Genomic DNA, 227,370 nt, shown 5'->3' on the forward strand with positions numbered 1-227,370 from the left:
AACGCGGGGAGGTCTTCGGGGGTCTTCAGGGCCAGTGTTGGCGTGCCTTTCAACTCCCGTTTTGCAATGCCGACGAGCGTGCCCGCCGGCGGCAGCTCCGCCACTGCCGAGACCGCCGCTTGCCGGACGGTCTCGGTGCACAGGTCCCACCGGACGGGCCGGGTGACCTGCGCCGCGAGCTTAGCGACAGCATCGGCCCCGGAGGTAACCGGCTTGCCGTCGAAGTTCGAAAGCAGGGTCCTGGTCGGCTCGTTCGGCGTGATCTTGGATATGGCGTCTGTCACAGCGTCCTGGGCCGGGGCCATGAACGCGGTGTGGAATGCGCCCGCCACGGGCAGCGCACGCACCCGCGCCTTCTCGGGCGCATCGGCGGCGAGTTCCGCGAGGGCGGTCAAACGTCCGGCGGCCACGATCTGACCCGCGGCATTGCGGTTGGCCGGGACGAGTTCGAGCTCTTCGAGCCGGGCGAGCACGGCGGCCTCATCGCCACCGAGCACCGCGGACATACCGGTCGGCTCGAGAGCACACGCTTTGGCCATCTCCGCACCGCGGATGGCGGCCAGCCGCACCGCATCGTCGGCGGAGATGACTCCGGCGACCGCGGCGGCGGCGAGTTCACCGACCGAATGTCCGGCAACGATAGTATCGGCCGGAAGGGCATCCGGCTCGATTTCCGCGAAGGCCAGCAGTGCGGCGGCGACGACAAGCGGCTGGGTAACGGCAGTATCGGTGATCTCCTCCGCCGTTGCGGTGGTGCCGAGTCGAACCAGATCCAGGCCGGAGGCCTTGGACCAGATGGCGAGGCGATCAGTCGCGCCGGGAAGGTCGAGCCAAGGCGCGAGCATGCCGGGTGTCTGGGACCCCTGTCCAGGGGCGAACAACGCGATCACACCTCTAAGAAAACACTGTGAGGTAGGCCGCAGGAGATGTCGACGCGAATGAACCTTGCGGAGCGCTTTTGTGGGGGTCCCACAAAAGCGCATGTGGGTTGTCTCGATCGACCTATTCGCTGGATCCGTTACATGCCCTCGTGACTCACCGGGAATTGAGTGACTTCCGGGGTAGGAGTTGACGATTCGTTACGGGTTCGTGTCAAACGACCTACTGTCGCGGCGATCCGGAGCACGTACGCATCCCGCGGATTCATCGGATCGCGGCCCGTTATCTCGGCTATCCGCTTAAGGCGATAACGAACGGTATTTGGATGAACGTACAGCTGACGCGCGCACGTCTCGACCGCGCCACCGCAATCCAGATAGGCCTCGAGAGTGTCGGCCAACGCCGATCCGGCGGCGGCCAACGGTAGGACAAGATACTCGTTCAACGCGTCGATTGCAGCTCGGTCACCCAAAAGAGCTCGCTCGGGTAACAATTCCGCAGCGTGCACCGGTCGCGGGGCCCCGCGCCAGCCGACAACGGCCTCCATTCCGGCCAGCGCCTCCACCGCGCTGGCATGCGCCGCGCCGAGCGTGCGCATGGTCGGGCCGATCACCACCGGACCGTCGGAGAACACCTCGGCCAGCAGATCCGCGAGAAAAGGGGAGGCATAAGAGGTATCGCCCAGATTCCCGCTGACCACCATCACCAGCCGTGAACCTTGGACCACCGCCAACGCCGCGCGACCGTGCCGCGCGGCGATCGTGTGCACCGAGCCGACCATCGAGACGCCCTGATCCCCCGGTGGCGTGCCGACCAGCACCGTCGCCGGTGCGGTGGCGTCCCAGTTCAGGGTCGCGGCCCGCGACAGCATGTCCGGACCGGTATCGCCGCGGACGACGGCGTCCACGACCAGCGCCTCGAGGCGGGTGTCCCATGCGCCGCGGGATTCCGCGGCGCTCGCGTACACCGAGGCGGCGGCGAATCCCAGCTCACGCCCGTAGCGCAATACCGCCTCGGTGAGTGCGACCAGCTGCCGATCATTGCGCGCGAGCGCGGGCAGCCACTGTTCGAAGAACTCCATGGCCACACGGACCATGTCCACGGTCTGGCGCAGCGTCAACCGCCGAGCCAGATCCTGCGGGATCACTTGGAAGGCGTCCAGGCTGAACCGGATATCGCTATCGGGATCCTGTAGCCATTCCAGGAAGTTCACCACCGCGGTCTGCACCAGCATCTGGACGCCTGCGCGTTGCGCGGCGTCCAGATCGGCGAAGAACGGCAACCGATCCTGCATCGACCCGACTGCCTCGGTGGAGAGGCGTCCGGAGAACTGCTTCACGCGTTTGAGCAGCGTGTCCGGCAGTGGGTCGCGGGTTTGCCGGTTCGGGGAGAGCGCGCCCGTCGGCAGATACACCTCGTGCTCGGAGGAGCCTTCGGAGATCCGACGCGGCCGCGGCGGTTTACGTTCCACCATCCAATCGTCCGCTATGCGAGTTCATCTTCGGTGCCGGGAGCCGACTTCGGCGCGGCGGCGACATCATCGATGCGGTATTTGGCCGCAGCCTCGACAGCCTTGGCCGGATCGAGCTTGCCGGTACGGCCGAGTGCGGCCAGGGCGGCGACCACGATCGACTGCGCGTCGACGTTGTAGACGCGGCGCGCGGCGGGGCGGGTATCGGAGAATCCGAATCCGTCCGTACCGAGCGTGGTGAAGTCGCCGGGCACCCACTTGCGCACCTGATCCGGCACCGCGCGCATCCAGTCCGTCGCGGCCACATACGGACCCTCGACCTGGGCCAGCGCCTGGGTGACGTACGGGACGCCCGCATCGGTGCCCGGATTGCGCAACTGGGCGACCTCCTTGTCGAGTGCCTCCTTGCGGAGCTCACCCCACGACGTCACCGACCAGACATCGGCCTGCACACCCCACTCCTCGGCGAGCAGCGCCTGGGCCCGCACGCCATCGGGCACCGTGACGCCCGAGACCAGGATCTGGGCGCGCACATTGCCCTCGCCGCCGCGCTTGTACAGATAGAGGCCCTTGAGCAGTCCGGCGATATCGAGATCGTCGGGCTCGGCGGGCTGTACATACGGCTCGTTGTAGAGGGTGATGTAGTAGAAGATGTCCTCGCCGCCGAAGCCGCCCGCGGATCCGTGCGGATGCGTGCCGGGCAGTGCGCCGGGACCGGGCTGCGGTGTGCCGCCGCCGTACATGCGACGCAGACCGTCCCGCACGATGTGCGCGATCTCGAAGGAGAACGCCGGATCGTAGGTGACCACGGCCGGGTTGGTGGAGGCCAGCAGCAGCGAGTGGCCGTCGTTGTGCTGCAGCCCCTCACCGGTCAGCGTGGTTCGCCCGGCGGTTGCCCCGAGCACGAAGCCGCGCGCCAATTGGTCCGCCGCCGCCCATAATCCGTCGCCGGTGCGCTGGAAACCGAACATCGAGTAGAAGATGTACAGCGGGATCATCGGCTCGCCGTGCGTGGCGTACGAGGTGCCCGCCGCGGTGAACGAGGCGGTCGATCCGGCCTCGTTGATGCCCTCGTGCAGAATCTGCCCGACGGCACTCTCTTTGTAGGCAAGCATCAATTCCGCGTCGACGGAGGTGTACAACTGCCCGAGGCGGTTGTAGATCTTCAACGAAGGGAACCACGAGTCCATACCGAAGGTACGGGCCTCGTCCGGAATGATCGGCACGATCCGCTTGCCGATCTCCTTGTCTCGCAGCAGCTCCTTCATGAGCCGAACCAGGGCCATGGTGGTGGCCACGTTCTGCTTGCCGGAACCCTTGCGCACCGACTTGTACGCCTCGTCCCCGGGCAGTTGCAGCGGCTTTGCTGCGGCGCGCCGTTCGGGCAGGAAACCGCCGAGCGCCTTGCGGCGATCGAGCATGTACTGGATTTCGCGCGCCTGCATGCCCGGGTGGTAGTACGGGGGCAGGTAGGGATCCTTCTCCAGTTCGGCATCGGAGATCGGAATCCGCTGCAGGTCACGGAAGTCCTTGAGGTCCTGCAGGGTCAGCTTCTTCATCTGGTGCGTGGCATTCCGGCCCTCGAAGTGCTTGCCGAGGGTGTAGCCCTTGATGGTCTTGGCCAGGATCACTGTCGGCTGACCCTTGTGCGCCATCGCGGCCGCGTAGGCGGCATAGACCTTGCGGTAGTCGTGACCGCCGCGCTTGAGGTTCCAGATCTCCTGATCCGAAAGATCCTGAACCAGGGCCTTGGTGCGCGGGTCGCGGCCGAAGAAGTGGTCGCGCACGTAGGCGCCGTCATTGGCCTTGTAGGTCTGGTAGTCGCCGTCAGCGGTGGTGTTCATCAGGTTCACCAGTGCGCCGTCGCGATCGGCGCCGAGCAGCGCGTCCCACTCCCGGCCCCAGATGACCTTGATGACGTTCCAGCCCGCGCCACGGAAGAACGACTCCAGTTCCTGGATGATCTTGCCGTTACCGCGCACCGGGCCGTCGAGACGCTGCAGGTTGCAGTTGATCACGAAGGTCAGGTTGTCCAGCCCCTCGTTGGCGGCAACCTGGATCAAGCCCCGCGATTCCGGCTCGTCCATCTCGCCGTCGCCCAGGAACGCCCAGACGTGCTGATCGGAGGTGTCCTTGATGCCGCGGTCGTGCAGGTAGTGGTTGAACCGCGCCTGGTAGATGGCGTTCATCGGGCCCAGGCCCATGGACACCGTCGGGAACTCCCAGAAGTCGTTCATCAACCGCGGATGCGGATACGAGGGCAGGCCGTGGCCCGGGCCACCATGGCTGTACTCCTGCCGGAAACCGTCCATCCGGTCGGTGCTCAACCGGCCCTCGAGGAATGCGCGGGCGTAGATGCCGGGCGAGGCGTGACCCTGGATGAAGATCGAATCGCCGCCGCCGGAATGGTCCTTGCCGCGGAAGAAGTGGTTGAAGCCGACCTCGTAGAGCGCCGCCGAGGACGCGTAGGTCGAGATATGGCCGCCGACACCGATACCGGGACGCTGCGCCCGGTGCACCATGATCGCCGCGTTCCAGCGGATCCAGGCACGGAAGCGCCGCTCCACCTCTTCGTCGCCGGGGAACCACGGCTCGTTCTCGGTGGGGATGGTATTGACGTAGTCGGTGGAGGTCAGGGATGGAATGGCGACCCTACGCTCACCGGCGCGTTCCAACAGCCGGAGCATGAGGTAACGCGCGCGGCCCGGACCTTCCCGGTCGAGCATGTCATCGAACGATTCGAGCCATTCGGAGGTTTCCTCCGGGTCGATGTCCGGTAGATAGGACGCCACCCCTTCGCGGATAACCCGCACCCGCCCGCCCGTAGGCGGCACTTGCGATCCGTTCGGATCACGCGGCGCGGAGTCGGTGCCGGCGGATTTCGCTGGCGCGGAAGAGTGGATCAGGTCGGTCAAATCTGCTCCTCGTACAGGGGTGGACAAGCTGATAGGCGTCTGTTTCCCCGGGCGGCACACTTGGTTGGCGGACCACCCGTTTTACGAAAGGTTCGGGCGCACCTCCATCCTTGCGGAAGTTGTGGCCCAGGTCATCATGTCAGGGGCATCTGCAGTACGGTTCCGCAGGGAACGTGAGTCGAGGACCGCCGGTGACACAGAGAGGCACGGAGGACGATGAAGGTGCTGGACCCACGCGGGTTCGGAGCGGTGTGCGCGGCAGCGGCGGTCGTGGTCGGGCTGACCATCGCGGGATGCGCGAAACACGTTGACGGCGTTGCCAATCCGAATGCCTCGGAGCTGGCCGCCTACAAGACCGAGGCGGCCGCTTCCTCCGCCGCGGCGACCTCCTCGCGCAAGGCCGCGGCCCAGGCGCAGGCGATCAGCGACAACTGCGGTCAATTCCCCACTACTACGGGCGTCGGCGTTTCGAAGTACAACGAATTCGTAGATGCGCACGACGCGAACGCCGCGGACTACAACGCCAAGCGCGATACCGCCGCCAAGACGCTCGAGGACGCCGCGACCAAAGTCGAGACCGGAGTGAACAACGCCAACGGCGCGCTGCCCGCCGATCTGCAGGCCAAGTTCGCCGAATACGTCGCCGCCGCACGCCAGCTCGCCGCGGAGACCCGCAAGATGACCTACACCGCCCCGGTCGGAGCGCTCAACGAGGCGAGCAAGCGGGTCAACGACGCGCGCAACGCGGTCAAGGACGCCTGCCCGAAACGCTGAATTCGTCCCACGAACCGGGTGCGGGTGGCGAAAATCGGCCAATGACACGAGGTTGCAACGCGACATTCCATGGGTATTTCGTCCGATCAGCTTGCGCTCGAGGCGATAACCATGTTCGCTTGCAACTACCTATTGTCTGGAGTTGAGGAGGACACCACCGTGGTCGCCGCGGCGGACGCGCAGAACTACGCTCAGAAGCTTGGCATTACACACGGCATGGTTGTCCAGGAGCTGGGCTGGGACGAGGACACCGACGACGACCTGCGGGCCGATGTCGAAGAGGCCAGCGGTGGGGAGATGGTCGACGAAGACTCCGACGAGGTTGTCGACGCTGTCCTGCTGTGGTGGCGAGAAGGCGACGGCGATCTGGCGGATGAGCTGATGGAAGTCATCAGTCCGCTGGCCGACGAAGGCTTCATATGGGTGCTCACTCCCAAGACCGGGCAACCTGGTCATGTCGATCCGAGCGATATCGCCGAAGCGGCGCCCACCGCGGGTTTGACGCAAACCTCGGCGATCAGCCTAGGTGCCTGGTCCGGCAGCCGCCTCGTGCAGCCCAAGGCACCCTCGAAACAGCGCTGACCGCTTTCGCTATGGTTTCGCCGGGCGGTGTTTCACCGCCCGGTGTAGCCCGACACGATGGAGGATCAGTGATGCCAGTCGAGGTTGGCCCGCTGGAAGTCGGCACGCTCGCGCCGGATTTCACACTCAAGGATCAGAACAACCAGGACGTCACGCTCTCGGATTACCGCGGCAAGAAGAACGTGCTGATCGTGTTCTATCCGCTTGCCTTCACCGGCATCTGCCAGGGCGAGCTGTGCAAGGTCCGCGACGAGTTGCCCAAATTCCAGAACGACGCCGCGGAAATCCTCGCCATCTCGGTAGGCCCACCGCCCACCCACAAGATCTGGGCCGCCGAACAGGGCTACGTCTTCCCGCTGCTGTCCGACTTCTGGCCACACGGCGCCGTCGCCCAGTCCTTCGGCGTCTTCAACCAGAAATCCGGCTACCCCAACCGCGGAACCTTCGTCGTGGACCGCGACGGCGTCATCCGCTTCGCCGAAATGAACGGCCCCGGCGAGGCCCGTGACCAGGCGGCTTGGGAGAAAGCGCTCGCCGCGCTAGAGTCCTAGACCGGCCCGTCGGTCACCCACCGACGGATCCCGGGCGTATAGCTCAGTGGTAGAGCTCTGGTTTTACACACCAGCGGTCGGGGGTTCGAACCCCTCTGCGCCCACCGAACGAAGAACATCCGCGTCGAGATCTATTTCTATGGGACGCCTTCGCCCCGCAACTCCGAATTGTCGAGCAAGCGTGGGGCCATGATTGCGATGAAATAGCTGCAAAGCGGTATGTGGGCCGACGATTTGCCCTGAAATGCGATATTGTCCGAAGGCGCGAAGATAGCCGGGAGCGATCCCATTCAGTGCCGTTCGTCTGTGAAGGTCGAAAAATCGGAACGGATGGAAGTGTGGTGAAGATCAAGAAGCTCCTGGCGACTGCGATCTTGGCCATCGCGGCCACCGGCACAACCACCGTCATGGCCAACGGTCAGGCCACGGTGGCCTCGGACGTCACCGTCGGCGCGAACGCCGGTCCGGTCGCCTACACCACCGCCCTCGCCGCCGATCACACCAGCGCGCTGGTACGGCTTGCCTCCGGCAGATTCACGCTCGGCCCCGACGCGGTCACCGTGACCGCGGACGACGGCACCGTCGTCGGCACCATTCCGAGGACGTTGCAGGCCCAGACCGGGCAGACATTCAATCTCACGCCGGCGCTGGACAACACCGGCACGGAATTGACGCTGACCCCCGCGTCGGCCCCCGTGCCCGGGCTGCACCAGGCACTGGGAAACTTCGCCGTCGTCGAGGTCGGCGAGATGATCGGTTGTGTCATCGGCATTCTCATCGGGATTTGGTTCTTCCTGGTGGGCGCCATCATCGGCTGTGCGGTCGGTGCGATCCTCGGCCAGCTCATCGCCTAGGGCTTCCCCTCCGCCAACTCCGGAGCCTCATCGCGGGAGCACGCGATCGCACCACGCGCAGAACTCGAGGCGCGTAGTCGAGGCGCGTGTCCCTCGGAACTCAGCGCTCGTTTCTTGCGGCGATGACGCAAGAAACGACTGGGTCACGCGATCGCACAGTTGCTAGTTTTCGTCGGGCGTGTGCTCAGAACCGGTGTCGAGGGGGTTCGCGGCCATCCTGGTGGCGAGGCCGGACTGTATTGCGCGTGCGGCGGAGCTGCTGGTCTTCCGGTCGGCCTGAGCCCGGAAGCAGGCAAGAAACTCGTCGGCGAGCCCCAGCCGGGGGTACTGGTGGAGTACTGCGGCACGGAAGGCTGGGCTGAAGTCGTCGATGTTCTTCCCCGCGATGTCCAACGCCGTCGCCCGCCAGAGCAAGTGACCTTCAGGATCATCGGCTACGTCCACGTGAGGCCACATATGCCTGACGATGACTTCGCCGAGGCGTTCGCGGCGCTCGCTCGACCAACCGGCGCCGGCGGCGAACACCCGCGCGACATGGCCGCCGGCCTCCTCGAAGGAGACGGTGTGGCTGTCGAACTCCGGCACCAGGCAGATGTCGTGGAACATCGCAGCCGCGAACAGAAGCTCAGCGTCGTACCGGATGCCCTGCTGCCTGCCGTAGACAGCCGCCCAGAAGTAGACGCGGCGCGAATGGTTCAGCAAGGCGGCGGAATGATAAGTGGAGGCCACCTCGAGGGCAGCCGATGAGGCGGCCGTGTCAGGAATCACGAGTTCGTCCGGAACGACCATACTTCGACAGTACGGCGTGGAAGGTCCGTGCAGGTGGTCCATTCCGACGCCACGATCACTACCGGAAGGACCTCATGCGAGCCATCACAGTCCGGGATCGCGAAGCTGGCATCGGCGGATTGGCCCTGACCGATCTGCCCCACCCCCATGCCGCCGAGAACGACGTCATCGTGCAAGTCCGCGCCGCCGGCTTCACCCGAGGCGAGCTGGACTGGCCGGGGACGTGGACCGACCGCGCCGGCCGCGACCGCACCCCGAGCGTCCCCGGCCACGAGCTATCGGGTGTAGTCGTCGAACTCGGCTACGGCACGACTGGTCTCACGGTGGGGCAGCACGTCTTCGGACTGACCGACTGGGCCCGCAATGGTTCGCTCGCGGAGTACACCGCCGTGGAAGCCCGCAACCTGGCTCCGCTCCCCGCCGACGTCGACCACGTCGCCGCAGCCGCGCTACCGATCTCCGGTCTGACGGCTTGGCAGGCCCTGTTCGACCACGCTCACCTGAAAACTGGCCAAACCGTCCTCATCCACGGCGTCGGTGGTGCCGTCGGCTCCGTCGCCGCACAACTTGCCCACGAAGCAGGAGCCCACATCATCGGCACCGGCCGAGCCTCGGACAACGTCGCGGCCCGCGATCTCGGCGTCCACGAGTTCGTCGACCTGGACGGCGAACTCCTGGAGGATGTCGGCGAGGTCGACGTAGTGCTCGACGTGATCGGCGGCGACATCCGCGACCGTTCCACCGCGCTACTACGCCCCGGCGGCACCCTCGTCACCATCGCCGATCCACCCACCATCCACCCTCACGATGGGCGAGCCATCTTCTTCATCGTCGAACCCAACCGTGAGCAACTGGCCCAACTGGCCACCCGCCTGCACGACGGCCGACTCATCCCCCTCGTCAGCGCCGTCCGCCCCCTGGCCGACGCCCCCGCGGCCTTCAGCCCCGGGGGACGCACCCGCGGCAGAACGATCATCAAGGTGACCACGGACTGACGCTCGCCGGTCCCGGTCGAGGCGGGCGTGGTACCGGCGAAGCTCGCTGGCATTCCGCTGTGCACCCACCGGCTCATCGGCACCCGAATCGCCGGCCCGTCGCCTGGACCGAACAACCCGCCCACAACCGATTGCGGCACTGCTGGAATCGTGTCGGCCGGTCTGGGCGGTTCAGCCGACCGGGAGTTTCACCACCGGATTGGGGCCCAAGTCGGTGACGTACACGTTGTTGGCCGTGTCGACCGCTACATCCTGGGGATTCTTCAGGCCGGAGAACGGCAGCATGGTCGGCGTCGACGCGCCGGCCGCCAACCTCACCACCCATTTGTTATCCCAGTCGACGACGTACACGTCTCCCGACGCGTCGACCGCCACACCTTGGGGATCTTTGAGCCCGCTGAACGGCAGCGTGGTCGGTGCCGACGCGCCCGCCGCCAACCTCACCACCCGCTCGGTACCCAATTCGGTGACGTACACGTTGCGCGCCGTGTCGACCGCCACACCGTGGGGACCTCGAAGCTCCGTGAACGGCAGCGTGGTCGGTGCCGACGCGCCCGCCGCCAATGTCACCACCCGATCATTACCCTGGTCGGCGATATATACGTCCCCTGCGCTGTCGACCGCCACCCCCTGGGGACTCTTCAGGCCGGTGAACGGCAGCGGTGTCGCCGTCGACGCGCCCGCCGCCAATTTCACCACCCGATCGTTACCCATGTCGGTGACGTATACGTTGCCCGCGGCGTCGGCCGCCACACCGGTGGGCAGGCTGACGCCGGTGAAGGGCAGCGAAATCTGCGACGAGTAGGCCGGGGCGATAGGGGTGGGCGAGTTGCCACCGCCGCCTGATTCCCGCTGCACGCCGATGATCACCGCTACCGCGGCCAGCACCGCGACCACGGCCGCGACGGCGAGCAGTCCGGCGGCCTTGGGCGACAATCTGATTCGCCGCCCGAGGCGCGCAACTACGCCCCCGCTGGTGCCGACCGCGGAATCGCCCACCGCGGCGCGTGCCGCCGCGGCCAGCTCACGCACGGTCTGGTAGCGATGGTCGGGGTTTTTGGCCATTCCCTTGGCGATGACCGCATCGAAAGCAGTCGGTACATCGGCTGTAGTGGTGCTGGGCCGCGGCGGCGGGGTACGCAGGTGATGGGCGATCACACCCTCTATGCCCGATGTGCTCGCAAACGGGGGCCGGCCGGTCAGGCACTCGTCCAGCACGCACGCCAACGCATACACATCCACTCGGGAATCGGTCTTGACCTCCCCGCTTATCGCCTCCGGCGCCATGTAGGCGAAGGTGCCGAGGGTCTCGCCGGTCTTGGTCAGCGTGCGCTCGTCGGCGGCGTGGGCGATCCCGAAGTCGATCAGGTAGGCGAAATCATCGGCGCACAGCAGAATGTTGGAGGGTTTGACATCGCGGTGCGCCAGCCCGGCGTCGTGGGCCGCCTGCAGCGCGCCGGCCACCTGGGCGATGATCGCCACTGCCCGCTGCGGCGGCATCGCCCCTTCTCGCGTGATCACCGTGCGCAGGTCGGTGCCCTCGATCAGGCGCATATTCAGATACAGCCGACCGTCGATGTCGCCGAAGTCGTGGATGGGGATCACATGCGGTTCGGTCAACTGTGCGACCGTCCGGCACTCGCGGCGGAACCGCTCGCGCAGCTCTTCGTCATCGGCGAAGCGCTCAGGCAACACTTTCAGCGCCACCACCCGGTCGGTGAGCGAATCATGCGCCCGCCATACCTGGCCCATGCCGCCCTGACCCAGCAGTGACAACAGCCGATAGCGCCCGAATGCCTCCGCTGGTCCCGACCCCCGGACGGTGTTCCCGCCGCCCACTGGTGTGTCGTTCATTGTGCCGTCCCGTGACTACCTGTCTGGCTAACGGCCGTACTCGCTTGCATTGGACCCTCGCCCGCGAGCAGGTAGGTCCACACTAGTTGATTCAGGCAGCCCAGATGCTCAATAGTCGCGCGCTATCGTCGGTGATCATCGCATGTACGGCCAGAGCCGGTTCCACACGATCAGCGGTGATGCTCGCCGAGTACGCCACCGTCATCGACAGTGCCCGCCCCAGGGGCGTACCGCACCGGCAAACGCAAGCCGGAGGAGGGATCCACCTCGACCAGCCTCACGAAATGATTCCATGTGCGGGCGGGAACCGGTCAGGAGATGCAGAAGTCGTATGGGCTGTAGAGCGCAGACTGCGGGTCGAGCAGGTCGAATAGCACACTCGACGAGGCCCACAGCGAATGAGTAGCTACCTGAATGTTCGGGCGGCGGCGGATGCGATTCACATGCGCGCAGCAGGGCGATGCCGCGCTGTCCCAGTTCAGGAGGGCGACAGCCAACGGCTTGCGCGCCCGCGACCCGACCTCACAAGGGGGGAGTCGAGCCTTGTGATAGCCAGGCCCTGGATAGCATCGATCTTCGTACAGATCGAGGAACGCCGAGGGGCTTGTGTTGACTACCGACCATCTTGACCGCTGGAACGCTCACGAAGCTTCGGCGGAGGCGATGATTCCGATCATTGGCAGGCTGTATCGCGAGAAGGGGGTGACCATCCTCCTGCACAGCCGGTCGCTGGTGAACAAATCGGTGATCAGCATTCTGCGGACGCACCGGTTCGCGAGGCAGATCGAGGGTGAGGAACTGTCGATCGAGGAGACGCTGCCGTTCCTCGAAGTGCTCAGCGCGTTGGATCTGGGGCCGTGCAAGATCGACCTCGGCCGATTGGTGATGGCCTATCGCACCGACGATCGCGGGCTATCGATTCCGGAGTTCACCGCCGCAGTGTTGGCCGATGTCACCGACGGCAACAAGGCCGAGCCGCAGGGTCCGCGGGACGTGGTGCTGTACGGCTTCGGGCGGATCGGTCGTCTGGTCGCTCGGCTGCTCATCGAGAAGGTCGGGTCCGGCAATGGGCTGAACCTGCGGGCCGTGGTGGTACGCAAGGGCGGCGAGGGTGATCTGGCCAAGCGCGCGTCGCTGCTGCGGCGGGATTCGGTGCACGGCCAGTTCAATGGAACGATCAAGGTCGATGCCGAGAACGACACGATCATCGCCAACGGCAACGTCATCAAGTTCATCTACAGCGATGATCCGACGACGATCGACTACACCGAGTTCGGGATCAACGAGGCGATCCTGATCGACAACACCGGCAAGTGGCGTGACCGTCAGGGCCTGTCGCAGCACCTGCAGAACGGCATCGCGAAGGTCGTGCTCACCGCACCAGGAAAGGGCGACGTCCCGAATATCGTGCACGGCGTCAACCACCGCGACCTCGATCTGTCCGAGCAGATCTACTCGTGCGCTTCCTGCACGACCAACGCGATCGTGCCACCGCTCAAGGCGATGGATGACGAGTACGGCATTGTCCGCGGTCACGTGGAGACGGTGCATTCGTTCACCAACGATCAGAACCTGCTGGACAACTTCCACAGGGCCGACCGTCGGGGTCGCTCCGCGCCGTTCAACCTCGTGCTCACCGAAACCGGCGCCGCATCCGCGGTCGCGAAGGCGATGCCGGACTTCAAGGCCAAAATCACCGGCAACTCGATTCGCGTTCCCACGCCGGACGTTTCGGTCGCGATTCTGAACCTGCAGCTCGAGCGGGAGGTCACGAAGAGCGAGGTGCTCGCGTACCTGCGCCAGGTATCGCTGTCCGGACCGCTGAGCCGCAACCTCGACTACACCGCGGCCACCGATGTGGTCTCCAGCGATTTCATCGGATCCCGCGCGGCATCCATCGTCGACGCCAATGCCACCATCATCGACGGCGACACCGCGATCCTGTACCTCTGGTACGACAACGAATTCGGCTATTCGTGCCAGGTGGTCCGGACGGTGCAGTTCATCTCGGGCATCGAGTACCCGACCTACCCGCAGTTGGGCGCGCCGGATCGCGCCGCCGTTCCGGCGACTGCCGCGCGGTAGTCCGCACCACGATTCGGCCGAAACCTATTCGGCCATAGCGGTTTTCCGCCGGTAGCGGCGTGGCTCACGCCGTCGCCCACGCCTCGACCGGCGACCGTAGTGCGGCCCCAACCCGTCGACGGTCCACCGGTACTCACCCGGCTTGGTCAGCCCGCCGGAGGTGTCGCCGTGGCCGTACCCCTGAATTCGACGACACGATCCGCCCGCCAGCCAGGGCTGTGATCGCTTGCCACGCTTGGCAAATAACGCAGACTCGATGGTTGAGACGTGAGTTCGGCGGGTCAGTTCCAGGCGGTCAGGTAGCGCCGCACGCAGTGTCGAGGAGGGTGGCCGCGGCAACGCGGGCGTGTGCGGCGGCATCAGGCTGCCCTGCGATAGCGGCGGTGGTCTGGGCTCCTTCGATGAGGATCGCGATCTGCGCAGCGACGGCTTCGGGGGCGCCCGCGTCGTGGACCAGTTGAGCGAGGTATCGCTGGAAGCCGTCTTTGTGTTCGTGTACGACGCGAGTGACGTTCGGCGAGCCGGCGCTCAGTTCACCGAAGATATTGATGAAGGCGCAGCCGTGAAAGTCCGGCTGGCGGAACCACATGTCGAGGAAGTCGAAGACGGATAGCACCTTCTCACGTGCGGTGACCGCGTCCTCGGCACTGGCGGAGATGCCGGCATTCCATTGGGCCCTGCGGCGGTGCAGGACACCGACGATCAGGTCGTCCTTGGAGGGGAACAGGGCGTAGATCCGTTTCAGGGATATCCCCGCGTCGCTTCGGACCGCGTCCATGCCCACGGACTGAACTCCGCGCGCGTAGAAGAGTCGGTCGGCTGCTTCCAGCACCCGCTCTCGAGCTTCTGTGTCGTCGATCATGGTCTTATCCCTTGCGCTGAGAACGTTCGTTCTCTAGCGTAGTGCACAGTCCGGAGAACGACCGTTCTCCAGCTGATTTCAGGAGTATGGCAATGACTACCATCACGGTCGGAACCGAGAACAGCACACCGATCGAGCTCTACTACGAAGACCACGGAACCGGCCAGCCGATCGTGCTCATCCACGGCTACCCACTCGACGGCCACAGCTGGGAGCGGCAGTCCCGTGAGTTGATCGCCGCTGGTTACCGGGTCATCACCTACGACCGGCGCGGCTTCGGACAGTCGAGCAAGGTCGGCACCGGATACGACTACGACACCTTCGCCGCCGACCTCAACACACTGCTCGAGACGCTCGACCTGCGGGAGGTGATCCTCGTCGGCTTCTCCATGGGCACCGGCGAACTCGCCCGCTACGTCAACAGGTACGGCCATGAGCGTGTCGCCAAGCTCGCCTTCCTCGCCTCACTGGAACCATTCCTGGTGCGTCGCGACGACAACCCGACCGGTGTACCGCAGGAGGTCTTCGACGGCATCGCCGAGGCCGCCCGCGCCGACCGGTACTCCTGGTTCACCAAGTTCTACGAGGATTTCTACAACCTCGGCGAGACGCTCGGCAGCAGGATCAGCCAGCAGGCCGTCACCGCCAGCTGGAACACCGCGACCGTCTCGGCACCGGTGGCCGCCTACGCGGTCGTCTCCTCCTGGATCGAGGACTTCCGCGACGACGTCGCCGCGGTCCGCGCCTCGGGCAAGCCCGCACTGATCCTGCACGGCACCAAGGACAACATCCTGCCGATCGACGCGACCGGGCGCCCGTTCCACGAAGCCTTCCCGGAGGCCGATTACGTCGAGGTCGACGGAGCCCCCCACGGACTCCTGTGGACCCACGCCACAGAGGTCAACGAAGCACTGCTGCGCTTCGTCCGCTCCTGAACACCACCTCCGGCGGGTCGCGGTGGACCGCGCCGTGTCCCGCCGGAGGGCTCATGGCAGAACGTAGGAAAAACGGCGGATTCGCGGCAACCAAGTATGCAGGTCGGTTAAGTCGGCCAGGTCGGCAACGGTGGATACCCGCACAAGACCGCGGTGCAGACGGGTCCACTCCGCGAGTCGTCATAGCGCTGGCTTCACATGCCGAGCGTGCGCAGTGGTATGGATCGATGGGTGAAGCCTGATCCAGCATTCACCATCCCCACCCCCGAGCTCGCTTCCCCTTGATACCGGATCTCGCTTGGACACGCGAATCTTAGTCCAGAGCGATCGAGCCCTTACGTGCCCCGCCCACATGCGCACGGGCCGCCACCGTTGCCGCGCAGTACCCGGTCGCCGCCGAGTCGCCCGGTCGCGAGCCGCTGTCCGGGTGGCACCGACCGCAACATGAGCGATCACAACGTACTAAACAGCTGAGTCCTTGACACGGGCCAAATGTTCGCGCTAACAATGTTTGCGTTAACATTGTTAGGAGCGTCACAGTGGCGGACGAGTATGTGGTCGGTGTCGACTTCGGGACGTTGTCCGGGCGGGCACTTGTTGTCAGGGTGCGGGATGGGGTCGAGTTCGGTAGTGCGGTAAGCGAATACCGGCATGGGGTCATCAATCGCACCCTGCCTGTCACGGGCGTTGACCTTCCGCCGGATTGGGCATTACAGGATCCTGAGGATTACCTCGACGTTTTGCGGACGGTGGTGCCGGCGGCGCTGGCCGACGCGGGGGTCGACCCGGCCGATGTCATCGGGATCGCTACGGATTTCACGGCGTGCACGGTGCTGCCCACGCTTACCGACGGGACGCCGTTGTGTCGGCTGCCGCAGTTTGCGGGCCGTCCGCACGCTTACCCGAAGTTGTGGAAACACCATGCGGCACAAGCGCAGGCGGATCGGATCAACACCCTCGCCACCGAACGGGCTGAGCCGTGGATCAATCGGTATGGCGGCAAGATTTCGGCGGAATGGGAGTTCGCCAAGGCGCTGCAGATGTTGGAAGAGGATCCGGAGATCTATGCCCGCGCCGAGCGCTTCATCGAAGCGGCGGACTGGATCGTCTGGCAGCTGTGCGGCACGGAGACACGCAACGTCTGCACGGCTGGTTACAAAGGAATTCACCAGGACGGGAATTGGCCCAGCCGCGACTACCTCGCTGCGCTGAATCCGGACTTCGCCGACTTCGCCGTCGGCAAGCTGGTCCACCCGCTGTCCCCGCTCGGCGGCCGTGCCGGTGGCCTGACCGAGCGGGCAGCGGGATGGACGGGGCTGCGGCCCGGGATCGCGGTCGCGGTCGGCAACGTCGACGCGCATGTCACCGCGCCCGCCGCACAGGCTGTCGAGAATGGGCAGCTGCTCGCGGTGATGGGCACCTCCACCTGTCATGTCATGAACAGTGATCACCTCGCGGAGGCGCCCGGGATGTGCGGGGTGGTGGATGGCGGAATCATCAGTGGTAGTTGGGGATACGAGGCGGGGCAGAGTGGGGTCGGCGATATCTTCGCGTGGTTCGTCGACTCGTCGCTGCCGGGGCGCTATCACGCCGAGGCCGCCGCGCGTGGCATGGACGCGCACGCCTATCTGAGTGAGTTGGCGCAGCGGCAGCGGGTCGGTGAGCACGGCCTGGTCGCGCTGGACTGGCACAGCGGAAACCGCTCGGTGCTCGTCGACCACGACCTGTCCGGGATCCTGGTCGGCCTCACCCTTGCGACGAAACCCGAGGACATCTATCGCGCATTGCTGGAGGCCACCGCCTTCGGCACCCGCACCATCATCGAAACCTTCAATGCCGCAGGCGTTCCCGTTCGCGAACTCGTGGTCGCCGGCGGCCTGCTGAAGAACTCGTTGCTGATGCAGATCTATGCCGATGTGACGCGGTTACCGCTGTCGATCATCGGTTCGGATCAGGGCCCGGCGCTCGGCTCGGCCATCCATGCCGCTGTCGCCGCCGGGGCCTACCCGGATGTCCGTGCCGCCGCCGAGGCGATGGGCCGGGTGCACCGCAATGCCTACCTCCCCGATCCCGACCGCGCCGCCGCCTACGACGCCATCTACGCCGAATACCAAGCCCTACACGACCATTTCGGACGCGGCGGCACCGAGGTGTTGCACCGGCTGCGGCGCATCCGTAACGACGCACGAAGGGAAGTCGCCACCGCATGAACGAGCGCAGCGAGCGAACAGTAGGCACAGCTGAGCGAACCGCCATTACCGGCCTGCGTGAGCAACTGGTCGATCTGCATCGAGAACTACTGCGCTGGGGGCTGGTGGTGTGGACCGCGGGCAATGTCTCCGCCCGGGTACCCGGGGAGGAATTGCTGGTCATCAAGCCGAGTGGGGTGTCCTACGACGAACTCACCCCGAATTCGATGGTGGTCTGCGATTTCGACGGCAAGCTGATCGAGGGCGATCTGTCGCCGTCCAGCGATACCGCCGCGCACGCCTATATCTACCGGACGATGCCCGAGGTGGGCGGGGTGGTGCATACCCATTCGACCTACGCGAGCGCGTGGGCCGCACGCGCAGAACCGATTCCGTGTGCGCTGACCGCGATGGCCGATGAGTTCGGCGGCGAAATTCCGGTCGGCCCCTTCGCGCTCATCGGCAACGACGATATCGGCCGGGGTGTGGTCGCGACGCTGTCGGGCCACCGCTCCCCCGCCGTCCTGATGCGCAATCACGGTGTCTTCGCGGTCGGGCGCGACGCCCGCGCCGCGGTCAAGGCGGCCGTCATGTGCGAGGACGTAGCTCGAACCGTGCATATCGCGCGCCAGCTCGGTGAACCGGTCCCCCTCGCGCAGGCCGATGTGGACAGCCTGCACGACCGCTACCAGAACGTATACGGCCAGCACTGAATTCCGGCCGCCGACAAAGGAGTACGTCCTCGATGAACCCGAAACCGCGCATCGGCCTACTCGGCATCATGCAGGCCCTCTATGACGACATGATCCCGGGCATCGCCGAGCGCCAGGACCGCTACGCCCACGATATCGCCGAACAACTCGCCGATCTCGCCGACTGGACCGTCGGACGCCCGGTCAAGGACCGGCGTGACGCCGAGGCGGTCATGCGCGAATTCGTCAATGCCGATCTCGACGGCGTCATGGTGGTGATGCTCACCTACGGCCCGGCGATGCGGGTGGCGCGATTGTTCAACGAGAACCGACTTCCGGTGCTACTGGCCAATATTCAACCCGAACCCGCCGTCACCCCCGCCTGGGATATGGCGGACATGACCTATAACCAGGGCATCCACGGCGCCCAGGACACCGCGAATGCAATGGTCCGCGCCGACCGTCCGTTCACCGTCGTGACCGACGACTGGCGCACACCGGAATTCGCAGTGCGCGTTGATCGTTGGGCACGCGCCGCACGCGCGGTCACCGCATGGCGATCGCTGAAGGTCGGTGTATTCGGCTACGCCATGAACGATATGGGCGATATCCGCGTCGACGAGAACGCGCTGTTGCGGGCGCTCGGCCCGGAGATCAGCTTCGTCGCACCCGGCGACCTCTACCGCGGCAGCCAGGCGGTGGCCGACGACGATGTGGCGGCGCTGATGGCTTGGGAGGACCGGGAATTCGCGATCGATCCGGCACTGACCGGTGCCGAACGCGAAGACCACGCCCGGATGCAGATCGCCATCGAACGCATTCTCACCGACCGCGGCTACGGTGCGTACTCGACGCATTTCGACGCGATCGGCGAGGACGGCCGGTTCCAGCGGCTGCCACTGGCCGCGGCATCGAGTCTGATGGCCAAGGGGTACGGCTATGGCGCCGAAGGCGATGCGATGGCCGCCGCCATGGTCTACGCGGGACATCAGCTGATCGGCGACGGCCATTTCACCGAGATGTACGCGATGGACTTCCCTTCCGACTCGATCCTGATGAGCCATATGGGCGAAGGGAATTGGCGCATCGCGCGCACCGATGAGCCGGTCCGGCTGATCCGGCGCGAGCTCGGCATCGGCAAGCTCGACGAGCCGCCGACCTTCCTGTTCCGCTACCGGCCGGGGCCCGCGACGCTGGCCTGTCTGGTTTCGCTCGGCGGCGAAAAGTTCCGGCTGGTGGTGGCCGAGGGCACCGTGCTCGACAGCCAGGAACTGCCCGCGCTGGAGATGCCCTACGGCCAGTTTCGCCCCGCGAGCGGCGTTCGGGCCTGCATGGACGGCTGGCTCACCGCCGGCGGGCCGCATCACCAGGTCATGAATATCGGCCACCACGCCGCCGACTGGCAGGTCTTCTGTCAGCTCGCCGGCATCGAGTTCGTCCAGGTCTAGTCAAGGAGTTGTGCCCATGCCCACTATCAACCGACGCGGACTCTTCGCCGGCGCCGCCGGTGTCGCCGCGCTGTTGGCCGCCGCCGCGTGTTCCGTTGAGGACAGCGGTAATTCGTCCGCGGCCGGCGGCATGATCGGCATCGCCATGCCGACGAAATCCTCCGAACGCTGGGTCGCCGACGGCAACAATATCGTCAAGCAGTTCAAGGACCTCGGCTACGACACCGATCTGCAGTACGCCGAGGACGTCATCGAAACGCAGGTTTCGCAGATCGAGAACATGATCACCCGGGGCGTCAAGGCACTGGTGATCGCGGCGATCGACAACAAATCGCTCACCGGCGTATTGCAGCAGGCCAAGACGAACAAGATCGCGGTGATCGCCTACGACCGGCTCATCCGCGACACCGCGAATGTCGACTATTACGCCACCTTCGACAACTTCAAAGTCGGTGTGCTGGAAGCGAATTACATCGTGGACCGGCTCGGCCTGCGGGATGGCAAGGGCCCGTTCTCGATCGAACTGTTCGCCGGTTCCCCCGACGACAACAACACCTACTACTTCTTCAACGGCGCCATGTCGGTGATCCGGCCCTATCTCGACTCCGGCAAGCTGGTGGTCCGCTCCGGTCAGACCGCCATCGATCAGGTGACCACGCTGCGCTGGGACGGCGCCACCGCCCAGTCTCGGATGGAGAACCTGCTCAGCGCCAACTACTCCACCACGAATATCGATGCCGTGCTGTCGCCCTACGACGGCCTCAGCATCGGCATCGTCTCGGCCCTCAAGGCGGTCGGTTACGGCCGGGGCGATAAGAAGATGCCGGTGGTCACCGGCCAGGATGCCGAGAAGGCGTCGGTGAAGTCGATCATCGCGGGCGAGCAGACCATGACCGTCTTCAAGGACACCCGCGACCTCGCCAAACGCGCCGTGCAGATGGTCAATGCGATCTTGACCAGCGGCACCCCGGAAACCAACGACACCACCTCCTATGACAACGGCGCCAAGAAGGTGCCGTCGTATCTGCTGCAGCCGGTCTCGGTCGACAAGGACAACTACCGCAAGGTGCTGATCGACTCCGGCTACTACTCCGAGCGCGACTTCGCCTGACGACCAGGAAATGCCCGCATGGCCGAGTCAGGGCCCGGAGGAGGCAGCCTGCGTAACCACGGAGGGCCCCTCGGGCATGCAGAAAAGGACACAGCCCATGACCAAGCACATTCTCGAAATGCGCGGAATCACCATGGAATTCCCGGGTGTCAAAGCGCTCGACGCGGTGGATTTCGCGGTGGCCGACGGCGAAATCCACGCGCTGGTCGGTGAGAACGGCGCGGGCAAATCGACGCTCATGAAGGTGGTCAGCGGCGTCTACCCGCACGGCTCCTACAGCGGACAGATCCGCATGGACGGTACCGATGTGGCGTTCAAGGATATTCGCGGTAGCGAGGCGGCGGGGATCGCGATCATCCACCAGGAATTGGCGCTGGTGCCGCAGCTTTCCATCGCGGAGAATATCTTCCTCGGCAATGAGCGGCTGCGCAGCTGGACCGTCGACTGGCACGAGACCAATCGGCAGGCGATGCTGCTGATGCGGCAGGTCGGTCTCGTCGAGGATCCCGAAACCCTGGTCGCCGCTTTGGGGGTCGGCAAACAGCAGCTCGTGGAGATCGCCAAGGCGCTGTCCAAACAGGTGCGATTGCTCATCCTCGACGAACCGACCGCGGCACTCAACGAGACCGACAGCGCGAGCCTGCTCGCGCTATTGCGGCAACTGCGCGAACAGGGGATCACCTCGATCCTTATCTCGCACAAGCTCAATGAGGTGCTCGCGGTCGCCGATTCGATAACCGTGCTGCGCGACGGCCGCACCATCGAGACCCTCGATGCGGCGGCCGAAGAGGTCACCGAGGATCGCATTATCAAGGGAATGGTCGGGCGCGATCTCGACCACCGGTTCCCGCCGCGGGCTGATCCGCAGATCGGCGAGGTGTTCTTCGAGATCGCCGATTGGAATGTCGATCACCCGACCATCGCCGATCGCCGGATCGTCCGGGACGCCGAACTGAACGTACGGCGCGGTGAAATCGTCGGTATCGCCGGATTGATGGGTGCCGGGCGCACGGAATTGGCGATGAGTGTTTTCGGCCGGTCCTACGGCCGGAATATTCGCGGCACGATCCGCAAAGATGGTGCGGTACTGCGAGTTTCGTCGGTGCGCGATGCGATAGGCGCGGGTATCGCCTATGTCTCGGAGGACCGTAAGCAATACGGACTGATCCTCGATGAAGACATCCGGCGCAATATGACCCTGGCCAATCTTCCCGCGGTCTCCCGGCACACCGTCATCGACACCCACCGCGAGATCGTCGAAGCCGAGCGCCTGCGCACCCGGCTGACAGTGAAGACGCCGACGGTATTTCAGAAGGTCGGCAACCTTTCCGGCGGAAATCAGCAGAAGGTCGTGCTCGGCAAATGGATCTTCACCGAACCCGATCTGCTGATCCTCGACGAGCCGACCCGCGGTATCGACGTCGGCGCCAAATACGAGATCTACCTGATCGTCCACCAGCTCGCCGCCGCCGGGAAGGGCGTGCTGATCATCTCCTCGGAGCTGCCGGAATTACTCGGCCTGTGTGATCGCGTCTACGCGATGAGCCAGGGCCGTATTACCGGTGAACTCCCGAAACACGAAGCCACACAGGAGGCTGTCATGAAACTGATGACACGCGGCACCGCCACAGCCGAGGCGGTACTCGAATGACGTTGCTGGACAAGCTCGAAGACGACGGCTCCGCGGAGGTTATCGCGAAGGCCGTCGAGCAGAAACAGGTCGGCGCGCTCGCAGCGCTACGCCGCACCCTGCGCGGAAACGTGCGTCAATACGGCATGATCGTTGCGCTCGTGGTGATCACGCTGCTGTTCCAAATCCTCACCACGGCAAAGCTTTCCGACGGTGTCAGCCTATTGACGCCGCTCAATGTCACGAATGTCATCCTGCAGAACGGGTACATCCTGGTGCTGGCCATCGGGATGATGCTGGTGATCATCAACGGGCACATCGACCTGTCGGTCGGATCACTGTGCGCGCTGGTCGGTGCGGTGACCGGTATCGCCATCGTGCAGTGGCACTGGCCGTGGCCGCTGGTCGTGCTTGCGGCCGTCGCGATGGGGGCGGCCATCGGTGCATGGCAAGGATATTGGATCGCCTACGTCAAGATTCCGGCATTCATCGTCACCCTCGGCGGCATGCTGCTGTTTCGTGGTCTGGCGCAGTTGGTGCTCAAAGGGCAGTCGATCGGGCCGTTCCCGCAGGGCTTCGTGAATATCGCGGCCGGGTATCTTCCGAATTGGTTGCCGCTGCATGCCGTTCAGTTCGCCGGGTTCAACGGAATCGCGATACGGCTGCGTGTCGGCGAGCTGAACGGTTTGACCTTGCTTATCGGTGTGCTCGCGGTGGCGGCCCTGATGTGGTCGCAAATGCGGGTGCGGCAGCGCCGCCACTCCTACGGTCTGCCTGCCGGACCACGCTCGCTGTTCATCGCGAAGTTGGCGGCGCTCGGCGCGGTCATCCTGGCATTCAGCTTCGTATTGGCCTCCTACAACGGGATTCCGATTATCGGCGTCATCCTGATCGTGTTGATCGTGCTGTATTCGTTCGTCATGAACCGGTCGGTGATCGGGCGACGGATCTACGCCGTCGGCGGCAACGAGAAGGCCGCACAACTGTCCGGGGTGAATACCAAGGCCAATACGTTCTGGGTTTTCGTGAATATGGGCGTGCTCGCGGCGCTGGCGGGTGTCATCTTCGCGGCCCGGCTCGGTGCGGCAACTCCGAAGGCTGGACAGAACTTCGAGCTCGACGCCATTGCCGCGGCATTCGTCGGTGGCGCGTCGGCCAGCGGCGGCATCGGCACGGTCGTGGGTGCGATCGTCGGAGCGCTGGTGATGGGCGTGATGAACAACGGCATGTCGATGCTCGGCGTCGGCAGCGACTGGCAGCTGGTCATCAAGGGCCTGGTGCTGCTGGCCGCGGTGGCTTTCGACGTCTACAACAAGAAGCGCGCGGCGGCCTGACCCGTCACCGCTGGGCCGGTGCCGCCGTGCTGTCGCGCGTGACCAGCGTCGGCACCACCGACGGCGATGCCGGCTCGGCGGTGGTGCCGTCGAATTCCAAGAGCCGCAACAACATCTGCATACTGCGACGGCCTACTTCATCGAAGTCCTGCCGGACGGTCGTGAGCGGTGGCGAAAGGTAAGCGGCCTCCGGAATGTCGTCGAAACCGACCACCGAGATATCCGCGGGCACCCGGATACCGCGTTCGGTGAAGGCGCGCAGCATGCCGAGCGCCATCTGGTCATTGGCCGCGAATACCGCGGTCACGTCGGGCTGTGCGGCGAGCAGCAGGCCCGCTTCGTAGCCGGAGCGGGCACTCCAATCCCCGCCGATCACCGGGGGGATCGGCGCGCCCGCGGCCTCCAGCGTGCGTCGCCAGCCCTCGATGCGGTCGCGTGCCTCCAGCCAGTCACTGGGTCCGGCGACCTGCCATACCGTGCGATGCCCCAGATCGAGCAGGTGTTGCACCGCCAGCCGGGCGCCCTCGACTTGATCCACCGAAACCGACGGCAAGCCACTGTCCTGACCGGCTTCGACCGCGACGGCCAGCAGGCGTTCGGGCAGATTGTGCAGTGCCGCGGCGGCGGCCATCTGCGGCGCGATGACGATGATTCCATCCACACCCTGATCGGCCAGACTGTTCGCGGCCGCCAGCACGCTGGAACGGTCCACCGTCTCCAGCGCGAAGATGTTGACACCGTAACCCGCTGTGCGAGCGGCACGTTCGATGCCGAGCAGGGTGCATGCCGGGCCGTACAGGATGGTGTCGAAACTGACCACGCCGAGCATATTCGAGCGCCTGCTGACCAGCCCCCTGGCCATGGCGTTGGGGCGGTAGCCGAGCTGTTCGACGGCGCGCAATACCCGCTCGCGGGTCTCCGGGCGCACGTTCGCACTGCCGTTGAGCACCCGCGACACGGTCTGATGGGAGACTCCGGCGAGTTTGGCGACATCGGTCATGACCGCCGGGCGCGCGCCCGTCGGTCGAACCGCCGTTGAGGTGTCCCCGGCGGCAAATCCGTCCCTGTCCGTCACATCCCACCTTCCAAAGCGTCGTCCCGGTTCCCCCAGGTTAACGCTCACACGGCCGGTGGCCACACCGCGACCCGGAACCACCGCGCTGACCTCGGCAACCGATATTCAGTCGTCGCCACCAGATTACGGCCGCGCGAGCTCTTGACTAGAAGAATGTGAGCGCTAACACTAACAGGACTACCGCACCTCGGTGCAACACGTTTCACAATTCAAGGGAGAGCCTGATCGTGTTGAAGAGGCTTCTGATCACCGCCAGCGCACTTGTCCTCACCGCAGCAACGGCCGTCGGCTGCGGCAGCTCGGGAAGCGACCAGACCGTACTCGGGTTCTCCCAGGTAGGTGCCGAAAGCGGTTGGCGCACCGCGAATACGAAATCCATCCAGGACGCCGCGGCCGCCGCCGGAATACAGCTGAAATTCGCTGACGCCCAACAGAAACAGGAAAACCAGATCAAGGCGATCCGCACCTTCATCCAGCAGCGCGTGGACGTCATCGCCTTCTCCCCCGTCGTCGCATCCGGATGGGACACCGTCCTGAAGGAGGCCAAGGACGCCAAGATTCCGGTGATCCTCACCGATCGCGCGGTCGACTCGGCCGACACCTCGCTCTATGTGACCTTTCTCGGCTCGGATTTCGTCGAAGAGGGACGCAGGGCGGCGAATTGGCTCGTCGACGCGACCAAGAACTCGAACGACACCGTGAATATCGCTGAGTTGCAGGGCACCACCGGATCCGCGCCCGCGACGGATCGGAAGAAGGGCTTCCAGGAGGTCATCGGCGCCGACCCGAAGTTCAAGATCATCGCATCGCAGACCGCTGAGTTCACCCGCGCCAAGGGCAAAGAGGTGATGCAGGCATTCCTGGCCGCGCACCGGGATATCAACGTGCTGTACGCGCACAACGACGATATGGCGCTCGGTGCGATCCAGGCGATCGAGGAGGCCGGGCTGAAGCCGGGTAAGGACATCAAGATCATCTCGATCGACGGGACCCGAGATGCCTTCCAGGCCATGGCAGACGGCAAGATCAATGTGGTCGTCGAATGCAATCCGCTGCTCGGCCCGAAGCTGATGGAGATCACCAAGGAGGTCGTGGCGGGCCACCCGACGCCCAAGCGGATCGTCACCGACGAAGGCGTCTACACCCAGGACCAGGCCGCCGCCGCGCTGCCCACCCGAACGTACTGAGCCGGAGCAGTACATGCCGGAACCGACTGTCACACCCGCACTTCGGATGTCGGGCATCGTCAAGCGTTTCGCCGGGGTCACCGCACTGTCCGAGGTGGACCTGCGGCTGTTCCCCGGTGAGATACACGCACTGGTCGGTGAGAACGGTGCGGGCAAATCCACCCTCATCAAGGTGCTCACCGGAATCCACGACGCCGATGCCGGAACCATCGAACTCGACGGTCGCCCGGTGCGCTTCACCGGCCCGCAGCAGGCGCTGCGGGCCGGGGTGAGCACCGTCTATCAGGAGGTGAATCTGTGCCCGAATCTGTCGGTCGCGGAGAACATCTACATCGGACGGGAACCGCGGCGGGCCGGTCTGATCCGCTTCGCCGCGATGCGTCGCGATGCCGCCCGGCTGCTGGCCAGACTGCATCTGAACATCGATGTGGCGGCCCCACTCGGCTCGTATTCGCTTGCGGTGCAACAGCTCGTCGCCATCGCCCGAGCCGTCGACCTGGATGCGAAGGTCCTCATCCTGGACGAGCCGACCTCATCGCTGGACACCGGTGAGGTCGAGCAACTGTTCGCGGTGATGCGCAGGCTCGCCGCCGAGGGCGTGGCGATCGGATTCGTCACCCACTTCCTCGATCAGATCTTCGAGATCTGCGACCGGGCAACCGTACTGCGCAACGGAACTCTCGTCGGCGAATATCCGGTCGCACAGCTGGACCAGAAGGATCTCATCGCGCACATGCTCGGCACAGCGCTGCGCACGCTCGATGAGATCGAGCACGAAAAGCCGGATCCGGCGGTGGTGGCGCGCCACGATCCGCTCTTGCAGGCCACCGGGATCGGCGGGCGCCGCAATTCTGTCGCGCCATTCGATCTCACCGTCCGGGACGGCGAAGTCGTCGGGTTGGCCGGGCTGCTCGGCTCCGGCCGCACCGAGGTGGCGCGACTGCTCTTCGGCGCCGACCGCGCATCCACCGGGAATCTCCGCGTGGCCGGCGCACCGACGGCACTGCGCTCGCCGCGCGCCGCGATCGACCACCGGATCGCCTTCTGCCCCGAAGATCGCAAATCCCAGGGCCTGATCCTCGACCTGTCGGTGCGCGACAATATCGTGCTCGCGGTCCAGGCCGCGCGCGGCTGGGCCCGGCCGCTGTCGGCGCGCAAGCGTGACGAACTCGTCGCCGGGTACATCACCTCGCTGCGGATCGTCCCGGCCGATCCGGACACGCCGGTGAAATTCCTCAGCGGCGGCAACCAGCAGAAGGTGCTGCTGGCCCGCTGGCTGGCCACCCGGCCGAAACTGCTGATCCTCGACGAACCGACCCGCGGCATCGATATCGGGGCCAAGGCGGAAATTCAGCGGCTGGTCATCTCGCTGTCCGAGGAGGGCATGTCGGTGCTGTTCATCTCCGCCGAACTCGAGGAGGTGCTGCGGCTCAGTCACAAGGTGGCGATCCTGCGCGATCGGCGGCTGGTCGCCGAACTCGTCAACGATGCCACCCTGACCATGGACCGCCTCACCGAAACCATTGCGAGCGGGGCGATTTCATGACGATCATCCGAAACCAGCTGTTCTGGCCCGCGGTCGCGCTCATCGCATTGCTGATCGTCAACGTCGCGTTCACGCCCGGGTTCCTCTCGATCCGCATCCAGGACGGACACCTCTACGGCAGCCTGATCGATATCCTGCGCTACGGCGCACCACTGGTGCTGATCTCGCTCGGCATGACGCTGGTCATCGCGACGCGCGGCATCGACCTGTCGGTCGGCACGGTCGTGGCGATCGCGGGCGCGCTGGCGTGCCTGCACATCAGCAATATGCCGGATCAGACCGATGCCGGTGGCGTCGCCGTCGCGGTGCTGATCGCGCTGGGCGTGGCGGTTGCGCTCGGACTGTGGAACGGCGTGTTGGTGGCGCGCTTCGGGATTCAGCCGATCGTGGCGACATTGATTCTGATGGTTGCCGGACGCGGTGTCGCACAGCTGATCACGTCCGGCCAGATCATCACGATCAACAGTCCGCCGTACAAGGTCATCGGTGGTGGTTATCTGCTCGGGTTGCCGGTGCCCGTCTTGGTCGCCGCCGCAGTGTTCGCTGGGCTCGCGTTGTTGCTGCGGCGCAGTGCGCTCGGACTGCTGCTGGAATCGGTGGGCGGTAATGCCGAGGCGGCGCGGCTGGTCGGCATCCGGGCCGGTGGTCTGATCGTCGCCGTGTACGCGGTCTGCGCGTGCTGCGCCGCGATCGCGGGACTGATGATCAGCTCGAATGTCTCTGCGGCGGATGGCAATAACGCCGGTCTGTGGATCGAACTCGATGCGATTCTCGCCGTCGTCATCGGCGGTACCGCGTTGACCGGCGGGCGATTTCAGCTCGGCGGCACCGTCCTCGGGGCGCTGGTTATCCAGACGCTCACCACCACGATCTACACCGTCGGGGTGCCACCGGAGACGACGCTGGTCTCCAAGGCGGTCGTGGTGATCGCGGTATGCCTGATCCAGTCACCGGCGTTCCGTGCCAAGGTATTTCGCCGCCGAACCCGACCGAGTATTCCATCGACAGCGACGGAGGCGACGACATGAACGTGCTGACTCAGGCCCGCGCCGCCCGACCTGTTCTGCGCCGCCCCACGATGCGCGGGCACCGCAGCCGCTATATCCCGGTGCTGGCGACCGCGGCACTGTTCGCGATCATCTATGGCGTCGGAGTGATGCGCTATCCGGCGTTCGGCTATCCGCAGGTTTTCGTGAACCTGTTCATAGACAACGCCTTTCTGCTCGTCCTCGCCGTCGGGACGACCTTCGTGATCCTCACCGGCGGCATCGACCTGTCCGTCGGCGCGGTGCTGGCCCTGTGCACGGTGGTCTCGGCGTGGCTGGTGACCGTGCACGGGTGGCCGCCGCTGCTGGTCATGCCGCTCATGCTGGTCGGCGGCACGCTCTTCGGCGCCGCGATGGGTGCGGTCATCCACTACTTCGAGATCCAGCCGTTCATCGTGACGTTGGCCGGTATGTTCCTCGCGCGCGGGCTGGCGTATGTGATCAGCACGGATTCGATCACGATCACCGACCCCGTGTACACGGATCTGGCGCAGCGTCGCTTCCGGCTCGGCGGGGACGTATTCCTGACGGTGGGCATGATCGTCGCGCTGGTAGTTGTCGCCGTGGCCTTCGTCGTTCTGCACTACACCCGATTGGGTCGCACCGCGTACGCGATCGGCGGCAACGAACAGTCTGCGCTCATGATGGGGCTACCGGTGGCCAGGACCAAGGTCGCCGTGTACGCGATCAGCGGTTTCTGTTCGGCACTCGCGGGCATCCTGTTCACGCTCTACACCCTGTCCGGCTGGAGCCTGCACGCCGTCGGCATGGAACTCGACGCCATCGCCGCGGTCGTCATCGGCGGCACCCTGCTCACCGGCGGCTCCGGATTCGTCCTCGGCTCGGTACTCGGCGTACTGACCCTCGGCGTAATCCAGACCATCATCAGCTTCGAAGGCACCCTGAGTTCCTGGTGGACCAAGATCTTCATCGGCGTCCTGCTACTCGCCTTCATCCTGCTGCAACGGACCATCGGAACCCGCGACGGATAGGTACTCGCGGCATGACATCACAGCGGTGCCGACGTTTCGTGCACGTCGTGTCGAACCACCGCTCACTGCAGGCCCCCGTCGACGTCGATCACCTGTCCAGTGATCCATCCGGCATCGTCGGAGGCGAGGAAGGCGATTACCTCGGCGATGTCACGGGTCCGGCCGATGCGGCCGAGGGCTGTCGCCGCGATCAGCGCCGCACGTTCCGGCGTAGTAAGGATGTCGCCCAACATCGCGGTGTCGACGATGCCCGGGGCGCGGCGTTCACGGTACAAGCCGGGAGAATTCGGGGACGAATTTCCGCAGTGCGGGATTCCGATGGAAATCCTCTAGCAGGCCTACGTTATGGACCGTGCCGTAGACGACCACGGATGTGATTTCAGGTATCGCCTCACGCGCGACAACTTCCATGTAATTCCTATTCCACACTGCGCGGCAGTCCCGGCAGAAACCTGCCGCGGGCGGATGTGCCCGAGTCCGCGACGCCGACTTCCCTCATACTGTGTCGTTGTCGGTGGCGCCGGACCGTACCGATTCCGGCTGACGGTGAATTCAGGACAGCTGCTCGCAGGGAACATCCGCCAATCGGTACGGGAATATCCACAGGTGCGGGTGCACCACCGCGCCGGTTGATGTGCGTGCTGGTGATCGTTTCTCTGCGAGGAACATTTCGTTACAGGGACATTGCAGAGCTACGGCTTTCCGTATCTGCCGCAGAGCCGCTGACCCGATGTTTCGGAGCGACTCCCACCAAATCTCGTCTCGAACGGGGTTTGATTCTCCAATTCTGTACCGAGATTGCGGTCCGCAGCCGAAGGTGCGGATGTTTCTGCTCGATCTGGCGGATGTTCTGCGGGCGCATCCGCCATAACGTGCCAAGTGTCGAGCGGTGGGCGATACACACTCCAGTACTGCGTGCATCGAAGGTTTCGAACAGATGCCATCGCCCCCGGGCCGAGTAACAACACATTAAACTGGAGGATCTTCCGGCATAAAGATAATACACACAGCTTCTCCGGCGGGTCGTTACGGCATCAACTCCGGAGTTGATCTACCGCGCATACGACAGTCTTTGAACAGGTGCTGGAGAAGAAGATGGATGTCGAGAAACGTCAGCGCAAGGGACTCTCGGAAAAGGTTGTCGCAGTCGGTGTCGAGCGAATTCGCATTTCGGGGACCATCCGGGTCGGTGGGGTGAGTTCCCAGCACCTCGGCGTGCTGGCGCGGCTGCCCGGTCCATTGCCGCCGATCGTGGTGCACCGCGCGACGATGGAGGTGATCGACGGCGTCCACCGTCTGGTGGTCGCCCGCCGACGGCAGGCGGTGTCGATCGATGTCGTGTTCTTCGATGGTGCGCCGCAGGAAGCGTTCGTGCTCGCGATCGAACTCAACAGCGCTCGTGGACTCCCGTTGTCGCTTGCGGACCGCAAAGCCGCAGCCGGACGGATGCTCGCGGATTTTCCCGAATGGTCGAACCGGCGGCTGGCTGAACTGACCGGATTGTCCGACAAGACCATCGCCGCGCTGCGACGTGGGTCGGGTGCGGAATATCCGCACCCGACCCGGCGGATCGGGCGTGACGGCACGGCATACCCGATGGATGCGAGCGCGCGCCGGCGACGGGCCCGAGAATTCTTGGAAGCCGATCCGGCGGCGTCGACTCGAGAGATCGCTTCGGCGGCAGGTATCTCGCCAACTACCGCGAAGGATGTCCGGCGGCGGCTGCGGGTGCAGCTCGGTGCCGCATCGCAGTATCGGCGCCATGGTGAGGTGGCACCGGAAGCGTCGCCCACCGGCCTCGTCAGCGGGTCAGCGAGACCCCCTCATTCGCCCGATCGCACACTGATGGTGCGCCGTCTGCGCGCCGATCCGTCCTTGCGTTTCACCGAGGTCGGCCGAAAGTTGTTGCGGTTGTTGACAATTGCCGATCCCGCGCCGGAGGAATGGCAATCGATGGCCGACAGTGTGCCGTCACACTGTGCGTCCGCGGTTGCCGAACTCGCGAGGTGCTACGCGGAAAGCTGGCTGTCGCTGGCGGACTCGGTAAGTCGTCACCTCGGCACCGACACCTGACCCACTACAAGCGCAACCGCCGGGCCCGCGCCATCGAGATACTCGACACCTGGATGTGAAACATGAACACGAGCACCGGCGCTTCGTCCGAACGGGTGGACCTACGCATCTTCACCGAGCCCCAACAGGGGGCCGACTACAGTCGGCTGCTCCGCGCTGCGACAGCGGCCGAGGACGCCGGTTTCGACGCATTCTTCCGGTCCGACCACTACCTGAGGATGGGAATGGCGTCCGGGCTCCCCGGAGCTACCGATGCTTGGATCACGCTCGCCGGCTTGGCACGGGAAACGACCCGGATCCGGCTCGGCACCCTGGTCACCTCCGCCACCTTTCGGCATCCATCCGTGCTGGCCATCTCGGTGGCGCAAGTGGATCAAATGTCCGGCGGCCGTATCGAAGTCGGCCTCGGCTCGGGCTGGTACGACGCCGAGCACATCGCTTACGGCATCGAACTGCCCGATTTCGGTACGCGCTTCGACCGCTACGCCGAGCAATTGGAGATCGTGACCGGCCTGTGGGAGACCCCACCGGGTGCGACGTTCAGCTTTCACGGCAAGCACTATCGACTCGAAGACGCTCCAGCCCTGCCCAAGCCGACGCAGCGTCCGCGCCCGCCGGTCATCATCGGCGGCGTCGGCAAGAGACGCACCCCGGCGCTGGCGGCCCGCTTCGCCGACGAATTCAACCTACCCTTCGTCGACTCCGCGACGGCCGCGGCGCAATTCGAGCGAGTGGACGCGGCGGCCAGGAAGTTGGGGCGCGACCCGAAGGAGATCATCCGCTCGGTCGCCCTCACAATGTGTGTGGGCCGTGACGACGCCGAGGTCGCCCGCCGTGCCGATACGATCGGCCGCGAGCTCACCGATCTGAAGCGGCGCACCGAGCTGGTCGGCACCCCCGCCGAGGTCGTCGACAAGATCGGCCGATATCGCGAGGCGACCGGTATCACCCGTCTGTACCTGCAGTACTTGGATCTCTCGGACCTGGACCACCTGGAGCTGGTCGCCGCAGAGATCGCACCGCAGCTGGACTGATCCCGGCGACACGCGGCGGCGATCAAACCTGGCGGCGACCCCGCCGCCGCACTGGCCAAACCAATCTGTGGCCCTTTTCACATAATCACGCTGGTATCGTGCATTATCGAGATGTCGCACCCGAATTCGCCATTCCTGACCCTGGGAATATCTAGCCCAGCGGCGGCGGCTCTTATACCATCGCGCTGATCCGAAATCACAGGAATTTCCCGGCGCGGCTTTCGGTCGACGAGATCGAGCCGATTTGCGCGCGAAATTCACGGACTATGGACCGGCCATCGCTCGCTTATCGTGCCGCCGTCCGTCCTAGAGTTGGCAGGAGTAGAACCGATGGTCTCGATCGCACAAGAACTCGTATCGCATCCGCGCATGCAACAGCGCCACATATGGATCGGCGAGTCCTCGTTTCCATATCTGTTCGGCAGCAATTGTCTCGACGCCATCGGCGAGACCCTGGATAAGCTCGACGCGGACAGATTCTTAGTCGTTACCGACAACCATGTCTTCGGGCTGCACGGGCAAGCATTGCTGCGCGCCCTCGGAACCGAAACACCCGTGACGGTTCTCGGCCATGAGCCAGGTGAATCCATGAAGACCCTTTCCTGCCTGGGTGAGCACATCGAGCAAGCCTTGCGAGATGGCGCTACGCGGAGATCGGTTGTCGTCTCCTTCGGTGGTGGAGTACCGGGAAATCTGGCCGGGCTCATGGCCAGTCTGTTGTTCCGTGGGGTTCGTCTCGTTCATATACCGACCACGACTGTCAGCGCGATGGATTCGGTGCTGTCACTCAAGCAGGCCATAAATAGTCAGGTCGGCAAGAATCATGTGGGAAGTTACTACACGCCGACCGCAGTCCTGACCGACGTCGAACTTTTCACCACGCTATCTGCCCGGGAACTCCGCTCCGGACTCTGCGAGATGACCAAGAATTGTCTGGCCATCGAACCCGCAATCATTCCCGAACTGCAGGAAATCTTGGCCACAGCGAATCTCGCCGCACCGGAGTCGCTCCTTTGGCTGTTGGATGCCAGCATCAGCGCGAAGGGGCAGGTAACAAAGAACGACACATACGAACGGAAGGACGGCCTCGTTCTCGAGTACGGCCATACGGTCGGGCATGCCATCGAATTGCTGGACCATCGACAACGCGATGCCGATGGGCTCTCACACGGGGAGTCCATCGCACTCGGTATGTTGATTGCCGCGCGAATATCGTTCGCGCGCGGGTGGCTGACGGACACCGACGTCAGCATCCACGACGAACTCGTAACAAGCCTCGGCGTGCGGACGACGATCCCGGACGGCGTCACGCCGGATGGCATCATCGACACGACTCGTGACGACAACAAACGGGGATACCTGCCACTGGCGGACGACGCCGCGGCTTTCGTGCTCCTCGAACAGCTCGGCCGCCCCGCACGATCGGGTGGCCTGCCGCTGGTTCCTGTTACCTTCGACGAGGTATATGCCGCATTGGAAGCGTTCGAAGCAGCGGGAACCGAGATGGCACCCCTCGGGGTTACCAGCCGATAGGCTGCCGTCGTGGCCGTCGCCTCAGCCCGGAACTCGCGGCGGGCGGCGGCCAGAAGCAGGCTCTTCCCCGACTAGGTATCAGCGACCCAATATTGAATCCGACGTCAACTTCAACTAACCTCTGAGCCATCCGGCAACCGGCGCTCGAACACGGACGCCCCGGTCAGCGCGCATGGACATGGAGGTTTCTTGTCGTGAAGAGCCGAGAGGTGCATCTGGTGGCCCGGCCCACCGGCGAACCCGCACCATCCGATTTCCGGATGGTGACCACGGATGTCCCTGAGCCGGGCAGCGGACAGCTGCTGGTCCGCAACGACTGGATGTCCGTCGACCCCTACATGCGCAACCGCATGAACGACGTGAAGTCCTACATCCCCCCGTTCCGGCTCGACAAGCCCATGGACGGTGCAGCGGTAGGTACCGTCGTCGCCTCCGGCGTGCCGGGAATCGCAGTCGGTGCGACCGTGCTGCACGATTTCGGCTGGCGGGAGTACGCGCTGTTGGAGGCGCGGCAGGTACGCGTGGTCGATGCGGCGCTGGCCCCGGCCGAGGCCTACCTCGGCCCGCTCGGCATCCCCGGCCTGACCGCGTATGTGGGTCTGAAGGAAATCGCGCCGGTCCGTCCGGGCGATGTCGTATTCATCTCAGGCGCGGCAGGTGCCGTCGGACTTGCCGCCTGCCGGGTGGCCAGGCACTTCGGCGCGGCCAAGATCATCGGATCGGCGGGCGGTCCGGAGAAGGCACGGCGGCTGGTCGAGGAGTTCGGCTACGACGCCGGGATCGACTACCGGGCGGGCAGTCTGGGCAAACGGTTGCACGAGGCCGCCCCGGACGGCATCGACGTCTACTTCGACAATGTCGGCGGCGACCATTTGCAGGCGGCGATCGGCTCGATGCGCGACTTCGGCCGAATCGCCCTGTGCGGAGCCGTCGCCGGGTACAACGCCGAAACCCCTCCGCCCGGCCCGAGGAATCTGGCGCTGGCGGTGGTTCGCCGACTGTCGTTGCGCGGCTTCATCGTCACCGACCATCCGGAGCTGGCACCCGAATACGCGACGCTCGCGGCGGACTGGGTGCGTGATGGCAGCCTCCGCGTCCCCACCACGGTGCTGACCGGGATCGACACCGCTGTCGACGCCTTCCTCGGCCTGCTGCGCGGTGCCAATACCGGCAAGATGCTGGTCCGGCTGAATGGCGAGGCGAACTGATGCGCGTGCAGAACGCGGTCGCGATCGTCACCGGCGCCGCGGGCGGCATCGGCGCGGCGATCGCGCAACGCCTGCTCGAGCACGGAGCTCGCGTCCTGATCACCGACCGTGACGCGGACCGGCTCGCGGCGACGGCACGTCAACTCGCCGAGGCATTTCCCGGCGCGGTATCCGGCCATGCCGGTGACGCCGCATCCGAATCCGATCTCCGCGAACTCATCGATACGGCCACAACCGAATTCGGCCCCGTCGACATGTTCTTCGCGAACGCCGGTGTCGGCGGCGGCCCGGGACTGGACGCCACCGAGGCGCAGTGGGAGCAAGCACTCGAGGTCAATACCTTGGCCCACGTGCGGGCGGCGCGGTTGCTCGTCCCGGGCTGGCTCGAGCGCGGCAGCGGCTACTTCGTGAGCACCGCCTCGGCGGCGGGACTGCTCACCCAGATCGGTTCGGCCACCTACGCGGTCTCCAAGCACGCGGCCGTCGGATTCGCCGAATGGCTGGCGGTGACCTACGGGGATCTCGGTGTGCGGGTCAGCTGCCTGTGCCCGATGGGCGTCGATACCGCCCTGCTCACCGGACTCGGCACGGACGGCGGATCCGCAGGCGACCTGGCCACCCGCGCCGTCACCGGAGCCGGCGCGGTGCTGGCTCCGCTCGACGTGGCCGATCGCGTGCTCGAGGCGATCGAGGCCGAACGCTTCCTCGTGCTGCCGCACGAGGAGGTCCGAGAATTCCTGCAGCGCAAGGCTGCCGATCATGATCGGTGGATCGCGGGCATGCAGCGCTATCAGAGGTCACTGTCATGAGCGGGCGCAGCGCCGTGCTGTTCGATTTCGGCGGTGTGCTCACCACCGCCGTCCTCGCCGCCTTCACCGAATTCGGCGCGGAGCTGGGCGACCCGCGGCTGCCGCTGCGACTGCTGACCCGCGATCCGGAAAGCAGTGCGCTGCTGGTGGATCACGAGGAGGGGCGCATCGGCGAGCGTGAGTTCGAGGTCGGGTTCGCGCGGCGACTGCGCGCGCACGGCGTCGAAATCGACGATGCGGGCCTTGTCGATCGCATCCAGTCCCGGCTGCATCCCGACCCGGAAATGATCGAGCTGGTCGCGGGTGTCCGCGCGGCGGGCTATCGCGTCGGTCTGCTGTCGAATTCGCTCGGCGACAACTGCTACGCGGGCTTCGACCTGCCCGCCATGTTCGACGCGGTGACCATCTCCGCGGAGATCGGCACCCGCAAACCGTCGCGCCGGGCCTATCTCGTCGGCTGCGAACGGCTCGGTGTCGCGCCTGAGCAGACCATCATGGTCGACGACCTCGAACAGAACATCACCGCGGCCGAACTGCTCGGACTCGGCGGCATCGTGCACCGCGACGCCGCATCGACGGCGGCCCTGCTGTGGCCCGCGCTACGCACCCCCAGCTGATCCACCCACCTTGCGGCGCAGTCTCTTTCGACCACCCGCACCAACGATCGGAGCCTCGATGGACCTGTTCAGCACGTCCGAGCGCACCCAGCGGTATCAACGCGATCTGCGCGCCTTCATGGACGAATGCGTGTACCCGGCCGAGTCGGAATACGAAAAGCAGATGGCCGCAGCCGGCGATCCGCACCACCATCCGCAGATCGTCGAGGACCTCAAGACCGAGGCCCGCGCCCGCGGCCTGTGGAATCTGTTCCATCCGCATCCCGAATGGGGTCCGGGGCTGACCAATCTGGAGTACGCTCCGCTGGCCGAGATCATGGGCCGCAGCCCGCATCTCGCGCCGGAGGCGTGCAACTGTTCGGCGCCCGACACCGGCAATATGGAGGTGTTCACCCTCTTCGGCACCCAGGAGCACAAGGAGCGGTGGCTGGAACCGCTGCTGAACGGCACCATCCGCTCCGCCTTCGCCATGACCGAGCCCGCCGTCGCCAGCTCCGACGCCACCAATATCCAGCTGAGCATGGCGCGCGACGGCGACCACTACGTGCTCAACGGCCGGAAGTGGTTCGCCTCCAACGCATTGCACAAGAACTGCAAGGTGCTCATCGTCATGGGCAAGACCGATCCGGACGCGCCCAAGCACCGTCAGCAGTCGATGATGGTCGTGCCGATCGACGCACCCGGTGTCACCGTCATGCGCAATCTGCCGGTCTTCGGCTACGCCGACCGCGAGGGCCACGCCGAGATCGATTTCTCCGATGTGCGGGTCCCCGTCACGGATGTATTGAAGGGCGAGGGCGAGGGTTTCGCCATCAGCCAGGCCCGGCTCGGTCCGGGTCGCATCCACCACTGCATGCGCGCCATCGGTATGGCCGAACGCGCGCTGGAACTGATGTGCGCTCGCGCCGAATCGCGAATCACATTCGGGCAGAAGCTGAGTGCGCGCGCCAACATCCAGGACTGGATCGCCGAGGCCCGCATCGATATCGAACAGGCCCGGCTGCTGACCCTCAAGGCCGCCTGGATGATGGACACCGTCGGCAATAAGGCGGCCCAGGTCGAGATCGCGGCGATCAAGATCGCCGCACCGGAGATGGCGCTGCGGATCGTGGACCGGGCCATCCAGGTGCACGGCGGGGCCGGTGTCACCGACGATTTCCCGCTCGCCAGCATGTACGCGCACCTGCGCACACTGCGTCTGGCCGATGGACCCGACGAAGTGCACAAACGCGCCATCGCGCGCGCCGAACTCGGTAAGTTCAGGACCGGGGCGTAGGACGGACAGGAACGTATGCAGACAAGTAGCGGGCTGATTCAGCCCACCGCGGACGCGACCGGCTTCGATATCGATGCGGCCGCGTTCGCGGACTGGGTGTCCTCGCTCGGTTCGGCGTGCACCGCGCCGGTGCGGGCCGAACGGGTGGGGATCGGCCAGTCCAATCTGACCTTCCTGATCACCGACGCGGCGGGGCGGCGTTGGGTGCTGCGGCGTCCGCCGCTCGGCCACCTGCTGGCGTCCGCGCACGATGTGGCGCGGGAGGCCCGAGTCATGTCGGCCCTTGCGCCCACCGATGTCCCGGTGCCGCGCGTCCACGATATCCGGCACGAGGGCGAGATCGCGCTCGTACTCATGGAATTCGTCGACGGACTGGTCATCGACGGGGTCGAGACCGCCGAGCGGATCACCCCCGAGCTGCGCCGCAGCGCCGGGCTGTCACTGGTGCGGACGCTGGCCCGCATCCACGCCGTCGATCTGGAAGCCACCGCACTGATCGACCTGGCCAGTCACAAACCGTATGCCGAGCGACAGCTCAAGCGGTGGTCGGCACAGTGGGAGAAGTCGAAAACACGGGACCTGCCGCTGGTGGACCGTCTCACCGAACGGCTCCGGGCCGCCGTTCCCGAACAGCGCGAACTCGCGCTCGTGCACGGCGATTACAACCTCCGCAATGTGATCACCACACCGGCGACCGGTGCGATCGCCGCCGTACTCGACTGGGAGCTGTGCACCCTCGGTGATCCGCTGGCCGATGTCGGCAGTCTGCTGGCCTACTGGCCGATGCCGGGCGAAGCGGCCATTCCGGGCACGGAAATGGTCATGCTCCCGGGCTTCCCGTCCCGTGCCGAACTGGTCGAGGAGTACCTCGCGATCACCGGACGCGACCGGCGCGCACTCGGGTTCTGGCATGCGCTCGGTCTGTGGAAGCTCGCGGTCATTGCCGAGGGTGTGTACCGGCGAACCCTGGACGACCCCCGCAACCGTGCGGCCGCGGGCATTCCGACTACCGACCTGGTCGACGGACTCGCCGAAACCGCCGACCGGATCGCCACCGAAGCCGGTTTCTGAGACGAAAACGGCCTGTCTCCCGATATGCCAGGGAGACAGGTCGTTTCGCGTATTCACTCGAACGAAGTAACCGCCGGGCACAGGATGTCCGGCGGTACTCCTATCAGGGCACGAGTACCGACAGCGCTTCGGCAATGCAGGCGGGCTTGTCGCTGCCCTCGCGCTCAATGGTCACCAGAGCCGTCACCTGAACCCCCGCTTTGGTCGGCTCGAGCTTCACCAGTTCCACGCCCGCCCGCAGGCGACTACCCGATGGCACCGGTGACGGGAAGCGAACCTTGTTGCTGCCGTAATTGATTCCCATCTGCACCCCCTCGACGCGATACACCTGCCAGACCAACTGCGGCAATAGAGACAGGGTCAGATAGCCGTGGGCGATCGTCGTGCCGAACGGTCCCTGCGCGGCCCGCTCCGGATCGACGTGAATCCACTGACGGTCACCGGTCGCCTCGGCGAACAGATCGATCTGCTCCTGGGTGACGGTGTGCCATTCGCTGTAGCCGAGATGGGTGCCGACGGCCTGCTCGAGTTCGCCGATTCCATTGAATACCTTCATTATTCGCGCCTCAGACCGTCGGCGCGCCAGCGACGTAGAGCACCTGGCCGGTGACATACGACGCGCCCTCGCTGACGAAGAACGACACCGTGTGCGCGATATCCTCGGGCTTGCCGACGCGTCCCACCGGAATCCGCGCCACCAGGGTCTTGCTGAACTCCTCGAACGAAACACCCATGCGCTCGGCGGTGGCGGCGGTCATCTCGGTCTCGATGAAGCCCGGCGCGACGGAGTTCACGGTCACGCCGAATTTGCCGAGTTCGATCGCGAGGGTCTTGGTGAATCCCTGTAATCCGGCCTTGGCCGCGGCGTAGTTGGCCTGACCGCGATTGCCGAGCGCCGACGTGCTGGACAGATTGACGATGCGGCCCCAGCCCGCGTCGGTCATGTACTTCTGCGTCGCGCGGCTCATCAGGAAGGATCCGCGCAGGTGCACGCCCATGACCGCGTCCCAGTCGTCGACAGTCATCTTGTACAGCATGTTGTCGCGGATGATGCCCGCATTGTTCACCAGGACGGTCGGCGCGCCCAGTTCGGCGGCGACCCGCTCGACCGCCGCGGCGACAGCCTGTTCATCGGCGACGTTCGCGCCCACCGCGAGCGCCCGGCCGCCGGCCGATTCGATCTCGGCGACAACGGTTTTGCAAGACGCCTCATCGAGATCCAGGACGGCGACCGCGAATCCATCCGCCGCCAGCCGCTTGGCGACAGCCGCGCCGATGCCGCGTGCCGCTCCGGTCACGATGGCGGTACCGGTTGTCTCACTGCTCATTACGGTTCTCCTTGTCGAATTCGGTTGGCACCGTTCACGGTTCGAACACCACACGGCCGACGGTCTTGCCGTCGGCGAGGCGCTGCAGTCCGGCAGCCACGCTGTCCAGTGGCAGCCGCTCGCCGATCAAGGGTTTCACCACACCCCGCTCGGCCAGCCCGGTCAGTTCCAGATGGCAGTCGCGCACCGCTTGCGGATCCTTGTCGCGATACAGGCCCCAGTGCAGACCTAGGATCGAATAGTTCTTCACCAGTGCGTGATTCAGCGCGGTGGACTGGATCTGCCCGCCCGCGAAACCGACGACCAGGATGCGTCCCTCGAAAGCGATGCACTTGGTGGACCGCTGATATACCTCGCCGCCGACCGGGTCGTACACCACATCCGCTCCGCGACCGTCGGTCGCTTCCCGCACAACCGAGACGAAATCCTGTGCGCTGCGATCCACCACGATGTCCGCGCCGAGCGCCCGCGCGACCTCGGCCTTGGCCGCGCTGCCGACCACCCCGATCACCGTGGCCCCGGCGGCCTTACCCAATTGCACGGCCGCACTGCCGACGCCACCTGCCGCCGCATGCACCAGCAGCGTCTCCCCCGCCCGCAGGCCGGCGCGCCGATGCAGTCCGAACCAGCCCGTCTGATAGCCGATGAAGAGCGCGGCGGCCTCGGCATCGTCGAGCGCCGCCGGGGCGGGAAAGACATCCGCGGCGCGCATGACCGCCAGTTCCGCGAAGCCTCCCCACGGCAGCGCCGGACTGCCGAGCACTCGGTCACCGATCGCGATGCCGTCGACGTCGGCACCGACCGCGACCACCTCACCACACAGTTCCACCCCGGGGGTGAACGGGAGTTCGGGCTTGATCTGATACTCGCCCCGGCACATCAGTACGTCCGGGAAGTTCGCGGCCGCGGCGCGGGTCCGCACCACCACCTGGCCTGGACCGGGCTCGGGCTCCGCCAGTTCGACCAGCCGCAGTACCTGCGCCGGTTCGCCCAATTCCGTTACCCGCCAAGCCTTCACGCAACGCCTCCGGTGAGGGTGACCCCGCCGTCGACGACGATCAGCTGGCCGGTCAACCAGGCCGCGTCATCGGAGAGCAGGAAGGCGGCGACACTGCCGATGTCCTCGGGTACGCCGAGACGCTTGAGCGGATAGGCCGAGGCCACCTGCTCCTCGCGGCCGTCGTAGAGCGCGGTGGCGAATTGGGTCTTGACCACGGCGGGCGCGATCGCGTTCACCCGGATCGACGGGCCGAGTTCGACCGCCAACTCCTGGGTGATGTGCACCAGCATCGCCTTGGTTGCCCCGTAGAACCCGATGCCGGGCGCAGGCTTGATCCCGGCAACCGACGCCACATTGACCACCGAGCCACCGTGCTCGCCCAGCCATGCCTTGTGCGCCTGCTGCACCCAGGAGATCGCCGCCAGGCAGTTCACCTCGAAGACTTTACGGGCCGCGGCCAGGTCGAGTTCGACCATCGGACCGTACACCGGGTTGATGCCGGCATTGTTGACCAGGAAGTCGACCGAACCGAAGGTCTCCAGCGTGCGCTCGATGGCCTCGGTCTGATGTTCGACGTCGTCGGCTCGTCCCGCGACGGCGATGGCGTGCTCGGGTCCGCCGAGTTCGGCGATCACCGCGTCCAGCGCGTCTTTTTTGCGGGCGGTCACGCAGACCCGCGCTCCGTCGGCCACCAGCCGCTGCGCGATGGCCAGCCCGATACCGCGGCTGGCTCCGGTGACAATCGCCGTCTTTCCGTCGAAACGACCCATTACGTAAGCCTCTCCTGATGCTCGAACTGCGTGACCCAGACTCACCGAACTTGATTCCGACGTCAAGTTCAAGTGAGGCCGCGCGTCACGTGATACGGGTCACATGAATGATCGGTGCACATCGGCCGACCGTGTGGCCGACGCTCGGTCAGTCAGCTTCTTTCAGCTGGAGAGCGTTGAACCACAACTGATTCAGCGTTTTCACCAACTTCTCGAAGGACACCTTCCGCCCCTCGACGAATACGAAGTACGCCATGCGGCTCACCATGCTCGACAGCGCGAGCGAGGTGACCTCGGCATCCAACTCGGCGTCCACCAGGCCACGATCCTGCAGATTCCGGATCATCTCGGCATTGCGCTCGACGAAGGCCAGGGCGCGCTCGAAGCGCAGCACCCGGAACTTCTCATCGATCTTCGAGACCTGTTCGAGCACGGCCATCAGCCGCGCATTGCGCCGATACGACAGCAGGTACTCACGATTGGCGGCGGCGATCAACTCACGCGGGTCGTCGATGCCGACCCGCTCTCGGATGTGCGGGTGCAGCATTTCCTCGCGCACCTGCTCGACGACCGCGGCGAAGATCTCTTCCTTGCTGTCGAAGTAGGTGTAGAACGAACCGGAGGCGACCCCGGCGGCCTTGGAGATATCACTGATCCTGGCGTCGAGGAAACCGTCGCGTTCGAACACCTCGCGCGCCGCGGCCACCAGGGCGGATCTAGTGCGCATGCCACGCTTACTCCGCGGGGGCACCCGACCGGGCTGGTCCTCGGTGGCTTCCTGGGCGTTCACTGCCTCACTCGCTGTCGTCCGGCTCGCTGACGTGGTGGATCGTAACAGCGCCCGCCGCACCCGCGACCCCACGACGCCGCTGGGCAACCTGTATCGGCACAACCTCTATTGAACATGACGCCAAATTCAAGTAGCGTCCGACCCACTGACGTGGCCTGGGTCACATCAGTTCTCGCCCACTCATGAAACTGGAGCAAGCCATGCCTGCGAATCCGGCTTCCCCGACCGCATCGGATCAGCCGACCAATGTCGCCGACCGGTGCTGGCAGCACGCCGCCGAACGCCCCGAAGCCATCGCGCTACTGGCCACGGACACACAGCTCACCTACGGCGAATTGGCCAGGCGCAGTGCGGCTTACGGCGGCCTGCTGCGCGAATCCGGTATCGCCACGGGCGACCGGGTGCTGCTGGTGGCGCCCACCGTCGCCGAATTCGTCGTCGCATATCTGGGCGCGCAGCTCATCGGCGCCATCGCCATCACCATGAACACCATGGCCACCGCGCCCGAAATCGGGTACGTGCTGGACGACTCCGGCGCGCGGATCGTCATCGCATGGCACAGCGCGCAGGAGGCCGCACAGGAGGCGGCCACCGACCGAAATCTGCCATTGCTCGCGCTCGCGCCGGGTGCGCATGCCGAACCGGCCGAGCCCGTGGCCGAACCGGTGCGCCGCCGCGCCGACGACACCGCCGTGCTGCTCTACACCTCCGGAACCACCGGCAAACCGAAGGGCGTCGAACTCACCGTCGCCAACCTGACCGAGACCGCTCGAATCTTCACCGATCAGCTGCAGCTCGGCCCGGACGACCGCTTCGGCACCGGACTGCCGCTGTTCCATGTCTACGGGCAGGCGGTATGCCTGCTCACCGCGCTGCACGCGGGCGCGTCCTTCGCCATGGTGACACCCTTCGAACCGCGGGCCATGATCGCGATGATCCGCGATCAGCAGCTCACCCACGTCGCCGGTGTGCCGACCATGTGGAATGCCATGCTGCACGCGGCCGGTGACTACGGTGCGGCAGATTTCGCGAGCTTGCGGCTGGCGGCATCCGGCGGGGCGTCACTGCCCGGCGAGGTGATCCGCGCCTTCTCGGATCGCTTCGGCTGCACCATTCTCGAGGGCTACGGACTCACCGAATCCACCGGTGCGGCGACCTACAACCCGCTGAATCGCGAACAGCGGGTGGGTTCGGTCGGCGCTGCGCTGCCCGGGACGTCGATCGAGGTTCGCGATCCCGACGGCAAGATACTGCCGGCAGACACCGTCGGCGAGATCTTCCTGCGCGGCCCCAGCATCATGAAGGGGTACTGGAACCGGCCCGACGCCACCGCCGCCGATTTGTCCGACGGCTGGTTGAAGAGCGGCGACCTGGGCCGCGTCGACACCGACGGCTACGTCTATATCGTCGACCGCGCAAAGGATCTCATCATTCGCGGCGGATACAACGTCTATCCGCGCGAGGTCGAGGAAGTGCTGTACGAGCATCCCGACATCGTCGAAGTCGCGGTGATCGGCATTCCGGACGACCACTACGGCGAGGAGGTCGGCGCGGTCGTCGCCGCCACACCCGGGGTCGAACTCGATCCGGCGGATCTGCGGTCCTGGGCGAAGGAGCGGCTGTCCGCGTACAAGGTGCCGCATCGCTTCGCCTTCACCGACCAGCTACCGAAGGGCGCCACCGGCAAGATCCTCAAACGCGCTCTCGACCCGAATCTGTTCACAGACAAGGCATCCCGATGACGGAAATCCCCACCGCAGCCGGAACCGTGGACTCTGCCGAACTCGGCCGCGTCCTGGTGCACGAGCACGTTTTCGTACTCGGCGAGGAATTCCGGCAGAACTACGCCGACTGGGACGAGGACGCCCGCGTCGACGATGCCGTGAGTCAACTCGACGAGTTGAAATCCCTCGGCATCGACACCATCCTCGATCCGACCGTGCTCGGGCTCGGCCGCTATCTGCCACGTATCCAGAAGATCGCGGCCAGAACGGATTTGCGGATCATCGTCGCCACCGGCATCTACACCTACAACGATGTGCCCTTCCAATTCCATTACACCGGTCCGGGTTTGCTGTTCGACCGGCCGGAGCCGATGGTGGAAATGTTCGTCAAGGACCTCACCGAGGGCATCGCCGATACCGGTGTGCGCGCCGGATTCCTCAAGTGCGCCATCGAGGAACCCGGACTGACGCCCGGCGTCGAACGCGTCATGCGCGCGGTCGGGCAGGCGTCGGCGCAAACGGGTGCGCCGATCACCGTGCACACCAACCCGCACACCCGATCCGGGCTGGTGGCGCAGCGGGTGCTGGCCGAGGAAGGCGCGGATCTGAGTCGCGTGGTGATCGGCCACTCCGGCGACACCACCGATATCGATTACCTCACCGAACTCGCCGACGCGGGATCGCTGCTCGGCATGGATCGATTCGGGCTCGACGTCCTGCTGCCGTTCGAGGATCGGATCGACACCATCGTCGAACTGGTGCGACGCGGCTACCTGGACAAGGTCGTTATCGCGCATGACGCGGCATGCCACATCGACTGGTTCGATCCGGAGGCCAAAGCGCAGGTGGCGCCGCGGTGGAACTACCGGCACATCAGTGAAGATGTGATTCCGGCGCTGACCGCGCGGGGACTCACCGACGACGATATCGACGCGATTCTGGTGCGCAATCCGCGCCGGTACTTCGAGAAGTGATCCGAATAGACACCGGAGCAACGCCATTGACTACCGTCTCCTCGCGTAGTGCCCGTCTGACGTTCCGCGCACTCGAGCCGATACACGGGGTGATCTACTTCACCCCGCACGGCCCGGATGCTTACCGCGAGTTGGGCATTACGGATCCACGCATGATGTACTTCGCGTCCCGGTCCGCGGCATTCGGGCCGGTACCTGCCGAAGTCACCATCGCCACGTTCTTCAATTTCAATCCGGACGCGGTGCGGGCCGTCATCCCAGCCGCATGGGAAATCGCCTCTCCCGCGGACTTTTTCCGAGCTCGTATGCGTGCCGTCGATAGGTCGCTTCGGCAGGCATGGGGCGATGACATCTATGGCCCCGAGGTGAGTGAAGCCGCCGAGCTCGCCCGGCAAGCCGCCGAACGTGCCTGCGAACGCCCGCAGGGCCGTCCGTTGTTCGCGGCGCATGCGGCGCTGCCGTGGCCCGATGAACCACATCTGGTGCTGTGGCATGCGCAGACACTGCTGCGGGAGTACCGCGGCGACGGACACGTCGCACTACTCCTGACGGAGGGGCTCGACGGTATCGAGGCATTGATCACCCATAGTGCGACCGGCGAGATATCGCCGGAAGTATTGCGCGCCAGCCGATCCTGGAGCGAACTGGACTGGGCCGCGGGTGTGCGGCGGCTTCGTGAGCGGGGTTGGATGGCCGACGATGCTGTCGCGCTGAGCGAGCACGGCTCCGAGCGACGCGGCGCGATCGAGAGCCGGACCGACGAACTCTCGGTCTTTCCGTACGAGGCGATCGGCGAAACCGGGTGTGCGCGCCTGCGTGCGCTCGCGTCGCCGTTGGCGATCCGGGTGATCGAAGGCGGCCTCGGATTCCCGCAGCTGCTGTCCGCGCGCTATCGGCAGGTGGTCGGGTAGGTCTTCAGCTGACGCTGCGGGCGAAGTCGATGAGGGCGGCACTGACTTCGTCCGCGCGTTCCTGCTGAATCCAGTGTCCGGCCCCGTCCAGGACAACGGTCGCCCGCAGGTCGGACAGTATGTAAGCCATTTTGGTGGTCGGAGTGAAACGGATGACGGCATCCTGCGACCCTGCGATGAACAGCGCGGGCTGATGGATCTTCGCATCGGCCAGGTGCGCGCCGTGTTCCCAGTTGCGGTCGAGGTTGCGATAGTAGTTGAGTCCGCCGGTGAATCCGGTCGCCGTGAAAGTCTCTATGTAGTAGGCGAGTTCGTCCTCGCTCAGCCAGGCCGGGGCCGCCATCTCGGAGCCGTTGCCGCTCAACAGATCCCGGACACTGACGACATCGTCCTGCAGCAGCGTGCGACGCACATCCGACGCGAGCTCAGCGTCAGCGCGGCCCGGTTCCTGAAACCAGCACATATAGAACTCGTCGCCGAGCCGGGACCGCAGAATCGGCAACGGCGCCGCGACCGACCGCGGCGTGGCCGGAACACTCAACCCCGCAACGGCCCGCACCCGATCCGGATGCCGCAGGGCCAGCTGCCACACCACCGACGCACCCCAGTCATGACCGACGAAGATCGCATCCTCTACACCGGCCGCATCGAGCAAACCGACGAGATCACCACACAGCGCGACCATGTCGTAGTCCTCGATCCGCCCCGGCCGAGAACTGCCACCGTATCCGCGCATATCGGGTGTCAACGTCCGGAAACCCGCCTTCGCGAGCGCGAAAACCTGATGCCGCCAAGAGAATCCGAGCTCGGGAAAACCATGACAGAACACCACAACGGGACCGTCACCATGCTCGACAACCCGCAACTCGATCCCATTGGTCGCGACCTGGCGACTCCCCAGCCCGAGCCACTCGTCCAGCAGATTCCGTGCGTCCATATTCGAGGTCACCTCGTCTACCGCGGCAATATAACTCGGCACAGTATTCGATTCTGACGTCAAGTTCAACTTTTGGCTGCGCGGGTGGGACCTCCGATCGCCGATTCGGCAAAGACCGCCACATCGCCAACTTGGTCCTCGGCAACCTCATGCGCGACGATGAAGCGACCGCCCGGCGCGAGCAGAGTTCATCCATGCGGTTGTTCATGCCGGAGAACAGTTCGAACAGTTCGGAATTCCGTTCGCGCACCGCATGCAAGGTGACCGCGCGACGATCCGCGGAGTCCGGGTCGCGTTCGCGGACGATCAATCCGCCCTTCTGCGGGCGATCCAGAATCCCGTCATGGTCGCGGGGTGCAGTCCGGCGCGGCGCGCCAATGCCGTCGGGGACATGGGGCCGTGGCGGTTGATCAGATCGAGGCAGGTCCAGTCGACGTCCTCGAGTTCGACCCGGCCGCGAACCGTCGATTGCGCAGCGAAAGCTGAATATTCCAGTCACGCAATGCTTCCCGCACGTCGGCCGTCAATCGCCGACGGCTGCGCGTCGATGTACGACCTGCTGAACTAATTGTCCGCCACCTCGCCTACGTTTATACGGTTTTCGTATCATACGTAGGCGAGGGGCAGATACGGCTCGCCGCCGTGTGCGATTCGTTCCGTCAGACCGGAACGACGCGGAAAACCGCAATTCGATGCGCCGATGCGGCCACGCCATCCGGAGTGGCGGCATCGGCCAGTCCGGTGGTGACGAAACGCTGGCCGACGCTCTTCGGACTCGTCGCCACCAATTCGTGCAGCAGCGGCGGGCGCTCGTCTACCGGCACCTCGACCAGGCGCGCGGTCGACGACTTTCGGCCGCGCGTCAGCGTAACGATGTCTGCCGCACGGGCATTCGCGACCCACGCCGCCTTCGGGAATGCCTGGAAGATGAAGCGTCCGCTGTCGAGCTGGTTCACCGCGATCGGGAAGGTGCGCAACTGTCCGCTGCGCCGCCCCGCGACCGTGAGCAGTTGCATCGGGCCGAAGGCGATGCCTATCCGCTGTAGCCCGACGATGACCTTGTTGATGGTGTTGGTTGTCCGACGGTAACTATCTGCACTCATGCACACAATCCTAGTTGAAGATTATATGAGTTTCATATCGTATATTTCACAGATCAACCCGATCCTCTGGGCGAAGCGACCGGCGTCGGCGATTATCACTGCCCGGACAGTCGGACGCGCCGACGTTGGCGTATTCGATGGCAGGCGGCGCGCCGAACAGCTCCTGGCACCCGAGCACGTCATCTGCTGCCCACCGCCGATTCGTCGCCGACGTACGCCGACCACAGCTTGCGGTAGGGGCCATCGACTTCGAGAAGGTCGGCGTGGCGGCCGATTTGGAGCAGGCGGCCGTCGCCGACGACCAGGATGAGGTCGGCAGCGGCAGCGGTCGCCAGACGGTGTGCCACGACGATGGTGGTGCGGCCCGCGGTGAGCACATCGACGGCCGCGCGGACACGGGCGTCGGTCGCCAGGTCGAGAGACGCCGTCGCCTCGTCGAGGATGAGGATGTCGGGCTCCACCAGTTGGGCACGGGCCAGGGCAAGCAGTTGGCGCTGGCCCGCGGACAGCCCCGCACCGTGCGCGCCGATCGGCTGACGGTAGCCGTATTCGAGGGCGGCGATCATTTCGTGCGCGCCGACCGCACGTGCCGCCCATTCGATTTCGGCCGGGGTGGCGTCGGGTTTGCCGTAGGCGATGGCGGCGTGCACGGTGTCGCCGAACAGGAATGGTTCCTGCGGCACCACACCCAGGCGTTTGCGGTAGTCGCGCAACCGGTAGCCGCGGATATCGGCTCCGTCGACGAGTACCGCGCCGTCGGTGGTGTCGTACAGGCGCGCGAGCAGTTTCACCAGAGTGGATTTGCCCGCACCGGTTTCGCCGACCACGGCCACCTTCTCGCCGGGAGCGATCGTCACATCGATATCCGACAGCACCCGCGCACCGGCACTGTCGTAGGCGAAACCGACACCGCGGAACTCGATTTCGCCCGCGAGCCGGTCGACGGTGCGCGCATCGGGTGCGTCCGGTGTGGTGACGGGTTCACGCATCAGGGCGCCGATGCGCTCCACACCGACGACGGCCTGCTGATAGCTGTCGAAAACCTGCGACAGCTGCTGGATCGGCGCGAACAGCAGATCGATGTAGAGCAGAAATGCGATCAAAGTGCCTGCGGTGAGCGCATTCTCGCGAACCTGATGCACACCGACGGCGAGCACGGCGGCCGTGGCGATCACCGACATGATCTCGATGAACGGGAAGAACAGCGCCATCAGCGTCTGGCTGCGCAGGCGCGCATTGCGGTAACCCCAGGAGCGACGCTCGAATTCGCGCTGGTTGATCGCCTCCCTGCGATAGGCCTGCGTCACCGCGATGGTGTCGACATTCTCCTGCAGATAGGCGTTCGCGGCGCTGACCTGTTCGCGCGCAAGGTTGTACGCGGGCACCGAGGCTCGGCGGAACGCGACCGTGGCGGCCACCAGCACCGGCAGCAGTGCGAGCACAACCAGCGCCAGCTCGGCGTCGATCACTACCAGCGCGATCACCACGCCGCCGATGGTGAGTGTGCTGGTCAGCGCGACCGTCAGGCCCGTCTGCAGGAAGGTGGACAGCCCGTCCACGTCGGTGATCATCCGGGTCATGATGCGGCCGGCCAGTTCTCGCTCGTAGAACTGCAGACCCAGCCGTTGCAGTTGCGCGAAGACCTTCACCCGCAGGCCGTACAGCAACCGCTCCCCGGCGCGCCCGGTCACCCGCACCTGCGCGACGGTGATCGCCCAGTCCAAGACCACCAGCACCAGCGCCGAGGCCGCGGCCAGCAGCAGGACATCGCGGGCACCTACCAGCACACCTTGGTCGATACCGTAGCGCACCAGGAACGGAATGAGCGTCTGCGCCAGCGCGTCCAGTGCCACCAGTCCCAGCCCGGCCAGCAGCGGAATGGCGAACGGCCGCAGCAGTCGAGGCAGATCGAAGTTCGGCTCGGGAGTGTGTGAAAACTCGTCGGGCACATCGGGTTCACCACGCACGGCGGGCAACCGGCCGATCAGTGCGCGCACATCGCCGCTCGGCGGTGCGCTCGACATCATGCCGCCACCCAGGTGACCGCCCATGCCTCCGGGCCCGCCCGCGGCTCGCTGGGAGAATGCCTTCGCCATCTGCTCCAGCGTGCGCGACTCGTCACCGTCGGTGTCGGTGTGCACCCACAGTCCCGCGGTGGGCACGGGGTCGGTGACCGCGGTCAGATCGGCGGCGATACTCGCCGGATCGGGCGGGGTGAACAGGGTGTGGAACAGCTCACCGGAGGTCTGCAGCTCGTGCAGGGTACCGAGTTCGGCCACGCGCCCGCCGTCGAGCACAGCTACCCGGTCGGCCAGCGCCAGGGTCGAAATGCGGTGTGCCACCACGATTGTGGTGCGCCGATACACCTCCGCGGCGATGCGGGCGAAGATCTCCTCCTCCACCTGCGCGTCGATGGCTGAGGTGGCATCGTCGAGTACCAGCACCGGGGCGTCGGTGATCAGGGCGCGCGCCAACGCCAGTCGCTGCCGCTGCCCGCCGGAGAGTCGTTGTCCGCGTTCCCCGATGACGGTGTCCAGCCGCTCGGGCAGCGCTGCGACGAAATTCTCGGCGGCGGCCAGATACAGTGCGTGCCATACCTGTTCGTCGGTGGCGTCCGGACGCCCGTAGCAGACGTTGGCTAGCACGGTATCCGCCATCAGCGAGGTGTCCTCGAAGACCATCGCCACCCGGCTCCTGAGATCCGGTAGCTCGCGGATGTCGGTGCCGTCCAACAGAATCCGACCCGCATCGGGATCGAACAACCGCGGTAGCAGTTGCACCAGAATCGATTTGCCGGAACCCGCCGCACCCGCGATGGCGATGGTCTCCCCCGGCTCGATGGTGAGATCGAGTCCGTGCAGCACGGGTGGCTGACCTTCGAATGCGAAACGCACACCGTGGAATTCGATTCGCGGCGCGCCGTCCGAGGTGTCGACGACCTGGCCGGCGGTCGACTCGCTCGGCGGTGGCGTCTCGATCACCTCGCGTACTCGCTCCAGCGATGCCTTCCCTTGCTGGCTCACCGTCAGCAGCATGGAGAACATGCGGACCGGGGTGACGAACGACCCCAGGTAGGTCATGAATGCGAGAAATGTGCCCAGCGTGATGGACTGCCGCAATGCCAGCAGCCCACCGACGACCAGGACCAACGCCTGCCCGGCGGCGGGCACCGCCTGCATGACCGGCGTGAACCGACTGGTAATTCGCGTGACTCGCAACCGCGACCGATATAGATCACGAGCGGAAGCGGCCAACTGCTCGAGCTCGTGCGACTCCTGCCCGAACCCCTTCACCACCCGCACCCCGGCCACCGCGGCCTCCACCCGCATGGCGACCTCGGCGGCCCGGGCCTGCGCATCCCAGTTGGCCGGGAACAGCTCACGCTGACTGCGCGAGGTGATCAACCACAGCGCGGGCACCACCAGCAGTGCGATCACGCTCAGCACCGGCGACATCGACGCCATCAGCAACAGTGATACGGCGATCAGCACGACGTTGCCCGCAACCAGCGGAACCAGTTGCAGGAACATCTGGATCAGCGTCACATCGGTAATGGCGCGGCTGACCACCTGCCCGGTGTAGAGCCCGGCCCGCTGTCGTCCGTTCAGGCGCAGCAGCGCCGCGAACAGGTCACGGCGCAGATCGTGCTGCACATCCAGCGACAGCCGCGAGGATCCGGTCCGCCGCAGGTATCCCGCGACGAACCGGACGGACCCGATCGCCAACAGCACGAGCACCCACGGCAGCACCGACGCGGCCGTGGTGGTCAAGGTGTCGACCACATGCCGCACCAGCAGCGGCAGGATGGCCGTGAGTACCGCGGCCACCACCGAACCCACACACGCGACGATTACCGTCCGCCGATGTTGCGCGCAGCGCCGCAGCAGATAACGAATCCACCCGTCGGCAACTGCGTCGCCGGAACAGCCCGAGCCCGAACTCATCCGGCGACCACGAGGGCGTCCGCTTCGGAGAACTGGTTGGCGGGCCGGTCCAGGCCGTAGTGCCCGCGCAGCGTGGTCTCGGTGTATTCGGTGCGGAACAGCCCGCGCCGCTGCAGGATCGGCACCACCTCGTCGACGAATCGTTCCAGGCCCGAGGGCAGGACGGCGGGCATGATGTTGAATCCGTCCGCGGCGCCGCGGCTGAACCAGTCCTCGATGGTGTCGGCCACCTGTTCGGCGGTGCCCGCGAAGGTATGGTGACCGCGTCCGCCGCCGAGCCGTCCGATCAGCTGACGCAGCGTAAGACGTTCGCGCCGAGCCAGATTCACGATGAGAGTAAATCGGCTCTTGGCGCCCTGGATCTCGTCCTCGGTGGGCAGATTCTCCGGCAGTTCGCTGTCCAGGTCGAGGTCCTCCACCGGAATGCCCCAGGTGCGGGCCAGCTGACGCTTCGCGTATTCGGGCGAGATCAGCCGCTCGAGTTCGGCGTCGAGTTCGCGGGCGTGCTCCTCGGTGTCGCCGATGACGGGCACGATGCCCGGCAGGATCTTGATGGTCTCCGGATCGCGGCCGAGTGCGATAGCGCGGCGCTTCAGGTCGGTGTAGAACTCGAGGCCGTCCTCGATCGTCTGCTGGGCGGTGAACACCGCTTCGGCGTAGCGGGCGGCGAATTCCTTACCGTCCTCGGAGGATCCGGCCTGCACCAGCACCGGATAGGCCTGCGGCGAGCGCGGCACGTTCAGCGGACCCGCGACCTTGAAGAAGTGGCCCTCGTGTTCGATCTTGCGGACCTTGTCCGGATCGGTGTGGAGTCCGGATTCCTTATCGGCGATTACGGCGTCGTCCTGCCAACTGTCCCACAATTTCGTTGCGACATCGACGAATTCGGCGGCCTTCTCGTAGCGCAGCTTGTGGTCCGGGACATCGTCGAGCCCGAAATTTCGCGCCGCGTCCGCACCCGCGGTGGTCACGATATTCCAGCCGACGCGCCCGTTCGACACCCAGTCCACCGACGCGAACCGGCGCGCCAGATTGAACGGCGAGTTGTAGCTGGTGGACGCCGTGGCGATGAGCCCGATCCGCGAGGTCTGCACGGCGATCGCGGTGAGCAGAACCGTCGGCTCCAGCTTGCCGCTGGGGCGACGACCGGTATCGCCGAAGAGCACCGGGCTGTCGGCGAAGAAGATGGAATCCAGCTTCCCGCGTTCGGCGATGCGGGCGAGGTTCACGTAATGCTCGATTTTGGTGTTCGAGTGCGGATCGGATTCCGGCAGCCGCCACGAGGCCTCGTGGTGGCCGGTCGACATGAGAAATGCGTTGAGGTGCAACTGTTTCGACATGATATTCCTTTTCAGACTCCGGCCGGAACGACGCCGAGCGCGGTCAGTAGGGTGCGGCGGATGCGCTGGAATTCCGGTTGGCCCGGATCGCGCTCGGCCGGCAGTTCGATGGGTAGGTCGACGGTGAGGCGGCCGGCGTCGAGCACCAGCACCCGCTGCGCGAGGGTGATCGCCTCGTCCACGTCATGGGTGACGAGCAGGACGGTCGGGGTGTGGCGCTGGATCAGATCGCGCAGCAATTCGTGCATCTTGATGCGGGTCAGCGCGTCCAGCGCGCCGAACGGTTCGTCGGCTAACAGCAGGTCCGGTGCGCCGACCAAGGCTCGGGCCAGCGCCACCCGCTGCTGTTCGCCGCCGGACAACTCCGACGGCCAGGCGCGTTCGCGTCCGGCCAGCCCGACCTCCGACAGCAGGGACTTTCCGGCTTCGCGGTGGTTGCGCGGCTGCCCGTACAGCACATTGGCCAGCACCCGCTGCCAGGGCAGCAATCGCGAATCCTGGAATACCACAGCGGTTTTCGCAGGTACACGCAGTGACCCGGAACCCTGGACATCGTGATCGAGCCCGGCCAAGGCCCGCAGCAGCGTGCTCTTACCGGAACCGCTGCGGCCGAGCAGGGCGACGAATTGGCCCGGCGGGATGGTCAGCGTGATCTCCTCCAGGACGGTCCGGTCCCCGAAGGAGCGGACCAGGTCCCGGGTCCGGACGCCTAGGTCGCGATCGTGCGACGCCATGACAGCACCTTGCCTTCGAGCAGACGGATACCGGCATCGGAGATCAGTCCGAATACGCCGTAGATGAGCAGGCAGAACAGGATGACATCGGCTTGTCCGTAGTTCTGGGCGCTGCTCATGAGCTTGCCCAATCCGTCTGTGGCATTGACGGATTCGACGACAACCAGGGCCAGCCAGGAGCCGGTGACCGACAGTCGCAGCCCGAGGAAGAATCCGGGCAGGGAGCCGGGGATGACCACCCGGCGGATGAAATCCCAGCGCGAAACCCCCTGCACCTCCGACAGTTCCACGAATCGCTTGTCGATGGTGGTGAGCGAGGCGTGGGTCTGCAGGTACATGGTGACGAGCACACCGAAGGTGATCAGCACGATCTTGAACGTCTCACCGATGCCGAGCCACAGGATCATCAGCGGAATCAGGCCGAGGGTGGGGATGGCCCGCTTGACCTGCAGGGGGCCGTCGATCAGCGACTCGCCCAGGCGGGAAAGGCCCGCCAGCAGCGCCAGCACCGTACCGACGAGCACACCGACGCCGAGGCCGAAGGCCGCACGGCGCAGCGAGGCGGCGACATTCTCGCCGAGTGTGCCGTCGCGGAACAGGTCCCAGCCGGTCTCGAGCACGGTCCAGGGCGCGGACAGTTTGCGTTCGTCCAGTAGACCGAAATGGATGCTCGCCGTCCATGCGGCCAGCACCAGGGCCACACCGAGCAGACGGGCGAACGGCACCGGTTTGCGCAGTCCGAGTCGGCGCAGGCGACGTCGAGCCACGAACCCCTCATCGGTCCTCGGTATCGACAGTGCGGTGCGCGGTAATGCGAGTGTCATTGCGACTCCTTGGTCCGGTACTGCGCGGGCACCGCCTCGTTGGCGATATGTTCGAAGCGCCGATCGAACAACGCGGCGGCGTCGAAACTCTTACCGAAGTAACCGGAGCGGGTGACCAGCTCGATGGTTTCCTGTTCCCATTTGATCGCGTCATCCCAATTCGATGGGTAATAGGGCTTTTCGACCGTGCTCAGGATCCGCCTGCCGTCCTCGGCCGAAACCTTCTGATCCTTCACGTAATACGCGTCGAGCCATTGATCTCGATGCTCCCAGGCCCAGATATCGGCGCGCGCCCAGATTTTCACGAATTCGGTGACGGCGGCGAGTTTCGCGGAGTCCTGCAGCACCGCCGTCGGCGTCCACAGGATGGTCAGTGCGTCCACTGCGGGAGTAGCAATGGCGCGTGCGCCCTGAGCACCGTACTGGGCGAGATATTTCGTCGTCGAGGGCTCCGCGAGCGGTGCGACGTCGATTTGCTTGCCTTGTAATGCGGTCAGGAATTGCGGACTGTTCAATTCCACCAGCTTGACTTCGTTCAAGCCGATGCCCGCGGCCTGCAGCGTACGTAGCACCACCACGCCCTGCGCTTGCCCAGGTGAGAAGCCGATTCGCTTGCCGCGCAGGTCGGCGAGGGTGTTGATACCCGAATTCGGGGCGGTCGCCAGCTGATACATCGGGGTGGAGCGCACCTTGACGCCGACGATCTTCGCGTCCACACCGGTGGCGTGGGCGTGGATCGGCGGGATTCCCGCATTGCTCGCCACGTCCAGTGCGCCACCGCGAAAAGCCTGAATGACATCCGGCCCCGCGGACACGACGGGCCATTCGGAAACGGTGAACGGCAACGTATTCGACTGACCGGAAGCCTCGAGGGCGACACGGGTGGTATTCACCGAAATAGACAGTTTGGTGCCCGGTGGCACACTGGTCGGCAGTGCGGCCGAAAGAGCGGTATCTCCGCCGTCAGGGGTAGCGCAGCCGCTGATGAAAAGCGCTGTCGCTACCAGGAGCCCTAATCCATATATGGCGGATCGCATCGCTCGCTCCTGATTCGTCTGTATTGGAAAGCATTGAGGGAATCCGAGGGGCGATGACAGGCGAGGCATTCGAACCGGATCGCGGTTGTGTGATCTTCCATGTATCGACTTTGACGGAAGACATTGCGGTAGGGCAACATTCGTTCGACTTAAAATAACTGCGAATCAAAGTCGCGCGTCCGACAGCGGCGTCACCTCCCCCGGCGCGGCGGCGGTGACCACCGAGAGTGGGTCGGTGAACAGCTGCTGGAGCACCACGGTGCCCGCGGCGGTCTCGAGCGCATGTCCGAGGAACGACGATCCAGTGATGACCTCCTCGGGACGCTCACACGCCGAGAACCGTCGCACCGCATCGAGATAGGTGGCACGCACGCCCGGCACCCGAACCAAGGCCGGATCGACGATCACCACGGCGTCCGGATCCAGCAGGTCGATCACGACCGCGACCACCCGACCCAATACCGTCGCCCGTTCCACGAACAGCGCCTGCGCCGTTTCGTCCCAGCCCGCGACCTCTATGAGATCCCGGAGACCACGCACCGGCAGCGACGCCCGCTGCGCGCGGGCCACCAGCGCGCGATCGGCGCATTCCGCCAGCGCCGACTCCGCGGACTCGCCGGCGACCAGCCGAGTGATCGCGCCCGCGGCCGAGCGCGGGCCGTAGTGCACGCGCCCGTGCACCGCGAACGCCACATCGATCACATTGCCCGCGAACAGCACCACCGTCGCCGCCGCATCGCGCGCATGTCCGAACAACTGCTCGGCGTGCACGAGGGCGCGCGTATGACTGTCCAAGGTCACCGGAAGACCGGTTTCATCCGAAAGATACTGCCGCACAGCGACATTTCGCCAAGGTAGGGTGCCGTGGTCGACGACCGCACCGGCGGAGGTGTCGACCCAGCCGCCGATCGCGACCCCCAGACCGAGTACGCGTTCGGTCAATTCACCCCGCAGGCGACACACTTCGGCGGCAGCGGCGGCCAGAATCGCGTCCGGATCCAGGCTGATATGCGGCACCCGATGCGAAAGCCGCACCGCCCCGGCGATATCCAGTACGGCGACCGTGGTGTGCTCGGCGGCGATATGCACCCCGATCACCACATTGCCCGCGACATTCAACATCAGCGGCGAATGCGGACGGCCCATCCCGGCCGGCCCTGCCGTCTCCGGCAGTTCGGTCAGCAAACCCGCCGTCCGCAGCGCACGCACCTGCGTGGTCACCGTCGCGGGCGACAATCCCGCCAGCCGAGCGATCTCACTACGCGGCGCCGTCCCCTGCCCGAGCACCGCACGCAAGACCGCCCCCGCACTATTGCCCCCAGCCACCACCGTCATCTCACCCTCGGTCAACCCGACCGGGACATCATCGACCCCGCCCGACCCGAACGACACCCTTGCGCTCGAGCCGATTCTGAGCACGCGCCCGGGCGGCATCACTCGAATTTCTTACCGCTTCCGTCCGACCTGGCGCTGTCCGAACCCGATTGCCGCCCTCGATCCGGATAGCGAGAGCGGCAGCCGAATTCAGGCCGACACCGTGGACCGGATATTCGGCAGACCGAGGTTGTCGCGCAGCGTGGTTCCGGTGTATTCGGTGCGCAACACGCCGCGGTCCTGGAGCAGCGGCACCACCTGGTCGACGAATTCATCGATGCCCCATGGCACCAGATGCGAGCCGAGGATGAAGCCGTCGGAGCCGTCGTTCTGGACGAAGGTGTCGATCTGCTCGGCGACCTGAGCGGGAGTGCCGACCAAGGGCCCGCGTTCGAACTGATCGATCACGACCTCGCGCAGGGTGAGTTTCTTCGCCTCGGCGACCTGGCGCAGGCGCTCAACCGTGGCGAACCGGTCCTGATGCACGAAGGCGCGCCCCTGGATAATCGGTGGCGCATCGGGATCCGGATCGATATCGGGTACCGGGCCCTCCGGGTCGTATCCGGACAGGTCCCGGTTCCAGATCTGTTCCAGCAGGATCAGCGCGGTCTGTCCGGTGACCTGCTCGTTGCGCACCGCATGGAACTTCTCGATGGCCTCGTCCTCGGTATCGCCCAGCACGAAACTCGCCGACGGCAGGATCTTGATGTCGTCGGCCGCACGGCCCGCCGCGACCGCGCGCGCCTTGATATCGCGGTAGAAGTCCGCGGCCTCCGGCAGCTTGCCGTACGGGGAGAAGATGGCGTCGGCATTGGCGGCGGCGAAGGCGCGGCCCTGCGGTGAGACACCTGCCTGCAGGATCACCGGCCGACCCTGCGGGCTACGCGGCACGGTGAATCGCCCGGAGATATCGAATTGGTTGCCGTGGAAGGCGAATGCTCCGGCATCGGGGCGGGCTAGGAAGCGGCCGGACTCCTTGTCGGCGACGATATCGGCGGCGTCCCACGAATCCCAAAGGACGCGAACGGCATTCAGTGTCTCCTCGGCCCGCACATAGCGGTCCGCCGGATCGAGGAAGCCGCCGCGGCGGAAGTTCTGGCCGGTGAAGGCGTCGAAGGAGGTCACCACATTCCAGGCGGCGCGACCGCCGGACAGGTGGTCCAGGCTCGCGAGCTGGCGGGCCAACTCGTAGGGCTCATTGAAGGTGGCGTTGATCGTGCCCGCGAGCCCGAGATGTTCGGTGACCGCGGCGATCGAGGCGAGCACCGTGAAGGTATCGGGGCGGCCGATGATGTCCTGATCGAAGATCTTGCCAGCGCGTTCGCGCAGGATGAGACCTTCGGCGAGGAAGAAGAAGTCGAATTTGCCGCGTTCGGCGGTGCGGGCGGTGTGTTCGAAACTGCTGAAATCGATCTGGCTGCCCGCCTCGGGATGCCACCAGGCGGTGTGGTGGTTGACCCCGCCGAGGTAGGCGCCCAGGATGACCTGCTTACGTGGAGTACTCATGCTGACCTCGCTCAGGCTGTCGCGTAACGGTTGGGAACGTCGGTGGGCAAGCCGAGCAGCGCGCGCAGCGAACCATCCGGATAGCCGGTGCGGAACACACCGCGACGTTGCAGGGCGGGAACGAGCCGGTCGGCGATAGCGGCGAGGTCATCGACCGCGACACCCGGCCGCAACCGGAAGCCGTCGATGCCCTGCTCGCTCCATTCGATGAGCAGATCGGCGAGGTCCTCGGCGCTGCCCGCGAAAATCCCGGCATCCGAGGTGAATTCGGCACCGGCGAGCTCGTTCAACCGCGCCAGTCGCTGCGGACCGGTCGCTTCGCCGGTATCGAGGAATACGACGATATCGGCATAGACCCGCAGCGGTTCGCCCGAGCGCTCCACTCGCGCAGCCGCAGCCGCGACCTGCTCCAGAATCGCGCCGGGACCGGCCTCGCGACTCGGCGTGACGAAGGCCAGATCGGCTGAGCGAGCGGCGAATTCGTAGATCAGCGGACCGTGCGCCAGCGCCGCCACCACCGGCTGCCCCTGGGGCGGACGCGGTGTGATGGATGGCCCACGGACACTGAAGAAGCGGCCCTCGAAATCGATGTAGTGCAGTTTGTCTCGATCGATGAAGCGGCGGGCGGCCACATCGCGGATCTCCGCATCGTCCTCCCAGCTGTCCCACAGCCGCCGCGCCACCTCGACCGCGTCGTCGGCTTCGTCGAACAGATCGTGCACCTGACTCGGAAAGACTCCCGACGCAACAGCTTCCGCGATATCGGCGGCGGTGAGTTCGTGCACTTCGCGACGGCCGAAGTGCGCGGCCTCCTCGGCGCTGCTGGATACCCGCACCTGCCAGCCCGCCCGGCCACGTGAGGTGTAGTCGAGGGTGGCGATCGATTTGGCAACGTGGAACGGTTCGGTATGGGTGACGGTCACGGTCGGGATGAGCCCGATGTGCCGGATGACCGGCGCGACTCGCGCGGCGATCAGATTGGCATCGATCCGGGCCCTGACCTGGTCGACGGCGTCATCGGACGGCTCGTGCGGCGTGCCCGGAACCCGCAGTGTGTCCTCGATGCCGACGAAATCCAGCAGGCCGCGCTCCGCGGTGGCGACCAGATCCGTCCAGTAGCCGGGGCTGAACAGCTCGGCGGGTCGGGAGTTCGGCTCCCGCCACGCGGCCGGATGCCAGCCTGCTCCATCGAGCGCGACGCCGAGATGTAGTTGTTTCGGTGCCATCGTCTCCCGTTCCTGTGCATTCGCGAATGTCATGTCCTCCCAACGCGCGCAATCGCTGGTGCGTCGGGCGTAGTCGACTCCGACCGGACGCTGCGCTGCCTGGTCCGACTCCGCGCAGACCGAATATGGCGTGGCCAGGCGATATTCGTGGCGAACCGACCTGGTGGTGTCAACGATTGAGATCAGCTCGAGCGCGGGGAAATACGCTGCGAGTCGACTACCACCGGATAGAAATTCCGCTGAGCACAATCGGTGCCGACATTCGTGCGCCTCGCTAACGTTCTCAGGTCGGACCCTGTTGCGGAGGACTGCGCGATGACCACCGAGTCGACCATCGACATCAATACTGCACTGCACCCGCTCGACGATCCCGTGCGGGCATCGCTGCGCGGCGAGCACCGCCGCTTCGCCAGCTGGGTGGGCCGCATCGGCCGCTACGACCCGGACGTCGCCAGATTCATCGGCCATCCGCCCGTACTGGACGAACAGGATTGGTCCGATCTGGCCACCCTGCTCGGACCGAGCGGCAGCACCGCACTGCGCGGCTACGGCCATGTGCCGCCGGATGGGTGGACCGTGCTGAACGAATTCGGTTCGGTACAAATGGACGGCACCGGACTACGCGTCGCCCACGATCCGGAACTCGAGGTCCTCACCGCCGCCGATGTGCCGGAGATCCTGGAGCTGATCGCCCGCACCGAACCCGGCCCTTATGCGCCTCGGACCATCGAAATGGGCACCTACCTAGGGATTCGGGTGGACGGCAAGCTGGTGGCAATGGCGGGTGAGCGCCTGCACCCGCCGGGCTGGACCGAGATCAGCGCCGTGTGCACCGATGCCGAATTCCGCGGCCGTGGGTTCGCCTCCCGATTGACCCGGGCGGTCGGCGCACGCATCCGGGCGCGCGGCGAAACACCGTTCCTGCACGCCGTCGCCCACAATGCGACGGCGATAAGTCTGTACGAGACGTTGGGATTCACCCTGCGCAAGCGTTCGTTGTTGACCCTCGTGCAGGCACCATCATCCACCGTCTCCGCATCGACGCCGAATTAGTGCCGCGTCCAGCTTGCTTGTGCTGCGCTATCCGCCTCCGGCGGCTCGCCGAGCGCAGTGATATGGCGGTCGAATTCGCCGCAGGCGACCACCATTCGACTACGCTCGACGGATCCCGGGCCGAGCAGCGATACGGCAGAAGCTGTCTGGACACGGCGCTAGCCGACTTCCTGTATTCAAGGCTCAGGTAGCGGGGGGAGTTCCAGGTTCTCGCGGAAAGTGCCACCGACATAGTCGTTTCCGACGATTCCCCGGCGGCGCAATTCGGGCAGCAGTCCATTGGTGACGAAATCCCGAGTTCGGGCATCGGCCAGGCCGCCCAGCGAGATGACATCGAGAACCCCTGCGCGATAACGCTCTTCGACAGCATCAGCCAATTGTTCGGGCGTTCCGGCCGCCGCCCAGTGCCCGGTATCCTTCGCAGCGATGATCAGCTCACGCAGCGTACGACCCGATGCCGCCAGCTTGGTGAAGATCTCCACCCGCCCGCGACGACGATTCACCGAATTCGGTTCCGGTAGCAGCGTTTCCGGGATCGGCCGATCCAGCGGAAGTTCCGAAAGGTCGATACCGCCGCCGAACATATCGGCCAATTGGATTCGGCCCGCATCGAAGTCTGTCGCCTCGGCCGCCTCCCGGACCAGCCGGCGCGCCTCTTCTTCCGTTGCCCCATAAGTCGCATGGAACGAACTCATGATCAGTGGTAAGCCTTGTGCGCGACCGAGTTCCGTCGCGCGGGCGCGAATCGTCTTGGTATAGGTCACCGCATCTTCGAGCGTCGGCAGCGAGGTGAAGACCACCTCGGCGAACCGCGCGCCGAGCTCGATTCCGCCCGCCGATTGACCGGCCTGGAATTGGACCGGTCGGCGCTGTGGCAACGGCGGGATATTGAGCGGACCGCGCACCGTGAAGTATTGCCCCGCATACTCGATCGGACGCACCTTGGTCGCGTCGAGGACCGCGCCACCGTTGCCGTCGGGTGTCAGCGCACCCGGCTCCCAGCTGTCGAACAGCGCATTGATCACCTCGAGTGATTCGGTCGCACGCGCATACCGCTGCTCCGGGCTCGGCAGCTCCTGATCGCCATAGTTCTCCTCACCCACCGAGGATGTGACGACGTTCCAAGCGGCGCGGCCGTTGCTCACATGGTCGAGCGTTCCGAACAGCCGGGCGAGATTGTAGGGGTGGTGGAAGGTACTGGTCACGGTGGCGATCAAGCCGACGTGCGAGGTCACCGCGCTCAATGCGGACAGCAAGATCAGCGGCTCCTGCGCGCCGATCGCTCCCTGTGCGCCGAAGCTCAGCAGGTCGGCGGCGAACAGGGCGTCGAACTTGTTTGCTTCGGCGATTTTCGCGATTTCGATCGAGGACGCGACCGTCGATTCACGCGGATCGATCGCGGCCGCATAGACGCTCACCGCGCCGCTGACTCCGGTAACTGTTTTCAACGGCCGACGTCGTACAGAGCTCATTTGCTCGAGACAACCGTATTACGCTCCCGCAGAACAGGTTTGCGATCAGATCGAATGCAAGTCCGCCCGGTCGGATTCGGAAAGCGACCTGGTTGCTTTCAGAACCGGCTGTCGTTGACGTCCTCCTCACGGCTGAAGCCGGGGGATTCCAACCTTGCCGGTTGGAGGTTCCTGCTTCACGGACCGCCCAAGCAGTAGTCGCGGCTCCTGGAAAACCACCGCGCAGCGCGGGTCGATGCCGCGCATCGGCCGACCGTCCAGCACGACTTCGCCCTCGGTCGGCTCGTCCAACCCGGCGATGACCCGCAGCAGTGTCGATTTCCCACTGCCGGACGGACCGACCAGCGCGATCACCTCACCCGGCGCGATCTGCAATTCGATATCGCGCAGGACGGTGTGGGCGCCGAAACTGCGGCCGAGGCCGCGCAATGCGACCCCGGCGGCACGACTGGCAGTGGGTGACACGTCGACTACTGAGCGGCAGCGAATCCGCCGCGCAGATCGGCGACGATGTCATCGATCCCCTCGATGCCGACCGCGAGACGGACCAGACCCGGGGTGACACCGGCCGCCAACTGCTCTTCCGGAGTCAGCTGGGAGTGGGTGGTCGAGGCCGGATGGATCACCAGCGAACGCACATCGCCGATATTGGCGACATGGCTGTGCAGCGTGAGCGCCTCGACGAAACGCTTACCCGCATCGATCCCACCGGCCAATTCGAAGCCGATCACCGCGCCGACGCCCTTGGGCGCGAGGGTGCGGCCGCGCTCGTACCACGGGGAGGACGGCAGCCCGGCGTAGGACACCGAGGTCACCTCCGGACGGGCCGCGAGGAAGTCCGCCACCGCCTTCGCGTTCTGCACATGCCGTTCGATCCGCAGACTCAGCGTCTCCAGACCCTGGCTGATCAGGAAGGCGTTGAACGGCGAGACAGCCGAGCCGAGATCGCGCAGCAGTTGCACCCTGGCCTTGAGGGCATAGGCGGGAGCGCCGAGGTCGGCGTACACCACACCGTGGTAGCTCGGGTCCGGCGTGGTGAAGCCGGGGAATCGGCCGCCGGTCCAATCGAAGGTGCCGCCGTCGACGATCACGCCCGCGATGGCCGCACCGTGGCCGCCCAGATACTTGGTCGCCGAATGCACCACGATATCGGCGCCGTGGGCGAGCGGCTGGATCAGATACGGCGTCGCGACGGTATTGTCGAGGATCAGCGGAACGCCTGCGGCATGGGCGATTTCGGCGATGCCAGGAATGTCGAAGATGTGGTTCTGTGGGTTGGAGATCGTTTCGCCGTACAGCGCCTTGGTATTCGGCCGGATCGCCGCGCGCCACTGGTCCAGATCGTCCGGATCGTCGACGAAGCTGACCTCGATGCCCAGTTTGGGCAGCGAGTAGCGGAACAGGTTGTAGGTGCCGCCGTAGAGCCGCGGGCTGGACACGATGTGATCGCCCGCACCGGCGATATTGAGGATCGCGAAGGTCTCCGCGGCCTGTCCGGAGGCCAGCAGCAGCGCCGCGACACCGCCCTCCAGCGCCGCGATGCGCTGTTCCACGGCATCCTGGGTCGGGTTCATGATGCGGGTGTAGATATTGCCCGGCTCGGCGAGACCGAACAGCGCCGCAGCGTGCGCGGTATCCCGGAACGTGTAGGAAGTGGTCTGGTAGATCGGCAGCGCGCGGGCATTGGTCGTGCCGTCCGGCGCCTGTCCGACATGGATCTGCTTGGTCTCGAAGCTCCAGTCGGCGCTCGGGTCGGCCTGGGTCTGGTCGCTGGTGGTCACATCAACGGACACTAAGAAGCGCCCGGCATGGCGTCGAGCATTACATTCAGCCGGAACCGAATCCGGGCCCGCGGGCAGCGCCCGAAACCATAGTCGCGATCGACTCTGATTCTTTTATCAGATACGATTCTGATAACGGAATCAATGGGAAAGAGGACATGGTGACAGGCGTGGTGGGCAACCGCATCGACAGGCGGCGTGAGCGGACGCGCAATGCGCTGCTCGGGGCGGCACGGAAGTTCCTGTCGGAGGGGCGATCCGCGGTCAGCATCCAGGAGATCACCGATGCCGCCGATGTCGGATTCGGCTCGTTCTACAACCACTTCCAGTCCAAGGAGCAGTTGTTCGACGAGGCCGTGCGGTCGGTACTGCAGATCTACAGCGAGATGCGCGACGAGATCGTCGCCATGTACGACGATCCCGCCGAGGTATTCGCGGTGAGCTTCCGGATGACCGGGCGGCTGCAGCGCCAGATCCCGGAGGGCGTGCGGGTCATCCTGAATTCCGGTACGTCGGTGCTGCTGCGCGACGAGGGCTTGGGCCCGCGGGCCCGCCGCGACATCATGGCCGCCCAGGAGGCGGGCCGATTCGAGCCAATGGACCCCGATATGGCGCTGATGGCCGCGGGCGGGGCGCTGCTTGGACTGCTGCAACTGTTGGACGCCCGGCCCGACGCCGACGCCGGGGCGCTCACCGACGAGATGACCCTGCATGTGCTGCGGATGTTCGGTATGAACAAGCGCTCGGCGCAGAAGCTGGTATCCAGCGAATTGCCGCCGCAGCCCCAGCTGTGATCAGCCGTTGACCGCTGCGGCCAGTCGCGGCAGCTGCCGCAGCGGATTGTGGTGTTCGACCTCCATGCGCTGGTCGGCGTCGAAGATCTCGCTTAGTCCGGGCGCGGGATCGTGCGAACCGCTCTGCGGGAGAGTGAGTGCGCTGAAGGGCCAGTCGGAACCGAAGACGATGTGGTCACGGCTGGTCACGGCGAGGGTGCCGGCCATCGCGGCCGCCGAACCGCTCAGCGCGGTGTCGTAGTAGAACCGCGAGATCTGGTTCTTCATATCGAGCACCGACGGATTCGGCAGGTCTTGCGGCCACAGCTCGCCCAGCACCGTTTGCGACGCGACACTGATGCGCCAGGACAGGAACGGCACGGTCCCGCCCGCGTGCGCGAGCTGGAAGCGAATGTTGGGATACCGCTGGGTCATTCCGGTGACCATCATCATGGTCGCCGCGCGCGTCGTGTCGAAAGTGAACTCCTCCAGGAAGTCCGGCAGCGGCAGCTTGGGCTTGGCCGCATCCGGAATGGCGGCAGGATGCACGAAGACGTAGGCATTGCGCTGGTTCAACGCGATCATCAGCGGTTCGAAGCGCGGATCACCGAGGTAGACACCGTCATAGGCCGACAGCAGGATCACACCGTCGAGGTGCAGTTCGTCCAGCGCGTAGATCGCCTCGGTGATCGAGGCCGCGATATCGGGCATCGGCAGCACGGCGAATGCGCCGAACCGCGTGGGATCGGACCGGAACAGACCGGCGGCATAGGTATTGCAGTAGCGGGCCATATCGCTGGCCTCTTTACCGGCCAGGAACGACACCCCCGGATCCGATACCGACAGTGCTTGGGCCTGGATGCCGTAGTAGTCCATGAAGGCCACCGCCGCCTCCGGGGACCACTGCGGTGTCGGGTAGCCACCGATGGTGAGGTGACCGTGATCCAGCAGTGCGGCACGGTAATCCGGTGGCAGGAAGTGCGCGTGCAGGTCGATGCGGTAGGTGCCCGACGGCGCGGGCTGCTGGGCGCGGGCCGGTGCGGTATAGGCGCTCGGCAGCGCTGCGACGGCAGCCGCACCGAACGTGCCGGCAACAACGCCACCGAGGGCACGCCGACGACTGACCGCCAGCGGGGCCTCTGCACGAGGACCGTTCACAGAACTTCACCTTTCGTGTTCATGACAGCAGTCCCCCGTCATCCCGCCACAGCGGTCAAGTCGAGTGCGATATCGACGATCATGTCTTCCTGCCCGCCGACCAGACCGCGGCGTCCGGCCTCGGTCAACAGCGTCCGCACGTCGATTCCGTATGTGGCGGAGGCCTTTTCGGCGTGGCGAAGGAAGCTCGAGTAGACCCCCGCGTAGCCGAGGGTCAGCGTTTCCCGGTCCACCTGCACCGGTCGCTCCATCAGCGGGCGAATCAGATCGTCGGCGGCGTCGGTGAGCCGGTTCAGGTCCGCACCGTGCTCCCAGCCTTGGAGATCGGCGACCGCGACGAATGCCTCGAGCGGTGTATTGCCCGCCCCCGCGCCGAGCCCGGCCAACGAGGCGTCCACGCGCGTCACGCCTGCCTCGACGGCGACGACACTGTTGGCGACCGACAGTGACAGATTCTGATGCGCGTGGATACCGATCTCGGTCTCCGCGTCCAGCACGGCCCGGTAGGCGCGCACGCGTTTGCGGACACCGTCCATGGTGAGCCGCCCGCCGGAGTCGGTGACGTAAACGCACTGTGCGCCATAGGCTTCCATGAGCTTGGCCTGTGTCGCGAGCCCGGCGGGGGTGTTCATATGGCTCATCATCAGGAAGCCGGAGACGTCCATGCCGAGTTCGCGGGCGTAGGCGATGTGCTGGGCGGAGATATCGGCCTCGGTGCAGTGGGTGGCCACCCGCACCGAACGCACCCCGAGGTCGTAGGCGCGGCGCAGATCGTCGATGGTGCCGATACCGGGGAGCAGCAGTGTGGTCAGCCGGGCGAAGCGCAATGCGCCGGCGGCGGCCTCGAGCCACTCCCAATCGGTGTGGCTGCCCGGCCCGTAGGTGAGACTGCCGCCGTGCAGACCGTCGCCGTGCGCGACCTCCACCGCGTCGACTCCCGCGGCATCCAGCGCGGCGGCAACGACGGCCACGTTTTTCGGGGTGATGCGGTGGCGCAGCGCATGCATACCATCGCGCAGCGTCACATCCTGCAAAAAGACTTCCGGCCCACCCGCCACCCGGCCACCACCCCTCATCGAATCGCTGTGCGATGCTGTGTTCATCGGACACGCTCCCGGATCGGCACCGAAACGGGTGCTGTGGCAAGGCGTTCGGCGACGCGCAACGCGGCCGAGGTCATGATGTCGAGATTTCCGGCGTAGGACGGCAGATAATGCGCCGCGCCTTCGACTTCGAGGAATACCGAGATCTGATGCGTGACAGCGGTATCGCCGACAAGAGTTTCCGACTGCGTGGCCGGAGTGATCTGGATGTCCTGCTTGAGTCGGTAGCCGGGCACATAGGCGGCGACTTCGGCGATCATCGCTTCGATCGATTCCCGCACGGCCGCATGGGCTTCCGGATTCGGATCGCCGATCAGCGCGAGCACGGTGTCGCGCATGATCAGCGGCGGCTCGGCCGGATTGAGGATGATGATCGCCCGGCCACGCGCCGCGCCGCCGACCGCTTCGATCGCCTGCGCGGTCGTTTCGGTGAATTCGTCGATATTGGCGCGGGTGCCGGGTCCGGCGGATTTGGAGGCGATCGAGGCGACGATCTCGGCGTAGGGCACGTCGGTGACCCGGGAGATCGCCGCGACGATCGGGATGGTGGCCTGGCCACCGCAGGTCACCATATTCACATTGGGGGCGTCGAGGTGCTGGTCCAGGTTGACCGCGGGCACGACAAAGGGACCGATCGCGGCCGGGGTCAGGTCGATCAGGCGTTTCCCGTGCGGCGCCAACGCGGCGGCATTGGCGCGGTGCGCACCGGCGGAGGTGGCATCGAAAATGATGTCGATCTCGTCGAAATGCGGCATGGCGATGAGTCCGTCGACACCGCTCGCGGTGGTCGGGACGCCCAGCCGTTCGGCACGGGCCAGGCCGTCGGAGTCCGGGTCGATGCCGACCATGGCGGCGACTTCCAGGGTTTCCGACAGCCGTAGCACCTTGAACATCAGGTCGGTACCGATATTGCCCGAGCCGATGACGGCCACTTTGGTGCGGCTCATATTTCCTCCAGCGTGAAGTCGACGGAACCGAGTGCCTGTGTGCCACTGAATAATTCGGACCGAACCCGGGCACCGGGACGCAAGGCAACCATCGGTCCGAGCGCACCGGACAGGACGATCTCACCGGCGCGCAGCGGGTCGCCGAAGTCCCGCGCGGTGCGGGCCAGCCAGGCCAGTGCGTTGAGCGGATCGCCGAGGCACGCGGAACCCGTTCCGGTGGAGACGATTTCGCCGTCGATCGCCATATTCATCGCGATCTCGCGCGGTTCGAACTCGGCCGGCGACAGCCGCTCGGTGCCGAGGACGAACCATCCGCTGGACGCGTTATCGGCGACAGTGTCGGCGAAACTGATATCCCAGTCCGCGATGCGGCTGTCGACGATCTCCAATGCGGCGACCGCGTAGTCCACCGCCCCGCGCACGCTGATCGCATCCAACTGCTCGTCGTCGAGGTCGGCGCACAGGACAAAGGCGAGTTCGGCCTCGATCTTCGGTTGCAGTAGCGGCGGCCGTTGTGCCACAGGCGTTTCGGTGACATTCATATCCTCGAACAGCACGCCGAAGTCGGGCTGATCCACCCCGAGCTGCTGCTGGACCGCCGGTGAGGTGAGTCCGATCTTGCGTCCGACAAGCTTGGCGCCGGCGGCCACCCGCCGCTGGACACCGATGCGCTGCACCGCATATGCCAGTTCGACGTCGTCGGGACCGATGAGGTCTCGGACCGGCGCGATCGGCACTCCGGTCGTCGTGGCGCCGGACAGACGTGCGGCGGCGGCACGCACGGCCGGTGAATCGGTCACTGTTGAGGTCATCGAGCCTCCTCGAAGTGGCGGGTCGGGACCGAATCCGATTGCGGCGGTGCCGGAAGCGATCCGGTGAGCTGCTGGAAGAGCTCGGCGATCAAGGACGCGCCGCGCCCGGCACCGGCGGTACCGAAGACGAACTTGTCCGGACGCAGCAGCACCAGGCCGCCGGTCCCGACGCTCGCCCTGGCGAACCAGCGGGTCAAGGTGCCGGTGTGGTCTTCGATATCGGCGTAGTCATCGCCGGTGGTTCGGCCGTCACCGGGTTCCCCCTGCGGTCGCCCGCCGAGCGGATACACGGTGACGAAACGAGTGCCCAGGGCCCGCAACCTCGCCAAGTCGTCGGCGCCGAGCACGGCGCGCGGGTCGACCCCATTGCCGACGACCGCGAACCCGAGGCCGAGCACATCGTCGAACCGCCGATGCCGTCCGTCATAAGTCCGTACATCCGGTTGCGGGGCGAGCGTGCCCTCGACGCCACGCAGCCCGCGCCGGGGTAGGCCCAGGTAGGCGCCGCGACGGAAGCGTGGAGCCGGTTTCATCTTCGCGGCGCGAATCCAGCCGCCCAGGCCGGGCGTTCGCAGCGCGGTGGTGAGTGCGATATCCCGGGCCGCCGCGACCAGCTTGTTGTCGAAGGAGACGATGTTCTTGTTCAGTACCGAGAAATCGATCATCGCCTTGGCGTGCGGCCGCCGTTCGGACTCGTAACTGTCCAGAACCCGCAGGTCCGCACGCTGTTCGAGGATTGCGGTGAGCTTCCACGACAGGTTGTCCGCATCGCGCACCCCGGAGTTCATGCCCTGTCCGACGAACTGCGGCGTCATATGCGCGGCGTCACCGGCGATGAGGATCCGCCCGTCCCGCCACCGGTCGGCGACCACGGCATTGAAGGTGTAGACCAGCTTGCGCAACACCTCGACCTCGTCCGGATCGACATAGCGCGCGATGTGCCGCCGGACGTTGTCCGGATCTTCCATCTCTTCTTTGGTCTGCGATTCGTTCAGCATGAACTCGAAGCGGTGATGCCCATTCGGCTGCGGGCAGGACACGACCGGCATTGCCGGATCGCAGACGAAGTTGAAGTACGGCAGATGCCGGAATGCGTCGATCCCGTCCTTGGCCTTCAGGTCCACCACCAGCCAGCGCTCGGGAAAGCTGGTCCCGGTCATATCGATACCGAGCTCGGTGCGCACCACACTGCGCCCGCCGTCGCAACCGACCAGGAACTTCGCGCGCACCCGCTCGGCGGTCCGCGGGTCGGTATCCGGTGCGCGGTTGCCGTATCCGGTGCCCCGGCACTCGGCATGTTCGATGTTCACGCCGGCTTCGTCCTGGTCGAAATCGACGACCTCGCGACCACGGCGGACGGTGACATGCGGATAACGCCCGAGCGCACTTTCGAGGGTGTTCTCCAGGTAGGGCTGGTATAGGAAATTGACCACCGGCCACCCCAGCGGACGGTCGGTCTGATGGAACTGCACCAGCACCCGGCCATCTGCGCGCACCCACTGCACGGTGGAGTCGACATTCATATCGGCCGCGAGTTCATCTGCCGTACCGGCGGTTTGGAAGATGCGCATGCCTTCGTCGTCGGTGTAGACCGCGCGCGCGAGTCCGTAGTATTCCGGTTCGCGTTCCAGGACGAGCACGTGCGCGCCGCGCCGCCCCAGCAGGTTGGCCAGCGTCAGGCCGGTCGGGCCGAGGCCGACGACCACGACGTCGTAGTCGGTCGTGCTCATCGCGAAAGTCCTCCTGCGAGTTGCGGAACGGTGATCTCCGGTGTGGTCGCGCTCCGCAATGCCTGGCGGAACTGGGCGAATTTGTCCAGCACCGTCTCACCGACAGTGCTGTGGCCCCAGATGCTGATGCCCTGGTAAGTCGTTGGTTCCCAGGTGGATTCGAGTTCCGGGCCGATCACCACCGGATTCCAGCCGACCTCGAGTTCGAAGCCGGACGGGGTCACGCAGTAGAAGGACAATTCGCGGTCATTGGTGTGCTGACCGACCGACCACGCCATGCGGAAGCCGAGGTCGGTGACCCGCCCGAATGCGGCGAGCATGTCGTCGAGCGTCGCGGACTGAATATTGATGTGCTGCACCCGGGTTCGAATCGGATCGATCTTCACGCCGCGAATATTGGCGATGGCGATCGAGTGGTGCCGCTCGTTGACCCGCAGAAAACGGATCTTCATCTTCACCCCGGATACGTTCTCATCGATGTAGTCGCTCAGTCGCGAGTCGAAAACCGTGTGGTAGTAGCCGCGCATCGCTTCGGGTTGGCGCGAAATTATCGCGATATGGCCCATTCCGGCCTCTCCCGTCACCCATCCGGAGCTGAGCATCCGCAGCGGTTCCGATGTGGCGATCGGGGCCGTAAAGATCTCCTGCGCAATACCTTTCGGGCCAGGAAAGCGCCAGAGTCGCTCCACGCCACGCAACGCGGCCTCTTCCACAGTGCCCTCGACGACCGGCACACCGCGATCGGTCACCCGGGCGATGATGCGGTCGAAGGTCTCGTGGTCATCGATGTGCCAGCCCACTGCGGTGACATCCTCGGCCGACCCGCGCTCGATCAGGAATCGACAGGTGTGCTCGTCCAGCCGCATGCGCAGCGCATCGCGGTCGACCTCGTCCACGTGCATGCCGATCGCCTCGGCACCGAAGCGGCGCCAGTCCGGCAGCCGATTCGATTGCACCGCAACGTATCCCATGTGCACCGAGCCGAACACCGAGGCATCGGTGTTCGGGCGCAGAAAATCGTTCACCGCTATGCCTCGAGAAATGCGGTCGCCAGAGTGTTGAACAGCTCGGCACGTTCCCACTGCACCCAGTGCCCGGTGTTGGCCGCCAGGTACAGGTCGCAGTTGGGCATCGCATCGGCCAGCATTCGGCCGCCAGCGGGACGGTTGACCTTGTCATCGGCGCCCCAGATAACCAGGGTCGGATGGGCCACCTCGCTCAGCCGGGAGTCCCGGGTGAAATCCATCCGCCACAGCGTCCGCAGGGCCAGCGGTCCGGAGGGACGGCGCAGCGGTGGATTCGCGATCACCTCGGGATCGATGCTGGCCTGGAATCGCAGTTCGATGAGCTCATCAGGCACCGCGGCGCCGTCGAACACCAGGTATTCGCGGATGAACCGGGTGATCTTCTCCCGGCTCGGTCCGTCACCCGGATAGTAGGCGAGCAACTCCTGCAGACCCTTGGTCGGCAGTGCGCGCGTGGAACCGACACCGCCGGGGCCCATCAGGATCATTCGGCCGACCTTTTCCGGCCGGTCCATCGCCAACCGCAGCGCGGCGGCACCGCCGTAGGAGTTGCCGACCAGGTGCGCCGAGTTCAGGCCGAGTTCGTCCAGCAGACCCCCGACCGCCCGCGCGAGGTCGCCGAACGGGTCGGACTGATCGACAACCTTCGAGGAGCGGCCGTAGCCCGGCATATCCGGCACGATCACGCGGAACCGCTGTGCCAGCCCCTCGATATTGCGCGAATAGTTCGACAATCCGTTCGCGCCCGGCCCGCCACCGTGCAGCAGCACCACAGCGGGACCGGATCCAGCCTCACTGAAGAAGACCTCACGCTGGCCGACCCGGACCGTCCGTCCGGCGCCGACCCCCTTGTCGATGCTTGTCACAGTTACCTCCACGACGTTGTTGATGAAATCATCAGTGACGATCACTATCTCTGTCAAGAGGAAATGATGAAAACATCAGAATGAGGTACGTCGAGCGCGTAGGCGCCCGAAGGGGGAATACCGTGAGTCGCCCGAAACGACGCAAGCACCTCATCGCCCACGTGCCGCCGACGTTCAACCTGATCGTGTCGAACGTGCCGGGTCCCGACCGACCGCTCTATCTCGCCGGAGCGCGGATGGTCGAGATGTATCCCCTGTCGCTCGCGCAGGCTGGCCGGATAGGCGTGAGCTGCGGTTATGACACATATGACGGGTTCGATCGGCCTACCCTGGGAAGTGGATTCACGAGACCGAAGGGAAGGCGAAATGAACCGCGGAGGTGACCCATTCGCCCACACCGAACAGACAGCGCGAATCTGGCTCGACACCGTTATGGAGTGCCTGGGGACCAGTGATCGCCGTTATGCGTACCGCGCGCTCCGCGCGTGGTTGCATACGGTGCGTGACCGTCTGACGGTGGATGCGGCAGCGCATCTCGGCGCACAGCTCCCGGAGCTGTTGCGCGGCATTTACTACGAGGGCTGGCGTCCGAGCGACGTTCCGAAACGCTACGACCAATCCGAATTCGTCCAGCTCTTCGCCAAGGAGGCCACGATCTCCGACGGCGATGTGCCATTTACGGTGACCTGTTTGAGCGCGGCGCTGCGGGACCGGTTCTCCCCGGGCACGCTGGAGCACGCGCTCGAACAACTGCCACCCGCACTGCGCGAGCTCCTGTTATCCCCCGAAACGGCCCCACCCAAGGCGGCCAGGCACGATACGGCCGACCGGTTGGATCGACTGGAACGGTCGGTCGAGTCACTCTCGGATACGCTCGCGCGCATCGATCAGCGGCTGGCCGGTATGTCATCGGATCAGACCGGTAAATACGAGGCCGTCTATTAGCCACGGTTTAACAGATAGTCCAGCGGTAACCCGCACATTGACGCTGCTCGGCGAGTACGAGATCAGCGCGAACCTCTCCGATTCCGAGGCAGCTTCCGAACCATCGATCGACCGGAGGAAACTATGGCGAATCCCACCAGCCAGCGATCCGACGTGCAACGGACGCCGGCCCGCGCGGACCTGCACAGTGCCGCGTTCACCGACCACGCGACGATTCCGGACCGCTACTCCTATGACGGCGGAAACGTTGTCCCGCCGCTCGAGTGGAGTGGCATCCCCGACGACGCCGAAGAGCTCGTCCTGTTGTGTGAGGACGAGGACGCACCGGGCGGCCCGTTCACCCACTGGCTGATGACCGGCATCGCGCCGAATGCGACCAGTGTCCGGGCGGACGCGCCGCCGCCCATGGCCGTCGTGGGTCCCAATGACTTCGGCGAAATCGGCTGGAGCGGTCCGCGACCGCCGGCCGGCGACCAGCCACACCGGTACTTCTTCCGCCTCTACGCCCTGGACCGAAAGCCCGGATTCACCAAGGAAACCACGGCCGACGTGGTCCGCTCCGCCATCACGGACCACGTCATCGCGAGCGGCACCCTGGTCGGCCTCTTCGCCGCCTGATCCACCCGCACCGCGCATTCTTACGCCGCGATCGCCTCGGCGCGCAGGCGCGAGTAGTCCTCGCGTGACAGCGCGGCCGCGTTCGGTGCGCCGAGGTCTTCGAGCGGGATGCGGCATGTCTCGCGCGCGAAGAATGCGGCGCCGCGGCGCCGGCCGACGCTGAGCTGGGGGAAGGCGTGGCCGTGCAGCGCGGGCGCGGCAGTATCAGGCGCGGTCCCACCGTTTTGCTCCTGCAGCCACAGCAGCGAACGCATCAAGTCACAGACGGTGCGCGCCGGATCGGCTTGGTGGAAAACACCATCGAACAATTCGAGCTTCCTCCCGACACGTCGGCGATGCCAGCGGGATCGCTTGCGCGCGAATGGATGTGGAAGCTGTCCAGGCACCCGGTGCCGATGGATCGCCGAGTGGTGCCGTCGATCGATATGTGGGACTTGAGTCACCATCGGATCCGACCTACGATGTTCGCATAACAACCAATTGTACGGATTGCGCACAATTAACCATCGCGTAGGTGGCTACCTCGGTTGCGCCCGAGCGGATCGCGCTCGGGCAGCTGCCGGACCCGGTTTGCGTGGCCGGGTGATGTCCGATTTCGAATGAGGAGTGATATGGCCAGGATTACCTCCTTGGCAGCTGCGGTCGGCGAACTCGTCCGCGACGGCGATACGGTCGCGCTGGAGGGGTTCACACATCTGATCCCGGTGGCCGCCGGGCAAGAGATCATCCGCCAGCGCAAGCTGGATCTGACACTGGTGCGGATGACACCGGACATCGTCTACGACCAGCTGATCGGGGCCGGTTGTGCACGCAAGCTGATCTTTTCCTGGGGCGGCAATCCTGGTGTCGGGTCGCTGCACCGGTTCCGCGACGCGGTACAGCATGCCTGGCCCAGGGCGTTGGATATCGAAGAGCACAGCCACGCCGGTATGGCGAATCGCTATGTCGCGGGGGCGTCCGGATTGCCGTTCGCTGTGCTGCGCGGATACGTCGGCACCGATCTGCCGACGGTCACCGACACCATCAAACCGATCACCTGCCCGTTCACCGGTGAGCAGCTGACCGCGGTTCCGGCGATCAATCCCGATGTCACGGTGATCCACGCCCAGCGCGCCGATCGGGCCGGGAATGTGCAACTGTGGGGGCTGCTCGGGGTGCAGAAGGAGGCGGTGCTCGCCGCGCGCCGCAGTCTGGTCACGGTCGAGGAGATCGTCGACGAACTGACCCCGGTGCCCGGGGCGATCGTGCTGCCCGCGTGGGCGGTGACCGCGGTCGCGAAGGTGCCCGGCGGCGCGCATCCGTCCTACGCGCAGGGCTATTCCGAACGCGACAACGCCTACTACGAGGCCTGGGACGCGGTCGGCCGAGACCGTGACCACTTCACCCGCTGGCTCGACGAAAACGTGTACACCGCCACCACGGAGACTGTATGACCATCGCCGAAACCGGCACCGCCACAATGGAAACGGCATACACCGCCGACGAGATGATGACGATCGCCGCCGCCAGGGCACTCGACGCGGGCAAACGGTGTTTCGTCGGGATCGGGCTGCCGTCGACGGCAGCCAATCTCGCACGCAATACCCACGCGCCCGACCTGGTCCTCATCTACGAATCCGGAACATTGGGTTCGAAGCCGGATCGGCTGCCCGCTTCCATCGGTGACGGTGTGCTCGCCGAAACCGCCGACGCCGTGATCAGCGTGCCGGAGATTTTCAACTACTGGCTGCAGCCGGGTCGCATCGATATCGGGTTCCTCGGGGCCGCGCAGCTCGACAAGTACGGCAATATCAACACCACCGTCATCGGCGGTGACTACACCCATCCCAAGGTCCGCCTGCCGGGAGCCGGCGGCGCGCCCGAGATCGCCGCCTCCTGTGGCGAGGTTTTCGTCGTCGTGCGTCAGTCACGCCGATCCTTCGTCGACAAAGTCGACTTCGTCACCTCCTTCGGGCACGGTCGCGGCGCCGGTGAGCGCGCGGAACTCGGCCTGCGCGGCGCGGGCCCGACCCTGGTGATCACCGACCTCGGGGTGATGCGGCCCGACGACACCGGCGAGTTGATCCTCGTCGCGGTGCATCCGGGCGTGACCGTCGAGCGGGTCCGCGACGCCACCGGCTGGCAGCTGCGGGTCGCGCCGGATCTCGAAATCGGCGAGCCGCCGACGGCCATGGAACTCACCACCCTGCGAGCACTGAAAGCCGCCTCATGACCAGCGCATTTCTCTACGACGGTCTGCGCACCCCGTTCGGCAGGTACGGCGGTGCGCTGAGCGGCATCCGGCCCGATGACCTCGCCGCTGCCGTACTGCGGTCGCTCGCGGACCGCAATGAGCTGGACCCCGCGACGGTGGACGAGATCGTCTTCGGGGCGGCGAACCAGGCGGGCGAGGATAATCGCAATGTGGCACGCATGGCAGCGCTGCTGGCGGATTGGCCGACCTCGGTACCCGGCACAACCGTGAACCGGCTGTGCGGGTCGAGTATGGACGCCGCGATGCAGGCCGCCCGGATGATCGAAACCGGTGATGCGGCAACGGTTGTCGTCGGCGGCGTCGAATCGATGAGCCGTGCGCCCATGGTTATGCCCAAGCCCGCCAAGGGATTTCCCGCTGGCAACGAAACACTGCACTCCACCACCTTGGGTTGGCGGCTGGTGAATCCGGCAATGCCCGCACAGTGGACGGTCTCCTTGGGTGAGAGCACCGAAATCCTCGCGGGCCGTTACGGCATCGAGCGGGCGGCGCAGGACGAATTCGCCGCGCGCAGCCATCAGCTCACCGCGAAGGCCTGGGACAACGGCTTCTACGACGATCATGTCGTCGCCGTGCCCGGCACCGAACTGGCCCGCGACGAGTCGCTGCGGGCGGAAACGACCGTCGAGCGGTTGGCGGGCTTGAAACCGTCGTTCCGGCCGGATGGCACCGTCACCGCCGGAAATGCCTCACCACTCAACGACGGCGCCGCCGCCCTGCTGCTCGGTGACGAAGCCCTGGCCGATCGGCTCGGCCGCGCACCCTTGGCGCGGCTCGCGGGACGCGGTGCGGCCGGCGTCGATCCGGATGTGTTCGGTATCGGTCCGGTCGAAGCGGCGGCCATCGCCCTGCGGCGCGCTGGAATCGGCTGGGGCGATGTCGGTGTGGTCGAATTGAACGAGGCCTTCGCCGCGCAATCGCTTGCCTGCCTTGCCGATTGGCCGGAGTTGGATCCCGGCATCGTCAATGTCAACGGGGGTGCGATCGCGATCGGCCATCCGCTCGGGGCGTCGGGCGGACGCGTCATCAACCAACTCGCCCGCGAAATGCGGCGTAGCGGCAGCCGGTGGGGACTGGCCGCATTGTGTATCGGCGTCGGTCAGGGGCTGGCCGTTGTTCTGGAGGCGACATCATGAAAACCCATGCGCTGCAAGGCTATAGAAAGGATCCGGCAGGCACCCACCCGCCGCTGGACTCCCCGGACTACAAGTCCACCGCCCTGCGGCATCCGAAAGAGCCGCTGGTCCTGCTGCCGCAGCGGCTGACCGAACTCACCGCTCCGGTGCTCGGCGCGGACCGGCTCGCCGAGACCGATAACGACCTCACCGCACAGCACCGTGCGGAACCGCTCGGGCAGCGCATCATCGTGCACGGCCGGCTACTCGACGGTGACGGCAAGCCGATCCCGAACTCGCTGATCGAGGTCTGGCAGGCCAATGCCGGTGGCCGGTACCGCCATGACCGGGGCGCGTGGGACTGTCCGCTCGATCCCAACTTCGACGGTGCCGGGCGCACGCTAACCGACGACGCGGGCCGCTACGAGTTCACCACGATCAAGCCAGGCGCCTATCCGTGGCGCAACCACCACAATGCCTGGCGGCCCGCGCACATCCACTTCTCGCTGTTCGGGCGCGCCTTCACTCAGCGACTGGTCACCCAGATGTATTTTCCGGACGATCCGTTGTTCGCCCAGGACCCCATCTTCAACTCGGTGCCCGAGGCCGCTCGCCCGCTGCTGATCAGCCGCTTCGATCTCGACCGCAGCGAACCCGAGCGGGCGCTGGCCTTCGAGTTCGACATCGTATTGCGTGGCCGCGACGCCACGCCTTTCGAGGACGACGAGGACGATGACTAATCTGCCCACCACGCCTTCGCAGACCGTCGGCCCCTACCTGCACATTGGCCTGACGTGGGACGACGGCCCGTATGCCGTACCGCTGGGCACGCCCGCGGCCGGGTGGATTCGCGGCCGGGTGCTCGACGCCGTCGGCGAGCCGATCGATGACGCCATGGTCGAGATCTGGCAGGCCGACCCGGACGGGCACATCGCGCATCCCGACGATGGTCGCGGCGTCCGCGAATACTTCCGCGGATTCGCACGCAGCGACACCCGATCCGGCGAATTCGCCGTCTACACCGTCGTTCCCGGCGCGCTCGGCGACGGGCAGGCCCCGCATATCGATGTCTCGGTATTCGCCCGTGGTCTGCTGCATCGAGTGGTCACCCGCATCTATTTCCCCGAGCACGCCGAGCAACACGCGACCGATCCGGTGCTGGCCGCGGTGCCGCCGGAGCGTCGCGGCACGTTGATCGCCGCCGACGGTCCCGATGGCTACGTTTTCGACGTGTACCTCCAAGGTGCGCGCGAGACGGTGTTCTTCGATGTCTGACGGGTTGTTCGACGCTGTGCTCGCGGCCGGTCCGGTCGCGGCGCAGGTCGGCGACCGGGCATGGCTGCAGGCCATGCTCGACTTCGAAGGCGCGCTGGCGGCCGCCTCGGCCGCGGCAGGCGTCGTTCCGCCCGAGGCCGCCGCCGCTATCCAAAGCTGTTGCAATGCAGATGATTACGACATCGTCGAGCTCGGCGCGCAGGCGGTCGGCATCGGCAATCCGGCCGGGCCGCTGGTGCGGGCACTCACCGCACGCGTCGCCGACGATGCGGCCGGATACGTGCACCTCGGCGCGACCAGCCAGGACGTGGGCGATACCGCCGCCATGCTGGTGACGCACCGGGCGCTGACGGTGCTCGATGACGACTTGCGCGCTTGCGCGGACCAGCTCGCGCACCTCGCCGAAATCCATACCGACACCGTGCTGGCCGGGCGCAGCCTGCTCCAGCAGGGACCGCCGGTCACCTTCGGCCTCACCGCGGCCGGCTGGCTCGGCGGTATCGCCGCAGCGCGGGACCGGCTCGACGACATCCGGCGGCACCGCTTGGCCGCGCAGTTCGGCGGGGCGGTCGGCACACTGGCTTCCTTGGGCGACAACGGGATTGCCGTCCTGAGCGGGCTCGCGCGGCAGCTCGGATTGGCCGAACCGGCCCTGCCGTGGCATACCGAGCGCGGCCGCATCGCCGAGATCGCCGGGGCGCTCGGTCAGACCTGCGCGGCGGTGGCCAAGATCGCCCGCGATATCACGCTGCTGGCGCAGACCGAGGTCGCGGAGGTCCACGAGGAGGGCCCGGCGGGTACGGGCGGCTCCTCGACCATGCCGCACAAACGCAATCCGGTTGCCGCCGTGCTTGCCGACGGATCCGCCGGGCAGGCACCGGGTTTGGTTGCCGCACTGCTCGGCGCGGCAGCCCACGAACATCAGCGCGCGGCAGGCTCGTGGCATGCGGAATGGCGGCCGTACATCGAATTGCTGCGGACCTCCGGTTCGGCAGTGCATTGGCTGCGCATCAGCCTGGAGCGACTTCGCGTCGATCCACAGCGCATGCGCGCCAACCTCGAACTCACCGGCGGCCTCGCGCTCGCGGAAAACGTGGTGGCCGAGTTGGTTTCGACATCCAACGGCGAGGTCGGCAGGCATACCGCGGGCGATGCCGTCGCGCAGTGCTGCCAGGCCGCCCTCGCCGGTGCAGGCCCGCTCGCCGATCTGCTCGCCGCCGATCCGATGGTCGGGAAGTACCTGGAACGCGAACAGATCGAAAGACTGCTCGACCCGGCGCGATACCTCGGGTCGACGCGCAAGTTCATCGAACGGGCACTCGACGATTGGCGGGCCAGATTATGAGTGAACGATCATTCGTCGTCCAGGCCCCGAGGAGCCAAGCGCCACGAGACGGAGGCATGGCATGACCGTGGTCGAGATGCACTGCCGCGTGGACGGTCCCGACGACGGCGAACCCGTCGTACTGAGCCGATCACCGGATGGCAGGAAACTGATTCGGCAGGCGCCGTCGTGAACGCCGTCGAAGTGAACTGCGCCGTGGCCGGTCCCGACGACGGCGAACCCGTCGTACTGAGCGGATCATTGGGCAGCGATCTGCGGATGTGGGATCCGCAGGTCGCTGCCCTGACCGCCGCCGGATATCGGGTATTGCGCTACGACCACCGCGGCCACGGCGCATCCCCGGTACCCCCTGGCCCGTACACGCTGACGGACCTGGGCTCCGATGTGATCGGGTTGCTCGACCGATTCGGGCTCCGACGAGCGCATTTCGTCGGACTCTCCCTCGGCGGCATGGTCGGCATGTGGCTCGGCGAGCACGCACCGGACCGGCTGCACACGCTCACCCTGTGCTGCACCTCCGCCGAACTGGGCCCGCCCAGCGGTTGGGCCGAACGCGCCGCGCTGGTCAGATCCGAAGGTACACAGGCAGTTTCAAATGCTGTGGTGCAACGCTGGTTCACTCCGCAATGGCGCACGGACCATCCGGAACAAACCCATTACTACGAGGAAATGGTCGCGGCCACCGACTCCGACGGCTACGCATCCTGTTGCACGGCAATCGAAACGATGAATATCGCGGACCGGCTGTCATCGATCACCGCGGCCACACTCGTGATCGCCGGCGCCCAGGATCCGGCCATTCCACCGGAGCACGCACGGCGCATTGCGCGCACGATCCCGCGCGCGCGCCTCGAAATCGTCAGCCCCGGTGCACATCTGGCCAGCGCCGAGGCGTCGGAGGCGGTCAACGATCTGATTCTCGCTCACTTGAAGGAGGACTCGTGAACGAACGAGCCGATAGCGGCATGGCGGTCCGGCGTGAAGTGCTCGGCGACGATCACGTCGATCGCGCCGTCGCCAGGACCACCGAATTCACCAGGCCGTTCCAGGAGTACATCACCGAGTCGGTCTGGGGCTCGATCTGGACCCGCGAGGGCCTGGACCGGCGCACCCGCAGCTGCGTTACCCTTGCGGTGCTCACCGCCCTCGGGCGGCACGAGGAGATCGCGATGCATGTCCGCGCCGCGATCACCAACGGTCTCACCGCCGCCGAGATCGCCGAAGTACTGCTGCACACCGGCGCCTACGCGGGCGTGCCCGCGGCCAACGCCGCCTTCGCGATCGGGCAGCAGGTATTGGCCGAACTCGGGGACGATACCGCCCTGTAGCACCCTGTCGAGGAGGAGACGATGACGACCGGCGGTAGCGACGACGACGGGCAGCGCGGCACCCATTATGTGCAGTCGCTCGAACGCGGCCTCGCGGTCATCAAGGCCTTCGATGCCGAGAACCCGCAGCTGACGCTCTCCGATGTCGCGCGCCTGACCGGACTCACCCGCGCCGCCGCACGCCGGTTCCTGTTGACCCTCGCTGATCTCGGCTATGTCCGCACCGACGGCAAACGCTTCTCGCTCACCGCGAAGGTGCTGGAACTGGGCTATTCGTATCTGTCCAGCATGAGCCTGTCCGAGGTGGCGCAGCCGCACCTCGAACAGCTCTCCGCCGACGTGCACGAATCCAGCTCGGTATCGGTGCTCGACGGTCCGGATGTGGTGTACGTCGCCCGGGTCGCCGCATCCCGGATCATGACCGTCAGCATCAATATCGGCACCCGTTTCCCCGCCTACGCCACCTCCATGGGCCATGTCCTGCTGGCCGGACTCCCGGCTGCCGAACTCGACGCCTATCTGGCGCGCACGCCACTGGCCCGGTTGACCGCCAATACCATCACCGATCAGGATGCCTTGCGCGCCGCCTTGGAAACGGTCCGCGCACAGGGCTTTTCCATCGTCGACCAGGAATTGGAGGAAGGCCTGCGGTCGGTCGCGGCCCCCATCCGCGATCGATCGGGCGTGATCGCCGCGATCAATATTTCGACGCACGCCTCCCGCCGCAGCATCGAATCCATTCGGGCCGAACTGATTCCGCGCCTGCAGACGGCCGCCCACCGCGTCGAAGCGGATCTCACCGCCGCGAAGCCGATTACGCGGCTGGGCTGACCGACGGCAGATTCTCCAGCGCCGCCCGAACCACCTCCAGAAACCAACCCTGAGCCGCCGCCCGGCCAGGTGCGCGCCGGGTATAGGCCGCCACCTCCACCGGCTCGATGGGCCACGGGAGGGTGAATACGCGCACGGGATGGGTGCGCGCCAAAGCGTGTGCCACCCGTTCGGGCACGATGGCGACCAGCTCACTGTCCTGCACCACATAGGGCAGGGTGGCGAATCGGGTGACGCGCACGGCGACGCGGTCTTCGAGATGGTGCTCACGCAGCGCCTTGCGTGGGCCGGGGTGGCCGGTCACGCCCTCGACGACGATATGCCGCTCACGCTCCAGTTCGGCTCGGTTGGGCGTCGCACCGCGCAGCCGAGGGTGGTGTGCCGCGACCAGCCCGGCATAGCCCTCGCTGAACAGCGGCGTCCGAGTCAGCCGAGATGAATCGAGTATCGGACTGGCCACCATCGCGTCGACCTCGCCGCGGGCCAGCCGATCGGTCGCGGTATCGACATCGAAGGCCTCGACCTGCAGGGTCACCTGCGGTGCCCGTATCGCGAGTTCCGCGAGCACCAGCGGCAGCACCGTCACCTCGCCGAGATCGGAGAGCCCGAGCGTAAACCGCGCCGGTCGACTCGGATCGAATTCGGTTGCGGCGCCGAGTGTTTCATCGACACCCGCGATAGCCGCGCGCAGCGGCGGATACAGCCGCTCGGCCTCCGCGCTCGGTACCAGACCACCCGGGCCGCGCACGAACAGTTCGTCGCGCAGCCGCCGCCGCAACTTGCCGAGCCCGTAGCTGACCGTCGGCTGGGTGACCCCGAGCAGGTCCGCGGCGGCCGTGACACTCCTGGTCTCGTACAGCAGCACAAAGGTGCGCACCAGGTTCAGATCGAAGGCGGCAGCCATAGATCTCCTCTATGTGGATCGAGAAAAATATCAATTGGATTTCTGATTGGCGGTCATTCTAGCGTGAGAGCCATCACAATCAGGGCTCGCTATGACCGGTCCGAATCTGCAGAAACGAATCATCATGAACAAGCTGTCGTCGTGGCCGGCCGTGCTGTGCTGGCTCATCGTCCTGCTCGAGGGCTACGACCTGGTCGTGCTCGGCGCCGTCATTCCCACCCTCATCGAGCACCACCACATCGGATTCACCGCGGCGCGTGCGACATTCGCCGCAACGATCTCGCTGGTCGGCGTCGCCGTCGGCGCCGCGTTGGTAGGGCCGATCGCTGACCACTACGGCCGTCGCAAGGTACTGCTCGCCTCGATCGCATTGTTCTCGGCATTCACCGCGGCCGTCCCGGCGGCCGGATCCATCACCGTTTTCGGGGTATTCCGCCTGCTGGCCGGGATCGGGCTCGGCGCCTGTCTGCCGACGGCGCTGACCTTCATGGCCGAGCAGGTACCCGCCACCCGCCGCGCCTTCATCGGCACCATCACGATGACCGGCTACCACGTCGGCGCGGTGCTCACCTCGCTCCTCGCGCTACAGCTCGTTCCGCACTGGCAGCCGCTGTTCTATCTCGGCGGCATCGCGGGATTCCTACTGCTGCCGCTGATCTGGGCCGAACTGCCCGAATCCGAGGCGTATCTGGCCGCCAAGGCCACTCCGGAACGGGTAAAGCCGACCGTGCTGCTCGCGCCACGTTATCTGCGCACGACCCTCGGGGTGTGGATCGGTTCGTTCATGGGCCTGCTGCTGGTCTACGGACTCAACACCTGGTTGCCCAAGCTGATGCGTGACGCCGGATACAACATGTCGACCTCGTTGACGCTGCTGTTGGTGCTGAATGTCGGTGCGATCGTCGGGCTGCTGATCGCCGGTCCGCTCGCGGACCGTCGCGGCACGAAACCGATTGTCCTCGTTTGGTTTGCGGCCGCCGCCGTATTGCTGGCCATGTTGAGCGTCAAAGTCTCCAGCACCGTGCTCCTCAATGCGCTGGTACTGGTCACCGGCATCTTCGTGTTCTCGGCCCAGGCGCTCGTCTACGCCTACGTCACACAGGTATATCCCGCCGAGGTGCGGGCCACCGCGCTCGGCCTCACCTCGAGTGTGGGTCGACTCGGCGCGATATTCGGGCCCAGTATTACCGGCTGGCTCATCGTTGCCGGATCCGCATACCCGTGGGGCTTCTACTTTTTCGCCGCGGTGGCGGGCGTCGGCATGCTCGCGATGACGGCGGTGTCCCGGCTCACCACTGGATCGGTGCAGCCGGCTGCCACCCTCGACACTTCGAAGGGGCTCGCCCTATGAGGAATACACGCACCCAGGTCGCCATTGTCGGCGCGGGTCCGGCGGGTCTGCTGCTGTCACATCTGTTGCACCGTTCTGGAATCGACTCGGTCGTCATCGATATCCGTACGCACGAACAGATCGCGACGACCATTCGCGCGGGCATCCTGGAGGCGGGTTCGGTGCGCACGCTGGTGGATTCCGGCGTCTCCGACCGCGTACTCACCGAAGGCGACCGACACGACGGGGTGGTGCTGCGCTTCGACGGTGACAACCATCGGATCGATTTCCGGGAACTGGTCGGCGAATCCGTGTGGCTGTATCCGCAGACCGATGTATTCATCGATCTCGCCGACCGCCGCAAGACCGATGGCGGTGATGTCCGCTATGGCGTCCGGGATACCGCGGTCCGCACTGATCCTCCGGTGGTGACGTTCACCGAGGCGGACGGCCGCCCGGCCCGGCTGGCGGCCGATCTGATCGTCGGGGCCGACGGTTCACGTTCGATCTGCCGTCACGCCTTTCCGGATGGCCTGCGCACCGAATGGTTCCGCGAATATCCCTTCGCCTGGTTCGGGTTCCTCGCCGAGGCGCCGCAGTCGCATCCGGAACTGATCTACGCGCGCTCCGAACACGGCTTCGCCCTGGTCAGCCAGCGCACGTCGACGATGCAGCGCATGTATTTCCAATGCGCGCCCACCGAACGCCCCGAAGACTGGGATGACGAACGAATCTGGGCCGAGATGCGCCGCCGCGTCAACGGCAATGGTTTCGCACTGCAAGAGGGGCCGATCAGTGGGAAGACGGTGCTGCCGTTCCGCTCGTTCGTCACCGCGCCGATGCGCCACGGCAGACTCCTGCTGGCAGGCGATGCCGCCCACACCGTCCCGCCGACCGGCGCGAAGGGGTTGAATCTAGCGCTCGCGGATGTGCGCGTGCTGCACGAGGTCATCGACGAATACTTCGCCCGGGGATCCGACGAATCACTGCGTCGCTATACCGACCGCGCACTCGATCGAGTGTGGAAGGCTCAGCATTTCTCCTACTGGGCGACGACCCTGCTGCACTCGACAGACGGCGCGTCCCCTTTCGATCTCGAACGCCAACGTGGTGAACTCGCGATGCTCACCGAATCCCGACGCGGCGCGGCGTACTTCGCCGAGGGGTACACCGGAAGCTGGGGCCCGTCGTAGACACATCTGGAGGCATCACGTGACCCGTCGACCCACCACCGACGACAAGTTCTCCTTCGGCCTGTGGACGGTCGGTTGGACGGGTACCGACCCGTTCGGCCTGCCGACCCGACCGGCACTCGCACCGTGGGAGTACGCCGAACGCCTGGCCGAACTCGGCGTCTGGGGAATCACCTTCCACGACAACGATGTATTCCCGTTCGATGCCGACGAGGCCACCAAGGAGCGCAACCTCGCGCGACTCAGAGCAGCGACCGATCGCTGCGGACTCACCATCGAGATGGTCACGACCAACACCTTCACCCATCCGGTCTTCAAGGACGGCGGGCTGACCGCCAACGACCGCTCGATCCGCCGCTTCGGTCTGCGCAAAATCCTGCGCGCGGTGGATCTGGCCGCGCAGGTCGGCGCCACCACCTTCGTGATGTGGGGCGGCCGCGAGGGCAGTGAATACGACGGATCCAAGGACGTCTTCGCCGCGTTCGAGCGCTACAAAGAGGGTTTGGATACGGTCGCCGGCTATATCAAGTCACAGGGTTACGACCTGCGAATCGCGTTGGAGCCCAAGCCCAACGAGCCACGCGGCGACATCTTCCTGCCTACCGTCGGGCACGCACTCGCCCTGATCGCCGAATTGGAGCACGGCGATATCGTCGGCCTCAATCCGGAAACCGGCCACGAACAGATGTCCAACCTCAACTACACGCACGCCCTGGGCCAGGCATTGTGGAGCGGCAAGCTGTTCCACATCGACCTCAATGGCCAGCGCGGTCTCAAATACGACCAGGACCTCGTCTTCGGACACGGTGATCTGGTCTCCGCATTCTTCACCGTGGACCTGCTCGAAAACGGTTTTCCCGGCTATCCGGACGGCCCGCGCTACACCGGACCCCGGCACTTCGACTACAAACCCTCACGCACCGAACACCTCACCGGCGTATGGGAATCGGCCAAGGCCTGTATGGCGACCTACCTGATGCTGGCGGACAAGGCACGCGCCTTCCGCGCCGATCCCCGCGTACAGGAGGCGATGGCCTACTCCGGCGTCCTCGACCTGGCGCAACCCCCCCTCGACGCCAGCGAATCGATCGAGTCATTCCTGCGCGACGACGAAGGTTTCGACCCGGACAAGGCAGCCGAACGAGACTTCGGTTTCGTCCGACTGCAACAACTCGCACTCGAGCACTTGATCGGCTGAGGCGATGTTCGTCAGATCGCGGCCACATCTTCGCCGTGGCCGAGGCTGCCGCGCGCCCCCGACTCCTCCGAACCTGAGGTGGCCATCACGCTGAAAGAGTGACCGGTCAGCCGACGTCGCGGCGCAGCCAGGTCACCTCGGCGCCGGATTCGGTGCCGTAGCGGTAGATCTCGAGATCTTCGTCCCACGGAGTGCCGAGAGCACGGTCGAGTTCGGTTGCCAAGTCATAGCCGGTGTAGTTGCCGAGTTCATTGTCGGCCTGCAGCATGGCGCGCAGACGCATTTCGCCGATGGTGACATCGCCGTTGGCCGAGGTGGAGCCGTGCCAGAGGCCGAGGGCGGGCACGAAGCTGTAGCGCTCACCGTCGACGCCGTCACTGGGGTCCTCGGTGACCTCGAAGCGCAGAACCGGCCAGGACCGCAAGGATTGGGCAATTCGGGATGCGGTGCCGACCGGACCGATCCAGTCGGTGGTCGCACGCAGCTGTCCGTCGGCGGGTTGTGCGGTCCAGCGCAATTTCGCGGGTGAGCCGAGCGCCGAGGTGAGTGCCCATTCGATATGCGGGCACAGCGCAGCCGGCGATGAGTGGATATAGACCACACCCGCCGTCGCGTCCGCGAACTGACTCGATGCGCGCACCACTGACACCTCCAGCTTCGACGAGAAACGTCTTCCCCAACGATCCGTCGTACTGGCGTTGCCCGAGTGTACTGGAGTGCCCCGAGTTACACATGTTACTTCGGAGGCGTGTCCGACCTGTTACTTCGCAACCGAGTTCCGAGCGAGGATCACCTCGGCGATCACCGCATCGGAAAAGACGGGCCATGCCTCCCGTGCCCAGTCGCCGAAATTCTCGTCGCTCAAAGCGATACTCGCCACCCCCAATTCGGGATCGACCCACAGAAATGTGCCGGACTGCCCGAAATGGCCATAGGTACCTGCGGAATTCGATCCGCCGGTCCAGTGCGGCGATTTCCCGTCGCGAATCTCGAATCCGAGTCCCCAGTCGTTGGGACGCTGCGATCCGTAACCCGGCAGCACACCGTTGAGTCCGGGAAACGCGACCGTGGTCGCCTCGGCGTGGGTCTGCGCCGAAATCAGCTGGGGATCCAGCAGTTCCGCACCGAAGCGCACCAGATCCGCCGCGGTGGACCGGCCCGCATGTCCGGCCGGACCGGCCAGCACGGACGCCGTCATGCCGAGTGGCTCGAATACCGCCTCACGCAAGTACTCCGGGAACGCGATCCCGGTCTGCTCCACGACGAAGGCCGCGAGAATTTCGAATCCCGCGCTGGAGTAGATGCGCCGCGTCCCGGGCGCGGCAATCACCTCGGTGGTATCGAAGGCGATGCCGGAAGTGTGCGCGAGCAGATGCCGAACGGTAGCTCCCGGCGGACCGGCGGGTTGATCGAGTTCGATCGCACCCTCCTCCACCGCGACGAGCACCGCGTAGGCGACCAGCGGCTTGGTCACCGAGGCGAGCGGGAATACCCGCTCGGTGTCACCTGCCGTCTGCGCACCGTCGCGGGTGACGACGCCCGCCGCCGCATGCCGAACCGGCCAGTCCTTGATCTGCTCGAATGCACGCACGAAATGAGCGTACGAGACGCCCGTTCCCGGCGTGTCCGCACCGTCTGCATGGGAAAGTCGGTACCGCCGGTACCATCAACCGATCATGAGCGAACCCACCATCCACGGCGATGTGGCGGCCGGTTTCGGCCCCGTTGCCGACGCCTTCCGCCGCAACTTCACCCGGCACGGCGAAATCGGCGCTGCCGTGGCCGTTTACGCGGGCGATCGCCCGGTGGTCGACCTGTGGGCAGGTCATCGTGACCGCCGCCGGACCCTGCCGTGGGAGCGCGACACGATCGTGCCGGTCTTCTCCTCGACCAAGGGTATGGCCGCGTTCGTCATCGCCACGATGGTGTCGAAGGGTCTGCTGGACTACGAGGAGCCGGTCGCGAAGTACTGGCCGGAGTTCGCCGCGCAGGGCAAGGGCACGGTCACGGTGCGTCAGCTGATCGACCATCAGGCCGGACTTTCCGGACTCGATACCGTGGTGCGGCTGCGGCAGATCGCCGATCTCGACGGTCTCGCAACGATTCTCGCGGCACAGCGGCCCGCGTGGCGGCCGGGCACGCGACACGGCTATCACGCCATCACCCTGGGCCTTTATCAAGGCGAACTCGTGCGCCGCGCCGATCCGGAACACCGCACACTCGGACGGATCTTCGCCGAGGAAATCGCGAAACCGCTCGACCTGGACTTCTTCATCGGCCTGCCCGCCGAACAGAGCATGGAAAGGATCGCCACCCTGGCCGCCACCGAGGGTGTGGACATCCTGCGCTACGAGCGCGATATTCCGGTGCGCATCGGCGCGGAGATCTTCGCCAAGCGCGGACTTTCCCATGCGGCACTGACCAATCCGCGCATCGGCGCACCGGTGCGGGCGAGCAGACGCGAACTGCTCGAGTTGGAGATGCCGGGTTCCAATGGCGTCGGCAATGCCAGGTCGCTGGCCAAGACGTACGGCGCGGCGGCGGGGCGCACCGGTGCGCTGCCGATCGAGGACACGGTGCTCGATCGGCTCGCCGCTGCGGCCGCCGACGATGTGCCCGCCGATGATCTGGTGCTGCACACCAAGTCTCGCTATCACCTGGGCTTCCGCAAATCCCGCGGCTCGTTCAGCTTCGGCTCGGATAAACGCGCCTACGGCACCACGGGCCTCGGCGGCTCTTTCGGATTCGCCGATCCGGCGACCGGTCTCGGCTTCGGCTACTCGATGAACCGCCTGGGCCTGGCCGTCCTCGACGACGTCCGCAGCCGCAACCTCCGCAACGCCCTACTCCGCTGCCCCGTCTGACCGAGATTTCCGATCGGCAAGCCGGTTCGTCGCGACCAGGCTCGCCGAGCGGTGACCCGGCGATTTACCAGTCGGCCTCGGTGTACTTGATGATGCCGCGAATGTTCTTGCCGTCCAACATGTCCTGGTAGCCCTCGTTGATCTGCTCCAGGGAGTACTGACGGGTCACCATATCGTCGAGGTTCAGCTGGCCCGACTTGTACAGCGACAACAGGTGCGGCGCGTCCTGGCGGGCGTTGCCACCGCCGAAGATGCAGCCCTTGACGGTCTTCTGCAGCATCGACAGCAGGAAGCTGTTCAGCTTGACGTCGTTCTCGTCCATGCGGCCCATGGAGGTGACGACCAGCGTGCCGGCCTTGGCGGTGAGGATGAGGCCCTCTTCGATGTATTCGCCGTGCATCTCACCCATGGTCAGGATGACCTTCTGCGCCATCCGGCCCTCGGTGGCCTCCATCAGCGGCATGATCGCGGCGGCCATGCTCTCGTAGGTGTGCGTCGCGCCGAACTTCTGCGCCTGCTCGCGCTTCCACGGATTCGGGTCGATGGCAACGACTTTGGACGCACCGGAGAGCACAGCGCCCTGCAGCGCGCTCATGCCGACGCCGCCGATACCCGCGATCACCACCGTCTCGCCGGGCGCGACCTGGGCGACGTGGGTGGAAGAGCCGAAGCCGGTGGGGACGCCGCAGCCGACGAGGCAGGCGACCTCGAACGGAATGCTCGGGTCGATCTTGACCACCGAGGTGTGGTGCACCGTCATATACGGCGCGAAGGTGCCCAGCAGGCACATCGGGATGACATTCTCACCGCGCGCCTGGATGCGGTAGGTGCCGTCGCTGATGGCCTGACCCATCAGCAGGCCCGCGCCCAGATCGCACAGCGCCATATTGCCGCTCACACACGCCGGACAGCGACCGCAGGCCGGGATGAACGACAGGATCACGTGATCGCCGACCTGCAGATCGGCGGGGCAGTTCGGCCCGAGCTTGGTGATCACGCCCGCGCCCTCGTGGCCGCCCATGACCGGGAATGCGGGCATCGGCGTCGCGCCGGTCACGATGTGGTGGTCCGAGTGGCACATACCGGCGGTTTCCATCCGGATCTGTACCTCACCGGATACCGGATCGCCGACCTCGATCTCCTCGACCGACCACTGCTGGTCGGTCCCCCACAGGATCGCGCCTTTCGTCTTCATTCGTGTCGACCTCTCGCATGCACGGGCTTCTATGTGACTGCACCCACAGTACGAGAAAACTGTAACGCGTTCTAGTACTCGACCGAAAATTCGTCGACACGGATTGACAGAGCCCCCGAACGAGTTCCAGTTCCATTCGACCACGAACCCGTCTCGGACCGATACTGCCCGACTTCAGCCGCGCACGTCGTGCACATGGTGGATTACGTCGTGCAGGAAATAGGCGGCCAGGGATTCGACCGTGAAGACCGAGCCGTCGCTGCGTCGCGCCCGGTTGCCGAGGGCGGTTTCGGGGACCGATGCGAAGGCGCGCGCGACGGTCTCGGCCGCATCGGTCAGCTCCGCGGCGACCTGCCGCGGGTCCTGCTTGCCGTATTGATCGGCGATGGCGCTGACGTCCTGATCCCAGTTCGAGAACACCGGGATGCCGTCCGCGGACTCGAGGCCTTCGGCGTCGAACCCGGGGACCCTCGGATCCACCGCCTCGGTGCGGGCCGCGACGGCCGTGCGGTAGGTGAAAATTCGGCAGACATCGCGAACGTGAGCGGCATATTCGAGCGCCGACCAGGTGGAGTCGTCCGGGCGAATGGCCGCGTCGGATCGCGCGAGGGTCGCCGACAGACGGCCCGCATACTCGCGGGCCAGATCGGGCACCGCCGCGTAGGTAATCGACTCCGGGTCGAATCCGCATTCGGCACAGGAGCGTTCGAGGACCCAGGTCCAGTTCTTGACGTCGGGAACGATCGGCATGCGCCTACCCTAGATTGGCTGAATATCTTCAGCGATAGATATTCAGCCAGCTAGCGACAAGATCCCGACAGCGAGAGCTCAATCCATCAGACGAAGCGCGCGTTCGAAGAGTTCGAGCGTGATGGCATGCAGGAAGTCACCGACCTGCTTGGGCGCCTTGCCCGCGAATGCGCGAGCATGCGTGCCCTCCAGCACAATTCCCAGCTTGAAACAGGCAAGCACGGTGTACCAGGTGACATTGCTCAGGTCGCGATCGGAGAACTCGCCGTAGTGCTCGACCATCTGCTCCGGCGTCGGCAGACCGCCGACGGCGCCGAGCTTGCCGATCAGTGCCGCGCCCGTGGTACCCGGCTCCGGACGCGTCGCGATCTGCCAGCCGAGGTCGAGCAGCGGGTCGCCGATGGTCGACATCTCCCAGTCCACCATCGCGGCCACTTCGGGGCCGTCGTAGGAGAACATCATGTTGGCCAGGTGGCAGTCGCCGTGCAGGATGCCGGGAGTCCACTGCGCGGGCCGATGCCGATCCAGCCATTCCCCGACCTGTCGCACGCCGGGAATCTCCGGGCCCGGATACCCCGCATTGGCGGCATAGGACTCGAGTTCACCTAGCCAGCGCGGCACCTGACGCTCCAGGAAGCCGTCCGGTTTGCCGTAGTCCTGCAGGCCGAGCGCCTGATAGTCGAGCGAGCCGAGGCGGGCGATGGCCTCGACCGCCGACAGGCCCATCTGCCGCCTGATCTCCGGATCGCTCGCGTGCGGCTCCGGCAGTTCGTTCTGCGGATTGAATCCGGCAATGGGCTCCATCAGGTAGAACACCGCACCGAGAACGGATTCGTCCGGGCAGGCGGCGATCACCTTCGGCGCGCGCACGCCGGTGCCGTCGAGCGCGCCGAGCAGCCGGGCCTCGCGACGGATGACGTCATTGCTCTTGGCGCGCAGGTGTTTCGGGCCGCGGCGCAGCACATAGTCCTGACCGCCGCGCGCGAAGCGCAGCATGATGTTCTGCGTGCCGCCGCCGAGCGCGGTCACCTCCTCGAACTCACCGGCAGGCAGACCCTGCTCGTCCATCCATTTACCGACGACGGCAAAGTCGACGATCTCACGATCCACCTCTGACATGTCCCACATTGTGCACCACACGCCGAACCCAACTGAAGGCATATGACAACAGTTTGCTTCGACCCGGTGCGGCGTAGGGTTCGGAGCACGATGCGCACGCTCTTGATCGACAATTACGACTCGTTCACCTACAACCTCTATCAGCTGATCAGCGAGGTGAACGGGGAAGAACCCACGGTCGTGCGCAATGACGAGGTGGCCGATATCGCGCGGCTGCGGCTGGAGCGCTTCGACAATGTCGTCATCTCCCCCGGGCCGGGTCGCCCGGATGTCGGCCGAGATATCGGCATCTCGGCCACGGTGATCCGCGAGACCGAACTGCCGCTGCTCGGCGTCTGTCTCGGACATCAGGCCATCGTCGTCGCGGCGGGTGGCATCGTCACGACCGCGCCCACCGCGCGGCACGGCTATCTCGATCACATCGAGCACGACGGCGACGAACTGTTCGCCGGGCTGCCCGAGGGGTTCACCGCGGTGCGCTACCACTCGCTGTCCGCACAGCGGCCGTTGCCGGACAGCCTCGAGATCACCGCCGTCGCGGCCGATGGGGTGATCATGGGTGTGCGGCACCGGAACAGACCGCAGTGGGGGGTGCAGTTCCATCCCGAGTCGATTGCCAGCGAGTACGGTGCGGCATTGCTCGGCAATTTCGCGAAACTTACCGCGGGCAGGCGGATTCGATCGAGCATCATCGCGCCGTTCGAGAATGCCGAGCCGCTGATGGGTAGACACGAGTTCCGCGAATCCCGGCGCTCCTGGCAGCTGCGGCATGCGGTGATCGAGCGGGCGATCGATACCGAGGCCGCGTTCCTCCGGCTATACGGCAACTCCCCCACCGCATTCTGGCTCGACAGCGAACATGTCGAACCCGGACTGGATCGGTTCTCCTTCCTCGGCGATGCGAGCGGACCACTGGCCGAGGTGATCCGCTACCGGGTCGGCGAGAACAAGGTGACGGTCGAATCCTCGGACGGGAACCGGCGGACCGTGCCCGGCGGAATTCTCGACTATCTCGCCGGGCAGCTACACCTCAGACATACCGAACTACCCGATCTGCCTTTCGATTTCGCGTGCGGTTACGTCGGATACCTGGGCTATGAGGTGAAGGCCGATTGCGGTGCGAATGTAGCGCATCGCGCCTCGACACCGGACGCACAGTGGGTCTTCGCCGATCGGATCGTGGTCGTGGACCATGTCGGCGGGCGCACCCATCTGCTCGCACTCACCGATCCCACGCCGGAAGCCCTTCGGGCGGGCGCGGATTGGTTACGCGATACCCGCGAGATCCTGGAATCCCTACCGACGTGGGCGAATCCGCCGACACTCGAGGTGGGCTCGGATACCGCCGCCGTCGCACCGCTGTTCACCCGCGGGCGCGAGCGGTATCTCGCCGATATCGCCGTCTGCCAGGAGCGGCTGCATGCGGGCGAGTCCTACGAAATCTGCCTGACCGACGCCGCATCCATGGCGGCCGCCGAAGCGGATGGACTCGACTTCTACCGCACACTGCGCCGCTGCAATCCCGCACCGTACGCGGCGTATCTGCGCTTCGACGATCTCGAAATCGCCTGCTCCTCACCGGAACGCTTCCTGAAGGTGGACCGCGCCCGCACCGTGGAGAGCAAGCCGATCAAGGGCACCGCGCCGCGCGGGACCACGGCCGCCGAGGACGAGCGGCTGCGGCGCGAACTGGCCGACAGTCCGAAGACCAGGGCCGAAAACCTGATGATCGTCGACCTGTTGCGCAATGACCTGGGCCGCGTCTGCCAGGTCGGGAGTGTGCACGTGCCGAAATTGATGGCCACCGAGACCTATACGACTATGCACCAACTGGTTTCCACCGTGCGCGGCACGCTGCGGCCGAATGTCGATGTGATCGATTGTCTGCGTGCGTGTTTCCCGGGTGGATCGATGACCGGGGCGCCCAAGTTGCGGACCATGGAGATCATCGACGAGCTGGAAACCGAAGCGCGCGGTATCTATTCGGGCACCATCGGTTTCCTCGGTCTGGGGGGCACCGCCGACCTCAATATCGTCATCCGGACCGCGGTCCGCCACGATGGCCACTGGCGCATCGGGGCAGGCGGCGCCATCGTCCTCGACTCGGACCCGGACGACGAATACCGCGAAACCCTGCTCAAGGCCGCCGCCACCCACCGCGCCGCTCCCCACTGAGCCCGGTTATTTGCGGCGGCGGGTGCGCTTCGGGGGTTCGGGAGGCGCCGGAGGTTCGGCGGGTTTGCCGGTGAAACGACCGAGGAGGGAGACGCCCGGGAGTTTGGCGATGGCGGTGAAGAGATCTTCGCCGAGGCCGATCATCGCCTCCAGGCGAGGCAGCAAGCGGTCGTAGGCGGCGAAGGCCGGATCCGCTAACGCCAGTGTGCGGTCCAGGCGATCGATGGTGGAGTTGAGCCGGTCGATGGCCATCGCGAGCCTCTCGATCAGATCCGGGAGCTGAGCCGCCAACTGCGCCGAGGCCGGTGGCAGCCGTACCGCCGCATCGAAGGCCTGACCAGCCGTAAGTTGTGCGGCATCCAATACTTGACTCGCCGCCGACTGCGCCGCCTCCACCCCCGACTGCGCGGCCGCCAGCACATCGCCGGGACTCGGCACCCGCCCACCCGGCGCCTTCGGAGTCGCGCCCTTGCGGCCCGCACCCTTCGGGGTAGTCATTCTTCCACTCTGCCGCACCCATAGCCCGCGAGGCCGGATATCCCCGACCGCCCGGTTTGTGTCGCGTCGCCGCGCACTCGCTCGCATCGCCGAAGGTATGGACCGCCGAAGTCGGCGTGTCGGTGCTTCGTGGCATAGTTCGAGCACGATGAAACTCAGTAAAGGGGCCAATGCGGCGGTGCCGACTTCCCTTCTTGCCGTGGTTGTTTCATGGCGGTCGGGGCATACGGTGGATGCGCACGCGCTGTTGCTGGCGGAGGCGGGGACGGTGCGCACAGATCGGGATCTGGTGTTCTTCAATGCACCCCGACATATGTCGCAGGCGGTGACGCTCGATCAAGAGCCGGCACCCGGCACGGCGCGCTTGAGCGTGTCGCTACCGCGCACCGAATCGGATGTGGCGCGGATCGTGGTCGCCGGATCGATCGACGACGGCACCTTCGGCGATATCGCGGATCTGACCCTCACCATCGAGGCCGCGCACGGGCCGATCGCCCGGTTCGAGATCACCGATCCCGACGCGGTCTCCGCGATGATGTTCGGCGAGTTCTACCGCCGCGACGGCCAGTGGCGCTTCCGTGCGATCGGCCAGGGTTGGGACAGTGGGCTCCCCGGTCTCGTCACCGAATTCGGCGTCACCATCGACGGCCCCGACGAGCCGACACCCGATCGCTCCCGCGCGGCAGACGCGAATCGGATACCCACTTTTCCAGTGCAGCAACGTGTCTCGACTGGCACGGCGCTGGCCGGATCACCCGGTCCTCAGCAGCTCGACACTGCGTCCTGGGAGCAGGACGGCACACACGCAGACCCGAATGGACAGCACGATCGCCCCGATGAAGCACCGGCCCGACCACGGCCACTCGGCGCGCACCGCGGAGATCAGACCGGCCACCGCACCGCCGCCACCGGCCCCCGGGATCGAGCCGACCATCGCGCCGACTTGGCCGACGACCGGCCTGCCCGGCCGCTACCGGGCAGGCCGGTCGACCTTCAGCGCCAACGGCACGAGGTCGAACCGCCGATACCAGCACCACCGAATCCCGAACGCGCGGACTGGCATTCGGATCCCGCGAATCCCTCGCGGCTGCGTTGGTGGGATGGGGCCGAATGGACCAGTGCCACATACGAACGACGCCAGCCTGGCCCACGCAGCTGTGAGCGGTGCGGAAATCCCCGGCGCCGCAAGCTGTTCGGCGGGCTCGCGCCGTGCCCGAGCTGCGCGCATGAAATCGAGGAATTCCTGACGCACTGGCATACCCAGGCCTGGCGGGCGCTGACCGCAGCCGGACCGCGCGGTACGGAGTGGGATGCGCTGTGGGCGTCGTTGCGGTATCAGCGAATCGATGCGGGCCTGGGCCGGGCGGCGCTGCGGGATGTGGCGCTCACCTATGTCGAGCGACTGGTCGCGTTCGCATTCGCCGATGGCGAGATCGAGCAGGCCGAGTTCGAGGCGTTCGAGTACGCGATCGAAGAGCTGGCGCTCGGCGGACCGCTGGTCGAGGATCTGCGCAGACGGATGCATCGCGGGCGCACCCTGTCGCGGTTGCGCGGCGGGGATCTGCCGGTGGTGCGCACGCCCGGCCTGCATCTGGATCCGGAGGAGAAGGTGCACGTGGATCTGCCCGCTGTGCACGTCCGCCTGCTCGCCAAGGGCCCGAAACTCACCGATGGCAGGCTGATCGCCAGCAATAAGAAGCTGCGGTTCGTCGGTACCGATACTGGCACCGAATTGCCGTGGAACCGGGTGGTTTCGGTGCATGTCGAGCAGCGTTCGGTGGTCGTCGCGGCGACCTCGTCCCGCGGCGGCGCCATCTTCGACGTCGATGACCCGGATTACGTCGCGGCCGCACTGGAGGGTGCGCTGCGGGTCGCCAAACGCCTGGTGCTGACGCCCGGGCAGCGCGACACGCGCAGCATCCCGCAGGAGGTCAAGGCCGAGGTGTGGCAACGTGACGGCGGTAAATGCGTCGAATGCGGCGACGGCCACTACCTCGAATTCGATCACATCATCCCGCTCAGCCGCGGTGGCGCGACGAGTGCGACCAATCTGCAGATCCTCTGCCGCGCCTGCAACCGCGCCAAGGGTGCGCGAATCTGATGTGGATACCGCACGCGATCACGCACCGGAACACCGATGTGGCGAACAATGCATATGCGATGAAGCACGTTGAGCGGTCCAGCGTGTCACCGTAGCGTCCAATACCGAACAGAGCCGTTTGGGAGGATCAATGCAGGTAGCGGTAATCGGCGGAACCGGGGTGCTGGGTGCCGCGGTAGTACGAGAGCTGAGCGCACGCGGACATCGAGTCCGCGTGGTGAGCCGGACCGCTCCGGCGGATAGAACTCTGGAGCACCGGTCCGCGGATCTCGCCACCGGCGCCGGCCTGGAATCCGCACTGGAGAGCTGCGATACCGTCGTCGACGCGGTGAGCGCCCGCAGCCGGACCCGATCGGTCATGGTGGACGGCGTACGCCGACTACTGGCGGCCGAAAAGCAGGCGGGTATCGGCCATCACGTCGAAATCTCCATCGTCGGTTGCGATCTCGTCCCCTTCGGCTATTACAACGCGAAGGTGGACCAGGAACAGGTGGTCACCACCGGTGAGGTCCCGTGGACACTGTTGCGCGCCAGCCAATTCCACGAACTCGTCACCGATATCCTGGCCCTGTCGGCACGCTGGCGGCTCGCACCACGCTCGACGGCGAAGATACAGCCGATCGACGTCGACGCCGTCGCGGCAAGGCTCGCCGACGCGGTGGACAACGGCCCGGCCGGGCGCATCCCGGATATCGCCGGACCCACCGTGCACACCCTCACCGAACTGGCCGATATCTACCGCGAACACATCGGCCGCAAGCTGCTCCCGCTGCCCGTACCCATCCCGGGGCGCGCCGGACGTGCCCTGCGGTCGGGCGCTCTGTGCCTGCACGGAAACGGCGACGCGATCGGCATCGGCTACGCCGAATGGCTGTCTCGCCGCATCACTCACTGATCAACCCGGCCGTGCGCCCCAGATCGGCCAGCATCGCCTCGAACAGGATCTCCGGATTCGACAGCGGGATCGGATAATTCCCGAACACCTCGAGCGTGACGTGCCCGTAGAGCCGGGCCCAGATCTGGATCATCAGATACGTCACGCCGAGGTCGAGCTTTTCGGCCGGAAATTTCTGTCCGGACTCCGAAAGCGCTGCCAGCAGCTCGGTTTGAAACAGCACGAGGTCATCGCGCAACTCTGCCGGAATCACATCGGTCGGCGGCGTCACGACATCGTAGGTGGCCAGCAGTCGCCCGGCTGCGGCGAGGAAGATCCGGCCGAACGGTTCGTCGAACCGGCGCAGCATGCGCGCGCGGCCCGCGCCCGGCGAGGCGAACACCAGGGTGAATTCCCTGGTGTGCGCCAGCGCCCAGCGCCGGAATCCCTTGCAGATGGCGAAGAACTGCACCGCGCCGTCATCGGGCAGCGTCGCGATCTGCTCGGACAACTCGGCGGCGAGGTCCGCGCAGAACTCCAGGCGCAGACTTTCGAGCAGGTCCTCGCGCGAGTTGTAATACCGGTAGAGCGCGGGCGCGGTAATGCCGAGTTCGCGCGCGATCGCCCGCAGCGTGACCGCATCGGGCCCGTGCTCGACCAGCAGAGCGCGGGCCACCCGCCGGATATCCGCATCCGAAACCACCGGTGCCCGCCCCCGCGGCTTGGCGCTGTTCATAAAAGAATTCAAGCGTATTCGACTTCCCAGCGCTTGATGCCGTTCAACCAACCCGAGCGCAACCGCACCGGATCGGAGACCTGACGCAGGTTCGGCATCACATCGGCAATAGCGTTGAACATCAGATCGATCTGTAGCCGGGCCAGGTTGGCGCCGACGCAGTAGTGCGTGCCGGTGCCGCCGAATCCGACGTGCGGGTTGGGGTTGCGCAGCACATCGAAGGTGAACGGATGCTCGAATCCGTCCTCGTCGAAATTGGCCGAGCTGTAGAACAGCCCGAGGCGCTGTCCCTTCTTGATCTCCTGGCCGCCGACCTCGGTGTCCTGGGTGGCGGTGCGCTGAAAAGCGGTCACCGGGGTGGCCCAGCGCACGATCTCATCGGGCGCGGTGCGCGGGCGCTGCTGCTTGTAGAGCTCCCACTGCTCCGGATTGTCGACGAAGGCCTTCATGCCGTGGGTGATCGAGTTGCGGGTGGTCTCGTTGCCCGCGACCGACAGCAGGATCACGAAGAACGCGAATTCGTCCGAGCCCAGGTTCTCGCCGTTGATATCGGCATTGATCAGCTGGGTGACGATGTCGTCGGCCGGGCATTTGCGCCGCTCCTCGGCCATATTCCAGGCGTAGCCCATGACCTCGGCGGTGGCGGTGTGGTGATTGCCGTCGAACTCCGGATCGTCATAGGAGATCATCTGGTTGGTCCAGTCGAACAGCTTCTTGCGGTCGTTCTGCGGCACTCCGAGCAGTTCGGCGATGGCCTGCAGCGGCAGTTCGCAGGCGACCTGTTCGACGAAGTCGCCGCGACCGGTCTGCTTGGCCTCGTGCACAATTCGAGCCGCACGCTCGGTGAGCGCCGCGCGCAGGCTCTCCACCGCGCGCGGGGTGAAGCCCTTGGAGATGATGCGGCGGGTCTTGGTGTGCTGCGGCGGATCCTGATTCAGCATCAGCATATTGCCGAGCATGTCGATCTGCTCGCGGGTGGTTTCCTCGTTGAACCGGATGATCGCGGTGTTCTCGTGCGAGGAGAACACCTCCGGATTCTTCGAGATCTCCTTGATGTGGTCGAGCTTGGAGATGACCCAGTAGCCGCCGTCGTCGAAGCCGCTGGCCCGGCCGGATTGCGCGCACCACCAGACCGGGGCAGTCCGGCGCAGCTCGGCGAATTCCTGGATGGGCAGGCGGGTGGACAGCAGATCTGGGTCGGTGAAGTCGAATCCCGCAGGAATCGACGGCGTGGTCACGGTCACGGCTATCTCCTACCGGTCTGACTTGGGCTGCAGACCTCACGACACTGGGGATGGCAGCCGGCGGGGCCGGCGGCGCGGGTAAGAACTGTGTGGACACGTTCCAAAGCCGATAAAATCACACAACCGGGGTTTTGTGAATAGTGTTTAGTAAACTCCGTTAACTTTAGCGGCGATAGCCATACAACCAATAGCTATCTGCTATAAATAGTGAGCTTGATCGCTTACCGCGAAACCGTGCACGCGACCGAGCGGACAAGCCTGTAATGGGACGCAACAGGTCACCGTTCGGAGGTCCCCCATGCCCAGCCTGTACGAGCACGCCGGTGGCGACGAGGCATTGCATCGCGTCGAAGAAGCCTTCTACGACAAGGTGCTCGCCGATCCGGTGCTGAAAACCCAGTTCACCGAACGCCGCCCGACGCATGTCGACCATCTCACCTGGTTCACCGCCGAATCTTTCGGCGGCCCGGACCGTTTCACCCGCAACCTCGGCTTCGACTACATCATCGCCGTGCACCGCGGCCTCGAAATCACCGATGAGCAGCGTGCGCGCTTCGCCCAGCTGTATCTGGCGGCGTTCGAGGAGGCGGGGCTATTCGACGATCCCGCCTTCCGCGATGCGGTGCGCGCACATGCCGAATTCGGCGCCCAAGTGGCACAACAGAATTCGCGTGCCAAGACCGACGACGAGCTGCACCCGATCCGCGAGGTGCCGCACTGGACCTGGGACGGCGACGACTGACCGCCGCCTATCCCGTCACACGCGCGACCAGAGCCAGTAGCAAGAACGGCACGGTCGCGCTGACATCGGCCGTCTGATCCTCGGGTGTGCCGCGGGTATGTGCAGCGACCGCGAAAGTCTCGCCGAACGATGCCGAGGCTACCTCCAGCGGTCCGCTGTCGGACCAGCCCCACTTGCTGCCCTGCACGCCGGGCAGCCGTGCGGTCCCCCAGTCCTGTGCGGTGCCGTCGGCCGCCTGTTCGCCCGCCGCGGCCATCCAGCCGAAGATCGGCGACCAGGGCTCGGTGCGCTTCTTGGTCGCCAGGAAGTTGGCCACATCCGCGGTGCTGGTGTACGACATGCCCCAGGCCGGGCCCGATTGGGTAGCGGTCAAGCCGTACTCCGCGGCAATGGCGTCGATCGCCTGCGGATACTTCGCGCCGAGTTCGTCGGCCGCGGAGTCGTCGGAATAGCGGATCATCCGCTCCGCCAACGCCAGATCCGTAGCCGACCCGTCGCCGTGATGCAGCGCGTAGTCGACCATATAGAGCTTGACCAGCGACAATCCGGTGCGCATCTCGTGTTCGTTGCTGGTGCCCCACTGGACGCCGGGCAGCACCGAACGGAAGGAGAACGCGGTTCGCGACGGCACACCGTCCTCATCACCCACCTCGGCGGCGGCAACGGGCGCGGCGAATACCAGCATCGCCGCGGCGGCGATCGAGATCGGGAAAGCCAAGCGACCCATAGTTTCTCGCTCCTATCGCAGTACGGTCAGGACGGGTGACGCCCGGCAAGACGACCGGCTCAGCAGAGACATCGCGGCGTCTTCATCCGACTCGGTTCAGACTCGGCGGTTGCCAGTGACCATCGAGCGCCCGCTGCTCGGGCACATACAGCCGAAGCGCGAGCCGGAAGGTGCCGGATTCCGGTATCGGCAACCAGTTGCCGTACGGCACATCACTTCCCGGGTCCGCCGCCTGGATGGCGAGTTCCAGCGAGCCGTCCGGCAGCGGTACAACCGGACGCTGATGACCGACCGAGAAGATGCCCGCCGGGTTGGGCACCAGAAAGCGCTCCGCGGTGTAGGCGGTCAGCGACCAGAAGGCGCGCGCGGGCGGCGTCTGGCCCGGGGGGAAATGCAGCCGGTACGAGCGCGGCGCACCCTGCTCACCCGCATTCGCACTGATCTCCGGATAGACGGTGTCTTCCGGCAGATTCGCACCGAGTGCGGTCCACGCGGTCGAGGCACGCAGTGAGTAATCGGTGCCGTAGGTCCCGAGGTTCGTCGCGAAACCCCAGCCGTTCTCACGTCTGGCTTTGGGATTGGCATAGTCCGGGATGCGCATCTGGCCCGCCGCCACCGCGGCGTCGAGGTCAGCGACCGGCGCACCGTCGACCGTGCCGCCCGGCCGGATGCCGATCTTCGAAAACCGCTCCAGCGCGGGGGCATCGTCGCGGGCGGGCGGGTTGGTGAGCATAAGTGTGCAGAGCCGGTCGAAGAAGGTACGCCCGTCCATCCGCGCAACCTGCTGTGGCGGTGCGATCGGGGCGGCCATAACGGGATCGATCACCGGGTTCGGCCGTTCACCACGCAACCAGGCGCTCAGCGGTGCGAGCAGCACCTGCTGCTGCACGCGCTCGGCGGCAGCGAAATCGGCCTGGCCGCGCAGCTCGATGCGACCGATCAACCAAGCGGTCGCGGTGGGCATCGCCAATCTGGTCAGGTTATCCGGCAGCGCACCAGACCAATTGGGGCCGGTGATCACGTAGCCGTACGGCGGGTCCTGACCGGCGCGCACCCGTGGTGCGACACTGCTGGGGTTGTGGGTGGTGTTGGTCCAAGCGTCCATGATCTGCATGAGCCAGTACCGGTCGCCGTCCATCGGCGGAACCTGTAGCACCACCGGTTCGGCACCCACGTCGAGCCAGGCTGTGGCATACAGGGTGTCGATATTCGGCATGACCACCGTATTCATCGCGGGATTCACGGGACTGACGGCCCAGATCTGGTTGGCGGGCACGGCGGCGGTATTCGACTGCAGCGTGACATCCATCAGCACCAGCGGATATCCATAGATATAGGCGTCGGTCGCGATCGAACGCGGATCACTCGGCGGCGTACTGCCAGAGCTTGCCACATTATCGGAATTCGTCGATTTGCCGCACGCGACCAGGCCCGCGCCCGTAACGGCACCGGCCAGCAGCACAGATCGCCGCGACATACTCATGCCTTCTCCCTACTTTCCCGATCAGGTCGGACAACTTCGAGAGAGATCAGCCGGAGTATAGCCACATATTTGCCGTAATTCGGGCAAGCGGCGATGAGGCCGGGTTTTCGCCGATCAGCCGGTGCCGAGAATCGAATTCATAATCGTGCCCGCACTGGTGGCGACGACACCGCCGATCATGGCTCCCGCCACCATCTTCGGCGATTGCATCGCACCGCCGCTCCATTTCTCCCAGGCGAACCGGCCGCCCGCATAGATGATGCTGATTATTCCGGACAGCAGGGCAAACCAGGTCAGATAGCGCACCATCTGCAGCAGCTTGTCCGATAGCGGCGGAGCTTGCGGCGTCGGATTCTGGATCTGCGCCAACATCGCATAGGCATCGCCGATCGACATCAGATAGATGTTCATCGTCTACTCCTCGACTATCACGCCCCTTCCATGATCCGCACAACGAGTGGTCTCGCAAGCGCGCAGGCATCGTGACTGCACGGTCGCCGAGAAACCGATACCATCTGTCGGAGAGCGCGTTAACCCCCTGTCCCGCATCCAGAATGAGCAACACGAGATGATCCTGGCCGCCGTTTACGACACTTGGGCACAGATCGGCAATCCCACTCCCGAGGCCCCTCCGGTGTCCGACAAGATTCTTCAACTGGTCCGCTACTTCACCTGGTTCGTGCTGCTCGCAGGCATAGTCGCCATCATCTATGCAGGTGGCCGCTTCGCCTGGGAGAAGTGGAGCGGCGGCGGTCTGGAATCCCCGAAGATGGTGGCCGGAGCCATGATCGGCGGTGTCGTCGCCACCAGTGCAGGCACCATCATGAACGCCGTCATCGGCTGAGTCCGCGACTTCGACTGCGGACCGGCACGATTCAGCGCAGGATGCCAGCCTGCCCGGCCGCGCGCAGCCAGTCCGGGAATTCGCCCAGCAACCGGGCGTACAGCTGCGCGTCGTCCACTTGGTCGATGTCGTCGAGGGCGAAGAAGCCCGCGTTGTCCACGACTCGGTCCGACATTTCGTCGAGCGTGCGCAGCAGGCCGTAGTTGGCTCTGCCGAGGCCCACGAACTGCCAGAAAGCGGGCAGTCGGGACGCATCGCGCATGAGTGCGGCGATCTCACGCTTCTTCGCGAAGCCGCCGTCGGTGAAGAACAGCACCAGGGTCGGCGCATCGCCGGGCCGCAGCGAGGCGATGATGTCGCGCATGATCGGCAGTTCGTCGTTGCGACCGCCGATCCTGGCGTAGTCGATGCCCTGGTGAGTGCCGGTGAGGTGCAAGAAGGTCTGGGCCCATGCCTCGCCGTGCTCGACGGTGATATCGGGCAATTTCGCGAAGGACAGCGCGTAGAGGTAGGCCTCCAGGGCACCGTCCTCGTCGAGCTGGGTCGCCACCGGGATCATCCGCTGCACAACGCGGTGCACGACCTGTTTGCTGTATTGCCTGCTCATACTGAGGGTTTTGTCGATGACCAGGATGACGCGGGCGCGAATTCCGAAGGCGTTCTTGTTGATCAGGACCTTGGCGACTTCGCGTTTGCGCAGGTCCAGTACAGCGCGCTTCTCGAAGGAGAGTCCGGCTTCGCCCGGGACGGTGCGGACCTCCGCAGGGGCGGGAGCAGGGACCGGCACGGGCTCGTCGTCGACACTTACGCCGTGATCGGTGACCAGTGCGGCGAATCCGCCCGCATAACCCTGCCCGACCGCGCGGACCTTCCACTCGGATTTACGCCGATATAATTCCAGTGCGATGACGACGGACTCGCTATCGGGTCCATCGATTACATACTCATAGAGCGCGTTTCCGAATCCGTCGGCAACGGTCGCAATCGGCGGCGCGAATTGCCCGAAGGTTGCCCCGGATTCGTCCAAAGTAATTACCACACGTATTTGGGCGATATCGGCGGGCACGTGGGCCGCGGAAACAACCAGCGCCGCAGGCGTTCCCGCCCGCAACTCGACGCCGGGTGCCTGCGGCTGATTGAAGAAGACGAAATCGGCGTCGGTGCGAACGCGGCCCGCTTCGGTCACCAGTAGTGCCGAGACATCGGCCGGGGCGATGGATCGCACCGAGACAACGACATTCGATGCCGCGAGCGGACCGTTCTGTCCCTTGACGAGTGATATGCCCACCGCGGACTCCTTGCCGTACCCGATCGGACCCGTACAGACCAGGCGTCTCACAAACCCCTGAGCATTGTCAATACATCCAACGCCGTTTCGACGGAATCGCCGAGCAGCCGGATCTCCGCCGCGGTCGCGTCGTGCAGTCCGGGATTTTCCAGCGCCAGGCCATTGCCGTAGATCACCACGTTGTAGCCTATATCGGCGGCCCGCAGCAGCGGACCGGTCGCCACGCCCGCACCGAGCAGCAGGTCCAGACCCTCGCCGACGAAATAGAACCGCCACAGCGGACCGAGATCGCCGTTGTAGATCTCCTTGGTCCGATCGATGATCACCTGCCCGGAGGCCGCGATCGCGTCGACGATCTTGAAGTAGTCGGGCGCGTTGTCCGGCCTACTTTCGACCGTCGCTACGGAATACGCGAGATCCACGCTCAAATGCGCGTTGTAGCCCGCCATGGCGACACGGGCGGGCGATACCTCACACCGGCGAGCGAGCTCGAAATACCGCGCCCACTGCGGCTCGACCGGCGCGCCGGTGAAGGCCGCGTGCACATTGACCAGGAACCGCCGCAGCAATTCCAAGCTGATCGCGTGCGCGTACGCCGGATCCAGGAAAGCACCCGGATCGCGCTGCAACGGCATTACCGCCGACTGCTCCACACCGTCGAGCCCGAGCGGAAACAGCCCGCGTCGATCCCGGTGCGCGACCAGGATTTCGGTGACCTCCCGGTGGCGCGCTACCGCGGTCTCCAAGCGCTGCACCGCGTCTCCGATCAACGTGCTGGTATCGGAGAGTTGAGCGATGGTATCGAGTTCGTCCGCCGACAGCGGTGTGCCACAGAACGCCGGGGCAACCGGCTCCGCGATGGCCATCGGCGTCAACCCGACGCTCATCGTGAATATCGCGGTGATCAGTCCGAGGACGGCCGTTCGCAAAGATGCTCGCACCGCCGAAGTCTAAGGGCCGTTCAGGTTTCCGCCGACCAGTGACACGTCAACCCAACCTTAGCGCTTCGAGCGGGACCAGCCGAAGGTCAGTGCCACGGCGCGTTTCCAGTTGTCGTATTCGTCCTGACGGTGGGTGGGGTCCATTCGGGGGATCCATTGTCCGGCCAGGCGCCAGTTGCCGCGCAGGCCTTCGAGGTCGGGCCAGTAGCCGACGGCCAGGCCGGCGGCGTAAGCGGCTCCGAGAGAGACGGTTTCGGCTACGAAGGGGCGCATGACGGGGATGTCGAGGACGTCGGCGACGATCTGCATGAGCAGGTTGTCGGAGGTCATGCCGCCGTCGACGCGTAGGGTGCGGGCCTGTAGACCGGAGTCGGCGTTCATGGCGTCGACGACTTCGCGGGTCTGCCAGGCGGTCGCCTCCAGGACGGCTCGGGCGAGATGGCCCTTGTTGATGTAGGAGGTCAGACCGATGACAAGACCCCTTGCGTCACTGCGCCAATGCGGCGCATACAGGCCGGAGAAGGCGGGCACGATATAGCAGCCGCCGTTGTCTTCGACTGTGCGAGCGAGGGTTTCGATCTCGGGCGCACTCGACACCAGACCGATATTGTCGCGCACCCACTGCACCAGCGAGCCGGTGACCGCGATGGGCCCCTCCAGCGCGTACATCGGTTCGGCCTCGATCTGATAGCCGATGGTGGTGAGCAGACCGTGCGAGGACTGCACCAGCTCGCGTCCGGTATTCATCATCAGGAAGCCGCCGGTGCCGTAGGTGCATTTGGTTTCCCCACGGGCGAAACAGGTTTGGCCGAACAGCGCGGCGTGCTGGTCGCCGAGCGCGGCGGCGATCCGGATGCCGGGCACCACTCGGCTGGTCGTCCCATAGGACGCGGTCGAGGGCTGAATGCCGGGCAACATCGCGGCGGGAATTCCGAAGAACTCCAGCAGTTCTCGATCCCAGGTGAGCGCGGCGATATTCATCAACAGCGTGCGACTGGCATTGGTGACATCGGTGCGATGCACACCGCCGTCCGGTCCGCCGGTCAGATTCCAGATCAGCCAGGTCTCCATGGTGCCGAACAGCACTTCCCCGCGCTCGGCCCGATCCCGCAGTCCGGGAATGGTATCCAGCAGCCAGCGCAGCCGCGGCGCGGCGAAATAACCGGCCAGCGGCAGGCCGCACAGTTCGCGAATCCGTTCCGCACCGGGCTTGCTCTCGAATTCGCGCACCAGTTCGTCGGTGCGCACGTCCTGCCAGACGACTGCCCGCCGGATCGGCACACCGGTATGGCGATCCCACACCACGGTGGTTTCCCGTTGATTCGCGATGCCGAGGGCCACGACCTGTTCCGCGGCGATACCGGAATCCCGCAGCGCCTGCGGGACGATGCGCTCGACATTGCGCCAGATCTCCAGTGCATCCTGCTCGACCCAGCCGGGCCGCGGATAGTGCTGCTGATGTTCACGCTGTGCGACGCCGACCAGGCGTGCGCGCTGATCGAACAGGATGCACCTGGTGGAGGTGGTGCCCTGATCGATCGCCAGCACATAGCGTTGCGCCATCGGCTACTTCCTGTCGGACGAGAATTTGTGCCGCATGATGTACGAAATTCATTGTCCGGCACCGAGATCCCGCGATACCGCATGCGCGGCATCGCGGACGTGCCCGACCAGCGCCGGCCGGTGCCGCAGTTGCGGATCACAGAGCCGGTCGACCGGACCGCTGATCCCGATCGCACCGACCACGAGTCCACCGTGTGTCCGGATCGGCGCGGCTATACCGGCCACCCCGGACCGGAATTCCTCGGTCTCCCCGGCCCATCCCGCCTGCCGGACCGCGGCAAGCGCCCGGTTGAGCGCCGCCCGATCGACAATGGTGCGCCGGGTGAGCGGCGCCAATTCCGCACCGCGAACAGCGACGGCCAGCTCGGCGTCATAGGCGAGCAACACCTTGCCGAGCGCGGTCGCGTGCGCCGGTAGCAGTTCGCCGACCTCGAGCGCCTGTTCGGTGTTGTCCGGCCGGAAGACGTGGTGCACGACCACCACGCTTTCGTCCGCCGCGGCACCGATTCGCACCGACTCCCCGGCCCGCGCGGCCAGGGCATCGGCCCAATTGATCGCCCGCGAGCGCAGTTCGTTGTTGTCGAGATAGCTTGTCCCGAGGTGCAGTACGGCCGCCCCGAGCTGGTACTTGCCACTGGCCTGATCCTGTTCGACGAATCCCACGCCCTGCAATGTGCGCAGGATGCCGTGCGCGGTCGGCTTGGCCAGCCCGAGCGCACCCGCGATTTCGCCGACCCCGAGGCGGCCGGAACCCCGAGCGAGCAGCTGCAGGACGGCCGCCGCTCGTTCGATCGATTGAATCGGACCGGGCATACGCCGAAACCTACATGGCGATGGCCATCACAACCGTTCGGCATTGTCGAACGCACGCTATGTCCGTTTCGACAATCCACTAATAGCGTCGGCCCCGACGGCCGCGACCGCGGCAGTCTTTGCAGACGGAGGCTCAACGGTGAAACTCGGCTCATACGTCGGCGCCATCGATCAGGGCACCACGAGCACCCGCTTCATGGTGTTCGACCACGGTGGCAACGAGATCGCCCGGCACCAGCTCGAGCACGAGCAGATCCTGCCGCGCGCGGGGTGGGTGGAACACAACCCGACCGAGATCTGGGAGCGCACCCGTTCGGTCATCGTCTCCACCCTGAACAAGGCCGATCTCGTCGCGAGCGATCTGGCCGCGGTCGGTGTGACCAATCAGCGCGAAACCACCGTGGTGTGGAATCGCCGGACCGGGCGGCCGTATTGCAATGCCATCGTCTGGCAGGACACCCGCACCGACAAGATTGCCGCCGAACTGGAACGCGCGGGTCACGGCGAAATCATCCGCCGCAAGGCGGGTCTGCCGCCGGCAACCTACTTCTCCGGCGGCAAGCTGCGCTGGATCCTGGACAACGTGCCCGGCGTCGCCGCCGATGCGGACAGGGGCGAGGCCGTCTTCGGTACCACCGACACCTGGCTGCTGTGGAATCTCACCGGCGGCATCGACGGCGGCGTGCACGTCACCGATCCGACCAATGCCAGCCGCACCATGCTGATGGATCTGGAGACCTGCGACTGGGACGACGAACTGTTGTCCCTCTTCGGGATCCCGCGCGCCATGCTGCCCACCATCGCGCCCTCGTCGAATCCGGAACTGTTCGGCAGGACCCGCGCCGACGGACCCTTCGGCGGCGAAGTGCCGCTGGCGGGCGTGCTCGGTGATCAGCAAGCGGCCACCGTCGGCCAGGTGTGCTTCCGTCCCGGCGAGGCCAAGAACACCTACGGCACCGGAAACTTCCTGCTGCTCAATACCGGAACCGAACCCGTGCGCTCGCAGCACGGACTGCTCACCACCGTCGCCTACCAGTTCGGCGACGAGAAACCGGTGTACGCGCTGGAGGGTTCGATCGCCGTCACCGGCTCGGCCGTGCAGTGGTTGCGCGATCAGCTCGGCATCATTTCCGGTGCGGCACAAAGCGAATCGCTGGCCAGGCAGGCCGAGGACAACGGCGGGGTGTACTTCGTGCCCGCATTCTCCGGCCTGTTCGCACCGTATTGGCGATCGGACGCGCGCGGGGTGATCGTCGGGCTGTCGCGCTACAGCACCAATGCCCATCTCGCACGGGCCACGCTGGAGTCGATCTGCTATCAGACCCGCGATGTCGTCGAGGCCATGGAAGCCGATTCCGGTGTGCGCCTGGACACATTGCGTGTGGACGGTGGCGTCACGGCCAATGAACTGTGCATGCAACTGCAGGCAGACTTCCTCGATGTGCCGGTCTCGCGGCCGGTGGTCGCGGAGACCACCGCACTCGGCGCGGCCTATGCGGCCGGGCTGGCGGTCGGATTCTGGAGCGACACCGACGAACTCGTGCAGAACTGGCACGAGGACAAGCGCTGGACCCCCACCTGGACCGCGGAGCAGCGCGAGCGCGGTTACGCACGTTGGAAAAAGGCGGTCTCGCACACGCTCGGCTGGATCGACGTCGACGACTGACCAACCCATCTCGAAGACGCAGTAGCACCGAAACAAGGAGACATACCGTGTCCGCACGTTTGGACTCGAACTACCGCGCCAATGCATTGAACACATTGGGCGACAATGAAATCGACGTACTGGTTATCGGCGGTGGCGTGGTCGGGGCCGGTGCCGCCCTCGATGCCGCCGCCCGCGGTCTGACCGTAACCCTGGTCGAGGCAAGGGATTTCGCGGCGGGCACCTCGAGCCGATCCAGCAAGCTCATCCACGGCGGTCTGCGCTATCTGGAGCAGCTCGACTTCTGGCTGGTGCGCGAGGCTCTGAAGGAGCGCGGCCTGCTGCTGCACCGGCTCGCACCGCATCTGGTGCGCCCGGTGTCGTTCCTGCTCCCGCTGCAGCACCGGGTCTGGGAGCGCGCCTACATCGGCGCAGGCGTCGCGCTGTACGACACCATCGGCGGGGCAAGGGCGCTGCCCATGCACCGGCACCTCTCACACACGCGCGCAATGGAATTGGCGCCCGCACTGCGCGATGACGCGATGATCGGCGCGATCCGCTACTTCGACGCACAGGTCGACGACGCGCGCCACACCATGACCATCGCCCGCACCGCCGCCAAGCACGGCGCGACGGTACTCACCCGCACTAAGGTCACCGGACTGTTGCGCGACGGCGAGCGGGTGATCGGCGCGCACGTCACCGATGTGGAGACCGGTCGCGAATACACCGTGCGCGCCCGCCGGGTGATCAGCGCGACCGGCGTCTGGACCGACGAGATGAACAAGATGACCGGCGTGGAATTCCCGTTCCACGTGCGCATGTCGAAGGGCGTGCACATCCTGGTCCCGCGCGAGCGGCTCGACCTGGATACCGGTCTGATCATGCGAACCGAGAAGAGTGTGCTGTTCGTGATCCCATGGGCCCGGCACTGGATTATCGGCACCACCGATACCGATTGGGCGCTGGACAAGAACCATCCGGTGGCCAGCGATGCCGATGTGCAGTACATCCTCGATCATATGAACGCGGTGCTGCGAGAGCCGTTGACCCGCAACGATATTGTCGGCACCTACGCGGGTCTGCGCCCGCTGCTGTCGGGCGCGTCCGCCGATACCGCGACACTCTCGCGGGAACACGCCGTCGCGGAACCGGTTCCGGGTCTGTTCGTGGTCGCGGGCGGTAAGTACACGACCTACCGCGTGATGGCCGCCGATGTGGTGGACGCGGCCGTCGAGGGACTCGGTCGCGCGGCCGCCCCGTCGGTGACCGAACACCTGCCGCTGCTCGGTGCCGTCGGCTACCAGGAACTGGCCGCCGATGTGAACAGCGTCGCGCAGCGGGCCGGTCTGCCCGCCGCGACCGTCGAACACCTGCTCGGTCGCTATGGTTCGGGCGTATCCGAGCTGTTCGATCTGATCGCGGCCGAACCGGAGTTGGCCGAGCCGCTGCCCGGTGCCGGTGAGTACCTCGGTGCGGAGGTCGTCTACGCGGTGACCCATGAGGGCGCACTGCATCTCGACGATGTCCTCACCCGCCGCACCCGCATCTCGATCGAAACCGCCGACCGCGGCCTGACTGCCGCATCCGCGGTGGCCTTCCTCATGGGCGCAAGACTCGGCTGGGATGTCGAGACCACCGATCGCGAGATCACCCGCTACCGCGAACGGGTGCGGGCGGAGCTGGCCGCGAACCAGGCCGCCGACGACGAGGCGGCGAACGCCGCGCGCTTGGTCGCCGTCGCCTGAGCCCCCGGCGCACGGTACGGATACGTACCGTGCGCCGCCTTATATGTCCGAGCCGCCGTAGCCCTCGGGCGTCGATTCGTCGGTCTCCAACTGCTCCTCCTGCGGATGTTCGTCGGCATGCGTGGGTTTGCTGTGCTCGTCCGCGAAGTCACCCTCGGCGTTCTCGGTCGTGCGCGGATCGATCTTTCGTCCGGTCATGCTCGCCGTATACCCGGGATCGGCCGCCGAACGCAGCTTTCATTGAGCAACTATGTCCCGAAAGTTGGTTGTTGGGTTGGCGGCGCGGGCGAATGTTCGCCGGTTCCGCACGGCTCGGAAAAATTGCTGCAACGCGTATTCATCCGAAAGTTCTGCTGTTCCGAATGTAGGTAAGTAAGCATCCCACGTTCGGAATGAGGTTATTTATGGGCAAACATCGAGCGACAGCGCGGATTCGACCCATGGGTCGACGAACCGCCGCACTCACCTTGGCAAGTGCGGCACCGCTGTCCGCCATCCTGATCAGCGCCGCACCCGCGACCGCTGATTCGCAACCACTGGACAACAGGTTCGTCGTCGAACCATGGGCTCCGATCGACGGCAACATCGCATTCGCACCCCTGCCGCTGCGCAGCGCCGCCGCGCTGGTGGCCGATCCGAACCCCACCGCGCCCGACAGCGTGGATGCGACACAGCCCGAGCAGGCCCCACAGCTGTCCGTCACCGACAACCGCATTCGCATCGGCAATCTGCAGATGGATCGCCCGGACTGGTTCCCGCCCGAATACGCCGCTCAGATCAACGATGCGTCCAAGGGCGCTAAAACCACTCTGTCCCAGGGAATTCAGGCGGCGGGTATCGACCGCGACCGCGCCGACCATGTCGCCGATACGATGATCGGTGACGCCGTCATCGGCGCATCGGTGGGTTCCACCCTGATGTCCCCGATCGCCGCCACCAGTGCGATGGTCGGCGCGGCCTCAGGTTTCATCGCCGGAATCCCCTTCCTCCCCGCCGGACTGGTGGTCGTCCCCGTCATCGGCGCGGCCATCGGCTACGCGGTGATCGCCCTCCCGGCCGCGGCGGCCGGCGCAGCCGTCGGCGCGGCGGTCGGCGCGATCGAGGGTGCCGTGACCCCGATCCCACCCCAGGAGCAGCCGGCAATCGCATAACGTACGTTGCGCGGCAACCGCCGGATACCGTTGCCGCGGCTGGACAGTCCTCGCGTGAGCCGGGGTGCCGCCACGCGGCACCCCGACCACGATCTACTCCGCGTCCAGGAGAACCGGCAGCGTGCGGTGGCCGTTCGAGATGAAACTGCCGACCGGCGCCAATTCCGCCGGATCCACCGCCAGCCGCATATTCGGGAAGCGCTCGAAGATGGCTGGAAGGGCGATCGTCGCCTCGAGCCGAGCGAGCGGAGCACCGATGCAGTGATGCGCGCCGTGCCCGAAGGACAGGTGTTCCTTGTTGACCCGGTGCAGGTCGAACGTCGCGGCGGTGGCTCCGTGCAGATTCGGATCACGGCCCGCGGCGGCGTAGGACGCCAGAATCGCCTCGCCCTTGGGAATTCGGATCTCACCGAGCTCGATATCCTCGACCGCATAGCGCAACGGCAAGTGCGCGACCGGCGCCTCGTAGCGCAGCGTCTCCTCCACCAGATCCGACCACGGCACCCGCCCCTCGACCAGATCGGCGCGCTGCTCGGGATGGGTGAGCAGGATGAAGATCGCCTGATCGAGCAGATTGACCGTGGTCTCGTGACCGGCATTGATGACCAGCATCAGCGTGTCGACGAGTTCCTTCTCGCTCAGCTGCGAGCCGTCGTCCTCGTCGCGGGTGGCGATGAGGACGCTGGTGACATCGTCGCCCGGGGTCTCGCGCCGGTAGGCCACGAGTTCGCTGACGAGGCGGTACATCTCGAGGTAGTTGGCCTGCGCTTCCTCGGGGCCGAACGAGGTATCGAAGAAACCGTCGACACATGTGCGCAGACCGGGTCCGAGATGTTCGGGCACACCCATCATTTCGGTGATGATCTCGATCGGCACCGGATAGGCGTAACCCTCGCGCAGATCGGCCACCTCGCCCTTCGGGGTGGCCGCGAGCGCATTCAGCAGCCCCTCGGTGATCGCCTCGATCCGCGGGCGCAACGCCGTGGTGCGACGGTGCGTGAACGCGGGCGAGACCAGCTTGCGCAGACGGCGATGGTCCGTGCCGTACGCGGTGAACATATTGTCGACCGCGATCCACGGAAGCAGCGGCCACTCCTGGGTGATCTCGCCATTGATGAACGAAGACCAATGCTGCCGTGCGTCTTTCGATACCCGCGGATCGGCGAGCAGAGCCTTGAGCACGGCGGCATCGGTCACCGACCACGCGGGCACGCCGCCGGGCAGCGCGACCAGCGCAACCGGCCCGCGCTCCCGGATCCGCTCGTTCTCGCCTTGGATATCGGCGCCGGTCAGATCCAGGACCAGCGGTTCATGCTCCATCGTTATCTCCTTCAGAAAACGGGCAGCGGAGGGGACTGAGGAAAAACGACCGGCAGCGCCGCCAATGCGCGGTGGAAGGGGCCGGGCCGCCAAGCCAATTCATCCGCGGGCACGGCCAGCTCCATCTCGGGCAATGCGTCGAGCAGCTGATCGATGGCGTCCTGAACTACCAGGTAGGCAACGGATTTCGCGGGGCAGGCGTGCGGCCCGGCGCCCCAGGCCAGATGCGAGCGGTTGCCGGTGCGGTCGCCGCCGCGGATCGCCGGATCGTTATTGCAGCCGGAAAGGCTGACCACGACCGGCTGATGGGCAGGCAACCAGGTGTTGTCGATGAGGATCGGCTGGCGCGGGTAGGTGATGCTGAAGTTGGCCATCGGCGGGTCGTTGAACAACACCTCGTCGAGTGCGTCGCGGGTCGAGAGGCTACCGCCCAGCATGTCGCCGCCGAACCGGTCGTCGGTGAGCATCAGCAGCAGGGTGTTCGTGATCAGATTCTGCATCGGTTCGATGCCCGCGCCGTAGAAACTGATCAGCTGGCACAGCATTTCGGTGTCGTCGAGCTTGGATGGGTGGTGGGCCATTCGCGAGGTGACGTCGTCACCGGGCTCGGCCCTGCGTAGCTGCACCAGCTCCAGCAGCGCCTCGCTGAGCATCGCCATACCGGCGGCGGCCTCGACGGTGTCGAAGAGCATCGCCATACCGGTCGCGACCCGCTGCCCCAGTTCCGCTGAGCAGCCCACCATCTGGTTGATGACCTCGAAGACGACCGGCAGCGCGTACTGGGTGACCAGGTCGACCTCGCCTGCCTCGCAGAAGGTGTTGATCACCGGGATGGCGATCTTCTCGACCGTCGAATGCAGTTCGTGCAGATCGATTCCGTCGATGCTGCCGGTGTAAGCCTGCCGGTAGCGAGCATGCGCCGCCCCGGCATTGCGTAGTGCGTTCGGGTACCACATCATCATCGGCTTGACCGGTGAGTCGTCGGGAACCGTCTGTTCCCAATGCCGCGGATCCGCCGGGAAGTGTTCCGGATCATTGAGGATTCGCACCGCGGTCTGATATCCGACCACCAGGGTGGCGGGCACGCCAGGCGCCAACTCCATCGGCACCAGCGACCCGTACTGGCTGCGAGCCTCCCGATAGGCCCGATGCGGATCGGCGGCGAACTCCGGCGTATGCAACAGCACTCGGGGCTCACCTGGATCGAGCGGTGAGCCGTGCAGGGCGGGGCAGACTCCGGTCGCGGTGGCGTGGGTTGACGATGGCGTAGTCAAGGGCGTGACTCCAGACGTTGGATCAGCAAGAAGGCCAGGATCAATGGAAGCACCGCGGCGATAACACAGCCTGCGGCCACAGCACTCAGTTCAGCCCTCCTCGCGACGCCGACCGTATGTGACCCCGGCCATGAGGTCCGCGTCGAGAACTCGGACCCTGGCGAGGCAACCACAGTCGACTGCGGTCACCCCACAGTCCCTGCAGGACAGGCGATTTCGACGCGCAATCACCGGACGCCCTACCAGCCGCCCAGAACTCGACGACCCGCCCACGTTATCAGCATCCGGAAGAACTCTCTCCAGATCCGACCGCAATGCCCGCATACCCCGCGCAACCGGCAAATATGTTGAGCTGCTATTGATCACGTCTCTCATCGAAGGTCGGCTCGCCGGCGCAGTCCCCGGGGCCGCTCAGTCGGCACTGGGAAGTTCGGCTTCGCCTGCGGGCCCGCGGACTGCGGGTTCAGCCAACTGTCCACGGCCGCAGTTTCTCCGGATTCCGGATCGCCCAGATGCGAGTGATCCGGCCGTCGGCGATGTCGAAGGCGTAAACCGACACGATAGTGTCGGCGAGCTGCGCGACCAGGCCGGGCTGGCCGTTCACCGTGCGCTCGAGCAGCGTTATCTCGGGGCCTCGGGCGGCAATTTCGATCCAGGCATGCGCGATCTGCTCACCGCCGATGATCGGTTGGCGGAAGGCCGGGGCCAGGCCGCCGCTGTCGGCGGTCGCGGTCGCGGTCGGATCGAGCAAACCGATCAGGGCCTCGATATCACGTGTCTCCCAGGCCCGTTTGAAGTCCCTGACCACATCGGAGCGCTGGGCGCTCGACGGGCCCCGCGATGTGTCGATGCGGCGGCGGGCAGAGGAGGCGAGCTGGCGGCAGGCCGCCGGAGTGCGGCCGACAACGTCGGCGACCTCGGCGAAGGAGTAGCGGAAGACGTCGTGCAGGACGAACGCCACCCGCTCGGCCGGTGTCATGGAATCGAGCACGACGAGGAAGGCCATGCTGATCGACTCGTCGAGGGTGACCCGGTCGGCCGGATCGGCGGGGCCTGGACCACCGAACCATTCGGAGTGGCCGGGAATCGGCTCCGGAATCCATTCGCCCACATACCGTTCCCGCCTGGCGCGCGCCGAGCCGAGCAGATCGAGGCAGATCCGGCCGGCGACCGTCGTCAACCAAGCGCCCGGCACCGCCACCTCATGGCGCTGCCGCTCGGATAGCGCGTACCAGCGCACATACGTCTCCTGCACCACATCCTCGGCCTCGGCGAGCGAACCGAGCAGCCGATAGGCGAGATTGATCAGCTGACGGCGTTCACTGATCACCGAGCGCAGTTGCGGATCGGTCATGGTGTTCGGCTCCTTCGGTCGATGCTTCCTTACCGAATCCGACGAAATAGCGACCCGAACTGTGAGACGGCCTGAAATTCCGACCGCCTGGATCGTCGGAAGGTCGTGACAGTTTCAGCAGAGCAGGAGTTGCGGACATGATCAGAATCGCCATCATTCTCGGCAGTACCCGGCCCAACCGCAATGGTCCGCAGTAGCCCAGTGGGTTCTCGACTCCGCGTCGCGCCGCAGCGATGCCGAGTTCGAACTGATCGACCTGCGCGACCACCCGCGGCGACCGGCACGGCACAGCCCTGAAGACGCTGCTGGATCAGCTCGTCGCTTGGAGCAACGCACTCGCGCTGTTGCGGCACCCCGGCACCGATACCCCGCACACCGATGAAGGAGCCGATCGTGACGACACCGAACGACTTTGACCCGAAGCGTGCGGCGCGGCCGAAATGGAACGCTGGCCGATTGCTCCGCGAACGTCCATCAGGAACTATGCGTTAGCTGTGAATCTGGGACCCGCGCTGGCCATGAGCGTCCAGCCTGGCTATTGTCAGCGCCTGGCGGAAATATCACTGTAAATTTCCGCAGATCGTGAGGTTCCACCCGATGTTCATTGGTTTACTGCCGCTGTGCTCGACGGACAGCTGGTTGCCGCCGACCGATAGCCGGGTCGCCCCGACTGACCGGCATTCGGCCGAAACGGCACAACTGGTGAACGCGGAGTACACATGCTAGAACTCGATCATTTCAGCCACGGCTGGTTGACCCCCGTCATGGCCTACCTGGTCTCCTTTGTCGGATCCGGCCTTGCGCTCCGTTGTGTGACACACGCTCGGTCCTCCGATTGGCCGGGCGGGTGGTTGGCCACCGCCGCCGTCTCCCTCGGTGGGGCGGGCATTTGGGTCATGCATTTCACCGCCATGCTCGGCTTCTCCATTCACGGCGCCACCATCCGTTACGACATTCCGATGACATTGCTCAGCGCCGTCATCGCGGTCGTGGTCGTGTGGGTCGGGCTATCGATCGTGGTACGCGGTCGAAACGAATTCGTGGCACTGCCCATCGGCGGCGCGGTCACCGGACTCGGCGTGGCCGCCATGCACTACCTGGGCATGTACGCGATGAAAACGAACGCACACGTCGAATACGACCGCAACACGGTGGTGGTGTCGATCGTGATCGCGGTGGTCGCGGCCACCGCGGCACTGTGGTTCATGCTGCATGTCCGCGGTCTGTTCGCCACCATCGGCGCCGCGCTGATCATGGGTGTCGCGGTATGCGGAATGCACTACGTCGGGATGACGTCCATGCACGCCAGCCATGCCGACCACCAAGTCGACCGCGGCGGCATCGATCCCCTCCAGCTGGTGTCGCCACTGATCGTGACCGTCACGCTGGTCATCATGATCCTGATGGTCGTGGTGGGACTCGCCGAGATCGATGAACGCAGCACCCGCGAAGCGCTGCCCGTCCGGCGCGCACCACGCGAATCCTCAGCCACGACGACCGGTTCCTGGCCCGTGATCACCGACGTGCGCCCCGACTCCCCGAGTTGGGCGCTGCGTACCAGCTCGCGCACCGAACACCGAAATCGCCATCGCCTCGATTCCGATAGGTAATCGGACCTATCCGCGGCAGTACCGCTCGATGAATCGGCTCAGAATCACACTGGGCACCGTGATCGATTCCCGATGACCGAGCTCGATCAGATCCTCGGCCTCATGCGGTTCGAAATAGCCTGCGTGCCGATAAACTTCGATGCGCAAAGCCAGCCCATCGCTGTCCAATTCGGGATGGAATTGGGTCGCGTACACGTGCTGCCCGACGCGAATCATCTGAACCGGGCAATCGGCCGATACGGCCAGCAGCACCGCACCGGGCGGCACCTCCTGACAGGCCTCCTTGTGTCCGACGAACGCTCGGAATGTCTGTGGGATACCTGCTAGCAGCGGGTCCGTGCGGCCGTGCTCGGTCAGATCGATGGTCTGCGCGCCGACCGGTTCACTGTATTTCTGGACGCTCACCTCGCCGCCGAGCACGTCCGCGAGGATGCCCAATCCGTAGCAGGCGCCCAGATAGGGGAAATCCCGGCCGACGACCTCGGTCATCAGCTTCTTCAGCTTGGGTTCGAATGTCCGCTGGTACCCGTATTTCTGCTCGTCCGGACTGCTGACATTGCTCGGACCGCCACCGACGATGACCGCCGAGTAATCGTCGAGATCGATATCCGGGAATTCCTGATCCATCTGCACCCGGACCGTGTCCCCCTCGGCGAGGTCGGCCATGCGCAGGACGGCGCGGTATTCGTCATCCGCGGCGGGTCGCTCCGGCCGCAACTGCAGAACTAGACACGGCTTGGTCATGCTTCAGATTGTGGAAGATCGGCGGTCAGTTTTCATCCAAGACCGCCTGTAAGAATTCGCGAGTCCGATCCTGCCGGGGATCGGTGAAGATTCGTTCCGGGTCACCGTCCTCGAGCACCCGCCCCGCGTCGAACATCATTACGCGATCGGAAACCTTTCGGGCGAACTGCATTTCGTGGGTGACACAAAGGAAGGTGATCTCGGTATCGGCCGCGATATCGGCCAGCAGATGCAGGACCCCGGTCACCAACTCCGGGTCGAGCGCCGAGGTCACCTCGTCGAGCAGCAGCACTTCCGGCTCCATGGCCAGCGCCCTGGCAATGGCGACTCGCTGCTGCTGACCGCCGGACAGGTGCGCGGGACGGGCGTCGATCTTGTCGGTGAGTCCGACCAGTTCGAGCAACTTTCGCGCCCGGTCCTCGGCGGCGGCCTTGGACTGGCCGAGACCGCGGATCGGGCCCTCGGTGACATTGCGCAGCACGGTCATATTCGGGAACAGATTGAACTGCTGGAACACCATCCCGATCTTGCGGCGCATCCGGCGCAGGTGCGCCGGACCGGCGGGCACCAGTTTGTCACCGCGCCGCTGGTGACTGAGCAATTCCCCGCCCACCTCGATAGTGCCCGCGTCTATCCGCTCGAGCCCCATGAGCAGACGCAGAATGGTGGTCTTACCGGAGCCCGACGGCCCGATCAAAGTGACGAATTCACCTGGCGCAATGGCGAAATCGAGTTCGTCCAGGCACACCGTGGCGCCGTAGCGCTTTTCCACACCGGTGAACCGGATCATCGGTTCAGACACGTCGTTCCAACTTTCGTACCAGGATCGAGCACGGATAGCTCAGCGCGAGGAAGGTCAGACCGGCCGCGAACCAGGCCTCGGGTCCCGCGCCGCCGGTATCGGCGGCGTATTCGGTTTTGACCTGATACACCATGTCCAGAATGACGATCGAGGACAGCAGCGGCACCTCTTTGAACATGGCGATCGTGTAATTGCCGAGCGCGGGCAGCACCCGCGGCACCGCCTGCGGCAGAATCACATCGACCCAGGTGCGCGTGCGCGGCAGATTCAGCGCAGTAGCCGCCTCCCATTGCGCAGCGGGCACCGCCTCGATGCCCGCGCGGAACACCTCCGAGGTGTAGCAGGCATAGTGCACGCCTAGTGCCGTCACACCGACCACCAGCCGTTGGGTGTCGACGGACAGCCCACCGAGCAGATCCGGACGCACCACCCAGTACAAGAAAAAGATCTGTACCAAAAGCGGTGTGCTGCGGATGAATTCGATGAATGCCCACAGCAGCTGATCGATCACCGGAATCCGCAGCCGCCGAATCACCGCGAAGAACAGACCGAGCACATACGCGACCAGCGACCCGAGCAGGGTGTACTGGATCGTGACGAGCAGCCCGTCCCAAATGAAGGGAAAGGCGTCGAAGAAGCGGTCCCACCGCCATTTCTCCATCAGACCCCCACATGTGCCGAGAGTCGAATACTCGAAAGCTTCGGCCGCCGCCCGACCCGCCGCGCTGCCAACAGCTCCAGCACCCGCATGATCACCGTGATCACCACCGCGATCAGCAGGTACACGACCAGCTGAATCCCGTAGATGAGACCGAGCTCGCGAGAGAACGCCGGTACCGCACGCAGTTCATCGGCCTTCTTGAAAACCTCCGGCACCGCGATAAAGCTCAGCAGCGCAGTTGCTTTCACGAGCTGAATGAAGAGATTGTTGAACGACGGCAGCATCTCCACCACGGCCTGCGGCAGGATTACCCGCCACATGCGTTGCGCCGGTGACAGATTCAGCGCGATCGCGGCCTCGACCTGTGCCTGCGGCACAGATCCGATCGCACCCCTGACTATTTCGGCACCGTAGGCGCCGTGATTGAGACCGAGCACGATAATGCCGATGACCAGCAGCCCCTTCGCCGTCGCACCGAGCGATACTCCGAAAAAGATCGGTATCGCCACCGCGAAGAAGAACAGCTGCACCACCTCCGAGCTGCCCCGGAACCCCTCCACATAGATGCGGGTCACGAACCGCACCGGCAGATACGGCGACAGCATGGCGATTCCGGCGACGAAGGACAGCACGGCGGTCAGCGCGATGCCGCCAACCGCCGCCCACAGCGTGAAAGGAAGACCCTGGAGAACCCGCTCGAGGTAGGTCGAGAAATGCGATGACACGAGGTCAAGCCGTGCAGTACTGCTCGGCCGTGGCCGCCGGATCCGCCTCGTTCGCCTTGGTCAGGCCGAACGGCTCCACCAGCTTCAACCATTCACCACTTTCGTGCAGTGCGCGCAGCTCACGGTTGAAGTCCTCGCGGAACTTGTCGTCGCCGATGCGGAAGTTGAAGGTGCCGACATCCGGCTTATTGCCGAAGCGGAAGGACGGGCCGACCGCCAGATTGGCGTCCGGATTGTTCTTCACCAGCCATGCGGCCGTGACGTCCAGCATCGCCGCACCATAGACGTCCTTGTTGCGTACCGCGCGCAGGATGTCGTCCTGTTTGGCCATCGGCTCGATGAGTTGCGATGGCACGCCCGAGGATTGTGCGTAACCGTTCTCGACCGCGCCACCCAGCGTGGCTATCCGGACGTTCTCCCGAGTGATGTCCTCGAACTTGTTGATATTGCGTGGGTTGCCTTCCGGCACCAGGAATGACGAGCCGACTTGATAGTCGGGCGTGGCGAATGCCGAACTCGCACATCGCTTCGGATTGATGAACATGCCCGCCGCGACGAATGCGTAGTTCTTGGCCCGAACACCGTCGATCAATCCGTCGAAATCGGTTACGACGCCTTCGATTTCGTTTATGCCGAGTCGTTTCAATACCGCACGGGCGACGGTCGGCGCATATCCGGTCAGCTGGCCGTCCGCACCGAGGAAGGCCCACGGCGCCTCGTTGGCGAAGCCGACCTTGATCTTGCCCGAGGATTTCGCATCCTCGTAGGTCACGGCCGCCGCATCGTCGCCGCCCAATCCACAGCCCGCTACGACCACAAGGCTGGCCGCAGCCACCGCCGCGGCCATGGCGCGACGCAATCGCCTGCGCGCACCCCCGAATTCGAACTTCATGAACCAGTCCTTCCGCAGACACGCGAGTCGTCCCATGATCTCGGATGAACTTTGCGATCGGCCTGCCGAATTCTTTGCGGTCACATGACGATACGGATCTAAGGTTGTGCGAATACCGACCCGGTCTCGACCAATTCGGCCGCACGGTGCGCAATGGCACTGCCGAGCTCACCGGTCGTCGCGGCGCCGCCGAGATCCGGTGTGCGAATTCGACCTTCGCGCAGGACATCGCAGACCGCGCGATCGACCGCCGCGGCAGCCGCGTATTCGCCCAAGTGCTCCAACAGCATTGCTCCGGCAAGAATCTGCGCGACTGGATTCGCAATGCCCTGGCCGGCGATATCGGGCGCACTACCGTGTACTGACTCGAACATCGACGGCGCCGTCCGCTCGGGATTGATATTGCCCGATGGGGCGAGGCCGAGGCCACCCGTCACCGCGGCGGCCAGGTCGGACAGGATATCGCCGAAGAGATTCGACCCGACGATCACATCGAGCCGATCCGGATGCAGCACGATTTCGGCGGCCAGCGCGTCGACATGCAGCTGCCGGGTCTCCACCTGCGGATATTCCGAGGAAATGCGCTCGAAGATGCTGTCCCAGTACGGCATCGAGTGCAGCAGCCCATTAGATTTGGTGGCCGAGCACAGGCGGCCGTCGCGTTCGAGAGCCCGTTCGAAGGCGTACCGGATGATCCGTTCGCAGCCGACCCGCGTGAAGATCGATTCCTGCCGGACGAATTCATCGGTGCGGCCGGGATGGTGCATGCCGCCGATCGCGGAGTATTCGCCCTCGGAATTCTCCCGCACGATCAGGATGTCCAGGTCTTCGGCGGTACGGTCGCGCAAGGCCGATTCGGTGCCGGGCAACAGTCGGACCGGACGCAGATTCACGTACTGGGCGAAGGCGCGACGCAGCGGAATCAGCAAACCCCACAGCGAAATATGATCGGGTACACCGGGAAAGCCGACCGCACCGAGCAGGATCGCGTCGAATCCGGCCAGTTGACCGGGCGCGTCGGCGGGCATCATCGCTCCGGTGCGCAGGTAATTCTCACAGGACCAGTCGAATTCGGTCCATTCGATACCGGGCAGCACCGCGTCCAGTACCGCTACCGCCTCGGCTGTGACATCGACACCGATGCCGTCGCCGGGAATCGCAGCTATCCGATACTTCGCCCGACCGCCACCCCACATGGAATCGCTCCGCGCTGCTGTACTCATATCCGCACTCCGATGTATTTGGTCTCCAGGAATTCGTCTATGCCGGTGAGTCCGCCCTCACGGCCGAGCCCGGATTCTTTCACGCCGCCGAACGGTGCGGCGGGGTTGGACACTACTCCCTGGTTCAAGCCGACCATGCCGGATTCCAGTGCCTCACACACCCGCAGTCCGCGCCGCAGATTTTCGGTGAAAACATAGCTCACCAATCCGTATGGCGTGTTATTTGCGCGCGCGACGGCCTCGTCTTCGGTATCGAATGCGGCGATCGCTGCGACCGGTCCGAAGATCTCGGTGTGGCACATCTCGGCGTCATCGGGAACATCGGTCAATACCGTTGCGGGATAGAAGTTTCCGAGACCCTCGCGGGCAGCGCCGCCGGTACGCACGGTGGCCCCGCGGCGGACCGCATCGGCGACGAGACCGCTCACCTTGGCCACCGCATCGGCGTCGATCAGCGGGCCGACGACGACTCCCGGTTCGGTCCCACGCCCCATGGGCAGCGCCCTCAGCCGGTCCGCGAGCCGAGTCGCGAATTCGTCAACGACACTGCGCTGCACGAAGATTCGGTTCGCCGCAGTACACGCCTGCCCGATATTGCGCATCTTCGCCGCGAGCGCGCCCTCGACGGCCTCATCCAGGTCCGCGTCGTCGAATACGATGAACGGCGCATTCCCGCCGAGCTCCATCGAGGTGCGCATCACGGTCCGTGCGCACTGCTCGAGCAGCAACTTTCCGACGGCGGTCGAACCGGTGAACGACAGCTTGCGCGAACGGCTGTCCAGAATCAGCGGCGTCATGACCGCCGCCGGATCGGATGTGGTGATCACATTGACGACCCCCGCCGGGACACCGACTCGATCCAGGATGTCGGCCAGCGCCAGCATCGAAAGTGGTGTCTGCTCAGCGGGTTTCACGATGCAGGTGCATCCTGCGGCCAATGCCGGACCGATCTTGCGGGTCCCCATCGCCATCGGGAAGTTCCACGGCGTGATGAGCAGGCTCGGACCGATCGGCTGTCTGGTCACCAGGAAGCGCGAACCACCCGCGGGTGCAGGCATGTACCCTCCGTCCAGACGGACCGCCTCTTCGGCGAACCACCGGAAAAACTCTGCCGCATAAGCAATTTCACCGCGCGCCTCGGCCAGTGGCTTACCCATTTCCAGCGTCATGATCAGTGCGAGTCGTTCGGTATCGCCGAGCAGTGCCCGGTGCGCGTCCATGAGGATGTCGCTGCGCTGCCTCGGCGTCGTTCGCGCCCACTCCGCCTGTGCCCGATCGGCCGCGGCCAAGGCGTCCAGTCCATCGGTCGCATCGGCATCGGCCACCGCACAGAGCAACTGGCCGGTTGCCGGATCGGTGACCGGGAGCGAAGCGGCTGTTCCACGCCACCCGCCGTCGATGAACAGTCCGGTCGGAACCGTGTCGATCGCGGCGCGTTCGGCTGCGGTCAGGGCGGTTTCGGTGAGCATTTGGGCTCCTTTTCATTCCCGACGCGGCCTTCGGCCATTGCTGTGAACCCCGTGCCCATGTTATGCATATTGTCAACAATCCGACAATAGACAATCAGCGGATACGCGCCCGGGAGGCGGATCATGACCGAGTTATCCCCCGTTCTCAAGCAGGCCACCCCGGTAACCGTCGACCACGGATCGGGCTGCTACCTCTACGGCACCGACGGCCGCCGCTATCTCGACTTCACCGCGGGCATCGGCGTAACCAGCACCGGCCACTGCCATCCGCACGTGGTCGCCGCGGCCCAGGCCCAGGTCGCCAGCCTGATCCACGGCCAATACACCACCGTCATGCACCGGCCGCTGCTCGAACTCATCGAGCGACTCGGCACGGTGCTGCCCGAAGGTCTGGACACGCTGTTCTTCGCCAACTCCGGCAGCGAGGCGGTCGAGGCCGCACTGCGCCTGGCCCGCCAGGCCACCGGACGGCCGAATATCGTTGTCTTCCAAGGCGGATTCCACGGTCGCACTGTCGCGGCGGCGACCATGACGACCTCGGGCACCCGCTTCTCCGCAGGATTCAGCCCGCTGATGTCCGGTGTGCACGTGGCACCATTCCCCACCGCCTACCGCTACGGCTGGACCGAGGCCGAGGCCACCGACTTCGCACTGCGCGAACTCGACTACCTCTTCGCCACCGTCACCTCCCCCGCCGAAACCGCCGCATTCGTGGTCGAACCCATGCTCGGTGAGGGCGGCTACATCCCCGGCAACGCCACGTTCTTCCATGGGCTGCGCGAACGGGCGGACCGGCACGGCATTCTGCTCATCTTCGACGAGATCCAGACCGGCTTCGGCCGGACCGGAAAGTTCTTCGGACATCAGCACTTCGACGTCCGGCCCGATGTCATCACCATTGCGAAGGGCCTGGCCAGCGGGTTCCCGCTGTCCGGAATCGCAGCCCCGCGCGAGCTGATGGCCAAGGCCTGGCCGGGCTCGCAGGGCGGCACCTACGGCGGCAATGCGGTGGCCTGTGCGGCGGCGATCGCCACACTCGAGGTGATCGAATCGGAGGGGTTGGTGGACAACGCCGCAGCGCGCGGCACGCAACTGCTGACCGGACTGCGCGAGGGCGCCACCAAGGCGATCGGCGATGTGCGCGGTCTAGGACTGCTCTGTGGCACCGAATTCACCACCGCCACAGGCGAACCCGATACCGCGACCGCCGTCGCGGCCCAGCGGCTCGCGGTCGAGAAGGGGCTGCTGCTGCTCACCTGCGGTGCGTATATGAACGTGGTGCGGATGATCCCGCCGCTGATCGTGACCGATACCCAGATCGACGATGCGCTCGCGATCTGGTCCACCGTGCTCGCCGAACTCCCCGCGTGACCAGGAGGCAGAACCGATGGCCCGCTATATCTCGATCACACTGACCAAGGCGGGCGTCACCTGCCGAGCCCGACTGCTCGACGCGGAGGCACCACGGACCTGCGCGGCGGTGTGGGATGCGCTGCCGCAAGAAGGCGACGCCTTCCACGCCAAATACGCCCGCAACGAGGTGTACACCCTGCTGCCCCGGATCATTGCGGCACCGCATCGGGAAAACCCGACCGTCACCCCCATTCCGGGCGACGTGTGCCTGTTCGATTTCGAAGCGTGGGAGATCGGCAACCCGGCCTACGGCTACGAGCCCGGTACGGCGGCGCACCACGAGCAAGGCGCCACCGACCTCGCTTTGTTCTACGGCCGCAACAACTTACTGATCAACGGGGATATGGGCTGGGTGCCCGGAAATGTCTTCGCCACCATCGAAGAGGGCCTCGCCGATATCGCGACGGCGTGCAACGCGCTCTGGCTGCACGGTGTCCAAGGCGAAACTTTGGCATTCGCCCGCGTCTAATCGGCGCGAGTCCCGGAGGCGAGAAAGATCGGGACGGCGACGAACAGCCGATCGTCGCGTGCCCTAGCGACTTGGCTGTCGAACCAAACACCTTCTCCCGCGATGCCGGCAGCGCAGTGGCATCGCCGACATGGAACTCGCCTGCGGGCCAGCGCTCGACGGCGACCTCGATCATGGCGGGGTCGAGGTCGATGCCGATGGCCCGCACCCCGCGAGCGGCCAGCTCGCCGACGGCGTGCCCGCTCCCGCAACCGACGTCCATAACGGTGTCGCCCAACGCTTCGTAGGTGTGTTCTCGCAGGTTACGGACCTGGGGCAGATCGTCGAAGGCGTCGAGCACGGTGAGCAACGTGGACATGGCCGCACGGACTCGGCGACATCCGGACGATGCTGGCCGCCCGGTCCGCACCAGCCCGCCACGAGGTGACGGTCCGCCACCGTGAGAGGCTGCTGGCTCGGATCGCCCGGGCGCAGGCCGCACTCGACATGCTCGAGGGCGAATGCCCGTACGACGACATCATGACGTGCCCGCGTTTCCAGGGACTCCTGGTTGCTCGACTGCAGTCCTCTTCGGTGACCAATCCCGAGGACGCGACTCAGCCCAGGACGTATTCGGCGTAGCGGGCAACCGCGAGGACCAGATCATCGGAGTGGCGCGGTCCGATGATCTGCAGTCCGACCGGCAGCCCCGCGGCGGTCTTGCCCGCGGGGATACTGATCGCGGGCTGCTGGGTCATATTGAACGGATAGGTGAACGGCGTCCACTGCGGCCAGCCGTCGAGCCCGCTGCCGGGCGGGACATCGTGCCCCGCCTCGAATGCGGTGATCGGCATCGTCGGGGTGATCAGCAGGTCGTAGGTGTCATGGAAGGCGCCCATGGTGATGCCCAGTTGGGCGGCAACCGCGCGGGCGTCGAGATAGTCGACGGCACTGACGGTTTCGCCGCGCTCCCACACCGCGCGCAGTCCCTTGTCCACCTTCTCGCGCGCGCCGTCCGGGAATTTCGCCAACATGGTCGCCGCACCGGCGGCCCACAGCACTTCGAATGCGTCGCGCGGGTCTTCGAAACCCGGATCCGTGGCGATGACCCGCAGCTCGGCATCGGCCAGCCGCCGCACCGCCGAATCCACGATCGCGGCAACCTCCGGGTCGACCTGCGCATAACCGAGCGTCGGCGAGTAGGCGACGGTAAGTCCACGCACCTCACGCGATATCTGGCCGCGAAAGGTCGCCACCGTGGGCGGCAGCGCGGTCGGATCGCGCGGATCGGGCAGCGCCAGAATGTCCATGAGCAGCGCGGCATCCTCGACCGTCCTGGTCATCGGCCCGGCGTGTGCCAGCGGACCGAACGGGCTCGCCGGATACAGCGGGACCCTGCCGTGCGTCGGCTTGAAACCGACGATGCCGCAGAACGCGGCCGGAATGCGAATGCTCCCACCGCCGTCCGTGCCGACCGACACCGGACCCATCCCCGCCGCCACCGCAGCCGCGCTGCCGCCGGAGGATCCGCCCGAGGTTGTCGTGGGATCTACCGGGTTGCGGGTGATGCCGGTCAGCGGGCTGTCGGTGACCCCCTTCCAAGCGATTTCGGGCGTCGTCGTCTTCCCGAGGAACACCATCCCGTCCTCGCGCAGCCGGGCCGCGACCGGGCTGTCCACCTGCCACGGACCACTCGGATCGACCGAGGTGCTGCCGCGCCGAGTCGGCCAGCCCTCGGTCAGGAAAATGTCCTTGATCGAAATCGGTACGCCGTCGAGCAGTCCGCGGGCGTAACCCGAATTCCAGCGCGCCTCAGAATCTTTCGCCTGCACCAATGCGCGATCCGGATCGACCAGACAGTAGGCATTCACCTCACCGTCGCGCGCCGCGATGGCTTCCAGAATCGCCTCGGTCGCCTCGACCGGGGACAGGGTGCCGGCCGCGTAGGCCGAGACCAATTCGACGGCGGTCATCGCGGCCGGTTGCGTATTGCTGTCCGGATAGCTCATGCCTGCACCTCGCTGACGCTCGGCTCCGGCATGCGCAAGGCGCGCCGGCACACGGTTCGCTCACTTCGTTCGCTCACGGCAGGCTCCTTCAGCCGGGCACGTACCCCAGCTCTTTATCGACCACGTTGTCCAAAGTCCGGCCGGCGATCCAATTATCGAAATTGCGGGTGAACGCCGTGACGACCTCGGTTCGCCAGCCGCTGAAATCACCCGAATTGTGCGGAGTAATAAGCACATTCGGCAGATCCCACAGCGGATGCCGCGCCGGTAGCGGTTCCGGATCCACCACATCGAGTGCTGCCCCGGCTATCGATCCGGTGCTGAGTGCGGCGAGAAGGTCGTCGGTCACAACGAGTTCCCCACGGCCGACATTGACAAACCTTGCATGTGGTTTCATCGCGGCGAATGCCTTGGCATCGAACATTTCCCGGGTCTGCGGCGTCAACGGCGCGACCGCGACGACGTAATCGGCAATGGGAAGTTCGGCGAGCAGGTCGGTGCTCACAGTGCCGAAATCCGGGTCGGTGGCCCGCGCCCGGCGTCCCACCGCCCGCACGGTCATACCGGCCGCGCGCAATAACCGCGCGACAGCGCGACCGATCGAGCCGGTTCCGACTATCAGGACGCAGGCGCCCGAAATGCGTTCGGATTCGCGGTGCCGCCATTCGTGGCGTTGCTGCAAACGCAGCGATCCGGACAGATCCTTGGCGAAACCGAGGATCTGCCCCAAGACGTATTCCGCGATGGCCGTATCGAATACGCCACGTGTATTGGTGACCACGACCTCGCTTTCCCGAAGTTCGGGGAACATCACCGGATCCACCCCGGTCGAACCCATATGCAGCCAGCGCAAACGATCGGCCGCGTGCCAGGCCCCGGGGATCGCGCGAGTCAGGAAGTCGTAGACGAACAACGCGTCGGCGCCGCGCAGTGCGTCGGCGAGTCCGGGCGCTTCCGTGTACCGTACTTCGGCTCGATCGGCCACCGGGGCCATGAGGTCCGCGGCGGGCACACTGTCACTGTGCAGGACGGTGACAATCGGGCCCTGTTCCACATTGACACACTAAAATCGCATCGTATGATTGTCAACAATCCGATCGTTCTCGGAGGTCTGACGGCTGAGCGCGAGAGGGGCCGCATTGGAACTCGGCTTTCCCGATATCGAAGGGCCCGTTGCACAACGGGGGATCGGGATCATCGCACCGTTCGACCTCGCACTCGAACGCGAACTCTGGCGCTGGGCGCCGCTCGACGTCAGCCTGCACCTGGCCCGCACGCCGTATGAACCGGTGCCCGTTTCGATGGCGATGGCCGAGCTGGTCTCCAACCCGGTACATCTGACGGCGGCGACGCGCGATGTGATGCATGTCGAGCCGGAAGTCGTTGCCTACCTGTGTACTTCGGGCAGTTTCATCAGGGGGCTCGCCTATGAGAGGTCACTGCGCGACACCATCTGCCGGGCCGGCGCGCAGGACGCCGTCACCACTTCCGGCGCACTCGTGGAGGCGATCCAACATCTGGACATCAGCAGAGTCTCGGTACTCACCCCCTACGACGAAATCCTCACCCACAAACTGCACGACTTCCTCGCCGAGGCGGGCTGCACCGTAATCCGTTCGGACCACCTGGGATTGGGCGGCGGCATCTGGAAGGTCAACTACCGCACCATCGCCGAACGCATCGTCGGCGCGGACGACCCGCAGGCCCAGGCGATCTTCGTCAGCTGTACCAACCTGCCCACCTACGACGTCATCGAGCCGCTCGAACAGGCGCTCGGCAAACCCGTACTCACCGCGAATCAGCTCACCATGTGGGCCTGCCTGGGCCGGATGAAGCTGCCGATGACCGGTCCGGGAAAGTGGCTACTCAACGTTTTCTGATTGGAAGAACATGCAGGCACCCACCGTCGGTTTCATCTACCCGGACCACGCGGCCGAGGACGACTACCCGCTCGCCGCATCGCTGCTCGGCGTGCGGTTGCCGGTGGCCCACATCTACGGAACCGATCTGCACGCCATTCCGGAGCTGCTCGATCTGGGCAGTCCGGACAAACTGCGCCGCGGCGCCGCACTGCTCGCATCGGACAAGCCCGACGCCGTCGTCTGGGCTTGCACCTCAGGGAGTTTCGTATACGGACCGCAGGGTGCGCGGGAACAGGTGCGCGAGCTGGCTTCGGCTGCAGGAGTACCAGCCTCGAGCACCAGCCTCGCCTTCGTCACGGCAGCGCAGGCGCTCGACGTGCGCCGCGTCGCGATCGCAGCGAGCTATCCGGACGAGGTAGCGCGGCTGTTCGTGGAGTTTCTGGCCGATGCCGGAATCGAAGTGGTCGCCTTCTCCAGCGCCGGCATCGACACCGCCGCGGAAGTCGGCACCTTGACCGCCGAGCAGGTGCGCGAGCTGGCGGCCGCCAACGATCATCCCGACGCGCAAGCGCTGCTGATCCCGGACACCGCCATGCACACTCTCGGGGTATTGCCGGAACTCGAGGCCCGCTTGGGCAAGATCGTGTTGACGGCCAATCAGGTCACCATCTGGGAGGGCCTGCGACTTACCGGCAGCACGGTGGCATCCGGGGTGCTCGGCTCTCTCTTCTCGGAAAGGCATATCCATGTCGGTCGTTGATTTCGAGCCGGTTAACCGGCAGTCGACGGCGGAAATGATCGCCGACCGGCTCCGCGAAGCGATCATGCGCGGCAACCTCGCCCCGGGCGCCCAACTCGGCGAGGCCGACCTCGCGACCCGATTCGGCGTATCGCGCGGCCCGGTCCGCGAAGCACTGCAGCGCCTGCTCACCGAGGGCCTGCTGTACAGCATCCGCAACCGCGGCATCTTCGTCATCGAACTGACCATCGACGACGTCGTCGACATCTACCGCGCCCGAACCGCCATCGAAGGCGGCGCCTTGACCCTCATCCTCGACGGCCGCCGAGATATCACCTATGCGGCTTTGGAACCCAGCGTCACCGCCATGTGCGCCCACGCCGAAAACGGCGACGCCGCAGGCGTTTCCGACGCCGACCAAGCCTTCCACGAGGCCCTCGTAGACAGCGCGGGCAGCCCCCGCCTGGTGCGCGCCGCCCGCACCCTTTTGATCGAAACCCGAATGTGCTTGGGGGCGTTGCAAACAACGTATCCGGACCTGCGTGAACAAGCACGAGAGCACGTCGAACTGCGCGATGCGATCGGCTCGGGGCCAGTGCGCAAGGCACGCACGTTACTGGTCGAGCACATGGACGACGCGGTCCAGCGCCTGCACCACCAGTACACCCTCGGTGAGCAGGCGACCTGAGCATCTCGGGGGTGCTGCCCAGCTATCGTTCACTGCTCGAAGCCACCGATCATGACCGCCTGCTGCTCGGTCCGCGCCGACATTCAGGTGTTCTCGACCGTGATGTCCTCGTAGACGATCGTCACCGCTTCCGTCGCCGGACTGTTCGCTCCGGCATCCAGCGACGGCCCCCGCCAATCGGACGCCCGAGCGCGCGCCAAGTGCACACGCTTGACCGGCTTCTTATTCGGGTCCAGCACCATCAACGTGATGTCTTGGCGAGCATCATCCACATCTCGCATGGTCATGGTCGTATAGATCCATTCGGTGAACACCCTGCTCTGGTCCAACCCGCGAATGATCGTGATCTCCCCACTGCGCGCGGAGCCCGGCTGCGTGCCGACGATCACCTCGCCATCCGGAGTCACCTGTTTGATTTCGACCGCGTCCTCCGCGAGCGATAGCCCACTGATCTGCTCAACCGTTTCCACCTGAAACTTTCCCAGATCGACAATGAAGGTGGAGCCGCTGATCGTGTCGCCGATAGCCATGGGAATCTCCTTGCCTGTCGGGGCGCGGCACAGTCCTCGCCATCCGCGAGACCTGCACATACTGTCGCGCCATCGTCTACGTCATGGAGAGCACAACGAACTCGGCCAGAACCCGTGGGGCCATACCCACATCACCCATCATGCGATGATCCATGGCAAGTCCGCAGCAGATCGGACCTATCCGCCCCGATAAGCAGGGTGCCACTGCGACGATGGCGCCACTGGCTACCCCGACTCTGGCAATAACCGCCCAACTCGATCCAAGCGGGCATTTGCCGATCCGGGTCCGGAACTCCTGGCGACGGTGAACCATTGTCTGTGGATGAGGGCATCCCATGAGCGATCTCGGGGAGACCATCAAAGCCCGGCTGGTCGATCATCCGACTGCGTAGCGAAATGGCGAAGGACGACACCCCCGGTACGCAGACGACGTGGGGTCTTGAAATGTCACTGTCCTGACCAGGCGAAATGCTCGCCAGGACAGAGCATTCGAGCAGATACATTGTTCTCGAGCCGCTCATCCAGCGATCTCGACGAGCCTCGAGATTACTTAGCTTCAGCTCAGCAACTCAGGCCTGGTAGTGGTCAGGCGCAGACGCGGTTGAGTTCGTCGGTGTAGGGGTCGAGGTTGGCGACGTTCTCATCTGCCAGCGCGTAGGCGTAGGCGGCGATGACATCCTTCTCCGCGCCCTGGGCCAGATCGGCCAGGCCGCTAAGCCTGTTGGACAGCGCTGTCGCCGTCGCCCCGTCCAGGGTGCCGCCGCTCGTGTCGATCGCGATGTTGATCAGCTCGATGGCCTTGGCGCAGTGGGGGGACTGGGCGTGCGCGGGGGCGGCGGGCAGGAATAGCAGAGCGGCAGCGGCCGCAGCGAGCACAGCGGCGAAAGCCGTCGACTTGGTCACGATTTCCTTTCAGAACGTTGGGCTGATCGTAGCGCCACGGACTGCGACCCCGATCGCCACGCTCGGCACCGGTACCTAGTCAGGAACCGCCAAAGGGACGCGACGGCTGGCCCCCATCGAGACCTCGTTCGGCTTGTGCAGCTGTCACCATCGGCCAGCCCGAGCATCGTCGGAGGTACGGTCCCGGCACCACCATGACGATCAGCACGCCGATACCCGCAACCGCTATCAGCAGCACACCGCCGTCCCCGACAGGGCCCAATGTCCCACGGGCGTAAAGGATTCCGATCTGGTGGCAGAACAGGCAGATGAATATCAGATTCCATTCGGCGAACCGGTTCACCCCGCCGAAGCGCAGCACGTCCACCGCGAATGAGCAGCCCAGCAACACCACCGGCGCCAGCAATGCCGAAACATCGTGTGCGCGAACGGCAAACGGCGCGACCATGGCCGCGATCAGATACACCGCGAGAAACCACAGCGGGCTGGCGACGATATCGGCGGCCGCCGCAGCGGCCGGTTCGGAGAAGGCGTCGAGGCCGACATCGACTGCGACGATGAACGGATCAGCGCGATCATCGGGGTGGTCAGTCGCCGCACCCGCAACCCGAGATAGTCCCCGTAGGTTCGGCCTCGGGCACGGTATCGGTCGACGATCAGGGTGTTGGCGAATCCACCCGCAACGAAGAACATCGGCATCACCTGCAGCGGCCAGGTCAGTACCCCAGACGGGTCGCCCGTGCAGCGCCTGGTCGCCGCGAACGACACCATCGACCACGGTGACCCTGATCGATATCCAGTGCACGACAACCACCACCGTGATCGAGCAGACGCGCACAATATCGATGGCCCAATCGCGCTCGAGCACGTTGGACCGCATCGCCCGGTCGGGCTGGGTCACCATGACTTCGGATTACTCGCCCCGGCTGAACGCGTAGTGAATATGTCGCGTGCAAACCGGCCTCGTATCGCCGTCGAACTGCGCCGACGAGCCTGCCGCGGCCGCTCGACTCGGGACGTCGTGGTCCGCATCGCCGAGGTCTACGTCATGGTGGACGTCGAGGTGTTGCTTCTGCGCGGGATCGACCTGCGATCTCTGGGTTATGAGCCGACGAGGTGCAGCGGACGGTGCCACGGCCTTTTGCTTCGAGTTCGCGCTACGGTAGCTACGTCGGCACTTTCGGACCTACTGCTCGGATTGGGGTGTGTGACGAATCTTCCGCGGATATGCACGCCATGTGGACATTCCTCAACGGCGGCGGCTATCGCGTCGATATCGATGCGCCGCGGAATCCGCGACTGAAGCGAATCCAGCGACGAAGGGAATACTGACATGTCGGAGCTGTCGGCATCGAATTCCACCGCGACGTGGCCGCAACTGCGTGTGGCGGACTGGACGGATACGCGTGACACCCTGCACATGTGGACACAGGTGGTGGGGAAGATCCGGCTCGCCCACGCACCATTGTTGAATCACTGGTGGCAGGTGACCCTGTATGTGAGCCCGCGCGGGCTGACGACCTCGGCAATCCCCTACGCCGACCGCCTCTTCGATATCGAATTCGATTTCCTCGCACACCGATTGGTCATCCGCGCCGACAACGGCGATACCCGCACCGTGGCACTCGCGCCGAAACCGGTGGCGCAGTTCTACACCGAAACCATGCAAGCGCTGGACGAACTCGGGTTCGAGACCCGAATTCAAGGGCACCCCAATGAAGTCGAATTGTCGATCCCGTTCGCTGAGGACACCCAGCACGCCTTCTACGATCCGACGTCCGCGCAGGCGTTCTGGCGGCAACTCGTCCATGCCAACCGCCTGCTCAACGAGTTTCGCTCCGGCTATACCGGCAAGACCAGTCCGGTTCATTTCTATTGGGGCGCAATGGATCTTGCCTACACACGCTTTTCAGGACGGACCGCTCCCGAACACAGCGGCGGCGCACCGCACTGCGCCGACTGGGTCATGGTGGAGGGCTATTCACACGAACTCAGCAGCTGCGGATTCTGGCCCGGCGGTGGTGCGGAGGGCGCGTTCTACGCCTACACCTATCCCGAACCCGACGGCTACCGCGAACGCCGCCTGCAGGTGCCCGGCGCAACCTACGACCCCAACCTGGGTGAATTCGTCCTACCCTATGAAACGGTCCGCACCGCGAACGATCCGAATGCCATGGTCGCCGAGTTCCTCCACGAAACATATGAGGCCGCAGCCGAACTCGGCCATTGGGATCGCAGCACACTCGAATGCGATCCACATCGGTGGGCTCAACAGCGAGCCGCCGCACCCTGGTCACTGCGCTGACCGTCCGCCACAGGAAACGTTCGAGCACGTCACGGCGTTTGCGCGGGGACGTTATCGACGATCGCATGCGACTTCTCGCCCGGCCCGCGCCAGCAAGAATGGCTGCTGGGGGCGCGAAACTCGGTCCAACGCTTGCTATCTCGGATCCGACGGTAGGGCGGACCGATGGCCAGATCAAAGGCGCCGGATAGACTAGCGTGGCAAGCATGGGCCTCGACTATGAAAAGACTCCGACCGTAGAACCCGGTTCTCCGGTCGACCTGCGGCAGAATCAGCCCCACACCGCCCGAATGTATGACTACTACCTCGGTGGCAAGGACCATTACAGCGCGGACGAGGCAGCGGCTGAACAGGTCGTGGGCATCTGGCCGGGAGTGCGGGTGGCCGCCCAGCAGAACAGGGCCTTCATACACCGCGTGACACGGTTCCTCACAAACGCGGGCATTCGTCAATTCCTCGATATCGGAACCGGTATCCCCACCGAGCCGAACCTGCATCAGGTGGCACAACAGGTTGCGCCTGACGCGCGAGTCGTCTACGTCGACAACGATCCGATCGTGCTCGTCCACGCCAGAGCATTGATGGTCAGTTCACATGAGGGGCGTACCAACTACGTCTCCGCCGATGTCAGGACACCCGAAAAGATCCTCAACGCCCCAGGAATGCTCGAGACACTGGACCTGACCCAACCGGTCGCGCTCAGTCTCAACGCCCTGATGCATTTCATCCCCGACGAGCAGGATGCCTACGGAATCGTCGATACTCTGATGGCCGAGCTCGTCCCTGGCTCGTATTTAGTGATGACACACGTCACGCCCGACTTCGATCCGACGGCAATAGCTACCGTGGTCGACATCTACCGCCGAAGCGGCCTGCCATGCCAAGTTCGAAGTCGAGACGAATTCATGCGGTTCTTCCAGGGATTAGAGCTGGTCGATCCCGGTGTAGAGGTGCCGCACCGCTGGCACCCGGACGGTGTCGCACCCCCGAAGAAAATGGACGCGCAGGTGTCCGCCTACGCGGGCGTTGCACGCAAGTAATACAACCCCCGAACCCAGGACACCGACCCGGGACGAGCACAGTTGTCGATGATCAGCCAGGCATCGATACGGTCGCCGGGCTGGCACCCGCCGTCGAACGTGATTCGCCGCCTGGACGAGAGCAACAGCAGCCCAGCGGGACGGTACCGCGGCGAGTCGATACCCCCTCGGTCCCGAGCGGCACCGCCCTCACACGTGGTCGACCAAACCTTTGGCACCCTCGGACACGGCGCAATGCGCGCAGCAGAAGAATCGACCATCTGACTCCACTCCGTGGCCGATGATCTTGCAGTCGCAGTGCTCGCAGATAGGTGCCATGCGGTGGATCGCACATTCGAAGCAGTCGAAGACATGCCGCGTTCCCTGAGCTTCGACGACGATCGGCATAGCGTAATCGTTACCGCAAACCTCACATGCGCTCATGGAACCGTAGGCTACTTCGCGGAACCGGCACCATGTTGCTACTTTCGGATTATGTGCGCCTGACCAGCTCGATCTGCGCGGTGGAGGTCATCGCCCCTAGATCGGCATCGATGTCCGGGCCGCCGACGCCGTATCGCAGCGCCCGCAGATTCGATACGACCTGGTCGACAAATTCGTCGTAGTCCGGGGTTCCACACAGATGCGCTCGGTACACACCCATACCTCAGGCGGACGAGGTCGGGACAGGGTTCGGTGGAGGTTATGGGATGAGTTTCAGATTGGCGGCGTACGCCGTATGCATCGAGGAGGGACAGGTTCTGCTCGCCTGCCACGTTCCACCGAGTGGCGAAACCAGCTGGACTCTTCCGGGTGGTGGGGTCGAGCACGCGGAGGATCCGTTCGATGCGGTGACCCGGGAGCTCACTGAAGAAACCGGATGCGACGGGATCGTTGAACGTCTGCTCGGCGTGGACTCGAGGGTCATCCCCGCTGCCGCTGCGCGGGCCGGTACCGAGCACCAGAATGTCGGCATTTTCTATCAGGTGCGCGTCACCGGCGGCCGGCTCCGGCCTGAGCCGAATGGTGAAACCGCTGAGTCGATCTGGATCCCGATACCTGATGTAGCCTGCCTGCGTCGATCTTCACTTGTGGATATCGGCCTCGCCCTGGCTCGGACGGTTCCGGCGACGGGCCATGTTCCTCCCGTCCCGATCGGTGGGTTGATCCAGCACTGAGGCATGTGCGGCTCAGCAAGCCCCGTCCACCGGTCCGGGAATTCAGAACTTGTCCGGGAACTGAGCTGTTATACAAGATGCGGAGCCGTCTGATAGTCCATCTTGAACCAGAACCGCGCCACCGACACCCACGGCGCTACGCCGCTGCGGCGGCGCCGTAGTCGCAACTGCGCAGCGAGACCGCCTACTCCTCCGAACGGGCCTCGGTCGAGGTAGCTGGAGATTCGCGACAACGCCTGCCGACGTATAGTCGAGTGTATGACCAGTGGCACCGCACCGGCGGCGGCCGGACAGGGCTCGGACCTGTGGGCGCGGGCGTTCGCGGCACTGTACGACCCGCTCCTGTGGAGAGGCGAGCGGGCGGGCATGGGGGCTCGTCGGCGCCAGTTGCTCGGCCGCGCAAGAGGACGGACGGTCGAGCTCGGCAGCGGTACCGGTCTCAACCTGCAGTACTACCCCGACCACCTTGATGAGTTGATCCTGACCGAACCCGAGGCCGCGATGCGTGCGCGGTTGGACCGGCGGCTGCGCGGCACCCCACGTCGGGCGAAGGTGCTCGACGCGTCGGCGGATCAGCTGCCGTTCACGGAAGGATCCGTGGATACGGTCGTCTCCACGCTTGTCTTGTGCACTGTCGACAGCCCCGATGCGGTGTTGCGCGAGATCAAGCGCGTGCTGCGCCCCGACGGCAGGCTGCTGTTCGTCGAACACGTCCGCTCACAGTCGCCGCGACTTGCCCGTTGGCAAGACCGCCTCGAAGGCCCGTGGCGCCGGTTCGCGGAGGGTTGCCGCTGCAACCGCGCCACGCTCGAGCTGATCCGGGCATCCGGATTGGAACTCGACGACGTCCAGGAAGCGACGTGGCGGGGAATGATGGTCCCCATTGTCCGACCGCTGATTATCGGCGCAGCGACCAAAACGGATGGCCGACGCACTTAGCCCGAATCGGCCGACGCAATCTCCCGGATTCGACGCACCATGATTGGCAACGGTTCCCCAGGACGATCGGCGCCGACCCGCCATCCTTGCAATGCCCGGAGGTCGGCCACGCTGGTGTTTGTGGGGCGGGCGGGGCTCGAACCCGCGACCAATGGATTATGAGATCAAACACTGCGAACACTGTCCTGACCAGGCGATACCCTGGTCAGCAGTCTGCAAAAGGGTGGAATACATTGCTGTCGGTCGGCATACGTTGCGATCTTGATGCGTCACAGAGCAGCTCAGGTTCAATCCCGGTATCGCGTACCGTCCGAGGTTGCAACCTGTGGGCGTTCACTATCGCTGATTTCGAGTGATCGGTGAAGTTGGCCCGGCTGCTTTGCAGGCTGTGTTAAGCCCCGGAACGAATTCGACAGCGATCAATCCCTTCCCTCACGGCTCAGCCGATTCGTGGTTCGTAGAGTTTGAGGGTGCTCTGGTCCCAAAACACGCATCTCGTCTGCGAGTAGCCGCTCAAGTTCAAGTTTCGTGTCGGCGGGGTCTTCATCCTTCGCGCGCAATAAGACCAGATTGTGCCGAGTCTGAAGGGTACCAGGATGGTCAATTCCCAAGACTCGCGTCTCCTGGGTCAGCAGTCGCTCGAACTCAATTACAGCCTGGACTATATTTCCACTCTTGGCGCGCAAAACAGCTAGATTATGCCGGGTGACTAGAATGTCGGGGTGGTCCGGGCCGAGGATTCGTTCGCTATCTGTCACAGCTTGCAAATAGAGCCGTTCGGCCTCGCCGTAACGTCCAGTCGACTGATAAACCCCAGCAAGATTATTACGGCTGGCGATCGTAGCGGGATGATCCGAGCCGAGGATTCGCTCCTGGCCGCTGATGACATCCAGATAGAGCCGTTCGGACTCGCCGTAACGTCCAGTCGACTGATAAACCCCAGCAAGGTTATTACGGCTGGCGATCGTATCCGGATGATCCGAGCCAAGGAGCCGCTCGCTATCTGTCACAGCTTGCAAATAGAGCCGTTCGGCCTCGCCGTAACGTCCAGTCGACTGATAAACCCCAGCAAGATTATTACGGCTGGCGATCGTAGCGGGATGATCCGAGCCGAGGATTCGCTCCTGGCCGCTGATGACATCCAGATAGAGCCGTTCGGACTCGCCGTAACGTCCAGTCGACTGATAAACCCCAGCAAGGTTATTACGGCTGGCGATCGTATCCGGATGATCCGAGCCAAGGAGCCGCTCGCTATCTGTCACAGCTTGCAAATAGAGTCGTTCGGCCTCGCCGTAACGTCCAGTCGACTGATAAACCCCAGCAAGATTAATACGGCTGGCGATCGTAGCGGGATGATCCGAGCCGAGGATTCGCTCCCGTCCGCTGATGACATCTAGATAGAGCCGTTCGGCCTCGCCGTAACGTCCAGTCGACTGATAAACCCCAGCAAGATTATTACGGCTGGCGATCGTAGCGGGATGATCCGAGCCGAGGATTCGCTCCTGGCCGCTGATGACATCTAGATAGAGCCGTTGGGCTTCGCCGTAACGTCCAGTCGACTGATAAACCCCAGCAAGGTTATTACGGCTGGCGATCGTATCCGGGTGATCCGGACCGAGGATTCGCTCCGCATCAGACACTGAAATCTCGTATAACTCGGAAGCTCTCGTGAGTGCGCCCCGGCGTGCATAAAGACTGGCAAGGTTCAACATAGAAATAATCATGCGCTGCCCGAATATGGCTCGATCGAAATTAGCCACATGCGAATAAATAGAAAACGCCTCTTCAGCAGCTTGCAGGGCCATTGCAATATTTCCTGTTTGCACAAGACGATTACTGAAGTTATTTAGCGAAGATCCGAGATCGGCAAGATTATCGACCGCGCCCGGATCCTCCTCAAGCAAACGGCGACGAATAACAACCGCCTCCTCGCTGACCTGAAGCGCCATATCAAAACGACCCAATTCAGCCAACACGGTGCTGAAGTTGTTTAGCGAAGTAGCGAGATCGGCAAGATTATCGACCGCACCCGGATCCTCCTCAAGCAAACGGCGACGAATAACAACCGCCTCCTCGCTGACCTGAAGCGCCATATCAAAACGACCCAATTCAGCCAACACGGTGCTGAAGTTGTTTAGCGAAGTAGCGAGATCGGCAAGATTATCGACCGCACCCGGATCCTCCTCAAGCAAACGGCGACGAATAACAACCGCCTCCTCGCTGACCTGAAGCGCCATATCAAAACGACCCAATTCAGCCAACACGGTGCTGAAGTTGTTTAGCGAAGTAGCGAGATCGGCAAGATTATCGACCGCACCCGGATCCTCCTCGAACAAACGGCGACGAATAACAACCGCCTCCCCTATCGCCTCCGCGCCTTCAGAAAAACGTCCTAGGGTCGAGAAGACTTCCCCCAAATGGTTAAGTGCTGCAGCGAAGTCCGTCAGATCGGACTCAGATTCGGAACTGACCAAACTTCGTTTAGCTTCGACCAGTTCATGTGCTTCAGAAAGCCGGTGATTTGACTCGTCTTCTTCTCGGCGCCGATCGTCCCGAATTGATTTTGACGGTGAATTCAGAATGCCGATGTCCCGACCCGTTCGATAGTCAGGGCCACCGAACGCTAGGTACAGTTTGCCATCAGTCAGATACAATGCGCGATTGACGCCGGAGTTGAATTGGGTTGTCACCTTCTTGTCATCGCTGGCCATTGCCATCTCTTTTCTCTAAGACTTCCCGGGCAATCTGGCGATCGAAGATGTCCAAGGGTTGCTGATTTTGACCCCAAACTCGTAGTAACGGCTCCTGTCGCAGCAATAGGCCGCTGATTGGTTCCGAAGATGTCGACTCAACGCTTCGATCATCCTCCGGAGACGCTTCTGAGGGAGGAATTGCTGGGCTCGTTGAATTTATTGTTCGGCGAAAGTGCGGCGCAAAATGGCTAATGCCAATATCGAGTACCGCCCCTCCATCCGCCAGACTCCACAACGTATGGATTTTTGTAATGACATCCTCAGTATCGAATTTACCAACCCGTTGCAGTGCTACTAATCCGCGCACCAGCGCTTCGAGGTTGCGCCACCGAGGCAGGCTCGAGCCACGCAGGACATCGCTGATTGCTTGTCGTCCGAGATTGCCATCCAGATCGTCTCTGGTGTCCAGATAGTCACTGATGTCACGTACCGCGGGCTTGCCCGCCGCCGAGTAAAGGACGTGGATCGCTAGGACGAGGTCTCGATGCGGGCTGGGCGGGAGTTCCTCCTCAGCTGGCACTTGGATGCCCATTCCCCCACTTCCGTCCAGTTTTGTCCAGTTTTGAGTGTTCCAGGTACCGGTCTACACCGCTGGGCGTCCGCCGAAATCGTTCGCTTAACCACATGCGATCAGGCACTTCGGGCGTGACCCATCGTTGAAGTGTGCCATTGAGACGAGCACGAGGAAACGGTGGAGAAGGGGTCGACCCAATGACGAGTCTTGCGGTGCCGGTAGCAGTGACGACAAATGTGGCTGCGGTGGCCGAGGTTGCCCGGCTAGATGCCCCGCTGTGGGTCGCTGCACTCGCCGCCGCGCCGACGGCGGTTTGGCTAGGTTTGGTCGTGTCGCTGGCTATTTCCTCGGCCTTCGCCCGCAAGAAGTCGCGCCGAGACGCTGCATACCGCACGCTGAAGTTGATCACCTCGGGTGGTCGGATGCGATCCGATGACACAGATCCGATTCCTCAGATTCTGAATTCGGAACCGGGCGAGGTCGGTCATCCTTCGGTGGCAGCCCCGGCGGCGCCACCGCTTGCCTCACGCCAGTAAGCGATGTGGTTGCGAGTGGCGCACGTGTCGGGGTCGTCGGGCCCAAACACCCGCATCCGGTCGGTGAGCACCACCTCGAATTCCGCGACAGCCCTGGCCGGGTCACCACTTACCCCGCGCCAGTGTGCGAGATTGTGACGGGTGGCGAAGGTGTGGGGGTGGTCGTGTCCGAGCACCCGCAACCGGCCGGTGAGCACCACCTCGAATTCCGTGACAGCCCCGGCCGGGTCACCACTCTCCCCACGGCAGCGTGCGAGATTGTGACGGGTGGCGAGAGTGCCGGGGTGGTCGGGCCCCAACACCCGCAGAGAATCGGTGAGTAGCACCTCAAGTTCGGTGATGGCCACGGCCAAGTCACCGCACTGCCCACGGCAGTAGGCAAGGTTGTTGCGGGTGATGAGGGTGTCGGGGTGGTCGCGCCCCAACACCCGCAGATAGTCGGTGAGCAGCTGTTCGTATTCGTTGACGGCCCCGGCCGGGTCACCACTTTCCCCACGCCACTGTGCGAGGTTGTTGCGGGTGGTGAGGGTGTGGGGGTGGTCGCGCCCCAACACCCTCAACCGGTCGTTAAGCACCACCTCGAATTCCGCGACAGCCCCGGCCGGGTCACCGCTTTCCCCACGCCAGCGGGCGAGATTGTCGCGAGTGGTGAGAGTGTCGGGGTGGTCGCGCCCCAGCACCCGCGACCGGTCGTTAAGCACCACCTCGAATTCCGCGACAGCCCCGGCCGGGTCACCGCTTTCCCCACGCCAGCGGGCGAGGTTGTTGCGGGTGGTGAGCGTGTGGGGGTGGTCGCGCCCCAACACCCTCAACCGGTCGTTAAGCACCACCTCGAATTCCGCGACAGCCCCGGCCGGGTCACCGCTTTCCCCACGCCAGTAGGCGAGGTTGTGACGAGTGGCGAGGGTGTGTGGGTGGTCAGGCCCCAACACCCGCAGATAGTCGGTGAGCAGCTGTTCGTATTCGGTGACGGCCCCGGCCGGGTCACCACTTTCCCCACGCCAGTAGCCGACGTTGTGACGCGTGGTGAGGGTGTCAAGGTGGTCGGATCCGACGGCATGGGTGAATGACGGCAACCATGCAGCCCACCGATCACGATTGTCAGCGGGGCGGGGTGTGTCCAGGCTAAGGAGGAACAGCACTGCCGCGGTTGAGTCGCCGTAGGCGAGGTAGTGGCGCACCGCTGATCCACGGGCGTATTCGAGGACTTGCTCGGTGGTCGTATTGTTAATCGCCGCGATGATCGCCCGGTGCGCCTGCTCGGTGTGCGCACCGAGTCGCCGGCTTTCGGCTTGCAGAGAAGGCATCAGCGCGTTGTGGGTGACGCCGAGGGCTTCACGCGTCGTGCCAGAACGGCTGCGGCTCAGGAGAACACCCAGACCGACCGTAGCGTCACGAATACGGGCGGTCGTCCATGACACACCGAGACTCGACAGCGCGAATTCGAGCAGTTCCATCGGCAGTACCGGCCCAGCGCCCGCCGCGACAAGGATGCCCAGCAGCCAACCCACCGCTTCGCCGGAGTCAGGTCCTGCGGACTCGACCCCGTCGTGGACACGATGCGCGACCAGGGTGTCGAGGCTGACCCCCTCGGCCACCTCCCTGCCGGTGATCGTGGCTTTGACCTCGATCAGCAACCGAGCCACTAACCACCCGCCCGGGACAGCCTGTTCCCCCTCGATTGTCGTTGGTGTTTGGGCCAGTAGCGCGTCGATCCAGGTGATCCACTTGGCCGAATCGACGCGCTCATGCTCGGCTCCCCTGGATTGGTGCACCATCTCGGCTATCTCGGCGGCGGTGGGTTCGCGCAAGTCGATACGGCACATGTGCGCCAGGTCAGGCCGGTCCACGACACCGATGCCTTCACGGATTCCGGCGATGACCCGTACATGGGTGAACTCGGCATCGCGGGTCAGCGTGGACACCGCACGCACGAGTAGCTCCTGGCTGCCTTGCTCGGGCTGGTCGAGTCCGTCGAACACGATCGTGACCCGAGGACCCGGCTTGGCGACCCGCGCCAGCGGCTGACTGATCTCGATGTCGAACACGTCGCGGGTGGATCCAGTTCGCTTCGCGAGTTCGCGGGCCGCTTGGGCGGCGTCTGCGAAGCCAGGAACCCGCTCACCCAGCTGAGTCGACAGTTCCGCCACGACGGACTCAAGCGAGCTGGCGACGGTGAGAAAGATCCCCGCGGCGACATATTCCGGCGTGATCGGTAACCCCTCGACCAGGCCGGGCCGGATCAGCATCGCCATGAGCGTGGACTTGCCGCACCCCGGTGGACCGACCACCACCCGCAGCCGTTGGCTGCTGGTTTCGAGGATCTCGGTGAGTCGTTCACGAATGGAGTCGGTCAACAGCAGGGCGCGGGTGAGTTGATCAACGAAACCAGCCGCCGGACGACGGTAGACCGCATCGCGGCGGCGCGCGGAGTTGGGAACCAGCCACAACCCCGGGTCCGCACCCGAGGTAGATGTTTCCATGCCTGCGGTGAACGACAAATGCTGGGGCTGTTGACGTTTGCACGCCCCAGTGATCGGATCGACCAGATCCGAGGGCAACAGATTCTCCCCCCGCAGCGGCAGCCCGCTGTCGAACGCGGCAACCATCGTGCGGGTGAAACAGCCTGCGAAGGCCGGGCCCTCACCGGTCGCGACAAGTAGCTCCATGCGGCCTTGAGTGCGGGCCAGCAGCTCACTCCACCGGCGTGCGGCGCCCTGCACACCTGGACCGGCGTCGCACGCATCGACCAACACGATCAACCCATCCACAGCGGCCGTATTCAATCGTTCCCGGATTCCCTGCGTTAGATGAAACGCCGTACCCGAGTTCGGCAGCTCCGGCGAATCACGAGCGAGTAGATAGAAATCCTCGGCGCCGGTCGCGGTGCCATGCCCGACGAAACTGATCAACAGCGTCGCTCGCTGCCGCGACGCGGCAGCGAATGCCTCATCCACCGCGGCCGACAACTCGGCGGCGGTCGGATTCAGTATCGGGCCCGGAAGGCTGGTCGCATCTCGCCAACCACCCAAATCGCTCAGACGTGAATGCAATTCGGTCGCGAGCTGCCCAGGGAACTCAAGAGTCGCCAACGCAGCGCATTCAGATCCGACAACCAGCGCCAGCCTCCCACCGCCCATGGAAGGAACATACTCGCCCAGTAAACCCGTGGCTGTCAGTAACAGGACGATCGGAGTTAAACAATCGACACCGACGATCTACCCCTATGCCGGTGACACCAACCTTACGAGGCAGCACAGCGAGGTCACGGTCCGAGGATGGCCCGGATCTGATCGGCGGCGCGGCGGGCTATCTGCTCATCGACGGACGCGATCGGTTCCTCGGCACCGGAAAACCAGCCAGGTCCGACCGTGAACGGTGCGCCGGTGAGTGCGACACCGACCGGTCCGAGGTCGCAGATGATCGCGTCGCCGGACAGTGGATCGGCCACGACCTCGACGATGATGAACTGACGCCGGATGCGGTTGTAGTCGTCGGAGCTCACGATCAGGCACAGCATGCCGCCTGGCAGCACCGAGCCCGACGGGGCGTTCCAGACCTCGCCGAATCGGGGTATCGCCATCAGCTGGCCGCGCGGCGCTGCGCAATCAGGGCAGCGGTCACCGCACTCGCGCGGTCAGGGGTGTGCCCGGCGGCGTTGAGCGTGGCGCTGTCGGCGGCGAGACGGCGGCGATGGTCGTCGCGGCGCACCAACTGCGCGAGGTAGGCCGACCGATCCAGGCCTTCCTCCTCGGCGCGGCGCGCGAGGATATCCAGGGTCTCCTCGTCGAAACTCACCGATGTCTTCCGTCCAGCCATACCGCCGAGCATACCGCCAACAGCGGTAAAAATGGCAGTAACCCGCAGACGTCAGAAGCGGCGTAACGCCAGGCCGAAAGGTTCGTTGTCCCGCCAACTTGCGGACGTCCGGGGGTCTGTTCGGGTTCAACAGAACTTGTTAACGTTCCGGCTTGCTATTGGTTGTCCTCGGCGTCGACGAGAGCGATCCGCACGAATCGGAGTCCTGCGAACAGGATGATTTGACCGATAGCCACCCCGAGCACGAAACCTATCCGGCTGGGCCATGACACTGGCAAAAAGAGGGTGACTACAGCCGCCATTGCCACTGGCACAACGCCCAAGACGATATTGACTGCCTTGGATGCGAAGGCAAGCCTCACAAAGGGTCTCAGGTATGCGGAGCGCTTGAGTGCTCTAACGAAAGCAACGAACTGGTCGGTGTTGGCTTCAAAGGAGCTCGGGTCCTGGATCCGCGCCGTCTTGCGGCCGGTGATCAGCAAGGGGAGGGGAAAGCGCAGTGCCCAGAAGAGTCTGGTGAGCGGAAGTTCCTTCGCGTTCTGGAAGTACTCGTCGAGCTCGGCGGCCCACCATTCGTAGTAGACCTCGCGCAGATCTTGCGGCAACCGACGGCATACCAGGTGCAGAATCGCATAGCCGAGCTGATTGATGCGTCCCTCGATTTCCTCGCCGACAAGGTGAGAGATCACCTTGCTGCCCACGTATACGAGCAGCGCGCCGAGCAGCGCGAATCCGCCCGCGGCCGTCAGGAGCGCATTCACTGAGCACCACCGAATGCCGACCCGGCACCCCGGCAGGGCAGCTGAAATAAGGCCAGGGCGTTTCCGGTAGTCGGTCGCGGTGCCCACGAAGGCAGTCGCAGCCGGGCGGAGAGCCTGTTGAGCGCCTGGGTAGCGGCGAACTCGCCTTCGGCGGTCATCGTGTAATACCGTCGCGCCCTTCTGCCTTCAACCTTCGGGTCGATGTCCTCGAGTTTGCTCTCGATCCAGCCAACCTTCTCCAGTCGGGCCAGGATCGGGTACAGCGAGCCGCTGGAGATCTCGCAGGTGCGCATCATCTCGAAGCCGTAGTGCGGCTCGTTGGGGCATTCCAGGAACTCGCGTAGAACGGTGGCAACCGTCGTGGTGATGCGGATTTCGTCAGGCATATCGCAATTCTACATAGGGGCAATATCGCAACTCGACATAGAGTCACTCCCCGCCTGTCTATGACTTCGACGGCCTCTGTTATCGACGGTCAGAATGCAATTCCGGCCGGACGGAGCAAGCGGTCGATCGGTATGCGGACGTGCACTCCGCAGTCGAGGGCCGCGAACAGCCACCACTGGACCGCTCGGGCGCGGCCGTCGGCGGCTGCGATTGGCGTGGTAGGCGTCCCAGCGCCGCCGCTTCGAAGGGGATCAGGGATGGCCTGAGCAGTAGCTGGACTGAGCCAGGCCTCCATCGTCAATTGCACCGCCTCTAAAGCAGTAACCGCAGTAGTTGCCGATTGCCCTCGTTAAGAGATGACTCGCCGCGCTGGTTCGTCGGCCGCGTCGATATCCGTCCGTGGCCTGATCTGGCGTGTACCGCAGCGTCCGCGCTCGTCGTGCTCAGCAGCGAAGGACCCAACGTAGCGACGCTGGCCTTGTGTGGCGACAAAGGCCGCCCTGGCGGCCGACTCGACGCACGAGCCCTGTCGCGCAACCACCTTGCCAACGCAGCTTCCGTACCCAACCCAGCCACACACCCAACTGCTTCTTTTGATCTTTTCCGTACCCGAAACCCTCTGTCCCCCTTCACTCTTAATAGGTTTCTGGTCCTGTTCCGGGGGCACACTTCATGCGCCCGCAGGGTGTATGAAGTGTGCCCCCGGAACAGGACCAGGGACCGACCCCAAATGACCAGTTCAAGGAGGGTTTTGGGTACGGACAGCAAAGTATGGACTGTAGTCCGTACCCGAACTGTCCATAGTTTCGGCGGTCTCGGCGCCGGAGATCGGGCACACGAAGCAGCCCCGCGGCCGATGGGATCGGATCGCGGGGCTGCCGGTGGTGGTGCTATGAAGTTGTCGATCAGGTTGGGAGTGATGTCGCGGGTCGCATCCGCGTCATCGTTGGTGCCCGTCCAGATCGGTCGGGTTGCCCTGATCGGGGCCGTGCCTGGAGCCGATATCGGTGCTGGGCACGGCATCCCGGCTGGTGATCCTGAGTTTGATCGGGTTCATCGCTCGAACCCTTCCCGCTCGCTGTGGATCGATACGGGCAACGCGCGGTCCACGCCGGCGCGCAGCGGGGAGACGCCTCGCTCATCGGCGACCGATCGTAGTGTCGACGGCTGCTGGTCGGGGCCCTGGTCACGGGCCTTTTCCAGCTGGTCGGACAACCGCATGTTGTCCTGGTCGAGTTTGTGGAGGTGTTCGGTCAACTCGTTGATGCGGTTATCACGATCGTCGATCTCCGTGCAGAGTTCGGAGATCTTGTCGTCTTGCTCGCGGATGATGTCGTCGCGTCCGCGCACTTGGCCGAGCAGCAGTTCGACCCCGGCGACGTCGGCGATGTCGTGGTCCAGAGCCTTGCGGGTCTGGTTCCAGTGCGCGTACAGCGTCTGCACGGGTTGGGCGCTCCACTGTTCGCCCCACTTCTCGGCTTCGGCCGCGTTCGGGTGTTCGAGGTTGGTGAGGGCTTCTCGGCGCTCGTGTCTGCTGGCATCGGCGTGGGTGATCATGCCTTTGAGCAGTTGTTTGACGCCGTTGTCGTAGTCGATACGGTTGCGGTCTCGCTCGGTGACCTCGCGGTCACGGCTGGCGAGGTTGATGGCGTTGCTGACCATGGCCAGCCGCTGGTATCGGTGTACGACATCGCCGATGGTGGTGGCGTGGTTGTTGATTCGCCACCGGCGGCCAGATCCGGGCCCGGGCTCGGTGTGCTCGTGCTCGGGACGGGTGTCGTTGTCGACGCTTTCGTTTCCGGGGATGGGCATTGTTGCTTTACTCCTTGCTGTTGCTGGGTATGGTTCCTCCGGCGATGAGCCGGAATCCGTTGTGTTCGCTGTCGCCTGCCGCGTCGCGGCTGGCGCGGCCGTTGTCGCGGCCGTCGCGTTTGGCGGCGGGGGTGTCGGGTTTGCCGACGATGCGGGCGACGGTGGAGTGGTGCAATCCGAAGGCTTCGCCAACTTCCCGGGTCGAGTTGCACTGCCGGTACATCGCCCGGATGTGGTTGTCGCGGTCGTCGTCGCTGAAGGTCTCCGGCGTTGTCGCGGTGGTGTCGCGTTGCGGTGTCGCACTATCGGGTTGTGTGTTGCGTACGGCTGTGGCGACTGGTGCGGGTGTCGCGGTGGTGTCGCTGGGTGTGGACTCCGAGAGCATCGCGAATCCGGAGATGACCATCAGTCCGTCGAGCACGATCGGGCCGACTGCGGCGCCCACTGCTCCGTATCCCCAATTCAGGAGCACGTCGTGGACGTGGCCGTAGGAGATGACCGCCGATCCCAGGGCGACGCTGCCAGCGCCGATGTAGCGGGCCAGCATCCAGCCCAGCCCGCGGCGCCACCGTGTGCGGGACAGGACCTCGACCGAGAGCAGCAGCCCGATCGGCCATACCGCCGAACCGATTTGGGGTGCGACACCGGGATGCCATCCGTCGGGCATCGTCGCGGCGGGCAACCAGGTGTGCAACCAGTTCGCCGCGACCGAGAGCACGGCACCGAAGATGAACCCGGCCCATGCGACACCGCGACCGCCGTTGGATGCGACACGATCACCGCGCCCGGCACCGGAATTGCGACGGGTACGACGCTGTCGTGTCGCGGTGTCCGGGGATGCGACGCCGCGACGTGGTTGCGCGACACTGGAGCCGTTCTGTGTCGTGGTCATCGCTCGAACTCCCAGTCCTGATCGAGGTCGAATCTGGTTTGGTAGGCCAGAATTTCGCGTTGGTGTCGCGTGCAGTCGGTGGCGTGGCCGGTCTCGTTGTCGGCGGGGTGGCCTTCATACGGGCCGCGGTCGGTCACGCGTGTGTCGCATGAGGTGCACGTCCAAGAGGTGCTCTCAGCACCCCACCGGTCCGGCGGAACGATGCGCTGGAACGCCTCAACCGCAGGATCGACGACATCGTCGCTGTCGATACCGAAAGCGCCGGCGATCTCGGCCCACGTCCGGCCTTGACCGCGGGCTTCGCGGGCGTACTCGCCCGCCATGCCGCGGGCGGTGCTGGCGAGACGTTCAGCCGCCTCGATGGCCTGCAGGTAGTTGGTGGGCACGTCCTGGTCACCGAAGTTGTAGCCGGTGAGCTTCGATATCAACGGCTTCTGCGTGATAGCGGTCTCGCCGTGCTCTTCACGGATACGGGCGAGCACGACCCGCTCCATTTGCCTTCTGGCGTCCCATGCGTCCATCACGCCACCGCCTCTCCGGCGGTATCCGCCTGCGCAGCACCCGATTCCGATTCCGCACCGGTGTCGGTGGGTGGGGTGTAGGTGGCCTGGTAGAGCTTTGGTGGCCGGAAGTTCACGTTCGCCGGGGTGCCGAGATCGGCGAAGATGATCCGCAGAAATGCCGAGACGGCGGGTTCGCGGGTGCCGGCGTCGAGAACGGCTTCCAGGACGGCGTCGCGGACACCGCTGCGCATCCACAGCTTGCGCAGCCCGGGGCCGACGGCGCGTTGGGTGCCGTCGGTCTGCAGGATCAGCACCGGGATCATGACCGGTTTGCCGTCGCGGTCGAGCTTCGGTTTCTTGGTCACCCAGTCTTTGTCCTGCTCCTCCTCGATGCGGGTGATGTAGCCGCTGACCTCGGTGCCGATCGGGTCGCTCCCGGCGAAAGCGGCCTTGATCTTCGGGTTCATTGCCGCGTGCATGGTTTTCGCGGTCACTTTCGCTCGCCGCGCGGGTCGCGAAGTAGCGGTCTTGACGGTCATAGAGGGTTTCCTTTCCTGAAAGTTGTTGCGGGCCTTCGCTGTCGACGTCGAATCCGACGGTGGCGGTGCACTGCTGCTGGTGGCCGACGCCTTGGTGAGCTGGTATTTGCGGCGTAGCTCGTCGGCTTTGTCGCGGTAGTTCGCGGATTGGGTGGTGTCGCCGAGGCTGTCGGCGACGGCGGTGAGCTTGGCGGCGAGTGCCGCGGCTGCCTGGGGTGTCATCGGTCGAACCCGTCGCCGATATCGGGCCGCTCGGCGCCGTTGCTCGGGGCGCCCGCCATTTCCGGGCGCTTCAATGGCTGGGGCCGTTCCGGGCCGTTGCGGTCGCCAGGGTGGGCGCCGAGTCGCTGCTCGGGCGGGGTCATTTCGGCCACCTTCGCCACCGCTTCGTCGCGCTCACGCAACCGCTGATCAGCCAAGGCGCGCGCGTTGTCCCGCTCGGCGGTCAGCTGCCCGATCACCTTGGCGTGTTCGGCACGCAACGCTGAGAGGTCATCGACCGCGGTCCGCCGCGCGCCATCGACCTGCTGGTACTGCTCGGTCAGGTCATCGACCTTGCGCACCAACGCCTCGTACTCACCCCGCGTAGGCGCCGAATCACGCTCGGGCACAGCATGTTCGGAAACCCGCTCGGCAAGCAGCTGGTCGCGTTCGGCGGTCATCGCGGTCAGCTTCCGAGTCAGCCGGGCGTTGTTGTCGGCGAGGTCGGCGTTGTGCTGAATCGAGAGTGTGTGCCGGGTCGTGAGCGAGTCCAGCTCGCCAGCCAAATCACGGCCGCTGTCACGGTCGCGGTCACGGTCGGCCCACTCGCCTGTACGAGCGGCGACTTGCTTCAGGCCGCCTTGTGCGAACCGCAGCGGGGCGTCCCTGTTGCCGCGCTTGTGTACGTCGGCGCGCAGCTGCACACCCGGCACCCAGTTCGACTCGCGCACCTGCTGATCCGCCCACGCCGCCGCGTCGGTCTCGCTCGGGTGATACGAGTACGTGTGACGCCACGCCGCGTCCGGGTGATTCAAGGAATGAACCTGCGCGACGTAGCGGCTGTTGGCCTCTGCGTTGGCGAACTCGTGCTCGATCTGCTCGGTCGAAAGACCGGCCCTCTCCGCGTTCCGCGCGGCCTGACGCCACTGCCCGATCAGCTCGTCCCGGCCCCTCGCAGTCGCGGTGTCGCCGTTGACGCTCCACTCCAGCTGGGCACGGCGCAGTCCCTGGATCGCCTCGGCCTGTACACGCGTCGACGTGAACGGTTGAGCAATCTGCTCTCGCTCCCTCGGCGGGCTCATCACCGCGCGGGCCTGCTCGGTGAACACGGTCGCCCGTTCGATGCCCGTGGCTTCCCGCGTGCGCGCGACCTGCGCCCGATACCGCAGTGCCTCAATGCCTTTCACCTTGTGCGCCCGGTTGAACAACCGGCCCGTCTCGAACTCCGGGAACGTCGTCGCCGCGTCCAGACCGTCGAGAGCGATACCTTTCTCGACCTCAGTCAGGTGCGGGTTACGCAGCAACAGATCCCGCATATCGGCCTGATGCCGCACCAGCACCTGCTGGTCCCGGAACCTGCGGGCGTGGTCGACGGTCGGGTCGTTCGCGCGCTGCGACACCGCCAGCGCATGGACCCGGAATTTGTCGACGGCCTGCTCGCTATACACCAGATTCCGTTGACGGGCGGCCTGCTGATCGCGGGCCTCCTGGCGAGTGATCAGGCTGATCTCGCGTCGCGCGCGGCGGCGTTCGAGCCAGTTCGCCGCTTGGGCGTACCGGCGCATTGCTGCTTGCATCGAGGCACTGAATTTTCGTGCTTCATCCACGATTTCGTCCTCGGGGCTGCGGTCGGACATGGTCAGTTCTCCTCAAATGTGTCGGTGAGGGTGCCGAATTCGGCGAGCCCGGGGCCTTCGAACGACGGGTACGGCGGATAGCCAGCAGGCTGTGTCGGGGTGGCCCAGGCTTCGGCGAATTCGATGGCGTACACCTGCTTCTCGACCGCTTCCATACGCAGCTGATCCAGGTGCGAGAACTGCCGGCGGTTCTCCCACGTGCGGCGACGGCGGAACTCATCGCGCAGCGCGTCGAGGTGCCCGCTCCAGCGGGTCACGGCATCGACGTCGCTACCAACGCTGGGGTTCGCGCGATAGCTACTCACGTGCGCGGCGGCCTGCTCGATCGCGCGGATCAGCATCGGCGCCGACAGTTCGTCGAGTGCGGCGACCGGATGTTCGGTACTGATCAGGTACGGCTGGAACTTCGCGCGTGTCTCGGCGTGCTGGGCCTTCTCGGCGCGGGTCTTCGCCTCGGCCTCGGCGGTCCGGGCCGCCTGCAGACGGTCGAACTCGGCGCGTTCGGCAGGTGAGAGACGCTGGCGCGCGATGGCCTGCTGCAGCCGATCCCACGGGTCGTAGTCTTCCCAGGCGATCAGTCCGGCGACGGTCACCACTGCGGCGACCACGCCAGCGGTCACACCGATCCCGGTGGGACGAATAAGGTTGCGGTTCATGATAATTGGATTCCTTTCCGGTTACTTCGAGATTGCGGGGCAAGACTGTGGCATCTGCCCCCAGATACGGCCGTCGAGTTCGCGACCGAGCTGTTTGGGGTGGCGCCCACCCCACTGCTTGAAAAAGAACGGCACTCCCGAGTCACTGCACTGATCGCGCAGGTCGCGAACCCAGTCGGGATTCATCGCCCTGGCGTCGGGCCCGGACTCGCCGCCGACGATCACCCAGTCCAGTGCCGGTGCCACTCGACGATCGGCGCACCCAGCGCCGCAACCGCATTCGTGGCGATCCGGGTCGTCGGGTCGTCGACAACCGCACCCGCCCGCGCATTCGTCCGGGAACAGGTGCGCATCGAGATCGACCGGACCGAGTAGCGGCTCGCACGACAGGAACCGCACCGCCGCCGGAATCGCCTGCAGGTGCGGAATCCGGGAGTCCGCGGCGTCCTGGTCCTCCACCGAGACGCCGAGCCACAGATTCGGCGGGAACTCCAGATGTTTGTCCGCCATCCGCCGCGCCCGCAGCGGACGCTTCGTCAGAACCTGGTAGGTGTGCTGCGGCGTCGCACGGATGACATCGAAGACATCGCGAACGAAGTCCTCGTCCACCCGCGCATGGAACAAATCCGCCATGGAGTTCACGAAAACCAGCCGCGGGGTCCGCCAACGCAGCGGAATCCCCAGTGCCGCAGGGTGCATCGTCACCCCGAACCCCGGCCCGGAGGTACGCAAGTCGCCATCGCGCTGGTACTTATCGACACCCATCGCTTTGAGCCTCTTGGCCATCGCGAGCGCGTAGCAGTGGTCGCAGCCCGCGCTGATCCGGTCGCAGCCGGTGACCGGATTCCACGTCTGGTTCGTCCACTCGATCCCGGTCATCGCTCCATGCCCTCTCGCTCAGGACTGGAGGCGGACGCAGTTCCTGGGATCGGGGCGCTCATGCGTGAAAGCGCGGCGGTGCGGGCGCGCGCGAAGTCTGCCGACACCGGAAACGGTGCAGCGGTGCTTACTTCGGCGGCATTCGCCCACGGCATGTGCGGCCTGACGTGCTGCCGACGTTCATCCGGTTCGGACGCGAAAAACGCGCGCGCGAGCGATTCCTGATCCGCCTCGGAAATGTCCCACTCCTGGTCTTCCACGCGGGTCACATAGCGGGAGGTCAGCAGACCGTGGTCGTCGCGCTCGATGCCATGCTCGGCGATGTAGCGGGCCTGATCCTCGCTGCGCGCCTCGATCGCCGACAGCACGCCCACGCGCTGAACCAGGCTCGTCTCGGCGGCGGCCGGGTTGTCACGCCACCGCTGCGTTGCGTCCGACAGGTACACCCATTCGTGCATCCATCGCTCGTCACCGTTGAGCCATGGTGAGGCGTACTCGGCGTAGTCGACCTCATCGGCCGGGTCGTAGTCTTCCGGCGAACGCGCGACGCACGACTCGGCGCGCATGAAGTCCGCGCGCATCTGCTGCTCGGTCTCAGATTCGATTTCGCGCGGGTTCTCGCTGTTCTCGACGCGCTCGGCCGGTGCCTGCGGGCGGGCGGACTCCGGCCGGTACCGGTACCGGGCCTGCTCCTGCAGGGCGTGCTGGTTCTCCGGGCGGCGCATCCAGCTGCGGACGTTATCGCCGGTGAGTTCGATGTTCGCGCCGGCCAGTTCCGTCACCATGTGGGTGGCGTACTCGCTGGTGTAGCCCTGGCCGGTGAAGATCCAATGAGCCTCTGCGGGGGTCATCGGCACCAGGCTCGGATCGTCGTAGCGAGGCGGCAGATCCGGGTAGCGGGACTGGGATTCGGTTTCGTGCGTCTGGTCGCTGGTCTCGCCGCGGGTAATGTCTTTCATCGGTTCGGCTCCTTCTCGATCGGTTGTTGTTGTGGTGGTGTTGAGCCATCGGGCGTGGCCAGCCAGGTCGCGTGCCTGCAACTGGCTGCGCCACGTCACCGGGTCCATGCCGGGCGGTGCCTCGCCCGGCATGGTCGGCAGCCCTTGTTCCGGGGAGCTGTGCGGGAAAGAGCTGTAGGGGTTACCGGTCTCGATCCACAGGGCGTGCAGCTCCGCCCAGCGGGGCGCGACCGCCGGGTCGGCGGTCCACCGCTGCTCGATCTCGTTTGCCCGCTCCCGCAACCAGATCGCGTCCGGGTGCTCGCGCCACGGACGGTCCTCGGCCAGGTCGTGGCGCATGTGCGCGCGGGTGTAATCGGTGCGCCACAGCGCCTCGTGCGGGTCCGGGACACGGCTGGCGTAATAGTCGGAGATCGCTTCGTCTATCCGATCGAGTCCGGACTGGGACAACACCATCAGCAAGGTGTCCATACACAAGTCCTCAGCGCTGACCTCCCGGACCTGTCCCGGTCCGTTTGCGGTGCCATTTGCCCACCGAATCGCGCGTTCGGAATCGGCACTCATCGCTGCATCTCCTCTCGCTCCTGGCTGTGGTGTTGGTCGAGGTAGCGCCATTCGATGCGGGTGACGTCGGTGCTGGGTGTGCATCCGCGGTGGGAGGCGCGGAAGAAGTCGATGAACTCGGGTGGGCTCATCTGTGGGAACCCTTCGGCGGCAACATCGTCGGGTTCGATGGCGTCGAGTGGTTCGCGGCGGATCGACACCACTTCGACGTCGGTGATCCGGACCAGCGGCTCGCCGGGCTTGCGGCCCATCACTTTCCGGCACAGGGTCAACCGGTCGCCCCCGCGCAGCATCTGCCACCCCAACCGGCGGGTGACGGTCTTGGTTCGTGCCTGTACCTGCGGTTCGGTCAGCGACACCGACATCAACCGGGCCATCACGCGGCCCGCTTGCGGCTGGCGGCGATGTCGCGGATGCCGGGGCGGCCGTGTGTGGTCCAGATCGTGTAGCCGATCCAGCCGAGCCCGTAGGCGCCGATAGCGGCGGTGACGACGATCCCGGCTCCGGCGGCAAGGACGACGGCGCCGATCACGCCGGTGCTGGTGAGCACCGTTTTCCACCAGGTGGCGATGAACTCGCGCACCGCGAGCGCGGCCCGCACCGCCGGGTCGTCGGTGTCGATGCCCTTACCGGTTTTGAACAGGTCCACCGCACCGGGTCCGGCGGCGATAACCGCGGTCGCGCTCTGCTCGACGGTGAGGCCGACTTCGAGGTCGCCGAACATGGCGCGCAGCTGGCTGGCGGTCGGTGTCGGGACGTCGATATCGCCGCGGCCTGCGGGTAGGGCTTTGGGCTGCTCGTCTGGGTCGTCGGGGGTGGGTGCGTCGTAGTCTTTTTCGATGGTCATGCGGGGTCTCCTTGTCCGTGGATGAGGGCGGTCCAGACGCCGCGGGCACGGCTGTCGCCGCCCCCGGCGGTGGTATGGGTGATGGGTTCCGAGGCCAGCAGCGGGATCGCTTTCGGATCGAGTCGAGCGACGCGGCCCCAGCGGGCGGTGCCCGCGTTGACGTGCACGGCGTCGCCGGGTTCGATGCGCCGCAACAGGTTCGGGTCGACCAGGAAGCTGTCTTGCATCCGCACTGATCCCTCGTTGCCGTGCTTGGCGCCGAGGGTGTGTCGTGATGGTTCGATCGCGCGGCGGGTGCCGAAGGTCTTCAAGATGTCGTCGGCGCCCTCGGAGCGGCACGCGATCACCCCACCTGCACAGCCCTTGATCGTGCGGGCTGCTTCGCGGTCGGTGGCCGCGATCGACTCGAACGAGTGGTAACCCAACACCAGTGCCACGTCCTGAGAGCGCAACGCTTCGGCGGCGTCGTAAACGTTCGCGTCCACCCGCGACAACTCGTCGATGGTGAAGGTGACCACGCGGCCGTGTTTGGTCGCGGCGGTCTGCTCGACCATCGCGATCAACGCGTTCATCTGCGCCGAGGCGACCGACTTGTTCGCGGTACCAGGAACAGTGACGAACCAGTAGTCCTTGTCCAACAGCCCGGTGTCGCCGTCGAACGCTGTCCCGAGTTCACGAAACAGGTTGCCGAACCGCGCGGACTCGGCGGGTAATACGGGCTGCTTGCCCTCCATCGACGCCTGCACCGCGTACAGCTCCCGCAGGTATGACACCGGCCCATCGCCTTGCACGGCACCATCGGCGTCCGCGCTGGGGGCGGGATCGGTTGCGGTGGTGTCGAGTTCGACGTCGAGCAGGTCACCACCCCACGCGTGCCACAGGTATTTCTGGTCGAAGCGGTCCAGGAACTCCTGGGAGTTCCTCGGCGGGTTCTCCCCCGGCCCGAGGCCCTTGTCCGGATCCGGTGCGTCAACAACCAAGTGCACCAGCGAGATACGCATCTGCTCGAAAAACGCCTGCGCAGCGTCACCGGCCTTTTCGGTCGGGCACAGCTTGTCCAGCACGTACCGCAGCGAATCCACCGGCATCCCGCGGAACAGATTCAGCGCGGTCTCCGGGAACATCGCCACCTTGCTCGGATGCACACCCGCGGCCAGGATCGCCTCACGCTGCTCGGCGTAGACCCGCAGGTCTTCGTGCCCGCCCTTGCACGAAGCCATGATCGACAACGGCCGCTTCGGAGTGACCCGCAACACACCGCGCATCCACGGCCGCATCTGCGCCGCCTTCAAATACCGCAGTTGCGCGGCCACATGCACCGCGATCACCAGCCGCGACAACAACGTGGTCTTGCCCGAGCCTGGGCCGCCGACGACCAGCAGGTGCTTGCGGATATCGGCGTAAGCGATTTTGAATAAGGTGTCGAACGTCGAGATCAGTTCAGCAGCAGCGCTTTTGCCCTGCTGGCTGATCTCCTCGGCGAGGCGTCCGAGCACGATCCACCGGTCGGACTGCCCGACCCCGGTGACCACCGTCAACGGGGTCGGTGTCGAGGCGAGCTCGCGCGCCATCCGCAGCTTGGCGTTGATGCGGCGCCGCTGCGCGCGTTCGGTCGCGGCGACAGAGCGTTTCCCGATGGTGGCGACGCGTACCGAGTACCGCGCCCACAGGATCGTCGCGACCGCCAACCCCACCGGTACCGCGGTGATCGCCAATGCCGCGATACCGGCATAGATTTCCCCGCTGGCGGTGTTGGCGGCGCCTTCGATGAGCAGGTGTACTGGTGCGGTCCAATCCCAGTGCGCGGCCACGGTGACCGCGGGCATCACCATCGACGCGGCCGTCAGGTTCCGTAGCCGTCGCGCGTCCCAACCCAACCGCGACGCCGATACCCACGCGATACCGACAACCGTCGCCATCGCCCCGACGCTCACCGCGGTGTCGGCGAGGATCGCGCCGATATGCGCCCACAGCTGCGCATCGGTGCCAGTCCCGCTCGCGGTGCTGGTGCCGGGCGGCTGGTGGGTGTCCATCCACTCCAGCACCCGATCACCGACATGTGAGTCGGCATCGGTCGGCGCGGCCGGCGTCGACGGCTGCACCGGGGCCACAGGCCCGCAGTCGGTCGGGGTGAGAACGGGTGTGCAATGCGGTTGCGGCACAGCCTGCGCGACATCTGCCGGGGTCGGTGCTGGGGCTGTGACGGGGCCGCAGTCGGTGGGGGTGATGATCGGCGTGCACGCTGGGGACTGCAGGAAGTAGTTGTTCATGAGACGGCCTCCTCTGGGCCAGTGATGTTCGAAGGGAGCTCGATGCTTCGGCGGGTGATCACGCCGTCGAGGCGGCGCAGTCGGATCCCCGGCGAGCGGGGCAATTTGCGGGTGCGGATCAGCTCGGTGATTGCCTTGTCCAGGGCGTTGCCGATCCGGTCGGTCGCGTAGATGTAGAGCAGGCTGTGCCCGTCCTGCAGTGACCGGTAGGCGGCGAGCACGCAGATCATCAACCGGGCTTCCGGGGTCTTCAGCGATAGCTCGACTTCCACCGCCCACCAACGGGTTCCGTCGAAATAGCGGCCGTCGTGCACATGCGGGCGCGCCGAGAACTGCGACAACAGCGACGCCTGCCCCGAAGCGAACAACCCGGGCGTCTTGCGCGCCGCATCGCGCAGCAGGGCACGTTCAGGCACCCACACCCCGGACCGCAGCCCGACCAGGGCGGCACGCACTCGCGATACTTCGCCCTTGTGGGTGAGGTTGGTCGAGCGCGGCACCCACGCCGATGCCTGCCACCCCAAACAGCGGGTGGCGGTGGCTTGGGTCGGCCACACCCACGTCACCGGCTTGTCACGGCCGCGGGCCCGCAGCGAATCCGAATGCACCGCAGCGAAATCGTCGCGCCACTTCTCGATCAGCTTGTAGGTGCGGGACCGGCGTGTGCCGAGCAGCAGCATGAGGGTGGCGAAATCGGCGATCCACTGCTCCGACAGGAACCGCGCCATCGCCTCATCGCGTGGGGTCCACCGCTTGCGGCTGCGCGCGCTCACAGCGACCACTCGAATTCAGGAGCCAGTTCGGATTGCTGCAGCGCGTCCCGCCCGCCTGCGGCGGCCACGACGCGCTCGGCGAACCGGCGCGGGATCCCGTGGCGGGCCTCGATCTCGGGGACGGTACTGCCGCGATGCACCTCTACGAGCACCCGCTCACGCCGCTCGGCCAACAGGTCTTGCCGGTCGGTGTGCGGGGTCCGTTGCGCCCGAACAGGTTTCGCGTCCGGATCATCGATGGACTCCTCGTCCCACTCCATCGGCAACGCCCACCCATGCGCTTTGCCGAGGTCTCGAGCCTTCTGTGAGGGACCGGGCTGCAGCTGCAGCTTCTCGAACAGCTCCTTGACCTGCCGATGCCGGGCCGCGGTGATCTCTTGGCCCTGCACCTTCGGGCCCGGCACCGGCCGCCCGGTCAGCACGCGCATGCTCGCCACCTGGATGCCGAGTTCTCGTGCCAGCTGGGCTTGCGGATACCCGTAGGCGACCAACGCTTGGATTCGGCGCACCGAACCGACCACCGGCACCCGGGACGCATCCGCCACAACTTCGGCGCCATGCTCAGGCACCGGGACCCCCAACAGGGCCGCCTCGGTACCGCGGCTGATGAACCCAGCCTGCGGAAGTCGCGACAGCACCGAGTGATTGATCCCCGCCAGCCGCGCCACCTGATTCGCGGGCACACCCGCGGCCAGGAGCCGATCGACATGCTCACGCGCTGCCACTGGGTCAACCCGGTCCGGGTTCCAGCGCCGGAGAATCTGAGCCTTGTAGCGGGTAGAGCTGTAGCAGTGCGTGCACATACCGCGCGCGAAATCACCCGGGGCGCCACACTCACAGGTGCGGGTCTGCTTCTTGCTCACGGCGCCACCCCCAACGCTGCGGCGACGCGCTGGCCGAACCAGCGAGCGACGTTGACGCTGACCGCGTTGCCGATCTGGGCACGTACCTCATCGACCCGTTTGCCGTTGACCACGGTGTTTCTGCCGTGGAACACATAGCTATCCGGGAAGCCTTGTGCGCGAGCTCGTTCGGGGTTGGTGAGCATGCGGTGCCGCGGCCCCTCGTCGGTGAGGGTCGCGATCGCGTGATGGTTCCCGCCGGCGGTGACTGTGGCCAGCTGGTGCCGGTCGGCGCGGCGTGCCTTCGCGTGCTTGCGGTAGGTCACCAAATGCGGCACGCCGTGCTCGCGGATCTGCTCGATCTGCGGGGTCACATACAACTGCCGTGTAACGAGCTTGCCGAGATTCGAATCCAGAATCGCGTGGGCGGGGGTACGGGTGGTCAGCGACACGGTCAGGTCGACGTCACCGTCATGTGTGAAAACGGCATAGAAGCGGACCCGGTTCTGCGCCACCGGGTTCGGCCCGATGTCTGCGGAGTTGAGCAGCACGATCTGGGCCTTGTAGCCAAGGCGCCGCATGCCGTCAAGCCACCAGTCGTAGAGCACCCAGTTCTGGAACTCGGTGACGTTCTCCACGATCACCACGTCGTACTGGTGCACCTCGGTTGCCGCGATCACCGCGAACGCTGTTGCGCGGTCGACGCTGCCGTCATCGGCGCGCCGCAGCTCAGTCACGGCCGGCGGCTGCTTGCGGCCTCCCGAGCGGGCGTGCCACACACAGCTCGGCGAGATCCACGCGATATCCGTTCGTGGGAATGTCCGGAAATCGGTCTCGGACAGATTCGCCAGCCGATGCTCGGTATCCGGGTGGTTCGCCTGATGGGTCCTCACCGCGGTAGCCCAGTGGTTGGCGGCAATCACGATGTCGAAACCGGCTTGCCGCAACCCCTCTGAGCTGCCACCGCCTCCGCTGAACAAGTCGGTCACTGTCAGCGTCATCGCTCCAACTCCAATCCTTGGTCTTGATGCGGCACCGCGCGCATATGCCGGACAGGCATATTGGCGGCACGCAATCGCAGAACAGCCGGTGCGGGCTGCTGCTCGGCCAACTGCTCGGCTTGTCCCAAACCCGTTCGCACCGCGGCGATTCGGGCGCCCGTGGCATCGCTGCTGGTCGGGCGGATCCGCAGAATCCCTTCCTGGTCGCGGGCACCCTCGACCGTCCAACCGGCGCGAAACAGCACCTGCTCGGCGTGCTGGAACCGGGTCAACGCCTGCATACGGGCGGTCCGGTCGGTGTCGACGGCCTCCAACGCGACCGCATCGACCCTGCTGCGTGTGACCACGCCATCCGGGCCCGCTTGCTGATACACCTGCTCAGCCGCCCCGTACGCAGTGGTGACCGCGTCAACACACTCGCCAGCGGCCCGGGTGATCTCGCTCTGAAAGCGAGGCAGAGAACGCTGCAACGCGTCCGCGAGCCCGTCACGGCCATCGGTGCGCGCCTGCCGGATCCGGGCAACCGTGCGGTCGTACTGACCCAGCAGCGTCTCTACGTGCTCGTCGACGGACTCGTAGTCCTGCCACCGGTCGGCCGCGGCGAGCAGATACGGTCGCTGCCGATCCGCCTCCCGCGACAACCGCAGCAGCGTCGGGTCTGTCGCCTGCATCGCCGGACCACCCGCACCGCCGGGACGCAACTGATGCGACAACCCGCGGTAGCGTCCCCACGCCTCCCGCAGCTCGACGACCAACGCCACCACCTGGTCGGCATCGCCGCAATCATCCACGGGTGGAACCGATTCCATCGCTGTCACCGCTCCCACCCCCACTCCCGGCCCGCAACGGCTCCAGCGACCGTGTGGGCGCCTGGTGCCTGCGGTGCGGGATGTTCAGCGCGGGGACTGCCGTACCGCTCCAGCACGGCCGCCGGTGTCAACCGCTCATGGGGCGCGCACAGCGAATGCAGCTGCTCACGGTCCAAGGAGTCGTCCAGCGCGGCGGTCAGTTCTGCGATTCGCTGATCCCTGTCGGCCAACTGGCCGCGCAGCTGGGTCAGCTGCTGCCGCAACGTATTCCGGCCGCCGTAAGGCAGATGCAGGTGAGCCAGATGCAGGCTCATCGGTCCCACTCCCGGTCATCCCACTGCGGGCCCGGGTCACCGACCTGCTCAAACTCCGCACGGCTGAACCCATGTCGCTCCGCGGCCCGCAACAGACGCTCGCGGTTCGCCTTCGCCAACGCGGCCTGCCGCGCGGGGGTGAACACCCGTTTAGGCGCGGCCTGGTTGATGTCGTAGAGGTAGGCGACGCGATCTTTCTGTTTCGGCAGTGGCAGCTTGCCCGCGATGTCCTGCCCATTCGGGCGCAGACCCTGCGACGCGAGCTGTCGAAGCGTCCGCAAATGCGAAGGCGCACAACGCCACTGATAGGTCGGAATCCCACCCTGCTGCGCATCGGTTGATGTCGTCATGACGACACCCCTTGCTCCGGTTCGCCATCCAACCGCTGAACCAGACCCCGCACCCGCAGCAGGTCGGTGTCGATATCCAGCACCGCCCGCCGCAGCTTCGCCACGGTCTCCAGCGCCGCGCTGGCCGTCGTGACCGCGTCGGTGACGCCGTCGATCTCCCAGAACAGCGGATCCGCCGTCAGCCCGGCAGCGCCCATCAGCGCCCGCAGGCGGCCCTCGATCCCACGCAGATCACTACTCAGACGGTCGGCCGCGACCAGCGTGTATCCGACATCGGAAACCAACTGCCGCAGGTTGTATTGCGCATCAGTCATCGCCGCTCACCACCCGAAGGCACCGCCGACGCCGGAACGCACGAACCCGGTTTCTCCGGTGGCACACCGGAATTCGCCGAACGGCAGATATTCGGTGAGGGCGTGTAGTGCTGGTAATCGACCATCGCGGCCGTGCAACCAGCCATACCGATCAACAGAATCACCGCGAACGCGGCCAACCGCACCGTCGGCGGTAATAGCCCCAGCGGCGAGTACACCGCGGCGATCCCCGTGAACTCCGGGCCCGCCATCGAATGCAAGGCGTTGTGTCTGTGCCCACGACCGTCGTAATGCGTCACGGTGACCCCGTGCGGGGACGGGACATCCCTCCAATCCGTGATGCTCATCGCCGCACCCCCCATCGCCGCGACGACCGCCACAACGCGAACGCTGCCAGCAGCATTACCGTGAAACCGATCACCTCTGGGGCCGTCAGCAGGGCGTAGCCAAACAGCACCGCGGCGACCACGAGACCAAATGTTCTGGCGCGCATCACGAATCACCGCCTTCGCGGTGGTTCCTGCCACCACGGCGCCGACGAGCTTGAGCCGACTTCAACGCCAGCCGGGTGTAATGGGCTTTCCGCGCCTGCGCCGCTCGGAATGCCCGCTCTTCCGGGCTGAGCAGCCCATCGGGATCAACGAGGCGATCGAATTTGGTCAGCAGCGCATCGCGGGCCTTCGCCGTCCGGGCGGCTCGATCCGGTGTCTTTGCCCAGGACTCGTGCGCGGCAATCCGCGCCTGCAATGTCCTCTCGACCGGGGTGCTCATGCCGCACCGCCGGCAACAGAAGTAGGCGCATCAACCGGTTGAACGAGAGCAAGCACCGCCGCGCGACGAACGCGCCACCGACGGCCGTTGACCAGCCATCCCTGGAGGTCACCGGCCTTGATCCAGTTCTTGATGGTCTTGGCGTCGACGTCGACAAGGGACGCCGCGGTCCTGACAGTGATGAGGTCCTCGGGGACCTGGATAGAAGGGAGATTGATCGTCATCGAGAGTCCTCCTGGGAAATCCGGAAAGTTCTTCCAAGACAGGCTCTCTCGATACAAAGTCCTATTAAAGGCCAAAATATGGGCCATTGATGGGACAAATCACGGACGCTTTTGCTGCAACGGCCGCTCTAAGGCACTAGACTGTCCTCATGTCAACCGCAGGTAACGCAGCACTTCGTGCCGCCAGGCAGGCCCTCGGCATCAGGTCTCAAGCCGATCTGGCGAAGGCGCTGACCGATACGGCCCGCGAGATCGGACTGCGGGCCGAGGTCGCTCCCCGGACCGTGCGTAGATGGGAATCGGCAGAACCGCCATGGCCGCACCACGATCACGTGTCGGCGCTTGAGGCACTGTTTCGACGCCCGATCACCGAGCTTGGATTCACCCCTCCATGGGCAGATGAACGCCAAACAACCGATCGCAGTGGGCTGCCTGAGCCGCGAGTCTCAGCCAGTCAACGGTTACACAATGCGGCCTCGCATCAGCTTCCGCCTTCTGTTGCAACGGATTTCGCAACCGTGACTGTCTCGCATCGCCACATGTATTGGTCCATCCCCGCAGCGCGACTTCATCGGCTTGTTGCCGAGCACGCGCAGCTAGGAATCGACCTCCTGCCACAGGTGCCTGGCGCTGCGAAAGAAGTCCTCGCCCGCGCAGTTTCAGAATCAAACTTGCTCGCTGGCAGGTTGGAGTTCTTTGACCTTCAGCAGCCAGAGTCAGCGCACACAAGCCTCGTTCTTGCTCTCCAGGCCGCGCACGAGGCGTCCGACTCACTTCTCGGCGCGGCAGCGCTCGCACACATGGCATTCGCTCCCGCCTTCTCCGGCGAACCGGCACGCGCGGAGGAAGCGCGCGAACGACTCCGCGCTGCCCGAGCCTTCGCGCGGCGCGGCGGTGCGAACGCCGAATTCACGGCATGGCTTGACGCTGTCGAGGCCGAGGTTGAAACCCGGTTCGGAGATACGCGACGCGCGCTAACACTGATCCATCACGCCGAAGATGCATACAAGAGCTACAGCCCCGACACTGATCCGTCTCCGTCGTGGATGGACTGGTTTTCGCCGACCCGCCTGGCTGGCTTCAAGGGCAACACGCTCCTCACTGCGGGGAGAGGCCGTGAAGCGCGCGAGACGCTCACAAGCGTGATCGGCGACCTGCCTCCAGAAGAGGTCAAACAGAAACCGATCTACCTCGCCGATGCGGCAGCTGCATGTGTTCTGGAGAAGAACCCAGAGGCCGCGTGCGGTCTTCTCGAGGAAGCGCTCGACCTCCTCGCCCGGAATTGGTACGCCACCGCGCTTGATCGAATCAAAGCTGTGCGTCAGTCACTTCGTCAGTGGGACTCGTTGCCCGCAGTCCGCGCGCTGGACGAACGCCTATACGACTGGCACACGACGGTGAACTCACTGATCAGCTAGTTGTAGCGCTAGGTGTTGCGGGAGATTTGTGTCATGGCCTCCCGGCGGCGTTTGCTAGCCCGATAGGGCGATACGTCAACGAAGTCGCGCCGACTCAGTTGGGTGCCGGGCGCCTTCGTGATCGACGCAATCGCCACATCCGCAGATGCTTCCACCAAGGGGTACGGAGCCAGCGACTGAACGAATGGTTTATCTGGGCGACCTGGCGATCCGTGACATCGGATGGGTCCTCGTCAACGTTGGGGACAGCTTTGTCGACCCACAAACGAAACAAGTTCACACTCGGGACTGGAGAACGAAGTGCCCACGACGCGGCCGGAATGCTGGGCAAGTCATCGCGATCGCCCAGTCGGGCGTAGAGCAACCGGCGACCTCTGCGCCTGGTTTGCGTTCGGAAGCTCGGAATAGAGATCACGCCAACGTAGGCAATCACTAGCGGGTAGCCAGCCATGATCGGAAATCCGAGATTGATTGCGACGGTCAACGCGCCTATGCCGACGACATAGAGCACCTTGAACTGCCGATGCATCACCCTGTCTGCGGGTTCGTAATCCACAGCGTAGAACGAGGCGAGGCTGCGGGCGACGCTGTCGCGCTTCTTTCGAAGTGCTTCAGGGCAACGAGCATCTCCGAGTTTGTCGATGACATTCGACAGGTGCTCAAGTTCTTGCAGGTCGAGGTGCGCCCTTCGGCGACTACCGAACAGTCGCCCGAGGTGCAACGACTGTAGCGCGCCGATGGCAGCCGGCAGCGCCACACCAATTGTGAGCAACTGAGCCGCGGACATGCAGGCACGATAGATGCTCAACGCAAGGAGCACAGTCCGAATCTGTTGTAGGCAACAACTTTCGATGTCTGCGGTACGGCCGCTGGCGCCGCCGCGCCGAATCAGGGCTAACAGAGACTGGTTCTATCCTGCGCCGACGACTCGACACCACTCCCGCACACCCCACATCGCTACATCGAATCCTCTTCCCTAACGGATTTCGTAACGCTTTAAGCATGTCGGACCACATCGAGAAAACCGGGTCCGAGGTCGGTCAGCTCGGACCCGTCGGCCGCGGTAACAACCTCACGAGACATCACAGCTAGGTCGCCACGTTCTCAACGCCGACGATCCCCGGCAGCTCGTTGAGGTCACGGATTCTCCAGTCGGAGAGTTCCGTGACCTCTTCCTTTTCGCGATGGATCCAGCCCCACGGACCGCGCTGTAGATACGCAGTCCGCATCCCGACCCGCTTTGCTGGTGCTACGTCGTTGTCGATCCGATCCCCCACATAGACAATTTCAGCCGCAGGGCAGCCCGCCGCCTCGATTACCTTGTGGAAGAACTCAGGGTCCGGCTTCTGGATTCCCCAATCATCTGACGTGGCAATGAAATCGGTGGGCAGATCCAGCCCGCGCAGCAGACCTCCGGCGCGGACTGTCTGATTACCGACGACTCCAACCCACACGCCCATCTCGCGGAGCTTCGACAATGCAGGCCTCACGTCGGGGTACAGGTCGTCCTCTCCGAACCACTCCGGCTGGCCAGCATCAGCCCGAGCCTGCCGCTCGAGGTCGAGATCGAACCCAGGCCGAAACACCTGGAAGGTCTCGCGGTAGTCGAGGCCGGACGCAATGACGGCACCGAAAACTGCAGCGAACGTGTGCCGCGGCACCCCCAACCAGTCAGCCCAAGTTCCATATTCTCGGGTCTCGTCGACCAGCGTTTCGCCCACATCGAAGACCACAGCACGGATCACGTTCCTACCCGTTCCTTCCATCGAGTTCGAACTCCCAGGATCTCATCAATCACGACGTATGGTCCTGCCCGCCCCCGTCCTCGAGCGGCCGGGTGACCATTTACCGGAGCGATGGGCGGCCTCCATGGTCCGCGCGCCTGCGGCCAACAGTTCCGGCGCAGCCTCGGTTACGGAACGCGAGACGACGTGGTCTGGTCCATAGCGCTCGCACACTTCGGCGAGGCGGCTTGAAATATCGGTGGTATCGCCAGTCGGCGTGGTGGTCATGTCAGCCCACCAAAGGGCATCGCGAAGCGGACTGCGCTCGTCCGGCCACGGCAAGGGAACCTCGCGGTTACGCGCCTCGACTCGTGCACATGAGTGATTTGCGACGAGCGCGCACAGCCGGGGCGGCGCCCCCTGGTCCCGAAGAAACTCCGCACCATCAACAGGATGAAACCCTGTGCGCGCCAACTGCGCCGAATAGCCGACATCGTGTAGCCAAGCGGCGGCGATAAGCAGGTCGCCATCATCGACCAAGTCGGCAACAAGCTCAGCGTGACGCGCGACGCCCGCAACATGCGCGAGCCGGGTGGGGAGGTCGCTCAGCAGTTCTTGCGCGGTCCGTTCGGCCCATTCCAGAAGCTCTGCAGCCATGTCGCCACCGTAGCCGCTCCGAGGGCGACGGCCACGCGTCAAACCCAACTCGCACCCTCCGCTATACGGGAATCTCACAGCTTGTCTCCGAGCCGTGCCCGTCGGTGCGCAGACTTCGCCCGGCTGTCCGCGACGGCGGCTCCGTATCGTGCGAGCATCTGCCGCGACCGCCACCCGGCGAGCATCATCAGGTCTTGTTCCTGGCCCCCGCTGTCGAGCCATGTGTGCGCGAAGAAGTGGCGGAGCTGGTGCGGATGCAGACGCTCGATTCCAGCGGCGTCGCAACGACGTTCGAGCATCTGCCGGATTCCGGAATCCGTCATTTGGCCCTTGTATCCGAGCCACAGCGCGGGGTTGTCGTTCTTCGCACCGGAATGCTTCGCCCGGACTCGTAGGTATCTCCGGAGCGCCGTCCGGGTCTTGTCTCCGAACGGGCATGTCCGCGGCCGGTTGCCCTTGCCGATCACAAGCACGGTGTTCTCGTTGAAGTCCAGCGCGTCCACCTCGAGCGGTGCGAGTTCGCCGCACCGCATCCCGGTGTCGGCGAACAGCCTGATGATGGCGGTGTCGCGTCGGTCGGCGAAGTCGGCACCGTCGCACTCTGCGAGGAGAGCTTTCACCGCGTCCATGCTCGGGACAGGCACCTGCTGATCGGGGACCGCTGGCGGGCTCATCTTGTCGAAGGGATTCGCATCGATGATCTCTTCCGCTGCGAGGTACTTGAAGAACTGTTGCAGCGATCGGTACTGGCCGCGTGCGTACTCGGGCGACAGTGGCTCGCCGGTGCGCTGATTGGGCCGCGTGAGCAGGTCCTCGATGTAGCCGCCGATGTGGGCGCGGGTGATCTCCGGCGCAGTGGTCGGCAGCTCACGCTGCTGGAGGAAGTTGGCGAAGTACCTGATCCGCGTGAGGTAGCCGTCGATGGTCTGCTTGCTCCGGTTCTTGCGACGCAGCTCCGTCGCGAAGTCCTCCGCAAGCTCTCTGATGTCATCCAGATCCATCCCCATGTCTGGATTCTACCGGCGAAATACATTGCTGTCGGAGCGTTGTTCTGGATCAACTCGGCTGTCGATGTCAGCGTTGTCGCTGATAGAAGGGGGTTTGTGGGGCGGGCGGGGCTCGAACCCGCGACCAATGGATTATGAGTCCACGGCTCTAACCGACTGAGCTACCGCCCCGTGTGTGGTGGATATCGACAGCGTTGGGGATGGTACCGGGTGGGGTGGGGTGGGCACCACTCGGATGGGGGGCGGCGTGGTGGCGGACGGTGGGGATGCGGGGTGGATAGGGTGGGGGTGTAACCCGGGAAGTGGCTGGAGGGTGGGCTGTGGCGAGTTTGTTTGCGAATGTGCTGAAGGTGCATCAGTGGGTTTATGAGAAGAGTGGCGGGGTGGTGGGGCATCGGGTGTTGTTCGGGAATCCGACGTTGTTGTTGCGGACGGTGGGGCGCAAGACGGGGCAGGCGCGGACGTCGGCGCTGACTTATGGGCGGGATGGGGCGGATTATTTGGTGACCGCGTCGAATGGTGGGTCGCCGCGGCCACCGGGGTGGTTGGCGAATGTGAAGGCGAAGCCGGAGTGCGAGATTCAGGTCGGGCGGCGCAGGGTAGCGGTGATCGCGCGGGCGACGCTGCCCGACGATCCGAATTATGCGCGGCGCTGGGCGATTGTCGACAAGGTCAACCAGGGGCGCTACAGCGAGTACCAGAAGATGACCAAGCGGCCGATCGCGGTGGTGGTGCTGACTCCGGTCGGCTGAGTTCAGTCGGCTTCCCAAGCCTCGTAGTCGTCGTCGACATCGCCACGGTCCCAAGCGGACTCGCTCTGCGGCGGGCGGCTGGCCCACTGCACGATGAGAGCGACCAGACCGAGCACAATGAGGACGACGACAACGATAATCAGCGTTTCCACCCGGGGCACCTTAGTGCTCAAAAAAGGTACTCGCAGGTACCGAGACAAGTTGTCCCGGAAGGCCGTTCAGACCGTAAGAAGTGTGCGTCCGACGGCGATTCGCGATTCTATTGCCACATGTGCTCGATCGGCTTGTTCGAGCGGAAAGGACTGGCCGATAACGACTTCCAGGCGTCCGGCCGCCGCCTCGGCGAGCGAACGTCCGGTCAAGGCGAGCCAATCGATATCGTCGTTTCCGGTCAGATCGAACAGCCCGAGCACGTCGATTCCACGCGCCGCCACGGCTTCTCGATCGAAGTCGGCGAATTGTCCTGCGGCAGCGCCATATCCGATGAAGCGCCCGCCGTCGGCCGCGGCTTCGATCGCGCCCGCACCCAATTCGCCTCCCGCACCGTCCAATACAACGTTCGCACCGGCTCCACCGGTGGCCGCGCGGGCCTGCGCAGGCCAGTCGGACTCGGAGTAGTCGACGACCGCATTCGCGCCGAGTCGTGCCGCGAGCTCCAGTTTGGCGCTACCACGCGCCGCGGCAACGACATTTGCTCCGGCCGCGCGGGCGAGCTGGATCAGCAGGGTGCCCAATCCCCCACCTGCCGCGGTGATGAGCACCCACTCACCGGGTTGGATCGCAGCTCGGTCGAAGATGGCGAGCGCGGTCTTTCCGTCATGGGCGAGCGCCACCGCCGCCGACAGGCTGAGTTCCTCGGGCACGGCGACCAGGGTTTCCGCCTTGGCAAGTGCCCGCTCGGCATAGCCACCTACCGGCTGACCGCCTCCGATGCCGCTCGCGGCGGTATCGGTGACGACGCGCTTGCCGACCCAGCTCGGGTCGACCTCCGGACCGACCGAGGTAACCACCCCGGCGACCGCGCCACCCGGCACATACGGCGGTTCGAGCTGGAAGAACTCGGTGCCCCAACCACTTCGGAGCTGAACATCGAGGAACATGACATCGGCGGCCGCTACATCGACGACCACCTGTCCCGGTCCGGCAATCGGCTCCGGCACCTCACGCACCGAAAGAACCTCGGGCCCACCGAATTCCGCAGCGTGTACAGCGCGCATGACAACCTCCATCAATTCCTGACTCGATCCGACATGGACCAGCCTGGAACCTCGAGCAGAGTTGAGGTCAAGTCGAGCGCACCAAATTACGCTGAGCGCGGAATTGCGGCCGACCGGGAATCGAACTCACTCACGGCGCCAACACGTCCGCAGACCAGCCGACGGCGGCGCCAGGCCAGGGCCTCGCCTATTACGGCACTCCCCTACCGCCGCCGTCGCGCAAATGACCGATAGCCACTCGCATCTCCGACCGACCGCAGCGCGCGGTCAGGAACCTCCCCCGCCGCAGCTACTGCCACCACCACCGCAGCCGCCGCTACTGCTGCCCCCGCCACAGCTACCCCCACTCCCCGAGTCATTGCCGCCCGCATCACCGGCATCCCAGGACGAAGAACTGGGCCCCCCGATCCACCCGATCCCGCGCCGCGGCGTCCGACTCGGCAAGTTGGTCACCAGCAGCACGAACCCGGCGAGCCCGCCCATGATGAGGAGCGTAATCAGGAAGACCAGCAGCAGAGCCAGCATTCAGGACCCGCCACCGCCGCAGCTGCTCCCGCCGCCACCACAACTGCTCCCGCCACCGCCGCAGCTACTACTCCCGCCACCGCAGCTGCTACCCCCACCACAGCTGCTGCCGCTGCCACCATCGTGACCATGACCGTGCCCGTGCCCGTGATCATGACCGTGGCCGTGCCCATAACCTCCACCACTGCCCGGATCGAAACCCATCCCCGAATCGAACCCGGCGGCCCCGTAAGCCCACGGCGAGTCGTCGGAGCCCCCATACCCCCGCTGCCCGTGCTGGACTGACCTGTTGGTCGCCCGCGTGATCAGAAATACGACCAGTGCCGTGATGCCACCACCGACCAAGAGGATGATCAGCAGCAGTACAACGAAGAAAACCGCCATTCCGAAATGGTATAGGCCCACTCCCCCACACTGAACCCACGAAAAGCAACGGCTCGCCGGACTATCATCCATTCGCCGTAGAGTGAATCGTGGCCTTCTTACGGAACCGTACCCAGCGCCGAATCGACCTGAGCGATGTCGGCCGGGTGGTGGCCGCACTCGAATTTCCCGACGCGGTTTACAAAACCAGCCCGTGGCAGCCGCGGGAACTGGTGGAAACCGGGCTGCGCCAGTGGCTGCGCTGCTGTGGTGCGGCCATGCGCGACGGTCAGGTCATCGGTATGCCGTCCCATGCGGTCGACGAGGCCTGGCACGGTTTCATTTTGTGCACTGAGATGTATGCCGCATTCTGCACCGCGGCATACGGCCGTTTCCTCCACCACTTCCCGGAAGGCGTTGCGACGAAGGGTATTTCGCACGGGTCCATGGGCGAGCAACTCGGCCGCACGGTCGTCGCGTGGTCGATGGTCGCAAAGCCGGGCGAGACGTGCGTGCTCTGGGATCTCGACAGCAAGGTGGGCGTCGAGCACCCGTGGGGTATCGGTGCCGAGCGAGTTGCGGCCATCGAGGCCGAACTCGCAGGCACACCTCAGACGCTCAGGTGAGTTTCACCCGTGCGGCGAAGAACCGCACCACCGCCGGGGCGAACTTGTTGAACTGGTACTGCAGCCGCGCCTCCGGGGTGACCGGCACGATGCTGCGATCCCGTTCGACCGCCCGCACGATCTGTGCCGCCACTTTCTCCGGACCGTAGCGCCGTGCCTGGTACAGCTTGTCGTACCGCTCCTGCTTGCGCTGCTCTTCCTCCGCACTGACACCCGAAAATCTGGTGGTGGCAACGATATTGGTGTGCACGATGCCAGGGCAGATGGTGTGCACGGAGATGCCGCGCCCGGCCAGTTCCGCGCGCAGGCAGTCGGAGAACATGAATACCGCCGACTTACTGGTGGAGTATGCGCTGAACCCTTGCTGCGGACTGTAGGCCGCCATGCTGGACAGGTTCACGATGTGTCCGCCGAGTCCGCGCTCGGCCATCGCCGAACCGAAAGCGCGGCAGCCGTTGACCACCCCGCCGAGATTGATCCGCATGACCCGATCGAACTCCGCCGATGGCGTATCGAAGAACCCACCGGCCTGCCCGATTCCGGCATTGTTGATCAGAATGTCGGGCACGCCGTGCGCGGCGAGCACCCCGACCGCGTGCAGGTGCACCGCCTCCTCATCGGAGACGTCGAGCTGGTAGGCATGCGCCACACCGCCTTCGGCGGCAATCAGCTCTCGCGTCTCCTTTGCCGCATCCAGATTGATGTCCGACAGCACGACTTCCGCACCCAGGCGCGCGAATGCCAGGCCGGTCTCGCGACCGATACCGCTGCCGCCGCCGGTGATCACCACGAGCTGATCCTCGAATGGCCTTCGACTGCGCCCGATTTCGGCGCGACGAAGGCTACGCGGCGCCACACCACTATTGACCGCGTCGATGAGCTCGGTGGTCGCGGTGGCGAGCAATTCGGGATGGGAGAACGGCATCCAATGTCCGGCGGGCACATCACGGCGCCACAGCCGCGAAACCCATTTGTGCCCGTCGTCATAGCCCGCCGGCCGCACCGCGACATCGCGACCGGCGACGATCAGCTGCACCGGCACCTCGGTGCGGCGCTCTCGCGGCGCGAGCATTCGCGGCAGGATATTGGCACGGTAGATGAGCAGACCTGCTACGGCGTCACGACGGAACGTCGGGCCGAGCACGATATTCGACGGCGCGGTGTCGTTCATGATCGAAACGATGCGCTGCCAGCGCTTTTCGTGCGCTAGGACCCGGAACACCTGATTGAGACCGGGTGTCATGGAGAAGATCGTGTATCCGGACGACAGCGCTTGGGTGAGTGGCTGCCACAGATTGCGTGGCGTCGGCCGGGACAGCCTGGCGCGCACCCACTTCGCGAGGTGGTCCAGGTTCGGCCCGGAGACCGAGGTGAACGAGGCGACCCGGGCCGCGGCCCGCGGTTCGCACACCGCCTCCCACACCTGTACCGAACCCCAGTCGTGCGCGAGGACGTGCACCGGCCGATCCAGGCTGACCGCATCGGCGACGGCGAAGAAATCACCGGCCAGCGCATCCAGGCGGAAGTCTCGGGCGCGCCGGGTGCGGGTGGACTCCCCGTGGCCGCGGGTGTCGTAGGTGACGACGTGGAAGCGGTCGGTCAGCAGTGGCACCACCGCATGCCAGAGATGGTGGGTGTCCGGCCAACCATGCACCAGCACAATGGTTTCCGCACTCGGATCGCCGTATTCGAAGACGGCGATATCGAATGCGCCGCTGCGCACGGTCCGCCGCGTCGCGGCCGAGTCCAGGTCGGTCGTCGTCATTGACGTATCTCCTCGAGGTTCCTACTCACAGGTCCAAAACCAATCGCCCACCCCGCGAACGCGAGACGCAGACGAGCATCTCCCCCGCCTCGTGATCGGCGGCGGTGAGCACGCTCTCGCGATGCTCCGGTTCACCGGAGAGCACCCGCACCTTGCAGGTTCGGCAGAAGCCCTGGCGACACGAATACGGCCGATCCGGGCGGCTCCGCAGAATCGTCGCCAGCGCCGACTCGTCCGCAGGCACCTCGACAACTTCACCGGTGGAGGCGAATTCGATCTCGAATGCGATACCGTCGACGATCGGCGGCGGCGAGAATCGCTCGGAATGCAATTCGACGCCGGGTATTTCGCGCACCGTGTCCGCGACGGCGGTCGTCATCGGAACCGGGCCGCAGCAGTACACCGCGGTATCGGAGGTGACCCCAGCGAGTAGCGTTGCGGCGTCGGGCAATCCGTGTTCGTCATCGGTGCGCACAGTGACCCGATGCCCGAATCCGGCGATCTCGTCGAGAAACGGAATCGTGTCGCGATTGCGCCCGGTGTACACCATCGACCAGTCGATCCCGAGCTGCATCGCCAGCCGCGCCATTGGCAGAATCGGGGTGATCCCGATCCCGCCCGCGATGAAATGCAAACGAGCGGCGGGTGATCCGTGACCGGGGACCGCGAACGGGAAGGCATTGCGCGGACCACGCACGACAACCCGCGATCCGACCGGCAGTTCGTCGTGCACCTCCACCGAACCGCCGCCGCCATCGGGAATGCGGCGCACCGCAATCCGATATGCCCGGGTATCGGCCGGATCACCGCACAGCGAGTACTGCCGCAACCGACCCGAAGGCAACTCCAGATCGAGGTGCGCGCCCGGTCGCCACGGCGGAAGTTCGTGCGCGTCCGGCGATTCCAGCCGCAGGCTCACCACATCCTGGTCGTGCGCCTCGATGCGTCGACCGGTCACCACCAGCGACAGCCGGTGATCATCGGCGCGCGGTGACAGATCTCGGCGGTTGATGATCGTGGTCCACCGCAGCCGCGCCGAGGCGACCGCGTCGAGCACCCGCACCGCCCGATCCTGGTCGCGCTTTCCGAACAGATCGGCCGGCCGCTGCTCCGGCGTCGGTCGCCAGTTCAAGACGCAACCGCCTGGGCCGCAGGCGATTTGGCCAGATATGCCACCGCCTGCGCGGTCGAACCGACGGATTCCGGGTTGTAGCCGGGCTTGAATGTCGTCAGAGCACTCCACAGCAGCGAGGGCACACCGGGCAGCGCGCCGCGCCACATCGAACCGAAGACGCGCGTGATCAGGCGCGGATAACCGAGGTCCGGCAGCGCTGAATCCTGGTGCACCATGAACTTGGTGCCGCGAACCACCAGCGTGATGAAGATCGGGAAGACGATCATCATGATCGCCGCCCGCCGCACGTAGCCTGCGCCGAAGTAGACGGCCACATCGTGGGCGACGTGCCGGTGTTCGACCTCCTCGGCTCCGTGCCAGCGGAACAGGTCGGCCACTCGCGGGTCGGCGCCGAACTTCTCCAGATCGGCATTGAGCACCCAATCGCCGAGGTAGGCGAAGAAATGCTCCAGGCAGGCGATGAATGCCAGGCGTTCCACCATGACCTGCCGCTGGGCGATACCATCGACGTTCTTGGGCCCGAGCGACTTGCGGAACAGGTATTCCGCCTGCCGCACATACGGTTCCGGATCGATGCCGTTCGCGGCGAGCACCTCGTGCAGCACCTTGTCATGGGTCTCCGCGTGCATGGATTCCTGGCCGATGAAGCCGAGCATGGCCTCGCGCAGTTTCTCGTCTTTGACGTAGGGCAGCGCTTCGGAGTACGCGGCGCAGAACATCCGCTCACCCTCGGGCAGCAACAGGTTCAAGGCATTGATCAGATGCGAGGCGATGGGTTCCGCGGGCATCCAGTGCAATGGGGTATCCGCCCAGTCGAACCGCACATTGCGCGCGTTGAGGGCGACCGCACCGGGATCGATGTCTTGCCGCATCCTACGAAGTAGCTTCATCGATACTCCTCGATCTCACCCGCCGCGCCACAGCTCGAAAAGAGCCACGACCCGCGACGTTGCGTACCTTCCTTCATGGCCGTAGCAATGATCATACACATATATGAAACCCTCGGTAACATACATGTGTGGCCAGCGGGTATGGCGCCGAAAAGCCCGCTTGACGACAGAAAGCTGCACTGTGACCGAGATCCCCGCGATCCGGCAGTAAACTAGAACACGTTCTAGTAGTCTTTGGCTATGGAGCGACTCACCGGATTGGATGCCAGCTTCCTGTACCTCGAGACCGGGACCCAGCACCTGCACGTCTGTGCACTGCTGATCCTGGATCCCGCCGCAGGGGGCGCGCACTACACCTTCGAAAAATTCAAAGCAGAACTGGGCCGCAGGCTGCCACTGATCCCGCAGATGCGGCGGCGTATCCACGAGGTGCCGTTCAATCTCGATCATCCGGTCTGGGTGGAAGACCCGGATTTCGACCTGGACCACCACATCCGACGCATCGAAACGCCGCGCCCATTGGAACGCAGGGAAGTCACCGACCTGGTCGGTGAGATCGCCAGCGTGCCGATGGATCGCAGCCGCCCGCTGTGGGAGATGACCGTGGTGGAGCACCTGACGGACGGCAAACTGGCGGTGATCTGCAAATACCACCACGCTGCCGTGGACGGCATTACCGGCGCCGACATGATGATGCATCTGTGCGATCTGGAGCCAGGTCTCAGCGAGCCCGAACCGGCCGAGGAGTGGCATGCCGAGCCGCAGCCCAGTGACTTGAAGCTGGCAGCCGAGGCGGTGCTGAACCTGCCCAACAAGCTCGGTCTGGTCAGCATGGTGCCGAAAACCCTTGGCATGGTTGCCGGTTTCGCGCAGCGACGCCGAAACAGCCAGGCGGGCATGGCCTTACCGTTGACCGCACCACGTACCCCGTTCAACGGGGCGATCAGCCCGGATCGCGTGGTGGCCTGCGCCGAGGCCGAACTCGCCGCGATCAAGGAAATCAAGACCGCCTTCGATGTGAAGATCAACGATGTCGTCCTGACCATCGTGGCGGGTGTGCTGCGCACCTATCTGGAGAAGCACGACGAGCTGCCCGATAAATCGCTGATCGCCTCGGTGCCGGTGTCGGTGCACGACGCTTCCCGGCACACCGCGGGCATCAACAAGGTCTCCTCGCTGTTCACCCAGCTCGGCACCGATATCGCCGATCCGGTGGAGCGACTGCGGCAGGTGGCCGAGGCCAACCGCGACGCCAAACAGGAACACGAGTTCGTCGGCGCGGATTTCCTGATGGACTGGTCGAAGTACGCTCCGCCGAACACCTTTCAGTTGGCCGCGCGCGTCTACTCGTCGCTGAAGCTGGCCGAGCTGCATCCGGTGGTGCACAACCTGGTGGTGTCGAATGTGCCGGGCCCGCCGATGCCGTTGTATTTCCTCGGCCTTCAGGTCGAGGGGATGTATCCGTTCGGGCCGGTTTTCCACGGCGCGGGACTGACCGTGACCGTGCTGTCCAATAACGGTGATCTGGACTTCGGATTCATCGCCTGCCGAGAACTGGTGCCCGACCTGCAGGCGATCGCCGATGCGGTCCCCGGCGTCGTCGATGAATTGCTCACCGCGGCACGCGATCTGGGCTGATGCCCACCGCTGCCCTGTTCGCCATCGCCGCCGGACAGGGCCGCATTCGAAGTCTATTTCCGCCTTGCGGCAACGGCGGCGCAAGCCTCCAGCAGTACCGGCACGAAGCGGTCGGCCTCGAGCACGCAGGATGCGTGACCGGCCTTGACCAGATGAATGCTCGCACCGGGAATCATGGTCGCCATCTCCAATTGCCGATAGACCGGAATCGCACGGTCCCGTGTCGTGATCACGACGGCGGTCGGCATCTTCAGTTCGGAAAGCCAAGCGGTCGCATCGAATCGGCCGACCTCGGCGATGACCTGCGCCATTGCCCAGCCACTGCTGCTGCGAAATTCGGTGAGCGCCCAGCGATTCAGCTTTCCCGGGGCCCAGGTGTGCTCCGGCAATTCGGGTAACCGGCCCACGTACTCCGCGGCACGGCGGTACGAATAGGGACCGATGGCTCCGGCCAATGCGCCGAAGGTCAGATGAAATGCGCGCTCGCGCCACTTCTCCTGGAACCGATACGGCGTCGCGCACAGCACCAGACCACTCACCCGATCCGAATGCCGGTGCGCGGCAAGCAATGCCACGACACCGCCGAGGGAGTATCCGGCCAGGATCGCTTGCTCGATACTGAGCGCGTCCGCCACCGCGATTACGTCGTCGGCACAGTCCTGTACCGAGAACCGCTGCGAGCGGATACCGCGGCCGTGCCAGCGCTGATCGAAGACGATGACCCGGTATCGCTCGGCGAGTGCGTCGAGCGCCGGAAACCAGGTCAGGTAGCCCGTGCAGGCAGTGGCGTGCAGCAGGATCAGGGTCGGTGCGCCTTCGGGGCCCGGAATATCGACGACGTAGGTGCGCCCGCGCCCCGGCAGCTCGACGAGCCGTCCGCCGGGCACCTGCGCGATATCGGGTACCCCCGAACGCCGGGAGAACCGCCGCATGGCCACCACCGCGGGATTCGGATTCGTCATCGTCGGCCTCCTCGCGCGGCATTATTAGAACGCGTTCTACATCGATGATGCCACAGGACTCGGTTCAGGCGAGGGCGCGGACGATGTATTCGGCGATGCAGGCGGGCTTATCGCCGCCTTCGCGTTCGATGGTCGCCTGGATGACGATCTGCAGGCCGCCGGCAACCTCGTCGACGCTGACGATCCGGGCGCGGCCGCGAATGCGGGAACCGGCGGGCACGGGCGAGGGGAAGCGGACCTTGTTCAGGCCGTAGTTGAGGCGCGCCGAGGCGTCCTTGATGGCGATCAGGTCGGCCATCAGCGGCGGGAGCAGGGAGAGAGTGAGGTAGCCGTGTGCGATGGTGGTGCCGTACGGGCCGGTGGCGGCACGCTCGGTATCGATGTGGATCCACTGACGGTCCTCGGTCGCCTCGGCGAAGGCGTCGATGCGGTCCTGGGGGACCTCGATCCAGCGACTCACGCCGAGATCGGCACCCGCTGCAGGTGCGCAGTGATTCCATGCTGAAGACGGTCGGTTCACTCATAGATCGCACAGTAGCGCCGAGTCCCACTGGTCGATACCGATGCGAGATTCGACCGGCAATTATCTGTAACGTGTTTCCACAAGGCGACGGGATCGAGAGGAGGCCGCGATGGGGCGGTTGACCGGCAAGGTGGCACTGATCAGCGGCGGGGCGCGGGGCATGGGCGCCGCGCACGCGCGGGCACTGGTGGCCGAGGACGCGCGGGTGGTGCTCGGCGACATCCTCGACGAGGAGGGCGCGGCCCTGGCCAAGGAAATCGGCGACAATGCCGCCTACGTCCACCTCGACGTGCGCGAAAAGCAGCAGTGGCAGGATGCGGTCGCCGAGGCCGTGCAGCGCTTCGGCGCGCTGAATGTCCTGGTGAACAATGCCGGGATCGTCAATGGCAACCTGCTCGTCGACTTCGAATTGTCCGAGTGGCAGAAGATCATCGATATCAATCTGACCGGCACCTTCCTCGGCATGCAGGCCGCCACACCGGCGATGATCGAGGCGGGCGGCGGTTCGGTCGTCAATATTTCCTCGGTCGAGGGTATGCGCGGCAGCCCCGGCCTGCACGGGTACACCGCCACAAAATTCGCGGTGCGCGGACTCACCAAATCGACCGCACTCGAGTTGGCGCAGTACGGAATTCGGGTGAATTCGATCCATCCAGGGCTGATCCGCACCCCCATGACCGACGGTATTCCAGAGGATTTCCTGCAGATCCCGCTGGGGCGCGCCGCTGATCCGTCCGAGGTGTCGGCCCTGGTGACCTATCTGGCCAGCGATGAGTCGTCCTATTCGACGGGGGCGGAATTCGTCATCGATGGCGGTCTGACCGTGGGAGTGCCACACAAGACGTTCTCCTGATCGCTATCGCCAGTGCCGCGTCCAGATAGCTAGTCGCCGAGCGTAGTGATATGGCGGTCGAATGTGGCTCGGCTGACCACCATTTGACTACGCTCGGCGGAACTCCGCGTTCGACCAGTGCCTGCTGACCTCGCTTGGATAGCCTCCGGCCCCGGCTCCTTCGGATCGACAAATCAGGCAGCGTGAATGCACTGGCCTTTCTTGGCATTTCGGCACCGCTACGACGTCAACCACGCGTCGATCCGATCGAGGCTGCCGCTGTAAATGCGTTCGCCGTTCTCGATGGCCAATAGTTGCCATCCGTACGGCGGCCGCTCGTCACGGACCAGTCGATATCCGGCACGGGCGGCCCGCGCCTCGAGGAAACGCACTCGCGTTGCAATCGAATCCGGATGCGGTGTGTTCACCACGGCCTCCCCCACAGTCGATGGCGGCGTGCCGAGTCGGGATGGATGCGTCCGGCCGCCACCAGCGCGTCGAACGCGGCGTGCTTGCGGGCGCAGTCGTGGTCGCGGTGCAGTTGCATGGCGAGATGGGCGTCGGCCAGGGTGAACGGGTGCTCGGGCGGGCCGCACGTCCATACCTTCGGCCATTCGATAGGAAGTAGGCGGCAGCGACCTGCGGCAGGCCGGTGGCGTCGCGGCCGATCGACCGGCCACACACACGCCACCCCGACCATCGCGAACGCGCCGCACCCGATGACCGCGAGCACGCTATGCACCACCTGCCATGCGCCCACGCTTGTTCACCGCCCGCGATCCTCGCACGGATGGGTCGGCGGTAGCGCTAGTTGCGTGAGCCCGTCGAGCACCTGCTGGAACGTCTGGAGTCCGGGCGTACCGATTGGCAGACTGCGCTCGATGGTCTCGGCCGGGAAAACGATGCCGCGCCGGTGGGCGCGCTCACGCGGGCTCAACGCCTGCGGCGCGATCCGGCCGTGCCGCACAAGTGTGTAGTAGGCCGCCCACTTCCACGCGCACCGTTCGATCCGGCACGCGCGGTGTTGCCGCATCTGCTGGTGCGCCAATTCCACCTCGGCGCGGCCGCAGATGGTGGGCGGGGTGAGGATCGTGTCGTCCATCAGGCTGCTCTCCGTTCGACGGCGGGCCTGGAGCGCTTCCAGATACCTTGCGGGCAAACGGTTTCCAGATCGAAACCGTTGTCGCAGACCGATGCGGGCCGACAGCCGACGTGCTCGAGGTCGAAGACAACGATCACCTCGATTTCGAGACCGGCCGCCATCGCGAGTACATATCCGATCGGATCGTCGATGTCGCCCGGTGGCCGAACGGTGTAAATGTATTGGTAGCCAAGCATGTTCGCGTGCCGCTGCACGTCGGAGGCGTGGCGTGGCGCATCCGGACCGGACACGTCATCGCGGACGAACCCGATGGCTTTCGGCTTGGCACTGGTGGTTTGCGTATGTGTCATGGCTTCCCCGGAACCTGGTCGGTGTGCTGGATGTCGGCGTCCGGCGACAACGATCGCGGTATCCGCTCGCGGGAACTTCGAGCCGCGAGGCGAACAGCTGAAGTTGTTGTGGTTGGGGCAGATTGGCGCCGTTCTCGGTGCTCCAACCTGCGGTGTCATCCGAACGTCGGGGGCAAGCACACCACGAACTTCGAGCGAAACGCGCGGATCTGGGAGTCCCGAATCCAATTGACCCGAATCACCAGAAAAGGGTCCACCGCCCACGTACAGTCTGTCCCGCGTTCAGGTTTCGTTTCGTTCCGCTCTTGCAGAGGATGCAGACAATATGACCAGCGACGATGAACCATCGACCCTGCCCCGGCGACAATTGGGGCGCTTCCTGCGCGAGGCCCGTGAAGGCACCGGGCTATCGATCGAGCGCGCCGCCCACCTGGTGGAACTGAGCAAGAGTGGCCTCCATCGCATCGAGACCGGTGGTGTAAAGAAGTCCCGCATCCGCGACATTCAAGCGCTGTGCGAGCTCTACGAAGTCAAGTCGGCCGACATCGACCGCGCGGTCGAACTCGCCAAGCAAGCGCGAGTCACCTCGTGGTACACCGCATTCGGCGGGCTTTACAGCGATGCGACGTTCAACATGTACGTCGAACTGGCGGCGGCTGCACGCCAACTGATCGCGTACCACGAGATCGTTCACGGGCTATTACAGACCGCCGACTACGCGCGGGCACTGATCAGCGCGTTCTATCGTGACAGCGACCCAGAAGACATCGAACGCCGCGTCGAGTTGCGCCTGAAGCGGCAAACGATCGTCACCCGCAAAGCAGATCCAGTGAAACTCGAACTGCTACTTCATGAATCGGCGCTCCACCGCGTTGTCGGCGGGCCGAAGGTAATGGCTGCGCAGCTGAATCATCTGGCCGAGATCAGCAAGCTGCCGAGCGTCTCGCTCCGCATACATCCGTTCGCAAGTGGATGCGCTTCGGGTCTGTTGCACGGCCCGTTCGAGATCCTCGACTTCGGCACCGACGCCAAAGGCCGCCAAGTAGAACCCCCGCTGGTCTATCTCGAAGGGGCCGGGAAGCCGGACTTGTACCTGGAACATGCCGATGACGTGCGCCGCTACCATGACATTGCTTCGGCCGTACGGAGTACAGCACTGGATGAGACGCAAACGCGAGAACTGCTCAGGCGGGCAGCAAGGAGTTATAGAGCGTGAATACTGACCTATCCGGCGTGAACTGGTTCAAGAGCAGCCACAGCAGCGGCCAGACTTCATGTGTCGAGGTGGCATGGCTCGACGGCGGCAGCGTCGGCGTTCGTGACTCGAAGAACCCAACCGGCCCGGCGCTGACCTTCGCGCCCGGCGAATGGGATGCTTTCACCGCTGGCGTCGCCAACGGAGAGTTCGACCGCCCGGCCTGAGCCCGGTGAACCGAATACCATGCGGATGAAGACGAGATCGCAAGACCTGCTACGGCGGGCAGCGAGGAGTTACAACGGGTGAATACTGACCTATCCGGGTGAATTGGTTCAAGAGCAGCCACAGCAGCGGCCAGACTTCCTGCGTCGAGGTAGGTTGGCTCGACGGCGGCAGCGTCGGCGTTCAGTGGGGTTCCCCCAAGGCCGGGTAGTTAGTGTTTTCGCTTGTCATGCAAGGGTTTCGGGTGACCAGGCGGTGGTGCTGTAGAGGCCTGGGCCGAGTTTGTGGATGAGGCCGTCCTCGGCCCACCGGGTCAACTGTCTGTACATGGTGTTGAGGGTGATGTCGCCGAAGTGGGCGGCGATGTCACGGGCTCGCCACAAGCGGGTGGGGTCGGTGTCGAGCAGGGTCAGGATCCGGTGGCGTCGGCGCTGGTCGGGAGTGGTGCGGCTGTCGTGGCGGGAAGTGGTTGGGAGCGGGAGTTGTTCGGTGTCGGGCACTACGATGGCGAGGTCGAGATTGGTGACGGTGCGGCTGGTGTCGGGGCGTCCGTCGTCGAGGCGCTCGTTGTAGCGCGACATCGGTGATTTGACCTTGCGGGTGCTGACCCGTTGCCGGCGTGGTGGTAGCAGGTGCCCCAAGATCCGGACGCCGATCCGCCCTAGAAGGCCGCTTCCGGTCCCGGTGGGGACGACCCCGTCCGCGGTGAGGACCTGGTTACGGGCGGTGTGGAAAGCGATGGTGAAGCTGCAGCGGTCCGGGTCGGTACCTGGACGGGATTCGGCGGCGTCGACCATCACGATGCGCAGCGCTTGGTACAGGCCCAGCAGGGCCCACATTTCCTGTTCGACGCCGACGGGGTCGCCCGAGCGTAGAACTCGTCCGGCCATGATCGTGTGGCGCAGCGCGTAGTAGGCGGATTCATGTTCCCACCGCTGGTGGTAGAGGGCCACTAGCGTCGCTGCCGGGTAGCGGCGGGCGTCGGTCAGGGTCGTGACGAGGCGGTAGCTGGCGGTGAACACGGTGCCGTCGATGCAGGTCACGGTGATCTGGGCGTCTATGATCCGCACCGGGATCCCTGCGATGACCGCCAGATATGAGCCATCGCCCAGGCGGGTCAGGACCGGGATGCGCCGGTTGCTGCGCGACCGACCCAATACTTGGGCACCGGTCGCGCAGACTTTGACGAGGAAGTCGTTGCTGTCGAAGCCCCTGTCCCACAACACCAGCATGTCCGGGCGCAGTAGATGCAGCAGCTTGCAGGCGTAGCCGGTCTCGCCCAGCTCGGTGGGTCCGAACACTGCCCCGATCACCGCGCGGGTTCCGGTCTCCACCAGCGTCATCAATTCCAGCATCGGGTAGGCGTAATGGGCGGTGGCACGCAGCCAGGCCCGGTTCCGGGCGGTGGCGGGCACTTTCTGGGAGGTGCAGCCATCGAAGGACACCATCCGATACGGCCCGAACCGAACCCCCGGAGTCGACGGCTGCGCCAACGGCCCGGCCAGCACATCGAACAACATCCGCATCGGCGCGACCCCCACCCGACGGCGCAAGTCCCGCAACGCTTTCGCGGTCGGGGCGGGCAAGGGTATCCCGGTCAGCGAGGCTGTGAGTTTGTCCCAGACCGCCCGATAACCCACCTCGGGGAACAAGCACATCGCCAGGAGGAAATAGACCCCGACCCGAGACGGGAGATCACGCAACCGGCGCTGCACCGACCGGGTTTCCTCGAGGACCGCGTCGACAAGCTCGAAGGGCACCACCACGGTCAACTCGCCCAGATGACCGGCAGCGAATCGGCCCGCGGCCACGGTCACCGACCGGGTGATCGCCGCCAACGCGGGAGGCAGGGGAGAATGAAACGGCAACGGAGCTCCTCGGCAACAGGCTGTCTTGGTCGACTTCCTGAACCAACGAGCTCCGTTGCCCTATGCCCGAAATCCTCAAACCGCTTGCGCCACCAGCGAAAACACTAACTACCCGGCCTTGGGGGTTCCCCCGAAAAAGTGGACAGCGTTAGCTTGCTTCGGGGGCGGCTTTGAGGGACTGCTCGTAGTCGATCGGTGAGCGCATCCCGATCGCCGAGTGTCGCCGCCGATGATTGTAGAAGTGCATCCAATTGTCAACTGCGGCAACCAATTCCGCCTTGGTGGCGTAGGTGTGCCGGTAGTAGCACTCGTGCTTGAAACTCGACCACAGCGATTCCGCGCCGGCGTTGTCCCAGCAGATCCCGGTGGCTCCTGCCGACCGGAGCAAGCCGTGGCAGGCGCAGGCTTGGGCGGTCACGGCAGCGGTGTATTGGCTGCCCCTGTCCGAGTGCAGAATCGTGCCCCGGCAGCGGCCACCACGGACGAACACGGCGCGGTCCACGGCGTGCACGACCAACTCGGCGCGCATATGGTCAGCGACTGCCCAACCCAGTACGCGCCGGGAATGTTCGTCGCGGATCGCGCATAGGAACATCTCGCCCTCACCACAGCTCAGGTAGGTGATATCCGAGGACCAGACCAGGTCGGGCCGGCCACGGTCGAAGCGACGTCCGACCAGATCCGGCGGGAACGATGCTGCTGGATCGGCGATGGTGGTGGTCTTGAACGAGCGTGGGCTGATGCCCTCGATCCCGAGATCGGCCATGATCGCGGCCACGGTGTTCTTCGATACCCGTTCGCCTTCGGCGAGCAGGTCGGTGGTGATCCGGGGCGATCCGTAGGTGCCGTCGGATGCACGGTGGTGGGCAAGGATTTTCACCTCCAGATCCCGGCGCCGCTGCAACCGCGCCGACGGCTCCACGCTGGCACGGACCTGCAGGAACCGGTAGTAGCCGGAGGTCGAGACGCCGAGCAGTTCGGCCATCCGGGTCACGTCGAGACCGGCGCACTCTGCCGCCATGAGCTCGAACCTGCTCACTTTGGATGCCGTGCCGCAAAGTACGCCGAGGCTTTTTCCAGGAACACGATGTCCTTGGCCTGCTCGGCGACCTTCGCCCGTAACCGCACCAATTCCGCGCGCTCATCGGCTGAAAGTGGCTGGCCACCACCGTCATCGCGAGCCCGGCCACCGCTCTGGCCTGCCGCGGCCATACGGCGGCGTTCTTCTCGCACCCACTTGTGCAGCAGGTTCTCGTGCACGTCCAGCTCACGGGCGATCTCCCGCACCGGCCGGCCGGAATCGATCACTCGATGCGCCGCTTCCACCCGATACTCAGGCGAATACGATCGACGCGGACGAGGCATGGCGAACATCCTTCCAGGGACCATCGGTCCCGCTATCTCAGATGTCCACTACTTCAGGGGAACCCCACAGGACTCCAAGAACCCGACCGGCCCCGCGCTGACCTTCGCGCCCGGCGAATGGGATGCCTTCACAGCCGGTGTCACCGATGGAGAGTTCAACCGCCCCGCCTGAACTATCGCCTCATTCCTGTACGGTCTCGGAAGTCGTGGCCGGATCTCAGAATGTGTGGCCACAGCTCGGCTTAGTCGGCCACAATTTGAGATTCTGTTTCCTACAAGGTCTGTGCGATCTTTGGTTGTCGATTCTGATCCGGTGACGTTCCGCTGAGCCGACGATGATGTCGATGAGGTCTGCCCCCTTTCCATCGGTGAGCGCTGAGTCGCTGAGGGATGGGGCATCGTGTCGGAGACCCCCTTGCTGTCACGGCTAGAAGCACAGTTTGGGGCGGGTATCGGTCGGCCACCGAGGGCATGCCGCCCGGCAGACTTGCATTGGGCACAACCGGATTTCGGCTAATGTGGTTGGACATCGGTGTATCGTTGCTGCGCTGAGGTATTGGTTGAACGGGGCGGGTGTGCGGTTGGATCCGGGATCTGTTTTCGCTGGGTACACGATCGAACGTGGGCTCGGGGTGGGCGGTATGGGTGTGGTGTACCTTGCACGCCATCCTCGCCTGGACCGGTCCGTGGCGTTGAAGGTGATCGGCGGCGCGCTTGCGGACGACCCTCGTGTGCGTACCCGGTTCGAGCGGGAGAGCGCTCTGGCCGCGAGCCTCGATCACCCCAACATCGTGCACGTCTACGACCGCAGTGACAAAGATGCCGAAACCCTCTGGATCTCAATGAAATACATCGCCGGCGGGGATACCGTCGACCTTCTTGCGCGTAGCGGTGGCCGCCTGCGTGTGGACCATGCGGTGAGGCTGATCGGCGATATTGCCCGCGCCCTGGACCATGCCCACGCACACGGGATAGTCCACCGCGATGTCAAACCGGCGAACATCTTGGTCGACAGGTCCGAAAACGGGCTCGAACGAGCAGTGCTGACCGATTTCGGCATCGCACGGGCGTTCAGCGATACACAGACGCTCTCCGCGATCACCGCGACTTTCGCCTACGCCGCGCCGGAACGTTTCGGTACCGAGCCGGTCGACCGACGTGCCGATCTGTACTCCCTGGCCTGCACGCTGTATGAACTGCTCACCGGCCAAACACCGTTTCCACGCTCGGATCAGGCTGCGGTTATTGCCGCGCACCTCCACGAACCGCCGCCGCGTCCCACCGATCTCGTACCCGGGGTGCCTCCGGGCGTCGACGAGGTGATCGCTACAGCCATGGCCAAACACCCCGAGGATCGGTACCCCGACTGCGGAACCTTTGCCGCTGCCGCCAACCAGGTCCTCACCGAAGCCTGGCGGCCAACCGAGGTAAACGCCGTTCACAACATCGAATCAAATCCACACCAAAGCGCGATGAACCCGAGTTCGCCGCCACCGAGCGCGGTGGGAAAAGCGACAAGCCGGACATCCTGGTCACGTCTTCCTGTTTGGCTCGCGTATCTGATCGCCGTCGTGACAACGTTCATGATTGAGCTGGCAACCGGGGCTGTGACGACCCTGCAACTCGGCGTGTGGTTGCGCTGGATGGTGGCCACGACCATCCTGGAGGGCGCCGCATTCGGCAGTATTTTGTTCCTCGCTCGGCCCAGGACCTACGCGATCGTTCCGGCCAGCGTGGTCGGTGTTCTGATCACGGTAATAGCCGCCGACTGGGCCATGAGTGTCGGCTATTTCAAGTTCTATTTCACCTATCTGACGGTGGCGTGGTGGCTGCCCTGGCTCTTGTTGCTGCCGACGACAGGCATGCTGTCCTGGCTACGAGTGCGGCTCGTCCGCAAGCCGAACAGCAATCGTTGAGTCAACATCCCCTGGCCCGATCTCGATGCGGTCCACGCGGAGGCGCTGCGGGAGTGCCTCGCTTTGCGCTGCTACGTAGGTGCGGGCCACGCGATCGACCGAGCACTTTATGCGGCATGAGGATTGGCCCGATAACTGAGACCGGCTGTGATGGCCGCAGTTTGGGACAACCGGAGAAGTCGCAGGTCCAGAGACTTAGTGGTGGCCACGAATTTCGAGACCCTACAGTTCCGGCCGCCCTGTCAGGGAACCTGGACTCGCCTGTCCCAGCGCAACCCCGGTTGACGATGCACTGCAAATTAAGCGAGAGAGGAGCCAGTAGTCTTGTCGTCACCAGTGGGGTGCGTACCGAGGGAGGCCATTCAAATTGTCCAATCCAGTGACCGATTCCCCGCTTCCCGAACGTATGACATGGGACGAGCTCAACGCACTACCCGTCGGACAGGCCGAGCGAATCGAGCTGGTCAAGGGCAAACCGGTCTGGGTCAGGACAGGACCGCCGGAGCACCAGCGATTCGCCACTCGGATGCGCAACGCCCTCGAGGTGTGCGCACGCGACAGCATGCGGGCGCGGTCGAGTGAATGCTGGCAGGTGGACACTGAAACCAATGTCTTTCTCAGCCACACCAAGGATGACTTCCTCACCCCCGATTTCATGGTCTACCGCTGCCCGGAAGAACCTTGGAAACCAATCTTCGCCGAGACCGTGCTGATCGTCGGCGAGGTCCTGTCGCCGTCCAATCACATCGGCCAGATGCTCGCGAAGCAGGCACGCTACGCCGAAGCGGGCATCAGTGAATACTGGGAAGTCCTGCTGGACCGAGAAGGCCGCCGGATCGATACGATCCTGACCTACGTGCTGGCGACTCCCAGCGACCTTCCCGAGGGCGTCACACCACTGCGGCCACGCCAATACGCCCAGGTTGGTGAGTGGTCACCGAAAGTCGACCCCGAGATCACACTCCCATACCCCTTCCCCATCTCACTCAGTTGGACCGACCTCGAGTACTGATCCCGCCGTTACTGGTCCCACCGTCGGATAGCCGGTCCACGTCCCGATACACCCACCAATTGGCTATCAGGTTGCTGCCGCTTGATGGAGTTCCGCCGGACCAGCGCCCGACTTTTGTTACGGAAGTCATATCTCACGACACTCCAATCAATTTAATATGAGAGTCATACGATATGATTCTCGAATAGATGGGAATGTCATGATTGTTGTCACCGGAGCCACCGGAACGGTCGGCCGTCCGCTCGTCGAACTACTTGTCGCACAGGGGGTTCAGGTACGAGCCGTAACCAGATCACCCGAAAGTGCCGCGCTGCCCGCCGGTGTCGAGGTGGTGGGCGGCGATCCGGCCCGGCCGGACACCCTTGCCGATGCTCTCGACGGTGCGTCCGCCGCATTCCTGCATCCGCGCGCCGTGGGTGATGCGGCCTTCGAATTCGCGGAACTGGCTGGTAAGCGTGGCGTGCGCCGACTTGTCGCCCTCTCGGCCATCAATATCGACGACCCGCTCGGCGCACAGCCGTCGCGCTTCCGCGGCGATCGGAACAGGGAGGCCGAGAGGGCGGTGGTCGACAGTGGTCTGGAGTGGGTGAGCCTGCGCGCCAGCAGCTTTGCGATCAATGTGGTGCAGAGCGGTTGGGATGCCCAGATTCGCGCGAGTGATGTGGTGCGCGGGCCCTATGCCGAATTCGCCGAGAGTCCGCTACACGAAGGCGATATCGCGGCGGTCGCGGCGCATGCCTTCCTGACCGACGAACTGCTGGGCCGACGGGTGGAACTGACCGGGCCCCAATCACTTACGCACGTCGATATGGTTCGGATCATCGGCGAGGTCATCGGTAAGACGTTGCGCTACGAGGAAGTCCCCGCCGCAGTGGTGCGGCAAGGCATGGTGGCGCGCGGCTTTCCCGAGGATTTCGTTGACTCCCTGCTGACCCGGTACGCCGATGGCGTCGGCCAGCCCGCACCGGTCACCAACGACGTCGAGAAAATACTCGGCCGCACAAGAACTTTCTCCGAGTGGGCCGCCGATCACGCTGCCACCTTCCGGAATTGAGCGAACAATGCGCACAATCGCCCATTTCGCCGCTCAGGTATTCAGCGGTATCTTCGCCGGGTTCCTGATCGCCGTCCTCGTCCTCGAACTATCGATGCGTGACGCAACCGCAGCCGTCTATACCCAGGTCAGGCAGATCGAACTGGAATGGCTCGACGTCCTCGCCACCGTCACCCTGCTACCGGCCCTGATCGCCACCGCCCTGGTCATCGCGGCCCGCATCCGCGACCGAGGCCCGGCCCGCTGGCTGCCGATCATCGCGTTCGCCCTGCTCGCGAGCGTCCTGATCCTGACGATCATCGTCAATCTGCCGATCAACGCCGACCAGCGCGACTGGATCGTCACCATGCCGCCGGACGACTGGGCAACCATCCGTGACCGATGGCAACTCTCCCATGCGGTGCGCACAGTGGCCGCCACCCTCGCCTTCACGACGCTGTGCGCGGCTCAGGGCACCCGGCGGTTCGCCACCGCCCACTCGGCGACGGCGTCGGGGGACACGTCTTCGCCGAGCACGTTATCGATGACGACCCGCCCGACGCAGACCGAGCGCAGTATGCGATCGGCGAAAGCCTCCACATCTCCCCACGGCAGATAGGGTTTCGCGATCAGCAGCGAGGCGACGCCGTGCGCGGTCGACCACATCTCCAAGACGACCGGCACCGGGTCACCCGGCGTGACCACGCCGAGGTTCATGCACTCGGTGACGGTGGCCGCGAGATGGGCGAAGGCGCTGCTGGTCAGCACTTGGTCGACCGCGCCCGCCGTCTCGCCGGGCGTCATGGCCAAGCGGTACTGCTCCGGATGCTCCCTGGCGAAGCGGACATATGCCAGGCCCTGCTGACGCAGACGCTCCATCGGCGAGTCGTTCGGATCGGATGCGGCCAGCATTTCCGCGTCCAGATCTTCGAAGACCTGGGCCACCACCGACTCGATCAGCTGATCCTTGTCGGCGAAATGGCGGTAGATCGACGGCGGGGTGACACCGACGATCTTGGCGATCTCCCGGATGGAAACCGCGTCGACGTGACCGGCATCGGCCAGCAGTTTCTTTGTGGCGTCGAGGATTTCGGCGCGTAGCTCCGCACCGGAGCCACGTGCCGAACGCTGCCTGCGGGTAAAATTCACATTCGTCCGGCTAGTTGGTGTTCATCGGATTCGGTTGTGCCAGGCACGGTTTCGCCCTCACTCAAGCCGATCTTGGTGTGCAGCCGGGCGAGTGGCGCGGGGGCCCACCAGTTCGCGGTGCCGAGCAGCCGCATGAGCGCGGGCGCGAGCAGGCCGCGGATCAGCGTTGCGTCCGCGAGCACTGTCAAAGTCAGCCCCAGGCCCGTCATCTGGATGAACGATACCTTCGAGGTGACCATGGCGGCCATCACGATGGCCATCAATAGTGCGGCCGCGGTGAAGATCCGGCCGGTGCGCGCGACACCCAGCGCCACCGCGCGAGTGTTGTCCGCGGCGGTGCGTCCCGACGCCAGCCACTCCTCGCGAATGCGCGAGAGCAGGAATACCTCGTAGTCCATCGACATTCCGAAGGCGAGACAGAACATCAGGATCGGCATGGTCGGAACCAGATATCCGGTCGCGTCATTGCCGAAAACGCTGGACAAGTGTCCGTCCTGGAAGATCCAGACCATCGCACCGAACGCGGCGGTCAGCGAAAGCGTATTGAGGGCAAGAGCTTTCAGCGGCAGCAGCACACTGCCGGTGAACAGGAACAGCACCACGAAGGAGGCGAGCACGATCAGCCCACCGGCCAGTGGCAGTCGCGCACCCAGTGCGTCGAGGGAGTCGCGGTTGATCGCGGCGCCACCGCCGAACAGCGCCGGTCCCGGGCTCGGGACATCGCGAAGCCGGTCCAGTTGCGTCTTACCCGCGGAGGTGAAGGGATCGACGGTCGTCGCGACCGTGAGGAATGCGCCGGTGTCGTTCGTCATCTGCGGCGATCCCGTCGCTACCCGCATGCCGCCTGCGTACAGGCCAGGACCCGAAAGCACTCCGGACACGCCTTCCACCTTCGACAGCGCTGCGGCGTAATCGCCGATGGCGGCAGGATTTCCGTGGTAGTCGTCGAGCACCACGCTGACATTGGTCGCGGCATTGGACTGGAAGTCCGAACGCAGCGCGTCGCCGACCGTGCGACTGCTGGAGGCGGCGCCCGCATTGAGTACTCGATCGTCCGGAAAGCCGAATTTCACGCCGAGGAACGGGGACCCGATTGCCAGCATCAGCACGATGATCGCGATGGCGACCGGTGCGGCATGGCGCATCACCCACTGGACGGTGCGGTACCAGAAGGTCTGCTCGGGTTCGCGCTGGGCGTGCAGGTCCCGGCCGAGCAAGCGCCCCAACGGCTTTCGCAGATCCAACGCATTCACGCGGTGTCCGAGCACCATCAATACCGCGGGCAGGATAAGGATCGATGCGGCGGCGGCCGCGACGACCACCGCAACGCCGGCGTAGGCAAAGGATTTCAGGAAGTACAGATTGAATACGCCCAGCGCGGCCACCGACAGCGCGACGGTCAGCGCGGAATACAGCACCGTGCGTCCCGCGGTCTGCACCGCGCGCACCACCGCCGCCTCCACATCGAGTCCATTGCCGAGTTCCTCGCGGTAGCGGCTGACAATGAACAGGCTGTAGTCGATCGCGAGGGCAAGACCGAGTGCCGTGGTCAAGTTCAGCGCATAGATCGACACATCGGTGAATACCGCGAGGGAGCGCAGGATCGCCAGGGTGGTCAAGATCGCGAAGATGCCGACGGCCAGCGGCAAGAAGGCCGCCACTAGGCTGCCGAACACCAGAATCAATACGATGAACGACAGTGGGATGGCCACGCTCTCGGCGACCGCGAGATCGTGGGTGATCTGCTCGTTCGAGTCGTGGTAGATGGAGCTGAGGCCGCCCTGATCGACGCTGACGCCGTCATAGGTTCCGGTGACATCGTCGGCGATCGCACCGGCGGCCTTTTGGGCCACGGACTCCTCGCCGGTGATGTACCCGAGCACCAGCGCGCTCTTACCGTCCTTGCTGCGCAATGCGGACGAAAGCGACTGCGGCGCGTTCCAATAGGACTGGATGCCGATCACATCGCCGCGCGAGCGCAGGGTGTCGACCACCTTCGCGCCCGCGGCCTTGGCGGCCGGGCCGTCCGCACCGGCATCATCGCGAACCAGCAGAATGAGGTTGGGTTCCGCGCCGCCGAAGTTATCGGCGATCAACTTGGCGACCTGCGACGATTCGGCATCGTCGGGGGTGAAACCACCGGTCTTCATATGCGAGGTCACCGTGGCGCCGAATGCGCCGCAGAGTACGGCCAATAGTGCGGCGGCGAGCAGGATCGTCCGCGGATGCCTGGTGGCCAGATGTGCGATCCGTACGAGCATGAGCGATCTCCCCTAGTTCGACTGCCCGGGCAACAGCGTTAGCGTAACGCCGTTAACTCAGTGTCGACAGGGGCGCACAGCTAACAGATAGTGATCCCGATCACGGTTTAGGCGACTACCCCAGGAAGGCGACGATCGCATTGGCGATGGCGTCCGCGTACCTCGCCCTACCGTCGGGCGATTCGATCAGCGCGGCGTCACCCGGATCGCTCATATTTCCACACTCGACCAATGCGACCGGGCGTTCGGACAGGTTGAGACCCGCCAGATCCGCGCGCGGGTTCATGCCGTCGGAACCGACATAGGTCGACGGCGCGAAGCCGGACCCGATCATGGTGTCGCGCAAGGTCGTTGCCAGTCGCTGCGACGGCTCGTGCTGCGCCGCGTTCAGTGGCGGCGACGAGTAGGCGACATGGAAGCCGTGGGCGCCCGCGGCGGCGCCGTCGGCATGGATCGAGACGACAGCCGCTGCGCCACTGCGGTTTCCGATGGCGGCGCGTTCGTCGACGCACGGGCCTACGCCCGCATCGTCGTCGCGGGTCAGCACGACACGAATTCCGCGGGCGGCCAAAGCATCCCGGACACGGATTGCGACATCCCAGTTGAATTCGTGTTCGGTATAGCCATCGGTGGCCGACGTGCCGGTGGTGTTGCACGCTTTGGTTTTTCCGCGACCGTCCGGCACCTGACGGTTGATCTCGCCGGGCTGTGCGGCATTGCCGCCATTGTGACCGGGATCGATGACGACCACGCGGTCATCGGCGATGAAGCGCGGCGGGGATGTCGCCGGTTCGTCGCCGACCTGCGGTGCCGTGGTGCGCGCCGGTGAACTCGATGCGTCGTGCGCGCATCCGCCGAGCAACATGCCCCACGCGCAGATCGCGGCGGTCGTCTTCCAGCTTCGCAATCGCATGACATCGACACTGCCACAGGCTTGCGGCCGGTTCATGGCTAGCGGAAGGCCAGTGCGCCGAGCGTGTCCGCGTGCCGGTACTGCAGATACTTCTTGACCGTGTCCGCGGCAACGCCGGCGTTGGCGGTGGCCACCGTGACCACGACGAACTCCTTCTCGGTCCCGTCGCGCCATTTGCCGGTGACGAAATTATCGATATAGGTGCCCGGACGCAGGTGCAGATCCTCGTCGGTGAACTTGCCGAGCGCGGCGGTGGCTTGGCCCTCGGTCGACATCGCCATGACGAATTGGGTGATCTTCAGCCCGCCGCCCTCGGCCCGGTACACCAGTTCGGCGGCGTACTCGCAGCCCAAGCCGCTGAGCTTGCCGTTCACCTCGAAATCGCGGCAGTTGGCGTGGTCGCGGCCCTCGACCCAGTCGGCGTGCAACTCCACGCTGTCGAATTTGAAATTCCAGTCGTGGGCGAAGTCGCTGTAGGTGAGCTTGCCCGAGGACGGCTGGCCCGGCGTTGCCGTGGTTGTTCGCGGGGTGCTCGTGCGCGGCGCACTCGTCGCCGGGACGACGGTGGCGGTGGCATCCGAGGCCTGCGGCCGGTCCGTATCTCGCGTGGTGATGACGACCAGGCCGACGCCGACCGCGGCGAGTACCGCGACCAGCCCGAACACCACGGCGACGAGCACACCGGTCTTCGACTTCGGCGGCGGGCCCGGTGTCGGCGCACTGGGATAGCCCATCGGGTAGCCAGTCTGAGCCCAACCCTGCTGAGCCGGATAGTCCACCGGCTGGCCCCACTGCGCCGGATCCTGCCGCGGCTGCTCCCCGTATGGATAATTCACTGCCTGCCCACCTCCCCCGCCGGGGCGGCGACCCCCACCCTGCTTCGGCCGAACCAGTCAGGTACTGATCGCGAGCCGATCCCCCGGCGTTGCAGTTATGCCAGCTTAGCCGGTGAGCAGTAGGCCCAGCGCAAGGCAGAACATCACGGCCGCGATCACCGAATCGAGCACGCGCCAGGCGATCGGGCGGGCGAACAGCGGGCCCAGTTTGCGGGCGCCGTAGCCGAGCGAGGTGAACCAGATGATGCTGGCGACCATCGCGCCCGCGCCGAGGAACCAGCGGTCCGGACTGGTGTAGGTATTGGCGAAGGAGCCGAGCAGTAGCACCGTATCCAGGTAGACGTGCGGATTGAGCCAGGTCAGGGCCAGGCAGGTGAGGACGGTCGCGCCGAGTGCGACGGTGGCGCCGGTGGACTCGGTGGTCAGGCTCGATGCCGCGGCGGCGCGGCGGGCGGCGAGAATGCCGTAGCCGAGTAGAAATGCGGCTCCGGCGTAGCGGATCACCGTCAACAGCACGGGTGCGGATTCGACCACGACGCCCAACCCGCCGACGCCCGCGGCGATCAGCACGATGTCCGACACGGTGCACACCGCGACCACCGCGAGCACATGCTGACCGCGCAGACCTTGTCGCAGGACGAAAGCGTTCTGCGCGCCGATCGCCACGATCAAGGAGAGTCCGAAGCCGAGTCCCGAGATGGCCGCCAGGGCCGCCGATGATGCCGTCACATGCATCGACGCTAGATCCACAGGTGAGACCAGACCAGCTAAAGATTCTGAAGTACCTTTACGATTCCTTAATGGACCTGCAGCTCGATCAGCTCCGCGCGCTCAATGCGGCGGTCACCGAGGGCACCTTCGATGCGGCCGCGCGCAGTCTGCGCGTGACGCCTTCGGCGGTCAGTCAACGCATCAAGGCGCTCGAGGATGCGGCCGGTCGCATATTGCTGCAGCGCACAAAACCGGTGCGCCCCACCGAATCCGGGCTCGCGGTGCTGCGGTTGGCGCGGCAGATCGAACTGCTCGCAGGCGATGCCGCACGCGAACTCGGCGATACCGATCGACCCGCGGATCGGCCTATTCGGGTGCCGATAGCGGTCAATGCCGATTCGCTGGAAACGTGGGTGATGCCCGCGCTGCGGCAGGCGCCCGCCGGTGTGTGTTTCGAGATACATCGTGAGGACGAGGAGCATACGACTCGACTGCTACGCGACGGGACGGTGATGGCCGCGATCACCGCCACCGCGGCGGCGGTACAGGGGTGCCGGGTGGAGCGGCTCGGCGCCATGCGCTATCGGCCCATGGCGAATCCGCGGTTCGCGCGGACCTGGTTCCCGGATGGGCCGACCGCGGCGGCGTATTCCGTTGCGCCGGTTGTGCTTTTCGATCGCAAGGACGACCTGCAGGATCGGCATCTGCGGCGGCGGTGTGGGCAGCCGGTGGATCCGCCGCGGCATTATGTGCCGTCGTCGGCCGGGTTCGCGGAGGCGATTCGGATCGGGCTGGGATGGGGGATGTTGCCGGATCTGCAGACTCGGGGTGGCCGGAATCTCGTGCCTATCGATGGCGATTCGTATATCGATGTCCCGCTCTATTGGCAGCAGTGGAAGGTTGATTCACCCGCGCTCAGTGGGGTTGCGGGTGCTATCGCGGTTGCTGCGGCCGAGGCGCTGTCAGATGGTCCACGGCGGTGACTTCGGGAAGGGCCCGCCCTATTCCTGGTCGGTGGACGGGATTTCTTCGCGCTGGGCCGTTGGGGCGTCGGCTGCGAGCCAGGGCATGCGGTCGAGCAGCCGGTCCCGCAGTTCCGTCAACCGAGTGATGCGCTCGTTCAACTCGGCAACTCGTGGCGGTCCGACGGCCGCGTACCCAGTGGCACAGCGCGGTTCGAAGGGAAATACGGCGGGCAGGTCGTGGTCCAGGTAGGGCAGGAAGGCCCGGACATCGTCGACGGTGAAACCGATGTCGAGCAATTCGCGGATGTTGTTCACCTGTTTGATCGCGTTTTCGTCGTAGGTGCGGTACCCCGAGGTGGTGCGCTCGCAGGTGAGCAGACCCTGCTCTTCATAGAAGCGCAGGGCGCGGGTGGTCGTTCCGGTGCACGCCGCGAGTTCACCGATCAGCATCTCGTTCCCTTTCGTCGCTACGGTCAACGCGCGAGACCTACGATCACCTTCCCGGTGTAGTGGCCGCGGACCAGATCGAGCAACGCACGCGGCGCGTTCTCCAGCCCGTCGACGACGGTCTCGGTTTGCACGAGTTGCCCGTCTGCAATCCAGCGGCATAACCGTTGCCCGAATTCCGCCGCCAGATCCAGATGGTCGAGCATGGTGAAGCCACGCAGCGTGATCCGCTTACCGATCACCGGCAGCAGATCTCCTGGGCCTTCGTCGGGCAGACCGCCGGACCGCTGCCGAGTGAGAGCACCGCACAGCGCAATGCGTCCGCCCACATTCATCACCTCGATCGCCGCCCGCAACTGAGCACCACCCACATTGTCGAAATACACGTCGATTCCGTCCGGCGCGACAGCTCGCAACTGCTCGACCAAGGGTGCGTCGTGGTAGTCGAACGCAGCGTCGAAGCCGAGATCGTCGATGACGTGGCGCACCTTTTCCGCCGAGCCCGCGCTACCGACGACCCGGCCCGCACCGAGCAACCGCGCGATCTGGCCTGCCATGCCACCGGTGGCGCCCGCCGCGCTGGAAACGAAAACGGTATCGCCGGCACGCAGACCCGCCACGGCCGTCAGGCCCGCGTAGGCGACCAGCCCGAATCCGAGATAGCTGGACGGCGATGGGTACGCGTCCGGATCCACGACCCGGATCGCGCTCGCCTCGGCCGTCGCGTACTCGCGCCAACCGAGCCGATGCAGCACCAGCGCGCCCTCCGGGACGTCCGGATCCGCGGAGGCGACGACCTCGCCGATCGCATCGCCGAACATCGTGGCGCCAACAGCGAACGGCGGCATGGGAATTCCCGGATAGGCGCCGATCTGCATGAGCATCCCGGGATCGATCGACATGTACAGATTCCGCACCAGCACCTGCCCCGGCGCCGGATCGGGCACCGGCTGCTCGACCAGTCGGAAGTCGGATAGTTCCGGAAATCCGGCCGGTCGTGCGGAAAGCTGGACAGCCCGTGCGGTTCGCGTCATAACAGTCATGCGAGCGAGGCTAAGGATTGACGTATACGTGAAGGTCAAGCCCGCAAGTTGACCTCGCCGGTTGCGGCAGATGTGGTTACAGCTCGAGCCTGTGCGGCCGCATCACCGTTCCGGGGAAAGCTGTCGGCTCGAGGCGGGGGCCTGCGGCGCGGTTTCGCCACGGCGGACGGTGATTACTCCGGTGAGGATCAGGGCGCCGCCGAGGAGTTGGAGCGGGCGGGGGGATTCACCGAGCAGGACCCAGGCGAAGGCCAGGGCGGCCAGGACTTCGAAGAGCGCTACGAAGGAGGCGAGGCGGGAGCCGAGGAGGCGGGTGGCGGCGATGCCGGAGACGTAGGCGAGGGCGGCGGTTATCGTGCCGAGCGCGAGGACGGGGAGCCACCAGGAGACGGTGAGGTGTTGGAAGACAACGGGATCGGTCGTGGCGCGCAGGGGGACGATGCCGATCGCGCCCGCTGCGAGGAGGGCGAGTCCGCCGAGGAGCAGGCCGCCGGCGGCGAGTACGGTGCCGGGCAGGGTGCCCTCGCCGTGGGCGGAGAGCAGGAAGTAGGCGGCGGCGCCGATCATGGCGGCCAGGGCCCAGGCGATGCCGATGCCGCTGGCGGCCAGGCCGGAGCGCAGGTCGATGACCAGGACCAGGCCGGTCATGCCAAGCAATGCGCCGAGAACCGTTGCCGCGCTGGGTCGTTGGCTCTGACGCAGCCAAATCCAACCCACCACGGCGACCGGTGCGGTGTACTCGATGAGCAGTGCCACGCCGACCTGCATATGGGCGACAGCGTTGAAGTAGGCGAGTTGGGTACCGGCCACGGCGAGTAGTCCGTACGCGGTGATCAAAGAGGCGTTGCGGCGCAACAGATCCCAGTTGCCGCGCAACTGCACCACCGCGATCGGCACCAGAACAGCGGCAGCGAGCAGCACCCGGACTGCCACCACGGATGCGGAGCTCCAGCCCGCATTCATCAAGCCGCGAGCCAGTGATCCCGATAGCCCGAACGAGGACGCGGACACCACCGCGCAGAGCAGTCCGTTCCGCAGCCGCCGCGCAGTGTTGTCATGAGTCATCGTAACCATGACTCATGACGCTAAGGTGGGTCGGGTAATATGTCAACATGGTCTTTGCTCATGACACTGAAGCGGCACTGGTTGCTGCGGTGGAGCTGGTGAATTCGGCGGAGGAGCCGGATACGTTGACCGAGATCGGCCAGCTCGACGAGTTTTTCGTCAAGCACGTCTACACCGGCGTGCACTCCGGCGACGCCGCCGAGCTCGCGGCGGTGCGCGCCTTGCGCACGCCGCTACGCAGCATGCTGACCAGCGATCGCGACACAACGGTGCGGCTGATCAACGAGACGCTGGCGAAGCATCGGGCCCTGCCGCAATTGGTCCGGCACGGCGATGTCGACTACCACATCCACGCGGTGCCCGCACAGGCTCCGCTACCCGTTCGCATCGCCGTCGAGACCGCTATGGCAATGATCGATCTGGTCCGCTCCGACGAGCTGAGTCGGCTGTCCCTGTGCGCCGACGAGGACTGCGCGGGTCTGGTTCTCGACCTGTCCCGCAATAGATCGCGCCGCTACTGCAGTACCGCATGTGGGAATCGCAACGCCGTCGCCGCTTATCGCGCCAGGAAGAAGTGAATCCCGGTCAGTGGAAGCGCTCTTTCAGGCGCGAGATGCTCGACGGCATCCGGGCGGCCGGACAATTCGAGCCCGAGGTCTCACCGCGGCAACTCCCTGGGGACTGTCCGGCTACTCCGGCGGCGCGGCCATCTCGGGGTGGGGCGGCCCAGTTGCAGCCGTCCCCAGTTTGGACCGACGATCACCATGCATTCACGGCGGCATCGGCCGAGAAGCAACGCAGCCAGTGCATGATGATCATCTCAATGATGGGTCTAGCTGTCGACGTGGACGTGGGGGCGGTCGGCGGGGTTCGGGACGGCGCGGCGGATGATTTCGCGGGTTACAGGGGCGACCTCGCCCTCGCCGACGAAGAGGAACTTCAGGAGGTTGACCAGCGGGTTGCCTTCGGTCCATTCGAAATACACGTGCGGTTCCAGGCCGGTGCGGTCGCGGATGGCGAGCAGGATGGCGGCGATGGAGTTGGGTATGGCGGTGGCTTCGACGCTGAGGATGCGGTAGCCCGCTAGGTCGAGTCCGGTGACGCGCAGGTCGGTGCTGAAGTCGGAGGCGTCGCGGACGATGACCTCGAGGAACAGGATCGGGGCGTCCACGGGGATGTGGCTCTCCAGGCGTTGGTCGGCTTCCTTCTCCCGGTACTCCTCGGGCCTGCGCTGATCGATGTCGTGGGTGACGATGCGGATCATGCCCTCGGCCGCGGCCTGGTCGATCATGCGGGCGGCGGTTTCGTCGAAAGTCACCTCGATGGCGCGCAGTTCGAAGGAGCGTCGGGCGCGCGAGACGAACGACATGACGATAATCGCCACGATGAACAGCGATGCCAGCTGCACACCCTCGGGACGCTCGAAGATATTGGTGATGGTGGTGTAGACGAAGACCGCCGATATCGCGCCGAAGCCGATCACCTTGTTGCGCTCGCCCTTCCGCGCGGCCGACAAGGTCACCGCGACCGCGGCGGAGGTGATGAGCACGAGCACACCGGTCGCATACGCACCGCCCTGGGCGTCGACATCGGCGTCGAAGTACCAGGTGATGCCGAAGGCGATGACCGCGAATACCAGCACCAGCGGCCGCACGGCCCGCGCCCACTCCGGCGCCATCCCATATCGAGGCAGGTAGCGCGGCACCAGATTCAGCAGTCCGGCCATGGCCGAGGCACCCGCGAACCAGAGGATCGCGATGGTGCTCACGTCGTACACGGTGCCGAACATATCGCCGAGGTATTTGTGCGCCAACCAGGCGAGTGCTCGACCGTTCGCGGACCCACCCGCTTCGAATTCCTGCTCCGGAATCAGGACGACCGTAATGAAACTCGTCACGATGAGGAAGGTGCTCATGATCAGTGCGGACGTGGTCAACAGCATGCGCGCACCCGCGATGCGAGCGACCGGGTTCTCCTCGGAATCCCCTGGCGCACCCTTGATTTGCGGCATGACGGCGACACCGGTCTCGAATCCGGACAAGCCGAGCGCCAGCTTCGGGAATACCAGCAGCGAGACGCCGATCATTGCCGCGACATTGCCGTGTTGGGCTGTCAACGCATGCGTCCAGTCGACGACCAGATCACCGGCGGTGAGTACGTGGTACAAACCGACCACGGCGACAACGACATTCAGCGAGAGGTACGCACCGACCAACGCGACCGCAATCTTGATGGCCTCGGCGAAGCCCTTCAGGAAGATCGCCGCGAGCAATGCCAGCAGAACCAGTGTGATGAGCAGATTGTGATTGTGCAGAGCCGCAGGCACATAAGGGTTTTCGACGATATGTGCGGCACCGTCGGCGGCCGAGAGCGTCATGGTGATGACGAAATCGGTTGCCGCGAAACCGAGCAGCACCAGAATGAAGATCTTGCCGGTCCAGCGTGGTAGGTGTTCGGTGAACATGGCCAGCGAACCGCCGCCGTGCGGGCTCTCCCGCGCCACCCGCCGATACACCGGTAGCGCACCGAACAGCGTCAGCGCGACCAGCACCAGCGTGGCCATCGGGGACAGCACACCGGCCGCGACCGCCGCGATACCCGGCTGATAGCCGAGGGTCGAGAAGTAGTCGACACCGGTCAGGCACATCACCTGCCACCATGACCGCTCGTGTTCGGCATCGCCCGGCTTGCGCATCGGACCCGCGTGCTGCGAATAGCGCTCATCGGTCGCGCCGTTTAGTAGCCAGGCCGAGAAGGGTGAGCGCGTGCGCCCGTCGGTTGTGGTCACGAAATTCCCTTGCGAGGTTTGTCCGGTGCTGTCGGATTGTCGCCGACCCGGGCAAATCTACGGGAAACGTCAGGCGGACAACGAAAGCATCACCACTCGGCGAAGGAACCGTCCTTGCGGTGCCAGATCGGGTTTCGCCAGCGGTGGCCCTGTTCAGCGGCGCGAGTCACCGCGGCTTCGTCGATCTCGATGCCGAGGCCGGGGCCTTGGAGCAGGTCGACATAGCCGTCGCGATAGGCGAAGACCGTCGGGTCGGCGAGGTAGTCGAGCAAGTCCGAGCCGGTGTTGTAGTGGATGCCGAGGCTTTGCTCCTGGATGAGCAGATTGGGGGTGGCGAAGCCGACCTGAAGGCTGGCGGCGAGGGCGATGGGACCGAGGGGACAGTGTGGGGCGAGGGCGATATCGCGGGCCTCGGCGAGAGCGGCGATGCGGCGCACCTCGGAGATCCCACCCGCGTGGGAGAGATCGGGTTGGACGACGGCGATGCCCTGATCGAGCACCGCATTGAAATCCCAACGCGAATAGAGCCGTTCACCGGTGGCGATGGGAATGCTTGTCGCGCGGGTGATCTCGCCGATCTGGCTGCTGCACTCCGGGACGAGCGGTTCCTCGACGAAGAACGGCAGAAACGGTTCCAGCAGCGGCAGCACCCGCCGCGCCATCGGAATGGACAGGCGGCCATGGAAATCGACGGCGATATCGAAATCGTCGCCGGTCGCCGCGCGCACCGCCGCGACTCGATCGACAATGCCCCGGGTGGCGCGCGGGGTATCGATCAGCTCCAATTCGGCGGAGCCGTTCATCTTGATCGCGGTGAAGCCCTGCTCTTTTCGCTCTACCGCCGCCCGCGCGACATCGTCGGGACGATCACCACCGATCCAGCTGTATACCCGGACACGATCGCGCACCGCACCGCCGAGCAACTGCCAAACCGGGACGCCCAGCGCCTTTCCGGTGATATCCCACAGCGCCTGATCGATGCCCGCGACCGCACTCGAAAGGATCGGTCCGCCCCGATAGAAGCCGCCCTTGGTGAGCACCTGCCAGTGCGCTTCGATGCTCATCGGGTCCTTGCCGACGAGGTAGTCGGCCAGTTCGTCGACCGCGGCGGCGACCGTGTGGGCGCGGCCCTCGAGTACCGGTTCACCCCAGCCGGTGATGCCCTCGTCGGTCTCGATCTTCAGGAAGCACCAGCGCGGCGCGACGAGGTAGGTGGTGAGTGCGGTGATCTTCACCGGGACTCCTTTCGCACGCTCCAGCCGCCGTCGACGACCAGGTTGGCACCGGTGATGAAGGATGCGTCGTCGGAGGCCAGGAAGGCGACCGCGGCGGCGACCTCCTCGGGCGCGCCCATCCGGTCCAGGGCGGTGGCCTGGGCGGATAGCCGTCGACCTGCCTCGTCGACGTCGTCCCAGACCGGCGTGAGAATCGGGCCGGGCAGCACGGCGTTGACCCGCACGTGGGAGCGCCCGTACTCGACGGCGAGTTGCCGGACCAGTGCGGTCAACCCGCCCTTGGCGGCGGCATAGACCGGGTATCCGGGCAATCCGAATTGGGCGTGCACGCTGGACACCGCGACCACATTGCCGCCGCGGCTGCGCAGATCGTCGATGAAGGTGCGCAGGCCGAGGAACAGCGGGGTCAGGTTGACCGCGAGGCCGTCATCCCATGCCTGCCTGCTCAATTCATGTGCCGGGATGGTGGCCTGCCGGGATGCGTTGCTGCACAGGAAGTCCAGCGGTCCGAACTGCTCGTTGACGCTGCTGCGTAGCTCGATCCAAGAATCCTCCGAAGACACATCACAGCGGATGAATTCGGCTCGATGACCGGCCGCACGGATCTTGGAGGCGACCTCGCGCCCACTCGCGTCGGCGATATCGGCGATGACGACCGCGGCGCCATCGGCGGCGAGCCGATGTGCGGTGGCCGCACCGATGCCGGATGCGCCCCCGGTGACGACCGCGACCCGGTCTGCCAGACGACTCATGCTGTTCCCCTCATCGGTTGATGTCGGCGCCGGTGAGCAGGCCGAGTTCGTGCCGGAACGGCAGACCAGCCCAATCACCGGGTACGGATACGGCGAATGCGCCGCAGGCGGCGGCCAATTGCAGGCTGTGCCTCGGGGACCCTTCGTCGAGCACGCCGGCGAGATAGCCCGCGACGAATGCGTCGCCCGCACCAACCGGGTCGATACTGCGAATCTCCACTGCAGGCTGCGGGATCAGCTCGCCGTTGTGCAGTGCGAGCGCGCCTTCGGCGCCGAGTTTGATCACGACTTGCGAAGGCCCCAGTGCGGCGAGCGATTCCGCCATCGCGACGGGAGTCGCGGCTGGTACCAGGATGGCCGCTTCGTCAGTACCGGCGAAGAGGATATCGGCACGCGACGCCAGCTTCGAAAGTTCCACGGCCGCATCCGATTCCGACCACAATGCGCGGCGGTAATTGATGTCGAGGGACACGATCGCCCCGGCGTCGACGGCGGCATCGAGTGCCGTGTGGACGGCGTCCCGGGCGGATGGGCTCAGTGCCGGGGTGATGCCGGTGAGATGCAGCACCCGTGCGGCGGCGATCCGGTCGGTGTCGATATCGGCGGGCGACAGTCGAGAGCCTGCGAAACCTCTGCGGTAGTAGCTAACTCGTATATGGTCCGCGGTTCGTCGCTCGCGCAGCATCAGACCGCTCGGCAGTTCTGGATCGATTCGGCACCTCGAGATGTCGACCTGTTCGGCGCGCAGCCGGTCGAGCACCATGGTGCCGACGGCATCGGCACCGACACTGCCCACCCACGCGCTCTCGTGCCCCAGCCTGCGGACACCGATGGCGACCGTCGCTTCCGCGCCCGCGAAATCCATCCGCATTTCCGCACCGGGAGCCAGCGGACCGGGCTCAGTTGCGGCAACGAGACCGAGCGCCTCGCCCAGAGTTACCAATCCGCCCGTCATCGCAGCGGCTTTCGCGCGTTGAGAATTCCGCCGAGCACGATCGGAGTCCAGGAGTCAACAGCACCTTTCGCAGGCGGCGCCTCATGACCGCACATCGGATCGCGCAAAGTGCCCGTCACAGCAACGCTTTTCGCGCGCAGAGCCGCTCCCTCAATCGGAGCACTCATAGCAACGCCATCTGCGCGCGCGACTTCGACAGCAATCGGATCACACGAAACCGCCCTCATAGCAACGCCTTCCGAACGGCAGACGCACGCACGCGCAGCGCATCCAAATCACCGCCGATGCACGCATCACCGACGAGCGGCGAGCCCATGCCGAGCGCCCTGGCACCCGCATCCAAATACGCTCTGGCGTCAGCAAGCCCGATGCCGCCCGTCGGCACCAGCGGGATCTCGTTCAACGGACCCCGAATCGCCTTCAGATAGCCGGGACCGCCGACCGAGGCCGGAAAGACCTTCACCATGGTCGCGCCCGCCTGCCACGCACTGTGGATCTCGGTGGGCGTGAACGCGCCGCAGATCACCGGGACACCCAGGCGGCGGCCCTCAGCGATCACCTCGGGGCATACCGTCGGGGTGATCAGATATGCCGCGCCCGCATCCACGGCTCGCGCGGCGTCGATGGCGGTGAGCACCGTGCCCGCACCGACCGGGTGGGCCGATCCGGCGCAATCGCGCAATGCGTCCAGCGCTCCCGGCGAGTTGAGCGTGAACTCCACGGCCGTGATGCCCGACTCGTGCAGTACGGCGGCCACTTCGGCGAACCGAGCGGCCGTCGGGGCGCGCAGGATCGCGATTACCGGCGGATCCAGGATCAGGCCGTGGTCGGTCATGGGTTGCTCACCAATCTCGCATCGGAGTAGGTATTCGTCGGAAGACCGGTCACACCCGGCCTACAGGTGAACAGCCGCCCGGCATCCGGATCGGCGGAACCTTCCGCGGCCGTGGTGATTACGAGGACATCCAGGTCCGCACCCGCGAAGGCGCAACTGGAGACCTGCGCCGGGCCGACATCGATCACCGCATGCGGCCGACCCGATGGATCGAATGCCCGGACCTGCCCGGCACCCCACACCGCGACCCAGACGAAACCCCGCGCGTCCACGGTCAACCCATCGGGCAGACCGTCCGGGAATTCCGCGAAGGTGCGCCCACCGCTGAAGGTGCCGGTGGCCGAGTCGTAGTCGAATGCCTCGACTCGATGGGTCGGGCTGTCCGCGTAGTACACAGTGGCACCGTCCGGGCTCCAGCCGAGTCCGTTGGAGATCGTCACCTGCTGCCGCACGGTGGTCAGCGTGCCATCGGGATCGAGTCGATAAAGTGCTGCGGTGCCTTGGATTTCGTCTTCCGACATGGTCCCGGCGAACAGTCGCCCCCACGGGTCTGCCTTGGCATCGTTCATGCGCCGCCGAACCCCGTCATCGGGCAGTGATAGCGCCGCGACCTCGGTCATTGTGCCGTCGGCGATATGCAGGAAGGTGTCGACGGCAGTCGCGATCAGCCCGCCCGATGCGCACGGCACCACCGCGCTGACCCGCTTCCCCACCGCCACGGTGGACCGCTGCACGAGGTCGCCGTCACGCAGTGTCGCGCGGTGGATACGGCCCGCCGGAATGTCCACCCACAGCACCTGATCGGTGCGGTCATCCCAGACCGGCCCCTCGCACAACCTGCCCGGCCTCGGCGAGCACCGCTCGGCTTTCAGTTCGATCATCATTGGCTCCTGACGGGTGCTAGGTCGGCAATCCGACCGCACGTTCCCCGCTGCGTCGCTGCTGAATAACAACCGCCGCCACCAGCAACGACCCTTGAGCGACGTTCTGCCAGAACGTATTCACACCAACGACGTTCAGCCCGTTGTCGAGCGCACCGAGCAGCACGACGGCCAGCAGCGTCCCGCCGATCGTGCCCTTACCGCCCTTCAGCGCACAACCGCCCAAAGCCGCCGCGGTAATCGCCTTCAGCTCGAGCCCCTCACTGCCCGAGACCGGCTGCCCGGAGCCGGTCCGCGCGGTCAGGATGATCCCGGCGATCGCCGCCACCGCACCCGCGAGCACGAACACCGCAATCAGGTACTTGTTGATATTGATGCCGGAAAGCCTTGCGGCCGTGTCATTTCCGCCGATGGCATAGATATTGCGGCCGATATCGGTGTACTTCAGCAGTACATGCATACCGATCGCGACCACCGCGAGAATGACCACCGGCACCGGCAGACCCAGGATCTTGCCGCGAGCGATGAAGATGAAGACATCGTCGCCCAGTACGAAACCCTGCGCCTTACCACCGGATATCAACTGCGCGACGCCCTTGAACGCCGCCAGGGTGGCCAGTGTCGCGATCACCGGATTGACGCGTCCGTAGACGATGATCAGCCCGTTTATCGCCCCGAGCACCAGCCCGACACCGATCGCGGCCAGAATGCCCAACCAGGCATTGCCCGAGGTCGCGGTGAAGGCCATCGCGCTGATCACCGAGGCGACTCCGGCCTGCGAGCCGACCGAAATATCGAGTGCACCACAGATGATCACGACCGTCTGGACCACGGCGAGCAGTCCGAAAACCGTTACCGCTTCGCCGATTCCGGCCAGATTCGCCGGATCGAGATAGCCGTCGTTGAGCCAGGCGAAGATCGCGACGATCACCACCAGTGCGCCGATGAGGCTGAGGTTGCCGGTGCCGATCGCCTGCACCAGACGACGGGCGGCTGCGCCGGGAGCCAACACCGAGGGCGCGGCGGTCTTCACCGGAATCGAAAGTTGTTGGTCTGTCATGTGTTTCCTCGCGATGTATGCGACAGGTCGGCGGCCATCGCCAGCGCGAGAATCGCCTCCTCGCTGGCCTCTTCGCGGTCCAGTTCGCCGGTGACCCGGCCGTGCTGCATGACCACGATCCGGTCGGCCAGGCCGAGCACTTCGGGCAGCTCCGAGGAGATCACCAGCACCGCGACACCGGATTCGGCCAGTTCCTCTATGATGTGGTAAATCTCGATTTTGGCGCCGACATCGACGCCACGGGTGGGCTCATCCAGGATGAGCACCTTGGGTTTGCGGGCGAGCCAGCGCGCCAGCACCACCTTCTGCTGATTGCCGCCGGAGAGCTTGCGCACCTCTTGCTCGATGGAAGGTGTTCGCACCCGCAGTGATTCGACGTACTGACGAGCGAGCCGCCGCTCCTCACCGCCCCGGACGAACCGCAGCCGTCGTAAACGGTCGAGCATCGCGAGCGAAATATTGTCACGCACACCGCGATGCAGCAGCAGGGCTTGCGCCTTGCGCTCCTCGGGCGCGTACCCCATCCCGGCCCGCACCGCGTCCCGCGGTTGCCGCAGACGCAGTTTCTTGCCGTCCACCCGCACCTCGCCGGAGCGGATAGGCAGATCACCGGCCAGCGCACCGGCCAGTTCCGAGCGACCCGCACCGACCAGCCCGGCCAGCGCCACCACCTCACCGGCGCGCACCTGCAGACTCACCTCCGTTACGTCGTCGGTGGTCACCGCATCCGCGTCGAGCACCACCCGGCCCGGCGTATTGTGCTTGCGCGCGAACAACGTCGACAGATCCCGGCCGACCATCATCCGGACGATCTCGCGATCGGTGGTGTCCGCGGTCGCGCGCTCACCGACGAGCGCGCCATCGCGCAGCACCGCGACCCGATCGGCCAGCCGGAAGATCTCCCGCATCCGATGCGACACATAGATCACCGCGAGGCCCTGCTCGCGCAATCGACCGATCAGCGCGAACAGCGATTCGGTCTCATGGTCCGACAGCGACGAGGTCGGCTCGTCGAAGGCGATCACCTTGGCATCGGTGGTCAACGCGCGCATGATCTCCACCAATTGTCGTTGCGCCGCAGTGAGTTTCGATCCGATGGTGGCCGGGTCGAGGTCACGGTCGAAGCCGAGTCGGGTGAGGTCGGCGCGCATCCGTTCGCGCAGGGCGGCCCGATCGAGCAGTCGACCCGAGCGCCGCGGCAGCGATCCGAGATAGACGTTCTCGGCGACGGAAACGTGCGGCACGATCTCCGGCTCCTGGCCGATCACCCGGATTCCGGCCGCCCGCGCGTCGGCGGGGGTGGCCAGCTCGAGTCGCACACCATCCAACTCGAGCCGGCCACCGTCCGGGCGGTGATCGCCACCGAGGATGCGGATCAGGGTGGACTTACCCGCTCCGTTCTCACCCATCAGGGCGGTCACCGCGCCAGCGGGAAAATCCAGGCTCACTTCGCGCAGGGCCGGCACCCCGGCGAAGCTCTTGCTCAGCCCGGATACCCGCAGTCCGGTCAGCTGCATGTGACGCCCGCCTGCTGCCAGTTGGTCGAGTCGACCATCTTGGTCGGCGCGTAGGCTTCGGGCGGCATCTGCTTGCCGTTCTTCAGGTAGTCATAGATCGTCTGAACCGACAGTGCGCCAACGTCTTTGCCATTGATGAACAGTGCCGCCTTGAAGCCGGTCGGCTTGCCGCCGCGCCATTCCTTGCAGGCCAGGTAGGCGCCGAGGCCGACACCGAGCACATTGTCGGCGGAGTATCCGGCGTTCTGGATCGCCGCGACGCCGCCGCTGACGTTCTCGTCGTTGCAGCCCATGACAATCCAGTTCTTCACCGACCGATTGCCCGACACCGTCGCCGAGATCTTGTTCTGCGCGTCCGACGGAGTGTTGTCGGTGCCGACCTCGATCACCTTGACGTCCACACCGGCGGCATCCTTGAATGCCTTCTGGTTGGCCTTGACCCGGTCGGTGCACACGGTCACGTCCTGTTTCCAGGCGTCGATGATCGCGGTCTCCTCCGGCTTCCACCCGGCCTTCTTGAAGTCCTGACCGGCACGGGTGCCGACCTCGGTGCCCATCTGAGTGCCGCTGAAGCCGACCCGTGGCACCAGATTGTCCTTCGCGCAGGACGAGGGATCCGGCCCGTTCGTGCAGACCTGGTCATCGGAGGTCAGCAGCGCGACACCACCGGCCTTCGCGAGTTGGGCGACCTGCGGACCGACCGAAGGATCGGGCACCACGACGATCACACCGCCGGCCTTCTGGTTCACCGCGTTCTGCACCTCGGTGACCGCCTTGTTCGCGTCATTGCCGAGGTTCACGACCTTCAGATCGATGCCCAGTTCCTTGGCCTTGGCCTTCGCGCCTTCGGCCTCGCCGATGAAGTACTCCTGATCACCCTGCTTCTGGGCGTACACCAGGCTGATCGCGCCGGTGGCGTGCTGCGGTCCGGTCGCCTGCGAATCGTCTTTGCCCGATGAACAGGCCGACGCGGCCAGTGCGAGCGATACCCCGCAGAAAACGGCTCTGGTCCAACGGCTTCGGCGGGTCCAGGACATGAGGTGCTCCTCTGATGCTGCGCCGGGCACTCGGCGTCTTGTAGTGACCTGGGTTACAGTAGGACTTCGGCTAACCGTTGTAAATAGTGTTGTCAGAACTGCTCGGGTAGCGTCTGCGAATATCAATCGGAAGGAGATGGCCCGACCGTGTACCAGCTGACCGCGCGCGACATCCGACGCCGGAATCGGTTCTATGTACTGCAGGCGGTCTATGCCGCTGCGGGCCACACCAGCCGTCAGGAGATCGCCCGCGCCACCGGGCTCTCGTTCGCGACGGTGGGCAATTTGCTCGCCGAACTACTCGATGTGGGGGTGCTCGTCGAACTCGGCTACGACGCGCCCGGCATCGGGCGGCCGCGTGCGCAGTTGGCGATCAATCCGGCGCGCGGCACCCTGGTCGGGGTCGATATCGCCGAAACCAGTATTCATTTCGACCTTTTCGACCTGGCGATGACGGTGCTGCGGTCGGTGGAGATTCCGGTCGATCCCGCGGCCACCCGGCCCGAGGATGTCACCGAGCTGATCGTTCGCGGCATCGGCGAGCTGACCGCAGACGATGCGGAGCGAGTACTCGGGGTCGGATTGAGCGTGCCGGGACTGGTGGAACCCGAGGGCGGCGTTTCGGTGTTCTCGCCGTACTGGGACTGGCACGACGTGTCGTTGAAATCGCTGCTGCAACCGCGGGTGCCCCATCCGCTGTATCTCGACAATCCGCTGAAAGCCAGTACGGCAGCGCATCTTTGGTTCGGCGCGGGGCGGGATGTGGACGATCTGATCGTCGTCACACTGCGCGCCGGAGTCGGCATCGGCGTCGTCATCGATGGCGCGCTCTATCGCGGCGTCACCAATAGTGCGGGCGAATGGGGCCACACCAACCTCGTCATCGACGGACGCGAATGCCGATGCGGGCGGCACGGCTGCGTCGAGGCCTATGTGAGCGCGCGCGGCATCGTGCAGACCCTGCGCGAAATCGCCCCGGACAGCCCGCTACTCGCGGCCGACGATGCCACCACCATCGCGGCCATAGGCGCCGCCGACGACCCCATCGCGAGCGAGGTCATCGAAAAGACCGGCAATTACCTCGGTGTCGCCGTCGCGAACCTGGTGAACCTCTTCAACCCCCGCACCATGGTCTTCGGCGACCTCGTCGCGAACGTGCTCGGCGACCGCCTCCTCGACGCAACCCGCCGCGTAGCCGCCCACCACGCCATGTCCGACCCCTTCGCCGCGGTAACCCTGCAACTGTGCACCCTCCCCCACAACCCCGTCAGCCTCGGCGCCGCCACCTTCGCCCTCGAAGGCTTCCTCGCCGACCGCGAAACCTTCGGCTCGATAGCCGCCCGCCGCGCCATCCGCTCCACCACCTAGCTCGTTGGCGCGAGTTCGCGGCGATCCTGGTGGAGCGCCGCGAAGCGGCCCGCCGACGTCGAGGCATGGTGACTATGGCGTAATGCCGTCGAATTGCATGACCCAGTAAGGGTTGTTCGTGGTGGTGTTCCATTGTGAGACATACAGAGTCACGTCGGTAGGCGAGGCGGAGCGGGGGTGGATGTATCCGCCGTAGAGCTGGGGGAAGGAGCGGACCCAGAACTGCCACCATGGCACGGCACCCTGGATCTGCGCTCTCGGGGCGGTCCACACCCGGTCGATTGCCGGTGCGGTACGGGTGGAAATGCAGTAGCCGCCGACGTCGAAGTAGGACATGACCCACGTTCCGGCAATGTTTTTCACACTCAACTCCCCGATGGGCCCCGCCCCGGCGAACAACGGGGTTGGTGTCGGGTTGCCCCACTGCCAGGTCGAGCCGTTGTAGCCCCAATACTCGTAGTCGGCGCGGGCGGCGATCCGCCGCCACGGCACGCGCATCAGGATCGGTCCGTTCCGATTGTGGATGCGCCCCCATTCCTTGGATACGACATACAGGTAGCCGTCGCCGTTGTTGTTCCCGACGCCTGCGAAGGACTGCATCATGAACGGGCTCCAGCCTGCGTAACCGTCACTGCCGTCGTTGGGCCACACGGTCGCGTAATCCGTCCACGTGGCGGCGTCGTCGTCGGAGTACGCGAGGCCGCAGAACAGCGCCCCGTACCGGTCGTTGGAGGCCTTCCAGTCGTGAACGCTGGTGTAGGTCAACCATGTTCGCCCGTTCGGGTCGACGAAGGCGTCATTGGGAATCCGGGTGACCTCGAACCCGTAGCCATTGTCGGCGTCGTGGGTGTAGGTGAGGGCCTGTCTTGCCTGCGCCCCGCCGGGGGTTGCGGTGAAGGTGGTGGTGGCATCCGGAAGGTTGGGGCTGAACAGCAGGATCGGCGAGCCCAGCCACGTGCCGGAGCCTTGGCTGTCACCTGTGAAAGTGTCGCCGAAGACGAATCCGGCCCGGCCCGGCTGGAAATGGCTCCGGTCATATGGGATCCCGAGGTCGGCGCCACCCACCCCGAACTGCTTCGCCGTACTTCCGGCGTACCCGGTGATCGCGGTGCCCCAATGGTTCGACATAGGTTCTCGATTCGGGCTCAGGCGGCAGCGGCGAGGACGAATCGGGTCCATGCCGCGGCTCGGTTGGCGTTCTCGGTCCAGACCTGCCGGGTGGTGAGGTCGATGGCGTAGACACAGCCCTCGCGGGCCCCGCCGTCGAAGGTGGCGAACCAGGCGGTCGGTCCGGCTTGCGGTGCGCCGCAGGCTGGTCCGGCGGCGAATGTCCCTTCCGGGAACGTGATCTCGGCGACGGTGGCAGCGGTGAGGGCAGCCAGGGTGCCGCCCGCAGCGGCGGCGGTCGCCGCCGCCTGTACCTGTGGCACGCAATCGGTGATCACGAAAAAGCGGCCGTTCGTGCTGGCGATGGTCGGCATGCGAATACTCCCTCGAGGGACTATCGGATGGGTGGCTGGAAACCGTCGATATCGAGCTTCTGTCCGATTGCCGCGATCGCGTCGACGAGGGACCAGCCGCCGAGTTGCGGCCAGCCGCTGCCTTGTACACCCCGCAGCTGAATCCACTCGTCGCGGATGCGGCCGTCGAGGTCACGCGGCAGCGGGACCTGGGTCGGGCCGGGCGGCGGCCCGAACCCGGGCAGCCCGAGAGTCTGTCCCACGGTGGCGACACCGTCGACGAGGGTGTGACCGGCCAACTGCGGCCAGCCGTTGCCGCCGATACCCATGAATTGAATCCACATATCGGTCACCGGATCCGGCGCGACGACGCCGACGCCGACCTGGTTGGCGAAGTCCTCCGGCGAGAATCCGTCAGCGGAGTTCATATCGCAGTTCCCGAACGGCGAGGCGCCCTCGGGCAGGCCGCCGCCATATCCCTGGCCGTCGGTGTACTGATGTGCGATCTGACCGGGCAGATCGGGGTTGCTGCCGTAGCCGGCGCCGATCATATTGAGCCCATCCGGGCGCACCGGCCACATGCTGTCGAAATCAGGCCGGTTCGCATAACCGATGACCCGGCGGGTGGAGCCCAGCCAGTCGGCCAGTCGCCAATAGGCGCGGTTGATACCGTCGGACTGGTCCCCGCCGGGATTGCCACCCGATTCCACATCGATCATGGAGATCATCTTCGGATGCGGACCGCCCGCCTGGCCGACCATGTTCCGGTGGGTGTCCACGGTGTCGAGCCAGTTCGGCCGCCAATAGAAATAGACGATGAAGCAGGCTATTCGCCCAGTGTCGGCGGCTCGAGCAGCCCAGGCATAGTTGGTGTAGAAGTTGTGGTCCCGGTAGGTCCCATCGTTGGAACGGCACGAAAAGATCTGATACGGATAGGAATCATCGACCGGAACTTGGAACTCGGACACATCGGCGAAAAGGGAATCAACCATAATCCCCTCCAAGAGGTCGACCGGCCCTCGAGCGGACCGGATTTCGGATGGTTGCTACCAATTCTCCAGCGCCGCGGCCTGGCACGTCATCGATAGTGCACTTCTCGTGACCACGTCGTAATCGGTGACGCCGCAACGCAACCCGTCGCCGCTCGCGCTACTGGCCCCCGTCGCCCGCCACCACGGCGCGGACCCGCAGCTGCGTCGTAGTCATCTGCCCGTTACCGCACGCTGTCGCAGCGCGCTCGAGATATGCCGATGCGGTGTTGTCGGGCGGGTAGATCCGCAGCCCCGGCACCGCCACCGGCTGACATTGTTCAGGTGGAATGTTGTGCACGTTGACCGCGAATACGAGCGCCGACGCCTGGCCGCCGGGAGCCAACTGGATCGGACCGGATGAGGTGCCCTCGCGGGCGGCGGGCGCACCGACCGCTGCGCTATCGGGACCGGCGGCATAGGAGACACCCGGGAAACCTTCGAGTACACACGGACCGGACCCGTTGTTGGTGAACACGATCGGGAAGGCGACAGTTCCGGCAGCCGCGGATTCCGGTCCGAGACCGGCCGCCAGATCGGATGTTCGACATTGCGGTGCAACAGGGTTCGAATCGCGCGCCGGCACCGGGGCGGCTGACGATCCCGAAACCACATCCAGCGCCGGGCCCGCGCTGTTGCTCGCCGTATCCGGTGCCGAGGGTTGGGAACCGCAACCGCTGACGGTCGCGGCCGTAGCCGCAGTGAGCAGCCACCACGCCATCCGCCATCTCCTCACAACAACTCACGGTACTCCGCGAGCAGGCCGATGTGCAGCGGAAACGCAATCACCACAACCGGATACGCCACGAACGAAGACCCCGCCCGGGGTGAGGAACCGGGCGGGGTCGGGTGTCCCCCAACGAACGCCGTTGGGATCTTCTTCGCTATCTACTTCGCCGGCGGGAACGGCGGCTGGTTGATAGTGGAGAAGTACTGGATGGCCGCGCCGATGGCGACCGGGGCGGTGATGAAGATCTGACCGACCAGGGTGCCGAGAGCGCCGACCGCGACGATGCCACCGAGGCAACCGATAGCAGCGGCCGGGATGAACGCGCCGAAGAGGCCGATGATGGCGGCCGAGGCGACCGTCGCGCCGGCGATGCCGCCGAGGACACAGCCGATGGCGCCGCCGCTGAGGCCGCCGACCAGGGTGCCGAGGGTGGCGCCCATGGTGATGGTGCTGGTCATGCGGGACCAGGCGGCTTGCTCACGGTCGTATTCGTTCTTCCACGGCGCCTTGTCCTCGAACGGCAGCGCGACCGGCTTGTAGGCCGCGTGCGCGATGTCGAACTGCGGGGTGAGGGTGGCGGAGTGGTCGGCGATATCGGCCACGATCGGGAATTCGAAGTCGTCGACGCGGAACTTCAGCGGCATGCCGGTGAGCACGGTGCCGTTGCTCGCCTTGATCTTGAAGACGTTGTCCTCGATGACCATGGAGCCGCCATCGGTCTTGACAATGGACTGGGTGTCGGTGGCGGAGGCCGTGAATCCGACCGCTTCGTCACCGTCGGTCTGGGCGCCGGCGGTACCGGCGGCGATGCCGACTGCGGCGACCAATCCGGCGGCCACCGCAACGATTTTCCTCATCCTTACTTCTTTCCTCTCGATTTTTCGGGGAGGTCGGGCGCGCGAGCGCGCCGCATGCCGGTCGCCGATAGCGCCGACAGCTCAGGGTTCGCCGGTCACAGGTCCAGGACGAGCACGTCGGATCTGGCCCGCGAAACGCACAGCATCATGGTGTTGCCGCAGGCCTGCTCTTCGGTGGTGAGCACCGAATCGCGGTGGTCGATTTCGCCTGCGAGCACGGCGGTTTCGCAACTGCCGCAGGTGCCTTCGCGACAGGAGGTGATGATGCCGATACCGGCGGCGTCGAGCACATCGGCAATGGACTCGTCCGCACCGATGTGGAAAGTAGTTCCACTGCTTGCCAATTGGACCTGAAAGGAGCCCCGCGGCGTGGTAACCGTGCGCGGCACGAAACGTTCTACGAAAACAGCCGAATCGCGCAGAGCCCCTTCGGTTTCCACGGCCACGAGCAGTGGTTCGGGTCCGCAGCAGTAGATCGCGGAATCAGAGCGTTCGGCGAGAATGTCGGCGATCGGGAGCAGTCCGTGCTCGTCCTGCGGCAGCAGTCGTGCGCGCGGGTGGCGAACGATCTCCTCGGCGAAGGCCATATGCGCCAGGGTCCGTCCGCCGTAGTACAGCTCCCACTCGGCGCCGGCGGCCTGCGCGGCGGCCACCATCGGCATGATCGGAGTGATTCCGATACCACCCGCGATGAACACGTAACTTGCCCGCTCGACGAGCTCGAAATTGTTGCGGGGAGCCGAAATACGCAACTCCGAGTCCACCAGCGCCGTCCGGTACAGATATTCCGAACCCCCGCGCCCGTCGGGCTCGCGCAGTATCGCGATCCGCCAGTGCAGCCGATCCGCCGGATCACCGCAGAGCGAGTACTGCCGCACCCCCGCGACGCCGACCGCCACGTCGATATGCGCGCCCGGCTCCCACGACGGCAGCCGACCGCCCGCAACCGGGGTCAGCTCGAGCGAGAACACGCCCTCGGCCTCGTCACGGCGGGCCGACACCCGTACCGGAATGTCCGTCATCTGGTCCCCTCGGCTATCTCGTCTTCGCGACTACCGTCGCCGAGAGAGCGCCGCTGCGCACCGGACGAATGCGCAGTCGATTCGCACAATCGACGTTGACTATCGACCCGACCCAGACGCCGCCCGCCCACCGAAACTGACGCCATGACCACTGTGGCGCATTTGGTGGACAAGACCACCCAGTTCATACGTGACCAGGTAATTCCGGTGGAACGCGAGGTCGTCGTCGACGGGCGCGTCATGGACGACGCGCTGCGGCTCGAATTACAGAAGAAGGCGAAAGAGGCGGGCGTATTCGGCCCGCTGTCCGCTCCGGAGTACGGCGGACTCGGCCTGGACACCCGGGCCCAGGCGCGGGTGCTGGAAGCAGCCGGAGCCAGTCTGCTCGGCCCGATCGCGGTGAACGCCTGGGCACCCGATGACGGAAACATCCACCTGCTCGCCCACGTGGCCGATGCCGAACAGCAGCAGCGCTATCTCGCGCCGCTGGCCGCCGGTGAGGTGCGTTCGGCCATCGCGATGACCGAACCGGCCCCCGGCGCGGGATCCGATCCCGGCATGCTGCAGACCGTCGCCGAGGAGACCGACGATGGCTGGATCATCAACGGCGCCAAGCATTTCACCACCGGCGCCCAGGGTGCCGCCTTTACCATCTGTGTCGCACAGACCACCGACGGACCCACCATGTTCCTGGTGGACCAGGACAATCCGGGTCTGAAGATCGGTCGCCGGATGCCGACGCTCGACCATTCCAGCGCACCGGGCGGACACTGCGAGATCGCCTTCGTCGACTGTGCGGTACCCGATTCCGCCGTACTCGGCGCGGTCGGCCAGGGACTCGTGCTCGCCCAGGTCCGGCTCGCGCCCTCGCGCCTGGTGTTCTGCATGAACTGGCTCGGGCTGGCCGTGCGTGCGCACCACCTCGCCATCGAACACATCAGCACCCGAAAGTCTTTCGGTGTGCCGATTGCCGATCACGGTCTGGCGCAGGGACTCGTCGCAGACAGCGAGATCGATATCGCCGCGGCCCGTGGCGTGATCCGCACGGCCGCCGAGACCATCGACGAGCAGGGGCCGACATCCTCGCAGGCGCGCCACGATGCCTCGATCGCGAAAACCTTTGTCTCCGAAGCAGTCTGGCGGGTACTCGACCGGGCGGTGCAACTGCACGGCGGACTCGGTGTCTGCGAGGACTATCTGGTCGCCCGATTCCTGGTGGAGGCCAGGGCCTTCCGCATCTATGAGGGCCCGTCCGAGGTGCTGCGCTGGTCCATCGCCCGTCGCGCACTGCGCAATCGCTGAAGGAGACACAATGACAACGCGTGAAATCGTCGGATTCGCCGCCGCCTATCCCGAACTCGATTGCGATGCGGTCGATTACGAATATCTGCGGGCGGTATCGCAGGATATGGTGCCGTTCGGACGGCACGTCGGCACGCTGATCACCGAGATCTCGCCGGAACGCGCGATCGTGGAGATTCCCGCCGTCGACACCGTGCGCAACCACATGGGCACCGTGCACGCCGGTGCGTTGTTCACCGCCGCCGATATCGGTGGCGCGGCGGCCTTCGTCGGTGCGGCCGCGACTCGCCTGGACACCGTCGAGCGGCTGGTGCTGCGGGCGGGCACGGCGTCCTATCGCAAGCCGGCGGTCGGGCGGATCCGCGCCATCGCCACCGTCGACCAGCGTGAACTCGCCGAGGTGCTGGCCGCCACCGCCGCCAACCGGTTCGAATTGTCCGGCAAGGCAGTGCTGCTCGACGACGCCGATGTTGTCGTCGCCAAATTCACCTTCGACTACGTCTGCGATATCGCGATCACGGAGGCGGACCAGTGACCAGCACGGCACACCGGAAAGGTTCGGAATTCCAGACCTTGGAGTCGACCACGGTCTCGACCGCCGACGGCGTCGAATTCACCGTCCGCTTCCTGACCTCCAAGAAGGCCGACGCGCCGGTGGTGCTGATCCTGCCCGCCATGGCGATGAAGGCGAAGAACTATCTCGCCCTCGCCAAAGAACTGAACGCCCAGGGGCTTTCGGTCGCCACCTGCGACCTGCGCGCGCACGGTGAGGCCAAGCCGGAAATCGGGCTGCACACCGATTTCGGCTATCGCGAGATGTTGGAAATCGATCTGCCCGCGATAGTTTCCGCGGTGCGCACGCGCTTTCCGCAAGCGCCGATCCACCTGTTCGGGCACAGTCTCGGCGGCCAGCTCGCGCTGCTGTTCGCCGCCGCCGAACCCGACCAGGTAGCCGGCGTGACCGTCATCGGGACCGGCACCGTCTTCTGGTGGGCATTCGGACCGCGCCGCTGGTACGAAGCGCTGAGCCAGATCCAGTGGATCGGCTTGGTATCGCGCTGGAAGGGGCACTGGCCCGGCGGCGTGCTGATCCCCGCACCGATGCCGGGCCGGGTGATGCGGGACTGGTCGATGCACTCGCTGACCAGCTACTACCGCCCGAAAGGCACAGCGCGGCAATACAACACGCTGCTGCGCCGGATGACGTTGCCCGTGCTGGTCATCTCGCTGTCCGAGGATGTGCTCGGCCCGAAGTCCAATGTCGACTTCCTGGTCTCTCGGATGCCGAACGCTCGGGTCACCCAGTGGCATATCGACGAGAACGCGCCGGTCGACCACCGTGACCACTTCCAGTGGGTCAAGGACGCACCGGCGATCGCGGCCCGGGTGGCGACCTGGGTCGTCGCGGGCGAGCTGCCGGTATAGGAGATCTAGTGGCACGACTGCGCATCGAGCAGGTATCCAAGCATTTCGGCACGACCTATGCGGTGCGGGAGGTGAACCTGGATATCGCCGACGGTGAGTTCATGGTTTTGCTCGGACCGAGCGGCTGCGGCAAATCCACCCTGTTGCGGATGATCGCGGGGCTGGAGGAGCCGACCGGTGGCCGAATCCTGTTGGACGACAACGATATCACCCATCGGGCACCGCAGCAGCGGGACCTGGCCATGGTGTTCCAGAGTTACGCGCTGTATCCGCATCTGACGGTGGCGAAGAATATCGGCTTCCCATTGCGGGCGCGGCGCATACCGCGCGCGAAGATCGCGGCCCGGGTCGCGGAGGTGGCGGCAGCGCTCGGGTTGGACGAGTTGCTGCGCCGCAAGCCTGCCGCCTTGTCAGGCGGGCAGCGGCAGCGAGTTGCCCTGGCCCGCGCCATGGTTCGCGATCCAGGTGCGTTCCTGATGGACGAGCCACTGTCCAATCTGGATGCGAAATTGCGTAGCGCCACTCGGGCCGAACTGATTTCGCTGCATCGCGGGTTGGGAGCGACGTTCCTCTACGTCACTCACGACCAGGTCGAGGCAATGACCATGGCGGACCGGATCGCACTGCTCAATGACGGTCAGGTGGAGCAGGTCGGCACGCCGACCGAACTCTACGACCGGCCTCGCTCGACCTTCGTCGCCGGATTTCTCGGCGCCCCGCCGATGAATCTGTTCCCCGCGGCCGTGACCAAGCGCGACGGCCGCCTGTTCCTGGTGGCCGATGGCATCGACACCGAATTAGCCATAACCGCAGCGGATTTCGATGCCGATATCGAGGTCGTCGCCGGAGTCCGCCCCGAACAACTGCGCATCGACTCGGCTGACCCCGCCATCCGCGGGCACGTGAGGATGGTCGAGAACCTGGGCAGTGAGGAACTGATCCACTTCAGCACCGGCGAGCAGACACTGTGCGCCCGCGCACCGCGCCCGGTCGGAGTGCGCGCCGACGAACCGATCGGACTGCGCGTCGATCCCGCACACCTGCACCTGTTCCACCCCGAATCCGGACTGCGCTTGACTTGGCAAGAGCCGCACCAGGATTCGGTTATCGATAGCGCCGTAGTCGCCGTCGCCTGATTCGTAACAACCACCCTTCATCGATGAGGAGAACCACTGTGAAACGCACCTTGCCCGTACTGGGCCTGGTGTTCGCAACCACCGTCGCGCTCAGCGCCTGCGGCGGCCTCGGGAGCACCACCACCGACTCGAACGCCGACACCGCCCAGATCCCGGAATTGAAGCCGGATCAGCAGGTGTCCATCGTGTTCGAGTCCTACAACTACGGACTCGCCGGCGCGTGGACCGACACCTTCAACTCACTGATCGCCGATTTCGGCAAGAAGTACCCGAATATCAAGGTGACCGCGCAGAAGCCGCAGGGCAACAGCCCGAACCCGGCCACCGACACCATCTCCAGCATTCAGAACCAGATGGTCGCGGGCACCCCGCCCGATGTCGCGCAGCTCGGCTTCAGCGATCTGGACTACACCATCCACCAGCTCGGCGCCAAACCGCTGGACACGCTGGTTTCCAAGCAGGAAGTGCAGCACAACTTCGACGGCGCCAAGTACCCGTACGCCGCGAAGGCGCGCACGCTCGCGGATTGGGACGGCCACACCTACGGTATTCCGTTCGTATTCTCCACGCCCGTCCTGTATTTCAACGCCTCGCTGTTCAACGAGGCCGGCCTCGATCCGGCCAAGCCACCGGCCACCTGGCAGCAGGTCTCCGATGCGGCCGCCGCGATATCCGGCAAGACCGGTAAGGGCGGTGTGTACATCGACTGCCTGACCAAGACCGCCAAGGACTGGTGCTTCCAGTCGATGGTGCGCTCCAACGGCGGCCGGGTCATCTCCGAGGATCGCAAGACGCTGTCGTTCGCGGATGCGTCCGCGGTCGAGGTCACCCAGATGAGCAAGGCGCTGGTCGATTCGGGCAGTATGCCGAAGTTCAACCAGAAGCAGGGTTATGAGGCGTTCGCCCGCGGTGAGATCGGCATGATCCTGGAGACCAGCGCGATCCAGGGCACCTTCGTCACCGGCGCCAAGGACAAGTGGGATCTGCGCGCGGCACCCATGCCCAGCTTCGGCAGCAAACCGACCGTGCCGACGAACTCCGGTGCGTCGCTGCACATTCTGTCCAACGACCCGGCCAAGCAGCGGGCATCGTGGGAGCTCATCGAATTCCTCACCAGCGAGGAGGCCTACACGAAGATCTCGCAGGGCATCGGGTATCTGCCGTTGCGTACCGGTTTGATGGACGACCCGAACGGGCTGAAGGCCTGGTCGGAGCAGAATCCGTTGCTGAAGCCGAATGTCGCGCAGCTGGCGAATATGGAGCCGTGGATCTCCATGCCGGGCACCAACTATCTGCAGATCCGTGACGGCATGATGGACGCGGTCGAATCCATCGTATTCCAGGGCAAGGATCCCCAGCCCACGTTGACCACCGCCCGGGAACAGGGCGCCAAACTCCTGCCCGCGTCATGAGCGAGCGCAGCGAGCGAACATTCAACACAGCCACGAGTGTGCTCGTGCCGGAACCGAGCGTCAGCGAGGTGGAGGCATGAGCGCGGTGACCGTCGTTCAGCTGACCGATACCCACATCCGGGCCACCGGGGAACGGGTACACGGCATGATCGACACCTATGCCAATCTCACCCAGGTGCTGCAGCAGCTGCGGGCCTCGCAGCAGCGCATCGACGCGCTGGTGTTGTCCGGGGATCTGACCGATAACGGGTCGCCGGAGGCATATCGGCGGCTGCGTGATGCGGTGGAGCCGGTAGCCGCCGAACTCGGCGCGCGGACGGTGTACACGATGGGCAATCACGACGAGCGCACGGCGTTCGGCATCGAGTTGCTCGGTCTGGATTCGGTCGACCCGGACGTCACCCATGACCAGGTGTTCGACATCGCCGGACTCCGGATCATCGCGCTGGACAGCAGCACACCCCGCAGGCACGACGGGCGGCTCGAGCCCGAACAGCTGGACTGGCTGACCGATCAGCTGCGCGAGCCCGCCCCACACGGCACGCTGCTGGTGCTGCACCATCCGCCGATTCCGTCCCCGGTGGCCGCGACCGAATATCTGCGGCTCGAGCAGCCGGAGTTGCTCGAGGAGGTGCTTGCGGGATCGGATGTGCGACTGATCATCTGCGGGCACAACCACTTGACGGGCGCGGCCGCTCTCGGCGGCATTCCGGTGTGGATCGGTCCCGCGCTGGCATACCGAATCGATACGATCGCGCCGATCGGGCGGCATCGCGGCCTGACCGGATTCGGTTACAGCCGGATCGATCTGCTCGGTACGACATTGGTTGCCACCGCGATCGAGGCGACGCCCGCCGAAACCGTCTACGACCGAGCCGAATCGGATGTGCTCGAGCAGTTGGCCGCACTGGCCGCCGAGGCCAGGTAGATGTTCGTAGTCGAAACACCCACTGCGGCACCGGATATCGTGCCGGCGCCGCAGACCCGCCGCCTCGCCCGGTTCCGCCGGGCGGGGCGGTTCGTGGTGCCCTACCTTTATCTCGCGCCCGCGCTGCTCCTGCTCGTCGTGTGGATCTATCGGCCGCTGGTGCAGGCGTTCGAGTTGTCGACGTACTCGTGGAATCTTTTGCCGACCTCGCCGATGAAGCCGGTCGGCACCGGCAATTACGAACGGCTGGTCGAACTTCCGGCGTTCTGGGATTCGATCGGGCGTACGGGGGTGCTGATTCTGGGCATGCTTCCGTTCACCGTCGTGCTGCCGGTATTGATCGCCTTGGCCAGCAGGCGGGTGCAGGGCCGGACCATCTATCACGCCTTCATATTCGTGCCGTTCCTGGTGGCTCCTGTTGCGGCAGCGGCGGTTTGGCGGTGGCTGTTGCATCCCGGCAGCGGCTTCGTCGACCAGCTGCTCGGCTCGAATCGCAACTGGGTGTACGACGCAGGCACCGCGCACGCCGTCATCATCGGGATCACCGGCTGGCAGCTGCTCGGTTTCGCGGTGCTGGTGGTGTGGGCCGGATTGGCCGGCATCAGCGGCGATTACGACGAGGCCGCACAGGTGGACGGCGCGAGTCCGGGACAGATCCGGCGTTGGATCACCATGCCGCTGCTGTCCCCCACGCTACTGTTCCTGGTGCTGACCACTGTGCTGCTCAGTCCAACACTGACCTTTCCGCTTATCGACTCGATGACACAGGGCGGCCCCGCACAAGCCACCACCAATATCTATTACCTGCTGTGGGACTACGCCTTCCACAGCTTCGATGCCGGACTCAGCGCGGCGGCCGGTGTGCTGCTGTTCGCCGGATTCGGTGTGATCGCCGGGATCCTGGTGTGGATCTCGGAAAGGGTTGCCTTCCATGATGATTGACCGTCTGCGGACCGCGAGCAGCCATCTGCTGCTCGCGGTCACCGCCGTGGTGTGCATATTCCCGATCTATTGGCTGTTCGCCACCTCGCTGCGGCGCCCCGAGGATGTCACCTCACTCTCGCCGTTCCCCTGGCCGATCTCCTTCGCCAACTACACCGATGCCGCCGAAAAGGTCGATGTAGTCGGCTTGATCGGCAATACCTTCTTCGTGGCGGCCCTGTCCGCTGCCGGACAGTTGCTGGTGGCGCTGCTCGCCTCCTATGCGTTCGCGATGTACACCTTCCCGTTCCAGCGGATCCTGTACCTCGCGTTCGTCGGCACCTGGCTGGTTCCGTTCCAGGTGACGATGCTGCCGAACTACGTGCTGCTCACCCGGCTCGGACTGGTCAACTCCCTGATCGGCGTGGTCCTGCCGACCCTGTGCTCGGCACTCGCGGTGCTGCTACTGCGCCAGCACATGGCAGGCTTCCCCAAGGAACTCGTCGCCGCCGCCAAAATCGACGGCCGCTCTTCGTGGTCCATCCTCTGGACCGTCGTCGTCCCCAACCTCCGCCCCGCCCTCGCCGCCCTGGCCATCCTGCTGTTCATCAACGCCTGGAACGAATACTTCTGGCCCGCGGTCGTTTTGCGCCAATCCAACAGCGTGCTGCAATTGGGCCTGCGCAGCTTCATGGGCACCG

General features: G+C 65.3%; 227 protein-coding genes, 2 tRNA genes and 3 pseudogenes (2 of these 232 running past the window's edge). 92 read left to right on the top strand and 140 right to left on the bottom strand.

Annotation, left to right across the window (positions count from 1 at the left end; translation table 11 throughout):
* The 3 genes from ACQPYR_RS32240 to aceE form a co-directional block, all read right to left on the bottom strand.
* On the bottom strand, positions 1 to 890 hold the 5' portion of the coding sequence (locus ACQPYR_RS32240) for an ACP S-malonyltransferase (protein ID WP_040688301.1). It extends 25 nt beyond the left edge of the window; only the first 890 of its 915 coding nucleotides appear in the window; the start codon lies at positions 888 to 890; its stop codon lies off the left edge, out of view.
* Between the two features lie 128 nt (positions 891 to 1,018).
* On the bottom strand, positions 1,019 to 2,353 hold the full coding sequence (locus tag ACQPYR_RS32245; RefSeq protein ID WP_063040466.1) for a PucR family transcriptional regulator: 1,335 nt from the start codon (positions 2,351 to 2,353) through the stop codon (positions 1,019 to 1,021).
* 11 nt (positions 2,354 to 2,364) lie between these two features.
* Positions 2,365 to 5,184, bottom strand: coding sequence for a pyruvate dehydrogenase (acetyl-transferring), homodimeric type (aceE, locus tag ACQPYR_RS32250; RefSeq protein ID WP_433635301.1), 2,820 nt, complete (start codon positions 5,182 to 5,184; stop codon positions 2,365 to 2,367).
* A 297-nt stretch (positions 5,185 to 5,481) separates the two neighbouring features.
* On the opposite strand from aceE, the gene ACQPYR_RS32255 reads away from it, so the two are divergent.
* The 5 genes from ACQPYR_RS32255 to ACQPYR_RS32275 all read left to right on the top strand — a co-directional run bounded on the left by ACQPYR_RS32255 (position 5,482) and on the right by ACQPYR_RS32275 (position 8,026).
* On the top strand, positions 5,482 to 6,039 hold the full coding sequence (locus ACQPYR_RS32255) for a hypothetical protein (protein WP_387294746.1): 558 nt from the start codon (positions 5,482 to 5,484) through the stop codon (positions 6,037 to 6,039).
* A 159-nt stretch (positions 6,040 to 6,198) separates the two neighbouring features.
* Positions 6,199 to 6,621: a DUF3052 domain-containing protein gene (locus ACQPYR_RS32260; protein ID WP_040688342.1), complete on the top strand. Its 423-nt coding sequence runs from the start codon at positions 6,199 to 6,201 to the stop codon at positions 6,619 to 6,621.
* Positions 6,622 to 6,692: 71 nt separating this feature from the next.
* Entirely contained in the window at positions 6,693 to 7,172 is a 480-nt protein-coding gene (locus tag ACQPYR_RS32265) for a peroxiredoxin (RefSeq protein ID WP_433622632.1), read from the top strand.
* A gap of 32 nt (positions 7,173 to 7,204) precedes the next feature.
* A tRNA-Val gene (locus ACQPYR_RS32270) sits at positions 7,205 to 7,276 on the top strand.
* A 237-nt stretch (positions 7,277 to 7,513) separates the two neighbouring features.
* Positions 7,514 to 8,026, top strand: coding sequence for a hypothetical protein (locus ACQPYR_RS32275; protein WP_433622633.1), 513 nt, complete (start codon positions 7,514 to 7,516; stop codon positions 8,024 to 8,026).
* 162 nt (positions 8,027 to 8,188) lie between these two features.
* Here ACQPYR_RS32275 and ACQPYR_RS32280 read toward each other — a convergent pair whose 3' ends face one another.
* Positions 8,189 to 8,815 (bottom strand): HD domain-containing protein, encoded by a 627-nt coding sequence (locus tag ACQPYR_RS32280; RefSeq protein ID WP_433622634.1) that lies wholly within the window; start codon positions 8,813 to 8,815, stop codon positions 8,189 to 8,191.
* A 74-nt stretch (positions 8,816 to 8,889) separates the two neighbouring features.
* On the opposite strand from ACQPYR_RS32280, the gene ACQPYR_RS32285 reads away from it, so the two are divergent.
* A complete protein-coding gene (locus tag ACQPYR_RS32285; protein WP_433622635.1) occupies positions 8,890 to 9,810 on the top strand; it encodes an NADP-dependent oxidoreductase in 921 nt (306 codons plus the stop codon).
* A 171-nt stretch (positions 9,811 to 9,981) separates the two neighbouring features.
* Here the strand turns inward: ACQPYR_RS32285 and ACQPYR_RS32290 are convergent, their stop codons facing one another.
* On the bottom strand, positions 9,982 to 11,664 hold the full coding sequence (locus ACQPYR_RS32290; RefSeq protein ID WP_433622636.1) for a serine/threonine-protein kinase PknD: 1,683 nt from the start codon (positions 11,662 to 11,664) through the stop codon (positions 9,982 to 9,984).
* 609 nt (positions 11,665 to 12,273) lie between these two features.
* Between ACQPYR_RS32290 and ACQPYR_RS32295 the strand changes: the two genes are divergently transcribed.
* A complete protein-coding gene (locus ACQPYR_RS32295) occupies positions 12,274 to 13,749 on the top strand; it encodes a glyceraldehyde-3-phosphate dehydrogenase (protein WP_433622637.1) in 1,476 nt (491 codons plus the stop codon).
* Between the two features lie 295 nt (positions 13,750 to 14,044).
* Here the strand turns inward: ACQPYR_RS32295 and ACQPYR_RS32300 are convergent, their stop codons facing one another.
* Complete coding sequence (locus ACQPYR_RS32300; protein WP_433622638.1) at positions 14,045 to 14,611, bottom strand: TetR/AcrR family transcriptional regulator; 567 nt, start codon at positions 14,609 to 14,611, stop codon at positions 14,045 to 14,047.
* Between the two features lie 92 nt (positions 14,612 to 14,703).
* On the opposite strand from ACQPYR_RS32300, the gene ACQPYR_RS32305 reads away from it, so the two are divergent.
* The 7 genes from ACQPYR_RS32305 (at position 14,704) to mmsB (ending at position 23,950) form a co-directional block, all read left to right on the top strand.
* Positions 14,704 to 15,546: an alpha/beta fold hydrolase gene (locus ACQPYR_RS32305; protein ID WP_433622639.1), complete on the top strand. Its 843-nt coding sequence runs from the start codon at positions 14,704 to 14,706 to the stop codon at positions 15,544 to 15,546.
* Positions 15,547 to 16,085: 539 nt separating this feature from the next.
* Entirely contained in the window at positions 16,086 to 17,756 is a 1,671-nt protein-coding gene (araB, locus tag ACQPYR_RS32310; protein ID WP_433622640.1) for a ribulokinase, read from the top strand.
* The gene (locus ACQPYR_RS32315; protein ID WP_433622641.1) at positions 17,753 to 18,448 is read left to right on the top strand and encodes an L-ribulose-5-phosphate 4-epimerase; all 696 of its coding nucleotides are present in this window, start codon (positions 17,753 to 17,755) and stop codon (positions 18,446 to 18,448) included. Before araB ends, ACQPYR_RS32315 begins: the two co-directional genes overlap by 4 nt.
* A 32-nt stretch (positions 18,449 to 18,480) precedes the next feature.
* Complete coding sequence (locus tag ACQPYR_RS32320) at positions 18,481 to 19,875, top strand: L-fucose/L-arabinose isomerase family protein (RefSeq protein WP_433622642.1); 1,395 nt, start codon at positions 18,481 to 18,483, stop codon at positions 19,873 to 19,875.
* 16 nt (positions 19,876 to 19,891) lie between these two features.
* Positions 19,892 to 20,986, top strand: a complete 1,095-nt coding sequence (chvE, locus tag ACQPYR_RS32325) for a multiple monosaccharide ABC transporter substrate-binding protein (RefSeq protein WP_040698588.1) — start codon at positions 19,892 to 19,894, stop codon at positions 20,984 to 20,986.
* A 97-nt stretch (positions 20,987 to 21,083) separates the two neighbouring features.
* Positions 21,084 to 22,637: a multiple monosaccharide ABC transporter ATP-binding protein gene (mmsA, locus tag ACQPYR_RS32330; protein WP_433622643.1), complete on the top strand. Its 1,554-nt coding sequence runs from the start codon at positions 21,084 to 21,086 to the stop codon at positions 22,635 to 22,637.
* Positions 22,634 to 23,950, top strand: a complete 1,317-nt coding sequence (gene mmsB / locus ACQPYR_RS32335; protein ID WP_433622644.1) for a multiple monosaccharide ABC transporter permease — start codon at positions 22,634 to 22,636, stop codon at positions 23,948 to 23,950. Before mmsA ends, mmsB begins: the two co-directional genes overlap by 4 nt.
* Before the next feature lie 4 nt (positions 23,951 to 23,954).
* Here the strand turns inward: mmsB and ACQPYR_RS32340 are convergent, their stop codons facing one another.
* Positions 23,955 to 25,025 (bottom strand): LacI family DNA-binding transcriptional regulator, encoded by a 1,071-nt coding sequence (locus tag ACQPYR_RS32340; protein WP_433622645.1) that lies wholly within the window; start codon positions 25,023 to 25,025, stop codon positions 23,955 to 23,957.
* 227 nt (positions 25,026 to 25,252) lie between these two features.
* Here ACQPYR_RS32340 and ACQPYR_RS32345 point away from each other — a divergent pair, with 227 nt between their 5' ends.
* The 4 genes from ACQPYR_RS32345 to yjfF are packed head-to-tail and all read left to right on the top strand — an operon-like array spanning position 25,253 to position 29,796.
* Complete coding sequence (locus tag ACQPYR_RS32345) at positions 25,253 to 26,212, top strand: ABC transporter substrate-binding protein (protein WP_040688225.1); 960 nt, start codon at positions 25,253 to 25,255, stop codon at positions 26,210 to 26,212.
* 13 nt (positions 26,213 to 26,225) lie between these two features.
* Positions 26,226 to 27,758 carry a sugar ABC transporter ATP-binding protein gene (locus tag ACQPYR_RS32350; RefSeq protein WP_433622646.1) on the top strand — a complete coding sequence of 511 codons (1,533 nt, stop codon included), beginning with the start codon at positions 26,226 to 26,228 and terminating at the stop codon, positions 27,756 to 27,758.
* On the top strand, positions 27,755 to 28,786 hold the full coding sequence (locus ACQPYR_RS32355; protein WP_433622647.1) for an ABC transporter permease: 1,032 nt from the start codon (positions 27,755 to 27,757) through the stop codon (positions 28,784 to 28,786). The genes ACQPYR_RS32350 and ACQPYR_RS32355 overlap by 4 nt, the downstream gene beginning before the upstream one ends.
* On the top strand, positions 28,783 to 29,796 hold the full coding sequence (gene yjfF / locus ACQPYR_RS32360; protein ID WP_433622648.1) for a galactofuranose ABC transporter, permease protein YjfF: 1,014 nt from the start codon (positions 28,783 to 28,785) through the stop codon (positions 29,794 to 29,796). Before ACQPYR_RS32355 ends, yjfF begins: the two co-directional genes overlap by 4 nt.
* A gap of 62 nt (positions 29,797 to 29,858) precedes the next feature.
* Here yjfF and ACQPYR_RS32365 read toward each other — a convergent pair whose 3' ends face one another.
* The gene (locus ACQPYR_RS32365; RefSeq protein WP_433622649.1) at positions 29,859 to 30,071 is read right to left on the bottom strand and encodes an SDR family oxidoreductase; all 213 of its coding nucleotides are present in this window, start codon (positions 30,069 to 30,071) and stop codon (positions 29,859 to 29,861) included.
* An 805-nt stretch (positions 30,072 to 30,876) separates the two neighbouring features.
* Between ACQPYR_RS32365 and ACQPYR_RS32370 the strand changes: the two genes are divergently transcribed.
* From ACQPYR_RS32370 to ACQPYR_RS32405, 8 genes are all read left to right on the top strand, one after another.
* A complete protein-coding gene (locus ACQPYR_RS32370; RefSeq protein WP_433622650.1) occupies positions 30,877 to 31,869 on the top strand; it encodes a transcriptional regulator in 993 nt (330 codons plus the stop codon).
* Positions 31,870 to 31,964: 95 nt separating this feature from the next.
* Entirely contained in the window at positions 31,965 to 32,903 is a 939-nt protein-coding gene (locus ACQPYR_RS32375; protein WP_433635302.1) for an LLM class F420-dependent oxidoreductase, read from the top strand.
* A gap of 330 nt (positions 32,904 to 33,233) precedes the next feature.
* Entirely contained in the window at positions 33,234 to 34,436 is a 1,203-nt protein-coding gene (locus tag ACQPYR_RS32380) for a 2-deoxy-scyllo-inosose synthase (RefSeq protein ID WP_433622651.1), read from the top strand.
* 194 nt (positions 34,437 to 34,630) lie between these two features.
* Complete coding sequence (locus tag ACQPYR_RS32385) at positions 34,631 to 35,644, top strand: NADP-dependent oxidoreductase (RefSeq protein WP_433622652.1); 1,014 nt, start codon at positions 34,631 to 34,633, stop codon at positions 35,642 to 35,644.
* Positions 35,644 to 36,453: an SDR family oxidoreductase gene (locus tag ACQPYR_RS32390; protein WP_433622653.1), complete on the top strand. Its 810-nt coding sequence runs from the start codon at positions 35,644 to 35,646 to the stop codon at positions 36,451 to 36,453. Before ACQPYR_RS32385 ends, ACQPYR_RS32390 begins: the two co-directional genes overlap by 1 nt.
* Entirely contained in the window at positions 36,450 to 37,070 is a 621-nt protein-coding gene (locus ACQPYR_RS32395; RefSeq protein WP_433622654.1) for an HAD family hydrolase, read from the top strand. Before ACQPYR_RS32390 ends, ACQPYR_RS32395 begins: the two co-directional genes overlap by 4 nt.
* 58 nt (positions 37,071 to 37,128) lie before the next feature.
* A complete protein-coding gene (locus tag ACQPYR_RS32400; protein WP_433622655.1) occupies positions 37,129 to 38,346 on the top strand; it encodes an acyl-CoA dehydrogenase family protein in 1,218 nt (405 codons plus the stop codon).
* 15 nt (positions 38,347 to 38,361) lie between these two features.
* Positions 38,362 to 39,417, top strand: coding sequence for a phosphotransferase family protein (locus tag ACQPYR_RS32405; RefSeq protein WP_433622656.1), 1,056 nt, complete (start codon positions 38,362 to 38,364; stop codon positions 39,415 to 39,417).
* A 103-nt stretch (positions 39,418 to 39,520) separates the two neighbouring features.
* On the opposite strand, the gene ACQPYR_RS32410 is transcribed toward ACQPYR_RS32405, so the two are convergent.
* The 5 genes from ACQPYR_RS32410 to ACQPYR_RS32430 all read right to left on the bottom strand — a co-directional run bounded on the left by ACQPYR_RS32410 (position 39,521) and on the right by ACQPYR_RS32430 (position 43,242).
* The gene (locus tag ACQPYR_RS32410; protein WP_433622657.1) at positions 39,521 to 39,973 is read right to left on the bottom strand and encodes a MaoC family dehydratase; all 453 of its coding nucleotides are present in this window, start codon (positions 39,971 to 39,973) and stop codon (positions 39,521 to 39,523) included.
* Positions 39,974 to 39,983: 10 nt separating this feature from the next.
* Entirely contained in the window at positions 39,984 to 40,745 is a 762-nt protein-coding gene (fabG, locus tag ACQPYR_RS32415) for a 3-oxoacyl-ACP reductase FabG (protein ID WP_433622658.1), read from the bottom strand.
* Positions 40,746 to 40,779: 34 nt separating this feature from the next.
* The gene (locus tag ACQPYR_RS32420) at positions 40,780 to 41,763 is read right to left on the bottom strand and encodes an NADPH:quinone oxidoreductase family protein (RefSeq protein ID WP_433622659.1); all 984 of its coding nucleotides are present in this window, start codon (positions 41,761 to 41,763) and stop codon (positions 40,780 to 40,782) included.
* Positions 41,760 to 42,515, bottom strand: a complete 756-nt coding sequence (locus tag ACQPYR_RS32425) for an SDR family oxidoreductase (RefSeq protein WP_433622660.1) — start codon at positions 42,513 to 42,515, stop codon at positions 41,760 to 41,762. The genes ACQPYR_RS32420 and ACQPYR_RS32425 overlap by 4 nt, the downstream gene beginning before the upstream one ends.
* Positions 42,516 to 42,663: 148 nt before the next feature.
* On the bottom strand, positions 42,664 to 43,242 hold the full coding sequence (locus ACQPYR_RS32430) for a TetR/AcrR family transcriptional regulator (protein WP_433622661.1): 579 nt from the start codon (positions 43,240 to 43,242) through the stop codon (positions 42,664 to 42,666).
* Here ACQPYR_RS32430 and ACQPYR_RS32435 point away from each other — a divergent pair.
* The 4 genes from ACQPYR_RS32435 (at position 43,241) to ACQPYR_RS32450 (ending at position 46,914) form a co-directional block, all read left to right on the top strand.
* The gene (locus ACQPYR_RS32435) at positions 43,241 to 43,417 is read left to right on the top strand and encodes a hypothetical protein (RefSeq protein ID WP_433622662.1); all 177 of its coding nucleotides are present in this window, start codon (positions 43,241 to 43,243) and stop codon (positions 43,415 to 43,417) included. The two genes, ACQPYR_RS32430 and ACQPYR_RS32435, sit on opposite strands and share 2 nt — an antisense overlap.
* 88 nt (positions 43,418 to 43,505) lie before the next feature.
* On the top strand, positions 43,506 to 45,047 hold the full coding sequence (locus tag ACQPYR_RS32440; protein ID WP_433622663.1) for a long-chain-fatty-acid--CoA ligase: 1,542 nt from the start codon (positions 43,506 to 43,508) through the stop codon (positions 45,045 to 45,047).
* A complete protein-coding gene (locus ACQPYR_RS32445) occupies positions 45,044 to 46,003 on the top strand; it encodes a phosphotriesterase family protein (protein WP_433622664.1) in 960 nt (319 codons plus the stop codon). Before ACQPYR_RS32440 ends, ACQPYR_RS32445 begins: the two co-directional genes overlap by 4 nt.
* Before the next feature lie 26 nt (positions 46,004 to 46,029).
* Positions 46,030 to 46,914, top strand: coding sequence for an SCO6745 family protein (locus ACQPYR_RS32450; RefSeq protein ID WP_433622665.1), 885 nt, complete (start codon positions 46,030 to 46,032; stop codon positions 46,912 to 46,914).
* A 4-nt stretch (positions 46,915 to 46,918) separates the two neighbouring features.
* On the opposite strand, the gene ACQPYR_RS32455 is transcribed toward ACQPYR_RS32450, so the two are convergent.
* The 11 genes from ACQPYR_RS32455 to ACQPYR_RS32505 form a co-directional block, all read right to left on the bottom strand.
* Positions 46,919 to 47,851, bottom strand: coding sequence for an alpha/beta fold hydrolase (locus tag ACQPYR_RS32455; RefSeq protein WP_433635303.1), 933 nt, complete (start codon positions 47,849 to 47,851; stop codon positions 46,919 to 46,921).
* A gap of 306 nt (positions 47,852 to 48,157) precedes the next feature.
* Positions 48,158 to 48,244, bottom strand: coding sequence for a hypothetical protein (locus ACQPYR_RS32460; protein WP_433635304.1), 87 nt, complete (start codon positions 48,242 to 48,244; stop codon positions 48,158 to 48,160).
* 266 nt (positions 48,245 to 48,510) lie between these two features.
* Complete coding sequence (locus ACQPYR_RS32465) at positions 48,511 to 48,954, bottom strand: nitroreductase/quinone reductase family protein (protein ID WP_433622666.1); 444 nt, start codon at positions 48,952 to 48,954, stop codon at positions 48,511 to 48,513.
* Between the two features lie 179 nt (positions 48,955 to 49,133).
* Complete coding sequence (locus ACQPYR_RS32470) at positions 49,134 to 52,898, bottom strand: ABC transporter ATP-binding protein (RefSeq protein WP_433622667.1); 3,765 nt, start codon at positions 52,896 to 52,898, stop codon at positions 49,134 to 49,136.
* Entirely contained in the window at positions 52,895 to 54,238 is a 1,344-nt protein-coding gene (locus ACQPYR_RS32475) for an LLM class flavin-dependent oxidoreductase (RefSeq protein WP_433622668.1), read from the bottom strand. The genes ACQPYR_RS32470 and ACQPYR_RS32475 overlap by 4 nt, the downstream gene beginning before the upstream one ends.
* An 11-nt stretch (positions 54,239 to 54,249) precedes the next feature.
* A complete protein-coding gene (locus ACQPYR_RS32480) occupies positions 54,250 to 54,972 on the bottom strand; it encodes an ABC transporter ATP-binding protein (protein WP_433622669.1) in 723 nt (240 codons plus the stop codon).
* Positions 54,948 to 55,796, bottom strand: coding sequence for an ABC transporter permease (locus ACQPYR_RS32485; RefSeq protein WP_433622670.1), 849 nt, complete (start codon positions 55,794 to 55,796; stop codon positions 54,948 to 54,950). Before ACQPYR_RS32485 ends, ACQPYR_RS32480 begins: the two co-directional genes overlap by 25 nt.
* Positions 55,793 to 56,689, bottom strand: coding sequence for an ABC transporter substrate-binding protein (locus ACQPYR_RS32490; RefSeq protein WP_433622671.1), 897 nt, complete (start codon positions 56,687 to 56,689; stop codon positions 55,793 to 55,795). The genes ACQPYR_RS32485 and ACQPYR_RS32490 overlap by 4 nt, the downstream gene beginning before the upstream one ends.
* Positions 56,690 to 56,998: 309 nt before the next feature.
* Positions 56,999 to 58,225 (bottom strand): ROK family transcriptional regulator, encoded by a 1,227-nt coding sequence (locus ACQPYR_RS32495; RefSeq protein WP_433622672.1) that lies wholly within the window; start codon positions 58,223 to 58,225, stop codon positions 56,999 to 57,001.
* Between the two features lie 132 nt (positions 58,226 to 58,357).
* Positions 58,358 to 59,713, bottom strand: coding sequence for an NtaA/DmoA family FMN-dependent monooxygenase (locus tag ACQPYR_RS32500; protein WP_433622673.1), 1,356 nt, complete (start codon positions 59,711 to 59,713; stop codon positions 58,358 to 58,360).
* An 11-nt stretch (positions 59,714 to 59,724) separates the two neighbouring features.
* Positions 59,725 to 60,972 (bottom strand): LLM class flavin-dependent oxidoreductase, encoded by a 1,248-nt coding sequence (locus ACQPYR_RS32505; RefSeq protein WP_433622674.1) that lies wholly within the window; start codon positions 60,970 to 60,972, stop codon positions 59,725 to 59,727.
* Positions 60,973 to 61,254: 282 nt separating this feature from the next.
* Here ACQPYR_RS32505 and ACQPYR_RS32510 point away from each other — a divergent pair, with 282 nt between their 5' ends.
* Positions 61,255 to 61,992 carry a GNAT family N-acetyltransferase gene (locus tag ACQPYR_RS32510; RefSeq protein ID WP_433622675.1) on the top strand — a complete coding sequence of 246 codons (738 nt, stop codon included), beginning with the start codon at positions 61,255 to 61,257 and terminating at the stop codon, positions 61,990 to 61,992.
* Positions 61,993 to 62,168: 176 nt separating this feature from the next.
* On the opposite strand, the gene ACQPYR_RS32515 is transcribed toward ACQPYR_RS32510, so the two are convergent.
* The 3 genes and pseudogenes from ACQPYR_RS32515 to ACQPYR_RS32525 all read right to left on the bottom strand — a co-directional run bounded on the left by ACQPYR_RS32515 (position 62,169) and on the right by ACQPYR_RS32525 (position 65,245).
* Positions 62,169 to 63,464 carry an NtaA/DmoA family FMN-dependent monooxygenase gene (locus tag ACQPYR_RS32515; protein ID WP_433622676.1) on the bottom strand — a complete coding sequence of 432 codons (1,296 nt, stop codon included), beginning with the start codon at positions 63,462 to 63,464 and terminating at the stop codon, positions 62,169 to 62,171.
* Positions 63,465 to 63,641: 177 nt separating this feature from the next.
* Positions 63,642 to 63,893: pseudogene (locus tag ACQPYR_RS32520) on the bottom strand (ATP-binding cassette domain-containing protein); the annotation flags it as partial.
* A 41-nt stretch (positions 63,894 to 63,934) separates the two neighbouring features.
* Positions 63,935 to 65,245 carry a bifunctional o-acetylhomoserine/o-acetylserine sulfhydrylase gene (locus ACQPYR_RS32525; protein WP_433622677.1) on the bottom strand — a complete coding sequence of 437 codons (1,311 nt, stop codon included), beginning with the start codon at positions 65,243 to 65,245 and terminating at the stop codon, positions 63,935 to 63,937.
* 158 nt (positions 65,246 to 65,403) lie between these two features.
* On the opposite strand from ACQPYR_RS32525, the gene ACQPYR_RS32530 reads away from it, so the two are divergent.
* Positions 65,404 to 66,039, top strand: coding sequence for a TetR/AcrR family transcriptional regulator (locus ACQPYR_RS32530; RefSeq protein WP_433622678.1), 636 nt, complete (start codon positions 65,404 to 65,406; stop codon positions 66,037 to 66,039).
* Here ACQPYR_RS32530 and ACQPYR_RS32535 read toward each other — a convergent pair whose 3' ends face one another.
* Genes ACQPYR_RS32535 through ACQPYR_RS32565 form a run of 7 tightly spaced genes read right to left on the bottom strand, consistent with a single transcriptional unit; the run spans position 66,040 to position 73,650 of the window.
* Complete coding sequence (locus ACQPYR_RS32535) at positions 66,040 to 67,176, bottom strand: amidohydrolase family protein (RefSeq protein ID WP_433622679.1); 1,137 nt, start codon at positions 67,174 to 67,176, stop codon at positions 66,040 to 66,042.
* Between the two features lie 38 nt (positions 67,177 to 67,214).
* Positions 67,215 to 68,252 carry a 4-hydroxy-2-oxovalerate aldolase gene (gene dmpG / locus ACQPYR_RS32540; protein ID WP_433635305.1) on the bottom strand — a complete coding sequence of 346 codons (1,038 nt, stop codon included), beginning with the start codon at positions 68,250 to 68,252 and terminating at the stop codon, positions 67,215 to 67,217.
* Positions 68,253 to 68,275: 23 nt separating this feature from the next.
* Entirely contained in the window at positions 68,276 to 69,226 is a 951-nt protein-coding gene (locus tag ACQPYR_RS32545) for an acetaldehyde dehydrogenase (acetylating) (RefSeq protein ID WP_433622680.1), read from the bottom strand.
* Positions 69,223 to 70,038, bottom strand: a complete 816-nt coding sequence (locus tag ACQPYR_RS32550; RefSeq protein ID WP_433622681.1) for a 2-keto-4-pentenoate hydratase — start codon at positions 70,036 to 70,038, stop codon at positions 69,223 to 69,225. Before ACQPYR_RS32550 ends, ACQPYR_RS32545 begins: the two co-directional genes overlap by 4 nt.
* Positions 70,035 to 71,768 (bottom strand): bifunctional 3-(3-hydroxy-phenyl)propionate/3-hydroxycinnamic acid hydroxylase, encoded by a 1,734-nt coding sequence (locus ACQPYR_RS32555; protein WP_433622682.1) that lies wholly within the window; start codon positions 71,766 to 71,768, stop codon positions 70,035 to 70,037. Before ACQPYR_RS32555 ends, ACQPYR_RS32550 begins: the two co-directional genes overlap by 4 nt.
* Positions 71,765 to 72,781, bottom strand: a complete 1,017-nt coding sequence (locus ACQPYR_RS32560; protein WP_433635306.1) for a VOC family protein — start codon at positions 72,779 to 72,781, stop codon at positions 71,765 to 71,767. Before ACQPYR_RS32560 ends, ACQPYR_RS32555 begins: the two co-directional genes overlap by 4 nt.
* A gap of 14 nt (positions 72,782 to 72,795) precedes the next feature.
* Positions 72,796 to 73,650, bottom strand: a complete 855-nt coding sequence (locus ACQPYR_RS32565; RefSeq protein ID WP_433635307.1) for an alpha/beta fold hydrolase — start codon at positions 73,648 to 73,650, stop codon at positions 72,796 to 72,798.
* Between the two features lie 89 nt (positions 73,651 to 73,739).
* Here ACQPYR_RS32565 and ACQPYR_RS32570 point away from each other — a divergent pair, with 89 nt between their 5' ends.
* The 3 genes from ACQPYR_RS32570 to ACQPYR_RS32580 all read left to right on the top strand — a co-directional run bounded on the left by ACQPYR_RS32570 (position 73,740) and on the right by ACQPYR_RS32580 (position 75,222).
* Complete coding sequence (locus ACQPYR_RS32570) at positions 73,740 to 74,042, top strand: WS/DGAT domain-containing protein (protein ID WP_433622683.1); 303 nt, start codon at positions 73,740 to 73,742, stop codon at positions 74,040 to 74,042.
* Positions 74,026 to 74,604, top strand: a complete 579-nt coding sequence (locus tag ACQPYR_RS32575) for a DUF2267 domain-containing protein (RefSeq protein WP_433622684.1) — start codon at positions 74,026 to 74,028, stop codon at positions 74,602 to 74,604. The genes ACQPYR_RS32570 and ACQPYR_RS32575 overlap by 17 nt, the downstream gene beginning before the upstream one ends.
* Positions 74,605 to 74,727: 123 nt before the next feature.
* The gene (locus ACQPYR_RS32580) at positions 74,728 to 75,222 is read left to right on the top strand and encodes a YbhB/YbcL family Raf kinase inhibitor-like protein (protein WP_433622685.1); all 495 of its coding nucleotides are present in this window, start codon (positions 74,728 to 74,730) and stop codon (positions 75,220 to 75,222) included.
* A gap of 20 nt (positions 75,223 to 75,242) precedes the next feature.
* Here the strand turns inward: ACQPYR_RS32580 and ACQPYR_RS32585 are convergent, their stop codons facing one another.
* Entirely contained in the window at positions 75,243 to 75,530 is a 288-nt protein-coding gene (locus ACQPYR_RS32585) for a hypothetical protein (protein WP_433622686.1), read from the bottom strand.
* A 303-nt stretch (positions 75,531 to 75,833) separates the two neighbouring features.
* Between ACQPYR_RS32585 and ACQPYR_RS32590 the strand changes: the two genes are divergently transcribed.
* The 9 genes from ACQPYR_RS32590 to ACQPYR_RS32630 all read left to right on the top strand — a co-directional run bounded on the left by ACQPYR_RS32590 (position 75,834) and on the right by ACQPYR_RS32630 (position 83,370).
* Positions 75,834 to 76,655, top strand: a complete 822-nt coding sequence (locus ACQPYR_RS32590) for a CoA transferase subunit A (protein ID WP_433622687.1) — start codon at positions 75,834 to 75,836, stop codon at positions 76,653 to 76,655.
* A complete protein-coding gene (locus ACQPYR_RS32595) occupies positions 76,652 to 77,434 on the top strand; it encodes a CoA-transferase subunit beta (protein WP_433622688.1) in 783 nt (260 codons plus the stop codon). The genes ACQPYR_RS32590 and ACQPYR_RS32595 overlap by 4 nt, the downstream gene beginning before the upstream one ends.
* Positions 77,431 to 78,612 (top strand): thiolase family protein, encoded by a 1,182-nt coding sequence (locus ACQPYR_RS32600; protein ID WP_433622689.1) that lies wholly within the window; start codon positions 77,431 to 77,433, stop codon positions 78,610 to 78,612. Before ACQPYR_RS32595 ends, ACQPYR_RS32600 begins: the two co-directional genes overlap by 4 nt.
* The gene (gene pcaH / locus ACQPYR_RS32605; RefSeq protein WP_433622690.1) at positions 78,609 to 79,331 is read left to right on the top strand and encodes a protocatechuate 3,4-dioxygenase subunit beta; all 723 of its coding nucleotides are present in this window, start codon (positions 78,609 to 78,611) and stop codon (positions 79,329 to 79,331) included. The genes ACQPYR_RS32600 and pcaH overlap by 4 nt, the downstream gene beginning before the upstream one ends.
* Entirely contained in the window at positions 79,324 to 79,866 is a 543-nt protein-coding gene (gene pcaG, locus ACQPYR_RS32610) for a protocatechuate 3,4-dioxygenase subunit alpha (RefSeq protein WP_433622691.1), read from the top strand. The genes pcaH and pcaG overlap by 8 nt, the downstream gene beginning before the upstream one ends.
* A complete protein-coding gene (pcaB, locus tag ACQPYR_RS32615; RefSeq protein ID WP_433622692.1) occupies positions 79,859 to 81,211 on the top strand; it encodes a 3-carboxy-cis,cis-muconate cycloisomerase in 1,353 nt (450 codons plus the stop codon). The genes pcaG and pcaB overlap by 8 nt, the downstream gene beginning before the upstream one ends.
* 168 nt (positions 81,212 to 81,379) lie before the next feature.
* The gene (gene pcaD, locus ACQPYR_RS32620; RefSeq protein ID WP_433622693.1) at positions 81,380 to 82,156 is read left to right on the top strand and encodes a 3-oxoadipate enol-lactonase; all 777 of its coding nucleotides are present in this window, start codon (positions 81,380 to 81,382) and stop codon (positions 82,154 to 82,156) included.
* Positions 82,153 to 82,539, top strand: coding sequence for a 4-carboxymuconolactone decarboxylase (pcaC, locus tag ACQPYR_RS32625; protein ID WP_062992341.1), 387 nt, complete (start codon positions 82,153 to 82,155; stop codon positions 82,537 to 82,539). Before pcaD ends, pcaC begins: the two co-directional genes overlap by 4 nt.
* Positions 82,540 to 82,560: 21 nt before the next feature.
* Entirely contained in the window at positions 82,561 to 83,370 is an 810-nt protein-coding gene (locus ACQPYR_RS32630) for an IclR family transcriptional regulator domain-containing protein (RefSeq protein WP_433622694.1), read from the top strand.
* On the opposite strand, the gene ACQPYR_RS32635 is transcribed toward ACQPYR_RS32630, so the two are convergent.
* Entirely contained in the window at positions 83,354 to 84,274 is a 921-nt protein-coding gene (locus ACQPYR_RS32635; RefSeq protein WP_433622695.1) for a LysR family transcriptional regulator, read from the bottom strand. The genes ACQPYR_RS32630 and ACQPYR_RS32635 overlap by 17 nt on opposite strands.
* Before the next feature lie 124 nt (positions 84,275 to 84,398).
* Here ACQPYR_RS32635 and ACQPYR_RS32640 point away from each other — a divergent pair, with 124 nt between their 5' ends.
* Genes ACQPYR_RS32640 through xylA form a run of 3 tightly spaced genes read left to right on the top strand, consistent with a single transcriptional unit; the run spans position 84,399 to position 87,995 of the window.
* Positions 84,399 to 85,625, top strand: coding sequence for an MFS transporter (locus ACQPYR_RS32640; RefSeq protein ID WP_433622696.1), 1,227 nt, complete (start codon positions 84,399 to 84,401; stop codon positions 85,623 to 85,625).
* Positions 85,622 to 86,797, top strand: a complete 1,176-nt coding sequence (locus tag ACQPYR_RS32645; RefSeq protein ID WP_433622697.1) for a 4-hydroxybenzoate 3-monooxygenase — start codon at positions 85,622 to 85,624, stop codon at positions 86,795 to 86,797. The genes ACQPYR_RS32640 and ACQPYR_RS32645 overlap by 4 nt, the downstream gene beginning before the upstream one ends.
* Positions 86,798 to 86,816: 19 nt before the next feature.
* A complete protein-coding gene (xylA, locus tag ACQPYR_RS32650) occupies positions 86,817 to 87,995 on the top strand; it encodes a xylose isomerase (RefSeq protein WP_433622698.1) in 1,179 nt (392 codons plus the stop codon).
* A 106-nt stretch (positions 87,996 to 88,101) separates the two neighbouring features.
* On the opposite strand, the gene ACQPYR_RS32655 is transcribed toward xylA, so the two are convergent.
* Both ACQPYR_RS32655 and ACQPYR_RS32660 read right to left on the bottom strand, forming a co-directional pair.
* Positions 88,102 to 88,635 carry a DUF3145 domain-containing protein gene (locus tag ACQPYR_RS32655; RefSeq protein ID WP_433622699.1) on the bottom strand — a complete coding sequence of 178 codons (534 nt, stop codon included), beginning with the start codon at positions 88,633 to 88,635 and terminating at the stop codon, positions 88,102 to 88,104.
* A gap of 120 nt (positions 88,636 to 88,755) precedes the next feature.
* Complete coding sequence (locus ACQPYR_RS32660; RefSeq protein WP_433622700.1) at positions 88,756 to 89,586, bottom strand: serine hydrolase domain-containing protein; 831 nt, start codon at positions 89,584 to 89,586, stop codon at positions 88,756 to 88,758.
* 85 nt (positions 89,587 to 89,671) lie between these two features.
* Between ACQPYR_RS32660 and ACQPYR_RS32665 the strand changes: the two genes are divergently transcribed.
* Positions 89,672 to 90,859 carry a serine hydrolase domain-containing protein gene (locus ACQPYR_RS32665; protein ID WP_433622701.1) on the top strand — a complete coding sequence of 396 codons (1,188 nt, stop codon included), beginning with the start codon at positions 89,672 to 89,674 and terminating at the stop codon, positions 90,857 to 90,859.
* 64 nt (positions 90,860 to 90,923) lie between these two features.
* Here the strand turns inward: ACQPYR_RS32665 and ACQPYR_RS32670 are convergent, their stop codons facing one another.
* The 3 genes from ACQPYR_RS32670 to ACQPYR_RS32680 form a co-directional block, all read right to left on the bottom strand.
* Entirely contained in the window at positions 90,924 to 92,054 is a 1,131-nt protein-coding gene (locus ACQPYR_RS32670; RefSeq protein WP_040688149.1) for an NDMA-dependent alcohol dehydrogenase, read from the bottom strand.
* Between the two features lie 174 nt (positions 92,055 to 92,228).
* Positions 92,229 to 92,804, bottom strand: coding sequence for a DinB family protein (locus tag ACQPYR_RS32675; protein ID WP_433622702.1), 576 nt, complete (start codon positions 92,802 to 92,804; stop codon positions 92,229 to 92,231).
* A 78-nt stretch (positions 92,805 to 92,882) separates the two neighbouring features.
* The gene (locus ACQPYR_RS32680) at positions 92,883 to 93,932 is read right to left on the bottom strand and encodes a phosphotransferase family protein (protein WP_433622703.1); all 1,050 of its coding nucleotides are present in this window, start codon (positions 93,930 to 93,932) and stop codon (positions 92,883 to 92,885) included.
* An 81-nt stretch (positions 93,933 to 94,013) separates the two neighbouring features.
* Here ACQPYR_RS32680 and pabB point away from each other — a divergent pair, with 81 nt between their 5' ends.
* The gene (gene pabB, locus ACQPYR_RS32685) at positions 94,014 to 96,098 is read left to right on the top strand and encodes an aminodeoxychorismate synthase component I (protein ID WP_433622704.1); all 2,085 of its coding nucleotides are present in this window, start codon (positions 94,014 to 94,016) and stop codon (positions 96,096 to 96,098) included.
* 6 nt (positions 96,099 to 96,104) lie between these two features.
* On the opposite strand, the gene ACQPYR_RS32690 is transcribed toward pabB, so the two are convergent.
* On the bottom strand, positions 96,105 to 96,596 hold the full coding sequence (locus tag ACQPYR_RS32690) for a hypothetical protein (protein WP_433622705.1): 492 nt from the start codon (positions 96,594 to 96,596) through the stop codon (positions 96,105 to 96,107).
* A gap of 148 nt (positions 96,597 to 96,744) precedes the next feature.
* Between ACQPYR_RS32690 and ACQPYR_RS32695 the strand changes: the two genes are divergently transcribed.
* The gene (locus ACQPYR_RS32695; RefSeq protein WP_433622706.1) at positions 96,745 to 98,697 is read left to right on the top strand and encodes a TerD family protein; all 1,953 of its coding nucleotides are present in this window, start codon (positions 96,745 to 96,747) and stop codon (positions 98,695 to 98,697) included.
* A gap of 130 nt (positions 98,698 to 98,827) precedes the next feature.
* Complete coding sequence (locus ACQPYR_RS32700) at positions 98,828 to 99,592, top strand: SDR family oxidoreductase (protein ID WP_433622707.1); 765 nt, start codon at positions 98,828 to 98,830, stop codon at positions 99,590 to 99,592.
* On the opposite strand, the gene ACQPYR_RS32705 is transcribed toward ACQPYR_RS32700, so the two are convergent.
* Positions 99,582 to 100,307: a TetR/AcrR family transcriptional regulator gene (locus ACQPYR_RS32705; RefSeq protein WP_387290270.1), complete on the bottom strand. Its 726-nt coding sequence runs from the start codon at positions 100,305 to 100,307 to the stop codon at positions 99,582 to 99,584. The two genes, ACQPYR_RS32700 and ACQPYR_RS32705, sit on opposite strands and share 11 nt — an antisense overlap.
* Positions 100,308 to 100,315: 8 nt before the next feature.
* On the bottom strand, positions 100,316 to 101,545 hold the full coding sequence (locus tag ACQPYR_RS32710) for a cytochrome P450 (RefSeq protein ID WP_433635308.1): 1,230 nt from the start codon (positions 101,543 to 101,545) through the stop codon (positions 100,316 to 100,318).
* Between the two features lie 304 nt (positions 101,546 to 101,849).
* Here ACQPYR_RS32710 and ACQPYR_RS32715 point away from each other — a divergent pair, with 304 nt between their 5' ends.
* Positions 101,850 to 102,293 (top strand): group II truncated hemoglobin, encoded by a 444-nt coding sequence (locus tag ACQPYR_RS32715; protein WP_433622708.1) that lies wholly within the window; start codon positions 101,850 to 101,852, stop codon positions 102,291 to 102,293.
* A gap of 7 nt (positions 102,294 to 102,300) precedes the next feature.
* Here the strand turns inward: ACQPYR_RS32715 and ACQPYR_RS32720 are convergent, their stop codons facing one another.
* The 3 genes from ACQPYR_RS32720 to ACQPYR_RS32730 all read right to left on the bottom strand — a co-directional run bounded on the left by ACQPYR_RS32720 (position 102,301) and on the right by ACQPYR_RS32730 (position 104,914).
* Positions 102,301 to 103,020, bottom strand: a complete 720-nt coding sequence (locus ACQPYR_RS32720; protein WP_433622709.1) for a hypothetical protein — start codon at positions 103,018 to 103,020, stop codon at positions 102,301 to 102,303.
* A gap of 82 nt (positions 103,021 to 103,102) precedes the next feature.
* A complete protein-coding gene (locus ACQPYR_RS32725; RefSeq protein WP_433622710.1) occupies positions 103,103 to 104,503 on the bottom strand; it encodes a DUF1254 domain-containing protein in 1,401 nt (466 codons plus the stop codon).
* A 114-nt stretch (positions 104,504 to 104,617) separates the two neighbouring features.
* A complete protein-coding gene (locus ACQPYR_RS32730; RefSeq protein ID WP_433622711.1) occupies positions 104,618 to 104,914 on the bottom strand; it encodes a hypothetical protein in 297 nt (98 codons plus the stop codon).
* A gap of 157 nt (positions 104,915 to 105,071) precedes the next feature.
* Here ACQPYR_RS32730 and ACQPYR_RS32735 point away from each other — a divergent pair, with 157 nt between their 5' ends.
* A complete protein-coding gene (locus ACQPYR_RS32735; RefSeq protein WP_040688132.1) occupies positions 105,072 to 105,347 on the top strand; it encodes a hypothetical protein in 276 nt (91 codons plus the stop codon).
* Between the two features lie 31 nt (positions 105,348 to 105,378).
* On the opposite strand, the gene ACQPYR_RS32740 is transcribed toward ACQPYR_RS32735, so the two are convergent.
* From ACQPYR_RS32740 to ACQPYR_RS32755, 4 genes are read right to left on the bottom strand one after another with little or no spacing between them, the layout of a single operon-like run.
* Positions 105,379 to 106,635 (bottom strand): vWA domain-containing protein, encoded by a 1,257-nt coding sequence (locus tag ACQPYR_RS32740; RefSeq protein WP_433622712.1) that lies wholly within the window; start codon positions 106,633 to 106,635, stop codon positions 105,379 to 105,381.
* A gap of 47 nt (positions 106,636 to 106,682) precedes the next feature.
* Entirely contained in the window at positions 106,683 to 107,576 is an 894-nt protein-coding gene (locus tag ACQPYR_RS32745) for a DUF5995 family protein (RefSeq protein WP_433622713.1), read from the bottom strand.
* A 57-nt stretch (positions 107,577 to 107,633) separates the two neighbouring features.
* Positions 107,634 to 109,139 (bottom strand): glycerol kinase GlpK, encoded by a 1,506-nt coding sequence (gene glpK, locus ACQPYR_RS32750; protein WP_433622714.1) that lies wholly within the window; start codon positions 109,137 to 109,139, stop codon positions 107,634 to 107,636.
* A gap of 48 nt (positions 109,140 to 109,187) precedes the next feature.
* Entirely contained in the window at positions 109,188 to 109,952 is a 765-nt protein-coding gene (locus tag ACQPYR_RS32755; RefSeq protein WP_433622715.1) for an IclR family transcriptional regulator, read from the bottom strand.
* A 196-nt stretch (positions 109,953 to 110,148) separates the two neighbouring features.
* On the opposite strand from ACQPYR_RS32755, the gene glpK (ACQPYR_RS32760) reads away from it, so the two are divergent.
* Both glpK (ACQPYR_RS32760) and glpD read left to right on the top strand, forming a co-directional pair.
* Positions 110,149 to 111,618: a glycerol kinase GlpK gene (glpK, locus tag ACQPYR_RS32760; RefSeq protein WP_433635309.1), complete on the top strand. Its 1,470-nt coding sequence runs from the start codon at positions 110,149 to 110,151 to the stop codon at positions 111,616 to 111,618.
* Positions 111,619 to 111,665: 47 nt separating this feature from the next.
* Entirely contained in the window at positions 111,666 to 113,345 is a 1,680-nt protein-coding gene (glpD, locus tag ACQPYR_RS32765; RefSeq protein WP_433622716.1) for a glycerol-3-phosphate dehydrogenase, read from the top strand.
* A gap of 39 nt (positions 113,346 to 113,384) precedes the next feature.
* Here the strand turns inward: glpD and ACQPYR_RS32770 are convergent, their stop codons facing one another.
* On the bottom strand, positions 113,385 to 113,543 hold the full coding sequence (locus ACQPYR_RS32770; protein ID WP_327096614.1) for a hypothetical protein: 159 nt from the start codon (positions 113,541 to 113,543) through the stop codon (positions 113,385 to 113,387).
* A gap of 242 nt (positions 113,544 to 113,785) precedes the next feature.
* Here ACQPYR_RS32770 and ACQPYR_RS32775 point away from each other — a divergent pair, with 242 nt between their 5' ends.
* The gene (locus ACQPYR_RS32775; protein ID WP_433622717.1) at positions 113,786 to 114,496 is read left to right on the top strand and encodes a hypothetical protein; all 711 of its coding nucleotides are present in this window, start codon (positions 113,786 to 113,788) and stop codon (positions 114,494 to 114,496) included.
* Between the two features lie 93 nt (positions 114,497 to 114,589).
* On the opposite strand, the gene ACQPYR_RS32780 is transcribed toward ACQPYR_RS32775, so the two are convergent.
* From ACQPYR_RS32780 to sigJ, 3 genes are all read right to left on the bottom strand, one after another.
* A complete protein-coding gene (locus ACQPYR_RS32780; RefSeq protein WP_433622718.1) occupies positions 114,590 to 115,816 on the bottom strand; it encodes a cytochrome P450 family protein in 1,227 nt (408 codons plus the stop codon).
* An 11-nt stretch (positions 115,817 to 115,827) separates the two neighbouring features.
* On the bottom strand, positions 115,828 to 117,090 hold the full coding sequence (locus ACQPYR_RS32785) for a cytochrome P450 (protein WP_433622719.1): 1,263 nt from the start codon (positions 117,088 to 117,090) through the stop codon (positions 115,828 to 115,830).
* A gap of 463 nt (positions 117,091 to 117,553) precedes the next feature.
* On the bottom strand, positions 117,554 to 118,444 hold the full coding sequence (gene sigJ, locus ACQPYR_RS32790) for an RNA polymerase sigma factor SigJ (protein WP_433622720.1): 891 nt from the start codon (positions 118,442 to 118,444) through the stop codon (positions 117,554 to 117,556).
* 719 nt (positions 118,445 to 119,163) lie between these two features.
* Between sigJ and ACQPYR_RS32795 the strand changes: the two genes are divergently transcribed.
* Complete coding sequence (locus ACQPYR_RS32795; RefSeq protein WP_433622721.1) at positions 119,164 to 120,054, top strand: MHYT domain-containing protein; 891 nt, start codon at positions 119,164 to 119,166, stop codon at positions 120,052 to 120,054.
* 6 nt (positions 120,055 to 120,060) lie between these two features.
* Here ACQPYR_RS32795 and ACQPYR_RS32800 read toward each other — a convergent pair whose 3' ends face one another.
* From ACQPYR_RS32800 to ACQPYR_RS32830, 7 genes are all read right to left on the bottom strand, one after another.
* A complete protein-coding gene (locus ACQPYR_RS32800) occupies positions 120,061 to 120,798 on the bottom strand; it encodes a glutamine amidotransferase (protein ID WP_433622722.1) in 738 nt (245 codons plus the stop codon).
* A 25-nt stretch (positions 120,799 to 120,823) separates the two neighbouring features.
* Complete coding sequence (gene ehuA / locus ACQPYR_RS32805) at positions 120,824 to 121,588, bottom strand: ectoine/hydroxyectoine ABC transporter ATP-binding protein EhuA (RefSeq protein WP_433635310.1); 765 nt, start codon at positions 121,586 to 121,588, stop codon at positions 120,824 to 120,826.
* A gap of 4 nt (positions 121,589 to 121,592) precedes the next feature.
* The gene (ehuD, locus tag ACQPYR_RS32810; protein WP_433622723.1) at positions 121,593 to 122,261 is read right to left on the bottom strand and encodes an ectoine/hydroxyectoine ABC transporter permease subunit EhuD; all 669 of its coding nucleotides are present in this window, start codon (positions 122,259 to 122,261) and stop codon (positions 121,593 to 121,595) included.
* Positions 122,261 to 122,986, bottom strand: a complete 726-nt coding sequence (locus ACQPYR_RS32815) for an amino acid ABC transporter permease (protein WP_433622724.1) — start codon at positions 122,984 to 122,986, stop codon at positions 122,261 to 122,263. Before ACQPYR_RS32815 ends, ehuD begins: the two co-directional genes overlap by 1 nt.
* 4 nt (positions 122,987 to 122,990) lie before the next feature.
* The gene (gene ehuB / locus ACQPYR_RS32820) at positions 122,991 to 123,878 is read right to left on the bottom strand and encodes an ectoine/hydroxyectoine ABC transporter substrate-binding protein EhuB (RefSeq protein ID WP_169814487.1); all 888 of its coding nucleotides are present in this window, start codon (positions 123,876 to 123,878) and stop codon (positions 122,991 to 122,993) included.
* A gap of 98 nt (positions 123,879 to 123,976) precedes the next feature.
* A complete protein-coding gene (locus tag ACQPYR_RS32825) occupies positions 123,977 to 125,074 on the bottom strand; it encodes a tartrate dehydrogenase (RefSeq protein WP_433635311.1) in 1,098 nt (365 codons plus the stop codon).
* 23 nt (positions 125,075 to 125,097) lie between these two features.
* Positions 125,098 to 126,570, bottom strand: coding sequence for an NAD-dependent succinate-semialdehyde dehydrogenase (locus tag ACQPYR_RS32830; RefSeq protein WP_433622725.1), 1,473 nt, complete (start codon positions 126,568 to 126,570; stop codon positions 125,098 to 125,100).
* Between the two features lie 123 nt (positions 126,571 to 126,693).
* On the opposite strand from ACQPYR_RS32830, the gene ACQPYR_RS32835 reads away from it, so the two are divergent.
* The gene (locus ACQPYR_RS32835; protein WP_433622726.1) at positions 126,694 to 127,941 is read left to right on the top strand and encodes an aspartate aminotransferase family protein; all 1,248 of its coding nucleotides are present in this window, start codon (positions 126,694 to 126,696) and stop codon (positions 127,939 to 127,941) included.
* A gap of 16 nt (positions 127,942 to 127,957) precedes the next feature.
* Positions 127,958 to 128,452, top strand: coding sequence for a DUF3830 family protein (locus ACQPYR_RS32840; protein ID WP_433622727.1), 495 nt, complete (start codon positions 127,958 to 127,960; stop codon positions 128,450 to 128,452).
* Between the two features lie 100 nt (positions 128,453 to 128,552).
* On the opposite strand, the pseudogene ACQPYR_RS32845 reads toward ACQPYR_RS32840, so the two are convergent.
* Positions 128,553 to 128,810 (bottom strand): annotated as a pseudogene (locus ACQPYR_RS32845) (class I SAM-dependent methyltransferase); the annotation flags it as partial.
* A 29-nt stretch (positions 128,811 to 128,839) separates the two neighbouring features.
* Here ACQPYR_RS32845 and ACQPYR_RS32850 point away from each other — a divergent pair.
* Positions 128,840 to 129,073 (top strand): hypothetical protein, encoded by a 234-nt coding sequence (locus ACQPYR_RS32850; RefSeq protein WP_433622728.1) that lies wholly within the window; start codon positions 128,840 to 128,842, stop codon positions 129,071 to 129,073.
* Here the strand turns inward: ACQPYR_RS32850 and ACQPYR_RS32855 are convergent.
* Together ACQPYR_RS32855 and ACQPYR_RS32860 are read right to left on the bottom strand one after the other, a co-directional pair.
* Positions 129,049 to 130,440, bottom strand: coding sequence for an amidase (locus ACQPYR_RS32855; RefSeq protein ID WP_433622729.1), 1,392 nt, complete (start codon positions 130,438 to 130,440; stop codon positions 129,049 to 129,051). The two genes, ACQPYR_RS32850 and ACQPYR_RS32855, sit on opposite strands and share 25 nt — an antisense overlap.
* 88 nt (positions 130,441 to 130,528) lie before the next feature.
* On the bottom strand, positions 130,529 to 131,494 hold the full coding sequence (locus tag ACQPYR_RS32860) for a D-2-hydroxyacid dehydrogenase (RefSeq protein WP_433622730.1): 966 nt from the start codon (positions 131,492 to 131,494) through the stop codon (positions 130,529 to 130,531).
* Between the two features lie 85 nt (positions 131,495 to 131,579).
* Between ACQPYR_RS32860 and ACQPYR_RS32865 the strand changes: the two genes are divergently transcribed.
* From ACQPYR_RS32865 to ACQPYR_RS32875, 3 genes are read left to right on the top strand one after another with little or no spacing between them, the layout of a single operon-like run.
* Positions 131,580 to 132,320 (top strand): maleate cis-trans isomerase family protein, encoded by a 741-nt coding sequence (locus ACQPYR_RS32865; protein WP_063040696.1) that lies wholly within the window; start codon positions 131,580 to 131,582, stop codon positions 132,318 to 132,320.
* Between the two features lie 10 nt (positions 132,321 to 132,330).
* On the top strand, positions 132,331 to 133,062 hold the full coding sequence (locus ACQPYR_RS32870) for a maleate cis-trans isomerase family protein (protein ID WP_433622731.1): 732 nt from the start codon (positions 132,331 to 132,333) through the stop codon (positions 133,060 to 133,062).
* Entirely contained in the window at positions 133,049 to 133,729 is a 681-nt protein-coding gene (locus tag ACQPYR_RS32875) for a GntR family transcriptional regulator (RefSeq protein WP_433622732.1), read from the top strand. The genes ACQPYR_RS32870 and ACQPYR_RS32875 overlap by 14 nt, the downstream gene beginning before the upstream one ends.
* Before the next feature lie 83 nt (positions 133,730 to 133,812).
* Here ACQPYR_RS32875 and ACQPYR_RS32880 read toward each other — a convergent pair whose 3' ends face one another.
* The 3 genes from ACQPYR_RS32880 to ACQPYR_RS32890 all read right to left on the bottom strand — a co-directional run bounded on the left by ACQPYR_RS32880 (position 133,813) and on the right by ACQPYR_RS32890 (position 136,066).
* Positions 133,813 to 134,259 carry a phage tail protein gene (locus tag ACQPYR_RS32880; protein ID WP_433622733.1) on the bottom strand — a complete coding sequence of 149 codons (447 nt, stop codon included), beginning with the start codon at positions 134,257 to 134,259 and terminating at the stop codon, positions 133,813 to 133,815.
* Between the two features lie 585 nt (positions 134,260 to 134,844).
* Positions 134,845 to 135,162 carry a hypothetical protein gene (locus tag ACQPYR_RS32885; protein WP_433622734.1) on the bottom strand — a complete coding sequence of 106 codons (318 nt, stop codon included), beginning with the start codon at positions 135,160 to 135,162 and terminating at the stop codon, positions 134,845 to 134,847.
* Between the two features lie 79 nt (positions 135,163 to 135,241).
* On the bottom strand, positions 135,242 to 136,066 hold the full coding sequence (locus tag ACQPYR_RS32890) for a hypothetical protein (protein WP_433622735.1): 825 nt from the start codon (positions 136,064 to 136,066) through the stop codon (positions 135,242 to 135,244).
* A gap of 429 nt (positions 136,067 to 136,495) precedes the next feature.
* On the opposite strand from ACQPYR_RS32890, the gene ACQPYR_RS32895 reads away from it, so the two are divergent.
* Complete coding sequence (locus ACQPYR_RS32895; protein WP_433622736.1) at positions 136,496 to 137,467, top strand: DUF5996 family protein; 972 nt, start codon at positions 136,496 to 136,498, stop codon at positions 137,465 to 137,467.
* A gap of 206 nt (positions 137,468 to 137,673) precedes the next feature.
* A complete protein-coding gene (locus ACQPYR_RS32900) occupies positions 137,674 to 138,507 on the top strand; it encodes an SAM-dependent methyltransferase (protein WP_433622737.1) in 834 nt (277 codons plus the stop codon).
* Positions 138,508 to 138,696: 189 nt separating this feature from the next.
* On the opposite strand, the gene ACQPYR_RS32905 is transcribed toward ACQPYR_RS32900, so the two are convergent.
* Both ACQPYR_RS32905 and ACQPYR_RS32910 read right to left on the bottom strand, forming a co-directional pair.
* Entirely contained in the window at positions 138,697 to 138,894 is a 198-nt protein-coding gene (locus ACQPYR_RS32905) for a hypothetical protein (protein WP_433598837.1), read from the bottom strand.
* A gap of 85 nt (positions 138,895 to 138,979) precedes the next feature.
* Positions 138,980 to 139,144: a hypothetical protein gene (locus ACQPYR_RS32910; RefSeq protein WP_433622738.1), complete on the bottom strand. Its 165-nt coding sequence runs from the start codon at positions 139,142 to 139,144 to the stop codon at positions 138,980 to 138,982.
* A gap of 64 nt (positions 139,145 to 139,208) precedes the next feature.
* Between ACQPYR_RS32910 and ACQPYR_RS32915 the strand changes: the two genes are divergently transcribed.
* Complete coding sequence (locus ACQPYR_RS32915; RefSeq protein WP_433622739.1) at positions 139,209 to 139,664, top strand: NUDIX hydrolase; 456 nt, start codon at positions 139,209 to 139,211, stop codon at positions 139,662 to 139,664.
* A gap of 258 nt (positions 139,665 to 139,922) precedes the next feature.
* The gene (locus ACQPYR_RS32920) at positions 139,923 to 140,603 is read left to right on the top strand and encodes a class I SAM-dependent methyltransferase (RefSeq protein ID WP_433622740.1); all 681 of its coding nucleotides are present in this window, start codon (positions 139,923 to 139,925) and stop codon (positions 140,601 to 140,603) included.
* Positions 140,604 to 141,022: 419 nt separating this feature from the next.
* Here the strand turns inward: ACQPYR_RS32920 and ACQPYR_RS32925 are convergent, their stop codons facing one another.
* The 28 genes from ACQPYR_RS32925 to ACQPYR_RS33060 form a co-directional block, all read right to left on the bottom strand.
* Complete coding sequence (locus ACQPYR_RS32925; RefSeq protein WP_433622741.1) at positions 141,023 to 143,314, bottom strand: tetratricopeptide repeat protein; 2,292 nt, start codon at positions 143,312 to 143,314, stop codon at positions 141,023 to 141,025.
* A complete protein-coding gene (locus ACQPYR_RS32930; protein WP_433622742.1) occupies positions 143,301 to 143,888 on the bottom strand; it encodes a hypothetical protein in 588 nt (195 codons plus the stop codon). The genes ACQPYR_RS32925 and ACQPYR_RS32930 overlap by 14 nt, the downstream gene beginning before the upstream one ends.
* Positions 143,889 to 144,354: 466 nt before the next feature.
* Positions 144,355 to 147,498: a tetratricopeptide repeat protein gene (locus ACQPYR_RS32935; RefSeq protein ID WP_433622743.1), complete on the bottom strand. Its 3,144-nt coding sequence runs from the start codon at positions 147,496 to 147,498 to the stop codon at positions 144,355 to 144,357.
* A gap of 173 nt (positions 147,499 to 147,671) precedes the next feature.
* Entirely contained in the window at positions 147,672 to 147,989 is a 318-nt protein-coding gene (locus ACQPYR_RS32940) for a hypothetical protein (protein WP_433622744.1), read from the bottom strand.
* A complete protein-coding gene (locus ACQPYR_RS32945; RefSeq protein WP_433622745.1) occupies positions 147,989 to 148,225 on the bottom strand; it encodes a hypothetical protein in 237 nt (78 codons plus the stop codon). Before ACQPYR_RS32945 ends, ACQPYR_RS32940 begins: the two co-directional genes overlap by 1 nt.
* Before the next feature lie 155 nt (positions 148,226 to 148,380).
* Positions 148,381 to 148,986, bottom strand: a complete 606-nt coding sequence (locus tag ACQPYR_RS32950) for a hypothetical protein (protein WP_433622746.1) — start codon at positions 148,984 to 148,986, stop codon at positions 148,381 to 148,383.
* Entirely contained in the window at positions 148,983 to 149,372 is a 390-nt protein-coding gene (locus ACQPYR_RS32955; protein WP_433622747.1) for a PadR family transcriptional regulator, read from the bottom strand. The genes ACQPYR_RS32950 and ACQPYR_RS32955 overlap by 4 nt, the downstream gene beginning before the upstream one ends.
* Before the next feature lie 1,054 nt (positions 149,373 to 150,426).
* Positions 150,427 to 151,185: a hypothetical protein gene (locus ACQPYR_RS32960; protein WP_433622748.1), complete on the bottom strand. Its 759-nt coding sequence runs from the start codon at positions 151,183 to 151,185 to the stop codon at positions 150,427 to 150,429.
* A 7-nt stretch (positions 151,186 to 151,192) separates the two neighbouring features.
* Complete coding sequence (locus ACQPYR_RS32965; protein WP_433622749.1) at positions 151,193 to 152,077, bottom strand: helix-turn-helix domain-containing protein; 885 nt, start codon at positions 152,075 to 152,077, stop codon at positions 151,193 to 151,195.
* Positions 152,074 to 152,571 carry a hypothetical protein gene (locus tag ACQPYR_RS32970; RefSeq protein ID WP_433622750.1) on the bottom strand — a complete coding sequence of 166 codons (498 nt, stop codon included), beginning with the start codon at positions 152,569 to 152,571 and terminating at the stop codon, positions 152,074 to 152,076. Before ACQPYR_RS32970 ends, ACQPYR_RS32965 begins: the two co-directional genes overlap by 4 nt.
* A 26-nt stretch (positions 152,572 to 152,597) precedes the next feature.
* Positions 152,598 to 153,341, bottom strand: coding sequence for a hypothetical protein (locus tag ACQPYR_RS32975; protein ID WP_433622751.1), 744 nt, complete (start codon positions 153,339 to 153,341; stop codon positions 152,598 to 152,600).
* Positions 153,338 to 154,957 carry a hypothetical protein gene (locus tag ACQPYR_RS32980; protein ID WP_433622752.1) on the bottom strand — a complete coding sequence of 540 codons (1,620 nt, stop codon included), beginning with the start codon at positions 154,955 to 154,957 and terminating at the stop codon, positions 153,338 to 153,340. Before ACQPYR_RS32980 ends, ACQPYR_RS32975 begins: the two co-directional genes overlap by 4 nt.
* A gap of 2 nt (positions 154,958 to 154,959) precedes the next feature.
* Positions 154,960 to 155,613 (bottom strand): hypothetical protein, encoded by a 654-nt coding sequence (locus ACQPYR_RS32985; RefSeq protein WP_433622753.1) that lies wholly within the window; start codon positions 155,611 to 155,613, stop codon positions 154,960 to 154,962.
* Positions 155,614 to 155,634: 21 nt separating this feature from the next.
* Positions 155,635 to 156,492, bottom strand: coding sequence for a DUF5131 family protein (locus ACQPYR_RS32990; RefSeq protein ID WP_433622754.1), 858 nt, complete (start codon positions 156,490 to 156,492; stop codon positions 155,635 to 155,637).
* Entirely contained in the window at positions 156,489 to 158,015 is a 1,527-nt protein-coding gene (locus ACQPYR_RS32995; RefSeq protein ID WP_433622755.1) for a hypothetical protein, read from the bottom strand. Before ACQPYR_RS32995 ends, ACQPYR_RS32990 begins: the two co-directional genes overlap by 4 nt.
* Positions 158,012 to 158,380, bottom strand: coding sequence for a hypothetical protein (locus tag ACQPYR_RS33000; protein ID WP_433622756.1), 369 nt, complete (start codon positions 158,378 to 158,380; stop codon positions 158,012 to 158,014). Before ACQPYR_RS33000 ends, ACQPYR_RS32995 begins: the two co-directional genes overlap by 4 nt.
* An 11-nt stretch (positions 158,381 to 158,391) precedes the next feature.
* Entirely contained in the window at positions 158,392 to 158,862 is a 471-nt protein-coding gene (locus ACQPYR_RS33005; RefSeq protein ID WP_433622757.1) for a hypothetical protein, read from the bottom strand.
* Positions 158,859 to 161,132 carry a hypothetical protein gene (locus ACQPYR_RS33010; protein ID WP_433622758.1) on the bottom strand — a complete coding sequence of 758 codons (2,274 nt, stop codon included), beginning with the start codon at positions 161,130 to 161,132 and terminating at the stop codon, positions 158,859 to 158,861. The genes ACQPYR_RS33005 and ACQPYR_RS33010 overlap by 4 nt, the downstream gene beginning before the upstream one ends.
* Complete coding sequence (locus ACQPYR_RS33015) at positions 161,129 to 161,905, bottom strand: hypothetical protein (RefSeq protein WP_433622759.1); 777 nt, start codon at positions 161,903 to 161,905, stop codon at positions 161,129 to 161,131. The genes ACQPYR_RS33010 and ACQPYR_RS33015 overlap by 4 nt, the downstream gene beginning before the upstream one ends.
* Positions 161,902 to 162,768, bottom strand: a complete 867-nt coding sequence (locus ACQPYR_RS33020; RefSeq protein WP_433622760.1) for a hypothetical protein — start codon at positions 162,766 to 162,768, stop codon at positions 161,902 to 161,904. Before ACQPYR_RS33020 ends, ACQPYR_RS33015 begins: the two co-directional genes overlap by 4 nt.
* Positions 162,765 to 163,748 carry a DNA cytosine methyltransferase gene (locus ACQPYR_RS33025; RefSeq protein ID WP_433622761.1) on the bottom strand — a complete coding sequence of 328 codons (984 nt, stop codon included), beginning with the start codon at positions 163,746 to 163,748 and terminating at the stop codon, positions 162,765 to 162,767. The genes ACQPYR_RS33020 and ACQPYR_RS33025 overlap by 4 nt, the downstream gene beginning before the upstream one ends.
* On the bottom strand, positions 163,745 to 164,557 hold the full coding sequence (locus tag ACQPYR_RS33030; RefSeq protein ID WP_433622762.1) for a hypothetical protein: 813 nt from the start codon (positions 164,555 to 164,557) through the stop codon (positions 163,745 to 163,747). The genes ACQPYR_RS33025 and ACQPYR_RS33030 overlap by 4 nt, the downstream gene beginning before the upstream one ends.
* Positions 164,558 to 164,562: 5 nt before the next feature.
* Positions 164,563 to 164,871, bottom strand: a complete 309-nt coding sequence (locus tag ACQPYR_RS33035; RefSeq protein WP_433622763.1) for a hypothetical protein — start codon at positions 164,869 to 164,871, stop codon at positions 164,563 to 164,565.
* Entirely contained in the window at positions 164,868 to 165,221 is a 354-nt protein-coding gene (locus ACQPYR_RS33040) for an RRQRL motif-containing zinc-binding protein (protein WP_433622764.1), read from the bottom strand. Before ACQPYR_RS33040 ends, ACQPYR_RS33035 begins: the two co-directional genes overlap by 4 nt.
* Positions 165,218 to 165,535, bottom strand: a complete 318-nt coding sequence (locus ACQPYR_RS33045) for a hypothetical protein (RefSeq protein WP_433622765.1) — start codon at positions 165,533 to 165,535, stop codon at positions 165,218 to 165,220. Before ACQPYR_RS33045 ends, ACQPYR_RS33040 begins: the two co-directional genes overlap by 4 nt.
* Positions 165,532 to 165,882 (bottom strand): hypothetical protein, encoded by a 351-nt coding sequence (locus ACQPYR_RS33050; protein ID WP_433622766.1) that lies wholly within the window; start codon positions 165,880 to 165,882, stop codon positions 165,532 to 165,534. The genes ACQPYR_RS33045 and ACQPYR_RS33050 overlap by 4 nt, the downstream gene beginning before the upstream one ends.
* A 145-nt stretch (positions 165,883 to 166,027) precedes the next feature.
* Entirely contained in the window at positions 166,028 to 166,306 is a 279-nt protein-coding gene (locus tag ACQPYR_RS33055) for a hypothetical protein (protein WP_433622767.1), read from the bottom strand.
* A complete protein-coding gene (locus ACQPYR_RS33060) occupies positions 166,303 to 166,530 on the bottom strand; it encodes a helix-turn-helix domain-containing protein (protein ID WP_433193827.1) in 228 nt (75 codons plus the stop codon). Before ACQPYR_RS33060 ends, ACQPYR_RS33055 begins: the two co-directional genes overlap by 4 nt.
* Before the next feature lie 149 nt (positions 166,531 to 166,679).
* Here ACQPYR_RS33060 and ACQPYR_RS33065 point away from each other — a divergent pair, with 149 nt between their 5' ends.
* Positions 166,680 to 167,948 (top strand): helix-turn-helix transcriptional regulator, encoded by a 1,269-nt coding sequence (locus ACQPYR_RS33065; protein WP_433622768.1) that lies wholly within the window; start codon positions 166,680 to 166,682, stop codon positions 167,946 to 167,948.
* Positions 167,949 to 168,042: 94 nt separating this feature from the next.
* Here ACQPYR_RS33065 and ACQPYR_RS33070 read toward each other — a convergent pair whose 3' ends face one another.
* From ACQPYR_RS33070 to ACQPYR_RS33090, 5 genes are all read right to left on the bottom strand, one after another.
* Positions 168,043 to 168,735: a hypothetical protein gene (locus tag ACQPYR_RS33070; RefSeq protein ID WP_433622769.1), complete on the bottom strand. Its 693-nt coding sequence runs from the start codon at positions 168,733 to 168,735 to the stop codon at positions 168,043 to 168,045.
* Between the two features lie 301 nt (positions 168,736 to 169,036).
* Complete coding sequence (locus ACQPYR_RS33075; RefSeq protein WP_433622770.1) at positions 169,037 to 169,693, bottom strand: HAD family hydrolase; 657 nt, start codon at positions 169,691 to 169,693, stop codon at positions 169,037 to 169,039.
* A 45-nt stretch (positions 169,694 to 169,738) separates the two neighbouring features.
* Positions 169,739 to 170,329 (bottom strand): HD domain-containing protein, encoded by a 591-nt coding sequence (locus ACQPYR_RS33080; protein WP_433622771.1) that lies wholly within the window; start codon positions 170,327 to 170,329, stop codon positions 169,739 to 169,741.
* Between the two features lie 74 nt (positions 170,330 to 170,403).
* Positions 170,404 to 171,336, bottom strand: a complete 933-nt coding sequence (locus ACQPYR_RS33085) for a tyrosine-type recombinase/integrase (protein ID WP_433622772.1) — start codon at positions 171,334 to 171,336, stop codon at positions 170,404 to 170,406.
* Between the two features lie 97 nt (positions 171,337 to 171,433).
* Positions 171,434 to 171,507 (bottom strand) — tRNA-Ile (locus ACQPYR_RS33090).
* Positions 171,508 to 171,656: 149 nt separating this feature from the next.
* Between ACQPYR_RS33090 and ACQPYR_RS33095 the strand changes: the two genes are divergently transcribed.
* Entirely contained in the window at positions 171,657 to 172,088 is a 432-nt protein-coding gene (locus tag ACQPYR_RS33095) for a nitroreductase family deazaflavin-dependent oxidoreductase (protein WP_433622773.1), read from the top strand.
* Positions 172,089 to 172,090: 2 nt separating this feature from the next.
* Here ACQPYR_RS33095 and ACQPYR_RS33100 read toward each other — a convergent pair whose 3' ends face one another.
* The gene (locus ACQPYR_RS33100) at positions 172,091 to 172,240 is read right to left on the bottom strand and encodes a hypothetical protein (protein ID WP_433622774.1); all 150 of its coding nucleotides are present in this window, start codon (positions 172,238 to 172,240) and stop codon (positions 172,091 to 172,093) included.
* A gap of 66 nt (positions 172,241 to 172,306) precedes the next feature.
* Positions 172,307 to 173,305, bottom strand: a complete 999-nt coding sequence (locus tag ACQPYR_RS33105; protein ID WP_433622775.1) for a zinc-binding dehydrogenase — start codon at positions 173,303 to 173,305, stop codon at positions 172,307 to 172,309.
* Positions 173,306 to 173,959: 654 nt separating this feature from the next.
* On the opposite strand from ACQPYR_RS33105, the gene ACQPYR_RS33110 reads away from it, so the two are divergent.
* Positions 173,960 to 174,115, top strand: coding sequence for a hypothetical protein (locus ACQPYR_RS33110; protein ID WP_433622776.1), 156 nt, complete (start codon positions 173,960 to 173,962; stop codon positions 174,113 to 174,115).
* A 188-nt stretch (positions 174,116 to 174,303) separates the two neighbouring features.
* On the top strand, positions 174,304 to 174,819 hold the full coding sequence (locus ACQPYR_RS33115) for a hypothetical protein (protein ID WP_433622777.1): 516 nt from the start codon (positions 174,304 to 174,306) through the stop codon (positions 174,817 to 174,819).
* Here ACQPYR_RS33115 and ACQPYR_RS33120 read toward each other — a convergent pair.
* The 3 genes from ACQPYR_RS33120 to ACQPYR_RS33130 are packed head-to-tail and all read right to left on the bottom strand — an operon-like array spanning position 174,812 to position 178,609.
* The gene (locus ACQPYR_RS33120; protein WP_433622778.1) at positions 174,812 to 176,584 is read right to left on the bottom strand and encodes an SDR family oxidoreductase; all 1,773 of its coding nucleotides are present in this window, start codon (positions 176,582 to 176,584) and stop codon (positions 174,812 to 174,814) included. The two genes, ACQPYR_RS33115 and ACQPYR_RS33120, sit on opposite strands and share 8 nt — an antisense overlap.
* A gap of 25 nt (positions 176,585 to 176,609) precedes the next feature.
* Positions 176,610 to 177,716 carry a PDR/VanB family oxidoreductase gene (locus ACQPYR_RS33125; RefSeq protein WP_433622779.1) on the bottom strand — a complete coding sequence of 369 codons (1,107 nt, stop codon included), beginning with the start codon at positions 177,714 to 177,716 and terminating at the stop codon, positions 176,610 to 176,612.
* Entirely contained in the window at positions 177,713 to 178,609 is an 897-nt protein-coding gene (locus tag ACQPYR_RS33130; RefSeq protein ID WP_433622780.1) for a metal-dependent hydrolase, read from the bottom strand. Before ACQPYR_RS33130 ends, ACQPYR_RS33125 begins: the two co-directional genes overlap by 4 nt.
* A gap of 240 nt (positions 178,610 to 178,849) precedes the next feature.
* Here ACQPYR_RS33130 and ACQPYR_RS33135 point away from each other — a divergent pair, with 240 nt between their 5' ends.
* Positions 178,850 to 180,247, top strand: coding sequence for a WS/DGAT/MGAT family O-acyltransferase (locus ACQPYR_RS33135; protein ID WP_433622781.1), 1,398 nt, complete (start codon positions 178,850 to 178,852; stop codon positions 180,245 to 180,247).
* Between the two features lie 53 nt (positions 180,248 to 180,300).
* Here the strand turns inward: ACQPYR_RS33135 and ACQPYR_RS33140 are convergent, their stop codons facing one another.
* Together ACQPYR_RS33140 and ACQPYR_RS33145 are read right to left on the bottom strand one after the other, a co-directional pair.
* A complete protein-coding gene (locus ACQPYR_RS33140) occupies positions 180,301 to 181,209 on the bottom strand; it encodes an alpha/beta fold hydrolase (RefSeq protein WP_433622782.1) in 909 nt (302 codons plus the stop codon).
* A 64-nt stretch (positions 181,210 to 181,273) separates the two neighbouring features.
* Positions 181,274 to 181,669 (bottom strand): MaoC family dehydratase, encoded by a 396-nt coding sequence (locus ACQPYR_RS33145; RefSeq protein WP_433622783.1) that lies wholly within the window; start codon positions 181,667 to 181,669, stop codon positions 181,274 to 181,276.
* Between the two features lie 172 nt (positions 181,670 to 181,841).
* Here ACQPYR_RS33145 and ACQPYR_RS33150 point away from each other — a divergent pair, with 172 nt between their 5' ends.
* The gene (locus tag ACQPYR_RS33150; RefSeq protein ID WP_433622784.1) at positions 181,842 to 182,585 is read left to right on the top strand and encodes a glucose 1-dehydrogenase; all 744 of its coding nucleotides are present in this window, start codon (positions 181,842 to 181,844) and stop codon (positions 182,583 to 182,585) included.
* Positions 182,586 to 182,803: 218 nt separating this feature from the next.
* Here ACQPYR_RS33150 and ACQPYR_RS33155 read toward each other — a convergent pair whose 3' ends face one another.
* The 4 genes from ACQPYR_RS33155 to ACQPYR_RS33170 are packed head-to-tail and all read right to left on the bottom strand — an operon-like array spanning position 182,804 to position 184,016.
* On the bottom strand, positions 182,804 to 182,992 hold the full coding sequence (locus ACQPYR_RS33155; RefSeq protein WP_327096556.1) for a hypothetical protein: 189 nt from the start codon (positions 182,990 to 182,992) through the stop codon (positions 182,804 to 182,806).
* Entirely contained in the window at positions 182,989 to 183,324 is a 336-nt protein-coding gene (locus ACQPYR_RS33160; protein ID WP_433622785.1) for a hypothetical protein, read from the bottom strand. Before ACQPYR_RS33160 ends, ACQPYR_RS33155 begins: the two co-directional genes overlap by 4 nt.
* Before the next feature lie 6 nt (positions 183,325 to 183,330).
* Positions 183,331 to 183,666 carry a hypothetical protein gene (locus ACQPYR_RS33165; RefSeq protein WP_433622786.1) on the bottom strand — a complete coding sequence of 112 codons (336 nt, stop codon included), beginning with the start codon at positions 183,664 to 183,666 and terminating at the stop codon, positions 183,331 to 183,333.
* Positions 183,666 to 184,016, bottom strand: a complete 351-nt coding sequence (locus tag ACQPYR_RS33170) for a hypothetical protein (RefSeq protein ID WP_433622787.1) — start codon at positions 184,014 to 184,016, stop codon at positions 183,666 to 183,668. Before ACQPYR_RS33170 ends, ACQPYR_RS33165 begins: the two co-directional genes overlap by 1 nt.
* A 325-nt stretch (positions 184,017 to 184,341) precedes the next feature.
* Between ACQPYR_RS33170 and ACQPYR_RS33175 the strand changes: the two genes are divergently transcribed.
* The 3 genes from ACQPYR_RS33175 (at position 184,342) to ACQPYR_RS33185 (ending at position 185,647) form a co-directional block, all read left to right on the top strand.
* Entirely contained in the window at positions 184,342 to 185,232 is an 891-nt protein-coding gene (locus ACQPYR_RS33175; RefSeq protein ID WP_433622788.1) for a helix-turn-helix domain-containing protein, read from the top strand.
* A complete protein-coding gene (locus tag ACQPYR_RS33180) occupies positions 185,229 to 185,438 on the top strand; it encodes a DUF397 domain-containing protein (RefSeq protein WP_433622789.1) in 210 nt (69 codons plus the stop codon). Before ACQPYR_RS33175 ends, ACQPYR_RS33180 begins: the two co-directional genes overlap by 4 nt.
* 98 nt (positions 185,439 to 185,536) lie before the next feature.
* Positions 185,537 to 185,647: a DUF397 domain-containing protein gene (locus ACQPYR_RS33185; RefSeq protein ID WP_433622790.1), complete on the top strand. Its 111-nt coding sequence runs from the start codon at positions 185,537 to 185,539 to the stop codon at positions 185,645 to 185,647.
* Positions 185,648 to 185,663: 16 nt separating this feature from the next.
* On the opposite strand, the gene ACQPYR_RS33190 is transcribed toward ACQPYR_RS33185, so the two are convergent.
* The 3 genes from ACQPYR_RS33190 to ACQPYR_RS33200 form a co-directional block, all read right to left on the bottom strand.
* Positions 185,664 to 187,304, bottom strand: coding sequence for an IS4 family transposase (locus ACQPYR_RS33190; protein ID WP_433622791.1), 1,641 nt, complete (start codon positions 187,302 to 187,304; stop codon positions 185,664 to 185,666).
* A 148-nt stretch (positions 187,305 to 187,452) separates the two neighbouring features.
* Complete coding sequence (locus ACQPYR_RS33195) at positions 187,453 to 188,343, bottom strand: IS3 family transposase (protein WP_433622792.1); 891 nt, start codon at positions 188,341 to 188,343, stop codon at positions 187,453 to 187,455.
* The gene (locus tag ACQPYR_RS33200; RefSeq protein ID WP_433622793.1) at positions 188,340 to 188,693 is read right to left on the bottom strand and encodes a transposase; all 354 of its coding nucleotides are present in this window, start codon (positions 188,691 to 188,693) and stop codon (positions 188,340 to 188,342) included. Before ACQPYR_RS33200 ends, ACQPYR_RS33195 begins: the two co-directional genes overlap by 4 nt.
* Here ACQPYR_RS33200 and ACQPYR_RS33205 point away from each other — a divergent pair.
* The 5 genes and pseudogenes from ACQPYR_RS33205 to ACQPYR_RS33225 all read left to right on the top strand — a co-directional run.
* Positions 188,668 to 188,841, top strand: a complete 174-nt coding sequence (locus ACQPYR_RS33205; protein WP_433622794.1) for a DUF397 domain-containing protein — start codon at positions 188,668 to 188,670, stop codon at positions 188,839 to 188,841. The genes ACQPYR_RS33200 and ACQPYR_RS33205 overlap by 26 nt on opposite strands.
* 469 nt (positions 188,842 to 189,310) lie before the next feature.
* Positions 189,311 to 190,585 (top strand): serine/threonine-protein kinase, encoded by a 1,275-nt coding sequence (locus tag ACQPYR_RS33210; protein ID WP_433622795.1) that lies wholly within the window; start codon positions 189,311 to 189,313, stop codon positions 190,583 to 190,585.
* A 379-nt stretch (positions 190,586 to 190,964) separates the two neighbouring features.
* Positions 190,965 to 191,597: a Uma2 family endonuclease gene (locus tag ACQPYR_RS33215; protein ID WP_433622796.1), complete on the top strand. Its 633-nt coding sequence runs from the start codon at positions 190,965 to 190,967 to the stop codon at positions 191,595 to 191,597.
* A gap of 199 nt (positions 191,598 to 191,796) precedes the next feature.
* On the top strand, positions 191,797 to 192,651 hold the full coding sequence (locus ACQPYR_RS33220) for an SDR family oxidoreductase (RefSeq protein WP_433622797.1): 855 nt from the start codon (positions 191,797 to 191,799) through the stop codon (positions 192,649 to 192,651).
* Positions 192,652 to 192,745: 94 nt separating this feature from the next.
* Positions 192,746 to 193,072: pseudogene (locus ACQPYR_RS33225) on the top strand (anthrone oxygenase family protein); the annotation flags it as partial.
* Positions 193,073 to 193,098: 26 nt separating this feature from the next.
* Here ACQPYR_RS33225 and ACQPYR_RS33230 read toward each other — a convergent pair.
* The 5 genes from ACQPYR_RS33230 to ACQPYR_RS33250 all read right to left on the bottom strand — a co-directional run bounded on the left by ACQPYR_RS33230 (position 193,099) and on the right by ACQPYR_RS33250 (position 198,524).
* Positions 193,099 to 193,779: a TetR/AcrR family transcriptional regulator gene (locus ACQPYR_RS33230; RefSeq protein ID WP_433622798.1), complete on the bottom strand. Its 681-nt coding sequence runs from the start codon at positions 193,777 to 193,779 to the stop codon at positions 193,099 to 193,101.
* Positions 193,776 to 196,040, bottom strand: coding sequence for an MMPL family transporter (locus tag ACQPYR_RS33235; RefSeq protein WP_433622799.1), 2,265 nt, complete (start codon positions 196,038 to 196,040; stop codon positions 193,776 to 193,778). Before ACQPYR_RS33235 ends, ACQPYR_RS33230 begins: the two co-directional genes overlap by 4 nt.
* 115 nt (positions 196,041 to 196,155) lie before the next feature.
* On the bottom strand, positions 196,156 to 196,953 hold the full coding sequence (locus ACQPYR_RS33240; protein ID WP_433622800.1) for an N-acetylmuramoyl-L-alanine amidase: 798 nt from the start codon (positions 196,951 to 196,953) through the stop codon (positions 196,156 to 196,158).
* Between the two features lie 38 nt (positions 196,954 to 196,991).
* On the bottom strand, positions 196,992 to 197,789 hold the full coding sequence (locus tag ACQPYR_RS33245) for a hypothetical protein (protein ID WP_433622801.1): 798 nt from the start codon (positions 197,787 to 197,789) through the stop codon (positions 196,992 to 196,994).
* 105 nt (positions 197,790 to 197,894) lie between these two features.
* Positions 197,895 to 198,524 (bottom strand): LysE/ArgO family amino acid transporter, encoded by a 630-nt coding sequence (locus ACQPYR_RS33250; RefSeq protein ID WP_433635312.1) that lies wholly within the window; start codon positions 198,522 to 198,524, stop codon positions 197,895 to 197,897.
* Between the two features lie 65 nt (positions 198,525 to 198,589).
* Between ACQPYR_RS33250 and ACQPYR_RS33255 the strand changes: the two genes are divergently transcribed.
* A complete protein-coding gene (locus ACQPYR_RS33255; protein WP_433622802.1) occupies positions 198,590 to 199,483 on the top strand; it encodes a LysR family transcriptional regulator ArgP in 894 nt (297 codons plus the stop codon).
* Between the two features lie 18 nt (positions 199,484 to 199,501).
* Here ACQPYR_RS33255 and ACQPYR_RS33260 read toward each other — a convergent pair whose 3' ends face one another.
* The 3 genes from ACQPYR_RS33260 to ACQPYR_RS33270 all read right to left on the bottom strand — a co-directional run bounded on the left by ACQPYR_RS33260 (position 199,502) and on the right by ACQPYR_RS33270 (position 202,029).
* On the bottom strand, positions 199,502 to 199,942 hold the full coding sequence (locus ACQPYR_RS33260) for a MerR family transcriptional regulator (protein ID WP_433622803.1): 441 nt from the start codon (positions 199,940 to 199,942) through the stop codon (positions 199,502 to 199,504).
* Positions 199,939 to 200,955, bottom strand: a complete 1,017-nt coding sequence (locus tag ACQPYR_RS33265) for an NADP-dependent oxidoreductase (RefSeq protein WP_433622804.1) — start codon at positions 200,953 to 200,955, stop codon at positions 199,939 to 199,941. The genes ACQPYR_RS33260 and ACQPYR_RS33265 overlap by 4 nt, the downstream gene beginning before the upstream one ends.
* A gap of 102 nt (positions 200,956 to 201,057) precedes the next feature.
* On the bottom strand, positions 201,058 to 202,029 hold the full coding sequence (locus ACQPYR_RS33270; protein WP_433622805.1) for an EamA family transporter: 972 nt from the start codon (positions 202,027 to 202,029) through the stop codon (positions 201,058 to 201,060).
* Positions 202,030 to 202,067: 38 nt separating this feature from the next.
* Between ACQPYR_RS33270 and ACQPYR_RS33275 the strand changes: the two genes are divergently transcribed.
* Positions 202,068 to 202,598: a CGNR zinc finger domain-containing protein gene (locus tag ACQPYR_RS33275; protein WP_433622807.1), complete on the top strand. Its 531-nt coding sequence runs from the start codon at positions 202,068 to 202,070 to the stop codon at positions 202,596 to 202,598.
* 254 nt (positions 202,599 to 202,852) lie between these two features.
* Here ACQPYR_RS33275 and ACQPYR_RS33280 read toward each other — a convergent pair whose 3' ends face one another.
* From ACQPYR_RS33280 to ACQPYR_RS33320, 9 genes are all read right to left on the bottom strand, one after another.
* Positions 202,853 to 204,715 (bottom strand): amino acid transporter, encoded by a 1,863-nt coding sequence (locus ACQPYR_RS33280; RefSeq protein WP_433635313.1) that lies wholly within the window; start codon positions 204,713 to 204,715, stop codon positions 202,853 to 202,855.
* Between the two features lie 182 nt (positions 204,716 to 204,897).
* Positions 204,898 to 206,043 carry a galactonate dehydratase gene (gene dgoD / locus ACQPYR_RS33285; RefSeq protein ID WP_433622808.1) on the bottom strand — a complete coding sequence of 382 codons (1,146 nt, stop codon included), beginning with the start codon at positions 206,041 to 206,043 and terminating at the stop codon, positions 204,898 to 204,900.
* The gene (locus ACQPYR_RS33290; RefSeq protein ID WP_433622809.1) at positions 206,040 to 206,795 is read right to left on the bottom strand and encodes an SDR family NAD(P)-dependent oxidoreductase; all 756 of its coding nucleotides are present in this window, start codon (positions 206,793 to 206,795) and stop codon (positions 206,040 to 206,042) included. The genes dgoD and ACQPYR_RS33290 overlap by 4 nt, the downstream gene beginning before the upstream one ends.
* A gap of 10 nt (positions 206,796 to 206,805) precedes the next feature.
* Entirely contained in the window at positions 206,806 to 207,750 is a 945-nt protein-coding gene (locus ACQPYR_RS33295; protein ID WP_433622810.1) for a sugar kinase, read from the bottom strand.
* A 223-nt stretch (positions 207,751 to 207,973) separates the two neighbouring features.
* On the bottom strand, positions 207,974 to 208,585 hold the full coding sequence (locus ACQPYR_RS33300; RefSeq protein ID WP_433622811.1) for a bifunctional 4-hydroxy-2-oxoglutarate aldolase/2-dehydro-3-deoxy-phosphogluconate aldolase: 612 nt from the start codon (positions 208,583 to 208,585) through the stop codon (positions 207,974 to 207,976).
* Complete coding sequence (locus tag ACQPYR_RS33305) at positions 208,582 to 209,469, bottom strand: SMP-30/gluconolactonase/LRE family protein (protein WP_433622812.1); 888 nt, start codon at positions 209,467 to 209,469, stop codon at positions 208,582 to 208,584. Before ACQPYR_RS33305 ends, ACQPYR_RS33300 begins: the two co-directional genes overlap by 4 nt.
* Before the next feature lie 16 nt (positions 209,470 to 209,485).
* Positions 209,486 to 210,526, bottom strand: coding sequence for an ABC transporter permease (locus ACQPYR_RS33310; protein ID WP_433622813.1), 1,041 nt, complete (start codon positions 210,524 to 210,526; stop codon positions 209,486 to 209,488).
* Entirely contained in the window at positions 210,523 to 212,043 is a 1,521-nt protein-coding gene (locus tag ACQPYR_RS33315) for a sugar ABC transporter ATP-binding protein (protein ID WP_433622814.1), read from the bottom strand. Before ACQPYR_RS33315 ends, ACQPYR_RS33310 begins: the two co-directional genes overlap by 4 nt.
* Complete coding sequence (locus ACQPYR_RS33320) at positions 212,034 to 213,080, bottom strand: substrate-binding domain-containing protein (protein WP_433622815.1); 1,047 nt, start codon at positions 213,078 to 213,080, stop codon at positions 212,034 to 212,036. Before ACQPYR_RS33320 ends, ACQPYR_RS33315 begins: the two co-directional genes overlap by 10 nt.
* A 147-nt stretch (positions 213,081 to 213,227) precedes the next feature.
* Here ACQPYR_RS33320 and ACQPYR_RS33325 point away from each other — a divergent pair, with 147 nt between their 5' ends.
* Entirely contained in the window at positions 213,228 to 214,448 is a 1,221-nt protein-coding gene (locus ACQPYR_RS33325) for an ROK family protein (RefSeq protein ID WP_433622816.1), read from the top strand.
* Between the two features lie 72 nt (positions 214,449 to 214,520).
* On the opposite strand, the gene ACQPYR_RS33330 is transcribed toward ACQPYR_RS33325, so the two are convergent.
* The 6 genes from ACQPYR_RS33330 to ACQPYR_RS33355 form a co-directional block, all read right to left on the bottom strand.
* The gene (locus ACQPYR_RS33330; protein WP_433622817.1) at positions 214,521 to 215,576 is read right to left on the bottom strand and encodes a DUF4185 domain-containing protein; all 1,056 of its coding nucleotides are present in this window, start codon (positions 215,574 to 215,576) and stop codon (positions 214,521 to 214,523) included.
* Between the two features lie 17 nt (positions 215,577 to 215,593).
* Positions 215,594 to 215,929: a hypothetical protein gene (locus ACQPYR_RS33335; protein WP_433622818.1), complete on the bottom strand. Its 336-nt coding sequence runs from the start codon at positions 215,927 to 215,929 to the stop codon at positions 215,594 to 215,596.
* Positions 215,930 to 215,949: 20 nt separating this feature from the next.
* Positions 215,950 to 216,900: a hypothetical protein gene (locus ACQPYR_RS33340; RefSeq protein ID WP_433622819.1), complete on the bottom strand. Its 951-nt coding sequence runs from the start codon at positions 216,898 to 216,900 to the stop codon at positions 215,950 to 215,952.
* 157 nt (positions 216,901 to 217,057) lie between these two features.
* Positions 217,058 to 217,657 (bottom strand): DUF4232 domain-containing protein, encoded by a 600-nt coding sequence (locus tag ACQPYR_RS33345; protein WP_433622820.1) that lies wholly within the window; start codon positions 217,655 to 217,657, stop codon positions 217,058 to 217,060.
* Between the two features lie 167 nt (positions 217,658 to 217,824).
* Positions 217,825 to 218,523: a hypothetical protein gene (locus ACQPYR_RS33350; protein WP_433622821.1), complete on the bottom strand. Its 699-nt coding sequence runs from the start codon at positions 218,521 to 218,523 to the stop codon at positions 217,825 to 217,827.
* Positions 218,524 to 218,618: 95 nt separating this feature from the next.
* Positions 218,619 to 219,545: a PDR/VanB family oxidoreductase gene (locus tag ACQPYR_RS33355; protein WP_433622822.1), complete on the bottom strand. Its 927-nt coding sequence runs from the start codon at positions 219,543 to 219,545 to the stop codon at positions 218,619 to 218,621.
* Between the two features lie 144 nt (positions 219,546 to 219,689).
* Here ACQPYR_RS33355 and ACQPYR_RS33360 point away from each other — a divergent pair, with 144 nt between their 5' ends.
* From ACQPYR_RS33360 to ACQPYR_RS33395, 8 genes are all read left to right on the top strand, one after another.
* Positions 219,690 to 220,847, top strand: coding sequence for an acyl-CoA dehydrogenase family protein (locus tag ACQPYR_RS33360; protein WP_433622823.1), 1,158 nt, complete (start codon positions 219,690 to 219,692; stop codon positions 220,845 to 220,847).
* Positions 220,848 to 220,857: 10 nt separating this feature from the next.
* Positions 220,858 to 221,382, top strand: coding sequence for a YiiD C-terminal domain-containing protein (locus tag ACQPYR_RS33365; RefSeq protein WP_433622824.1), 525 nt, complete (start codon positions 220,858 to 220,860; stop codon positions 221,380 to 221,382).
* The gene (locus tag ACQPYR_RS33370; protein WP_433622825.1) at positions 221,379 to 222,272 is read left to right on the top strand and encodes an alpha/beta hydrolase family protein; all 894 of its coding nucleotides are present in this window, start codon (positions 221,379 to 221,381) and stop codon (positions 222,270 to 222,272) included. Before ACQPYR_RS33365 ends, ACQPYR_RS33370 begins: the two co-directional genes overlap by 4 nt.
* 8 nt (positions 222,273 to 222,280) lie before the next feature.
* Positions 222,281 to 223,408, top strand: a complete 1,128-nt coding sequence (locus ACQPYR_RS33375) for an ABC transporter ATP-binding protein (protein WP_433622826.1) — start codon at positions 222,281 to 222,283, stop codon at positions 223,406 to 223,408.
* Positions 223,409 to 223,446: 38 nt separating this feature from the next.
* Positions 223,447 to 224,820, top strand: coding sequence for an ABC transporter substrate-binding protein (locus ACQPYR_RS33380; RefSeq protein ID WP_433622827.1), 1,374 nt, complete (start codon positions 223,447 to 223,449; stop codon positions 224,818 to 224,820).
* Positions 224,821 to 224,896: 76 nt separating this feature from the next.
* On the top strand, positions 224,897 to 225,748 hold the full coding sequence (locus ACQPYR_RS33385) for a metallophosphoesterase (protein WP_433622828.1): 852 nt from the start codon (positions 224,897 to 224,899) through the stop codon (positions 225,746 to 225,748).
* A complete protein-coding gene (locus ACQPYR_RS33390; protein ID WP_433622829.1) occupies positions 225,749 to 226,690 on the top strand; it encodes a carbohydrate ABC transporter permease in 942 nt (313 codons plus the stop codon).
* A protein-coding gene (locus ACQPYR_RS33395) for a carbohydrate ABC transporter permease (RefSeq protein WP_433622830.1) crosses the window boundary here: on the top strand, positions 226,680 to 227,370 show its 5' portion. The gene runs 122 nt beyond the window's last position; the window shows 691 of its 813 coding nt (coding positions 1-691); it begins with the start codon at positions 226,680 to 226,682; its stop codon lies off the right edge, out of view. Before ACQPYR_RS33390 ends, ACQPYR_RS33395 begins: the two co-directional genes overlap by 11 nt.

Origin of the sequence: Nocardia sp. CA-120079 (assembly GCF_050955745.1) — a bacterium.
GTDB lineage: Bacteria > Actinomycetota > Actinomycetes > Mycobacteriales > Mycobacteriaceae > Nocardia.

Coding starts and splice junctions, on each gene's coding strand:
- ACQPYR_RS33390 (WP_433622829.1), top strand. CDS start 225,749: ATGTTCGTAGTCGAAACACCCACTGCGGCACCGGATATCGTGCCGGCG.
- ACQPYR_RS32600 (WP_433622689.1), top strand. CDS start 77,431: ATGACCAGCGCATTTCTCTACGACGGTCTGCGCACCCCGTTCGGCAGG.
- ACQPYR_RS32945 (WP_433622745.1), bottom strand. CDS start 148,225: ATGGCTGGACGGAAGACATCGGTGAGTTTCGACGAGGAGACCCTGGAT.
- ACQPYR_RS32735 (WP_040688132.1), top strand. CDS start 105,072: ATGATCCTGGCCGCCGTTTACGACACTTGGGCACAGATCGGCAATCCC.
- ACQPYR_RS32635 (WP_433622695.1), bottom strand. CDS start 84,274: ATGGCTGCCGCCTTCGATCTGAACCTGGTGCGCACCTTTGTGCTGCTG.
- yjfF (WP_433622648.1), top strand. CDS start 28,783: ATGAACGTGCTGACTCAGGCCCGCGCCGCCCGACCTGTTCTGCGCCGC.
- ACQPYR_RS33035 (WP_433622763.1), bottom strand. CDS start 164,871: ATGAGCCTGCATCTGGCTCACCTGCATCTGCCTTACGGCGGCCGGAAT.
- ACQPYR_RS32575 (WP_433622684.1), top strand. CDS start 74,026: ATGAACCGCGGAGGTGACCCATTCGCCCACACCGAACAGACAGCGCGA.
- ACQPYR_RS33280 (WP_433635313.1), bottom strand. CDS start 204,715: ATGCGCAAGCCGGGCGATGCCGAACACGAGCGGTCATGGTGGCAGGTG.
- ACQPYR_RS32425 (WP_433622660.1), bottom strand. CDS start 42,515: ATGGGTCGTTTCGACGGAAAGACGGCGATTGTCACCGGAGCCAGCCGC.
- ACQPYR_RS33310 (WP_433622813.1), bottom strand. CDS start 210,526: ATGACAGACCAACAACTTTCGATTCCGGTGAAGACCGCCGCGCCCTCG.
- ACQPYR_RS33220 (WP_433622797.1), top strand. CDS start 191,797: ATGATTGTTGTCACCGGAGCCACCGGAACGGTCGGCCGTCCGCTCGTC.
- mmsA (WP_433622643.1), top strand. CDS start 21,084: ATGACCAAGCACATTCTCGAAATGCGCGGAATCACCATGGAATTCCCG.
- ACQPYR_RS33070 (WP_433622769.1), bottom strand. CDS start 168,735: ATGTCCGCGGCTCAGTTGCTCACAATTGGTGTGGCGCTGCCGGCTGCC.
- ACQPYR_RS32905 (WP_433598837.1), bottom strand. CDS start 138,894: ATGCCGATCGTCGTCGAAGCTCAGGGAACGCGGCATGTCTTCGACTGC.
- ACQPYR_RS32830 (WP_433622725.1), bottom strand. CDS start 126,570: ATGCTCACCGAAACCGCCCTGACCGCAGCCGAACGCGCCGCGATCGAC.
- ACQPYR_RS32510 (WP_433622675.1), top strand. CDS start 61,255: ATGACCACCGAGTCGACCATCGACATCAATACTGCACTGCACCCGCTC.
- ehuA (WP_433635310.1), bottom strand. CDS start 121,588: ATGATCCGGTTCACCGGTGTGGAAAAGCGCTACGGCGCCACGGTGTGC.
- ACQPYR_RS32440 (WP_433622663.1), top strand. CDS start 43,506: ATGCCTGCGAATCCGGCTTCCCCGACCGCATCGGATCAGCCGACCAAT.
- ACQPYR_RS33010 (WP_433622758.1), bottom strand. CDS start 161,132: ATGAACAACTACTTCCTGCAGTCCCCAGCGTGCACGCCGATCATCACC.
- ACQPYR_RS33315 (WP_433622814.1), bottom strand. CDS start 212,043: ATGCAGCTGACCGGACTGCGGGTATCCGGGCTGAGCAAGAGCTTCGCC.
- ACQPYR_RS32880 (WP_433622733.1), bottom strand. CDS start 134,259: ATGGCTATCGGCGACACGATCAGCGGCTCCACCTTCATTGTCGATCTG.
- ACQPYR_RS32730 (WP_433622711.1), bottom strand. CDS start 104,914: ATGAACATCTATCTGATGTCGATCGGCGATGCCTATGCGATGTTGGCG.
- ACQPYR_RS32940 (WP_433622744.1), bottom strand. CDS start 147,989: ATGGCGATACCCCGATTCGGCGAGGTCTGGAACGCCCCGTCGGGCTCG.
- ACQPYR_RS32355 (WP_433622647.1), top strand. CDS start 27,755: ATGACGATCATCCGAAACCAGCTGTTCTGGCCCGCGGTCGCGCTCATC.
- ACQPYR_RS33110 (WP_433622776.1), top strand. CDS start 173,960: ATGACCGTGCCCGTGCCCGTGATCATGACCGTGGCCGTGCCCATAACC.
- ACQPYR_RS33385 (WP_433622828.1), top strand. CDS start 224,897: ATGAGCGCGGTGACCGTCGTTCAGCTGACCGATACCCACATCCGGGCC.
- ACQPYR_RS32430 (WP_433622661.1), bottom strand. CDS start 43,242: ATGCGCACTAGATCCGCCCTGGTGGCCGCGGCGCGCGAGGTGTTCGAA.
- ACQPYR_RS32725 (WP_433622710.1), bottom strand. CDS start 104,503: ATGAGTATGTCGCGGCGATCTGTGCTGCTGGCCGGTGCCGTTACGGGC.
- chvE (WP_040698588.1), top strand. CDS start 19,892: ATGCCCACTATCAACCGACGCGGACTCTTCGCCGGCGCCGCCGGTGTC.
- pcaG (WP_433622691.1), top strand. CDS start 79,324: ATGACTAATCTGCCCACCACGCCTTCGCAGACCGTCGGCCCCTACCTG.
- ACQPYR_RS33200 (WP_433622793.1), bottom strand. CDS start 188,693: ATGGTCCCTGGAAGGATGTTCGCCATGCCTCGTCCGCGTCGATCGTAT.
- ACQPYR_RS33140 (WP_433622782.1), bottom strand. CDS start 181,209: ATGACGAATCCGAATCCCGCGGTGGTGGCCATGCGGCGGTTCTCCCGG.
- ACQPYR_RS33270 (WP_433622805.1), bottom strand. CDS start 202,029: ATGGTTACGATGACTCATGACAACACTGCGCGGCGGCTGCGGAACGGA.
- ACQPYR_RS32300 (WP_433622638.1), bottom strand. CDS start 14,611: ATGATCGACGACACAGAAGCTCGAGAGCGGGTGCTGGAAGCAGCCGAC.
- ACQPYR_RS33250 (WP_433635312.1), bottom strand. CDS start 198,524: ATGCATGTGACGGCATCATCGGCGGCCCTGGCGGCCATCTCGGGACTC.
- ACQPYR_RS32380 (WP_433622651.1), top strand. CDS start 33,234: ATGGTCTCGATCGCACAAGAACTCGTATCGCATCCGCGCATGCAACAG.
- ACQPYR_RS33335 (WP_433622818.1), bottom strand. CDS start 215,929: ATGCCGACCATCGCCAGCACGAACGGCCGCTTTTTCGTGATCACCGAT.
- ACQPYR_RS32410 (WP_433622657.1), bottom strand. CDS start 39,973: ATGAAGGTATTCAATGGAATCGGCGAACTCGAGCAGGCCGTCGGCACC.
- ehuB (WP_169814487.1), bottom strand. CDS start 123,878: ATGAAGTTCGAATTCGGGGGTGCGCGCAGGCGATTGCGTCGCGCCATG.
- ACQPYR_RS33295 (WP_433622810.1), bottom strand. CDS start 207,750: ATGACGGGCGGATTGGTAACTCTGGGCGAGGCGCTCGGTCTCGTTGCC.
- ACQPYR_RS32755 (WP_433622715.1), bottom strand. CDS start 109,952: ATGCCCGGTCCGATTCAATCGATCGAACGAGCGGCGGCCGTCCTGCAG.
- ACQPYR_RS32515 (WP_433622676.1), bottom strand. CDS start 63,464: ATGAGCTCTGTACGACGTCGGCCGTTGAAAACAGTTACCGGAGTCAGC.
- ACQPYR_RS32715 (WP_433622708.1), top strand. CDS start 101,850: ATGCCCAGCCTGTACGAGCACGCCGGTGGCGACGAGGCATTGCATCGC.
- ACQPYR_RS32975 (WP_433622751.1), bottom strand. CDS start 153,341: ATGACACCCCAGGCAGCCGCGGCACTCGCCGCCAAGCTCACCGCCGTC.
- ACQPYR_RS32670 (WP_040688149.1), bottom strand. CDS start 92,054: ATGAAGACGAAAGGCGCGATCCTGTGGGGGACCGACCAGCAGTGGTCG.
- ACQPYR_RS32705 (WP_387290270.1), bottom strand. CDS start 100,307: ATGAACAGCGCCAAGCCGCGGGGGCGGGCACCGGTGGTTTCGGATGCG.
- ACQPYR_RS33345 (WP_433622820.1), bottom strand. CDS start 217,657: ATGGCGTGGTGGCTGCTCACTGCGGCTACGGCCGCGACCGTCAGCGGT.
- ACQPYR_RS33105 (WP_433622775.1), bottom strand. CDS start 173,305: ATGCGCGCTGTACACGCTGCGGAATTCGGTGGGCCCGAGGTTCTTTCG.
- ACQPYR_RS32680 (WP_433622703.1), bottom strand. CDS start 93,932: ATGTGGGACATGTCAGAGGTGGATCGTGAGATCGTCGACTTTGCCGTC.
- ACQPYR_RS32580 (WP_433622685.1), top strand. CDS start 74,728: ATGGCGAATCCCACCAGCCAGCGATCCGACGTGCAACGGACGCCGGCC.
- ACQPYR_RS32775 (WP_433622717.1), top strand. CDS start 113,786: ATGGGTCGACGAACCGCCGCACTCACCTTGGCAAGTGCGGCACCGCTG.
- ACQPYR_RS32480 (WP_433622669.1), bottom strand. CDS start 54,972: ATGGCGTCGCACGATCGCGACCTAGGCGTCCGGACCCGGGACCTGGTC.
- ACQPYR_RS33055 (WP_433622767.1), bottom strand. CDS start 166,306: ATGAGCACCCCGGTCGAGAGGACATTGCAGGCGCGGATTGCCGCGCAC.
- ACQPYR_RS32675 (WP_433622702.1), bottom strand. CDS start 92,804: ATGCCGATCGTTCCCGACGTCAAGAACTGGACCTGGGTCCTCGAACGC.
- sigJ (WP_433622720.1), bottom strand. CDS start 118,444: ATGACCGATCCGCAACTGCGCTCGGTGATCAGTGAACGCCGTCAGCTG.
- ACQPYR_RS32855 (WP_433622729.1), bottom strand. CDS start 130,440: ATGAGCTATCCGGACAGCAATACGCAACCGGCCGCGATGACCGCCGTC.
- ACQPYR_RS32980 (WP_433622752.1), bottom strand. CDS start 154,957: ATGTCCGACCGCAGCCCCGAGGACGAAATCGTGGATGAAGCACGAAAA.
- ACQPYR_RS33030 (WP_433622762.1), bottom strand. CDS start 164,557: ATGGAATCGGTTCCACCCGTGGATGATTGCGGCGATGCCGACCAGGTG.
- ACQPYR_RS32955 (WP_433622747.1), bottom strand. CDS start 149,372: ATGCCTGACGAAATCCGCATCACCACGACGGTTGCCACCGTTCTACGC.
- fabG (WP_433622658.1), bottom strand. CDS start 40,745: ATGAGCAGTGAGACAACCGGTACCGCCATCGTGACCGGAGCGGCACGC.
- ACQPYR_RS33025 (WP_433622761.1), bottom strand. CDS start 163,748: ATGACGCTGACAGTGACCGACTTGTTCAGCGGAGGCGGTGGCAGCTCA.
- ACQPYR_RS33275 (WP_433622807.1), top strand. CDS start 202,068: ATGGTCTTTGCTCATGACACTGAAGCGGCACTGGTTGCTGCGGTGGAG.
- ACQPYR_RS32290 (WP_433622636.1), bottom strand. CDS start 11,664: ATGAACGACACACCAGTGGGCGGCGGGAACACCGTCCGGGGGTCGGGA.
- ACQPYR_RS33360 (WP_433622823.1), top strand. CDS start 219,690: ATGACCACTGTGGCGCATTTGGTGGACAAGACCACCCAGTTCATACGT.
- ACQPYR_RS32405 (WP_433622656.1), top strand. CDS start 38,362: ATGCAGACAAGTAGCGGGCTGATTCAGCCCACCGCGGACGCGACCGGC.
- ACQPYR_RS32500 (WP_433622673.1), bottom strand. CDS start 59,713: ATGAGTACTCCACGTAAGCAGGTCATCCTGGGCGCCTACCTCGGCGGG.
- ACQPYR_RS32920 (WP_433622740.1), top strand. CDS start 139,923: ATGACCAGTGGCACCGCACCGGCGGCGGCCGGACAGGGCTCGGACCTG.
- ACQPYR_RS33365 (WP_433622824.1), top strand. CDS start 220,858: ATGACAACGCGTGAAATCGTCGGATTCGCCGCCGCCTATCCCGAACTC.
- ACQPYR_RS32835 (WP_433622726.1), top strand. CDS start 126,694: ATGACCGAGTTATCCCCCGTTCTCAAGCAGGCCACCCCGGTAACCGTC.
- ACQPYR_RS32550 (WP_433622681.1), bottom strand. CDS start 70,038: ATGACCTCAACAGTGACCGATTCACCGGCCGTGCGTGCCGCCGCCGCA.
- ACQPYR_RS33050 (WP_433622766.1), bottom strand. CDS start 165,882: ATGAGCATCACGGATTGGAGGGATGTCCCGTCCCCGCACGGGGTCACC.
- ehuD (WP_433622723.1), bottom strand. CDS start 122,261: ATGGAGAAATGGCGGTGGGACCGCTTCTTCGACGCCTTTCCCTTCATT.
- ACQPYR_RS32400 (WP_433622655.1), top strand. CDS start 37,129: ATGGACCTGTTCAGCACGTCCGAGCGCACCCAGCGGTATCAACGCGAT.
- ACQPYR_RS33350 (WP_433622821.1), bottom strand. CDS start 218,523: ATGAGGAAAATCGTTGCGGTGGCCGCCGGATTGGTCGCCGCAGTCGGC.
- ACQPYR_RS33150 (WP_433622784.1), top strand. CDS start 181,842: ATGGGGCGGTTGACCGGCAAGGTGGCACTGATCAGCGGCGGGGCGCGG.
- mmsB (WP_433622644.1), top strand. CDS start 22,634: ATGACGTTGCTGGACAAGCTCGAAGACGACGGCTCCGCGGAGGTTATC.
- ACQPYR_RS33305 (WP_433622812.1), bottom strand. CDS start 209,469: ATGATGATCGAACTGAAAGCCGAGCGGTGCTCGCCGAGGCCGGGCAGG.
- ACQPYR_RS32890 (WP_433622735.1), bottom strand. CDS start 136,066: ATGGTGACCCAGCCCGACCGGGCGATGCGGTCCAACGTGCTCGAGCGC.
- ACQPYR_RS32435 (WP_433622662.1), top strand. CDS start 43,241: ATGCCACGCTTACTCCGCGGGGGCACCCGACCGGGCTGGTCCTCGGTG.
- ACQPYR_RS33255 (WP_433622802.1), top strand. CDS start 198,590: ATGGACCTGCAGCTCGATCAGCTCCGCGCGCTCAATGCGGCGGTCACC.
- ACQPYR_RS32695 (WP_433622706.1), top strand. CDS start 96,745: ATGAAACTCAGTAAAGGGGCCAATGCGGCGGTGCCGACTTCCCTTCTT.
- ACQPYR_RS32485 (WP_433622670.1), bottom strand. CDS start 55,796: ATGACACTCGCATTACCGCGCACCGCACTGTCGATACCGAGGACCGAT.
- ACQPYR_RS32545 (WP_433622680.1), bottom strand. CDS start 69,226: ATGAGCCGCACCAAAGTGGCCGTCATCGGCTCGGGCAATATCGGTACC.
- ACQPYR_RS32590 (WP_433622687.1), top strand. CDS start 75,834: ATGGCCAGGATTACCTCCTTGGCAGCTGCGGTCGGCGAACTCGTCCGC.
- ACQPYR_RS32570 (WP_433622683.1), top strand. CDS start 73,740: ATGAGGTACGTCGAGCGCGTAGGCGCCCGAAGGGGGAATACCGTGAGT.
- ACQPYR_RS32505 (WP_433622674.1), bottom strand. CDS start 60,972: ATGACATTCGCGAATGCACAGGAACGGGAGACGATGGCACCGAAACAA.
- ACQPYR_RS32970 (WP_433622750.1), bottom strand. CDS start 152,571: ATGGAGCGGGTCGTGCTCGCCCGTATCCGTGAAGAGCACGGCGAGACC.
- ACQPYR_RS32350 (WP_433622646.1), top strand. CDS start 26,226: ATGCCGGAACCGACTGTCACACCCGCACTTCGGATGTCGGGCATCGTC.
- ACQPYR_RS32285 (WP_433622635.1), top strand. CDS start 8,890: ATGCGAGCCATCACAGTCCGGGATCGCGAAGCTGGCATCGGCGGATTG.
- ACQPYR_RS32280 (WP_433622634.1), bottom strand. CDS start 8,815: ATGGTCGTTCCGGACGAACTCGTGATTCCTGACACGGCCGCCTCATCG.
- ACQPYR_RS32770 (WP_327096614.1), bottom strand. CDS start 113,543: ATGACCGGACGAAAGATCGATCCGCGCACGACCGAGAACGCCGAGGGT.
- pcaH (WP_433622690.1), top strand. CDS start 78,609: ATGAAAACCCATGCGCTGCAAGGCTATAGAAAGGATCCGGCAGGCACC.
- ACQPYR_RS32840 (WP_433622727.1), top strand. CDS start 127,958: ATGGCCCGCTATATCTCGATCACACTGACCAAGGCGGGCGTCACCTGC.
- ACQPYR_RS32465 (WP_433622666.1), bottom strand. CDS start 48,954: ATGAGTGCAGATAGTTACCGTCGGACAACCAACACCATCAACAAGGTC.
- ACQPYR_RS32475 (WP_433622668.1), bottom strand. CDS start 54,238: ATGTCGAAACAGTTGCACCTCAACGCATTTCTCATGTCGACCGGCCAC.
- ACQPYR_RS32530 (WP_433622678.1), top strand. CDS start 65,404: ATGGTGACAGGCGTGGTGGGCAACCGCATCGACAGGCGGCGTGAGCGG.
- ACQPYR_RS33340 (WP_433622819.1), bottom strand. CDS start 216,900: ATGGTTGATTCCCTTTTCGCCGATGTGTCCGAGTTCCAAGTTCCGGTC.
- glpK (WP_433635309.1), top strand. CDS start 110,149: ATGGTGTTCGACCACGGTGGCAACGAGATCGCCCGGCACCAGCTCGAG.
- ACQPYR_RS32665 (WP_433622701.1), top strand. CDS start 89,672: ATGAGCGAACCCACCATCCACGGCGATGTGGCGGCCGGTTTCGGCCCC.
- ACQPYR_RS32895 (WP_433622736.1), top strand. CDS start 136,496: ATGTCGGAGCTGTCGGCATCGAATTCCACCGCGACGTGGCCGCAACTG.
- ACQPYR_RS33320 (WP_433622815.1), bottom strand. CDS start 213,080: ATGTCCTGGACCCGCCGAAGCCGTTGGACCAGAGCCGTTTTCTGCGGG.
- ACQPYR_RS32245 (WP_063040466.1), bottom strand. CDS start 2,353: ATGGTGGAACGTAAACCGCCGCGGCCGCGTCGGATCTCCGAAGGCTCC.
- ACQPYR_RS32395 (WP_433622654.1), top strand. CDS start 36,450: ATGAGCGGGCGCAGCGCCGTGCTGTTCGATTTCGGCGGTGTGCTCACC.
- ACQPYR_RS33065 (WP_433622768.1), top strand. CDS start 166,680: ATGTCAACCGCAGGTAACGCAGCACTTCGTGCCGCCAGGCAGGCCCTC.
- dmpG (WP_433635305.1), bottom strand. CDS start 68,252: ATGAGGGGTGGTGGCCGGGTGGCGGGTGGGCCGGAAGTCTTTTTGCAG.
- ACQPYR_RS32390 (WP_433622653.1), top strand. CDS start 35,644: ATGCGCGTGCAGAACGCGGTCGCGATCGTCACCGGCGCCGCGGGCGGC.
- ACQPYR_RS32315 (WP_433622641.1), top strand. CDS start 17,753: ATGAACGAGCGCAGCGAGCGAACAGTAGGCACAGCTGAGCGAACCGCC.
- ACQPYR_RS32690 (WP_433622705.1), bottom strand. CDS start 96,596: ATGACTACCCCGAAGGGTGCGGGCCGCAAGGGCGCGACTCCGAAGGCG.
- ACQPYR_RS32995 (WP_433622755.1), bottom strand. CDS start 158,015: ATGAGTGCCGATTCCGAACGCGCGATTCGGTGGGCAAATGGCACCGCA.
- ACQPYR_RS32985 (WP_433622753.1), bottom strand. CDS start 155,613: ATGAACCGCAACCTTATTCGTCCCACCGGGATCGGTGTGACCGCTGGC.
- pabB (WP_433622704.1), top strand. CDS start 94,014: ATGCGCACGCTCTTGATCGACAATTACGACTCGTTCACCTACAACCTC.
- ACQPYR_RS32255 (WP_387294746.1), top strand. CDS start 5,482: ATGAAGGTGCTGGACCCACGCGGGTTCGGAGCGGTGTGCGCGGCAGCG.
- ACQPYR_RS32455 (WP_433635303.1), bottom strand. CDS start 47,851: ATGGACGCACGGAATCTGCTGGACGAGTGGCTCGGGCTGGGGAGTCGC.
- ACQPYR_RS33040 (WP_433622764.1), bottom strand. CDS start 165,221: ATGACGACATCAACCGATGCGCAGCAGGGTGGGATTCCGACCTATCAG.
- ACQPYR_RS33085 (WP_433622772.1), bottom strand. CDS start 171,336: ATGGGGATGGATCTGGATGACATCAGAGAGCTTGCGGAGGACTTCGCG.
- ACQPYR_RS33175 (WP_433622788.1), top strand. CDS start 184,342: ATGACCAGCGACGATGAACCATCGACCCTGCCCCGGCGACAATTGGGG.
- ACQPYR_RS33210 (WP_433622795.1), top strand. CDS start 189,311: ATGGGTGTGGTGTACCTTGCACGCCATCCTCGCCTGGACCGGTCCGTG.
- ACQPYR_RS32925 (WP_433622741.1), bottom strand. CDS start 143,314: ATGGCCAGCGATGACAAGAAGGTGACAACCCAATTCAACTCCGGCGTC.
- ACQPYR_RS33005 (WP_433622757.1), bottom strand. CDS start 158,862: ATGACCATCGAAAAAGACTACGACGCACCCACCCCCGACGACCCAGAC.
- ACQPYR_RS32460 (WP_433635304.1), bottom strand. CDS start 48,244: ATGTCCCCGACGGCATTGGCGCGCCGCGCCGGACTGCACCCCGCGACC.
- ACQPYR_RS32630 (WP_433622694.1), top strand. CDS start 82,561: ATGACGACCGGCGGTAGCGACGACGACGGGCAGCGCGGCACCCATTAT.
- ACQPYR_RS33235 (WP_433622799.1), bottom strand. CDS start 196,040: ATGCTCGTACGGATCGCACATCTGGCCACCAGGCATCCGCGGACGATC.
- ACQPYR_RS32900 (WP_433622737.1), top strand. CDS start 137,674: ATGGGCCTCGACTATGAAAAGACTCCGACCGTAGAACCCGGTTCTCCG.
- ACQPYR_RS33300 (WP_433622811.1), bottom strand. CDS start 208,585: ATGACCGACCACGGCCTGATCCTGGATCCGCCGGTAATCGCGATCCTG.
- ACQPYR_RS32265 (WP_433622632.1), top strand. CDS start 6,693: ATGCCAGTCGAGGTTGGCCCGCTGGAAGTCGGCACGCTCGCGCCGGAT.
- ACQPYR_RS32470 (WP_433622667.1), bottom strand. CDS start 52,898: ATGAGTTCGGGCTCGGGCTGTTCCGGCGACGCAGTTGCCGACGGGTGG.
- ACQPYR_RS33240 (WP_433622800.1), bottom strand. CDS start 196,953: ATGCGATTGCGAAGCTGGAAGACGACCGCCGCGATCTGCGCGTGGGGC.
- glpK (WP_433622714.1), bottom strand. CDS start 109,139: ATGGCGCAACGCTATGTGCTGGCGATCGATCAGGGCACCACCTCCACC.
- ACQPYR_RS32305 (WP_433622639.1), top strand. CDS start 14,704: ATGACTACCATCACGGTCGGAACCGAGAACAGCACACCGATCGAGCTC.
- ACQPYR_RS33170 (WP_433622787.1), bottom strand. CDS start 184,016: ATGACACATACGCAAACCACCAGTGCCAAGCCGAAAGCCATCGGGTTC.
- ACQPYR_RS32800 (WP_433622722.1), bottom strand. CDS start 120,798: ATGACCAAGCCGTGTCTAGTTCTGCAGTTGCGGCCGGAGCGACCCGCC.
- ACQPYR_RS32850 (WP_433622728.1), top strand. CDS start 128,840: ATGCTGGCCGCCCGGTCCGCACCAGCCCGCCACGAGGTGACGGTCCGC.
- ACQPYR_RS32700 (WP_433622707.1), top strand. CDS start 98,828: ATGCAGGTAGCGGTAATCGGCGGAACCGGGGTGCTGGGTGCCGCGGTA.
- ACQPYR_RS32645 (WP_433622697.1), top strand. CDS start 85,622: ATGAGGAATACACGCACCCAGGTCGCCATTGTCGGCGCGGGTCCGGCG.
- ACQPYR_RS33060 (WP_433193827.1), bottom strand. CDS start 166,530: ATGACGATCAATCTCCCTTCTATCCAGGTCCCCGAGGACCTCATCACT.
- ACQPYR_RS32720 (WP_433622709.1), bottom strand. CDS start 103,020: ATGGGTCGCTTGGCTTTCCCGATCTCGATCGCCGCCGCGGCGATGCTG.
- ACQPYR_RS33120 (WP_433622778.1), bottom strand. CDS start 176,584: ATGACGACGACCGACCTGGACTCGGCCGCGACGCGGCGGACCGTGCGC.
- ACQPYR_RS32320 (WP_433622642.1), top strand. CDS start 18,481: ATGAACCCGAAACCGCGCATCGGCCTACTCGGCATCATGCAGGCCCTC.
- ACQPYR_RS33135 (WP_433622781.1), top strand. CDS start 178,850: ATGGAGCGACTCACCGGATTGGATGCCAGCTTCCTGTACCTCGAGACC.
- ACQPYR_RS33355 (WP_433622822.1), bottom strand. CDS start 219,545: ATGACGGACATTCCGGTACGGGTGTCGGCCCGCCGTGACGAGGCCGAG.
- ACQPYR_RS33265 (WP_433622804.1), bottom strand. CDS start 200,955: ATGACTGTTATGACGCGAACCGCACGGGCTGTCCAGCTTTCCGCACGA.
- ACQPYR_RS33165 (WP_433622786.1), bottom strand. CDS start 183,666: ATGGACGACACGATCCTCACCCCGCCCACCATCTGCGGCCGCGCCGAG.
- ACQPYR_RS33000 (WP_433622756.1), bottom strand. CDS start 158,380: ATGTCGGTGTCGCTGACCGAACCGCAGGTACAGGCACGAACCAAGACC.
- ACQPYR_RS33330 (WP_433622817.1), bottom strand. CDS start 215,576: ATGTCGAACCATTGGGGCACCGCGATCACCGGGTACGCCGGAAGTACG.
- ACQPYR_RS33080 (WP_433622771.1), bottom strand. CDS start 170,329: ATGGCTGCAGAGCTTCTGGAATGGGCCGAACGGACCGCGCAAGAACTG.
- ACQPYR_RS32960 (WP_433622748.1), bottom strand. CDS start 151,185: ATGCCCATCCCCGGAAACGAAAGCGTCGACAACGACACCCGTCCCGAG.
- ACQPYR_RS32595 (WP_433622688.1), top strand. CDS start 76,652: ATGACCATCGCCGAAACCGGCACCGCCACAATGGAAACGGCATACACC.
- ACQPYR_RS32640 (WP_433622696.1), top strand. CDS start 84,399: ATGAACAAGCTGTCGTCGTGGCCGGCCGTGCTGTGCTGGCTCATCGTC.
- ACQPYR_RS33130 (WP_433622780.1), bottom strand. CDS start 178,609: ATGAAGCTACTTCGTAGGATGCGGCAAGACATCGATCCCGGTGCGGTC.
- ACQPYR_RS33290 (WP_433622809.1), bottom strand. CDS start 206,795: ATGAGTCGTCTGGCAGACCGGGTCGCGGTCGTCACCGGGGGCGCATCC.
- ACQPYR_RS32825 (WP_433635311.1), bottom strand. CDS start 125,074: ATGTGGGGTGGCGGTCGGGCGAAGTATCGGATAGCTGCGATTCCCGGC.
- ACQPYR_RS32795 (WP_433622721.1), top strand. CDS start 119,164: ATGCTAGAACTCGATCATTTCAGCCACGGCTGGTTGACCCCCGTCATG.
- ACQPYR_RS32965 (WP_433622749.1), bottom strand. CDS start 152,077: ATGACCACGACACAGAACGGCTCCAGTGTCGCGCAACCACGTCGCGGC.
- ACQPYR_RS32555 (WP_433622682.1), bottom strand. CDS start 71,768: ATGAGCACGACCGACTACGACGTCGTGGTCGTCGGCCTCGGCCCGACC.
- ACQPYR_RS32990 (WP_433622754.1), bottom strand. CDS start 156,492: ATGACCGGGATCGAGTGGACGAACCAGACGTGGAATCCGGTCACCGGC.
- ACQPYR_RS32870 (WP_433622731.1), top strand. CDS start 132,331: ATGCAGGCACCCACCGTCGGTTTCATCTACCCGGACCACGCGGCCGAG.
- ACQPYR_RS32445 (WP_433622664.1), top strand. CDS start 45,044: ATGACGGAAATCCCCACCGCAGCCGGAACCGTGGACTCTGCCGAACTC.
- ACQPYR_RS32930 (WP_433622742.1), bottom strand. CDS start 143,888: ATGGGCATCCAAGTGCCAGCTGAGGAGGAACTCCCGCCCAGCCCGCAT.
- ACQPYR_RS32780 (WP_433622718.1), bottom strand. CDS start 115,816: ATGGAGCATGAACCGCTGGTCCTGGATCTGACCGGCGCCGATATCCAA.
- ACQPYR_RS33205 (WP_433622794.1), top strand. CDS start 188,668: ATGGCGAACATCCTTCCAGGGACCATCGGTCCCGCTATCTCAGATGTC.
- pcaB (WP_433622692.1), top strand. CDS start 79,859: ATGTCTGACGGGTTGTTCGACGCTGTGCTCGCGGCCGGTCCGGTCGCG.
- ACQPYR_RS32875 (WP_433622732.1), top strand. CDS start 133,049: ATGTCGGTCGTTGATTTCGAGCCGGTTAACCGGCAGTCGACGGCGGAA.
- ACQPYR_RS33045 (WP_433622765.1), bottom strand. CDS start 165,535: ATGACTGATGCGCAATACAACCTGCGGCAGTTGGTTTCCGATGTCGGA.